The sequence below is a fragment of the Ruegeria sp. D1(2025) genome (assembly GCF_056536425.1).
On the sequence record NZ_JBQFPO010000006.1, the window covers coordinates 1 to 230,686 of the forward strand.

The following is a 230,686-nucleotide window of genomic DNA, read 5'->3' on the forward strand; positions in this document are numbered from 1 at the left end:
AGCCGCGACCCGATAAAACCCGCGCCCCCCGTGATCAGAATCTTCATTAAGCTATCCACCATGTCTACAGATGGCGCGTCACTAGTTCATTAATACTTCGATTGCAATCGGGGCGCGCATTGCAGCCTGCCGTTCTGCCACGGTGGTTGCAGTATATCTGGCATGTCCCGAGGGGTATGTTTTTGAGGTTCGAAACCGCTGTTCGCCACCGGTTCTTCTCGCTCTGTTCTACCCTCGCCTAACACGCCTTAGACCCAACAGGGTCAAACACCGCGCTCTAAGATGTCGTATTCTTATTGCTCTCCCGAGGCGCGGCGACGTATCGGGCACCATCAGACGATCAGCTCGATCAAGAATGGACCGAGTCTTGCGAAACTGGCCTGCATCAGATCGCCAAGCTGGTCCAGATCGGTGGCCACTGCGGCCTCGACCCCCATGCCGTTGGCCAGATTGACCCAGTTCAGATCCGGTTTGCCAAGGTCCAGCATGTCCATCGCCGTAGGGCCCGGCGTTGCACCGACATTGCCGTATTCGCCGATCAATATCTGGTACTTGCGGTTCGAGATGATGATCGTCGTGCAGGGCAGCCCTTCGCGCGCCTGTGTCCAGAGCGACTGAAGCGAATACATCGCCGAGCCGTCGGCCTGCAAGCTGATCACCCGGCGTTCACCTTTAGCCGCGATGGCGGCCCCGGTGGCCACCGGCAGGCCATCGCCAATGGCCCCTCCGGCCAGATGCAGCCAGTCATGGGCTGGGGCCGCGAAGGTGTGCGGATAGAAAGCCCGTCCATAGGACACGCTTTCATCCGAAATGATCGCATTCTCGGGCATCAAAGCCGCAACTGCCTGCGCCAGACCTTCCGGGCTGCAAGCGCCCGAAGGGGCCTCGGGTCGAGGGCCAGGATCAGGGATCGCGACGGCGGGCGCGTTCAGTTCATCCACCAGTGCCTGAAGCGCGGCTTCGGCGTCCTGATCCGGGCGCGACAGACGAATGAAACGTGCGTCGTCGGCATATTGGGTCGAGGATTTCCCCGGATACGCAAAAAACCCCACCGGAGGTTTGGCACCGACCAGAATGATGGTCTTGAAATTCGCAAGCGTTTCGCGCGCCAGGTCGGTGTCATAGGGCACCCGCACCAACGGCAGACGCCCGCGTCCCCGCGCCAGATGCGGCGTGACGAAATCTGCCATCAGCGCCGCGCCGGTCGCCTGCGCCACCCGCCAGGCCAGGCTCTGCGCGGGGGTCAGCACACCGTGGCCTGCCAGCAGGATCAGGACATTTTCGTCAACCCGCAGGGTGCGGGCGGCCTGAGCGACAGCCGCAGGATCGATCTTTGCCGGGACTGGAACCGGCAGCGGATGGGCAACCCTGCCGCCCTTATCCCAGCTGACATCCGAAGGCAGGATCAGTGTGGCGATCTGCCCCGGCATAGTTTTTGCTGCCTGAATGGCACGGGCCGCATCGGCCCCGACCTGATCGGATCGCGAACTGGTATGCACCCAGTTCGACACCGTGCGCGCCATACTGTCCGTGTCGGCCTGTAACGGAGCATCGTGCCTGGCATGATAGGTGGCCTGATCGCCCACGATATTGACTATCCCCGACCGCGCCCTGCGGGCATTATGCAGGTTGCCCATTCCATTGGCAAATCCCGGACCGCAATGCAGCAAGGTCGAGGCTGGCTTGCGCGCTATCCGGAAATAGCCGTCTGCCATGCCAGTAACAACGTTCTCCTGAAGGCCAAGAACGCAGTGCATCCCCGGGATCTGATCCAGAGCCGCCACGAAATGCATCTCGCTGGTGCCGGGATTGGCAAAACAAGTGTCCACACCCGCCCCAAGAAGTGTTCTGACCAGGCTTTCTGCACCATTCATTCTCGTTCTCACCGTTCGGAAAGTCTCGCCTGCAAATCAGCTTAGCGGCCACAGCGACCGATCAGAACCCGTTATGTGCCTTCAGTAATGCCTTTCCTAACTCCTGAACATGACAGCTTGTCGCCTGGACCGGCAGAGCACAAAGAAAGGAATAGCGGTGTGATCGTAGCAAGGCAGCTCGACGCCCTCCTTTGATGATCACGATTATTCAGTCTTGCTTGCTTTCAGGTTCATCAACCCATTCTGCACGGGGATTGGCCCCCACTTCCTCCAGTTTCTTCAAAACTTCGGCTTTCCAGCCTGCTTTGATCTTGAGCGCGAGCTGTGACGCCGGTCGGTGGTCAGGCTGAAGGATCGCGTATTCATATCTGAGCGGGTTTTCGAACGGCAAAAACGCAACCTTCCCATGAGACAGCCCCAGTTCACGTTCGGTGGCAAAGGTCAGCGGATCAACGATTGTGCAGCACTGACCCGAACTTACGAAGGGGATCAACGGAAGAAAGTACTGGCAGGTCACCGTCGGTTTGTAGTTTGCAGATTCGTCCTGAAACTCTTGCCGGATCTTACGCTGGAACGGATGGGTTTCGTGCAACCCGCCCATGGGGATCCCGTCCAGATCAGAAATCGTTATGCTTTTCCGGGACGCCAGAGGGTGTGCGCTGTCTATGGCGCAAAAACAGTCAGCCCGGATGAGTTCGGCTGAATATTGCGGTTTTCTGCCGGCAGAGTGTTCAAAATCAGCGAAACCAAAATCGATATTCTGGGTACCTGCAAGCTCCATGATCTGGGGCGAACTGCGTGTGGACAGCGTGATGCGTATATTGGGGTTTTCCCCGACCGACTGGCTGATGAACCGCGGGAACAGAAACGCCGAAGGACCAGGCATTGTGGCGATGTTCAAACTGCCGGAATGCCCTTTGATCAGTCCTTCCATGGTACTGGAAATCGTCGATAGCCGATCCAGGATACCCGTAGTTTCCGCAAGAAGGTAGTGCGCTTCCGGAACCGGCACCAGACGCCGCCCTTTGCGTTCGAACAACGTAAGACCCAAGTTCTTTTCAAGGTTCTTCAATGCCAGGCTGATCGCTGGTTGCGTGCGGTTCAGTTTTTTCGCCGTCTGAGAAATGGAGCCGGTTTCCATCACTTCGCGAAATACGGTCAGTTGGGTAAGATTCATGTGAATTATATAAGCCAAACTTAAGTTTTGTGAAATATAACAAATTTGTATTTATGTGAATTCCCTCTACGCTGGCGGGATCAAATTTCGGGCAAACCGAATCCGATGATCCACAACTTGGAGGAAACGATGAGACTATCGAAATGCCTGGCAGGCATCGCTCTGGCTGGCGCGCTGGCCGCACCGGCGCTGGCACAGGACCCGACCTTTTTCCGCATCGGTACCGGCGGGGCTGGCGGAACCTACTTCCCCATCGGCGGCACAATCGCAAACGGGATTTCTGCCCCTCCGGGTTCGCGCCCGTGTGAAGAAGGCGGCCAGTGCGGTGTGCCCGGTCTGATCGCGATTGCGCAATCCACCACTGCGTCTGTCTTTAACAATGCGGCCGTGCAAAATGGCGAGTTGGAGGCCGGTCTGGCCGCCGCCGACGTCACGCGCTCGATGTATCTGGGTGAAGGCAAGTTTGAGGGCAAACCTCACCCCAACCTGCGCATCGTGGCGAACCTGTTCCCCGAAGACCTGCATCTGGTGCTGCCAGCCGGAGCGACGATCAACGATCTGAGCGATCTGGAAGGCAAGCGTGTTGGTATCGCGCAGGCGGGTTCGGGCACTCAGGTGGCCGTTCTGCAGATGTTGGACGCCTGGGGCGTCAACCGCGACAACATGGACGAGGCCGAGCTGAATAACAGCCAGAGCGCGGAGCGTCTGGCCGACGGTCAACTGGACGCCTATTTCTATGCTGCGGGCTGGCCGGTCGCCGCGATGGTTCAGCTGTCCTCGACCAAAGGCATGAACCTGCATTCCTTCTCGGACGAGGATCTGGCGAAGATCAACGAGATCATCCCGGCCTATATCCCCTCGGCAATTCCGGGTGGTGTCTATGAAGGGATCGATACCGAGACCAAAACCCCTGCGGTCAGCGCGATGCTGGTTGTATCCTCGGACCTATCTGAAGATCTGGTCTATCAACTGACCAAGGCCCTGTGGAACGACAACACGCGCAAGTTGCTGGACAATGGCCATGCCAAAGGCAAGCAGATCACACCCGACACGGCGCTGGACGGTGTCGAGGCGCTGGGTGTTCCGCTGCATCCAGGTGCCGAGAAGTTCTATAAAGAAGTCGGACTTCTTCAGTAATCCGATCTCAGGAAACACAATCATCCGGTGCCCCGCCTGGGGCATCGGGTACTCGAAACACGCGCAATCAGGGGGCCATCATGTCCGAGACACAGAAACTTGATGACCACGAGCTGACAGCCGAGGAACTGGCTGCCATCGAAGAACAATTCGACGAAGGCGCCGCCGTCCGGCAAGTGTCGCCCGCAACCGGCAAGGTTCTGCGAGTCGTCGCCCTGATCTTTGCATTCTATGAATTCTTCACCGCCGGTTTCGGTCTGCCCGCCGATCACTGGCACATGGGCATCTATCTGGCCCTGCTGTTCATTCTGGTTTATGCGACAATACCGATTATCGGGGCCAAAAGTCTCTATGCGCTCAAGGTCAGCCGCTTCCGCATCGGTAACATCCCACTCTACGACCTGGTCTTCATGGCGCTGGGGATCATCGCTGCGCTGTATGTCGGACTCGCATGGCGCGGCATTCCGTTTCTCGGGATCGAGGAACAGACTTTCCGCATGGGCAACCCCAACACGTACGACGTGATTTTGGGCGTAATCATCATCCTGCTGGTTCTGGACATCGCGCGCCGTACTTTGGGCTGGGTGCTGCCGCTGATCATCTGTGTCTTTATCTCATACGCACTGCTTGGGCCTTATTTCCCTGGTCTGCTTCAGCACCCCGGTGTGAACTTCAAAACCTTCGTGTCGTCGATGTACTTCCCACAGGAAGGTATCTACGGCGTCACTCTTTGGGTTGTTTCGACCATCGTGTTCCATTTCGTGCTGTTTGGCGTGATCGCCCAGCGCACAGGGCTGGGACAGCTTTTCATCGACAACGCAACCATTTTGGCGGGCCGTTATACCGGCGGTCCGGCAAAAGTGTCGGTGGTATCCTCGGCGTTCTTCGGCACGATTTCGGGTTCTTCGGTGGCCAACACCGTTTCGACCGGCGCGCTGACAATTCCCAACATGAAGCGCCTTGGATACCCCGGCCATTTTGCAGGCGGGGTCGAGGCCGCGTCCTCGGCCGGTGGCCAGATCACTCCGCCGATCATGGGGGCAGCCGCCTTCATCATGGCCGAGTTTCTCGAGGTTCCCTACACCACCATAGTGATCGCGGCGATCTTCCCGGCGATCCTGCACTATGTCGGCGTCTTTGCCGTCGTGCACCTGATGGCACGCAAGCTGAACCTGAAAGGTCTGGCGAAAGAGCAACTGCCGCAGCTCAAGGCCGTCTGGGCCGAGGGTTGGGCCAATATCGTGCCCCTGATCGGTCTACTGGTGGTTTTGTTCACTGGATATACGCCCTTCATGTCGGCCTTCTGTGGCATATCGCTGGCCGTCATCGCGGGAATGTCGCGCCTGAAACAACCTCCAACGCTGATCTATGCAGCAGCGTTTCTGGCCTTTGTGCTTTGGAAGTTCTCGGATGGTGGCTTCGACCTGACCATGACGGCAATCCTGTGTGGGCTGTCGGTAATCGCCACGCTGAACCCGCAAAAACGGATCGAAGTGCCCGAGATGCTGCAAGCAGTCGAACTCGGCGTGAAATACTCGCTGGCAGTTGGCGCGGCGGCTGCGGCCGTTGGCATCGTGGTCGGAGTGATCAACACGACCGGCATCGGGTTCCGCATCGGTTTTATGGTGACGCAGGGCGCGGGCAACCTGGCGGCGGATCTGTACAACATGATCTCGTTCGGCAGCTTCCAGCTATTTGCGATGGAAGACCTGCAATTGTTCATCTCACTGGTCTTCATCGCCATCGTCTGCATCCTGATGGGCGCAGGCATCCCGACCACAGCGTTATACATCATGCTGGTTTCGGTCGCACAGCCCGCGTTGGCGCAATTGGGCGTGCCGCCCATCGCCAGCCACCTATTCGTGCTCTACTACGGTGTGGTGTCCGAGATCACGCCGCCGGTCTGCACCTCGGCCTATGCGGCCGCGGCCATTGCCAATTCCAACCCGTTCCGAACCGGGCTGTCCGCCTTTACGCTTGGGCTTGGCAAAGTCATCGCGCCCATGGCCTTTGTCTATGCACCGGTTCTGCTGTTTGTGTCGTCAACCGGGTTCAATCTGTGGGAGTTCACCTACACTGCCGCCAGCTGCATTGCAGGGGTCATCGCCCTGTCCGCCGCCGTGGTAGGATATTGGCTAAAGCCGCTGAACATAGCCTCACGTGTCTTGATGGCATTGGCAGGCGTTATCTTTGTCGCGCCCAGCCTGACCGCTGATCTGATCGCGCTGGCCGTGGCCTCTCCGGTCATCGTCACCCAGATGATCACCCGCAACCGCAGTCATTCCCCGGCATAACAACATGGCGAAAGAAGTCACCATCATCGGCGCTGGCATCGTCGGCATCTGTTGCGCGTTGTCCCTGCAGGAGCGCGGCATTCCCGTCCGACTTTTAGACAGAAGCGAACCGGGGCAGGAAACCTCGTTCGGAAACGCAGGCGTTGTCTCTCCGTGGTCGATCATCCCGCAAGCCGTGCCGGGGATCTGGAAAAAGCTGCCGGCTATGCTGCTGAACCCAAAAAGCGCGCTGTCTGTCCGGCTTTCGTTTTGGCCAAAGATGGTTCCCTGGGGGATGCGCTTTCTGGGTAACTCCGGCGAAAAGACGGTGCGTGAGATCTCGGATGCGATGGAGCTGTTGTGCCGTCCTTCCATTGATCTGTACCGGCGGCATCTGCAGGGCACCGGTCACGAGGATCTGATCACCGACAGCTTCTATGTCCACGCGTTCCGCCATCCGGAACAGGCCAACCTGGATGGGCTGGACTACCTCATTCGGCGGGAAAAGGGAGGCGACCTCGACCGCATCGATGGCGTCGAATTGCGGCGTATCGAACCTGCGCTGAGCCGTGATTTCAAGGCTGCCATTGTGATCAAGGGTCAGGCACGCGTCACATCTCCGGGGCGGTTGGCTGCGGTTCTGGCCGACAAGGCCAGAATACAGGGCGCAGAAATCGTCCAAACCGAGCTAAAAGGGCTGAGCCGTGCGCAGGATGGCGGTTGGCAGCTTGCTACCACGCAAGGGCCCCTTCATGCCGAAAAAGTCGTCTTGGCCGCCGGGGTCTGGTCAGCCGAAATCCTGAAACCCCTTGGCTTGTCGATCCCGCTGGTCGCCGAGCGCGGATATCATGTCGAGTTTCCAACGCCTTCCGCCAGTCTGAACAATTCGGTCATGGATGTGGACGCAAAAGTTGTCGCAAGCTCGATGCAGGGTGGCCTTCGTGTCGCGGGAACAGCCGAGTTCGCAAGCGTCGACGCGCCCGCCGATCCCGGAAAGCAAAAGACACTGACCGCGCAAGCCAAGTCCATGGTTCCGGACCTTGATACAAGCGGCGCAAGGTTCTGGATGGGGCGGCGTCCGTCCTTTCCGGACAGCCTTCCCGCAATCGGACCTTTGAACGGAAAAGATGGTCTCTACACGGCGTTTGGCCATTCCCACTATGGGTTGATGATGGCACCGAAAACCGGCGAGCTTGTGGCCGACATCATCTCCGACCGCAGCCCAAATATCGACCTGGACCCGTTTTCACTGGCCCGGTTTTGAACCTCTGATCCGAAAGGAGCTGACGACCATGCCAATTTACGAAGGCGGCCAGAACATCTGTGGTGCCTCGATAGGGGTTTTATGCCTTGAGAGCTATTTCCCCAAACCTCCGGGTCATATCAAGAACCCGTCCAGCCTGCCGTTTTCGGTGCTGTACGAAATGATAGATGGTGTTACCGTCCCGACCCTGTTGAAAAACCCGACCCCGGAACTGCTGGATCCCTTTATCGCCGGGGCACGGCGCCTTGAGGCCGAGGGTGTACGGGCCATCACCGGCAGTTGCGGTTTTCTGGCGCTCTTTCAAAAGGAACTGGCGGCTGCTGTTTCCGTCCCGGTCTTTGCATCCAGTCTGATACAGGTGCCTTTGGCGTTTCACATGACCGGCGCAAATGCCCCAGTGGGCGTGCTGACCGCAGATGCGTCGGCACTTACGCCGAAACATTTCGAGGGTGTAGGTGCGGCGGGCATCCCGGTCGCGGTACAAGGGTTGGAGGACAGCACCGAATTTGCCGAAGTGATCCTGCGCAACACGCGAACGCGTATGGACACTGATCTGATCGAAGATGAAGTCATGCAAGCGGTTCGGAACCTGAAGCGGAAGGACCCGGGCATCCGGTCATTGGTTCTGGAATGCACCGATCTGCCGCCCTATGCCGCGCGGATTCAGGAAGAACTGCAGCTTCCCGTTTTTGACCTGACAACACTGGCGCAGATGGCGCATTCCGTAAGCACGCGCGGTTCGTATTCAGGGATCATGCCCTGGTCTTAAAGGTCAAAAGGCACGCTGTTGGACGTGCCCAAAAGTACGAGATGGCGACGTTACAAGTGTCGGCGGCTTTCGCTGATACACTAAAAAAGACGCGCGCATCCCAACGGTTATGATCCTGACGGATGGGCAAAACCTGTTTTCGCGTTTGCGGCAGGCCCTCGGAAACAAGTCCGGTCTTGAAGGGTTGCCCAACACCGCAATGACACCTAGCCACGGCAGAGATGATCGAAGTCAGAGTGTCCCACAGAGCGGATTTGCATCGCTGCAAGGCGAACAATCGGCTACCCTGAACGCAAAGCTGCTGAACCTTGGAGACCTTCTTGCGGAGACATATGCCAAATCTGACGTGCAACAAGACCTCGAAACGACGAATTTCAACTCTTGTCTATCCCCTGCTGCTTTGGGTTTGCTTTCATGGGGTATCCACCGCTCAGGTTAACGACCCCGCGCAGTTGGCGGCCGCTGCGGATTGCATCCGAAAAGCGATCTCAAAGGATCCTCAGATCGACGTTGAGATTGAATTCGAAGTTGGTCCAGCCGGCGACATCGTGGGGTTGCCGGTGATGACCGCGCCGGCGGCCGCCCGGTCCGCGCATCGTCAGTTCTACTTTTTCTTCGCGTCTGCGCTGGAGGGTTGCGCGCCGTTCCGGGATGGCATGGAAGGCAAACTATACAAAGCCAAGTACAGCCAGGGCAACCTGACCATAACCGGTGCGCCAGCGGCACAGACCGCATTGCTCCAGGAAGCTCCGCCTGCGCTGAAACAGCTTCCGCCGCTAAGACCGCTGCCACCGCTGAAACCGGTGCCGGAAAATGGTACAGCTGAATCGGAAACTGCTTTGGCGCTGGACAAACAGGCGATCCGCGACATTCAGGCGCGGCTGAGTGTTCTGGGCCATGATCCGAATGGAATAGACGGTGTTATGGGTCGCGGGACCAGAGGGGCAATACAGGCATGGCAGGCAAGCCGGGGCTTTCCGGCAACGGGTTACCTTTCAGCCAGCCAACTGGTAGCACTCAGGATCCAGTCGGAAGCGCAATTGCAGTCCTGGCTGGCGTTTCCCGACAACAGCGACCTCTACAACCCTCCGCCCCCGATTCCGATTGGGCCAACGGAAATGTCGGGGAACTGGCGTTTCACAACAACTTGCGGAACCCGCAGCAAAATCGGACAACAAAAAATAACGGGTGCAATGAAGGTCAGACATGTCGGTGGCGGCAATTACACGGGTCAGGTGAAAACCTCGCAAGGGTTTACTGGGCGATTCAACGGCCGACTGTCGGGGCGTCGAATGTCGGGTGAGATTAATTATGGCTTCCTGCTGGGGCGTGTTCGCAGCAACGGGGTTGTCGCAGACCAAAAACTGGCAATCAGCGGGCGCGATTCAAACGGTTGTTCGTTCTATGCGGCAAAAACCAGTTAGTACTGTTTTGACTTGGACTGGTTTCAACCGTCTTCACCAAACCTGACTTGCCTTCCTACACGTTCTCCCACCGTTGGTTGGGTCGCAAAGGCTGTCGTCTGGCACAGACGAATCACGGGAAACCGCGCCTACATTCCGGGATGTCTGGCTGCTGACCCGTGCGGATAAGGGCGGGCGCGCATTCCTTGCAGCCATGTAGGAATGGCTGTCGGGTATTCCGTGGTCAAATCCGACATAACTACCGCCGTAGGTCAGCGTTCAGGCCGTCATGTTAGTTTCCCGGTTGAACGTCTGGAAGTCGCAGGGATTGCCCAGCCGGACACCGTCCTTTGCAACGTTGTCCACTGTACACTTGGCAAGCGGCGTGTTCGAACCGCCAGTCTGCAACAGGGTCGCAAGCCACTCCATTCATCGTCCAAAGCAAAACGACGGCGATATGAGCGGCATTTGCGGTGGCTGATCGAAGCCGGCGATGAAAACCGAATTCGCTTCCGAGCTTTGGCGTGATTTACGCGTCTATAAGGCAAGAGATTTCAACAAAGGTTGCCCAAGCCTTGCCGTACAGAGAGAACGACTTCCCGAGGGCTTTCGTCACTCTGGCCCTTCGCCATCAACCGGAATACCCAACCCGATTTTTTTCCGTCCCATGACCACAGATGTTCGAAAGCGACGGACGTTTGAATTGTCGAAAAACAGCCGCTTCGTAAGCTCTTGAAAATCATCCATGTCCTTTGCAGTGCAGACCAGACAGAAGTCGGCGTCTCCTGTGATGTAATAGCACTGCTGGACCATGGGCTCGGACTGCACCTGTCGTGAGAACGCGTCTATCTGATCCTGACGTTCGCGCTCCAGCTCAACCATGACAATGAAGCTCATCGCGACGCCAAGTTTTTTAGCGTCAACAATCGCCACTTCGGACAGAATGGCCCCCGAGGTTCTGAGCGCTTTCAGACGCCTTTGTACGGATGCGACAGACAAGCCCGTCTCTGACGCAAGGGCTTCGAGGCCCATCTTTGCATCGGCCTGCATCAGTTGAAGCAGCTTTCGGTCAAACTGATCAAGTTTCACACGACACCTTCATCATTTAGAGAAAATTTCCCGCAAATTTGGCAAATTTGACCATAATAGATCATCGTTTGCGCGTACAACCCTCTCCATGAAAAACTCAAAGATACTCGACGTCGCAAAACCGCTGGCTCTGCTTGCTGCATGCCCTGCCTACAGACCAAGCCCCTTGGAGACCCGCAGTTTCCAGGGAAGACCGATGCTGATCAAGGACGAAACCGGCAGAATGGGCTTGGGCGCATTCAAAGCGCTCGGTGGTGTTTATGCTGTCGCCAAGCTGATCGAAGCGCGCGTTGGCCACCCCGTAGAAGCAAACGCCTTTTTGGACGACGCGGTAAAGGACATCGCACGCTCGATGACTTTTGTTTGCGCCAGCGCAGGTAATCACGGCATGGCTGTGGCCGCTGGCGCGCGTCTGTTCGGAGCAACGGCCCGCATTCACCTCGCCGAAACGGTGCCCGAGGACTTCGCCATTCGTCTGCGGGACAAGGGCGCAGAGGTAGTTCGGTCCGGCGACGACTACGAGGAAAGTGTTGCGGAAGCCATTGCCGATGCCGAGGCAACCGGCGCCATCCACCTCGCCGACGGCTCCTGGCCCGGATACACCGAACCACCCCGGCTGGTTATGGAAGGGTATACCGTCATTGCCGAAGAAATGCGTCAGGCGCTGGAAACTGCCGGAACCTGGCCCAGCCATGTATTTTTACAGGCCGGCGTTGGCGGCCTGGCCGCAGGGGTCGCTTACATGATCCGGTCCAACTGGCCGGTTCAGCCAAAGATCATAGTCGTCGAACCGAATGCCGCGCCTTGCCTCAAGGAAAGCGCCATGGCGGGTGAGATCGTCACTGTCGAAGGACCGGTATCAAACATGGGGCGGCTCGATTGCAAGACGCCGTCCATGTTGGCCCTGGATATCCTGAAACAATGCGCCGATGATTGGGTTACGGTCAGCGACCAACAGGCTTTGGATGCCGTAAAACAGGCCCAGGACCTGGGTTTCTCCACGACACCTTCCGGTGCGGCAGGTTTGGCAGCCTGCTTGATGGTTGAAGCCGACCTGCCGCTGATCATCCTGTCCGAAGGAAGTGTGGCCGATGCTTGACCTCACCGCATTTCGTCGGGATTTGCATGCCAACCCGGAAACCGGTTTCGATCTTGACCGGACCTCTGGACAGATCGCAGCAGCGTTGGAAGACGCAGGGCTTGAAGTCACCCGTGGGGTTGGCCGGACTGGTCTCGTCGCGACCCTGCGACGGGGTCCCGATGAAACTGCGATCGGCTTTCGTGCCGATATGGACGCCCTGCCGATACATGAGGCGACAAACTTGCCCTATCGCTCTGAAACGGAAGGCAAGTTTCATGGATGCGGGCACGATGGTCACAGCACCATGCTGCTTGGGGCCGCGCTGGAACTTGCGGCGGATCCATCATTGAAACGGACCATTCATTTCATCTTTCAGCCGGACGAAGAAAACGGAAATGGAGCCGCCGCGATGATCGCGGATGGTTTGTTCGACCGCTTCCCCATGGCCGCAATCTTCGGTCTTCACAACATGCCGGGAATGGAGCTTGGTCATTTCGCGACGCAGGCAGGGCCATTCTGTGCGTTTGAGGATAATTTCGAGATCCATATTCAGGGTCGGGGCGGGCACGCTTCCATGCCCGAAAAAGGCATCGATCCGATTGTGGTCGGGGCCGCGATTGTGCAGCAATTGCAATCGATCGTCTCTCGCTCGCTTCCTGCCAGCGAACACGCCGTGGTTTCCATCACCGAATTCCTGACGGACGGTGCGCGCAATATCCTACCCAGCAATGTAACACTGCGCGGGGACTGCCGAGGGTTCACCGGGGATGTGTCTGAAAGCATAGAACGCAGAATGCGCGCGATTGTGGCCGGTGTATGCGCGGCGCACGCGGCAGAGGCGCAAGTTGATTACTCGACTTCCTTCCGACCACTGGTGAACGACGACGGGGCAACCGATTGTATTTCGGGCGCGGCCCGTGACGTTGGCAGAATAAACGCCAGTTATGGTCGGGTCGGTTTTTCGGAAGACTTTGCCGAGTTTCTTGCACATCGTCCGGGGGCATTCATCCTGATGGGTAATGGGGTTGAGGGGAACAACGCGATGCCGCTTCACAACCCGTCATATGATTTCAACGATGACGCTATCAGCCACGGAATTGCGTTCTGGACCAACCTTGCACGGCGGGAGTTCTGATACGGAAGCCTGTGTTCAAGCACATGATCTGAACGGCGGCATTGTTACGCCGATCTTATACTGGTGATACGTCAAGCCTATGAAACGCTTCCGGATGAAGCGCAGACATCCAATGATTACGGCAACCATTACAAGGGCCGTCAAAGCGCGCCGCCGAGAAGTTTATGTTGGGCCGGGTTAAAAAGGCGCATCGAAGCCCTTGACCCGTTAACAAAGTGGGCTTCTTCATTGAAAGAATATTTCCTAGGATGTCACCGTAAATTGTAACGAGTGTGTTGAAAGCTAAGCTAACAGGGAGATGCCTGTTGTTGGAGCGCAGACATTGCGCCCTGCCAAGACGGCAAGTGAAACCATCGAATGTCCGATATTGCGCTTTGGCTTGAGAAACACAGTTTGACCAAGTACGCCAAGGCCTTTGCCGAGCATGAAATCGAGCTAAGCGATCTATCCGAATTAACGGACCAGGATCTTGTCACGATCGGACTTCCCCTTGGTCCGAGACGGCGTTTCCTGAAAGCGGTTCGTGTCGATGCAGAGGCCGGGCAAAGCCAGCCCAAGGGTCCTGACGGCCCGACAATCGTGGCCGAGCGCCGGCAGCTTACCGTAATGTTCATCGATCTGGTCGGGTCAACTGAAATTGCCCAGCGCGTCGATCCCGAAGATCTGGCGGAGGTACTTCGGCTTTTCAAGGAAACATGCGCTGCGTCCGTTGCGGCCTTTGACGGCCATATTGCAAGTTATTATGGCGATGGAATCATGGTCTTTTTCGGGTTTCCTCACGCCCATGAAGATGATGCAGAGCGTGCCGTTCGTGCGGGGCTTCGCATTATCCAGGAAGTGCCGGATATCCGCACCCACGCGAAACTGAATGTCAGAATAGGGATAGCGACCGGATTGGTCGTCGTTGGTGATTTGCGCGGCGAAAAAATGTTTGAGGATGGAACCGCCATGGGCGAGACGCCCAATCTGGCCGCCCGTCTGCAGACTATGGCGGACCCGGGAACGCTGATCGTCGCTCCTAGCACGCAACAATTGGCGGGCGACGCTTTCAACTACGTTCTGCGCGGCGCATTCAAACTCAAGGGTTTCGCCAGGGAGGTTGAAGCCTGGCAGGTTACCGGAACGCGGGAAACCGTCAGCCGCTTTTTGGCCTTGGATGACGAGTTGCTCAAGCCTTTGGTCGGCCGCACCGCAGAGTTTGAGACCCTGAACGAAAAGTGGCAGTTGGCCACGAGCGGTAAGGGACAGGTTGTGCTGGTGTCAGGCGAGCCTGGAATTGGCAAGTCGCGATTGGTTGAGGAATTACGACAGAGTATTGCGGGGGTGCCGCACACTCAAGCTCGATACCAGTGTTCGCCTTACCATTACGCAAGTGCGTTTTATCCTGTCATTCGCCAACTCAAAATTGCGGCGGGACTCCGTTCCGACGATTCAAGCGACGTAAAACTCAAAAAAATCTCTGCCGTTCTTGGCGATCAGTCTGACCATGCATTGAAATTGGCAGCGTCGCTTCTGTCGGTTCCATTTGAAGATCAATTGGGCCCGTTGAATCTGACTCCGCAGCATCTCATGGAGCAGACGCTGGAAATGCTGCTGAGCAATCTGACGGCAGTGGCCGGGGAAAAGCCGCTGCTGTTCCTGTTCGAGGATGCGCATTGGATTGATCCGACGACCAAACTGTTGCTGGATCGGATCGTGGACCGGATTCATGACATTCCGGTGCTTGTTGTCATGACATTCAGACCCGAGTTCGACCCGGGCTGGGCGCTGCAATCAAATCTTTCGAAAGTGGTTTTGAAGCAGTTGGATTTCCATCAGGTCAAGAACATTGTGGATGAAGTCGCCAAAGGCCAGCCGATCTCGGACGAGATGTATGAGGTGGTTGCGGCCAGATCCGACGGTGTGCCTCTATACGTGGAAGAAGTAACAAAAGACATTCTGGAATCCGGCGGTTTGACCGAAGGAACAGACACGTATTCAATGGGTCTGGTTTCTCCGGCGAACTCGATTCCCAGCGCCTTGCACGATGCGCTGATGGCGCGCCTTGACCGGTTGAGTTCGGCCAAGGAAGTGGCCCAGATCGGAGCTGTCATCGGACCTCAGTTTTCGTATCCGTTGATCGCCAAGGTGGCCCGTATTGAAGATACCGCGTTGCGCGCGGGATTGGAGCTTCTGCTGGATGCAGGGATCGTTACGGTTTCTGATGCCGATGATCATGAAACCTTCAGTTACCGTCACGCGCTTATTCGCGACACCGCCTACAACAGTCTTCTGAAAAGCGAACGCCGTGTTTTGCACGCTCGTGTTGCCCGAAGACTGGAAGACAAGGAGGTTCATACGGGTGATGCCAGCCCGGAAATTCTGGCACACCACTACACGATGGCGGGCATGAACAAGGAAGCAATCGACTACCGGCATCTTGCGGGCCAGCGCGCGGTTCAACGATCTGCCAACATCGAGGCAGGTACACAATTGTCCCTGGCGATTGAGCAGTTGGCGGAACTGAGCCAAAGCACCGATCGGGACCGAAAAGAAATCGAGATACAGGTTCTCAGGGCAGGTGTTTTGCGATCAACGGCTGGTATTGCCGCTGATGAAACCGGTTCTGTCTACTCAAGAATACGCGACCTTTGTGAACGCGTTGAAGAGACAGAACACTTGTTCCCGGTTTTGAACGGTTTGTATTCCTTTCATTTGGTGCGTGCCGAGTATGATTTGGCCAGAAATGTTGCTGGGCAATTGCTGGATCTGGCGCATTCGACTGGCCAGACGCAACATCAAATGGTGGCGCACCGGGCGATGGGCGCGGTACTATTTCATATCGGGGAACTAGACCCGGCCTACGCGCATCTGAGCAAGGCGCTGGAACTCTACAGCCGGGAACGCGATGGGCATCTGGCGTTTATTTACGGATCGGACCACGCAGCGATTACCTCATGTTTCCTAAGCCTTGCGATCTGGATGCGTGGTGCGCCGGACAAGGCGCTTGAAGTCCAGGAAAAAGCGGTCGCCGCTGCAAAGGACCTTCAGCACGCCCACAGCATCGCGCAGTCGCTGACCTACCTGTGCATGCTTCATCTTCTGCGCCGCGAACCGGAACAGGTTATCGAGGTTGCTGATCAACTTGAGCAGCTTTCCTCCAGGCACTCCTTCACATTCATGTCTTTGACGGCATCCCTCTGGCGAAGTTGGGTGGATGCCCATGTTTCGCCCCAGCCGGAAACGATCCACGCATTGCGCAAGGCGTCAGAAGCATGGTGGGCCAGCGGCGCGGGAAACTACAAGCCGTTCTTTCTTACCTTGATTGCAGAGCTCACGCTGAAATCCGGCGACCGGGAAGGTGCGCTGGATTGCCTCGCCGAAGCACGCAAACACCACGGCCTGACCAATGAGGGATGGGCCCAAGCTGAGACGGAACGGGTCTATGCCCTCGCATCTTCAGAGAATGGGGTCGCTGAAAACGAGTTTCGTGTGGCTTTGGAGGTCGCGCGACAACAGAATGCAAAGATGTTCGAACTTCGAACGGCATTGGACTATGTCAAGCACTGCCAAAAATACGGTCGAGCTGGCATTCCCACTTCCGATCTTCGTGCCGTTTTGCAAACGGTCACGGGCGGAGAGCATACAAATGACGTGAGCGATGCCTTGAAATGGCTTGATGAAACAACCGTCGGCTAACGCACATCTGCTCAAGGTGACACGGACGGATAACCCGTCCCTTGCGCCTCCTAGGTTCGAGAGGCTTCAAACGCCGCCCACGCTTTTTCAAAAACGTCGAAATCGAACCCTGATTGACGCGCGGGCACCAGGATCAGCTTCTCAGTTTCAAGTAACTTGATGATCGCCTGTTCAAGCACGTCCACCACCTCGGGCGGAACAACCAATGCGCCATGCCGGTCTGCATGCACAAGGTCCCCGTCCCTGATTGAAAGTCCGAAGATCGACACCTCCGTTCCAACCTCTTTCACGTGCACGAAACCGTGGCTTGGCCCGACCGAACCCGCCACAACCGGAAACCCGTCGGGCAAATCGCCGAGGTCGCGCATAACCCCGTTGGTTAATGCGCCACTGATGCCAAAACCCTTGTGGATCGTGGTGTTGATCTCACCCCAATAGGCGCCGATGCAATGCGGGTAATCCGTATCCTCGACCACGGTCACGACCGGACCGGTCCCCGAAGCCATGTGCCGGTAGTAGTCCATCCGGCGCTTTCGGATCACCTCCGGAGCCTCGGTCGGCGGGTTCACGGCGGCAATCTTCGCGGTGCGTGCATATCCTACCATCGCGCCCGCATCGGGATCAGAGCACAACATGGTGCCCCGGGTGAAATCATTGAACCCACGTTTGCCCTGCGCCACTTCGATGGCGTTGCAAACCGTGGGGGTATCGACCTTTTTCAGCAGGTCCAGCAGGGACTTCTTCATATCGCCTCCAGCCAGCGGGTCAGAGCCGCCGTGGTTTGTTGCGGTCGTTCCAAAGTCGGCAGATGACCAGCCCGTTCGATAACCTCGAGCCGGCTCTGCGGCATCAACGCGTGCATCATTTCGTGCCGCGATACCGGACATAAGGCATCGTCGCGCCCACAAAGAACAAGGGCTTCACCGTTGAAGCTTTGCAGCGTTTCGCTTTGGTCTGGCCGATCTCGCAACGCTTTGGATTGATTGACAAAGACATCGGGACCAAGACCCTCTGCCATATCCATGCAAAGGTTCAGAATTGCAGCTTTGTCCGGGCCATCGGTCAGATAGTTGGGTTTCATCTCGTCCGCCATCACGATGCGCAGGTCTCCTCGTTCGACAGCGGCTATCTGCGGACCGCGCCTGGCTTTGACCTCATCCGTTTCGGCCAAATGGTTGGTGTCCATCATCGCCAGGTCCACCACACGGTCCGGTGCCTGCCGCAGGATTTCCATAGCCACGATACCGCCCATTGAGAGCCCCGCCACAGCAAACCGTTGCGGCGCGCAGGCCAGCACGTCTTTGGCAAGAGCCGCCATCGTGTCATGGCCCCCGATTGGCGCAGTCAGAATTGGAACCCTGCCCGACAAAGCCGCGATTTGGGCGCTGAAAAGTCGCGCGTCACACATCATCCCAGGCAACAGAACAAGTGGCGTCATTTGACCAATGCGGCCCCTTCGGCAAGCGCGCCCAGCTTGGCATAGGCTATGTCCGGGTCGACCGCGCCGAAGCCGGCAAAAGTGCCAAAGCCGCAATCCGATCCCGCTATCACCCGGTCGCCCCCTACGATATCCGCAAAGCGTTCAACCCGCTGCGCGATCAGTTCGGGATGTTCGACAAAGTTCGTCGTGGTGTCGACGACGCCCGGCACCAGAATCTTGTCGGCTGGAATTTCGGCTTTGCGGTCACGAAACACGGTCCATTCGTGGGCATGGCGCGGGTTCGAGGTTTCGAACAGCACATAGCGCGACTTTGTCGACATCAATGTCGAAAACACCTTGTCCATGCCGATATCGCAGCAATGCGGACCTTCGTAATTGCCCCAGCAAATGTGAACGCGCACCTTGTCGGCCGGCACATCCTGCAACGCGTGGTTCAGCGCCTCGACATGCATGTTGGCGATTTTCAGGAACTCATCGTCGGACAGATCGGTGAACAGCATATGCCTCGACAGAGCAAGATCGGGGCAATCCAGTTGCAGATCAAGACCCGCACCAACAATGGTTTCGTATTCCGTCTTCATCACGTCGGCCAGCGCTGCCAGATAGGCCTCGCGCGTTGGGTAAAAGTCGTTTTGCAGGAACAGGGATATCACCCCGGGGCTGGCCGCGTTCATGAAGCCGCGCGCCACCCCGTGTTCGGCCATCGCCGCCTTGAGATTGGCAATATCCTTCTGCAACTCATCCTGCCCTTTTGAACGCACCTCGCCCACGCACATGGGCCGGGCATATTGCGGGGTTCCGCCGTCATTCGCCAGCCGCTGCAGAAAGCCCGGGAACATCTTGAGGTCCGCTGGCGCGTTGCGCGGGCTGTCACCGGAAAAGCCGGTGTAGCGATCCTTGACATAGGTGGCGTACGAGATTTTCGAAGTTTCACCGTCCGATACGATATCAATCCCGGCCGCCGCCTGTTTGCGCACGGTTTCGGACACGGCTGCGGTCATGCAGGTGTCAAATTCGGCCTGATCGAACGGCTCCTCCCGCTCGCGTGCGAAGATGAAGTCCACGACCTCCTGACTGCGCGGCAGGCTTCCCACGTGGGTGGTTGATATGCGGGTCATTTGTTCATCTCCCTTCGAAACTCAGTCCCGCGCCGGGACGGGTGCCCGACGCAGGGTTCATTCTGCACGCCCCAACCGGAAGGGGAACGCGCGCTGGCACCATTAAGCACCCGTCCAGGTCGCCCCGGCCGGATCATCGGTTGCAGTGATCCGGTACAGGCCCGCCTCGCCGGTCATCGAAGGCTCGGCGCTGTAGCTTTCGCCGGGCAAGGCCAAGGCAGTGTCGCCGTTCGACAGGGTGGTCTCAACATCGTTGATCCGGATGCGCCAGTGACCGCTTGCGGGCATCAATACGACCGGTTTTTCAGCCACGACCGCCTCGGTCACGGCCGAGCCGCGTGTCAGAAAATCAACCTCGAATCCGGGCTTGTCCTTGATCAGGCCCTTTTCGCCGATCACAACCGCCGGCTTGTTCGCCGCCAGTGCCATCAGGTCCCAGTAGCGGGCGACATACTTGCCGATCACCGCGTCGACGGGAACCTCGGGGTACGCTTTCAGTTCTTCTTCGGTCAGCAGCGGCATAGGCTGGACGTTGTGCGGCAGGTCCTCGCCCTTCTTGCGGTCGTACAGAACACCGTTATTGCCCAGCATCAAACCGTGTGCCTGTGCGTCCTCGATCACCTGCGGTGCCCAGGTCACGCCGCCACCGGCATCGTCGCCACCCAGCATCGACATGATCATCCCATAGTCCTGGCCCACATTCTCGAAGCCGCGGAAGATGCCCGTCGGGATGTTGAAGATGTCACCTTCCTCGGCGATGAACTCGCCTGCAGTGCCATAACGGCCCCAGAAGAACCGCCACCGGCCTTTGGCAACAAAGAAAACCTCGGCCGTGGTGTGGCTGTGCAGCGAGTTGCGGCATTTCGGGGGCTGCCCCGCTGCGCCGATGTTGAACCCGATCTTGTCGGTGATGTGGACGTGCTGGTCCGGGCTTTCGCTGACCCCGCCGCCGATGATGGTAAAGTTTTCTTTCTGGTCCGAGCCCGGCGTATGGGCGTCGATAAATGCAGTTTTGCAGGGTTTCAGCTCGCCATAGCGGACAATGCGGCTTTCGATGGTACTCATATCTTTCTTCCTTTTGCGGGGGTTTGATCGGATCAAACCGTTCCACCCGGCGGGCGATTGTTCAGCCGCCGGGCGCGCAGGCTGGCGCGGTGGGCGTGGTACCGCCGCATCGCCTGCCCGGCATCCAGATTTGAGATACGGCACGGCATGCTAGAGATCGCCGGTTTTCAAAAGGATCTGCTTCCAGATCGATGTTTCGTCAAAAAGGGTGTATTCCCTGCGCAGACCCCAAGGGCCGAACTCGGCCTGGCTGATACCCAGAACAAAGACCTCGACCCCGGTTGGAACGCCAAAGACGCCCCAGCCGTCGTGCTTGCCGTGCAGCGTCCAACGGATCGCGGCGCGCGGCGGCATTACCGGATCGTCGCGGCCAATCTGGTGCTGAATCTTGAATTCTGCATTCGGGAACGAGGCGCGCAGGCCCATCCAGAACCGGTCCACCGGACCCCAGCTGTGTCCTGTGGTGCCGCCGGGATATTCCGAAAGGACGGCGCGGTCATACTCTGCCTCGATCGCACCCATGTCGGCATTCATGATACGGTTCAGGATATCCGCGTATTTCTGACCCCACTCGTTGTCATTTCCATGCCCTTTGTAAGGGCCGGGCTTGTCATTTGCGGGCGTGTAGGGTTGCACGCAGGCGTCTGGCCCACCTTCACGGGCGATCAGGTCTCGGGCGTATTCCTTGGGATCCCAGCCCATCTGCTGGACAATCGCGCTCTGGTCGCGGATCAGCCATTCGTCGTTGATCTGGTTGTTGATGGCGTGGCAATCGGCAAGAATTCGGTAAACCAGCTTTTTCCCGGTCGCTTTACCGTAAACGCCATCGCCCAGATGGGTCGCCGTTGACAGCAACCGGTGCGAGGACAGCATCCCTTCTTCCGGGGTTCCGGACCAGATCACATCCTCGCCCAGAAGCGTACGGTCGGGGAACTCTGCAAGGGTGGCCATCGTGGCGGCGATAACGCCCTGATTGCCAACCACAACCGATCCAGGCGAGCGCACCACGATGTCCGGCGCGTAATAGTGATGCAGCGTGGCTATGCCGCGATCCTCCCAGATCTCCTTGGTGATGCCGATGATGTAATCGGGAAAGTCTTTGAATTTGGGATCAAACCCCTTCATGTCTTCCATCCTTCAGGTATGCGGGCCGAGCCGCGAACAATAAGAGGTCCGTCAATCTCGACCCGGCGCGGACTGACATCAGGATCTTCGATTTTGCTGAGCAGAATATCGACGGTCTCAGCAACCATGCGGTTGGCGGGTTGGCGAATGGTAGTCAGGTTGTACGCCGGCCATGACGCCACGGCGACATCGTCATATCCGATGACCGAAACGTCGCCCGGAACATTCAAACCCAACTCGAACCGCAGCGTGTCCATCACGGAAATGGCCATGTGATCGTTGGCGACAAACACCGCATCAGGCGCATCGGAGTTGAACATCTTAAGCGTCGCTTGCCGGGCTTCTTCGGCCACAAAATTCCCGACTTCGCGGGCGTGCAGCGTGACCCCAGCCTCCTTCAAGGCCGCCACGAACCCTGCTTCGCGATCCCTCTGGGTCGAAGCACCTTCCCATCCGGCGATGTAACCAATCTTTTGGTGCCCGCCGGCCAACAGGAACTCGGCGGCCTTTCGTCCTCCGGCCACGTTGTCGGACGTAACTGACGACATGGCAGTATCGTCTTGCGCCCGATTGAAAAGCACCATCGGTACGCCTGCGGTTCGGCAGCGGTCGGACAGATCCGACGACAGTGCAACCGAGGCCGCGATGATCCCGTCGACCTGAAAATCGAGTATTTCCTCGACCACGTTGTCGATATTTCCAGCCTGATGCGAGGCCATGAAAATCAGCACGTGGTACCCACGCTCCTGCAGCGTGTTTGTCAGTTTTTCAAGCGCTTCGGGGTAGAACTGATTGTTCAGATAGGCGACAACAAGCCCGATGATCCGGCTTTTCCCAGACACCACGGCGCGGGCCAGAACGTTCGGGCGATACCCCAGTTCCTTGGCGGCCTTGCGCACCTTTTCCACGGTTTTCTTTGATGCCGATGCACCAGGGGTGAAAACCCGGCTGACCGCAGACTGGCTGACCCCTGCGAGGCGGGCGACTTCCAGTGATGTAACCTTGTGTGTCGCCATCAGTCCGCCGTCCAACCCCCGTCAACCATCAGCGCCGTGCCGGTCACCAAGGCCGATGCCTCCGACGCCAGGTAGACCACCGCCCCCATAATGTCCTCAATCTCACCCGGGCGGCCCAGCTTGATCTTGTCCAGAATCCAGGTTCGTTTGTCCGGATCGTCGAACGTGGACCTGGTCAGGTCGGTCAGTATGAATGTGGGGCAGATGGTGTTAACGCGGATTTTTGCGGCCCCGAACTCCAGTGCCATCGCCTTGGAAAACCCCTCGACCGCGAATTTCGACGCGCAGTACACGGCGCGTTCGCGGCCCCCGACATGACCCATCTGGCTTGAGATGTTGATCAGCGAACCGGGGCGGCCGGCTTCTAACAACCCTTTGGCAACGGCTTGGGTCAGGAAATAGGCCCCTTTGACATTAACGCCCATGACGGCGTCAAAATCATCCGGTTGCGTGTCCACGGCCTTGCTGTGGCGGGCAAGCCCGGCCGAGTTCAGCAAAATGTCGAAAGGTCCGTTTTGCGCCACGCCCGCGGCAGTGGCTGCAACGTCCGAGACGTCCAGCCCAAGTGTCTTGGCTGACCATCCGCGCGCTGACATCTCATTCGCGATGTCTTGCAACGCGCCAACGCGGCGCGCTGCCAATGTGACCTCAGCACCATGTTCCGCAAGGGCTACAGCGCAGGCCATGCCGATGCCAGATGAGGCGCCGGCGACCAGAGCGCGCTTGCCGCTCAGACTGAAACTTGGGGTGCTGGGGAATTGGGGCATATCAGACCTCGCCGACCGGGAACGGAATTGTGCCCGGAACACGTGCCTTGTTGAACTCGCGCAGGCGGGCAAAGACATCTACGCCCAGTTGGCGGTAGGCGTCCAGCAGATCGACCATCACCCAGTTTTCGCGGATCAGGCCATCCTCGAGCCGCCAGAAATCAAGGCTGCGCATGGTGATCCGCTTGCCGGACGGCGCAATGCCCATCCAGCCATCATGCGTGACGGTCTGGATCATGTCCGGCCAACCGGTCACGGCGGCATAATCACCATCGCCAAAGAAGTGGTAGGTGATTTCATCGACGTATTTGCCGCGGTCGGGCATACCGTTCAGAAAGGGGATCTGGTGCCAGTTGCGGAAACCCGCGATGCCGCGCCCGGTTCCAATCCCGGCGGGGCCGTACCAGTTCATGCGCGGATGCCAGAACTTCTCCATCTCCATCACTTCAGGCCCACCCTGGCTGGGGTGTTTCTTCAGATGGTCCAACATGTCGACGATATGGGCGCATGAGGTGTTTGACTTCGCACCATCCCACGGACCTGGCACCATCCCGTCGAGCGTCGCAGGGCCGGGAATACAGAACTCCAGCCCCAGTGACGGAGCCATCGGCCAGGCCTTGGCCTGCATCATCACTTCGGGGATGTCCCAGAGCGTCTGGATTTCCACAACCTTGTCGCCTTCGAAGCGGTAGAATTCGTGGAACCGCATATGGGTCAAATGCCCCGTCGGCGGGATGTCCAGCCAGGGGGCGACGAAGGTGCCAACGTAGTGGCCGCCACAGCCGACCCAATCATTGCCCTGTTCGGTCCGGCCACCCATGACGATCCAGTCACGACGCTCCAGATCGGGCATGGATCTCAGCAGCGGCGCGTAGCAAGTGTCATAGAGTTCCTGCGGTCCGGTTAGGTCACCAAACGGGTGCGGCATGTGAACGATGGCATCCGGCGCGATCACCGCACCCAATGCCGCGCGAACGCCGGTTTCATCGAAGTTGTACATGGCCTCGCGCAGAGGCGCGATCAGGGCCTTGTGGGTAGAGTGTTTGTCCATTGCGAAATCTCGCATTGCTTTTACTGCTTACTTCAGAAATTCCGTGACGCCCGGGCCAACCCCGGGCGCTGGTTTGACAGCGATTTCCGCCGCGCCTGTCAGGAGGCCTCGGCCGTCTCGCGATACACAGCACCCTCGCCATATGGCACGTTGATGCCGCCAAAACGGCGGACGCGGATGTTGCACTGTTCGGCGTGGCCGACAAAACCTTCCAGCATGCAAAGCCGCGAACCGTATTCGCCGACCATTGTTGCGGCCTCGTCCGTCAGAACCTTCTGATAGCTGTGGGTTTTCAGAAACTTGCCCACCCAGAGGCCGCCGGTATAACGCCCGGCTTTCTTGGTTGGCAGTGTGTGGTTGGTGCCGATCACCTTGTCGCCATTGGCCACGTTGGTGCGTGGCCCGAGGAAAAGCGCGCCGTAGCAGGTCATGTTTTCCAGGAACCAGTCATCGCGGTCGGTCATGACCTGAACATGCTCGGACGCGATGTCATCAGCGACTTGCAGCATCTCGTCATAGGTATCGCAGACGATGACCTCGCCATATTCCTCCCAACTGACCTTGGCGGTACCGGCGGTGGGCAGGATGCCGAGGATACGGTCGATCTCGCTCAGCGTGTCTTCGGCCAGCTTGCGCGAGTTGGTGACCAGAACGCAGGGGCTGTTATAGCCATGCTCGGCCTGCCCCAGCAGATCGGTGGCGCAAAGCTCGGCATCGGCTGCGGTCTCATCGGCGATGACCATCGTCTCGGTCGGACCCGCGAAAAGATCGATACCGACGCGGCCAAACAGCTGGCGCTTGGCTTCGGCAACAAAGGCATTGCCGGGTCCAACCAGCATGTGAACCGAATCGATGGTTTCGGTACCAATCGCCATGGCGCCAATCGCCTGAATGCCGCCCATGACATAAATCTCATGCGCACCGCCCAGATGCATCGCCGCGATTACGGCCGCGTTCGGCTTACCCTGAAATGGCGGCGTGCAGGCGATGATCCGGGGAACACCCGCAACCTTTGCTGTTGCTACCGACATATGCGCCGAAGCGACCATCGGGAACTTGCCACCGGGCACGTAGCAGCCTACGGACTGCACCGGGATATTCTTGTGCCCCAGGATCACGCCGGGCAGGGTTTCAATCTCGATATCCAGCATCGAGTCGCGCTGCGCCTGGGCGAAATTCATCACCTGCTTCTGGGCGAATTTGATATCGGCCAGTTCACGCTCGGACAAAGACGCAATCAGATCGTCGATCTGTTGCTGGCTCAGGCGAAAGCTTTCGGGCGAGTAGCTGTCGAATTTCTCCGACAACTCGCGAACTGCGGTATCGCCTCGGGTTTCGATGTCCTTCAGCGTTGCCTCGACAACGGCGCGGGTTTTGGCATCGTCGTCGGCCCGGTCAGCCTCGGGTTTGCCGCGTTTCAGGTGTTCAATTGCCATTGTCCTAATCCTCAGTTTTCGGGCCGGGGCGGAACCTTCTCTCCCCGGTCAAATGCTTCCCAGCCTTCGCCATTGAACAGATCAACGCCCAGCTGCGCGGCAACGTGGGCAAAATCGACATTCACCCAATTGTCGACGATCTTGCCGTCAACGACTTTCCAGAAGTCCATGTAGCGGATCTCGACCCGCTTGCCGGTGGGGGCGATGCCCAGAAACTCGCCCGAATGTGTCGCCTCCTGCCGGCCAAAGGCTGCGGCCCACTCGCCCATGTAGAGGCGCGCTTCGTCGATGCAGGTCTTGTCGGAAAACGCCGCCTGAAACGGGCGCTGCCAGTTTTCCTGAAATTCCTTCAACCCGGTCTTGGTGCCGCAGCCCTGGTTGCCCAGCCAACGGAACCCTTTCGCGAAAAACTCGCCGATATCGTCGATGCGGTGGTCGTTCAAACCGTCGACCATCCCCTCGATCACGGCTCGGGTTTGTTCGGTTTTGCTCATGTCCGTGTCTCGTGTCAGCACGGCCTGTTCAGGGCGGGAACCCTTCATGTCTCTATTCCTTATCTGGTTGCCAAGAGGTTTTCTGTGTGGACGGGGAGGGTTAGTCGGCCGTCAGAAAATCCCTTGGCATCCGGTTGAGCGCCGGGTGGCGCGCAATGGCGTTATGTCTTGCAGATGCACTCATCAGCCCTTGACCGCCCCTGCTGTAAGACCGCTGACGATCTGGCGCTGGAAGAACAGGATCAGTACGAACAACGGGGCAGTGGCCGAAACCACGGCTGCGACGGCATACATGACCTTGCCTTCAACCTGCGTGGTGCCCATGAAGCTGTTGATGGCGGGAATGATGGTCTCGTTCTCTTCACTCAGCAGCATTACGGCCACGGTAAAGTCGTTATAGGCCAGCAGGAAGCTGAACAGACCTGTGGTGATCACTCCGGGCCACATGACCGGGACAATAACATGCCGAAAGGCCTGAAACCGGGTGCAGCCATCAACCATGGCGCTTTCGTCCATGTCCTTGGGAATGTTCTTGAAGAACGAGTGCAGCATCCACAGGGTAAAGGGCTGGTTGATCGCCACAAGCACGATGATGGTGGTCGGCAGGATGCCCCAGACATTCCACTCGAAGAACCACAGCAGGTAACCCGAGACCAGCGTCATATGCGGCATCGCGCGGAAGACCAGCGCAGCCATCAGGATCCAGAACGCATAGCGGAAACCGGATCGCGCCAACGCATATCCCCCCAGCGTTCCGAAGGTCAGCGAGATCAGCACGGTGAAGAAGACCACAATGCCGGTGTTCTTGAAGTTGAACCAGAAATCTTCCAGAACCCACGCCCCGTGATAGCCGGCACCGGTAAAGGCGCTGCCGGTTTGCTCTATCGTGTTGGCACCGGTCAGGGCATTCATCCAGTTGGCCTTGGACAAGAAGTCGGCCTGTACCTTGAAGCTGCCCCAGAAGGTCCAGAAGAACGGGAAGGCAGCGATCAGCAGCCAGAGGGCCACGAAACCGTAAGAGAACAGCTTTAGCGGGGTCATGCGGGATTGTGCTTTGGTCGCCATGTCGTGTCCTCAGTGAGATTTACGGGTGAAGTCGCGCCAGGTGCGAACAAGCACCGGAGACATCAGGATGACCGCAAGGATGATAGTTATCAGCGAAGTCGCACCTGCTGAGGCATAGAGCGGATTGCCGCTTTCGCGCAGATCATTGTAGATGATCCAGCTGAGCGACTGTGCGTGGGCCTCGGCTTTGAAGCTGACGATCGGCTCAAAAACGCGGAAGTTATCCATGATCAGCATGAGCGTCACAAACGAAACCAGCGGCATCAGGTGTGGAACGATCACATGGATCAAGCGCTGCCACTTCGTCGCGCCATCGATCTGTGCCGCTTCCATCGTATCATCGGGGACGGTTTGCAGACCCGCGTAGAAGGTGATGAAACTGAACGGCAGGGTATGCCACACGCCGTAAACCATCAGCATGGTCCATGTCAGCGCCGTCGACGCCTTCAGACTGAGTGTCGGATCATTGAATATGCGTTGAATGGTGGCGCCGATTACACCATCACCATCGACCATCCAGAACAGAATCAGCGAGCCGACAAGCGGTGTAACAAGAAACGGCAGAAGCGAAATGAAGATCGCAACCCCTTTGAGCGCGCGGGGCAGATTGTTGACGCCTACGGCAATGGCCAGCCCAAGGGCCAACACCAACGGCGTGACAATAAAGGTATAGGCCAGGGTGAATGTCAGGGCGCTGTAGAACGGCAGGTTATACACCTTAGCCCAAAAATCACCCAGGCTTTCAGAGCTTGCCCACGCTTCTCCGATCTCGGCAAAAGCCAGGTGTGAACGGTTGATATATGTGCCCAGACCGTTGAACCGCCCAAGGGGTTGTTCTGCGCGCAGCTTTGCAGTGGCCTCGGTGTCGACCGTGGTGGTCGGGGTACACCCAAATGGCCCGCAGCTTTCGGAAACCAGCAGAACCTGCTCATGCTCGACAAAGAGCGATTGGACGAAAACCGAGACGATCGGCAGAGCGATGAACAGGATCATCGCGGAAAGCGTGGGCAGAATGAACCAGAAAAAGGTGCGGTGCTTCATGGCGTACGTCCCAGTCTTTAGTCCGGAAAAAGATGAGGGGGGCAGATTGCGCCCCCTCAAGTCGGGGAGTGTTACTTGAGAAAGCCGGCTTCTTTGGCCGACGTCCGGTAGGCGGCTTCAACATCCGCCAACGCCTGTTCAGCGCTTTCGTCACCCTTCAGAAAATCCGCCAGCTCCGCACCAAGTGCCGCATGCAGAAGGCCTATTTGCGGGATCATCGGATAGGGTTTCGCACCACCGCTAACGGTCTCTGCAACCCCTGCTGCAGCCGGTCCGGGCTGGAACCCGTCAAGCAGCCAGACGGCATCATCGTTGTTTGCTGCAACCATTTCCGGGGTCAGCGCGCTGATCAATGCCGCAAAGGATGCCTCGGCCTCTTCATCCGACACGTTGGATGCGATGGTAATACCGTCCCACCACAGCGTGGCAGATGGGATCGATCCGCCGCCAACGGTTGGTGCAGCCGACAAAACAGTATTCGAGGTCACCTCTTCGGTGGACCCTTCATCATCCAGAATTGGCGCGCCGCGCGAACCCCACATGACGGCCAGAGCCGCCTGACCAGATTCCCAGAGGCCCTGCGTTTCGTTTGACGCGTGGGTCAGGTGGTCGGGGTGGGCGTATTCCGCCAGAGCCTTCATGACTTCCAGTGCGGCCACGCCTTTTTCGTTGTTGATCGACGGCTCGGCCGACCCGGGTACAAAGAACTCACCGCCATGACCGAGATAGATCATGTTGAACACCTCGGCCAGGTTCCATCCGGTCTGAAGGTTCATTGCGATCGGATGTTCCATGATACCGGCAGCACGGATTTTCTCAGCGGCTTCAAGAACCTCTTCATAGGTGGCCGGGATGCCGTCGAAACCAGCTTGTTCCAGGATATCCTTGCGCGAGAACAGGTGCTGCGAGTTCGCCATGAAGGCCACAGCCATGACATTGCCATCGATGGTGATCAGCAGGTTCGGCGGGATGCTGTCTTTGTATTTTTCGACCAGATCGTTCAGCGGCCGCACCAGACCGTCGTTCATCAGCTGGGTCAACGTCGAGTTGGCCAGGATCACCGATGTATATTCCGACGGGTTCGGGGTCAGAGCGGCGTTCATGATCGAGCGCGCTTCGGTGGTGTGGTTGGTGTTGAATTCAGCCGCTGCCCCACCACAATTGGCTTCGGCGGCTCCCGCGACGGCGTGGATTGCCGGAAAGTCACTGGCCAGAATGCGGATCGATTGCCCCTCGGGGCCGCAATTGGCGGCATAAGCTGCCGAGCTCATCAGGCCCACAAAGGCGGTTGCTGTAGCGATTTTTCTTAGGAACATTTCTGTCTCCCTGTTGTTTTGAGAATTTGAGCGCGAGGCCCGTTCGCGCATGAAGTTTTGTTGCCGGGGTTCGCCCCGATCATTGAGCAGGGCCGTGTTCAGATCCGGGCGCCGGTCTTGCCATCAAACAGATGGCAGATTTCGGCCGGAACCGAGATTGAAACCATGTCGTCGATCTCTGCCCGGAAATTCTTGTCTGCCTTCACCGATATGAGGGCACCGCCAACGCGAACCGAAATCATAGTGGCGTCCCCCAGCAATTCCTGCGTGTAGATCGGGGCGTTGATCTGCCCCTGCCCTTCGGCAGCAAGGCCGGCATCTTCGGCCCGGAAGCCTAATGTCAGCGGGCCGTCCGGAGCGTTCAGCCCGGAAATTTCAACGTTTTTGGCCGTGAAGGTGCCGCCCCGTGCCTCACCTTCCATCAGGTTCATCGCAGGGTTGCCGATGAAGCTGGCGACAAAAGTGTTGGCCGGAGTGTCGTAAATGTCGGTCGGGCTACCAACCTGCTGCACCACGCCCTGTTTCATGACCACAACACGATCGGCCAGCGTCATCGCTTCGATCTGGTCGTGGGTCACATAGATCGTGGTCACCGCCAGTTCGTGGCTGAGGTTCTTGATCTGTGCCCGGGTAGACACGCGCAGCTTGGCGTCAAGGTTGGACAGCGGCTCGTCCATCAGGAATACGTTCGGCTCGCGCACGATGGCGCGAGCAAGCGCGACGCGCTGACGCTGACCACCGGACAATTCCGCAGGCTTGCGATGCAGGAAGTCGTCCAGTTCCACCATTGCCGATGCACGGCGTACTTTTTCGTCATGCGTGGACGGGTCGATTCCGCGGACCTTCAGCGGGAACCGGATGTTCTCGTAAACGTTCATGTTCGGGTACAGTGCATAGGACTGGAACACCATCGCCACGTCACGATCCTTGGGCTCCATGTCGTTCACGCGAGTCCCGTCGATCAGGATGTCACCCTCGCTGGCATCTTCCAGACCGGCGATCATGCGCATGGTTGTCGTCTTGCCGCAGCCTGACGGGCCAAGAAGAACTAGAAACTCCTTGTCGGAAATCGTCAGGTCAAAATTATCAACCCCCACAAAAGAACCCCAACGCTTTCCAACATTGCGAAGTTGAATTTCGGCCATTCTGCCCTCCCAGCTGGACCTAGCGTGCATACGTTTGCAAAAAGCATAGACAGCAAAAGAAACATCTGGCAAGTTTTTTTTGCATGCGCATGCAAAATCGCCCCTTGCCATCCGTGGCATACAGCTCCATCCCAGCGCTTAGAGCACTGAAAGAAATTGAAAATGTCCTACGAAGCCCAAAAAGCCGTCGTCGTCGAGTACTACGAAGCACTCAGCAAGAACGGAGAATCGGCCGCCGCTGACGCGATGTCCGAGTTCTGTGCCGAAGACTACTTGTGGCGCGGATTCCATCCGTTTGATGAATTGCGTGGCACCGACGCAGTGGCACAGAGATTCTGGCAACCTCTAAGGCACAGCCTGCGGCATATGCAGCGACGGATGGACGTGTTCATGGCCGGCCGAAACGAGATGGACGGATTTTCCTCGGTTTGGGTTGTTTCCATGGGCCATCTGATGGGGCTGTTCGACAATGCGTGGCTGGGCATCGCCCCCACAGGCAAGATGGCGTTTCTGCGATATTGCGAGTTCAACAAGGTCGAGAACGGCAAGATCACCGAGACGGCGATGTATTTCGATATTCCTCATCTCATGATGCAGGCCGGGTTGCAGCCATTCCCGCCGCAGACCGCAGCTCAGCTTGTCCAGCCCGGGCCGATGACGCACGACGGTCTGATGTTCGGACCCCAACCCGCCGAGGAAGGAGAACGGACCCTGGCGACCATCAACGCAATGATTTCCGATCTGGGCCAATGGGATAGCGGTCTCAGCCTTGAGGACGAGCTGAGGCGCACATGGTGCGAAGACATGATCTGGTGGGGTCCATCCGGTATCGGTGCAACCTACACGATCGAGCGCTACGCACAGCAGCATTCAGGCCCCTTCCGCGCAGGCTTCGCGGACCGGTCGAAAACCAAGCACATTTGTCGGATGGCGGAAGGGTGTTATGGCGGGTTTTTCGGATGGCCGAATTTCACGGCCCGTCCCACCGGCGGGTTTATGGGGATGCCTGCCACCGACAAAGCTGCCGAGTTCCGGGTGATCGACATCTATCGCCGTAAGGGTGACAAACTTGCCGAGAACTGGATTTTCATCGACCTTCTGCATTTCTGGAAACAACAGGGTGTCGACATTCTGGGGCGCATGGCAAGGGTACCGCGAACATGACCGGCTGGATTGACGCGCATCACCACCTTTGGGATCTTACCGCGGTGCATTACCCATGGCTGATGGCGCGCGGGGTGGACAGGTTCTTTGGTGACCCGACACCCATTCAGCGGGATTACCAGTTGACCGAATTTCGCGCAGACGCCGCAGCCTGCGGCATCCGCGCTTCGGTGCATATCCAGGTGGGGGCCGAGAACGGTCTGGACGAAGCCAGATGGGTTCAATCCGTCGCCGACGCCTCCCCGGACTGGCCGATGGCGCAGGTTGTGTTCTGTGACCTGACGTCGCCCGATCTGTCCGACCGACTGGACACATTTCAGACCCTGCCGACTGTGCGTGGCGTGCGCCAGATCGTCGGTCGCGCGCCCGGAGAGGACGCGCAAACCGGCACCAATGCTTTGCTGGACGATCCACACTTCCTGGCTGGCTTGCAAGAAGCCGGACAACGAAAGCTCAGCTTCGATCTGCAACTTATTCCTGAATTGATGGAGAAGACCGCCCGCGTTCTTTCGCAGGCGCCGGAGACGCCGATTGCGCTCTGCCATGCCGGATCGCCCCATGACCGCAGCCCAACGGGCCTGAAAGACTGGGCATTACAATTGCGCGTCCTGTCCGACTTGCCGCATGTAACCTGCAAGCTGTCCGGTCTGGGCATGTTCGATCACACCTGGACCACCGACAGTATTCACCCCATCGTGGAAGTCTGTCTTGAACAATTCGGACCAGAGCGGGTCATGTTCGGATCGAACTTCCCGGTCGACAAACTCTACAGCGATTACGCGACGCTGGTGCAGGCTTACCGTGATCTGATTCCGGCTGAGGTTCAGGCGGCCGTATTCCATGATACTGCCGCGCGGTTTTATGACCTGAAGGCCCCAACGGCATGATATTCATCTTTGAAACTACCGTGAGGCCCGAGTGGATCGACTACAACGGCCACATGCGGGATGCCTATTACGGGCTGGTTTTCAGCCTTGCGGTCGACGCAATGCAGGATGAGGTCGGCTTCGATGCCGATTATCGCACACGCACCGGATGTACGATCTACCTGCTGGAAGATCACAAGTTTTACCTGCGAGAAGTCAAGGAAGCGGACCGACTTCGCATTGAAACCCGAGTTCTGGACTGTGATGAAAAACGCTTTCATTTGCACATGCAGATGCTGAACAAAGGTGAACTATCGGCCGTTTGCGAGTTCATGGAGCTTCACGTCCGGCAAAAACCAAGCCCTCATGCTGCACCGATTCCGGCAGACATCCTGCAGCGATTGCAGAAGGCGAAATTGCCAGATCGGGAAGCGGCAGAGCTTGAGTTCCGTTCACGCCCGATGACAACTGGGCGCATCCCCCGATCAACATGACTGCAACATCAGTAAATCAGCCCACAGAAAACTGAGGATTGGCGAACGACCCCGATCCTAATGAACGAGCACGCATACCTTCTAACCTTTTAGGTTCAAGGGTGATCCAGCCGGAACGTCAAACTCGCGGTAGATTGTCTGAGAAGCGCCCTGTTCACAGCTTCGAAACAGGGTCCGTATCAACGGGATCCACGAAGATACAAAGAGCTTGGCTCTCACGACTCATCTATTCGATTATTCGATACTATCAGCGATAAAAATTCGTTTTTCAATACAATGCGTTCGTGCCATATACCCCGTGTAGCGCGAAAGTGCCCCCACCATATCGGACCGCCAATCAACATTTCTCATTTTGTAGTGGAGATCCCGAGCTGAGGAACCGTTGCAATCTGAAACCCGTGGAAATGCCGCCGACACCGGAGCGCTACACCAACCCCAAAATGGGTTTGCTGCCCATATTCTGACGGAGAACAAAATGAGTCGAGTTTCTATTGCTGCTCTGCTCTCATCGCTGCTTGCCCTTCCGGCATTCGCAATGCCCACTGATCTTGATGTCGATGGTGACGGCCTGGCGTCATTGGCAGAGCTTCAGACAAAGTATCCTGAAGTGTCAGAAGATCTCTTTCTGGAGATCGACACCGATGCCGACGGCTTCATCAATGACGACGAATTGATTGCCGCTGTCGACGCCGAACTTCTGCCAGCTTCTGCCGGGGATCAGTAAACAACGGTCAACAGGGTCATGAGAAAACCAACCCCGCCCTATAAATGGCTGCCAGCGGCAACCGGTATCTGGTTGGTTCTGTCCCCCTTTGTCCTGTTCAGTCAGGAAACCCTTCTAAGGGGCATGGCTGTTCAAGAATCTGTCGCCTTCATGGCCTTTGGCATTGGTGTCCTGGTCATGTCTGGCGCTGGCGACCGGAGCCACCTTCTCGCACGGGTGGCTCCGGCAGCGGCAATCGGGGTTCTTCTGATCGCTGCACCCGAGTTGCTGAGCTTCACTGACCATACTGTGGCAGTGGCAAATGCATGGCTGACGGGATCGGCGCTGATCGCGCTCGCCACTTGGGAGGTGCTGGCGAGCCGCAGATTGCGGCCCATCCCGTAAACCGGCGCGGGGCGGACAACTGCCCCGCGTTTTCCCTTTGGCCTAGCCGCCTGATTGCCCCCTCAGCCGAGAGATAACCAGGTTCCCGCTTTCGAACACCGGACCGCTAGCCGCGCCCGCGTGTCCTGGTGCTTCCCTTGGCGGCATTCTTTTCCAGAAACTCGACGATCTTGCCCGCAACATCAATGCCGGTTGCCTTTTCCACGCCCTCAAGGCCTGGCGAGGAATTCACCTCCATGACCACGGCACCATGATTGGTGCGCAGCATGTCGACGCCGCAGACATTCAAGCCCATGGTTTTGGCCGCGCGCAAAGCGGTAGAACGCTCTTCGGGCGAGATTTTGATAGGTTTCGCACTTCCGCCGCGGTGAAGGTTGGATCGGAACTCACCTTCGGCCCCTTTTCGTTGCATCGCGGCGATCACCCGCCCACCAACCACAAGCACACGAATATCGGTGCCGCCCGCCTCCTTGATGAACTCCTGGACCAGAATGTTGACTTTCGCGCCCCGGAAGGCCTCGACAACAGATTTGGCCGACCGGTTTGTATCGGCTAGCACCACGCCGATGCCCTGCGTGCCTTCCAATAGCTTGACCACCAGCGGCGCATCACCCGCCAGCTTGAGGACTTCGTCGGTTTGCTTGGGATCATGGGCGAATGTGGTGACCGGCAGACCGATGCCATCCCGCGCCATCAGCTGCATCGAGCGAAGCTTGTCGCGTGATCTGCCGATTGCCACGGATTCGTTGAGTGGGAAGACCCCCATGATCTCAAATTGCCGGAGCACCGCCAGCCCGTAGAACGTAACCGAAGCACCAATCCGCGGGATTACCGCATCATAGCGCCCAAGCTTCCTGCCGTCATAGTAGACCTCGGGCCGCCGCGAGGCGATGTTCATGTAACAACGCAGCGTGTTCACGATATCAAGCTCATGCCCCCTTTGCTCGGCGGCCTCCTTGAGCCGCTGATGCGAGTAGAGATTGGGATTTCGGGCAAGCATGACCAGTTTCATTTGCGGCGTCTCTCTGTTCTCTTGGTTTTTGTATTTCCCTTGATCAAGGACGAAGCTTTTTGGGGACCCAACAAGTAGGACTGTCCTGGATCGACAAGGATGCCGCGCCTTCGGATCGCGGTGCGGCCGAGAATGAGATCAAACTCCATCTTCGCGCGGTTGGCCAGTGAAACGTCGATATGCCAGCGATGTCGCCCAAGAAAAAGCAGTGTCCGAACGATCAGCCGAAGCTCTGGAACACCGCCGGTGTTCTTGATCTCACGCTCATCAACAACCCGCGTACGCACCCGATTGGCTGACCGACGGTTTTGAAGCGGAATCATGAACTCGACCCATCTCTCGCCGTCAATCTCGAAAACAGTCTGATCCACGGCATGGAGCGCCGCGGTTCGGGCTCCTGTGTCTATCTTGGCCGGGATATTCTCAATGCCGAAGTCGGGCAGGCTGATACGCTCACGCCAGCCGATAATTTCGGGATTCTCGGATCGTTTATCCATGACAAGCTAACTCGCGCAATCATCGTTGGCGCGACGGTAATTCACAAATGAGTTGGCACTCATCACAACGTAAAACGTGTCCATATCGATCAACACATACCCCAGTTCAAACAGTGCGGCGGACAACGCCAGGATATCGGCTTCGTACAAGCGTCTGCGCCCGGCTATGCGGCGCACCAGCTTGTCGGGAATGCGGTACCGGCCGCTCACTTTTCCGCCGAACTCGCGATCATAGAGCGCCGCCAAGTGCCCGGCTGCAGAGGATATCCAGTCTGCTTCATGCATTATTTTCTCCTATATTGGTGAAAATGTTTTGTCTATAGGCAAAAAATATCTGATAAATGCCCCTGCACTGACTGGAATCCCCACCTATTGAAACAACGATGAGCGACACGGACACCTTACCCCGGGAAATAGAAGCGCAGTTGCATCATGCCCTGTCCGAGGGTGACGGGGCCGCGCTCGCGGATGTTCTTGATCCGCTGCCTCTCAGCGATGCGCTGCGTGAGTTGCTCAACCTGTCGGTCGAACAGCGAAGCACCGCCTTGTCGCTGCTGCCATCGGAACTTGCCGCCGAACTTGTTGAAGAGGCGCCGAACGCACTGGCGGTCGAGCTTCTGGAACTCATGGTCACGGAGCAGGCCGCAGAAGTCATCGAGGAGCTGGATTCGGATGTTCAGGCGGACGTCATCGGCGAGCTGGAAGACGCGGATGCCGAAGCCATCCTCGCCCGAATGGACCCCGAAGATGCGGCGGATGTGCGGCGGCTGGTCGAGTATGACGATGATCTCGCGGGCGGTCTCATGGTTGCCGAGGCCTTCACCTTTTCCGAAACCGACACAGTGGGCAAAGTGCTCAGGCGGTTTGCCGACGAGGAATACGATCTCGAGCGCTATCGCGGTCAACACCCCTACATTCTGGATGCAGATGGCGCGCCGGTCGGGGTGGTTTCGCTGCGCGGCCTGTTGTCCACCCGCCGGAGTGCACGGCTCACCGACATCATGGTGCCACCGGTCACCGTCCCTGCCACCATGCCGCTGGAAAAATTGCAGGATCTGTTCGACGAGCACCCGTTCCTGGGGTTGCCGGTTGTCGAAGCAGACGGGCATCTGGTGGGTGTCGTCTCCCGATCTGCGGTCGATGCCGCTCTGCTGGAACGCGCGGAATCGGCAAGCCTGAAACGCCAGGGTGTTTTCGGCGATGAGCTGCGTTCGATGCCCCTGTTCTTGCGGTCGCGGCGACGGCTGCAGTGGCTCTCGGCCAACATCGTTCTCAATGTGATCGCAGCCAGCGTGATTGCCGCTTATGAAGATACGCTTGCTGCCGTGATCGCACTTGCGGTGTTCCTTCCGATGGTGTCCGACATGAGTGGTTGTTCCGGCAATCAGGCGGTCGCCGTCAGTATGCGCGAGCTTTCCCTGGGACTTGTGCGGCCCCTTGACGCCATGCGGGTCTGGGTCAAAGAGGTTTCGGTCGGTGTGATCAACGGCCTTGTTCTGGGTCTTCTGATAGGTGTCGTGGCCTGGCTCTGGAAGGGCAATCCGTTTCTTGGGTTGGTGATCGGCGGCGCGCTTTGTTTCAACACGGTCATCGCTGTTTCGATCGGTGGGGTCCTGCCCTTGCTTCTGAAACGCATCGGTCAGGATCCAGCGGTCGCCAGCGGCCCCTTGCTGACGACAATCACGGACATGGCGGGGTTCTTCCTCGTCTTAAGTCTTGCAACCGCGATGATGCCACTACTGGTTTGATGTATTTCCCTCCTGCCGGATCATCACGCTGAACCGGCGCGCTCTCACAAGGAAAAATAAATGACGATCTCAAGTATTGTCGAAACGCAGAAACTGAAAAGGCCCCCGTTTTGCGACGTTGATACAACGGTGTTCGAAGCGGCCGTCACGATCGCACTGCTCGAGGTGAACGCACTTGCGGTTCTAAAGGATGACGATCTGGTCGGGATCATCACAGACCATGATGTACTGCTCTGTCTCGCTGACTCCGGATCGGCCTTCTACGAGCAAACCGTAGACGAATGGATGACCGAAAAGCCGGTCACTTGCGCTGCCGGCACGAAACTCTCAACCGCCCTCAATCTGATGGCCAGGCACGATATCAGAAACCTCGTTGTCACCCACCGCGGGAACCCCATTACCGTCGTGAGCAGCAAGGAAATTCTGGCCCGGATTCACGAGGAAGACGAGTTGGAGCTGAAGGTGCTTCGTGACGGAGCGCACGGCGTACAGGTTAGCCCGATCGCGTAAGCTCCGATTGGGGTGCACCCATGTTCGGCTTTTGACCTGCGGATTCGCGAGTCATTGCTCGCCAACACGGAGCTTGTTGTGCTTGTTCGAGATCTGCTTTTTCGTGCGACCGGGATCGAAATTCAAGGTTCACCGTTCTGGACAGCGAACTGTACATTCAGGCGTCGGGTGCATTCTTACCTCACAAACCCGTTGACCCGAATTCAGATGATCTCATCCTCGTCAAACATCGGATCGTCCTCAAGCTGGGCTTCAAGGTCTTCAACGGCGCCTTCCGCTTTCAGAACGGACTGGACGCGGCCAATGTGAAATACCGCGTCTCCCTCGTTGACGATTGGCATCACTGCGCGCCCGACAATGATCCCCGCAAATGGCGCGACAATCTCTGTCTCGGCCTCACCGAAAGGGTCGGAGACGACGGCAAGCTGATCACCTTGCCGGACAAGGGCGCCATCGTCCTTGAAGATCCGCAGGAGTCCGCCCATCGGCGCGCGCACCCATTTGCTTGACGGGCAGAACTGCGGCGACGCTTTCGGCTTCGATACGCCGCGCTTGGCGATCATTCCCTTGTGCTGCAATATGCGAAGGACACCGGCAACACCGGCGCGAATGCAAAACTCGTCAAAACGAAGCCCTTCGCCCGCTTCGAACAGCAGGACCGGCTTGCCGATATCCTTGGCCGCATGGCGCAAGGAACCCTCACGCAATGACGACTTCATAATGACGGGGGCTCCGAACACTCTGGCCAGTTCCTCCATCTCGGGATCGTCTGGCGTTATGCGCACCTGTGGGTAGTTTGTGCGGTGAATGGCGGCCGAATGCAGATCGATACCCAGGTCAGCCCGCTTAACCACTTCGTTCAGAAAGCGGTGTGCAAGACGGGACGCAAGTGAACCGGTTTCGCTTCCTGGAAACACCCGGTTCAGGTCTCGCCGGTCTGGAAGATAGCGAGAGTGGTTAATCAGACCGTAGGCATTCACGACCGGAACCGCGAGCAAAGTGCCTGACAGCGCATTCAGTTGTTTCGCCGCCAGAACACGGCGAATGATCTCGACCCCGATCACCTCGTCACCGTGAATCCCGCCACTGACAAACACCACGGGTCCGGGTTTTTTCCCGTGCACCACATGAATGGACATCGACACCGGTGTATGATCCGACAGCACACTGACGGGCACGTCAACCGTCAACCGGTTTCCAGGCCTGATATCCTGTCCTGCAATCGTGAAATTCTCGCGCTGCACCATCAGCCCTTGCCTCGCGTGCGGGTTGTGCCTTTTTCAGCATTCTTTTCAAGGAACTCAATCATTTTTCCGGCGATATCCAGACCCGTGGCCTTTTCGACACCTTCGAGTCCCGGAGAAGAGTTGACCTCCATGATAACCGGGCCGTGGTTGGCCCGCAGCATATCGACACCGCACGCGTTCAAACCCATGGACTTCGCCGCCCGAACCGCCGTCGCGCGTTCTTCGGCGGAAAGTTTCACCACCTGCGCCGACCCGCCACGATGCAGGTTTGAACGAAACTCGCCTTCAGCGCCGGTCCGTTTCATGGCGGCGATGACCTTACCGCCAACGACAATAGCACGAATATCCGTCCCTCCGGCCTCTTTGATAAACTCCTGAATCAGGATGTTTGTGTTTGTAGCGCGGAACGCTTCAAAAACGGATTTGGCCGACCGGTTCGTATCCGCAAGCACCACGCCCAGACCTTGTGTACCTTCAAGGAGTTTGATCACCAGCGGTGCCTCGCCAGCCAGCTTCAGAACGGCCTCGGTCTGTTTGGCGTCGTGCGCGAATGTGGTCACGGGAAGACCGATCCCGTCCCGCGCCATAAGTTGCATCGAACGCAGTTTGTCGCGCGACCGGCCAATCGCTACGCTTTCATTCAGTGGATAGACCCCCATCATCTCGAACTGCCGCAGAACCGCAGTGCCATAGAAGGTAACAGATGCACCGATCCGCGGGATAACCGCGTCGTATCCCTTGAGGTTCACACCGTTGTAGTAAACCTCTGGCCGCCGAGAGGCGATATTCATGTAGCAGCGCAGGGTGTCGATGATATCCAGCTGGTGTCCACGCTCTTCCGCAGCCTCTTTCAGGCGCTGGTGAGAATAGAGCTTGGCATTGCGTGCAAGCATTGCAATCTTCATTTTTCGTTCCTTTCGGCTTCTGCGGGTTGGTCATTCGACGACCAGAAATGTCGGGCGCATGCGCGCCGCAACGGCGTGAAAATTCGGAAGGCACGCCCCATAGTCACTGGAGCCACGGCATCAACAGAGTTGCGAAACTGAGCACGAAGAAAAACCCAGCCATGTCGGTGATCGTGGTCAACAATGGGCCGCTCGCGGCTGCCGGATCCTGTCCCAGCCGCTTGAGCAGAAGGGGCACCACGCCACCGATTGAGACCGCCAATACCGTGTTGAGAGCCAACGCCGCGCCGATTACAAAACCAAGCGCTGGATTGCCCTTCCAAACCCAGGCAACGAGCCCAATCAGAATTCCAAGGGCGATCCCGTTTATCAGCCCAACGGAAACTTCCTTGAGCCAGACGCGAAACGCGTCAAGCGGCCGGACGAGGCTCAGGCTGAGCTCGCGCATGGTCACACCGACGGCCTGGTTTCCCGAGCATCCGCTCATATCCGAGACCATTGGAAGAAACACGGCAAGCGCGATCACGGCGGCCAGGGTCTCTTCATATGCCGAGATCACACTTGCGGCCAAAATGTTCAGTACGATGTTGGCGGACAGCCAGGCAAGCCGACGCCGCGATCGAAGCCAGGTCGGCATCGACCTCAACTCGTCGCCCACAACGCCCTGGCGTTTCAGGCTTTCGCTTTCCACCCGTTCAAGAACGGCTTCGGCAACGGCTGATCGCGACACCACCCCGACAAGCAGGCCGGTCTCGTCGACAACCGGTGCACCCAGGAACGGATGCTCGTCAAACAGGTCTTCCAGCTGATCCAGCGGTTCAGATACTGTGACCGACAGCGGACGCACCATAATGTCGTGCAGAACCGCGCTACGCTTTGCGGTCAGGAGACCGCGCAAGGAAACCACGCCTACTAGCTTGCCCTGATCATTGACAATGTATGGGTGTTGACCCCGGTAGCGCTCGAAATCGTCGTCTTCCGAGGCCAGGCCGCGCAAGACTTTACCGACGGTCTCGGTTTCACGAAACTCAAACACTTCGGCCATCATCAGGCCGCCGGCTGTGTCGTCCTCGTATTGGGAAAGGCGGCGAATGTCGGCGGCGTCTTCCTCGTCCATTTCGGAAAGGATCGCCTCGGCACCTTCTGCTTCCAATTCGCCAATGACGTCGGCCTGAATGTCACTGTGCAACTCGGCGAGAATATCGGCTGCGCGATTTGGCTCCAGTCTTTCGACCAGTTCGACGGCCATCTCGTTCGGGGCCGCGCCTATCAGGTCCGCCGCCAGTTCGACCGGAACGAACCCAAGTACACGGTCGCGATCATCTGCCGACAACGCAAGCAACTCACGCAGCGCCTCGCTGTGGTGCAACTCAGCAAGCAACGACGAAACCCGGGCAGCATCATTGCCGCCCAAGGCTTCGCTGAGCGCGTGCTCAATTGGCATTTCCCGATGTTCGTTTACATCGTCCAGCATGGGTCTCGTCCCCTGAATTTGACACAAGTGAAGGTTTGGAACGCCGACGTGGCCGCCGGTGCGCCGTTCTCAGTACCGTTTTCTGAGACGACCGACAGTCCAGCCAAGCGCGAAACCCACTGCAAGCATGGCCAGTACCAGCACAGCGCGGCGCGTTGATATCGTCCAGGCGAGAAATTGCAGATCTATCTGGGCGGCATTCTGCGCCATGAACAATGCAATCAGAGCCAGAACCGAAAAATACAGGCCCCATTGAAGCCGCTTTGCAAAGCCTTTCATGACGCACCACCATCTGAGAGTGGTTCATAAATTCCACGGCCGGAGATCATTCCCATCCGGGCGCAGGCCCGCAACACATCGCGATAGTAGCGCCTGACCAAATCGGGATCAGCCTCTTCCAGATTGGTCCACGGCAGGATCATTGTGCGATCCACTGCACCAACTTGCGTAAGCGATGACAGATCTCCGACGATGCATTCCAATGCATCGGCGCGGATCAGAACAAGGTTGCCGCGCATCCAGGGAAGCGTGGGAATGGACAAAAGCCGGTCAAAGGCCTGCGCGGCCGAGGCACAAGCCCCGATCACCGCAACCTGGGGGCCCGCGGCGTGACCCACAAACTTGTATCCAAACACCTCGCCGGAATTCTGCGTGGTCAGAACTTCTACATATCCGCTGACGTCACGTTCTTTTTGTACGCTCCTCAACATGGGGGCTTCCTCCCTGTCGGAATGTTCGAAAAAGGAGGGCGGATCGCTCCGCCCCCAAGTACCCGAGGGTTTGTCGGATGGCTCAGAAGCCGTGGATGAGAAACAAACCCAGCGAGTTATTGGCCGGTCTTTGAGCATACTGGTTGCTCGGCCGGTGTTTGACTTCCGCGTTGCGCAGAGCGTCAAAGTCTTCCTGAATGACATCGATCCTGTCGTCGAGGTTTTCGCCACCGACAACCGCACCTTGAGGAATCACAGACCCGGCCACGAACAATGCAGGAGCCGTAGCGGCCAGAGAAATCCATTTTTTCATGGGTTCGTCCTTTCCCAACAAAGAGTGACCCGTCCTCGAAGGCGGAAGCATTTCTGCTGGGGCAGGAGATAGTGGCAGATTATAGATCAGTAAAATTCAAAATAATAATGGATGAAACGATTTTTACTCATTTCTATTGGTTATTCATGATTTCCAAGGCGTTCGACGATATGTCCCTCACTGATCTCGGCCAGCTCTGCCATGACGGCGTTTTGCACTTCATCAATCTGTGACCGAATAGTCACAAGAGACTGCTCGGCATGAGCTCGGATCTCATCATCCATGTCATCGCGCCAGATCGACCAGATCGGATAGGGAAACATAGGCGCATCCGGTACAAGATGAAGCGTGCCTTCGTCCAGATGGCGTTTGATGAATCGCGCCGGCAAGTAAGCTGCTGCGCGGCGCCTTACAACGTAGTCTGTCGCCATCGCGCCCAACGAAAGCGTCAATCCGGGATTGGTGAGTTCGGGCAGCTCAAGCGCGTGGGCGTGAACAAACTCCGGGCCCCAATCGACAAAGACATACCGGTCGGACACTTCATCCAGCTCGGCTTCCCAGGAGGCCGCCAGAACGAGATCTTCCTCAAGTACTTTTTGCGCAGTCAGTCCCGGCCGCAGTTGTGGATTGTACATCAGCCCCACCTGAACGACCCCTTCGATCAGGAATCGTGTCAAACGGTCCGGCATACCAAGTTCCGCCCTGATGTTCAGTGTTGGCATCTGCTCCTGCATCTGGTCAATCCACCGAAACCCCAGGCGCGGCCAAAGCGAATACTGCGCACCGATGGTCAGCGACTTGGTGAAGCCTTCAGGAATGCCAACCTGTTGTCGGGCTTCTTCCCAGATCTTAATGAGAGACAGGGCATAGCGCTCAAACTCACGGCCTGCCGACGTGAGTTCCGCACCCGCCTTCGAGCGAAGAAAAAGTTGCTTGCCGAGGGAATCTTCCAGCCGTTGAACACGCAGGCTCACGGCGGACTGAGACACGAACAGCCGCTCACTGGCGTTTACGAAGGAACCCGTGGCTGCAACCTCCAAAAACGTCTTTATCAGCGCAATATCCACCTGCCCCACCCATTCTAATTTCTCATGGTATGTATATTTATTATTCGTTTTCCTTAAATTCGCAACAAACCTATCTAACCGGCGTGGAAGCGGGAATTACCGGCATCCGGATGGCGTTCGGGTATCCCGGCGTCGCTCACTCACAAATCTCGGTCCGCTTCCACACCTGTTTTGGCTCTCATTCGAACAGAATGAAATGACGAAACAGCCCTTAGCCTGCTTCGACCTAATCCAGCTCGTCGGTTTCTATGGCAGCAACGCGGATAAACCGGGTACTCCGGCAGCAAGCCATTGACCGCCGAATCTGGCGGTCCGGATTGTCATCTTGCATTGATCCGACAAACGGCGAAAGCCGGTGGTGTCAGAAAGCCGGTGGTGTCAGATGGCCACCGCTCAAATCCTCTCGGGCATGCTCTTTATGTGCAAATCACGTTGGGGAAATGGAATCTCGATCTGATGCTCCTGGAAGGATTTCCACACCTCCAGCAGGATCTCACTGCTGATATTGGCAACCCCGTCTTCGGGGTCCCCCAGCCAAACCCGCAGTTCCAGATCGACGCTGGAATCTCCAAATCCCCTAAGCAGGCACATCGGCTTTGGTTGCTTGAGCACCCGCCGGCAGCGTGCTGCGGCTTCAACGCAGAGCTTCATCGCATTCTCGACATCCGTGTTGTAGGCAACACCAATACTGATCGAGCGGCGCACGCGCTTGTCCGAAAATGACCAGTTTGTCACTGCGTTCGAAATCAGAACTTCGTTGGGAATAAGGGTTTCCGTTCCCGCCCGGGTTCTGACTGCCACGTATCTCGACCCCAGCGTCTTGACCTCGCCGTAGGTCGGTCCATCCCCTGTTTCAACCTCAATCACGTCCCCGGGCTTGATGGAGCGATCAGCCAACATGGTAAAACCGGCCACCAGATTTCCAACCGTTCGCTGCATACCAAGACCGATACCCAGGCCGAGAGCACCGGAAAAGAAGGCGAAGGCCGTCAGGTTCACGCCCACGGCTTGCATTCCCATTATGACCGCAAGGATCACGAGGCCGATCCGGGAAATCTTACCGATCAGAACCTTCATTGATGCGTTCAGGGTTTCAGACTTATCCAGCCTGATTTGCACCACTCTTGCGATCAGCAACGCCAGCCAAAGCAGAAGCGCGGTAACAAAGATACCCTGCACCACGCCCCACAAAGTGATATTCAGATCACCGCTTGATATTCCCAGCCCGTCCATCCATCGGATCAGCGGATCCAGTTGCCCAATGGCGTTCAATGCAGCGACCGACCACGCGAACCATGCGAAACACCGCGCCCAATAAGTGCTGGGGATGACCGTCGAGGCGATCTGGATCACAACCCAGGCATTGATCAGGCTGGCGACAAGTCTGATCAGCGCTGTCTTCCAGCCAAGTTCACCGAACACCAAAAGGGCCAGCCACAGTCCCAGCACCCAAACGATTGGCGTCGCGATCGAGGACACGGTCTGGCTGATACGCTTCGCTGCGCGACCACCGAATTCCGAAAACAGACGCGTCAGAAGCCCCCTTACCCGGATGTTCAGCATTATTGCCAAAACCAGTGTCAGCCCGATTGCGACTGCCTGTGGTACCGAGACTAGGGTCAGGAACTCAGCCCAGACGCGACTGGCAAAACTGCTTACGGTCTCAACGGCCGGGCTGAGGGATTTTTCAAGCTCTTCCATGGGATCTCCTTCGGGAGACCGACTGTATGCAAAATATTACCTTATGAAAAACGAGTTTCATTAAGGCATAAACACATATTTGCTTATGGATGAAGGGGCCGAATCCGAAACGCTCCCATGATGACTGATCGCCGATCCAGATTGCATTACATATGGGATTCTCATGCTATCCATATATATTTTTCGATTTTCTGATGCATGAGTTTTAACTAGACAGGCGCCGTGGAGGTGAATCGTGCCCACAGTGAGAGGTGATCGGATTACCACCAGCCGCTCTACTACACGACAACCCTCGATTTGCCTCCACGCCAGTACGATATCCTTTGTTCTACCAGGAACATGAAATGAACCATCTTGGGTATCACCGCGCGCGTATCGACTGTCCTCAATGATTTGAGTAGCCGTCGGTCCGTAGAACGGCTTCGGCACGTGCCGAGGGTCTTGGCACAAACAGCCCAATGGCGCGACAATTGGGTGAGCAGCAAATCCTTTGGCGGTCAAACCCGCCACAACCAAGTCAGGCAGGTACCCGTGAAAGCAATCTGGACAGTGCTTTTTCTTGTGTTTCTCGCCGCTTGCGCGGCCGAGCCCACTTTTGTGCAGCTTTCTTACGAAGTGCCCAGCGCAAAGACTGAGCGGATCTATTACGCCACTATGCGTAACAGGGTTGAGAACAGCGATATCTTTGGCCCCGATCGGGCCGATACGTTGTCATTTGGTCAACTGGACGTCTCCATTCCGCCATCGCACAAGGTCGGCGCCATCGAATGGCCCGATCGCAAGCCTGATTCCGCCCGGCACTTTGTCGTGACCCGCCACGCCTCGTTTTCCGGCTCGGCCGGTTTTCGTTCGCAGGTAGAAAAGCAACCAGGGCCAGTCACGCTCTTTGTGCATGGTTACAACACAAGTTTCCCCGAAGCCGTGTTTCGACATGCCCAGATAGCGCACGACTACGAGTTGAAGGGGACCCAAATCCAGTTCTCCTGGCCTTCAAGCGGTGCGCCGTCGGGTTACCTCTACGACCGGGACAGCGTGTTGGCGGCCCGCGACACGCTATCCAAGCTGATCGTGGACCTGGCCAGTGACCAACCCGGCCAACTCACGATTGTGGGGCATTCAATGGGTGGCTTCCTTGTCATGGAAGCTCTGCGCCAGTTGGGGCTGACGGCAGAGGCAAGCACGCTTGCCCGGTTGAACCGTGTGATCCTGATCTCGCCAGACGTGGATGAGGCCGCCTTCATGGCGCAACTGGAAAAGATCAAACCGCGTCCGTCGAACATGACCGTCGTGGTCAACAGCAGCGATCTGTTGCTGGCGGTTTCCGGTCGACTGTCCGGCGGGGCAGCGACCCGGATTGGCGCCGGACGGGATCAGGAAGTGCTACGGGCGCAGGGCATCAAGGTGGTGGACCTTTCGGGGATCGACGATGGTGACAGTCCTGGTCACTTTCTGGCCGCGACCTCGCCGACAGCAATCGCCTTTCTCAGAAGCCTTGCACCTATTGAGTAAACCCGCGGTTCTGGATGCAGCGATCCTACGTTGCGCTTCTCTATTTACGTTGACTTTACTTGTCGCGGGGGAAAAGTAGGTTCATGACATCTCGAACCGTCACTCCGCTTTGCGCTTTTGACATCGCAAACGGGCGCGCAACCCCCGTCACATCTTCCTGGCCCGAGCCTGTGCCGGAGGATCAGAATGCGTATCGGTGGCTGCATTTCGATCTCACGGATCAGGGCCTTGAGCAGTGGGCGTCTCAGCACCTGCCCGAGATCGCTGCGCACGCCTTGCTGCAATCGGAAACGCGGCCACGTTGCGATCCGTATGAGGACGGTCTTATCCTGAACCTGCGGGGCGTCAACCTGAACCCCGAAGCCTCGCCGGAAGATATGGTGTCGTTGCGGCTTTGGGCGACGAAAAGCACTGTCATTTCCGCGCGTGTTCGCAGGGTTTGGGCGGCCGATGCCATTCGGGTGACCGCCGAACTGGGAACAGGACCGTCCAGCGTCGGCGCATTTCTGGCGGAACTCACCTATGGTCTGACAAAACGTGCAGAAGCCGTTTCGCTGGAACTTGAGGACGAAACCAACGCCTTGGAAGACGCCGCCCTTGACGGGGCATCGATGAGCTCGGGCCAGATTGCGCGGTTGCGCCAAACCGTGATCAAGCTTCGGTGTTATATCAGCCCGCAACGCGATGCACTGGACGCCTTGTCGACATCAGACCGCGATATTCTGGATGAGCGTGCAGCAACCCTTGTGCACGAGACCGCGAACCGAACGCGCCGCATCCTGGAAGAACTGGATGCAAGCCGGGACCGGCTGGCGGCCCTACAGGATCAGATGGACGCGGCGCATGCCAATGCCATGGCCAAGAATGGCTATCTTCTGTCCGTTGTTGCGGCCATATTTCTGCCTCTGGGGTTTTTGACAGGTTTGTTCGGCGTGAACGTGGCGGGAATGCCGGGTCAAAGCGCCCCGTTGGCCTTTTGGGCGCTGACCCTTGCTTCGCTCGCGATTGGTGCCGCACTTTACATTATCTTCAAAATGTCAAAGTGGTTGTAGCGGGAGACACCGCCGAGGTTATGAACCCTAGAGTTCCCTGTTTTCCCCGGCAACCACAGTTTCTTCGGAGGCAAGGTTGGCAGTTTCCGGTGTGGCGGCCCGGGGTAGCGGTGCAGGCTGGAAGGCAACCTTATCCTTTTCGGCAACCGGTGGCGCAATCTTGATCCTCAGGACTGCAAACAGGATCAGCAGAACATGCGCAGAACCTGTTGTGACAAACAGGCTGCTTGTTCCTACGTTTGTCATCGCGAATCCGGCAATCGTGGGTCCGACGATAGACCCAATGCCATAGACCAGAAGCAGGCCACCACTGACCTGAATGAAAGCCCCCGGTGCCGCATGATCGCTGGCATGGGCAACAATCACGGGATACATCGAGAACACCGTCGCGCCGAAAACTGCGATCAGCAGAAGCAGTGCCCATTCTTCCGTTGGGGCAAACAGAACAAACAGCCCATCGGCAGCCAGAGCGATAACAGCTACGCCAATCAGTACCACCCGTCGATCAAAACGGTCGGAAAGAGCACCCACAGGAATCTGAGCCAAAGCGCCCGCCAGGATCGGAATGCTGGCAAAAAACGCGATACCTGAAACATCCAGCCCGGCGCGCGATGCATAAACGGCAGCCAGCGTGCCGAAAGCCGCGTTGGAAATACCAACCATGAATACCGAAAAGACGGCCACGGGCGAATTTCGCCACAGCCCCGGCAAATCAAGTGATACGCTGACCAGCGCGGCAGGTGTTGCCCCGGCAGAAATGGCGGTTGGCAGCAGCGCGGCGCAGTAAACGATGGCCGCCAGAACAAAGAAGAAATAACCCGAGGTATCACCCGTCACGAGCAGCATCTGACCAGCGGTCGAGGCGGCGAGGTTCACCATTGTGTATATTCCGAAAACCCGCCCCCGCGATGTGCTGTCGGTTCTTTCGTTCAGCCAGCTTTCCACAATCATCGCCGCGCCGGCAAAACAGAACCCAGAGACCGCGCGAAGCGGAATCCACACCCACGGTGTCATCAGAAGAAGCGAAAGCAAAACGGTGATCGCTGCCAGGGCGCACATAACGCCGAAGGACCTGACATGGCCAACTTTCGCCACCAAATACGGCGTCTGCAAACACCCAAGGACATAACCGATCGCCCATCCGGTCCCGAGAAGACCCAGCGAGGCGGCCGAAAACCCCTCCTGTTCTCCACGCACGGGCAGAATCAGGCTGTTCATGCCCCCTGCAAGCAGAAGAAAACCAGACCCCAGAAGAAGGGCCGCCAATGGAAGTAGCTGTCGTGCCATGGGATGACTATCACCGGGTCTGCGAAAGAAATCAAAAAACCCTGTGAAAATCAGCGAACAGCACCCGGTCAATCACCAGAACCTGGACCGCTCAGAGGAGTTTGGCACTTTGCGAGCCGCATTCTTCGGAGACACTGTTCTTGTCGACATCAGCAAGTTTTTCAAACGCGCGCATAGTCATATCCGCGGACCTGCGCAAGTCGTCCCGGAGAGAACAGCGGGAAGACGCCGCTCGATTAACAAGACAGGCGCAACTGCCTCATGGCAAAGGCATCAGCCTATCCACGCAGTCGTGTTCAAAACCGGCTCCGCGAAATCTGACCAAGTGATTTAAGTTGACCGATTTCAAAAAAACATCTGTCAGGATAAATCAATATGATCTAAAGCACACATCCTAGGTGCACCTTTTTTGGTCCGTCCCAAGGCAAGCATTGGGGGAGAAGGTCAGATAACAAACGCGTCTCATGAACCTGTCACCCCGACGGATGTGATCGTGTGCCCGAACTGTGATGCCGCATTTCGGCTGGTTAAGCCCGAATTCGCCGAGCGTGCCAGATGCGCCAGATGTCATACTGTGCTCATTACTCCAAAGCGGAAGGCCGGTATGCAGATCATTGCCCTGGCTATTTCGGTCGCTGTACTTGTGGTCGCAGCAATGTTCTTTCCGTTTCTCACCGTCAGGGCGGGTGGCGTTCACAACTCGGTGTCGATCATGAGCACCGCGCTGGCGTTCCGGGGCGGCATTTACGGCCCTCTCGTGTTGGCCATGATCCTGCTGATCGTTCTGATCCCGCTGGCCCGCGCAGTCCTCAGCATCTATGTACTTCTGCCGATCGTGCTGGAACGCCCCTTGCTGCCCGGGGCAAAACCCGCGTTTCGATGGGTCGAAGCGCTGCGCCCCTGGTCCATGGCCGAGATCTTTGTGCTGGGCTGCGCCGTTGCGCTGACCAAAGTTGCTGACGTCGCCGAAATTCAGTTCGGCGCCGCCTTCTGGATGTTCACCGCACTTGTCCTGCTCGTCATCGTGCAGGACAGTCTTCTGTGTAGATGGTCTGTATGGAACTCTCTGATTCATCCCAGAAAATAGTCAGCGCGCGCGAGCTTGGGCTGGTCGCCTGCCGATCCTGCACAAAGGTGCATCGCCTGGGCGAAACCCGCACCTGTCAAAGATGCGGGCGAAAACTCCGGTCGCGTGATGAATTGGCGATCCAGCGTGTTTGGGCATGGTGGTTGGTCGGCGTCATGGCGTACATACCGGCCAATCTGTACCCGATGCTGGAAACAAGGACGCTTTTCACCCGGCAAGCAGACACCATCGTGGGTGGGGCCGTGGATCTGATCCATCACGGCGCATTCGGAATTGCGGCCATAATCCTGCTGGCCAGCGTCGCCATTCCGTTGGGCAAGTTTGCCGCCATCGCCCTATTGGCGCTCAGCATATCCCGCCGGTCTTCACTCTCCATGACGCAGCTCCGACTGGTGCACGAGGTCGTGGAATACGTGGGCCGCTGGTCGATGATCGACATTTTTGTAGTTGCAATCCTGTCCTCTCTGGTTCAGCTCAGCAGCCTGGCATCGATCAGACCCGGCACCGCCAGTCTCTTTTTTGCACTCTCGGTGATATTCACCATGCTCTCCGCCCAAAACTTTGATTCAAGGTTGATCTGGGATTCACGCCAACGTCAGGAAGCCAAATGAACGATATTCCCGATGTACCGATCGAACAGCAACCGCGCCGGATATGGGACCGTGTATCGCTGATATGGGTCATCCCGATTGCCGCGGTTGCGGTCGCGCTGGCGGTTGCCTGGCAGTCTCTTTCCAGTCAGGGCCGGGTAATTCATGTCACATTCGAGGACGGCGCGGGCCTTGTCGCAAATTCGACCGAGCTGCGCTTTCGGGACGTGGCTGTCGGGTTGGTCGAAAAAGTCGGCCTGACCGAAGGGCTTAAGGCCGTCGAGGCGCAAATCCGTCTGAGCAAGGAGATTTCGCCATATGTCGATGCTTCCGCCCAGTTCTGGGTGGTTCGGCCTGAACTCACCACTCAAGGCGTGTCGGGACTCGAAACGGTTCTAAGCGGCGTCTACATCGAAGGCAGCTGGGATGCGAATCCGGGCGAGCCGACCAAACTCTTCAAAGGCAGACCGCAGCCGCCATTGTTCCGGGCAGACAAGCCCGGATTGCAGCTGACCTTGCGCAGCTCGGCCCGTGGCCAGTTGACGGATGATGCGCCCATTCTTTTTCGTGGCATCGAGGTTGGGCGGGTCGGCAAAGCCTCGATCGATCCGCGCGGAAATTTTGCCGTGGCCGAGGCGATCATCTACAATCCGCACCAACGTCTCATCAATGACACGACGCGGTTCTGGGACACGTCCGGGTTCAGCATTTCTGTCGGCGCGGCCGGGGCATCCGTTGATTTCACTTCCATAGCCAGCCTCGTGGCAGGAGGCGTCACATTCGACACGTTCGTGTCAGGAGGCTCGGCCGTATCTGACGGTACGTTGTTCCAGGTCTATGAAGACTCCGAAGCCGCACGCGACAGCATCTTCAACCAGTCGCAGGTCGATGAACTGTTTGTCAGTGTGATCTTTGACGACAACATCTCGGGCCTCAGTGTGGACGCCCCCGTCGAACTGGCGGGTCTGAGGATTGGAACGGTGAACAGCGTCATCGGTCTTATTGATGAGGAGGCCTTCGGGGACAACCGGGTGCGCCTGAATGCGGTCCTGGCCATACAACCGACGCGTCTTGGCCTGCCAGATGAAGTTTCACCCGCTGCCGCGCTTGAGTTTCTGAAAACGCGGGCCGATGAGGGGATGCGCGCGCAACTGGCCTCTGCCAGCCTGCTTTCCGGTGGCTTGAAGGTGCAATTTGTCGACAACACCGATGATGATCCGTTCGACTGGAATGAAACCGCCGAAGGGATAACAATCCTGCCCACCACTCAGAGCGAGATACAGTCGGGGGAAGCCTCGGTCGAGCGTGTTCTGACGCGTATCCAGGCGCTTCCGGTCGAAGAGTTGATGTCCAGTGCCGTCGCGTTTCTTGACACTGCCCGCGCTTTTGTGGCCAGCGACGCGATCCGGGAAACGCCCGAAGACCTGCGTAAGCTGCTGGCGGCGGCCACGGCGGTGGTTGAATCTGACGACGTTCGCTCGGTCGCGGGGAATATCAATAAACTGCTGGATCAGGTCGATGCAATGTTGACCGAACTCAGGACCGAGCAGGTCACACAGCGCCTGCTCAGCGCCGTTGATGCGGCGACAAACACAATAGAATCGGTGGACACATCCATAGCCGGCCTGCCAGAGCTGTTGTCGAACCTGAACACGTTGGCTGCAAGGGCCAGTGCATTGCCCCTTGACGAATTGGTCACCGAGCTGACCGGGATTGTCGCAACACTGGATGAGCTCATTCAAACCGAAGGCGTTCAGGACCTGCCTGCTCAACTGGTTGCGACACTGGCCGAAGTCAACGCGGCTTTGGCCGAGCTGCGCGAGGGTGGCGCGGTCGACAATGTAAACGCCACTCTGAGCTCGGCGCGCAATGCGGCCGACGCAATTGCCAGCTCGACCAGCGAACTGCCCGCTCTGGCCGAGAGAGCCAGCAAACTGATGGATGAGGCATCTGCCACCATCAGTGGTTTCAACAAGGGTGAAGCACTCAGCCGCGATGCACGAGCGGCGCTGCGCGACATTCAGCAGGCGGCCAACGCGCTTGCGGCGCTGCTTCGTACGCTGGAACGCGATCCAAGCATATTGATCAAGGGACGATAGACATGCCGCTACAAAAATTTCTCACGTGCCTGAGCCTGGTGCTGTTGGCGGGCTGCGGCGGGCTGAACGACCGGGTTTCGGTCAATGAACCAACTTTGGAAGGCCGCGTCAGGATAGGCGTTTCATCGCTTGAGATCAAAGAGCCGTCGCTGCCCGGTTACGCCGTGGCGGACGAGATTTCGATCGAGGGCGAAGGCGGTCTGCTGGTTACCGAAGGGTCGGTTCTCTGGGCGGACAAACCTTCACGCGCGATTGCGCTGGAACTGACCCGTCATCTTACCGGCCTGACCAGAACTCGGATTGCATCCTCACCGTGGCCATTCGAGGAACCGCCTGCAGGAATTCTGGACCTGCGGTTTGAATCCTTCGTGGCACGGGCCGACGGCACCTTTTTTGTCTCAGGGCAGTATTTCCTGGGTCGGCTCGACGGGGGACGAGAACGTTCGGGACTGTTTGAACTGGTTGAGCCAATCGGCGAACCGCTTGACAGCACCGACATCGCCAAAGCCCGGGGCCGAGCCGTTGCAAATCTTGCCCGGTTCCTGGCGAACAATGCACTGAAATAGTCCTTTGGCCGGGCGGTTGTCCATGGGACAAGGGGAACGCGCAAAGGGGTGAAGGCAGGTCAGATACGGGCGTTTTGAGGGCTTCATTCCAGCGCACCGCGCCCCAAACGGGCGCAAACCAGGCCTGCCCCAATCACTGCTGCCCAGGCATATATTTTCAAAGGGCGTTCCCGCCTGCGGATTCAGGCGGCGATGGATTTCATTGCGCCCAGGAACTGGGCGACTTCGGCAACGCTGTTGTAGTGGCACATCGACACGCGCACACAGCTGTCCATGCCAAGCGGAGTCAGGATATTGCCAGAGTAGTGATCTGCCTTGCGCAGATGCGTTCGGATACCCTGCTCGTTCAGCATTCGCACCACATCGACCGAAGGCACACCCTCGACCCGCAGCGACACCAGACCTTCGCGCGCCGGGTTGTCGATGCCGCCCAGAATGGTCACCTTCTCCATCTCGGCCAGACCCGGCAGGTTGCCGGTGCCGTGGATCATCGCATCCGTCAGCGCCTTTTCTTGCGCGTGGATCGCCTCACCCGCGGCAACGAATTTGGCCCGGCGGTCGGTGGCGTCGCTGACCTGCTCGCCCAGCCACTCAAAATAGCTGACAACATCGGACATGGTGGCGTAAGAGCCAGTATCGCGGGTCCCCATCTCCCAGTTGTCGGCAGGGCCATCAAGCAGGCTGTTATGCGGCAGCGCCGTCAGCCGGTCCGAAATCCAGGCAACCCCATAACCATGGCGCGAGAATACTTTGTAGGGTGAGATCACATAACCATCCACGTCATAGGCCGTCAGGTCGATCCGCCCATGCGCGGCGTGCTGGATGCCGTCGACGATGATGTAGCATTCGGGCGCAACCGCCCGGATGGCTGCGGCCACGGCCGCCACGTCGACACCCATGCCGGTGACGGGTGAAGTATGAACGATGGTTGCAACCTTGGTGTCGGGTGTGACCTTTGCGGTATAAGCCTCGGCAGTCACGGTACCAGTGGCATTGTCATGTGCGGCCAGTACATGGTTCTGCCCGGCGATACGCGCCCAGCGGTCACAGGCGCTGCGGGTGGCCGGGTGTTCCAGGGTCGTGCCCAGAACCTGACCCGCGCCGGTACCCAGACAGGCGTTCATGATCAGGCGGAACAGCAATTCGGTGCCACTTTCGCCCACAAAGAACTGCCCGCCCGGCGCATTCATGAACACGGCCATATCTTCCTTGGCCGTGTTAATCACGCGCACCAGCTCATGGCTGCCCGGGTTGTCACGCCCCTGATTGTCGGGAATGGCCGCATAGTCCTGCGAGGTTTTCACCACCGAGTTCAACGTCAGCGCGCCGCCAGCGTTTTCGAAGAAAATCCGGGGTCCCTGTTGCGGGCAATGGTCGATCTGGGCAAAGCGATCGCGGATCTGCTCAAGCAGCGGTGTGTTGATCTCGGGCATGGGGACTCATTCGTGTAAATACTTCTGTCTGACATATATTGTTCGCGGGCCCAGTTTTCTCACAAAAAATGAATGGGCAATGCCTTTGCATTTTTCATGCTTCATCGGACGATCAGGTATCAGCAGCCCCGACCAACGAATACGGTGCCTGACTTTGGTAAGCTGGCACCCGAATTCCCGTGATCCTCCCTTTATTTCGATGCTGTCCCTCTCAAGGGCTTCCAAGCGACTGCGCCAACTTCACAGCCCCCAGATAGGCCGATCGACGCCAATCGGGCGGGGGGTTCAGCGGCGACAGGGCATCGGCCGTAAGATAAAGGTCGACGACTCCGTGCGCCACTGTCTGGACATCCTCGGGGTCCGCCGACGGATACTCTTTCTGGACGATTTGGCGGGCAAGCGCGTAGAACTCAGCCATAACACCCGTCAGAATTTGTCTGAGGTCCGGGTACTGTTCCACGACCATAACCAAAGCCTGGTAAGCGTTGTTCAGTCGTGTATCAGTTTCGCTGTCCTCGCTGAACAGGGCGCCCACAAAGTTCATTAGCCCCGGATAATCCTGCAAAGCCGTACTCAAAGTCTCCAGAGAGATGCGCTGCTCTTCCACAACATGCATGGCCAAGGCGCGTACCATCTCATCCCTGTTTCCAAGATGGTGCCGTATCAACGGCCGCTTAAGTCCGGATTCCTCCGCAATTCTCTCAAGCGTTGCGCCCTCAACCCCGAAACGGGCCACCAGCGTCATGAACGCATCCAGCACTTCGGCTTTACGCTGTTTCTGAACCGAGGGACGCCCCATTGGTATTTCTCCGTCTCTTCAATTTCGAACCGGGCGGATCCGTCCAAACAGACCGTCAACTATTCTGAACTGCCCAGTGTCTGGCATACCGGAACTATGCTTTTTCCAGCTATTTTTCATCAAGCGCAAAGCTGGCGTAGGTGCATTTTGCCGCCTGCCTTTTGGCATTTGCAAGCCCCGCAGATACCCGAGGAAAGTGAGTAGCGCCCTGATCCGCTGATTGGCAGCCCGACCCCGGGGCAAAGCGGCGTCACTACACCGAAATGCCCCGGTTCAAGACAACCATAACCTACCGGCAGGATGATCAGAACCAACCCGTAAAGTACTGATCAGGCCAGTAAAAGAACGCCAGATCCACCGGAATACCCGGGCTGATCAGTGAGTACTCGAATACAGGGTCATCGTAGAGATCATTCAACCCGGAAACCGCATAGCCTTCCGTTGGCGTCCAACTCTCATCGAGACCCATCTGATAGTCACTGTCTTCGTCATGAAAAGCCACCACGCTGTAGTAGTTGTCATTCAGGTCCGGGAAATCGACGCGCTGCGGTTCCGTGCTGGCGGGAAGCGTGACGTAGCCCGCCGCCGTGCTGAAATCAAGCGCGTCAAAGGAAGCCGCATTGTCAAAAGCCATGACAACAAACTGGCCTTTGTCATTGCGCGCGCTGTGCAGGTTGACAACCAACCCACTGTCCGAAGACGTACCGGTCGAGGATGCCGATGTCCGGGGGATGTCTGTACCAAATCCCGAGGCCATCCAGGCTCCGCTGACGAACAGGGCTGTTGTGACCAGCGCCGCGACCATTCTCTGTGAATTTGAAGGCATGGCTTTAACCCCGTTTATCGCTTGCCGAAGCGTTGGCGCCTTGTTTTTGGGGTCGCCAGCCCGGCGGACCAAACAGAACCCCCAGCTTGTTTCGGAAGCCCGGCATTCGCCAGGCGTCGCCAAAGGCGCGGGCAAAGCCATGAAAAAAGGCTACAAACGGATTGACCGAATTGATCGGCGTAACCAGACCGTAAGTGACCTCTTCTTTTTCTTCTTCGAACGTGCCGAACATGCGGTCCCAGATGATGAAGATCCCGGCATAATTCTTGTCCAGATACTTGCGGTTGGACCCGTGATGCACACGGTGATGCGACGGCGTGTTCATTATGTATTCAATGGGTTTCCAAAGCTTGCCTATAACTTCGGTGTGCAAAGCGGTCTGGTAGAGTTGCACCAGCAATTCCGCGACCAGGACAACAAATGGATTGAAGCCCAAAAGCACCAGGGGAATATGAAAGAACAAGGGCCAAAACCCATCCAGCGGACCATGCCGGTAGGCCACCGAAATGTTAAAGAAGGGTGAGCTGTGGTGCACCGAATGTGTGGCCCACAAGATGTTTATCCGATGCAGGATACGATGCTCCCAATAATAGGCCAAATCCGCAAGGATCAGCACAATCAGGAACGAAGCCCATGTGGTGGGGATGTCAAAGAACGCGTATTGAGACGCCCAGACATAGGCTCCGACGTAGAAGCCGGCCATCAAAACAAAAGTGATCGCAAGGAAGAAGCCCAGCGTGATGAAGTTGGTGACGGTATCGCCCACCATCTCGAAGGTCAGCTTTTTGCCAATCGCGTAACGCGCAAGTTCAAACACCAGAAAACCGATCGCAAAGACGAAAAACCAGTCGTCGATCATCGTCTCCCAATAGCTGATCTGGAAGTCGCTGACATACGTGTTGTGGAAGTCCATTTAGGTAGATCCTATTAAATTGTCTTTTTTGACAATTAAAGAGTTTTAGCCCCGTGTCAAGTGGCCCTCACGCCAACGCTCGACCTTGATGCCGACACAGCCCTATCCATTGCGCTGTCTTGCGATCATGCTCGACATCGGTAATTCCTGAAAGAAACCGTTCGTCAAAACAGACACCTACCCATTACAAGTTTAGCAAATGCCCAAAGCTGGCCCGCAATCAAAAGTCCGAATTGGAATGTCAACGCTTCTGGCGCTGGCCATAGGCGGGTTGGTGGCGCTTTCGGTCAGTACGGTGCTTCTGGTATCAACCTACGCCAATGTTCAAAACACGACTGAATTGTGGAACACCTCAGCGTCGATGATCGTCGAGTCAATTGAGGACAGGGTCGTTAGCCTGACGACCCCTATCGAGGAATTGGCGAACTCTCTCCAGAAAGATGCAAGTTCGGGCGACGTCGAATTGTCCAACACTGACTTTCTGAAGGCATATTTCAAGGGCGTCGCAGCCTCCGCCCCCTATCTGACGGACCTTGCCGTTGTTTACCCGGACGGCAGCCTTTTTGTGACCAGTCAAATCGCCGATTCCGACGGAATTTCCTTTGTCACCATCACAGAGCCCCCGGTGGATGGGCGATTGCGGTATCTTGAAGATATCAAAAATTATGAGAGCCTGTTCTGGAACGAACCGTTTTTTGAAGAAGGCAGGACGCATATTTCGGCCACCGTTCCGGCCTATCGGGACGATGTGTTCCTGGGTGCCATATTTGTGTCTTCAACCGTGCATCATTTCTCGGACATCATCGATGAGTTGGGCAGCAAATTCGGCGCGACCGGTTTCATTCTCTATGGCGACAACCGCGTCCTGGCACATCCGAAGCTGCTGAACCTGTCCGGAAGTTCCTTAAGTCCGGACACGCCTTTGCATTCAATCGCTGCGCTCGATGACGCGGTGATCTCGCAAGTCCTAAAACAAGACCCCGAGTTTCAGGGGGGCGACAGCTCTTTTGACGGCTACGTAGTGGAGAACGCAACCGGTGAGTACTTGGTTCTGACCAGTACTTTGGATGAGTACGGTTCGGAACCATGGGTCATTGGCCAGTACTCCCCGCTAAGCGATTGGAGCAGTCAATGGAAGCGCCTCAGCTACACTGCCTTTGTCAGCATTGGGTTCCTAATAGCGTCAATGATTGCGGCGATTGTGCTGGCCAGAAAGCTTTCGGCCCCAATCAAAAAATCAACCGAAGAAGCCATCAAGATCAGCGAACTCAATCTGGATCAGATCGACTATCTTCCCCCCTCTCGCGTTGAGGAGGTAAACCTACAGGCGGTGGCATTCAACAAGATGCTCGATGGGTTGCGCTGGTTTGAAACCTATCTGCCCCGCACTCTGGTGCGGCAATTGTTGAATTCCGGAGACCCTGATGTTGTCAGGCCTCGCGAGGTCGAGCTGACTGTCATGTTCGCCGATATTGTGGGCTTTACGGCTGCGTCAGAAACGATGACACCGCAGGCCACGGCCGACATGTTGAATAGCCATTTCGCGATTCTGAACCGTTGCATCCAGGCCGAAGGTGGAACACTCGACAAGTATATCGGCGACGCCGTGATGGCGTTCTGGGGCGCTCCTCAGGAACAGGTCGACCACGCCGAGCGGGCCTGCCGTGCAGCGGTGGCCATCAAGCAGGCGCTGGCTGAGGCGAAAGTTGGCTATGGCCTGAAGATTGCGATTCACACCGGCCCGCTCATCGTCGGGAATATCGGAGCAGTCGAGCGGATGAATTACACCGTGATCGGAGATACGGTTAACACCTGCGCGAGGATAGAGACTTTGGCCGGTGATCTTGCCACAGAAGAGCCGACCAACATCCTGGTCAGCGACGCAACTGCGCGACGTCTCAGCGCGTCGTTCCAGCTGGAACATGTCGGCGATTTCCATGTGAAAGGCCGGTCGAAACAGGTGACCGTCTACCGGGTCAAAACTGAATAGATGATGGGATCAGTGGTACCGTATTGGTACAGCCCGCCATGTCCGATCTGTCAAGTTTCAGACCGGATCCCGTGGGTAAATGACCTGCAGGCTGTCCGTGTGAAATTGACCAATGCTCTTTTTCCATCTCCGGCCCGGCCACAGCAGTTCAGCTGTTAGGTCGTGGGGATGGTAGGCTGCGGTGTAAAGGGTTCCGAACCCCTGATCGAAAGCCAGCGAATACAGCGGCGGCTTCAGAAAAGACCCGACAAAAACCTCTTTCGTCTCTGGGTGCAAAGTTAGGCGATGCAGCAGGAAACGCTCACGCTCGACCGTGGCGGTAAGGCGTGCATGGCTTTTCCATTCCACGCGCTCCTGATGGTTGGTGGAAACAGCAGCATGGGTGAAAAGCGTTGGCCGGTCCGGTGCAAGAAACGCCGTAAAGAACTGCCGGTCCCGGTTCAGGACCGTAACGTTGTAGCTCATGTGGCACGGGACCCGTAGCAGAACCTCTTTCGCCTCTTCCAGCGTCGAACATGTCTGCAACAGGTATCGCAGGATCAGGGGAACCCCAAAGCCTTCGCCGACCGCGCGGCGGCCACCGAATGTCAGGGAAACGGTTAGCCCTGCATCATTCATGCCATCCAGCAATCCAAACAAGCCATCCGAGGTGCCCATGACCTGACGCCCGTTCCATCCGGTCTTCAGGAAAATTCCATCAAAGGCCGACGGGTTGTAGTCGTAGTTCCGCACCATCAACGGTTCTGGCCCCTGCCAAATCGCCTGGCTGCACCCCGCCAGATAGCGCGGCGGGCAAAAGAAGCTCAGGAACCGCGCCTCCAGATCGCCGGCGCCAAAGGCGGCGCACAGCATGTCATACGGCTCGAGCATTTCCGGCATATATGTTTTCAGCGCATGACGGCACTCGGAATATGTCGGGCGTGATGACAACCCTTCGCTTGCCCACCATTTAAGGTAGGCATTTCGATATTCGGAGAAAATCCCGGACAGTTTCTGTCCGGGTTTCTTTTCTTCTACGGCGCGAAAGGTTAGTTTCATGCACTCTACATAATCTTAAACGCCGGATCCTCAAATGCCTGAGCCGATGGCAGCGGACGTGCCGAGAACGCGTTCTTGATGCCATTGATCCAATGCTTCGACTTTGCCGTAAGCTGAAAACCCTTGGTCATCGACCGGCCGCGTGTGACCAGGATGCCTAGATCGGCCCCTTCGTACCGGTAGTCGCCAACATTCGATATCCGCAAAAAGAACGCTTCGTCTTCGCTTTCCACCGCGCGCCGGTGATAGTCGAACCGGTCGAACACCACCCGCCCGTCCGGCAACATCTTGTAGATCCCGGATTCCGGGGCATTGGTGATGATATCGACCGTGTCCTCGGTGTGCTTGATCACCATTTGCGACCAGGAATCGATCATGTCGGGATCGGCCCAGCGCGCGTTCAGCTCTTCGACACCCAGGTTGAACGGCTTTTTCGAGAACTCCAGCAGGTGAAACAGGAACAGCGGCGCATCAGCATGCGCGAAAGCCGCGTGGTTGGTCATCGAGGACGCGCCCGTGATCCGGGGGTTGAGCTCGCCCAACCAGATGTCGCCGGTCTTTTTGTCGATCAGGAAATCCAGTTCGAAATAGCCGCGATATCCTTCCTTGCGAAGTTGTTCGCCAAATTTGAACGTCAGTTCCCGCGCTTTCTCGCGCGTCTTCGGCGGGAACGCAGTCGAGAAAATCTCGTTTCCGCACCAGCCTCCGCGATAGGGGGTCAATTCCTTGAACCCGACGAGTTCCGTCATCAGGGGGCCGACAATCGTGCCTTCGGACGTGGCGCAGGCTTCGATCGCCGAACCCCGGCAATCGATGCGTTTCATGATTTTGATTTCGCCCTGGCCCACGATCTCATGTTCGTGTTTGCGGAAATCGGCCTCGGACTTGATGAAAAAGGTGGTGTGGCCCGAGTCTCCAAACGCACTTTGCAGGACAAGATCATCGCCGAGCCCCGCCTTTTTGCAGACCTTTTTCAACTGGTCATAGCTGTCGACCTTGGACAGCGTGTTGGGAACCGACGGGACACCCGCTTTGTTGCCGACCCGGACAGTTTCGATTTTGTTGTCCATCTTGGTACGCAGCTTCGCCTTGGGGAACCAGACCTCGCCGCCCAGTTCCTTGACCAGTTTTTCCGTCTTTTCGTCGAACATCAGGAAAACGAATTTCGGCTTGCCGCCGCGCGCCTTGACGTAATCGACAACTTCCTTGTGCTGAAGCAGATAGTTGTTGATGTCTTCGATCGACTGAAACTCGTCATGGGGAAGTTCGGAAGGAACCAGAACGTTGGGATGGCGTCCGTCAAAGCAATCCATGTAGCAGATGTACTTGAAATTCTTGACCCATTCATCCAGACCGAGCAGGTTGAAATTGGTCGCCGAGACAAAGTAGATCGGGTCCGAATTCGTGTGAAAGTAACGACGGATTTCCGAAATGTTCTTGAGTACCTTCTTGGGCATTTAACCTCTCCCCTGATATTATTTTTTGACGGACTCCAAGGCCTCTTGGGTAAACACGCGCAGACCCAGGTCTTCGCGGAAACCATGAATTTCACTGACGTCCAGCGCCCGCATAAATGACAGGATTTCCGGACTGATGACCTGACCGGGCACCAGAATCGGGAAGCCTGGCGGATAGGGAATGATGAAGCTGGACGAGACAAGCTCCTCCCCCGCTTCAAGCCGCGCCATCAGCTTGTCATCGGTCGGAATATAGTCACAGTTGACCTCGTCATAAGCGAGGAAAAACGCGGTCCGGATATCGCCTTCGGGCGTATCTGATCCATCCCTGAAGGCATCGTGAAACCGGCTGAAATCCGGCAACGGCGGCACGTCTTCGACCAAAGCCTGGACCCGGTTTTCAAATGACCTGCGTTCCATTTTCGAGGCATCGTCCAGAAGCTCGTCCAGGTCATTGGCAATTTCGACCAGCACTTCAATCAGGTAAGCGACCGAGGATCGGGTTGTCCCGATATTGGTCATGAACAGCACGGTGTTCCGCGACGTCTTGTTGATCTGGATGCCGTATTTGTCCATCAAGATCTTGGTCTTGAACGTGTCGCCGTCCCAGCCTGTTCCACCCACGGCCAGCGTTATGCGCGTCGGGTCCAGTACAAATTCGTCCTGGCTCCACATCGTCCACTTTTCGACCCAACCGTGATCAGGATCATAGTAAGCCTCGACACCGCTCTCCCGGAACTGTTCCGGAATCATTTCGCCGGCAGTCACCACCTTGAAATACTTCTGCAAAACCGGATGGTCCGAGATGGCGCGCCGGATCGACATGGCTGTCTCGATCTGCTTTTGCACAAATTCGAACCCTTCCAGTTCGACTTGTCGGCGCCCCACGTCCAGGGAAGCGATGATCTGGTAGTTTGGTGAAGTCGAGGTGTGGGTCATGTAGGCCTCGTGGAAAGCCTGCTCCACCTCTCCTTTGAAATCCTGATCGTTGACGTGAATCATCGATCCCTGCCGCAATGACGTCAGAGTCTTGTGGGTCGATTGCGTGGCATAGACGCGGACGCGGGCATCGGGTGGCGGAACCAGCCGGGTCTCGAGCAGCTTTTCATGGCTCGCACCCTCAAGCTTTTCCTGCTGGGCCGCCCAGGCGCTGGCCGCTTCCGGCGTGCGCAGCGTTTGCCGCAACACGTTTGCAACCCCCATGGCGGTACGCTGGCGGTAGGTCGGGTCAAACCGCGCAAAACCGAACCAGGCTTCGTCCCACAGAAAGATCAGGTCCTTCTTGATGGCCAGACACTCTTCCATGACACGCTGAACGTTGTAGACAACCCCGTCGAAGGTGCAGTTGGTCAACAGCACCATCCGGACGCGATCCAGCTTTCCGGCATCTTTCAGCTTCAACAAGGTGTGCTTGATCTCTTTCAGCGGCACAGCACCGTACATCGAATGCTCGTGCAGCGGATAGCTGTCCATATAAACGACGCTCGCCCCGGCGAGAACCATGCCGTAGTGGTGCGATTTGTGGCAATCCCGGTCGACCAGAACGATATCACCGGGTCGAACGACCGACTGAACAACGATCTTGTTGCACGTCGAAGTACCGTTGGTGGCAAAGAACGTGTGTTTCGCCCCAAAAGCGCGGGCGGCCATGTCCTGGGCTTCCTTGATCGGGCCGCGCGGTTCCAGCAGGCTGTCCAACCCGCCCGAGGTCGCGGATGTTTCAGCCAGAAAGATGTTCGACCCGTAGAATGCCCCCATGTCCTGAATCCAGTGCGAACGGCTGATAGATTTGCCGCGGCTGATCGGCATGGCGTGGAAAACACCAGTTGGCTGCTTCGAATATTCTTTCAGGGCCGAGAAAAACGGGGTTTTGAATCTGCGATCGACGCCGCGAAGGATGTTGAGGTGCAGTTCCTGAAAATCCTCCTGATTGTAAAAGACCCGTCGGCAGCGGCCCAGGTCCAGCCCGGCAATATCCTCGGCAGAACGGTCTGTGACAAGATACGCGTCCAGTTCGGGTCGGATCTTCTCGATAAGCCGACAGGCTTCAGGTCCGTATTCATGCGGGTCGAGGCCGTCAACATCCTCGTCCTCGCTGACACGCGTCAGGTACTGATTCAGGATCGGAAGATCGATCTTCGACTTGAGCGACAAGCCCGGCCGGATCACCACGGCCTGAACGTTGTAGTTGAACAGAACCCCGATCAGGGCGTCCTCTAGCGACGGAACAATGACCGGTTCATAAATGAAAGAATCTTCCAGCCGACGCATGCGCAGCAGGTTTTGCCGCAGGAACCTTTCCTGATGTTCAGTGACATCGTCGACGATCAGCACCTCAAAATAGGGCCGCCCCAACGCGCGGGCTTCTGGCGCAAGCGAGGCTTCGTCTTCATAATCTTCATTGTCTATTTCATCGGAAGACAGCGGAATCGACCGCCGCCTGTAAGCGCCCGACGTCAGCGCCCGCGCTATACGTCGGACACAGATCGACAGATCCTGAACATTGCCATTTTGCAGAAGACGCCGCAGATGCTCGAACGCGTGGATTCCGGGGAACGCCCAGTAAAGCTCGATCGGTTCCAGAACATCAAACAGATGCTCCGCCGTCGCCATCAGCTTCTGGCTCTGGCGTTTTTCCCGGCCATGAATGGCGAGGCCTTCAGCGGCCTCTCGTAAGGCGCTCCATCGATCAGCGCGAAGTTGCGTGGCGCTGTAATAATCTCGTAGGGACGGCAACTTCTTCTTCTGCGAGTGCAAGTTCAATACCTGCCTCCTTTCTGTCGCGTCCGGATCAGTGCCGCCTCCTGATCCGATTAATCCGAACCTGTCTTTCCGTGTAAGACAGAAAGGTTAGGCGGCGTCAGCAAATCTCTTTCCGCTTCTTCAATCGAAGTTCTGGGGTCGGATGCCAGCAAACCGCGATCCGATCCCTGCCGGGGAATTTCCAGCGGCCCGAGCGTGTTCAGGTAAGCATCGGCACCGCTTGTGCGATCATAAACCGTGAAGTCCGCGTCACGATCCCGGAAGCTCTTGAGAACTTGCCCAAGTCCCTTGAGACCCGTTTCCCGTTGACGCCGCACTTGATCCAGATCGATTTCGATCGGGAACATGTCTTCCTGTCCGGCGGACTGGTGCAACACCGTTGCTGATGGGTCGACCACCAGCGAACGACCGACGCCACCGGCCCCGAGGCCATTCACGTCAATGACGTAACACTGAAACTGCGCCGCGGTCGCCCTTGCAATGGCAAGTTCCGCTTCGCGGTCAGTGGTCCCGGTCAGGACCGGGTGAAGAAGAACCTCAACACCCTGACTGGTCAGTTGCCGTGTCGTTTCCGGGAACCAAATGTCATAGCAGATGGAAAGGCCAAAGCGCCCGACATTCGGGACATCAAAAACACAGAAATCAGTCCCGGCCGAAATCCCGGCCTCATACGGGCGGAAGGGAAACATCTTTGAATACTTGGCGACAATTTCGCCGTCGGGATTGATGACGACAGACGTGTTCAGAATACGCCCATCTTCGGTTTTTTCGAACATCGACCCGGGGATCAGCCAAATACCGAATCGGCGCGCATCCTCCTGAAACTGCAATATTGCGTCATTCGGGAACGGCTGCGCGAAACGGTCCAGTGGCCCATAGGGCGCAAGTTCGGAAAACAGAACCATCTGAGTCCATGGAAACCGGGCCATCAGGATTTCAATACGGTGGCGCATCGCCTCGACGTTCGAATGAAGCGCTGCGACGTGCATCTGAACGCCGGCGATCGCAAATGGAGTCATATTGGGCATCTCTCCCGAGTAAGCTGTCTGATCACCTTATTTTCAGGTGAACCCCGTTACCAGCCTGTTTTTTTGAGCACCCCAGATTTCTATCGCAAACTGTTTGATCGCTGGCACTCGTGAACTTAGCCGATGAGTGATTTAGGGAATTGGCAAGGTGCCAGTCTGTTCGTGTCTTGCGTCCATGCTGGGGCTTGTCGCCAATCTGCCCGCCCTGCCCCGGTCGGAATGGCAGCGCGATGATCGACAATTTTCCGGTCATTCATGTCGCATCACCCGATTGGGAAAATAGTCGTCTCGCTCCAATACATCGGCTTTTGAATACTTCTTGGTCCTATTTCCATCTTCTCACCATATGTGCAGAATCCTTATGTTTTGCACACTACTACGAGCATGAACCTAAGTCGCTACTTATACCCGATAAGATTCTATTATCGAGTCAATTGAAAAGCGAACTGAATTGACGCAGAATACGCGCTATGAGTACCCCTGCCCCATATCTCCCAGCCTCTTCTCTTGCACTGTCCTCTGCAGATCAGGACGCGCTGACCGATCTCTATGTCCGCGGCACGCCGGAGAACACGTTACGAGCGTACGAGCGTGACCTGGCCTACATCACGGCCTGGAAGGCCGCTCGGATGGGCTCGATCCTCAACTGGCCCGAGAATGAAGAAGCCGCCCTCGCCTTCATCCTCGATCATGCCCGGGATCTGAACGACGCGCCGAAAACGGATGTCGCCCGCCAGACGGCAGAAGCGCTGATTGCACAAGGGTTGCGCAAGTCACTGGCCTGCCCGGCCCCCTCAACGCTGGACCGGCGTATCGCCTCCTGGCTGGCCTTCCACCGGATGAAGAACCTTCCCAGCCCGTTTGAGGCGCCGCAGGTGAAGCAAGCGCGGGCCAAGGCACGCCGCGCCGCGGCCCGCCCCCCTGCCCCAAAATCCGCCCACCCCATCACCCGCGATGTGCTCGAGCAACTGTTGGCGACCTGCCGTGGCAGTCGCCGCGATTGCCGCGACCGGGCGATCCTGATGCTGGGCTGGGCCAGCGGCGGGCGCCGCCGCTCGGAAATCACGGCGTTGATGCGCGAGGATGTATCCCTTAAGGAATTCGGCAAGAGCGGTGTCATCTGGCTGTCCCTGCTGGAAACCAAGACCACCCAGAAGGGAGAAACCCCCAGACTGGTGCTGAAAGGCCGAGCAGCGCAGGCTTTAGTGCATTGGATCGAAGTTGGGCAGATCAAGGACGGCCCCCTCTTCCGCCCGATCTCGAAAGCTGATCGGGTGCTGAACCGCCGCCTTTCCCCTGACGCCGTCGCGCAGATCGTCAAGCATCGTTTGAAGCTGGCCGGTCTGCCCGAAAACTTTGCCTCTGCCCACGGTCTTCGTTCGGGCTTTCTGACCCAGGCCGCATTGGACGGCGCCCCGATTCAGGCGGCCATGCGACTGTCCCTGCACCGCTCGGTCGCGCAGGCGCAGAAGTATTACGACGACGTCGATATCGCAGAAAATCCCGCTACGGACCTTTTGGGCTAACACGAAAAAGGGTGTTGGATTTTAGTCCAACACCCCACGGATGCTTCACATGATTTCTGTAGATTCTTACCCGTGGGTAAGATCATCCTCCTCTCGCAGGTATTCAATCATCGTTGCAATGGCGACCTCCAGCCTAGCACGATCAACACGCGTAAAGTCCAGATCGTGCCTGATCTCCAACCGTCCACTCGAGGCCGAACACTTTGCAATCCCCGCGCGGCCAGACACCTGAAACGTCGTCTTCGCCCGGCGCGGCTTTCCGGGACTGTCCGGTTTCGGCCTGGCTACAGCTTCCGCAGTTTGTCCCAGAAACGACCGGAGAATCGCGACCTCTCGTGCGTTGTCCCTGTCGGGTTCGCTCATCAACGCAGTGCTGACTGCGCGGATCAAGCCCGGATCGGAATCGAGCTTGCGCTTCAGTTCGACCCCCACATTTCGCGGGATTTCATTTGGGTGATTCAGAACCTTGTCCAGCCTGGTCAGCAGGCTCGCGAATGCCCGAATATAACTTCGCTTTGTGTAGCTTGCTGATTTGAAAAGAATCGAAACCGCCTTGTCCACATCCGCACAGTCATTGGCCGGATCCTCTGCGTAGGCCCGGGCCAACGCACCCATTTCCGCAAAGGAGATGTCCTTTCGGATCAGGTTTTCATCCACCATACGCCGATAGCTGCTGTCCAGATCAGCGGCGTCCGTAATGCCGGCCGGAATTTTTGCGTAGATGGAATCGCCGGTTTCTTCCAGCAACAAACGATAAGCAGAAAGGCGGCGCATCCCCTGAATCAGGTCAAATCGCCCGTCCGCGCGACGCTCCAGCCGGATCGGGTTGGAAAGACCGATTTCCCTGATCGACGCTTTCAACTCCTCCAATTCCGGATCCGGACCGGGTTTGCGATCGCGCGTCAGTTTTTCTGTAACGACGTCTGACAGGTCTACACGTTCCGTCACCAGCCCTTCGGCCCGCAGGCTCACCAGCTCATGCGCAAGCCTGTCGTTTTCTGCGCGAATGGCATCCTCGGTTGACTGCTGATCGCGCAGAGCACCAGCATTCTCCGAGATTGCTGCGGCCATCGGACCCCGCCGCTTCTCCAGAACTTGGTCCGGAACCTTACCCACGGGTATGTCTTCCATGGCGGGCATATCAATGTCGAACATTCTGCGTTTGCGGGTCATGCGTCATCCTCCAGCTTATCCCAGGCCGACAGCATGACGCCCCGAAACTCTTCATATACGTTGTCAAAGGTCGATCGTGCGCGGCGCCAGGTTTCCCGGGTCATCTCTCGGTAATCCATCTCGTAGACCGAACTGAGGAAACGACCGGATTGTTCGACCGCACGGGTCATCTCGACCGGGTGCTCGGCCACGTGTTCCCCGAACACTTTTCGAAATGCGTCGAACATGGCGTGGTGCAGGGCATTGCCGGGCTCATATCGCGTCAGCAGAAAGCGCAACTCACAGAAGGTCTTGGGAAGCCCGATCTTACCCGTGGGTAATGTTTTGTCGAACCCATAAGCGAGGTCTTCCAGAGCTTCAGCAAGCTGGCCAATGAACGAGGTCGTGGAGTCATATTCCCAGTAACCCGGGCCGGATGGGACATACAGCATATCCGCCGCGAACACTGCGTTCATCGACTGGTAGCCAATGGCAGGCGGGCAGTCGAACAGGATCAGGTCGTAAGAGTCATCGGGGATCTGGTCCAGATAACGCGATACTGCCGCAAAGAACGACCATTCAGGATTCAAGTGCCGGTACTGAGCTGAGGCAAACTCGACAAAAGCGGCGTTGGCGCAGGAAGGGATGGCGTCGATGCTGGACCAGGACGTCTGCTTGATAAAGTCACCGATCCGCAGATCACCGAGCCCCATGTCCGTGATCGATGGCGGCAACTCGCGGCGGGGCAGGGCGGTCCCGGATTCGGCGGCGGCGGGGCGGTTGTTCATCCGTTGGGTCTCGCGGATAAGATCACGCGCCATAATGCCCCAGACCGTAAAGTCTTCGGCAACATCCGTCAGGCCCATCGAATGGCTCAGTGTCGCCTGCGGGTCGAAATCCACCACCAGCACCCGGTAGCCATCCAGGGCCGCGGCATGGGCCAGATGCAACGCCACCGTAGACTTGCCCGCGCCACCTTTGAAGTTGGCTACGGCGGCACGGATGGCGCGCTTGCCGGCCGGACGGGGCGGCATAAGGGTCTTGCGGTTCACCTTCAATCGACGACGCAGTTCATTGACTTCTTCCAGGCTGAACCATCTCTGCCGGCCATCCGGCTCGACCTCGCCACTGGGCAGGGTCGGGTCCGAGGCCAGCTTGCCCCGAAAAGTGGATTGGTTGACCTTAAAGATCAGCTCCGACACTTCCCAGCTTGAGAACCGGCGGAGGGTCTTCTCCATCTCAGGGCTAAAGGTCTGCTGGCGAATCCAGCCTTGCAATTTGAGCGACTGATTACGCAATGCATTCAGGTCTTCGTGCGTGTACATGCCTCGGGTCTCGTTTTTAGGACGTTAAATTTTGTGGTTTTCATATTTACGCTTGATTTGCAGCTTTGGCAAAAGAAATTATGATGGGATGACAATCTTACCCACGGGTAAGAAAACAAGGGCCATCGGCACGTGGGCCGATTCGATTCGCGACGCTGACGAGGGAAGGCGCTCGCCAGGGGGAACGCTCCAGAATTAGGGGGTCACTAAGTTCGGATATACAGCATTTAGGGGGACAAAGTGCCCAAATAAGGGGACAGACAGGGTGTCCCCCATCACCAATACTTCACCAATTTCTTTTCTTTTTTGAATGCTGGATTTGGATCCCCAGCCGCTTAAAACAAGACAGCTCTTGACAGAATCGATGCGCTGGACGCTAATTGGAACATCATCACGAAAAGCGTTGGAAAAGCGCGAGGCGGTAAGCAACCGCGTGAGGCAGATAGAGCGGTGAGGGACAAATGCAGGTTGCAAAACCGGTCGGGCGCAATGCCTCGGCCCTGAAATACGACATTCTGTCGGCGCTGTCTGTCCACGCGCTGTCTGGCGACAAGCATCGCCAGCGCAGTATTCTTCGCATAATGGTTCTGATCACCACCCGCTACAACTGGCGCAACAACGAACTGTCAATCGGGCGCGAGGAAATTGCGCGCCTGTGGTCTGTGGATGAACGGACTGTCAAACGCGAGATGGCCAAGCTGCGCGGTAGGGGGTGGATTTCAGTCAAGCGACCGGCTGCACGGGGGCGGGTTGCAGTTTATGAACTGGATCTGAAGCAGATTATGATCGACACCGAGGAGATCTGGCCCACTATTGGCAGGGATTTTCAGGACAGGATGGGGCAGGCCCCGGCCGAAGAAACCAACATCATACCGTTCAAATCCAAACCTCCGGCTCCGGAAACAGGTGACGATGACGTCTGGCGGTCGGTCCAGGCGTTTCTGTATGAACGCGACCCAGAGCTTTGGTCCAGTTGGTTCCAGCATCTGGTCGAGGCTGGCAGGGCAGGGGGGGTGGCCACCCTGATTGCGCCCAGCCGTTTCATGGCGGATTACATTTCGCAAAAATGGACAACCCGTGTTTTGGCAGCGTATGCGCGTGTGGACCCTTCTGTCCGAACCCTGCGGATCGACGCTTCGGAATAAGTCAGCGAGGGCAGGCAAGACCAGCTGATAACCATACGGGTCACCGGCGTCGCCTCTGATTGCGCCAAACGAAGGTTTTCTGAACATCGCGGTTGCGATGCTGAGCATTTGAGGAAATGTAATCAAATATGGGTGGTGCGCAAAATGCCTGATTTTTGCGTATCAGTATCTGACTGAAGCTGTAACGCATGTTTCCGGAAAGACCTGGAAGTTCCGTAGTACGTGGCCCGTCTCAGCCAACATGGTCCAAGATGGCCAAATCACGCCGGACTTTTCTACTTTTTACAGTTGATCCAAATGGCCGGCTTCCGTCACGATACTACGCGAAGAAAATGTCGGGCGTTGTCTTCAAGGCGATGGCCGTGTGCCCGGTGGTCAACGGTTCCTTGTACTCGTGAGAAAAACGGTCTTGGCCATTTAGTTGGTGTCTTGTGCAACGCTGTGTCGCAATTCATCTTCCCCACACGCGATCAGGGTCTTCCGCCCTGGGCTGTACCAAACCAAGCGGCAATCCAAGGTGCATTTCTGGCAGGTGAGGGGCCACGCGAACCACGGGGCAACGACCAGGCATTCCATTGGTAAATGCCTGCGTCGCATCAGGAAACAATAAATGATTAGGTTTAGCCTAATGTTTGGTGAGGAACTCAATTCTTCAGAGGTTTCGCCGCTCCGTATATACCTGTGCCAAATTTCGCGGTGCTTAGGGAGGCGGATGTGTCTGACAGTGGAAATGTCGCGATTGACGTGCGGGATGCGGTCAAGCGCTACGGCGACTTTACGGCGCTGAAAAGAATCTCACTGTCGATCATGGACAATGAGTTCTTTACGCTTCTGGGGCCGTCGGGCTGCGGCAAGACCACTTTGCTGCGGATGATTGCCGGGTTCGAGGACGTGACCGAAGGCGCCATTTTCCTGTATGGCGATGAGATTGAAAACCTGCCACCGAACAAGCGCCCGGTGAATACGGTGTTCCAGAACTATGCGCTGTTTCCGCATATGACCATTCTGGACAACGTGGCTTTTGGGCTTGAGATGCGCGGTGCGTCGAAGTCTCAGGCGCGCACGAAAGCCGGTGAAATGCTGGAACTGGTGCAGCTCAGCCAGTTTTCGGCGCGCAAACCAAGCCAGCTTTCGGGCGGCCAGCAACAGCGGGTCGCGTTGGCGCGTGCATTGGCGCCACAGCCCAAAGTGCTGTTGCTGGACGAGCCGCTATCCGCCCTGGACCTTAAACTGCGCAAGGCCATGCAGCTTGAACTGAAGCACCTGCAGCGGGAAACCGGGATTACCTTTATCTTCGTGACGCACGATCAGGAAGAGGCGCTGACCATGTCCGATCGCATTGCGGTGATGTCAGCAGGTGAAATGCAGCAACTGGGCGCGCCGACGGATATCTATGAGCGACCGCGCAACATGTTTGTTGCCGATTTCATCGGCGAGACGAACCTGCTGGAAGTATCCGTCGACGGGCTCCGGGACGGTCGCGCGATCTGTCATCTGGGCGGCGGGCACGAATTGACCTGTGATCAGGTCGAAGGTGTCGGGGTGGGGTCTAAGGTTCACATGTCGATCCGGCCCGAGCGTCTGTACATGTCCGACAAACCGGTCGAAAGCGAAAGCCTCAAGGGGCGCGTGAAGGACAACATCTTTGTCGGCACCGACATCACCACGATCGTGGATCTGCAGGATGGACCCGATTTCGTGGTGCGCACGTCGAACTCTGATCGCGGCAACAAGCGCATCTTCGAGCCGGGCACCGAGATGTTCGTCAACATGGAGCTGGGGGCAGCGCGCCTCCTGGTGGACTGATGGCCGCCGGTGCAGCAAGCGGCGGCAGCGCAACGACCGACACCTACAAAGAGGCCCGCACTTGGCTGCTGTTGCCTGCATGGGTGACGCTGAGCATTTTGGTCCTGGCACCGGTGTTCATGATGCTGGTTTACTCGTTCCTGACGAAAGAGTTCCGCGGCGGCGTGATCTGGGAGTTTTCGCTGGCCGCCTATGATCAATTCTTCTTTGACCGTGGTCTGTTCGGGGATGAACCGCCCAAGATCGAATGGACTTACCTCACCATTTTCTGGCGCTCGATCTGGCAGGCGGGCGCGGCGACGGTGCTTAGCCTGGTGATCGGCTTCCCGACGGCCTATTTCATTGCCACCCGGCCCGAAAACATGCGGCCGGTCTGGGTGTTCCTGATCACGATCCCGTACTGGGTGAACCTGCTGATCCGGACCGTGTCGATGAAATTCCTGCTGCGCGACCAGGGTCCGCTGAATGATTTTCTGATCAGCATCGGCCTGATCGACAGCCCCCTGCATATCGTCAATACCAACTTCGCGGTGCAACTGGGCCTGTTCTATTCCTATCTGCCTTTCATGGTGCTGCCGATCTACGCGGCGGTGGAACGCTACAACTTCGCGCTGAGCGAGGCGGCAGCGGATCTGTATGCGACCAAGTGGACGACTTTGCGGCGCATTCTCCTTCCGGCGGTGAAACCCGGCGTGATCGCCGGATGCATCCTTGTGTTCGTTCCCTCGATGGGTTCCTTCCTTGCCCCCGACCTGCTGGGCGGCGCCAAGAACTTTATGATCGGCTCACTGATCGAGGAACAGTTCAAGGGCAATGCCGGTAACTGGCCGTTCGGGGCGGCCGCGTCGATGATCCTTCTGACCATGGTTCTGATCCTGCTGATGCTGTTTGCACGGCAACAGGCCAAAGCCGAGAAAGCGGAGGGCTGACCGATGGCAAGCAAGCAATTCGACATCAAGTCCTATCGCGGCTTCAAAGGTATCACCCTGTTGTGTCTGATCGTTTTGTATGCGCCGCTGCTGGTCGTGACGATCTACAGCTTCAATGCCTCGCAATCGCTGACCAACTGGGAAGGTCTGTCGCTGCGCTGGTATGCGGACGTGTTCACCGGACCGGAAAGCGATAAGTTCAAGCAGGCCGCCAAGAACAGTTTTATCATCGCCATTGTTGCAGCCACGGTGTCGACGTCAATTGCGACACTGGCGGCGACCGGAATGGTCCGGGGCGGCAGGTTCAAGCTGCGCACCCTGTCATTCGGCCTGATCAGCCTGCCATTGATGGTGCCCGAGATCGTGACGGCCGTTGCAACCTTGATCTTCTTCAATTCGATCGGATTTGAACGCGGCATCATGACGATCCTGCTGGCTCATATCGCGTTTTGCATTCCCTTTGCCTATTTGCCGATCTCGGCCCGGATGCAGGGGATCGAGGACAGCTATGAACAGGCCGCGCAGGACCTTTACGCCACCAAGCGGCAGGCATTTACCAAGATTCTGCTGCCGCTGATGATGCCCGGTATCATCTCGGGCTTCCTGCTGGCCTTCATCGTCAGCCTGGATGACTTCATCATCACCAACTTTGTCAAAGGCGCGGGTGTTGAAACCCTGCCGACGGCGATCTTCGGTTCGGTCAAGCAGGGTCTCAAACCCAATATCATGGCGATTTCGACCATGCTGCTGGCAGTGTCCGTCATCATGGTCACGATCAGCTACTTCGTCAGCAAAACTGACAACACGAAATAACCAACAGAGGGAGAACACAATGAAACATATGATGAAAAGCGGCGTCGCCGCGCTGGCCCTGACTTTGGGTGCAAATGCAGCGGCAGCCGAGGGCGAACTGGTTGTCTATCACTGGTTCGAATACATCCCGCAGGAGCTGATCGACAAATTCTCTGACGAAACCGGTATCGAGGTGACTATGGACACCTACGATTCAAACGAGGCGATGCTCGCCTCGCTCAAGGCTGGCGGGATCGGAACCTATGACGTTTCGGTGCCGGGCGATTACATGGTGTCGATCATGGCAGGCGAGGGCATGCTGGACACGATCGAAGACGGCGAACTGAAGAACAAGGGCAATATCGAACCCGAATGGGCCGATCCCAGTTTTGACCCCGGCCGCAAACATTCGATCCCGTATCAGTGGGGCTCGACCAGCTTTGCCGTGAACCGCGACGTCTATTCCGGCGACATCCAGACCACCGACATCCTGTTCAACCCGCCGGCCGAGTTGCAGGGGCGGATCAACATGCTAGACAGCCAGGGTGAGGTCATGGCCATGGCGGCGCTGCACATGGGCATCCCGCAGTGTTCCACCGACCGCGAACAGCTCAAGGCGCTGAACGCCATGCTGCAAGAGGCCAAGCAGCACTGGTCGTCCTTCAACTCGGACACCGCCAAAGAGGTTTTGGTCTCGGGCGATGCGGCGGTCGGCCAGATCTATGACGGGTTCTCGGCCAAGGCGCGCGAGGAAGGCGCAAATGTCGAATATGCCTACCCGACACAGGGCTATATCGCGTGGATGGACAATGTCGTTCTGCTGAAGGATGCACCGAACCGTGACAACGCGCTGAAATTCATGGACTTCCTGCTGGAGCCGGAAAACATCGCCGCTGTCACCAACTTTGCCCGCTATAACGCGGGGGTCGCAGGCGTCGAAGAGTTCCTGGACCCCGCGCTTGCGACGCAACCGGAGAAGAACCCGCACGACAAGGTCGGCCCCGGTGTCTTTATCGAGGTTTGTTCGCAGGAAGTTCAGGCCGTCTATGACCAGATCTGGACAAATCTGAAGAAGTAAACTCTCCCCGTGCAATAAGCACCAATTTACCGGGCGGCCTGGCCGCCCGGTCTTTTATTCCGTCGGTACTGCGACGTGGTTGAGCAGCAGCAGGAAAAGCGCGCGCTCGGTGGTGATGTCCAGCTTGCGATAGGCGCTTTTTGAGTGTGCGCAACGCGGCATCCATAGTGGTGCAGGTTTGGCGCTGCCGTTGGGCACGGCTGTTGTGCTGACGTCAAAAAAACCCGAAGATCACGTCTATCAGAACCTGATTGTGTGCGGGGACGAGTGGGAGGCGCAGGCGTCAAATCCGTCAGCCGGATCGGCGATTGCGAGGCCCCGTCGGTCTTTGCGGCAGCCGTCCATGCCGGACACCGCTGGGCACGGGACCTGGATAGCAGCGAGAGGCCGGTGCCGAAAATTCTGCCGATGCCACTGCGTTAAAAAAGGAGGAAAGCATGACCAAACCTATCCGCTTGCTGGCCGATGGCCACCCCGAATCCGGCTTTGTCCCGTCTTCCCTAGTGGCTGACGGTGATTTCACCACCTCGGACAAGACCGAGACCATAAGCAGCTTTTTCGAAAGCCGGGATGAGAAGATTTCGGTAGGGGTATGGGAATGCGCGCCCTGTCGCGAGGATATCGAGGCTTATCCGGTGGATGAGATGATGACCGTGATCTCGGGTTCGGTCACGCTGACCGGATCGGACGGGGTGGCGCAGGTTTTTGGGGCCGGAGACACCTTTTTTGTACCCAAAGGCACGCCCTGTACGTGGGAAATCACGCAGACATTGCGCAAGTTTTACATGATTGCGGAATGATAGGCGCGCGGCGCGGGTTACCGTGCGCCGCGCAAGTTTCGCAAGACCGCCAGAACGGCGATGAAAATGAACATGACCTCGATCACGATTGCGCCCGGATTTGGCCGATGGATCAGGGAAATCATGACCAGTGATCCGCCCAGAATGTTCCAGGCATTGAAGGGTATCTTGTTTGCGGGAAGGACATTGCATGTCGCCAGATAGTAGACGCACACGATAATTGCCGACCCCAACAGGCCGATTCCGTCAACAAGAGTGAGGTCCTGCAGCAATTCCATATTCGATCTCAGTGGCTGATATCGGCCAGGATACGGTCCATCATCGCGTCACAGGCGCTGAGTTGCCCGAGGTCCAGATATTCGTCCGGCTTGTGTCCTTGCCTTTCCATTGATCCCGGCCCGCAAACGACGGTGGGAATGCCCAGCTCGCTGAAAAACCCGGCCTCGGTGCCAAACGCGACCTTGGTGGTCGCGTTGCTTTGCGACAGCTTCAGGGCATAGCCGATGACGGCATCCGTGTCGGGCACGTCCAGACCGGGATAGGCGTTATATTGTTCGACCTCGACGCGCGCCTCGGGGCATAGGTTTTGATACGCCGCACCAACTCTGTGGGCCGCATCCTGTATCTGGTCGAGGATATCTTTGCCGCGGTCCGATGCCAGATGCCGGTATTCAAAGGTCAGCTCGGCGCGGTCCGCCACGATGTTCAAAGCCTTGCCGCCGGACATCATGCCGACGTGAAAGGTTGTGTAGGGAATGGAATATTCCGGGTCGATGTTTCCACTTGCGGCATAGGTTTTTTGCAGGGCGCGCAACTCATTCACGAAATCAGTCGCCAGGTGCAGCGCGTTGACGAATTTCGGCGCCAACGCCGAATGACCACTTTGCCCGTGGCACACAGCCCGCAATGCGGCTTTGCCCTTGTGTCCGACAGCGACCTGCATCTCGGTGGGCTCGCCTACGAAACAGGCACGGGGCTGACCCAGCATCGGCGCCAGCCGGTCCAGCATGTGCTGAATGCCAACGCAGCCGACTTCTTCGTCATAAGACAATGCAATCCTGAGCGGCTCGCGCAGGTTCGAGGTGCCTGTGCGGTCGGCCAAAGCCATGACCGAGGCCACATAACCCTTCATGTCCGTTGTGCCGCGCCCGTAAAGCCGGTCACCTTCGCGGGTCAGCCGGAAGGGATCCCTGGTCCAGCTTTGCCCTTCGACCGGAACGACATCCGTGTGCGCGGATAGCAAAACGCCATCTCCGTCCGGTCCCTTTTCGGCATAAAGCCCGGTTTTCTCGCCGCCGGGGTCGGTGATGCGGTGAACAGCAAAACCGCGCGCCTCAAGAAACGCTTCGACATAGCTGGCCAGCTCAAGGTTCGAGTTCTTGCTGACCGTATCGAAGCCGACCAGCTTTTCCAGAATTTCCAGCGAAGACGTCATACCCTTTGTGCCTGTGATTTGGATGAAAATACCCGTGTTGTGCACAGCCTATACGACCTGCAAAAAACATAAATCCGGGATTGGCGAACCAGAGGTTAGGATAAAACGAAGCTGATATCAGCCCGCTTTCTGATTGCAGAGACCCGGGAGCGTGCCGGACTTCTCGGCTTGTTCACAATGCTCGACAAAGGCCTTCACCGTATTGGTCTCATTCTCGGCGCGCGCTGTGAGCAACCCAAGATGCATCGGTCTGAGATCCCCTGCCAAAGGAATGAAGATCAGCTTTTTGCCATCGGGCGACAGCACATTCAGGGGGCGGATATTTGCGATCGAAAATCCGAAGCCATTGGCCACCAGGGACCGCATCACGGACATGTCGGCAGTGCGTTCCCCGATATTCGGTTTGATATTGGCATCCCGGAAGAAAGACAGGAAATACTCACCACTGAATGGCAGGTCCAATAACACCATCGGGCTGTCCTGAAGATCGGGGATCGTCAGCTCTGTCCGGTCGGCCAGCGGGTGGCCTTCACCCAGGACAACATAGGGCGGCAGCTTGTGAAGGGGCCGGAATTCCAGATCGGCAGGTATATCCAGATCATATGTCAGCGCGATATCCAGTTCTGCCCGGCGCAACTGGCTGAAGATTTCCGCCTGATTGAGTTCGCGCTGCTCGATGCGCACGTCGGGGTATGTGATCTCGAATTCCCGCCGCAATCCGGGCAGGACGATCTGCGCAAAGGTCATTAGACAACCCACAGAAAGGATGCCCTGAACCTTGCCGGTGATTTCACCTGCCAGCGTCGCCAGAAGTTCGGCCTCGCGCAGAACGAATTCGGTGCGTTCCATGAACTTGTGCCCGGCCTTGGTCAGTGACAGGCCCCGTGCGTGTTCACGCACGAACAGATTGACGCCGAACTCAAGCTCAAGCTGGGTGATCGCCGCCGAGATCGACGGCGATGAGACATTCAGTTTGTCGCTGGCAGCGGCGATGCTGCCTGCCTTTCCAACGGCCACAAAGTATTCCAGCTGCCGCAGCGTGTATCTGAAAGGCAATGGCGCATCCCCGCGTGGTTGCGGATCAAGCCGTGTACTTGATCCACGTGGTCTTCAAAGCAGTATACTTTTCAAGCGAGTGCAATGACAAATCCCGTCCGAAGCCCGATTGTTTCATGCCGCCAAATGGCGTTTGGGCAGACAGGGCGTCAACGGTGTTGACCGAAACAGTGCCGACCATCAACTTGTCGGACACCCGGCAAGCACGGCTGAGGTTGTCGGTCCAGACCGAGGCCGCCAGACCGTAGATCGAGTCATTCGCCATGGCGACGACCTCATCCTCGCTGTCAAAAGGAATGACCGACAGGACGGGACCGAAGATTTCATCGCGGGCCAGAGGGTTGTCGTGGCTCACCTCGTCAAAGATGGTGGGCTGAACAAAGCAGCCCTTGCCGTCGACGGTGACACGCTCGCCACCTGTCACCAGATTAGCCGATTTCTTGCCTTCTTCGACGAAACGGATAATGCCTTGCGTCTGCTTTTCGTCGACGATGGCACCCATTTTCGAGGCCGGGTCCAGCGGATCGCCCGGCTGGGTTGCCTGCGCCCGCTCAATCAGCTTTTCGACGAAGGCATCCTTGATCGAGCGTTCGACATAAAGCCGCGAGTTGGCCGAGCAGACCTCGCCCTGATTGAAGAATATTCCAAAGGCGGCCATGTCGGCGGCGGTGTCCAGATCCTCGCAATCTGCAAAGACGAGATTGGGGCTTTTGCCGCCGGTTTCCGGCCAGACCTGTTTCAGGTTCGAATGCCCCGAATACTGCATGAACATCTTGCCGATAGCGGTCGAGCCGGTAAAGGCCAGGCAATCTACATCCATATGCAGACCCAGCGCGCGACCGGCCGTCGCGCCAAAGCCCGGCACCACGTTGAAGACCCCGTCCGGGACACCGGCCTCGGCGGCCAGCTCGGCCAGGCGCAATGCCGAAAGTGGCGATTGCTCGGCCGGTTTCAACACAACCGAGTTTCCTGCGGCCAGCGCGGCGGCGGCTTTCCACGTGGCCATGTCCAGTGGGAAGTTCCATGGGGTAACGGCGCCAACGACGCCAAGGGGGACGCGGCGGACCAGTGCCAGATCGCCGGGACCGGTGGGGGCAACCTCGTCATAGACCTTGTCGATGGCCTCGGCATACCACTGGAAGAAATGCGCGGACCCCGGCGCGTCGATGGTGGCGGCATCTGTGATCAGCTTGCCCATGTCGAGGCTGTCCAGCAGCGCCAACTCTTCCAGATTGTCCCGGATCAGATCGGCCAGCTTCAGCATCACCGCCTTGCGGTCCCCCGGTGCCATACGTGACCAGCGGCCATCTTCGAACGCAGCGCGTCCCGCGGCCACGGCCCGGTTCACGTCCTCTTCGTCACATTCCGCAACTTTGGTCAGAACCGCGCCGGTGGCCGGATTGACGCTGTCAAAGGTCTTGCCAGAGGCAGCATCGACGAACGAGCCATTGATGAAGGCCTGCCCCCGGAACGACAGACCGGCGGCACGGGCTTTCCAGTCTTCGTGTGAATAGTCCAACATTCTGTCTCTCCCTGATTACTGGTCGCCGGGAACGCCGTAGGACGGCGCCTCGCGCGGGTCGAGGGCGCGCTGGATGTAGGCGTCCAGTTGTGGCTTGTAGATGTCCCAAGCGGTTGCAACAGCCTCGATGGGACAATCCTCGGTCCAGTCGCAGCGCAGATCGGCCACCGGCCAGCTAACTTTGTCGACAATCTTCAGGCCTGCGGAATGCACCGGACCGGCCTCGCCACCCGCAGCGAGTCCCGCGCGCATCGCGGCAATCAGGCGGTCACCGATATGGCCCGAGGCCGAAAGGAACCCGTCGACGATGGCCTGCGGAATGCCATCATTGTCCAGCAGGTTCCCGCCCGAGGCGACGTTCTCGGCCTGCGCTTGGGTCCAGATGCCAAGGCTGTTTGGGCCGGAATGGATTGCGGTGCGCCCGGCCGTGTCCACAGCCAGCACCTGACGGTATTCGATGAATTTTGCGCCGGCCTTCATGGCCTCAATAGCCTCGGGTGCGGTCTTGCCCTGTTCCATCAGATCCAGCGTCAGCGGACCAAGGCTGGGGTCGGTCACGTTCTGCGTTGCGACCGCCCCGACTCCGGCGCGGGCAAAGGAACAGCGGGCCGCCACGGCGGGCGACGAGGAGGAAATCGCTAAGCCGAACATTCCGGTTTCAGCGCAGCGGGCAACCAATGAAAAAGTCATTCAGGTCTCCTTGAATCACAGCGACCGGACCGCGCGTGAGAGCAAGAAAGGGACGCGGTCCGGTCTGTCGACTGATCGAAACGATCAGTCAGGGATAACGGCGGTGCCGTCGATTTCGACCAGCCATTCCGGACGTGCCAGCGCCTGAACCACCAGACCGGTCGAGACCGGGTGAACGCCTTTGATGTATTCGCCCATGGTGCGATAGACGGCCTCGCGGTGGCGGACATCGGTGATGTAGACGACGACCTTGACCAGATGCTCCATCGAGCCGCCGCATTCCTCGATCAGCTGCTTGATGTTCTGCATCACCTTGTGGGTCTGCTCGACCGGGTCGTGACTGTCGATGTTGACCGCATCGTCCAGGTTCTGCGGGCACTGGCCACGCAGGTAGACGGTCTTGCCACCCTGAGTCACAACGGCCTGGCAAAGGTCGTTGTCGAGGTTTTGCTCGGGGTAGGTGTCGGAGGTATTGAATTTGCGGATACGTGTATGCGCCATGTCGGGGTCCTGTCTTCTTACTCTGCTGCGGGGGCAATGATGGCTGCTTCGCCGTCATAATCGGCATAGGCCCGCTGGATCGCGATCTGATCGGCAATGTATTTCGCATCGTGCCAGACGCCCCACAGGAAGGTCGAGCCGCGGCGCGACTGCCAGGGCAGGCCAAGGAAATACACGTCCGGTTCAACCGAAACCCCGCGCTGATGGATCGGCGCGCCTTTGTCGTCGAAGGCATTGGCCTTGATCCAGCTGAAATCCTGACGGAAACCCGTGGCCCAGATGATCGTGGTAATGCCTTCCTTGGTGAAATCGACCGAACCGAGCGGGTTGGTCAGGCTGTCGGGATCGGCGAAGGCTTCGCGGGCCTCGGGTTCTTCCGGAAGATCAAGGCCGGTGCGGTCCACATAGGCGTCCGCCAAATCCAGCATTTCGTGATAATTGGCATCGCCAGCGGCCACATTGCGCTGCAAATCGTCGGCAAAGCTCAGAACGCCGTTCTCGAAGCTTTTTGTCATGCCAACCAGGGTAACGCCTTCGTTGCCAAGACGACGGAAATCCATTGTGTGCCCGCCATAGGCGCCGCTGACCGAGATGGTCACGTGTTCGGTTCCCGGCTTCATCGCGGCCACGTCCCACAGGCCCAGAACGCCCAACCACCAGACGAAATCCCGGCCTCGATAGCGGCGCGGCGGGCGGTCATGCGGTCCAACCGACAGAAACACCTTGCGGCCGGCCCGGTTCAGCTCATCCGCGATCTGTGCGCCGGATGATCCGGCACCGACGACCATCACGGCACCTTCGGCCAATTGGCTGGGGTTCTTGTAGAAAAACGAGTGAATCTGGCCGACACCTTCCGTTTCCGGCACAATCGGCGGGATCACCGGATGCTGGAAAGCGCCCGTAGCGGCAACAATGCGCTTGGCATGGATTTCACCGGCCGAAGTTTCGACACGGAAGCCGCCCTCGCCGGGCAAACGCTCGGCCCTGAGCGCCTCGACACCTTCGCGGATGGGCGCGTTCACCATTTCGGCATATTCGACAAGATAGTTGGCCACCCGGTCTTTCGAGACAAAGGCATCCGGATCGTCGCCCTTGAACAGCAGGCTCGGGAAACGATCGTGCCAGGCCGGGCCGTTGGCGACCAGAGCATCCCAGCGACCGGTACGCCATGCCTCGGCCGTCCGGTTCTTTTCCAGAATGATATGCGGAACATTGTTGTTTCCCAGATGCTCGCTGAGCGCGATACCGGCTTGACCGCCACCAACAACCAGTGTGTCCGTTTTCTCGATGGGCATGTTTCGTTTCCCTTTGACTGTATCTCGGTCCGACACAAATGGCCGGGCAAACTCCTGGCTGAACTGGATAGGGTCTGACAGACGGCTCCAAATAAGGAGGCCCCTGTAATCACCGATTTCGGAGGACGGCGTGCAGTCGTCATAGTGACCATTGTTCGGGCGACGGTCACTTCGCGATTACAGCTTTCCGTGCCGATCCAGCACGCCTTGCGCGTTTCGTGAGGAACGTCCCACAAGTTGGAATTGGGCGAAATTACTGTCTAGCTTACCCTTAGTTAGGTTTTGGCTAATCTGGCAGGATTTACGCTTGTTTTGATTGCAGTTGGCCGTGATCGGACAGGTACGGTGCGATCAGATAAAACAGCTCTCCCTGCGAAGAGATCTGGCATTTCCTGTAAAGCTGCTTGCGTATGACTTTGACGGTTTGCGGGCTGATCCCAAGCGTGAGGCCGATGGAAACCGACGAATGCCCCTGCAGGATCAAAAGTGCGATCTCAGCTTGCCTTGCGCTCAAACTGATCTCGAGTTCCGAGGACAGCCGGTGACGCAACAGATCGACAACATCTTCCGGCGTGTCTGAGCCCTGCGGTCTGAGGTCCGACCAGTTCTGCCTGACCAGCGCGTTTACAACCGGGGCCAGCTGCCTTGCCTGTTCAAGATCACGGGATGAAAACCGTGATGCGGTGGTCGCATCCCGCCCCAGACAGACGGTTATCGACACGCCCTGCGTCGGAGACGAGAAGAATGCGATCTCGTCGGCGAGCGTGGTGCGTTGATAATAGGATTTGTAGTACTCGTTGCGATGAAACTGGTCCGGGGCAATGTCGCTTAGCCGATACATCCCATCTGCCGCGTCTGCCGCGTGCAGGGAATAGAACGGGTCCAGCAGGTAAGCGCCTGTTACATAGTGGCTGTTCATACGTTCAAACACGCGCTTCTCGCTGGCTTGGGTCAGAAAGACCTCTGGTTGTTGGCTTTTGAAGAAAGCGACGATGGTCATGTTATCGATACGCAGGCAGGCGCCGAGCCAGTTTTGCAATCGCCGGGCAAACCTGGTGGTACCTATGGACAGGATTGTGTCTGCCAGAAGCTCTGGCTTGGGCATGTGGTCCACGGCGCTATACCTCTTTGGGGGTATATACCCCCTCGTGATCCATGATCTACCATGATTGTCGAAATAAGGGGGTATATCCAGCGCGAAATACGCTCTGACCATCAGAATTTCGGCCCGCCACAGGGCGATACCGCCAGATGCCTAAGGGAGATCCAGCAATGCGCGATCCACGCTATGATGTTCTGTTCGAACCGATGAAGATTGGCCCGCTGACCGCCAAGAACCGCTTCTATCAGGTGCCGCACTGCAATGGCGGCGGCTATCGTGATCCTTCGGCTGCTGCTGCGATGCGAGGTATCAAAGCCGAGGGCGGCTGGGGCGTGATCTTTACCGAACAGTGCGAGATGCACCATACCTCGGAGATCACGCCGTTCATCGAATTGCGTTTGTGGGAAGACAAGGACATTCCGCAACTGCGCAAGATGTCCGAGAAAATGAAAGAACATGGCGCGCTGGCCGGGATCCAACTGGCCTATTCGGGCATCAACGGGCCGAATCTTTACACGAAAGAGGTACCGCTGGCACCGACCGCATTGCCGATCCGGACGTTCACCAACGATCCGGTTCAGGCGCGCGCACTGGACAAGCAGGACATCCGGGACCTGCGCCGATGGTTCGTGAATGCGGCCAAACGGTCGAAGGATGCCGGATTTGACCTGATCTGCCTGTATGGCGCACACGGGTTCGGGATTTTTCAGCACTTCCTGAGCCGGGCCACCAACCAGCGCAGCGATGAATATGGCGGCTCTCTGGAAAACCGGGCCCGGTTCAGTCAGGAAGTCATCGCTGACATGCGCGACGCTGTGGGCGACAAGATGGCGATCACGCTGCGGGTGTCGCTGGACGAAACCATCGGCGAACTTGGGTTCTCGAACGCCGAGGTGCGCGACTATGTCGAGATGAACAAGGATCTGCCCGATCTCTGGGATCTGGCGCAGGGCACATGGGAAGATTGCTCGGGCCCGTCGCGCTTCAAGGAAGAGGCGGCGCAGGAACATCTTGTGCGCGGCATTCATGAACTGACAGACAAGCCCATCGTCGGGGTAGGGCGGTTCACTTCACCGGATGTGATGGCCAGGATGATCAAGTCCGGAACGCTGGATTTCATCGGCTGCGCCCGCCCATCCATTGCCGACCCGTTCCTGCCGAAGAAGATCGAGGAAGGCCGGATCGACGACATTCGCGAATGCATCGGCTGCAATATCTGCATCACCGGCGACATGACCATGTCGATCAGCCGCTGCACACAGAACCCGACCTTCATGGAGGAATGGCGCAAGGGCTGGCACCCCGAGAAGATGAACGAAAAGGGCGACAGCTCAAACGTGCTGATTGTTGGCTCTGGTCCTGCGGGACTTGAAGCGGCCTGGGCGCTGTGCCGCCGCGGCTACGATGTGGCCGTGGCCGAAGCGCGGGACGTGATCGGAGGACGTGTCACCCGCGAACGCGCGTTGCCGGGGCTCAGCGCCTGGGGGCGTGTCGTGGACTACCGGGAATATCAGTTGCAACAGCGCCCGAACGTGGAAATCTACCGCGAGAGTGAACTGGATGCCGACAGCATTCTTGAGTTCGGATTCGAAAACGTCTGTATCGCGACCGGATCCACATGGCGTCGCGACGGTGTTGCCCGTCAGCATGTCGTGCCAATGCCGATTGCAGATGGCGCCAAGGTCTATACGCCTGACGACCTGATGGATGGTACGATCCCTTCGGGCCGCGTGGTGGTGTATGACGACGACCACTACTACATGGGCGGCGTGCTGGCCGAGTTGCTGGCGAGAAACGGGGCGCAGGTGACGCTCGTCACGCCGTCAGCCTATGTCAGCGACTGGACGAACAACACGCTGGAACAGATCGCAATCCACCCGCGACTGGTCGAAGCCGGGGTCGAAATCGTGCTCAATCAGGGTGTAGCGGAAATCCACACCGATCATGTGGTATCGAACTGTGTGTATACGGACCGCACCTGGAAGATCGAAGCCGATGCCGTCGTAATGGTCGCATCCCGGCTTGAGAACAATGGCGTCTACAACGCCCTGAAGGCGAAAGAGACCGATTGGGCCGACGCAGGCATCAAGTCCGTCAAGCTGATCGGAGACGCCAATGCGCCGGGACCGATTGCATGGGCAACCTATGCCGGGCATCGATACGCCCGCGAGCTGGACGGGCCGGATATCGGGGACGCCTTGCCATTCCGCCGCGAGATCACGGAACTGGCAACGGATTGAGATTGGCGTGGGCTTGTTTGCCGCCGCCAATCGGGCGATGGAGGACCGGAGGCAAAGCGACCTAAGCTGAGCCGATTGGCTTTCGTCGCCTTCCGCTTTTCCTGGGGCTTAACTAGTCCTGGCATCGCAGATGTGAAGCGACTCGGGCAACTGTGGTAGTCTGTGATCATCTGCGAAAAACTCGGGAGGAGAAGATGTCAGTTCTGGACACCGTTAAAGCGCTCGATGCGGCAATCATTGAAGGGATCAACGCAAAGGATGCCGGCAAGGCAACCGCACCCTATGCCGAAGACGGCGCGATCATGCCGCCGGGCGCACCGACTATGTCAGGTCACACCGCGATCCGCGAGTACTGGCAGGCCGCAATTGACGGAGGTCTAAGCAACGTAGTGGCCAACCCGACCGGCGCGCATGTCAGCGGAGATTTTGCCGTCACCATGGGAACGTTGACGGGCTCGATGGGAGGGCAAGACCTCTCAGGGAAGTACATTCTCTACTTCCAGAAAGGCAACGACGGCTGGAAGGTCCAGCGCGACATCTGGAACTTCGACGCCTGAACCAAGCAGAGCGGGTATTGTTCGTCACTTGCATCAAGCTGTCGTGATGTTCGTCGGTCGGCTTTGATCGCTGGTTTCAAGGCGGTCTGAAAACCCGCGCAGAAAGCGGCCACCGGCGGGTTCGAAAACGTGAAAAACCGATGCAGAGTTTCATGCCATCGGGCGGAATGGCGTGTTTCCGTCCAGGCATTTCGCACACGGAAATTGTCACTTGGTTTCATTTCTCTGCGGTGCCTTCCCTGCAGCCATGACTTTGTGAGATAACTCCTCCAAAACACGGTATTAGCTCAGCTGATTTCAGTATTGTTTTGGGTTTCCGCACCGACTGTGGGAGGAAGACATAATGAAGAATTTTACACGCCGTGCCGCGCTGGTCGGTGCCGGTGGTTTGGCGGGATGGGGATTGGCAGGCCTGTTTCGGGCGGAGTTGCCCACCTATGCAGGTGCAAACCGCATCGTCGCGCCGACCGGGGAGAACTACCTGAACGATGCAAGCGGTCTGTCGGCGACGCCGATCCACAAGCATCTGCGGATTTCAGAGGGCGATCAGGAACTGGTTGCGGTGATCCGGCGAGAAATGTCACAGGCGCGTGCAGAAAGACGGGCCCTGAACGTCGGCGCGGCGCGTCATTCCATGGGGGGGCAAGCGATCCCGCGTGATGGTACGGCCATGACTTTTGACAATGCGCGTGTCGAACTGGACACGGTCAATCAAAGCTATCGGGCCCATGCGGGCGCGCGGTGGTCGGATGTCATTGCGGTGCTCGACCCCCAGGGATGGTCGCCCAAAGTGATGCAATCCAACAATGACTTCGGCCTCGCTGCGACCTATTCGGTCAATGCGCATGGTTGGCCGGTGCCGTTCGGACCGATGGGATCCACTGTGCGTTCCCTGCGGATGGTGTTGCCGTCCGGCGATCTGGTGACCTGTTCACCAACCGAAAACACCGACCTGTTCAACCTTGCGATGGGGGGATACGGCCTTATCGGAGTCATCGTGGACATGGAGATCGAGATGGTCAGGAATGCCCGGCTGTCTCCGGCATTTGAGGTGATGGAAACCGGCGAATTTGCCGACCGTTTCAAGGCGGCAATCATGGATCCGACAGTGACAATGGCCTATGGGCGGCTGAATGTGGAACGCGAGTCGTTCTTTCAAAAGGCGCTGCTGATCACATATCGCGAGACAGAAGATCAAGACGATCTGCCGGCGGCCTCCGGTTCCGGATGGATGGCCCATGCGGCCAGCCGGATTTATCGCGCCCAGCTTGGCAATGAGATATTCAAATCCTTCCGCTGGTGGAATGAAACCAAAGTTGGCCCGGCTCTGGGGTCAGGTGAGGTGACGCGCAACTCGCTGATCAATGAACCGGTGGTGACACTGGATGATCGCAACCCCGACCGGACGGACATTTTGCACGAGCATTTCGTCGGGTTTGACGCTTTCGACAGCTTTGTCGAGGCCTGCCGCGAGGTGATCCCGGCCTCGTATCAGGAGTTCCTGAATGTGACCCTTCGGTATGTGGCGCAGGACGATCAGTCCGTGCTGTCCTTTGCCCGTGTGCCGCGGATTGCTGCCGTCATGTCCTTCAGTCAGGAGCTGACCCAACGCGGTGAAGCGGATATGGCGCGCATGACCCGCGCGTTGATTGACCGGATCGTCGGGATCGGTGGGGCCTATTACCTGCCTTACCGCCCGCACGCCAAAATCGATCAGTTGACCGGCGCTTACCCGCGGGCAGAGGAATTTGCGAAAGCAAAGCGGGAACTGGACCCCGATCTGGTGCTGCGCAACAATCTTTGGGATCAGTATCTGGGGCAGTTATGAGCAATCTGCAAAAACTGTGTTTGGGGTATTTCGTGGCGCTCATGATCGCGGCGTCGTTGAACTATATCCCGGGCCTGACGGATGAAGATGGGCTGGTTTTTGGCATCTTTGCGCTGGATATCTACGACGATGCACTGCATGTGGCTTCGGCCCTGTGGGCGCTGATCGCGGGGCTACTTTCCCATCGGGCGGCGCGGACATTCCTGATCCTGTTCGGGCTGGCCTATCTGGGGGATGGGATATTCGGTATCTTCACCGGATACGGGTTCCTTGATCTGGGGATATTCACCAACGCATCGCTGGGCACCGATTGGTCGCTGCCGCGGTTCCTTGCGAACCTGCCCCATCTGGCATTGGGCGGAATCGGTGTCTGGGCCGGGTTTCGCGGCGGAGCCGAGCGCGGGTGAGACGGCTGTGGGGATACTGCAAATGGCTGTTTATGGTGGTGGTGATCTGCGTGGCGGGATTGCTGTCGCCGATTGCCTATGTGGAAATCATGTGTCGGGGGTCGGGCCAGCCTGCCGCCTATGAGGCGCTGATCGATCCCGCCTTTCACCGACCCGAAACCCGGACCATGATGACCTATCCGGAATGGCACCTCGTTCATGCTTACGAGGATTACGCCACGGTCATCCAATCCGGTGATCCGCATGAATACGGATATTTACGCGCTGTCGGAGGGTTCTGGTCTTCGCTTTGCGCGCTGAGTGCTGCCGCAAGTTCCCATGGCGCGGTTGATGGCGCGACCAAGCAAATGGTCTATGTGATCGGGGTCAGTTTTACCGCCGAATTGCTGCTCAAAGCCGCCTATGAGGAAACCTTTGGCCGGGTTTTCGCGGCGCTGCGCGGACAGACACGGGCGCCTTTGGATGAACTCTCGGCCAGCCAAGCCGCTGGCTATGCCAGGTTTTTGCAGCAGGTTCCGTGGTACAAATGGCGGTTTCGCGAGGATCGGGCTGAATTGAACGAACAGGCCACGGACAATTTGCGGGACCGTGAGCGGCGGATCGCCCTGGGGATCGAATACGGTGTCAAGGCCGCCTATGCGGATGTGATCGCCGATGCGGTGGCGCAGACGGGCCAGGACGAATCGACCCTGCGGATGATTGTTGAAAATGCGGACCGTTCCCTGCTGGACGCAGAGGAGGGTGTTCATGTTCTGGCGGAGCATCCGCACGGGATCGAAGTTGAAACCCCCCGTTACCGCGCGTTGACCCTTCTGCTGCAACGCTGGGCGCGTGAGGGAGTGGACTTCGTAGAGATCGCAGGGAATGACGACATCCTGTTCACAGTCCTGTCCGGTGATCCGGACATGGACGGTGCGATCTACAGTCGGTCACGGCAAGGGTCAGGCGATTACCGGCATCTGATGGTGGAGAAGGTTTCCGAATTGGCCGACCGGATTCGTGCATTAGATAAAGGTGAGCAGAAGCTGGAGCATATCCATGACTACTAGGTCTGTCCTGATTGCAGTACCTTCAATGCTGATCGGCTGGCTGGTCATCATGCTGGTGACGGCCCTGTTGACGGACGAGGCCCCGGCCTATGTCGTCTTGTTCCCGACCGACGGGTTTCTGCAGTCCCTTCCGAACGAAATATCGATGATCTCAGCTTCAGCTGTCAGCGTTACACTCACGTCCGAGCAGGATGGCTTCGTGCCACTATTGTATCGGTCGGGGGCCTGGATGGTGCTGCCTGCGGGATTGACAGGCTGCTTGCCCATGCCGAAGGCAGATTGAGCAAGGCCCGCCTGGGATCACGCGGTCGTCTTGTCTTACTGGGCAAGAACCATTCAAACAGTTCGGGAAAAACGAGTGCTGGCAGTTGTTCCCCTGACAATGCATTCCAGTTCACAGCAGAGTCTGAAAGGCTCTGGTTCATCCGAGGTTATGTAGTCGGTGAACCTTTCACCGGCGAGCTTGCCGATGGTTTCGGCGGGGATTCGAATGGTGGTGAGCCCCGGTTCGACATCTGCGGATCCCTTGAAATCCCCGATACCGACGATCGAGAGGTCATCAGGAACCTTCAAACCTAGGCTCTGGGCCGCAAACAAAGCGCCCTGCGCGATGACGTCATTTCCGCAAAGCAGGGCCGTGGGACGAGAATGTTCCGTCAAAAGCGTCAGGGCGGCCTGTTTGGCCTGAGACACACTGTACGGAGCTTCCGACTCATGCTCGCTCGGGATGGATACACCCATTTCCTCAAGTGCATCATGCACGGCGGACAGCCGGTTTTGCGCACGGTCATTGCCGGTCGTTTTGGGGAAGATCAATCCAATGTCCCGGTGCCCCAAGGCCAGCAGGTGCTCGGTCGCAAGACGTCCTGCCAGTCGATTGTCTGCCCCAACACAGGGAAGGGCGGAATCCTCGGAATAGTTCCAGATCGCAAGCGCCGGGATTTTCTGCTGTTCGATCAGTCGGGCGGTGGCATCGGAATGTTCCAACCCAACCAGTGCCACGCCGTCGACGCGATGTTCCAGCAGCTTGCGAACCATGGCGTATTCCCGATCCAGGTCATACCCGTGCGACGCCAGCAAGAGACTGAAGCCGGCCTTGTCGATTGAATCCGAGAAAGCCTGAATGACTTCGGCAAAAATGGCGTGGTTGATTGTTGGCACCACCAGGCCGATCGTGCCCGACCGTTTTCCATGCATCGTCTGAGCCGCGCGGTTGCGGATGTAGCCCAATCGCTGAACGGCCCGGTTGATCTTTTTCCGAGTCGCAGGGCTGACCAGATTGGGGTGGTTGAAGGTGCGGGAAACGGTCGAGGGTGAAACTTTTGCGGCCTTTGCAACGGCCACGATATCCACCTTATCTTTTTGAAATTTAGCCATAAAACCCTCTCGCATAGTCGATTTTATGAAAACATTTGCAATACTATTTTCATCGCCTAACCTGATTTGTCAACAAAAGTAAAAGTGTGAACCGACGGGTTGGGAGGCCCTGAATGGAATTCATTTACTACTTCGGAGATGTGTTCACGCCGCTCTCGTTCCTGTTGCTTTTGGGTGGCACGATAGGCGGGTTGATCCTTGGGGCGACGCCGGGCCTGTCACCCACGATGGCGGTTGCATTGCTGATCCCGTTCACCTTCCAGCTTGAGGCCGCGCAGGGCCTGATCCTGCTGGGCGCTGCCTATACCTCGACTGTTGCGGGCGGCGCGGTCAGCGCCATTTTGCTGAAAATCCCCGGAGCGCCTGCCAATATCGCCACAACGCTGGACGGGCACACCATGGCGAAACAGGGACAGGGTGCGCGGGCGCTGCAATTGTCCTTTCTAGCCTCGGCCGTGGGTGGCATTTTTGGCGTTTTGCTTCTGATCTTCCTGACACCGGTTCTGGCGAAATGGGCGCTGGCCTTTGGTCCGTCGCACCTGTTCTGGCTGGCCATTCTGGGTGTCACGGTGATCGGAACGCTGGATTCCGCGTCGGTTGTCAAAGGGTTGCTGTCGGGTTGCATCGGGCTGTGGCTTGCGACCATCGGCTTCGACGACATCATGGGCGCGCAGAGGTTCATTTTTCATCCCGCCTTGGGTGGCGGCATCAACATCATTGCCGCCCTGATCGGACTTTTCGCAATCCCGCAGGTTCTGACGATGTTCGCCAAAGGGCGCCACAATGCCGGAGCCGAGGTCATCGAGGTGCAGCGCCACTCGATAATGGCCGCCTTCCGGGAGCTGTTCAGCCGCACGCGGGCCCTAAGCATCGGAACCCTGACAGGTTCGATCATCGGCCTGATCCCGGGTGTCGGTGGGCAGATCGCGGGCCTTGTGGCCTATGACCAGACCAAGAAGTTCTCATCCGAAAAAGACAAGTTCGGCACCGGTCATTCCGAGGGCGTCATTGCCGCGGAATCCGCCAACAATGCCATGGTCGGCCCGTCTCTGGTGCCGCTGCTGACCCTTTCGATCCCCGGAAGCCCCACCGCTGCGGTTCTGCTGGGCGGATTGCTGATCCACGGCATCTTCCCGGGGTCGGACCTGTTCGACAACCACCCGGACGTGGCATGGACCTTCATCAACTCGATGCTGATCGGGCAGGTGCTGATGTGCATCTTTGGCCTTTACGTTGCCGGTCTTGCAGCCCGTGTCGCGCAGGTGCCGCAATCGGTGATGGCTGCAATCGTCCTGGCGCTGTCCGTTTTCGGAGCATACTCGGTTCAGGGTTCGATGGGTGACGTCTATGTCATGGCTTGCCTGGGGATAGGCATGTTCTTTCTGGAACGGTTTGGTTTTTCGGCGGCGCCACTGGTTTTGGGCCTGATCCTGGGACCCATCGCCGAAGCCAACTTCATTCAGGGCGGAATGATTGCTGACGCCACCGTGGGCAAGGCCGCATACTTCCTGAGTGGCGGTTTGAACCTGTTCCTGATCGCCATTGTGCTGGCGTCGGTCGCTTATTCGGTTTGGATGGAATTGCGCCACCGTCGCTACACCACCAAAGAGGAGGCACAGGCATGAACCGTTCGCAGCATGCATTCGGATCAGGTCTTGTCTTTTCGGTCGGCCTTTGGGTGACCTGGGTCAGCTACACCCAGCAACCGGCCGAGGCGTTCCTGTTCCCGCGTCTGATCGCAACCGTTTTCGTGGTTCTGGCCGGATGGACGTTTGGCAAGGCAGTCATGGGATTGTCCAAGGTTGGCAACGGCGTCACGCGCACGATGTTTGTCAACATGCTGCCGGGTCTGATCGTGACGCTGATCTATGTGTTCTGGGCGGCCAAGTCGCTGGGTTTTTACACCGCGACAACAATCGCCTTCTTCATCCTGCTGTCGATCTATGACCCGGCGCCGCATTCGGACGTCAAAAGCTGGATCCGGCGCGGGATCATCACGGGCGTCTTCGTGGCGGTGATGTACGGCCTCTTTTCCATGCTTCTGAACGTCCACACGCCAAGGGAAATTCTGTTCTGACCGCGCAAACAGCGGAAGAACCAAATCAGGGAGGAAACGCAAAATGAAACGATTGATTGCCGGGGCGGCTTTGGCCCTCATGAGCCTGACGGGTGCGGCGGCGGCCGAGGACTATCCCGAACGGCCGATCATGATGATGGTCAGCTACGGGGCTGGCGGCGCGACAGACTTTCAGGCGCGGATCGTGACCATGACCGCCGGAAACGAGGACGCGCTGGGAATGCCCATCGCCATCATCAACAAGCCCGGCGCGGGTGGCCGCGTGGGCTGGAACTGGTTCGCCACGCAGGCGGATGCAGACGGCTATACGCTGGCGGCCTACAATGTTCCGCATTTCATCGCCCAGTCGATCAAAGGTGGCGTGGAGTATTCGACCGACAGTTTCGAACCTATCGCGAACTGGGGTGCGGATCCGGCGGTATTTGTCGTGGGCGCCGACAGCCCGTTCAACTCGATGCAGGATGTCATTGCCTATGCCAAGGAAAACCCGGGCAAGCTGACGGTATCCGGTGCCGGATTGTTTGTGGGCCACCACATCGCGGCGCTGCAAATCGACAAGGCAGCCGGAACCAAGATGGCTTATATCCCGACCAAGGGTGGCGGCGCGGCGGCCATGAAGGCCGTGATTGCCGGTGAGGTCATGGGCGGCATCAACAACCTGTCCGACGCATTCCGCGCGCAGGAAGCGGGCAATGTCAAAATTCTGGGTGTCGCCGATCTTGAGCGCAACGCGTTTCTGCCGGATGTTCCAACGATGATGGAACAGGGGCTGGACGTGGACAACTCGTCGGTCAATTTCCGGGGTGTTATGGTGCCAAAAGGAACACCGCCCGAAGTGATTGAAAAGCTGGCCGCGACAGTACCTGAGATGTTTGCCAATTCGCGTGTCGCCAAGAAGATGGAGGCCGGCGGGTCGCCCATGCACATCATGACCCGTGACGAGGTGATCGAGATGTGGGGCCAGCGTCAACAAACACTGAACGAACTGCTGGCCGGTCTCTGACCCGGACATTCTAAAATGGGGCGGAACAGGTCCGCCCCGGTCAATCTATCGAGGACCAAGATGAACGCTCAGGACGGGATTGCCCCCGAAATTGCCGAAGTGGACCGGATCGTCGAACGGGCGCGTGCCGCTCAGTCTGCTTTCGAAGCCAGTGGTAGTCAGGCGCTATATGACAAAGCGGCACTTGCAGCGGGATGGGCGATCATGGAACCGGAACGCAACCGGGCCCTTGCCGAACTGGCCGTGGAAACCACCGGCCTGGGTAACGTGCCCGACAAGATCACCAAGAACCACCGCAAGACGCTCGGGTTGCTGCGCGATATAGCCGACGCCAATACGCACGGGATTATCAGCGATGATCCGGCAACAGGTATCACCGAGATCGCGCGCGCCATCGGCGTGATTGGTGCGGTTGTGCCGTCGACCAACCCTGCCGCGACGCCGGCCAACAACATCATCAACGCACTCAAGGGCGGCAATGCCATCGTGGTGGCGCCGTCCCCCAAAGGTGTTGCGTCCTGTGAATTGCTGCTTGGCTACATACATGCCGAATTCGACAAGCTTGGGCTTAATCGCGATCTGGTGCAGATGCTGCCTGCGCCCGGGTCAAAGGCCAAGACACAACGGTTGATGGAGGCTGTTGACCGGGTGATCTGCACCGGAAGCCAAAACAACGTTCATCGCGCACAATCCTGCGGTACGCCGGCGGTGGCCGTTGGGGCTGGCAATGTCACGGTGATTGTCGACGAGACTGCCGATCTGCAGGCCGCAGCGGCAAAAATTACCGCCTCAAAGTGTTTCGACAACGCGACCTCCTGTTCCTCCGAGAATGCGGTGGTCGTGGTGGATGCAGTCTACGACGCTTTCGTTGCGGCGATGGCCGCCGAGGGTGGTGCCCTGGTCCGTTCCTCGGAAGCAGGTGATATCATCGCCCGGCTCTGGCCCGATGGTCATCTCAGCCGTTCCGTCATCGCGCAGGACGCGGACAAGATGCTTGAAGCGCTGGGCATGGCGGGCAAGGTGCCCGAGGGAACCCGATATTTGGCAGTTGAGACTGCCGGGATCGGCCCGGATCATCCCCTTTCCGGAGAAAAGCTTAGCCGGGTACTCGCGCTCTATCGCGCGGCAGATTTCGAAGAGGCCCGGACAATCACCGCCCGCATTCTGGCACATCAGGGGGCAGGGCATTCGGTTGGCATTCATACAAAGGACGACGCGCGCGCGATCGGGTTGAGCCGGGATCTGCCGACCTGTCGTGTTATCGTAAACCAGGCGCATACCTTTGCCACCGGCGGTAGCTTTACCAACGGGATGCCTTTTTCCCTGTCGATGGGCTGTGGCAGCTGGGGGGGAAACTCCATCGACACAAACCTGCATTGGCGGCATTTCATCCAGACCACCAAAGTCGTGCGTGAAACTCCGCCGCGGGAGCCCGCGCTGGAAGAGATTTTCGGAAAGTACTGGTCGGAGGCCGGGCAATGATCGACCCGCCCAAAGGAACCGTCCGTGACTGGCTGGACAAACGGGCAGCCGAGGGCGGAACCGGTTTCGTTTTTCCGGATGGCGCGAGCGACCTGAGCTGGCCCGAGCTGCGCGAAACAGCGCAAAGAATTGCGGTCATGTTGACCGGATTGGGTGTCGAAAAAGGAGAGAGCGTCGCCATCCTTTATCCCAATTGCCGCGAAGCGCTGGAGGTCCTTTTCGGCGTCCTTTACGGCGGGTTCCGGGCGACGATGATAAACCTCGTCGCGGGGGACAGCGCGGTGGCCTATGCGCTGGACCACAGCGGTGCGCGCTATGGTTTTGTGCACCCCGAACAGGTGGATTTGTTTGAACGTACGGCCGACCCAGCGAAATTAACCGCGTTGAGAATTTCAGATGCGAAAGATGCCGATGGCGATCTGCACGACCTTTCGCCGGGCGATCACGCGCTTCTGATGTACACGTCCGGAACAACAGGGCGCCCAAAAGGCGTCGTTCACACCCATTCCAGCCTGTTGGCGGGCGGCTGGACCACGGTGGTTGCACATGAGCTGTCCGAAGCTGATCGCGGGTTTTGCGTTCTGCCAATCTACCACATCAACGGCCTGTGCGTGACGGTTATGGGAACGCTTGTCTCTGGCGGATCATTGGCCATGTGTGAACGATTTTCCGCCAGCCGGTTCTGGGAAAACCTTGGGAAGGCCGAGGCGACATGGTTTTCGGTTGTCCCGACCATCATTTCCCACCTTCTGCATTCCGATACAAAACCGGATGCGCCGACCCGCCATCGTGTGCGTTTTGGCCGTTCTGCATCTTCCGCTTTGGCGCCGGACGTGCAGCGTGCGTTTGAAAACCGTTTCGAAATCCCGATTGTCGAGACCATGGGGCTTACGGAAACCGCCGCGCAGATACTGTCCAATCCGTTGCCGCCCGGCATTCGCAAAATCGGATCACCGGGTATCCCTTTTGGAAATGAGGCGGATATTTTTGACAAGAACCTCCGGCCCGTACCACGCGGAGCAGAAGGCGAACTGGTCATACGCGGTCCGAATGTCATGCTGGAATATCTCCAGAACCCTGACGCAACCGCAGGCACATTTACACCCGGTGGCTGGCTGCGGACCGGAGACCTCGCCCGTATGGATGAGGATGGCTACGTCTATGTCACCGGCAGGCTGAAGGAACTTATCATCAAAGGGGGCGAAAACATTGCGCCGCGCGAGATTGACGAGGTGCTTTATTCTCATCCCGATGTTGTCGAAGCCGCCGCCTTCGCCCGACCTTGTGCCAGCTATGGTGAGACTGTCGAGGCGGCGGTGAAAATTCGCGAAGGTTCCGCTTTGACGCCACTGGAATTGTCCAGGCTTTGCAAAGCTCAACTGGGCCATTTCAAGTCGCCCGACGAAGTTCATGTTTTGCAGGACCTGCCAAAAGGACCATCCGGAAAAATCCAGCGAAACAAGATCCTCGAGATGATCGATGAAAAGGCCAGCAACGGGTCTGTTTGACATGCAGGTCGGGTGGTCGAGTTTCATGCCGCTATCGGCCAACTCTGCCGCCAGATCGTGCTGCCGGCGCGTGGGCGCCAGCAGATCGGCAAATTCGAGCTCTGAAAAGTAAACTAGCGCCAGCTCGTAGGCGCACTTTCGACGTAATCTGCGCGGTCACGGCTTGTGAAGCGTTGTTATACCGTTCGCTTTCGGTAATGAGTTGTCCGACCCGGCCAATATGGGGATCGGCTTCGGGTGAAAAGAGCGCTGGATCCCGCGACGTGTCGGTGTGGCCGACGGTGCGGGCGTTGTTTACACTCCATTTTCTACGCAAGCCGTTTCAGCCGGTTGGAAAGAGGCCTTTGCAATCCCCAAAAACCCACACAGTTATCGGGCAAACAAACAAAAACAGTACTTTTCGCTTGTATTGGAGAGAATTTGTGGGCTTATTGTGGGGATTGATCGCGCAATGTGGGATTTTGATGCCGCAAATAGGCTATAGTCATAACCTTCGGGAACGGAGGGTTTGTTTGCCCGGATCACTGCAAAGCCATGATTTCTTCGAAGGGTCTGGTGTTGTCCGTGGCACAAGATGGTGCGCCGAACAACAGGACCCTATCAGCAATCGGGAAAAGATTGCGGGTCCGGTTGTGAAAAACGTTCCAAGTAGCGTGGGATCGGACCTTCGGCGGGTTCTTTCGCAGTTGTTGTTTCAATGAGCCAAGACTCCAAAAGCAAACAGGACAGAAACGGATGCTGAATCCAAAGAACTCTCAAACGTTCGAAACGGCCGAATTGGTGTCACACGCGATGAAGATTGCCGAATTGGCCAACAAGGCGGCAAGGGGGTACTTTCGCGGCAGGCTTGGTGTTGAGTTCAAGTCCGACGAAAGCCCGGTGACGCAGGCCGACAAGGGTGTCGAGGCGCAGGTTCGAGCCTACCTGGAACAACACTTTCCGGATCACGGCATCTTTGGAGAAGAACATGGGTTTGAAGGGCAGAACCGCCGCGAAGTCTGGATAATTGATCCGATCGACGGCACCCGGTCTTTCCTTTCGGGGCATCCGCTTTTTGGCTTTCTGCTTGGGCATCTGATCGATGGTAAGCCGGATATCGGAGTGATCGGCATGCCTGCGATAGATGAAGTTTTCATTGGTGTATCCGGTCAGGGCGCGACAATGAACGGCAAGGAGATCGCGACTTCGAACCAGACGCGGTTGGATCAGTCCATCCTGTTTGTGAATGAAGGGGATAAGATCTATCGTGATCATCCGGCGTTATTCGCCAAGCTGATGCAGTCCGGTCAGACCAGACGGTTTGCCTATGACTGCTATCCGCACGCGCTTCTTGCGGCGGGGCATGTGGACGCAGTGATAGACTATGATCTGCAACCTTATGATTTTCTGCCGGTGCTGGCCGTGATCGAGGCCGCAGGTGGGGTGATGACGGACTGGGATGGCAAACCACTCGACCTGAATTCGGATGGTTGTGTGATTTCGGCGGCGACGCCCGAGCTGCATGCGGAAATGCTGGAAATGGTGAACGGATAGGATCATGGCGATTGTAAGCTTCCTCATCAGTCTGGCCGGAGCCACGATGTTGCTGCTTTATGCGGTGCGAATGGTGCGCACCGGGATCGAGCGCAGCTACGGAGCCTCTTTCCAGCGGGTCATGACGGGCCAGCGCAGTTATGTGCAGGCATCAATGGTCGGTCTCGCAATGGCGGTGGTCCTGCAAAGTTCGGCCGCGGTCGCATTGCTGACATCCGGTTTTGCAGCTGGTGGTTTTCTGGTTTTTCCAACCGGTCTCGCGATTGTTCTGGGGGCCGATCTTGGGTCTGCGCTCATTATCCAGGTCCTGTCCTTCAAGTTAGACTGGCTGGTGCCGCTGCTGCTGGCGATTGGCGGGTATCTCTTCGTCAAGACCGAGTCCAAAAAGCCCCGGCAACTGGGTCGCATCCTGATGGGTGTTGCGTTCATTCTGATCTCATTGCGCTTTCTGCGCGAGGCGATGGATCCGATCCGGGACAGTGCTTTTCTGCCCGCCGTCGCAGAATATCTGGCCCGAGATTACATAACCGCATTCTTGGTCGGCGGAGCGCTGGCCTTTGTCATGCATTCATCGGTCGCGGCGATCCTGATGTGTGTGACACTGGTTCAGATTGGCGCAATTCCGTTTGCCGCCGGACTGTCGCTGGTGTTGGGGGCCAATTTCGGCTCGGCCTTCATACCGGTTTGGCTGACGCGAGGGATGGAATTGCCAGCTAGGCGCATTCCGTTCGCCAATCTCGCGTTGCGTGGCAGTTGGGCCGTGGTCACCCTGTTTGCAGCTACTGCGGCTTTGCGTGCGGGTGTTTTGGGGGATCTGCAAGGCGGGCAGATGCTGGTCAATGCGCATCTGGCGTTCAACGCCTCGTTGCTGGTGTTGGCTTTGCCGTTCTGCGGACGTTTGCGTGCTCCGTTCGAGCGGCTTTTTCCGGAACCGAAATCAGCCGAGGCAATGGTCCAGCCGGGCCGTCCGACCAGCGCGCTGGATATGCGCAATAGCGGCAGCCCCAGTCAGGCGCTTTCCAGTCTCAAGCGCGAGCTGTTGCGGATGAGCGATCTGGTCGAGTCGATGTTCAGGCCGTCGCTGGAGTTGTACCGCAGCGGTGACAAGGAGCAGATACGTGCTGTTCGGCTGGTGGATGAAGACGTGAACGACTGCCTGTCGGGTATCCGGAAATACGTGGCCGCCATTTCAGCCGAAGAGTTCGGCAGGCAAAACGCCAAGGTGGCCCGGGACCTGATGGAATACGCAATTCGTCTGGAAACCGCAGGCGATGTCGTTGCCAAGCGACTGACCGTTCTGGCCGCCGACATGCGCAAAAAAGGGGCCTCATTCTCGAAAGAGGGATGGTCGGAACTGGTCGAAATGCACGAAGGCATCCTGGCCAATCTGAAATTGGCCTCAAATGTGTTGATCTCGGACGATCTGGAAAGCGCCCGCCTGTTGAGCCTTGAAAAAACCGAGATCAAGCGGGCTGAGCGTGACAGTCGCAAACGCCACCTCAGACGTTTGCAGCACGGCAGCACGGAAAGCTTTGAGACCAGCGACATCCATCTGGAGACATTGCGCGCGTTCCGGGAGTTCAACAGTCACATCGCAGCCGTGGCTTATCCGATCCTGTATCGGAACGGGCAATTGCTTGAAACGCGCCTGATCGAAGAAATGCCGCGGATGGAAAAGGATGCGGACACAGAGGCCGATGGATGACGGCACCGGTCGATGGCGGCTTCCGCGCCTTTTTACAGAATCTCAACAGCAGCCTCGGCATCCGGCGCAAGCTCTCCGAGCTGGGTATCACCGAAGTAGCAATCCCCGACCTCGGCCAGGGCGCCCTCATCGACCCCCACTGCAGCGGAAACGCCATCGAACACACGTAAGAGAACCTCGCAAACCTCTTCAACACCGCGTTGTGATCTGAAACGGACCCCGCACTTTGTTTCGGATTCATAGGCGCGTAACAGCGAAACAGAGCCGAACCAAAGGTCGGTCATGCTGATACTCGACTTGTAGCTAAAGAACAAAGCGCGGCCCAGTGAACGAATTTGTTGGTAAATGAGGGTAGCCGACCAAAAAGGCGGAAATTGTCACAGAACAATTACTTGCAACGTGGAACTTTAGGCGAAACTGTGGTGAAATTTTATGATGGCTGACGACAGCGAAAACATCCCCCATCGCGGCCGAGAGCTGCTTGATGTGCTGGCGCGGCTGGGAGGCTCGGCACGCAATACACAGATTGCGCAGGTCATGGACGTATCGGAAGAAACTGTTCGTCGACTGGTCAAAGGCCTGGCAAAGAAAAACATGGTTGAAAGGGTGCACGGCGGGACCTTTCTGTTGCGTGCGCAGGATACACCAATGTTTTCCGGGGCGCTGGAACTCAACGCTGAAGAAAAGACGCTTATCGCGAAAAAAGTCAGTCAGATTGTCGAGGACGGCATGGTGCTGTTCCTTACGGTGGGGTCAACCATGACGCATGTCGCCGAGCAATTGCGCGACCGGAAAAATTTGACCGTGGTCAGCAATTCGCTGTCGGTTGTCGCATCGCTGGCTGATCACAATGGAACGCGTGCGATTCTGGCCGGGGGAGAAGTCATTCGATCCGAACGCGGTAGTTTCGGTCGTGCCGCCGAGCAGCTTGCCTGCCAGTACAGCTATGACGCGGTAATATGTGGCGCGGATGCCCTGTCGCTTTCCGGAGGGGTTCTTGCGTTAAACCCGCTGGAGGCTGAACTGACGCGCGCGTTGCATAACAACACCCGGCGCATGATCGTTGCGGTGGATCACACGAAGTTCGGAGAGAGAGCGGCCAATGTGGCCTGTCGGTTTGACCAGGTCACCGATCTGGTGACCGATGCTGCACCGCCCGAACCTTTTGCCGCGGCTTTGAAGGATGCTGGGGTCAAAATTCACATCACATCTCGCCGGGGTGGCAAGAAGAAAAAGAAGGGTAGCGGTGGCGCGATCACCTGACCTGTTTCGCGATCGAAGGAAAACAAAAGCGCGCTTGCCCATTGGAGACAATAACAGATACTTCTGATGTCAGGTGTGGCCGTTGACGAAAGCGTCGACAGAGATTTGGCATGCACCGGATATGGGCGGGGCTGGAGACCTGCATGCCTGACAACCTGCCGGTCATCGGGTCGGCCGCGCGCCTTTCACGCTTTCGGGATTTCAACGCATGGATTTCAGATGGCTTCTGCTGTAGGGCAGGTTGTGGCGGATTTGATGACTGGCGGAGCAGGCCGTTTCAATCTATCGCCCTTCCGCATTGACCGATTTGACCGCAAGGTCCCTTGATGGAGAGATCCGACATGACAATCACCCGTATCGAAACCGGCCAACGCATGAGCAAGATCGTCAAGCACAATGGTGTTGCCTATCTGTGTGGGCAGACTTCGGATGCGGCCACTGTGGCGGATCAGACCCGCGAAATCCTGGCCAAGGTCGAGGATCTGTTGGCCAAAGCGGGCAGTGACAAGACGCGAATGCTACAATGCACGATCTGGCTCGCGGACATGGCAGATTTTGCCGAGATGAACAAAGTCTGGGATGCCTGGGTACCGGCGGGCCACGCTCCGGCCCGCGCGTGCGGCGAAGCCAAACTGGCGCGCGATGTTCTGAAGGTCGAGATGATCGTCACCGCTGCCTGCGACTGATTTATCAATCAAACCGCCTTGTCCAGACCACAAGGCATGAGGCGTTCGATTGCGTCTGCCGTTCTTCGAAGAAGTTCACCGCATTGGGTTTGGTGAAATGCGTTGGCCGTCAACGGAATAGGCGCCGGTGGGTGAGTGGCTATTTAATTAAAGATCAATTCGACTCGGTTCTCTGAAGCCTGTATTTCGCCAAATGCGGGCAAAAACAGATCGTGGTCTTATGCAGCCAACCTTTCAAAGAATGTTGGAAAACTGAACCACTCTGCAGTGTATTTTCTTGTGTGTCGGCTAAATTACTCTGATTGACCAGTCCGGCGTGACTGAAACGCGACGCGCCATCCGAATAGGGTACCCTGAGATCATTCAGGTCGAAGTTCGTTTTGAGAATTTATTCACAAATGGCCTGGTTCCAAAATCTGAGTGACAAAAGGCAAGCATTCGAACCTCACGTTCAAGTTTAGAATGCCAAGGGAAGTGGCTGACCCGTGTCTCAAGTCGTCGATCATCCTTTGATCAGTCTCGAAAAAAATGCAGTACCACGGTCCGCGTCAAACCCGGAATTTTCGGTGCAATAACTGACGCTGTGATGGCACTTGAATGCCAATGGCCTTCATTCGTTGAACCCGAGGTTCAAGCCATCGACGAAGGCGTGAAATAGTTGAGATTGAGTGCTGATCCCAAGCTTTGCATACGCATTTCGACGATGTGATTTCACGGTCGGCATCGCTATGCTCAGTGTCTTGCTGATCGAAAGACTTGAATGGCCTTTCAGGATCATCTGGACAACTTCAGCCTCTCGCGCGGTCAGAACGTCACGGCCAAAAGACTCCGGTGAAGGTGATGGACGACCCGACGCTTGCGTCTGCTCTCTGGACAGCCGTAGAAACGCCAGCCGGATCAATGGCAGGACGGATCGCAAAACTTCCAAATCCTGCTGAGGGATACCGTCAGGCGTGGCTTTGCGGGCCAGGCTTACCTCACCCATGATCCTCTGGGGCATGTCGACCAGGACTGAAACTTCCTGCAGACCGAAGGGCCAGCCGGGCGTCCTGAATTTGATCTCTTCGCTCTCATCCGAGATGACATCCGGCGTTGTTGCGACCCAGTTATCCGGTGCGAGATCGGCCATCCGGTATACCCCTGCGGCGATACCTGCCCGGATCGCATTGTGCACCGGGTTGAGCAGGTAGGTTCTGGAGACATACAGCTGAACCGCGGCCTTGGACGCTGGATTTGGGTAGCTATCCGCTAGGTAAACCGGAGGCCCTGAGGGTCGGTTGAGCACCGCAAATGCCGCCTCGCACGGAAATAGGTATTCGACGGCCCGGATCAGGGCATCGCTTTTTGCCTGCCCGTCGATCACTTCAGAAATGGATTGGCTGAACTCCTTTAACTGCAAATCCGGCCTTCTTCCTACCGTTGTCTCATCCCTTGGGACGATGGTTTTACCATAATGTTGCTGATACCGAACTCCGCAAAGGAGTATCAATATGCCGAACCCGCCGATTGTCCTTGATAATACAACGGTTTCAGAACACCTGGGCAAGCTGGATGTGGTCCAGGCGATGCGCACGCTGTTCACCGATCTTGGTGAAGCCCGTGCGGTACAACCACCGCAGACCGTGACCGAGTTTCCGGGGGGCCGCGATTTCATAACCTATCTCGGTGCGCTTGAGGGGGCCGGTGTGTTCGGGGCGAAGTTGTCGCCTTACCTGCCGCGCGCCAATGGACCCATCATCACCGCCTGGACTGTTCTGATGTCCATCGAAGATGGTCGGCCATTGGCGTTGATCGACGCAGGCGTGCTGACCACCGAGCGCACGGCCGCCACGACCGCATTGGCGGTGGATGAGCTGGCTCCGACGGGCCGCCCGCTGACGCTGGCCATCATCGGAACAGGTCAGGTCGCACAGGCGCATATGCGCCATGTGGCCGGTCTGCGCGACTGGGCAGAGGTGCGCATATACTCGCCGGGTTTGGGTGAAAACGCGGATATTCAGGCGACATGGAAAATGCTGTGCCCTGACGCCAAGTTGGCCTCGAGTTCCAGGCAGGCTATTGCACAGGCCGATGTTGTCATGCTGTGCACGTCATCGGGTACACCCGTCATTTCCACTGATGATTTGGCGGTCGATGCGCTGGTGACTTCGATCAGCACCAATGTTGCCCGCGCGCATGAAGTTGATCCGACCTTTTTGGCATCCGCGCAGGTCTATTGCGACTACCGGGAAACAACCCCTGATACAGCCGGCGAGATGCTGATTGCGGTGGAACGACACAACTGGAGCAAGACCGCGATCCTTGGCGATCTTGCGGAACTCTGTACGGGCAGGTGCCCGCGGCCAAAGGCAGGGGCTCCAGCCTTTTTCCGCTCTGTCGGGTTGGGGCTGGAGGACATCGCCGTGGCAAAAGCCGTTTTTGACCAGACTTCAGCCTGAGGAGAGCGCACATGTTCATCGAACCGTTCAAAGTCGAAATTTGGATGAATGAGTGGGAAACCCGCTGTACCTACAATCTTGCCGAAACCTGCGTGGCCAGCATCACGATCGATCAGCTGTTGCAACTGTCCGGACTTAATCAAAACGACTTGTCCGAACTGCTGCCAATGAAAATGACCTACGGTGCGATCGAAGGGTCAATCCGCCTGCGTCAGGCTATTTCAGATCTCTATGACGATCGGAACGTCGAAGATATCACCATTACCCACGGCACGATTGCGGCCAATATGCTGGTGCACAAGGCAGTGGTTTCGCGCGGGGACCGGGTGGTTTCGATTGTGCCGACCTATCAGCAACACTATTCGATCCCCGCCAGTATCGGAGCCGATGTTCAGATTCTGCCACTACGCGCGGAAGACGCATTCCTGCCTGATCTGGACCGGTTACGTGAACTGGTGACACCGGAAACCAGACTGATTGCCCTGACAAACCCCAACAATCCGACGGGCGCGCTGATCGAACGGCCGATGTTGCAGGGCATCGCCGAGATTGCACGTTCTGTCGGCGCATATGTCCTGTGTGACGAAGTCTATCGCGGCACCGGGCAGGAGGGCGACGGCATGTCGCCTTCAATTGTGGACATCTACGAAAAGGGGATCAGTACGGCGAGTACATCGAAAGCGTTTTCGCTGGCCGGGTTGCGCGTCGGTTGGGTGGTGGCCCCGAAAGAGGTGACCGAACAGATCCTGATCCACCGTGATTTCGATACGATCTCGGTCGGTATGATCAACGATCACTTTGCTGCCATCGCGTTGGAGAACCAGCGTAAGATTCTGGCCCGCAGTCACCGGATCACGCGGGGGAATCTTGCTGTGCTGGACGCATGGATTGCCACGCAACCGCGCGTTGATTGGGTCAAACCCCGCGCCGGGACAACCGCGATGTTGAAGCTCGACATACCGATCAGCTCACGCGAATTCTGTGTCGACTTGGTGCAGACAACCGGAGTGATGCTGACCCCGGGCGACGCCTTTGACATGGAAGGTTATGTCCGTATCGGTTTTGCCAATGACCCCTATGTGCTGCGGGAGGGTTTGGAAAAACTGTCAGGGTTTCTGATAGCCCGCTTTGGTCGCGCCGATGGTGGTTTCGTCGCAGACGTTTCGGAAGAATAAAGCCGGGCTTGGTGGTGCTGGTTTGACTATTTTTGTCCGGTTGCAGCCTTTCGCACGATTGGCAACGCACCGGGTCAAAACGCCGATCAGAAACGGCACGCCGCTTTTGCGGTTTATTCCGAGTAGCGCATCTCCATCTCGTCGTAATGTGCTTTCTGAACTGCGTTCTGACGGGTTTCGAAACTGGCGACGGGTCCGCTTTCGTCCATGCGGCCGTTGGCCTGAAGCATCGACAGCGCGTCGTTCATGCCCTTCAGCGCGCCCTGCAACGCGACATTGGCATATAGGACCAGGCCAAACCCCATTTCGTCCAGATCAGACAATTCGATGATTGGAGTTTTGCCGCCAACAACCAGATTGATCAGCTGTGGCGTGCCTGCAAGCCGCTTGGGAATGCTGCGAATATCTTCAAGGCTGCGCGGTGCCTCGATAAAGGTGATGTCCGCTCCGTCTTCGATGAAGGCTTCCGCGCGTTCAATGGCGGCGTCGAACCCTTGGGTCGCACAGGCATCGGTGCGCGCGACAATAAGGAAGTTTGGGTCGTGGCGGGCGTCTGCTGCGGCCTTGATACGGCTGCGCGCCTCTGTCAGGTCGACCACATCCTTGCCAGAAAAGTGACCGCAGCGTTTGGGATTGACCTGATCTTCCAGTTGAATGGCGCTGGCGCCGGCACGTTCCAGCGTGCGCACGGTATGGTGGACGTTCAGGGCATTGCCGAAGCCGGTATCCGCATCAACCACAATGGGCAGTTCGGTGCTGTTGCGGATGGCCGATGTGTGCTGGGCGATCTCGGGTAGCGAGATGAAGCCCAGATCGGGCATGCCCAGATAGGTGTTGGTCAGCCCCGCGCCCGAGATATAGACGGCCTCAAACCCCAACTGGTCGATCACGCGTGCCGCAAGAGCATTGGCTGCGCCGGGTATCAGAACGGCTTTGCCCGTGCTTAGGCGTTCACGGAATGCTTTGTTGATCTGATGGTTCATCATCGGCGCGCTCTCCGGTTCAATGGTCTGCCTGCCTGCCTAGCGAAGCCTGCGGTACGAGGCAAGTTGCTGTGAGTTGCGTTCTGTCAGATGAAACAGTGCCGTCAGCGTGTGGTCAGACTGCGCGCAAGACTTTCCAACAGCGGGACCGTGTTTGCCCGCGCCTCGGCATCGAACCTGTTAGCCAGACCGGACACTGTCAGGGCGCCGATGAGATCGCCGTTTGCATCAAAAACAGGGGTCGCGACAGAGGAGATGTTGGGATTTGTCTGACCGACTGAACTGACCGTGCCGTTCTTGTTGAAATTGGCCAGGTCACCGACATCCTCGCCCGAGAAATGCCTCAAGACCAGCCCGGAAGCCCCAGTGGACAATTGCAGGCGCATACCTTCCTCAACATGGAATCGCAGCAGGTTGGGGGAATTTTCCCTGTATAAACAGATACGTTCATTGCCTGAGCGGACATAGAACGAGGCGGTTTCCCCAGTTGCTTCAGCCAGGATTTTTAGAGATGGCGCGACGTGTTCGCGCTTGGTGAAATCGCGCCGGAATATCAACCCCAGCCGCCAGACGCTGGGGCCGACACTGAACATGCCGTCACTATCGCGCTGAATGAAGCCATAGATCATCATCGAGTTGGTTAGCCGCAGGATCGTGCTTTTGTGCAGGCCTGTCTCTTCGGCCAACTCTGCCAGAGACATGATTGGGCGCTGTGTCGAAAAGGCACTGAGGATGGACATGGCACGTTCGACGGATTCGGTTCTGTTCGCGGGCATAGCATTCTGTCAGGTGAAATGGAGTCGGTTCGATCTTGCTGATATCCGGCGCCGGTGTCTAGCTTGTCGGCAAATCAGGAGGCAACCGTGACAATCGCAACCTACAAACCGATCGCCAACACATCTTTGCGGGCCGTGGACTATTGCGCCCTATTGGGCCCCGAATTTCGAAAGCTTCCATACTCTCTAAGGGTTCTGGCGGAAAATGCTGCGCGTCATTCCGAAGGAGGCGCGGCGGCGTTGGATGTGCTCCGACGCTCTGGCGAGGCTGTACCGTTCCGCCCTGCACGCCTTTTGCTGCATGACATGCTGGGAATTCCGGCGCTGATCGACATCATGGCCATGCGCAACCGGCTGGAGGAGGTGGGCGGAAATCCGGACATGGTTGATATGAGCCTGCCGGTCGACCTGGTTATCGACCATTCCATGTCGATCAACCATTGGGCGGACAAGTTTGCGCTGGCCAAGAACATGGACCGAGAGTTTGAGGTCAACCGCGAGCGTTTCGCTTTTCTAAAAGCCTGTGAAGCACGGTTCCCCCGACTGCGGGTCATTCCGCCGGGGGGTGGGATTTGCCATCAGGTCAATCTGGAATATCTCGGGCAGACTGTTTTGCCATCCAATGAGACCCCCGATGTTCTGATCCCGGACTCCAGCCTTGGCACTGACAGCCACACGCCGATGATCAACGCGTTGGGGATCATGGGCTGGGGCATTGGGGGGCTAGAGGCCGAAGCGCTGCTGTTCGGTGAGACCACCCCGGTCAATGTGCCCCGCGTCATCGGGCTTGAGGTAACGGGCAACCCGTCCGACGATGTCACCGCCACTGACATTGCGCTGGTCATCGCCGAGAAACTGCGCGCCATCGGCGTGGTCGACACCTTTGTTGAGCTGTTTGGCACCGGTTATTCCGCGCTGAGCGTCGCCGACCGCGCCACCATTGCAAACATGGCGCCGGAATATGGTTCCACTATGGTGTTCTGCCCGGTTGACGAGCGCACCATCGGGTATCTGCGCCAGACCGGCCGCAGTGATAGTGCCACACTGGCCGAGAGCTACTGCAAGGCGCAAAACCTGTGGGTCGATGGTACGGATGCGGCCATTGAATACGAGCAGGTGATTGAATTGAACCTCGATAAGGTTGGCCGGTCCGTTTCGGGCCCGTCCCGGCCGGAACAGCGGATTGACCTGTCCGCCGCTGCTGAGCGTCTGACTTTTGAGGGCGAAACGGACCGTCGGGTTCCGGTCCCGAATGCCGATCACGACATCGGTGACGGCGATGTGATCATCGCTGCGATCACCAGCTGCACCAACACCGCCAACCCGCGCAACATGGTTCTAGCCGGGCTGGTGGCCCGAAACGCCGTGGCGCGCGGCCTGACCGTCAAGCCACATGTCAAAACTTCGCTGGCTCCGGGTTCGCGGGTCGTGGCTAAATACCTGGCGGAAAGCGGCCTGCAGGCGCCCTTGGACGCCCTCGGGTTCGAAGTTGCGGCATTTTCCTGTTCGACCTGCAACGGCATGTCGGGACCGCTGCATCCAGATCACGAAAAGGCGATCAAGGACAATGATGTCAAAGGGATCGCGGTCCTTTCCGGGAACCGGAACTTTGCCGGGCGCATTCACCCGCTGGCTTCGCGCAACATGATTGCCTCGCCACCGCTGGTCGTGGCCTATGCGCTGATGGGTACGATCCATAAAGACATTACGACCGAGCCTTTGGGCTTGGATCGGAACGGCAAGCCGGTGATGCTGAATGATCTTTGGCCCTCGGCGGATGAGGTGGCGCGGATTGTCGAGACTTATGTGACCCCTGACGAATTTCGCAACAACTACGCTGCAATCGGAGATGTGAATGACCGGTGGAACGCGATGGAGGTTGGCACCGGAACATATGAATGGGTGCCTTCGACCTATGTCTCATTTCCACCCTTTGTGAAGGGCATTCGCCCCGAGAACGCCGGAATCGAACCGCTGCGCGGCCTGCGTCCGCTGGCCATTCTGGGCGACAGTGTCACGACCGACCATATATCGCCGTCTGGTATCATCACCACCGATTCTGAGGCCGGTCAGTTCCTTCAGGCAAAGGGCGTCGCCCAACGCGACTTCAACTCGTTCGGGACCCGCCGGGGATGTTCGGATGTGGTTATTCGTTCGACCTTTGCAAACTATCGTCTGCGCAACGAGATGACCCCGGACAAAGAAGGCTCGTGGACCCGGATCGAGCCTGAAGGTGAGGTTACATCGGTCTTCAAGGCGATTGAGACCTATCTGGACCGGGATCAGAAACTGGTGGTGATCGGCGGCAAAGAATATGGCTGCGGTTCTTCCCGGGACACGGCGGCAAAGGCCCCCTGGCTTGCCGGAATACGCGCTGTGATCTGTGAGAGCTTTGAGCGGATCCACCGCTCGAATCTTGTAAACATGGGGATTGCGCCGCTGTGTTTCCCGGAGGGCGTGAACCGCAGGACGCTGCAACTTGACGGGTCCGAGACTTTTGACATCGACTTCAGCGATGATCTGACCGAGGCCAAGCTGACCATCCACAGAAAGGATGGTCGCACGGATACCACGCCGCTGGATTTGCGTCTGTACAATGACGGTGAGCGTGCGACCTTTGCCGAGGGCGGTCTGCTGCCGCGTGCGTTCCGCGGATTTCTGGCGGGGGCGGCGTGATGGCGGAACGTTTACGGGCCGCGTTTTATCGCGGCGGTACATCCAAGGCTGTAGTGTTCAACGGTGCAGATCTGCCCAGGGACCGGGCCGCGCGCGATCGCATTTTCTTGCATGTCCTGGGAAGCCCCGACCCCAACGGGCGCCAGCTGAACGGGATGGGCGGCGGGTTGTCGTCCTTGTCCAAGGTGGTCATCGTCGAGCCTTCGGATCGTGACGATGCGGACGTGGATTATACCTTCGTGCAGATCGCCGTGGACGAACCGGTCGCCGATTACGGCTCGGCCTGCGGAAACATGTCCTCCTGCGTCGGCCCTTTCGCGGTTGAGGAAGGCATGGTGCAGGTTGCAGCGGATCAAAGTGAGGCGCTGGTCCGCATATTCAGCACCAATACCAATGGCGTTTATCACGCGCGCTTTCCGGTGCGGGACGGCCAGCCCGTCGAACAGGGCACGCTTGAAATTCCCGGTGTGGCAGGAACCGGGGCGAAAGTGACGATAGATTTCCTTGCACCCGGTGGGGCCGGAACCGGCAAGCTGCTGCCGACGGGCAATGCGCTGGATACGCTTCAGATCGAAGGGTTCGGAGCGCTGGAGGTCTCACTGATCGACGCGGCCAATCCGGTGGTGTTTTTCCGCGCTGCTGATCTGCACAAAACCGCCACCGAACGCCCCCAGGATCTGGATGGTGATCCGGACTTTATGGCTCTGGTCGAAGAAATTCGCGTTGCTGGTGCTGTTGCAATGGGAATGGCTCCGTCGCGCAAGGGCGTAAAACGATCCAGCCCGAAAGTGGCGATGCTCGGTGCGCCCGCTGAGTTCACGGCGCTGGATGGCAGCCTGCACAAAAAGGACAGCCATGACATCAATGTTCGGCTCGTGTCGATGGGCAACTTTCATCGCGCGATTACTCTGACGGGGGCCATGTGCACCGCCGTTGCAGCCCAGATACGGGGCAGTCTGGTGCAAAGGATCGCGCAACCTGAGGGTCAGGAATTACGCATTGGAAACCCATCGGGTGACTTGCCAACCATCGCGGATGTCCGGCCAGGTCCGTCGGGACCCGAGGCAATATCGGCCGGTACTTTCCGCACACAGAGGCGAATTATGGAAGGGGCCGTCCTTTACCCATCCGAATTGATGGAGGAAGCGCATTGACCAGTTTCCAAACCAGCCGACCTACGACGGATCTGAGTGATGCCCATCCGGACAAGGTGCGCCCTGTACTGCAACGGTTCAACGATTACGGTGCAAAACGCAGCTTTTCGGGGCGTATTCATACTGCTGTGACAGCGGAAGATACCCGTCTGATTCAAGAGAAACTCTTTACTTTACAGGGAAATGGCGGTGTCATCGTAGTTGATGGCGGTGGGTCACTCCGAACAGCTATGTTGGGGGACATGATGGCGGAGAGGTTGATCGCCAACGGGTGGGCCGGGATCGTCATCAATGGTGCTGTCCGCGACAGCAAGCGTCTGGCGCAGCTCGACCTTGGCATCAAAGCGCTGGGCGTAACTCCGGTTCGGTCCGCCAAGACAGGGATCGGCGCAATAGACGTTCCGGTTGCCTTTGGCAGCGTGCTTTTCGAGCCCGGAAGTTACATCTACTGCGATGAAGACGGTATCCTGATTGCGGAGGAACCACTTTAAACAAAACAAGGAAATGCCAGCCAATGGGAGGAAATCATGGCAAAATTCAATCTAACCCGCAGGACATTTGCGGCTGCCGCCGTGGCGGCGGTTTCACTTGGCGCGCCAACGCTGGCGCAAGCGGAACAAGTCGTTGAAAGTATCCACTTTCTGATCCCCGGCGGTGCCGGCGGCGGCTGGGATGGTACCGCGCGTGGTACCGGCGAGGCACTGACGGAATCGGGGCTGGTCGGATCGGCCAGCTACGAGAACATGTCTGGCGGCGGCGGTGGCAAGGCCATCGGTTATCTGATCGAAAACGCCGACAGCAACCACGGCACGCTTATGGTCAACTCGACCCCAATCGTGATTCGGTCGTTGACGGGCATCTTCCCGCAGAACTTCCGCGATCTGACCCTCGTGGCCGGGACCATCGGGGATTACGCGGCGCTTGTGGTCGCGGCCGATGGCCCGATTCAGGACCTGAACGGGTTGATCGAAGCCTTCAACGCCGACCCGAACGGCGTTGCCGTGGGTGGTGGTTCGGTACCTGGCGGTATGGATCATCTGGTCGCCGCCATGGTTTTTCAGGCGGCTGGTGCTGACCCTGTGGCCATGAAATACGTCCCCTATGACGGCGGCGGTGCGACCATGGCCGGTTTGCTGTCGGGTGAGGTACAGGCCGTATCGACGGGCTTCTCGGAAGCGGTGGAGTTGGCCAAGGCCGGTGAGGTGCGCATAATCGGCGTGACCTCGGACGAGCGTGTGGACGCTTATCCCGATGCTCCGACCATGAAAGAGCAGGGCAATGACACCACGTTCGTCAACTGGCGCGGGTTCTTTGCCGCACCCGGACTGCCGGAAGACAAGCTGGCGATGTATCAGGATGCGTTGACCAAAATGTACGACACGCCGGAATGGGTGGAAGTCCGCGATCGCAACGGTTGGGTCGATATCCACAACAACGGTGATGATTTCCGTGCGTTCCTGGAGCAGCAGGAACAGGAAATCGGCGACCTGATGAAGAAGCTGGGCTTCCTCTGACGCGGTCTGCGATATCCTGAAAAACGGGTGCCCGGCTGTGTGCCGGACACCTCAAACAAAAAAGGGGAGGGGATAGAAATGGCACTGGATCGCTGGATTGCACTTGTCATTCTTCTGATCTGTCTGGCCTATGGCTATGCCGCCTATTTCACCATGGACGACCTGTTGCCGCCAATCATGCGGCGCAGCCCGATCTGGCCGTCGAGCTTTCCCAAAGTGTTGGCCATAGGTGCTATTCTGATGTCGGTGTCCATTATTCTGGGGTTAGAAAAAGCACCTGAGAAACAAGATGCTGCGGACATCAACCTGGCGAAGCTGCATGAATACAAGTTGGGTCAGGCGTTGCTGCTGGTGGCCTTGATGGTCGGTTATGCGCTGCTGCTGCGTCCGCTGGGATTTCTGGTCTCGACCTTCCTCTTTCTCACGGTGGGAAGCTTCATTCTCTGCGAGCGCCGGTACGTGCTGATGGTCATTGTCAGTGCCATTGCCGCCGGGGTGGTCTGGTATCTGGTGGAGGTGATACTTGGCATCTTCCTCAGCCCGTTTCCCGGATTTCTGAACGCGATGGCAAACGGAGGCTGACATGCTTGAAGGACTCATGATGGGCCTCGCGACGGCCTTTACGTTCACAAACATTCTGATGGTGATCGGCGGTTGTCTGATCGGTACCTTCATTGGCATGCTGCCGGGTCTGGGACCGATGTCGATCATTGCGATCATGATCCCGATCGCGATTACCATCGGCGACCCGTCGGCCGCATTGATCCTGCTGGCTGGCGTCTACTATGGCGCTGTCTTCGGAGGGTCGACATCATCGATCCTGATCAACGCGCCAGGGGTGGCCTCGACAGTTGCAACCAGTTTCGACGGCTACCCGCTGGCCCGTTCAGGACAGGCAGGCAAGGCGCTGACCGTCGCCGCAATCTCGTCCTTTGCCGGGGGCACGATCGGGGCCGTGCTGCTGATGGTCTTTGCGCCGGCTCTGGCCTCGGTGGCACTGCTGTTTCATTCCTCGGAGTATTTCGCGCTGATGGTCGTCGGTCTTTCGGCCATTGCCGCCTTTGCCGGAACGGGGCAGGTCAGCAAGGCGCTGTTGATGACCTTCCTGGGTCTGATCATGGCGACAGTGGGCGAAGGTGTGCTGTTCAACGCGCCGCGCTTCACTATGGGCATTATGGACCTGCAGTCGGGCTTTGGTTTCATCACGCTCGCCATGGCAATGTTTGCTTTGCCGGAAGCGATCTACCTTGTTCTGGACCCCAACCGGTCGAAAACCGGGGATGGCGATAGTGGTGAAATCACGAACCTGAGAATTGACCGCAGCGAGGCGAGAAAGATAGCCCCGGTCATCGGACGCCAGTCCATTCAAGGGTTCTTCATCGGCGTTTTGCCGGGGGCCGGGGCGACGATTGCCTCTTTCCTTGGCTATGCGGTGGAACGCAACATCGCGCCGAAGGAAGAACAGGAGCGCTTTGGCAAGGGCGAGATCAAGGGTATCGCCGCACCGGAAAGCGCAAACAACGCCGCCTGTACCGGGTCGTTTGTACCGCTTCTGACGCTGGGCATTCCCGGGTCGGGTACCACAGCGATCCTTCTTGGGGCATTGATCGCGCTGAATGTCAGCCCCGGACCGCGCCTGATGATCGACGAGCCGCAGATTTTCTGGGCCGTCATCATTTCGATGTATCTTGGAAATCTGGTGCTACTGATCCTGAACCTGCCGCTGATCCCTTATATCGCCAAGGTACTGGCCGTTCCGCGCAACTTTCTGATCCCGTTCATTTTGTTCTTCACGCTCATGGGGGCGTATATCGGGCAGAACAATGCGACCGAATTGCTGATCCTGGTCGGCTTTGGAGTTTGCGCGACGATCCTGCGCTTTGCCGATTATCCTCTGGCACCTCTGTTGATCGGGTTCATTCTTGGACCCTTGCTTGAGAACAACTTTTCGCGCGCGATGCAGCTTTACGATGGCATGAGCTTTATCTGGCAACGACCGATGACTTTGGGTCTTCTGGTTCTGGCCGTGCTGCTGGTGTTGCTGCCAAGCTTCCGCCGCCGCCGCGCGCGTGCCCGGGCCGAAGGGGTCGCGGATGGTGACTGAGTTTCAAGCGTTTGTTTGGCCTGCGGGCCAAACAATCCGTCGTTGCTAGTTTGGATCACCGGCAGTGGACGACCGTATCTGGGTGGTTTAGTTGAAGCGTTGCCCCGCCCGTGCGATCAGAACCAGGCCCGTGTCAGCGTCAGCATCTCGACTGTAGTATTGCCACTGCGTCATCAAAGGTTTGCGGGCTTTCCTCGGCCCGCGCGGCCAGGTGGGCGCCTTCCAGCAAGGCCAATGCGGCACGCGCTTCCGCCCCTGGTTCACCAACGCCCGAGATCGACCCATCTGCCTTGCCCAAAGTAAAGACCCCTTCGATCCACAAAACCATCATGCTGCGGAATTCGCGAATTTTATCAGTGACTTCATGTGAAAGGCTTTCCCGGCTGCTGATCAACGAGACACACAGGCACAGGGTTTTCCCACCGTTCAATGCTGTGCGATAGAGCGCGATCAACGCGCTTATCCGCTCGCCCGCCGTGTCATACAGCCGCTCAATCTCGGCACAGCGACCGGACAGGTCGCTGTGGTAGCGGACCATCAACGAAATCGTCAGCGCGTCTTTGGTAGGGAAATGGTAATGGACCGAGGCTTTGCGGATGCCCACCTCTTTGGCAAGGTCAGCGTAGCTGAACCCGTCAAACCCTTTGCTGCGGGCGGCACGCTCGGCAGAATTCAGCAGAGCCGTCTTTGTGTCTGTTTCCATGGCGTCTAAACCCTTTCCCTACGCACCAAAGCCGCTGAGGTTTCTGCCGCTTCCAGCGCGCCTTCAAGATATCCCCCGAATTGCGCGGCTGTTTCCGTGCCGCTGAAAATGATCCGACCCCTCCAGACGCCCCGCATGGCTTGCGGCAATCCGTATCGCGGATGCGTGTACAGAGGTTGCAAGTCCAGGTCGGTAGAGGTGAAGGGGTCGAATGCCCAGTCTTTGATGTAAAGCGCATTTGGATTTGCCGCCGGTGAGCCAAACAGGCGCACCAGTTGTGCAAGAACCTGCTGGCGCAACGTCTGTTCATCCGCGCGCATGTGTGGTGGAACGCCAATAAAGCCAAACAGCGCATAAGTACGGCCTTCGGCGGGCGAAGCGTCGTGGATTTCCACCATCGGCCCGCGCCTGCTCATGGCGTCGCCCGATAGTCCCGCCTCGCGCCAAAAGGGCGTGTCGTACACGGCAATCGCCTTTGCCTGTCCAGCCATCCAGGTCGCGACCTCGCGCATGGCGGAGCGAGTTTGCTCGGGTAAAGGTGGATTATAGGTCAGCTCAGCCGCGACGCGCGGGGGCAACGCAAGCACCGCACGCTGTGCGCTGATCTGCTGACCCGATTGCGTGGTGGCCAGCACTCCGTTTTCGGATTGCGTCAGCGCGGTGATCCGGGTGGACAGGTGGATCATTCCGGCAGGCACTCGGGCTGCCAGTGCATCGATCAAGGCGGCAAGGCCGCCTTTCAGGCGAAATGACCCTTCCATCGATGAAAATCCCCGGCCGCGCTCGACACGGCCATGCTCATCCTCGAAACTCAGCGCGCCGGTGCTGAATTGTTCGAACCGGTCCAATCCAAGCTGGCCGATCAGCGCTGCAATCCGGGGCTGACCGGGCCAGAACCAAGACGGGCCCAGGTCGAAATAGCCGTCGCCCTGCGCTTCGGTCAGGATGCGCCCGCCCAGACGGGCGCGTGCCTCGGCCACCAGAACGTCCTGCCCCTGATCCATCAGTTGTGTCGCCAGGCTGAGACCCGAAAGCCCTGCACCAATGATAAGCGTATCCGTGCGCATGCCTCAGAACGCCTCACTCAAGGGGCGCAGGTCCAGCTCATGGGTCCAGGTCGAACGCGGCTGCTGCGCCAGTTGCCAATAGGCCTGCGCGATGTCTTCAGGCTTCATCATCTTGGTAGGATCCAGACTGTGGCGATCGCGCGACCGGGCTGTATCAATGATGCCGTCCAGAAGGACATGCGCGACGTGAACACCCGCCGGCTGGTATTCGCGCGCCAGCGATTGTGTCAGCCCGCGCAGGGCAAACTTGGCCGAGGCAAAGGCCGAAAAACGGGCCCCGCCGCGCCGCGAGGCGGTTGCCCCCGATACGATCAGGGCACCGCCGCCACCACGGACCATCGGCTGCATCACCGATTGCGCCAGCACGACCAGGGTTTGTACCATCGAGGTCCATGTGCGCTGAAAGTCATCCAGCGACGTTTCTGCGAAAGGCGCGACTACAAGCTCTGCGGTGTTGTGCACGACAATCTTTGGCGGCCCGTGTTCCGCGATCAGGTCTGCAATGATTGGTGCGGTCAGGTCCGGGTCGGACAGATCGACCTCGTGAAACGCGCCGACGGGGTTTTCCGGACGGCTACGGCCAAGACCAACCGCCTTCATGCCTTCGGCCTGAAAACGCGACACCAGGGATTGGCCAAGGCCAGCTCCCGCTCCGGCGACAAGCGCCAAGGGTTTTTGTTGGGTCATCGGTTACACCGCTGGTGGCCGGGCAAACGGCAAATGACCGGTCTTCATCCAGATTTTGGCGCCACTAGGCCCTGCAATGGCTGACAGGCTTTGACCTTCGGGCAGGCGCAGCCAGTCGTTCCTGACCAGTTCATCCCCGCTTTCTGTGACCGAGCCGTCGATGATCAGAACCTCGATGCCTCCTGTGGCATCCGAGGTCAGCGTCGCGCCCGCATCCAGATGGCTATAGGTGACAACCTCGCGCTTGTCTTTGTGCAGGACCGCCGTGGCGACGCCGTTTTCCGGCGCGGCCAGCTCATCCGCCATTGTCTTGCGGAACTGGTTGCGGTCCTCCATGTCGAATTGCCAGAGTTTGACAAAGATGGTGCACCCGGGCTCCGACCCCGGCGTATGTTGCGTGGTCGGGGGGTTGCGAACGTAGGTGCCTTCGGGAAAGTCGCCGTGTTCGTCCTGAAACACGCCATCAAGAACGATGAACTCCTCGCCCCCGGTATGAGTGTGGGCAGAAAAATGACTACCCGGCGCGTAGCGCACGATTGTGGTGGCGCGCGCCACCTCGTCTCCGATCCGGTCCAGCATCCGGCGCTCTACACCCTTCATGGGCGAGGCTTGCCACGCAAGCTGGTCGGAGTGAACTACAACGCGATCTGAGAAGTCCGAGTTTATTTCCATTGGTCTAATTCCTTCTGCGATGTGTGATACCGCCGACCCGGAGATCAACCCGCTACAGGCGGGCGGTTCGAAAGTTTGGCACGCCAAGACAGCAGGTTTTCAATCTTTCGGAAATGTCTACCTTTGCAAAATCGGCCAAGGCCGCGCCGATAAATTCGGTAACCGCATGGCATTGCGAGATGTATGAGCCACCCGCCAGTTCCGGGGCAGGGTACCACGGCCTCGGGGTTCCTGGCCTTGAACGCCTTCGTACAATGCTCGCCGCCCATCATATCCACGGGGACGAATTCAACCCTGTCCTTGGCCCCATTTTCAGCAAGCGCGATACGGGCACAGGCAGGGTTTGGGAAACCTTCAACGTCATAAAATTTCATGAGGCCTGTCCCTTTGGGCGGATCAATCAACAAATAACTACCTATCAGTAGGTAGAGAAAAGTCAAGGCACGCCCTCACACAGGCAGCTGTTACCGGGGAGACAGAGCAGGCTTCGAGATTAAACAAAGGGCGACCCATTGGCCGCCCTTGAGATTGAACTGTTGTGCATCAAAGCTTGATACGGAACGCTGCGAAGCCGTCGGCACCGTCGCCGGCGTCTTCAATGCTTACACCTTTGACATCGTTCATAAAATCACGAGCCTTGGGCCCGGTTTCGAACAGGACGGTGGTCCCCTCCAGCGGGGCAAACGACCAGTTGGCGTCCGCCTTGGGGTCGATTATTCCCTGCTCGACGATATAGCGAACGATCACATCACGGTTTGTATCAGGGGCCTCGAAAACAACCGTGTCCCCCAAGGCGCCCGGGAAGGATCCACCGCCCGAGGCGCGGTAGTTGTTGGTGGCGATGATGAACTCCATGTCGTCTGTCACGGGCTCGCCGTTGAACTGAAGGTTCACAATCCGCGCAGCGTCGGGATTGACCTCTTCCCCCTTGGGACCAAAGCGTGAGGGTTGAGACAGGTCGATCTGATAGGTCACGCCGTCTATGACGTCGAAGTTGTAGGACGGGAAGCTTGGGTCCAGCAGGATCGCGTCCTTGGAACCGGGCTCGATCTGATTGAACATGCCTGCCGACCGTTCCAGCCAACCGCGCACCTGCGCCCCGTTGACCCGCACGGCCCGCACGGTGTTGGGGTACAGATACAGGTCTGCCACGTTCTTGATTGCAACATCACCGACCGGGACATCGGTGTAGTAATCGGGTCCACCCCGACCCCCGGCCTTGAAAGGTGCCGCTGCTGACAGGATCGGCAGCCCTTCGTGCTCGGTCCCCTTCAACATCTGATCAATATACCATTTCTGCGCGATCGAGACGATCTGGACCGAAGGGTCATCCGCCACAAGTGCAAAATAACTGTGCAGCGGAGCCGAGGTTTTGCCCACCGCGCGGCGGACATAGGCCAGCGTCTCTTCATGTTCTACGGCAACCGAATCCAGCACTTTCTGATCGTCACCGACAAGAGCCGTGATCGAGCGGTCTTCGTTCCGCTTCGAGATCGGGCGCGCTTCGGAAGTGGTGGTGACGACACGCCATTCGGATCCGTCGCGTTCCAGCAGCAGGTCCAGAATGCCCAGATGCGAACCCCAAAATCCGCCCATGACGGCTGGTTTTCCCATCAGCGTCCCTTTCTCGACATCGATACCGGGGCGATCCGCAAAGGTCGGTGACGGGAAGACCAGGTGATTGTGCCCGGTCACAAGTGCGTCGATCCCGTCAACCCCCGCCAGTGCGACCGAGGCGTTTTCCATACCGTCAGTATGGTCGGCTTCGCCAATCCCCGAATGCGATAGGGCGATAATCAGATCGCAGCCCTGTTCCTGCATTTCGGGGACGTAGGCTTTGGCGGTTTCGACGATGTCGCGCGTCTCGACATTGCCATCCAGATGCTTGCGGTCCCAGTTCATGATCTGCGGCGGGGTAAAGCCGATGACGCCGATCTTGATCGGGTGTTTGGTGCCGTCGCCCATCTCAATCTCGCGGTCGAGTATGGTGTACGGCTGAACCAACGTCTTGTCCCCGAGCGGGCCGGCACCCTTTTCCTTGGCCACGTTGGCCAGAACAACCGGGAATTCCGCGCCTGCAAGTGCTTTCTCCAAAAAGCTCAGGCCGTAGTTGAATTCGTGGTTGCCTAAGGTGGCCGCGTCATAGCCGACGGTGTTGAACGCCGTTATGATCGGATGGCTGTCGCCCTCGTTCATTCCACGCTCATAAGCGATGTAGTCGCCCATGGGGTTGCCTTGGAGAAAATCGCCGTTGTCGACCAGGAGGGAGTTCGTGGCTTCTGACCGAATCTGATTGATGATCGAAGCGGTGCGCGACAGACCCACCGTGTCGCGGGGCTTATCGGCATAGTAATCATATGGGAACACGTGGACGTGAATATCCGTGGTTTCCATAATCCGCAGGTGCGCCTGATTTCCACTTGCCGCTGCCGAGTAGGGATGCAGCACGACAAGCGCAGCGCCAGCCGTGGTCGTGGCAAGAAACTGACGGCGAGAAAGGGCCGTTGTGTTTTTCATAGTCATGGGACACCTGTTGGGTTCGTGTTTCGAAGGTCTTCTGCAAGGTATTGGCTACAGTCTTGTGACAGCGGCCCGGATCAGTCGAAAAAAGTCAGAGCTAAAGGCTGGAAACCTCCAGACAGCCTAATGCAAAAAGTTGCGTTTGTGTGATGTAGAATCGACTGCCGCCGATCAGTGCTCAACTTTTTCTTCTTCTGCAATCTGACCTGGACCCAGAAACTCCAATGCGAACGCACAATGCGACGTGTTGCCTGTTGATCTTCGTTGAGAGGGAGAACTGGCAAGTCAGCCGTGAGAACCATCCGTCCGTTTCCCGAGCGAAGTCGCGCCTGAGGTCTCAAAGACGGGCGCGGTAGCAGAACTGAAGTCGCCCCAATGGTTGGGCTTCTGGAGCGCATTTCTGTGTGCTACGACGATCTCGAAATTCGGTGCATGCCGTCAAAGTTCCCTGAGACAGAAAACCGGTTTCTGCTGAAAAACTCCAACTATTCACTTCTGGATCGAGGAACCTTCGAATTCGACCAGATACCCTCGCGCGGTCGAGACATGCCGGGCATCATCCCATTTGATCCCGGGCTGGTCTGAAAACTGGCGAAATCTTCCGAAATGCTCGTTTCCGTCATAATTGTCGGGCTGGTGCCAGAACCAGTTTGTAAAGGCAATGGGTTCTGGGTAACTCAGTTGGGGCTTTGCCTTTCGCGGCAGATTGCACTGCACCCAGGCACTAGGCGACAGTCTTGATTGCTGCACTTCTGCAAAAGCGGAGGGAGCGCATGTTGACGGTCAGAGCTTTGAAACAGTTCCGCTGCATCACGAGTTATAGCGGCGGTTTCTCTGCAAGGATGCTGACACGGGCGGAGCCACCGTTGTTTGCATAGAAACCGTCAAAGGGCCAGATGATCGCGTCGTTCACGTACAGATACAGCGGTCCGCTTCTCTCTGCCCGGATGCGCGTCGTCATCGCCTTGGGTGCATCAACCGGATCGCATTTGCGTCCGTCTTCGGCGGCCATGTCATCAAAGCATGAAATGAACGCCGTGGTTTTGTCTGTATAGTCGAACAGCGGCAAAATCGATTGGCCCTTCGCCCCGATTTGCGCGACCGGTTGAAACCAGTTTGCGCTCGACCGTCGTATCAGGCTGCCCAGTACATACACCCGTTTGTTGGTCTGGAACCCGGACATCGGAACGCGTGCGCCTTTGTCGGTGAATGGATCGGTTTCCTCGAGCCTGATCCAGTATGTTTGCCCTTTGACAAGATCGACACCAGTCGGCCAGCAGACAGATTGGGGAGAGAACTCATCTTGCAGAACAAAAGTGCTTCCCGGTTCGATCACGTGTCCGGGGCCAGTGTCTGGGCACAGACTGCCGCTGACGGTGGTGAACATCAGGCTAAAAACATGCACAAGCTTGAACACGCCGAGCAAGATCAACACAGCCAAGACGACCTGCACCAGCTTGGGGCCCAGAAATGCATAAGCCGCATTCAGTATTCGGCTGGACTGCAGCAAATTGCCCGTTCGAACTAGAAACCGGTCTGTCGGTTTTTGCAGATTGGTTTTGCGATCCGAGGTCCAGGCCTGACGGGCGGTATCCTTTATCCGGTCCCGAAGCGCCGCGCCGGACAGAAACAGCGCCACAATTGCCACGATGAGAGGTATCGAAAGCACTGGATGCTTCCACAGGGACTGTATCCAGGGCTGAACGATGCCGGGTGCGACGGACGAAATAGCGTCGGGCAGCACGACGCCATCTGACCCGACCGGCGGTCGGCCGGGCTGCAACATGGCCCGGACGGGCTCGCCCGCCCATGGCAGGACCAATGCGAACAAAAGCAGGCTGATGAACGAGATGTTTGCGATCCTGCGCCACAAGACCAGTGCCTTGACCTGCTCGGCAACTTCCGCGTTGTGGTGCAGTGAAACCTGTTGTGGTTGATCGTGCGGCTGGAAATCGTCGTTCATCATCACTGGCGCATAGCCATCGCGGCCAGTCAGGATCTTTTGGACGACCGAGCTGTGCACGACAGGCTTGCCACCAAATGCCTCACCACTTTCAACGGGTCGGGGCGTGTAGCGGTAGGCCGATTTCAATCCGCTGCGTGAATCGTGAATCAACGCGTTTTTCGAGCGCCGGCTGTCAAGTTCGTGGACCTTTTCGTCAATGAAGATCAGGCCATCCTTTCTGGCTTCCTCAATCATCCAGATCAGCGGCTCAAGCGAAGCTTCATCGTCGGGATATCCGCCACCAATGTCGGCGTGGACACCGGCAAACCAAACCTCCATGATCCTTGGCCCGTCCTTCTGATTACCTGAGCCCTTGAGATCGAGTTGTGGAGTCTGATCAAATCGCAGCGGGTGATAGGTGCGTCTCTCATCATCCAGAGACAGGGCGTGGCAGACATGTTCTACGACCGGGCTGCACACACGGTTGCGAAAACTGATGGGCCAAATCCAGAAATCGAACACCGCGCGCAGCTCTTCCAGCGGCACTCCATAAGCTTCGACCGTATCAAACAGGCCCAGGAACCTGATTTTGATCTGACCGGCGCAACGTTCTGGTTGCTCGGTTTGCAGAATCTCTGTCACCTGGACATGTTTCTTCTGTCTGCTGATGGTCCGTTTTGCCCACACACAAGCATCCCGGATGAAGCGCCCGATCGAGACGGTCGGGCTCATGCGAACTTTTCCTGTGCGAGGATCGCGAAATGGTGCGGTCTGCCGTCTGTAGGCACGCCACGCGCCTTTCGAGTTGCGATGCATTTCCGCGACGGAAACGGTGGTCCCGTCGACTTCCCGGGGCATCAACCCTTGGGAGCTGATAAGTCCAGCCAGCGTACGCACGGTAAAAGCGCCGCGGCTGAAGCCGAACATCCAGATTTCGTCACCGGGTTCCCAGTTCCAGCACAGGAATCGATACAGCTTTTGCACGTTGCCCGGCACGCCCAGCCCCGTGGCACCGTCAAACAAGCGCACCAGTCCAATCGATGACGTTCCGACACCCGGGATATAGCGCGCCAGTTGCGGGCTGGACTTCAGGGGACTAAGCCCGCGTTTGTCGATGGCCTCATAAAGCCGCCAGATGTTCGATGCCTGACCACCGAATGCGTTGCCTGTACCGTCAGCGAACACAATGAGCCGCTTGTTCGGTCCTGTGCGCGGTTTGCGCCCTTCAGGAAGGCCCGCCGCCGTCTTTGTTTTTTCATGGTCATCCATAACGCACCTTCGGACTAATCAATTCCCTCGCGCACCGGTGGCCGGAAGGAGGCAGTAGGCTCATCGGTGAATAATTATCATGTCATTAAAACTTTGAAATAAAACATTAAAATCCTCATCCGGTTTGCTGGCCAGACGACCGGAGCACACTGTCATACGGTGCCAGAAACTGGTCACCAAAACGCTTCAGCCGCAAAATTCGGCCCTTCGATCCAGGCGCAAATACCCGGCTTTCCCTTCATGGTTGCAATAAATTCGATTCGGACCAACACTGATATGACAGTACCAACTGAGAGGTTGATGCCAATTTCTAGCTGAAGATTGGAGTTTGCCTGATGTTTTGTCGCATTATTTCGCTGACTTTTCCGGTCGCATTTCTGCCCGTTGCCGCCCTGGCGCAGCTTTTTTCAGGCCCGCTTGACGAGGCAATGCTGGTCGGGCGAGACGAGACGTCTTTTCCGCCTGCGGATGAGGACTATTTCGCCGAGATTGACAACGGCATTCCGCTTGGCCCGGATGAAATCAAGGGTCGCAACATGTGGATGGTCTGGACCGGCGGCAACGATTTGCTTTGGGATCGCCTGACGCGCGACACGTTCGGTCAATTTGATCTTCTCAAGACCCTGTCTTCGCATCCTGATCTGCCAGCGCAACGCGCCAATCGGTTCGAATATCTGGGTCTGATAAACGAACCGTGTTTCGATCAGGCGACTGGCCCGGATCCCGAACGCTATGGGCTCTGGCTGGACAAACGGCGTGACGATTGCGCAGCCGACCCATTTGACAACGCCGAAAAATATCCGGGCGTTGAAATCGGTGCGCGGGGCCGCAACATGCCTGTCGGCTCATATTACGGTGAACCAACCGGCGTTCTGGGTCTTCGGTTATTCCCCAACCCGGATTTCGACGAACGCGCTGAGCGGCGTTGGGATCCCGAGCGTTTCTACAACGACCCCGATTACTATTTCGACAAGGATCTGGTCCGGCCTTATCGCGTTGGCATGTCTTGCGCCTTCTGCCATGTCGGTCCAAGCCCGATCGACCCGCCAGAGGACCCCGAAAACCCCGAGATGCGCAATCTCAACGCGACGGTGGGCGCCCAGTATTTCTGGTTCGACAGGGTGTTCGCGTGGAAGCCGGACGACCGGCAGTACATGGTTCAGTTGATTCACACGGCGCGGCCCGGATCGCTTGATACGTCGCTGGTGTCGCCTGATTACATCAACAACCCGCGGACAATGAACGCGATCTACCTGCTGGAGGAACGACTGCGCATAGCCGAAAGGTTGGGCGAGGAACGCCTGACCGGGGGCGAGCGCGACAACATGCAGTTTCAGGATTTCGTGGATCAGGGTCCGCTGACACAGCTTTTTGAGCCGCCCGATATCAGCTTCAGCCCGCGCGTCCTGAAGGACGGCGCGGATTCGGTTGGCGCGCTTGGGGCGCTAAACCGGGTTTATCTCAATATCGGTCTTTTCAGTGAAGAATGGACGCGGCACTTCAACCCGATTGTCGGAGGCCGCACGATCACGCCCATCGAGATTGAAACCGCGCAGAAGAATTCGGCCTATTGGCGCGCGACGGAACTGCAGTCTCCGCTGACTGCGCTCTATTTCCTCAAGGCCGGACGTCCGGACTACCTGGCTGACGCGCCGGGCGGGGCAGAGCACCTGACCGAAGATGACGAGACGGTGAACCGGGGCAAGACGCTGTTTGCCGAAAACTGCGCCCGCTGCCATTCCTCCAAGTTGCCCGAAACGGCCTTTGCGGCCATGCCAGGCGGATGTTCGGGGCCGGGATACCTGCAGTGCTGGTCGAACTACTGGGAGCTAACCAAGACGGATCAATTCAAGGCAGAGATGACCGAAATCGTCAATGCCGACGATTTTCTGGAAAATAACTATCTGTCTAATGAGATGCGGATTCCGGTCACGCTACTTGAGACAAACGCCTGCAGCCCGCTGGCGACAAACGCCATCGAGGGTAACATCTGGGACAATTTTTCGTCTTCGACCTACAAGGCGCTGCCGTCGGTCGGCGAGATCGAGGTGCACCATCCGGTGACCGGCGAACCCTACATGTACGAAATGCCTGCAGGCGGCCGTGGTTACACGCGTGTACCTTCGCTGATCAGTCTCTGGTCGACGGCGCCGTATCTGTTGAACAACACGGTGGGCTATTATGAACCCGACCCGTCGGTCGCAGCCAGGATGCGCACCTTCGACGATGGTATTCGCAAGATGCTGTGGCCAGAACGCCGGCTGCGTGACAGTGAACTGGGCGACAAGGTGCCCGGGCTAATCGATCGCACGACCGAGCAAAGCTACCTGATGATCCCGCGTGGTTTCCAGCCCGACTTCCTGGTGCGCCTGTTCGAACCCTTCCGGGACGAACTGCCCTGGCTTTTCAGCGAAAACGGCGACATCGAACTGGGCCCGATCCCCGCGGGGACACCGATCAACCTGCTTGCCAATCTCAACATACGGCTCGACAACGCCGACTTGTTGGAACGGATCGAACATGATTTCAGGCTCGCCCGGCTTGTCATCATGATCAAGCGGAACCTGAAGGATTTGCCCGACAATGCCAGCAATACTCAGGTGCGGGCCATGTTCGCTGATCTGGTCGAACCGCTTCTCGAACTCAGCAAATGCCCCGACTTCGTCGTCAATCGTGGTCATTATTTCGGAACCCGGCTGACGGATCCGCAGAAGGAGGATCTGATCGCCTACCTCAAACGTTTCTGAGGTATGAGCGTGGACGCGCCCATTTATGACTATGTCGTCGTCGGCTCGGGCGCGGGCGGCGGCACGGTTGCGGCCCGACTGGCCGAAGCGGGAATGCGCGTGCTTCTTCTGGAGGCAGGTGGCGATCCCCGTTCCGCACAAGGCGGAGTGCGGGAATTGGGCGCGGAAAACCGGTTGCCCGATGACTATGACGTGCCGGCATTTCATCCCTTCGCCACCGAGAATGAAGCACTGCGCTGGGACTTTCATGTCAGCCACTATGCCGACCCGGCCCTCCAGGCGCGCGATCCAAAGGCGGGGCCGGATGGCGTACTGTACCCACGGGCGGGTACGCTGGGCGGCTGCACGGCACATAACGCAATGATATTCCTTTACCCGCATCACGATGACTGGCGCCACATCGAGAAGCTTACCGGCGACGCCGGTTGGTCGCCGAAAGCGATGCATCAGATTTTCCGCCGGATCGAAAACTGCCGCCATCGCCCGATGCAAAAGGCGTTGAATGCAATTGGCATCGACCGGACCGGCCACGGCTATCGCGGTTGGCTTTCGACGGAAAAGGCGATCCCGCGTGCGGCCCTGCGCGATGACGACATCATGGACATGCTGCGTGCATCCGTTCGCGAAATGCTGGGTGATCGAGACAAGGTATGGCGGCACCTGCGCTGGCAGCTCAAGAGTGCGGCAGATCCAAATGACCTTGACCGGATCGACGACAATGCCGAGGGCCTGGTTTACACGCCGCTTACCACGCAAAACGGACGGCGTATCGGCACACGAGAGCGGGTGCTCGAAACCGCACGGCGTTATCCGGATTGTCTGACGGTCGAGCTGGACGCACTGGCGACCCGGGTTCTGTTTGATGATCAGAACCGCGCGACCGGGGTCGAATACCTCAAGGGAGAGCGGCTTTATCGTGCGCATGCCACCCCAAGCGACAGTCAGGGAATTCGACGGCGCGCGCAGGCTAAACACGAAATTATTCTTGCGGGTGGCGCCTTCAACACTCCGCAATTGCTGATGCTGTCGGGAATTGGTCCGGCCGACGAACTGGCGCGGGCGGGTATTCCGCAACGCGTAGCGCTGGACGGCGTTGGTCGCAACCTGCAGGATCGCTACGAAGTTGCCGTCGTAAACCGCATGGCGGTGGATTGCTGGGAAAGCTTGACCGACTGCCGTTATGAATCCGGTGATCCGCTATGGCGGGAATGGCAGGACACCGGTAAGGGTCTGTATTCAACCAACGGAGCGGCGCTGGGCGTTATTCGGCGTTCGAGCCCGGACAAGAAGCTGCCTGATTTGTTCTGCATGGCATTGTTAGGGCGGTTCGCTGGCTACTACCCCGGCTATGCTGCTGATCTGGCGCGCAGCCGCAACCATCTGAGCTGGGCCGTCCTGAAGGCCCATACAGCAAATGCGACGGGGCGCGTGCGGCTGGCCTCGGCTGATCCGCGCGACCGGCCCCTCATCGAGTTCAACTACTTTAAGCAAGGCGGCGACGACGACCTGCAAGCGGTTGTCGAAGGGGTGAAATTTGTTCGCAACCTGACCGAGCCGCTGCGCCGCAACGGCCAGATCGAGGCCGAGGAAATTCCCGGCCCGGATGTCAAAACGGATACGGAAATCGCCCAGTTTGTAAGTGACGAGTGTTGGGGGCATCACGCGTCGTGCAGTTGCGCCATCGGGCCGCCCGACAGCGGCGTGTTGGACAGCCGCCTGCGCGTACATGGTACAAAGGGGCTGCGGGTAGCTGACGCCTCGGTCTTTCCGCGCATTCCGGGGTTCTTCATCGCATCCTCTGTTTACATGGTCGGCGAAAAAGCCGCTCAGGACATTCTGGAGGATGCAAAACACGTCACTGTCTAGAAAGGGGGCCATTATGGCACATAGCATCGAGTCGCTCATGGATATGAGTCAGGAAGAACTGGACGAACTGTTTTCCAGCGTACCGGCCGGGGACATTCCCGACGGCGAAGCCGAAGGAACCGCCATCGTGGCCCCGGGCACGAAATTCACACCGCTGATCTCGCGCTTTATCAACAGTTTTGCCTGGCAGGGCAAAGTCTTCGACCAGTCGAAAGGGGTGCTGCGCAATCGGATCCTGCCGTTTGGGCTTAACGCCATTCTGGCCAAGGTTTACAAGGACAAGAGCTGGCTCGATGGAAAGGAATGCATCGTGCTGGACTATTCCGACACATCGCTTCTCGCACAATGGATTCGCGACGAAATCCGGGCCATCGGTCCAGGCCTCTATCTGGGCAAGGTCTATTGGGACGACAATCGCCTGATCGACTTCGCGCTGGATTTCAATGCTGACGCGGTATCGTCCTAAATCTGGTAGACTGGCCCCGCCATGACACAGCAGAGCACCTTCCTGATTTTGGCCCCCATTGCGGAGGGACGCATCGAGGATTTGCGCGCACTGCTGTCCGAGATGGTGCTTAAACCAGGGCTTGCGGATCCCAAGAACCCGATCGTGCCCTTCGCGGATTTCGATCGTTTGCACGTCGCGCGGTTATTTCTTCCGCAAGTCGACACATGGCGGGACATTGAAGCTTATGGCGTCGAAGCGCGCGCCTTCCCGCCGCATCTGGCGTTTCTGGGCGATATGGACGGAGACCGGGACAGCTTTCTGGTTGAGATGGCAAATCACGCGGGCGAAGGGTTGCGTCGCATCTTTTCGCATTGCGGGGACTTCCGTGAAGGTACGGACCTGCGTGATTGGATGGCCCGGCACAATGTGGTCGAGGCCGCCAATTACGTAAACACGCGCGGTCGCACGGTGCGGCAGATTCACGAGGAAGCCGCGCTAGCGCAGGCGCTGAAATCGGAATTGCACGCGCTTATTGAGGCCCATGGAGAAAAAGATGCCATCCTGCTGCACGAGCGGTTGCAGGAATTTGTCTCGGCCGAACGGCGCGAAGGACGCCTGCGCCTGACGCCGAGGCGGTCACCTTCGTTACGGCGGGTTATCATCGACTGGACCGAAAAAATCGGTGTGCCGTTGGCGCTCTTGGCGATATCGCCGCTCGTTCTGCTGGCCTCGCCGCTACTGATCTGGCGCCTGCGCCGACTTGAGCGTTCGGATCCCGAAATCCTGCCGCGCCCGGATGACACGCATATCGCTGCGATGGGCACTTATGAAGACCACGACGTCACCAACCCCTTTTCGGCGGTTGGCGATCTCAAGCCCGGTGGATTCCGGCGCGCGGTGACAACGGTTGCGCTGTATCTGTTGAATTACGCAGCAAGGCACATCTTCTCGCGTGGCTACCTCACCCGCGTTCAGACAATCCATTTCGCGCGTTGGGTCTATTTCGATGACAAGCGCCGTGTGATGTTCTGCAGCAATTACGATGGCGCATTGGAAAGCTACATGGACGATTTCGTCAACAAAGTTGCCTGGGGGCTCAACCTCGTGTTTTCGAACGGTGTGGGTTATCCCAGTACGCGGTTTCTGATCAAGGATGGGGCCGAGCAGGAGCACAAGTTCAAACGCTTCCTGCGGAACCGCCAGCAAGCCACCCTGGTCTGGTACAAAGCCTATCCCGGTCTGACGGCGGTTGATCTCGACAGGCACTCGCAAATACGCGCCGGGCTGGAACGGCGGCCGTCCGGGCTTCGCGCGCTGCGCAAATGGCTGGCCAAGATATGAGCAAAAACAGGGATATCCAGACCACACCGGTCGATTTCGCGGACATGCAGGGCTTGATCCGGTTTGGTCATGGCAAGCTGCCCGAGGCCGAGTTTCTGCTGCTGACCGTTTCGGATGCTCGGACCGCCCGGGATTGGCTGGCAACCGCAACCATAACGTCGGCCGAGTGGTTGGATACCCCGCCCGAGGTCGCGCTTCAGGTTGCGTTCACGGCTGGCGGATTGCGCGCACTTGGTTTGCCGGACGAGATTCTGGCGCGGTTTTCGCAACCATTTCTGGCCGGGATGGCAGGTGAAGACAGCCGCATCCGAAGGCTTGGCGATTCCGGTGGAAACGCGCCGGAAAACTGGATGTGGGAAGGCGGTAAAGTCCATGTGCTGCTGATGCTCTATGCACGCGAGGGCGGGCTCGGCCCTTTCAAGTCGACAATTCTTGAACGCGCATTTCACGATGCATTCGACATCATCCAAGAACTGCCGACGCGCCTGAATGACGGCATCGAGCCTTTCGGTTTTGCCGATGGCATCAGCGAGCCGAAAGTGGATTGGGACTGGAGATGCCCCCCACCCAAGCATGGTCGAGAGACGTATTCCAATCTTATCGCACCCGGCGAGGTCGTTCTGGGCCATGTCAATGAATACAAGGAAGTCTCCTCCGGTCTGCTGATCACCGCCGAAGATGGATCAACGGCGCATTCCGGCGCGGCCTCGGGGGACAACGGCTTTGGACACAATGGCAGCTATCTGGTCATGCGCCAGCTTGAACAGGACGTGCCGGGGTTCTGGCGACATCTCGACTCGGTGGCGCATGGCGACGCCGCGCACCGCGAAGCGCTGGCAACGGCGATGGTGGGTCGCGCACGGGACGGCACACCCCTGATAAAGGGCAGGCGCGAGATCGAGGGCGGGCGTGAGGGAAACAATTTCACCTACGAGGATGACATCGATGGCGTGGTCTGCCCGGTCGGCGCCCATATCAGGCGGGCCAATCCGAGAACCGGTGATCAGCCACCCGGTGTCACCAGCCGATGGGCCTGGATCATCAGCACGCTTGGGTTCCGCCGCAGGCGGGACAAGTTGCCGGGACGGCATGATCTGGTTGCGTCGACGCGCTTTCACCGGCTTGTCCGTCGCGGGCGCGCCTACGGGCCGCCGCTTTCGCCTGAACAGGCGCTGTCAGGCGAAGGGGCCGATCAAGAGGCAAGGGGGCTGCATTTTGTCTGCCTTTGCGCCGATATCACGCGCCAGTTCGAATTTGTGCAGAACGCCTGGATGTCTTCACCTTCCTTTGATGGTTTGCACGGTGAGGCGGACCCGATTGTCGGAAGCCGCGAGCCCGTCGGCGGCGTGGCATCAGACAGTTTCAGTATCCAGCGTGCAACCGGTATCGCCGAGCGGTTGGACCACCTGCCGCAATTCGTAACCGTCAGGGGTGGCGGCTATTTCTTCCTGCCCGGCTTGCGCGCGTTACGCTTGCTCGCAGAACAGAAGGAATAGGAGATCCTCATGCGCGCTATCCTTCTTTTCATCCGCCGTTTTCTGCATTCACTACTTCAGATCGGGCTGCACTTCGAACGCAGGTTGGAGCCATTTTTCCGCCCGCAGCTAAACCGCCTGGTGCGTGCACCTGCGGCGCGCTTTCTTCAGCGTCTCAAGAACCGCAAGCGTCCGAACCTTGGGCTTGGCCTGGCCGAGGAGAAGATATTCGACTGGGAAGAGGACGCGCTGCAGACAATCATCGACGAGATGCGCGAGCAGATGAACCTGCATTTTCAACCCGGTGCCTACGAACGCGGTGGCAATACCAAAACACACGGGCTGGTACGCGCAACCTTTACGGTGAATCCCGATTTGCCCGAACACCTGCGTAAAGGCGTATTTGCAACCGAACGAAGCTATCCGGCCTATATTCGCTTTGCCGGGCCCGGCCCGGATGTGCCTGAAGACATTCGGGATGTCGGGTTCGGGTCGATGTCAGTCAAGCTGATGGACGTGCCGGGGCCGAAGCTGATGGAGGAGGAGAAATTCACGCAGGACTGGCCCGCAGTCGTCACGCCGACATTCGTGACGCCGGACGTGCGCGAGAATGCCAAACTGCAATACTGGAGCACTATTGACGAGCCGATCTGGTATTTCCTGAACCCTAAGGATTCACACCTGATCGACTTCCTGATGCAGGGTCTGTGGAACGAGACCCAGTACAATCCGCTGGGCCAGCGCTACTTCAGTTGCGTGCCGTACCTTTTGGGCGAAGGGCAGGCAATGCTGTACTCTTACAAACCATTGACCGATGTGCCGATGACCATCCCCGGCGTTCCGTTCGGGCGCGTGCCGCCGAACTACTTACGGGACAACATGTCCCGCGCCCTGCGCGCAGGTCCAGCCGAATTTGAGATGCTGGTCCAGATCCAGACCGACCCGCACCTGATGCCGGTCGAGGATGCTTCGGTGCTGTGGCCCGAGGACAAATCGCCCTGGATACCCGTCGCGCGTATTCATATCCCGCAGCAGGAATTTGATACTCCGGCCCAGATGTCTTTTGCGCGGAACTTGCGGATCAATCCCTGGCATTCGCTGGCCGACCACCGCCCGCTAGGCAACCAAAGCCGGGCGCGGCGGCGAATGTATCAGGAACTGGCAGTCTTTCGTCAGCAAATGAACAAGGCCGCCCACATCGAACCGGACGGATCGGAGACGTTTGAATGAAGGTCGTCTGTTAGCGGCACTGTCGATGAGCGCCTTATCGAACAAGCTTTGGCCGGGTGTTTGCCTTGGAGACCAGGTTGGTTGAAACCCTGATGTCGGACGAGGCATGCGTTTTATTGTGTTTTTCAGGCGGTCCGAGCCTTGACCGCCTTCTGAAATGTCATCATTTCCGCAACCTGACCATGTCGCCGCCAATTGCAGCATGATCTAGGCTGAGTTTGCCTTCTGGCGGGCAAGGTCCAGGAAGATCTTTGCCACCGCCGACAAAGGCTCGTTTTTGGACCAGAACAGGATGGCCTGAAAGCTAAGCGGCGCCGAAAAGGGCAGGGCAATGCACCCGGGCATCGTTTTCAGGTAATCTCTGGACGATCCGACAATGGATACGCCCAGGCCGCGCGCGACCAGACGGCAGATCCCGTCCGTTGTCCGGGCTTCGTATTTCATTCGTCGCGTAACAGAATTGGCCTCAAAAAACCGATCCACTTCAAAGCGAAAGCGGGACAGTCCCATGTATGAGATAAAGCTTTCGTCCTGCAGATCGCGGGCTTTGATGGCTTCCTTGGCCGCAAGCGGATGACCTTTGGGCAGCACGCAACAAACATCGTCGTCATACAGCTTCAGGCTTTCAAAGGACGGGTTTGACGGCGGGCTTGTCTTGATGCCGAAATCATAGTTCTGCGACACCAGCCACTCGACAGTGTCGTCATTGGCTTCGAATTCCATGCGCGCCATCGCTTCGGGGCAGGTTTCCGAAAATTCCTTGATAAGATCGGGAGCCAATTGTGACGCAAATGACGGGGTCGTAACCAGGCTGAGGCGTGCGTGGCCGAAATGGCGGATCGCCGTCGCAGATTGCTTGATATGTTCCATGCCGCTGACGGCCTGGCGGACTTCGTTTACCAGTAGCCGCGCCTCTTCTGTCGGAACAAGCGCCCTACCAGAGCGCTGAAAAAGGCTAAATCCAACTTCGGATTCCAGATCCGAGACAAGCCGGCTGACCGCAGGCTGCGAAATCCCCAACACCTCGGCGGCTTCGGTCACAGTTCCGGTTGAAATCACTGTCCGGAACGCATCGATTTGTTTGAACGTTATTTTCATATCCTACGTGTGCCACCATCAGATCTGTTTTCGCAAGGATATTCAAAACGATAATATCGACGTGGCGATGATGCAGGTTCCGGGATCGAACATCGCCCGCGAAATACGAGTAACGCAAACGGGATTTGTGCTGTCTGGCAAGGTTTTGATCCGAACCTATTGGTGGGGGCAGGCCTGACGCAGATTGGACAGCGGATAGTCGTTGAACATCGCCGGAGCCATCCAGGTCAGAAAAGTGTCATCGTCAATCAGATCGGCAAATGCGGACGTCATGACGCCAAGCTGCCGGACAAAGCCCGCTTCACGATCGGGGTTGGCCTCGCCATGGGCGAAATCGCCCGGGTTCTCGATCAACCGGTTCGCCATCGACCGGATGCGTTCCGCTGAAACCGGATGGGTGTTTTCGCGCCTTCCACGGTCACTGGCCGGGTCGTGCCACCATGCGGCCTGATAGTACCAGAATATTCCCATGGGGTTTCCACCCAACCGTGCGAAATGATCCAGTGCGAAACTGTCGGCTTCGGCTTCCTGTTGACGGCTTTCTGCGCCTTCAACACCGGCCTGATGATCCAGCAGAACATGCCCCAGTTCATGAACCAGAATGAACTGAATTGCCGAAGAATAAATCTTGCCGCTCAGGTCATAGGTGTAGTTGTCGGCAAAGAGCCGGTCACGATCCAGACCAAAAGCGACAAGCGGGGCCGGCAGATCCTCGCCCGCCCGTAGAAGTCCTGCGAGGTAGGTCTGAATGTATTCCGTCGGGCAGTCCTGGGATTCAAACCAGGCGTGAAGCGTCGCGATATCATCGAAAAACCGTAACGAGGTCAATGGCATGTAGATTTCGCCATTTGCGGGTGACGCATAGAATGACATGGGCCCCGGTCCGCGTTCCGGGAAAAACAGCTGCACGTCACTGGCGCGGTCTCGAAACTGATCAGGCAGGCGTGGCACGATGTCCTGCCACATGACGGATTGAATCGTGGGAATTGCGCGGTCGCGAACGCGCTGAAGATCGGCGGGACTGTAGACGACTTCGGCCGCAAGACTGCCGGTCATAAGGACGTAGATGAGAATAACCAGCCTCAACATCCCGTGTGCCTGCCTTCAAATACCTCAAGCGCCGCATCGGAAGGGCGAACGCCTTCTGATGGATTTTGCGCCCAGCGTTCGAATTGCACCGGATTGCCCCAATCGTCCTGCCAGACCTGTTTCATCAACGCCAGCTTGATGCCGATCAGGTCGCTCTGCGCCGAAGGGCGAACGGTTGTCGAATCCGCAAGGCAGTTCAGGGTCCAGATCTGATGGCGGGCCTGCTGGCGCGCATAGGCGTCGATCTCGGACGCCGCGACTTGATGGGACTGCTGGCTCAGAGATCCTGTGAAACTGCTGGGGGCGCTGCCTGATGCTTCGGCAACTTGTTCTTCCGCAGCGCTCTGCGGTGCCGCGTCGGAATAGGAAATGGGATGCGAAAGACTGACCCACGCGTACAGTATCACCGCCAACAGCGCGAAAACCGGTGTGGACAGGGCCATTGACCCGGCAACACCCAGCGGGCCACTGTCAGTCACCGTAATTTTTTGAACGGTTTTCCAGAATCCGACAAGAACAACCAGAGCGACGACAATGACTATTGCGGTCAGCAGCAATCGTTCGGACATTCGGAAGGCAATTATGGGGTTTAAACCTTCAAACATGTCTAAATCCTTTGTCTTATTGTGAAATCATACCACAGCTCCCGCCCTTCTCAAAAACGCTCATGTTCCCCGGCTGCTGCGAACCGCGCCGAAACACAGGTCGAACATCAGCGAACGCAGTTTCTGGCGCTAAGATCTGCAGATCGGAATGGAACCAAGCATCTTGACGACGCATGTGCGATTGCCCGCTTCTTGTGTTCGAGCACTCGATTTAGAATACTCGGGAGGTCAAGTCTCCTAACCGACTTCTCTGAATTTTGACCCGAAAACGAAAAACAATGTCGCGGAATGACATGTGTTGGTCTTAGATTCGATGAGTATGGCCAAGCGGAACGCCAGACGGCGTTCCAAACGAGAACGAGGCAAAGCATGCGATATTCCGGCTTTCGGGTCATCAAAGAGGCTCTAACCGGGCACAAGGGCTGGGAACCGGCGTGGCGCGACCCTGAACCTCAGGGCCAATACGATATTGTTGTCGTAGGCGGCGGCGGCCACGGTCTGGCCACAGCCTACTATCTGGCTAAAGAGTTCGGCGAGGCGCGGATTGCGGTTCTGGAGAAAGGCTGGATCGGCGGTGGAAATGTCGGGCGGAACACGACGATCATTCGTTCGAACTACCTGCTGGACGGTAACGAGCCGTTCTACGAGTTTTCCCTGAAGCTTTGGGAAGGGCTGGAGCAGGATTTCAATTTCAACGCCATGGTCAGCCAGCGCGGCATTCTTAATCTTGTGCATACGGATGCGCAGCGCGATGCGGCACGGCGCCGGGGCAATGCGATGATCCTGAACGGCTCGGACGCTGAACTGCTGGATACAGCGGGTGTCAGGGCGATGTATCCATTTCTGAACTTCGACAACGGCCGCTTTCCGATCAAGGGCGGCCTTCTGCACCGGCGCGGCGGCACGGTGCGCCACGACGCGGTGGCCTGGGGCTATGCGCGTGGCGCGGATCAGCGTGGCGTGGACATCATCCAGAACTGCGAGGTCACTGGCTTTCGCATCGAGAACGGCAAGGTTCTGGGGGTCGAGACCTCGCGTGGGTTCATCGGGGCCAAGAAAGTTGGCGTGGCTGTGGCCGGGTCTTCAGGCCGCGTGATGGAAAAGGCGGGGATGCGCCTGCCAATCGAAAGCCATGTGTTGCAGGCGTTTGTGTCCGAAGGGCTGAAGCCGGTGATTGACGGTGTGATCACCTTTGGCGCGGGCCACTTCTATTGCAGCCAGTCCGACAAAGGTGGACTGGTCTTTGGTGGCGATATCGACATGTACAACACTTATGCCCAGCGGGGGAACCTGCCGGTGATCGAGGATGTTGTGGAAAGCGGCGTGGCGCTGATACCGGCGCTAGGCCGGGTGCGTCTGCTGCGCGCCTGGGGCGGCGTTATGGACATGTCGATGGATGGGTCTCCGTTCATCGACCGGACACATATTGATGGGCTCTATTTCAACGGCGGCTGGTGTTACGGCGGGTTCAAGGCGACCCCGGCCTCGGGCTGGTGCTTTGCGCATCTGCTGTCCACAGACCGGCCGCATGATGTCGCGACCGCCTATCGCCTGGACCGGTTCCGCACCGGCCACATGATCGATGAGAAGGGGGTGGGCGCGCAGCCCAACCTGCACTGAAGAAGACATGAGCATTTTCTGCAAAACCGGTAACCGGTTCCGCGGTTCGAAAATGCGACAGGAGCCAATGCCTTGATTATCAACCATCCGCTTCTTGGGCCCCGCGATGCGCAGGAGTTTGTCTATCTCGGCGACGCTGCCCTGATCGACCGCCCCGACTGGCAGGCCGAAAATGTTGCTGACGCCTTTCACGACTATCTCTATCTGCGCGACAACCCGGCCGGAGAGCATCGTGAGTTGTGGTATCACGAGCAAGGCGACCGGTCCTGGTTGGTGGTGACGCGCAACACCTTGACGCATGAGATCACATCCGTCGAACTGGCCCGTGATGTGGCCCGGGCAAGGGGGCGCAGCAAATGAGTGTACAGACCAACCGGTTGAATGGTGGGCTTGTCGATCAGACCCAACCCCTGAGCTTCAGCTTTGACGGTAAAAGATATCAGGGTCACCCTGGCGACACACTGGCCTCGGCCCTGCTGGCCAATGGCGTGCGGCTGATGGGTCGGTCGTTCAAGTATCACCGTCCACGCGGGCCGCTGACGTCCGGATCCGAAGAGCCCAACGCGCTGGTCGAACTCCGCTCGGGCGCGCGGCAGGAGCCCAACACCCGCGCCACCGTGGCCGAGCTTTTTGACGGGCTCGAGGCAAAATCGCAAAACCGCTGGCCGTCGCTGAAGCGGGATGTGTTGTCGGTCAATGACATGTTCAGCAACTTCCTGACCGCAGGCTTTTATTACAAGACATTCATGTGGCCGAAGGCGTTCTGGGAAAAGCTCTATGAACCGGCGATCCGGCGCGCGGCCGGTTTGGGCAGCGTGTCCGGACAGGACGACCCTGATGTATACGACAAGGGCTTTCTGCATTGCGATCTGCTGGTGATCGGGGCCGGTCCGGCGGGCCTGATGGCCGCGCTGACAGCTGGCCGAGCAGGTGCTCGGGTCATTCTGGCGGACGAGGATTTTGTTCTGGGCGGGCGCCTTAACGCCGAAAGTTACGAGGTCGGCGGAATGGCCGGATCGGACTGGGCAGCGCAGGCCGTGGCAGAACTGTCGGCGATGGACAATGTACGCCTGCTGTCGCGCACCACCGTGATCGGGGCTTTCGATCATGGCACCTATGGCGCTGTCGAGCGGGTGGCCGATCACGTACTGACGCCCGGTGTCGGGCAGCCCCGGCAGATCATGTGGCGGATTTATTCGAAACGGGCGCTGTTATGTGCCGGCGCAACCGAGCGGCCCATCGCATTTGCCAACAATGATCGCCCCGGCGTGATGCTGGCCGGGGCAACCCGGGCCTATGCCAATCGCTGGGCAGTGACACCGCACGAACACATGGCGGTGTTTACCAACAACGATGACGGTCATCGCACGGCTGCCGACCTGATATCCAAAGGTGTACATGTCACCGCCGTGATCGACACGCGGGCCGACGCACCCGCCATCGAAGGGACGGAACTGTTCGCCGGTGCGCAGGTGATCAACAGCAAGGGCAGACTGGGTCTGGGGTCGGTGACGGTCCGTACGGCGAAGGGGTTCACCCGCGATATCATATGCGGTGGTCTGGCTGTTTCAGGCGGTTGGAACCCCAATGTGCACCTGACCTGTCATCAGCGCGGGCGTCCGCAATGGAACGAGGGTCTTGCAGCGTTTGTTCCGGGTGACGTGTTACCGGTCGGAATGACGGTCGCCGGGGCCGCGGCTGGCTTGATGTCGACCCACGGCGCGCTGAAATCCGGCGCAGAAGGGGCGGCGGCAGCACTGTCGGGCCTCGGGATTGCGGCGCAGGTCGGGGATATACCGCAGGCCGAGGACGCACCGGTGAACCTGCAACCCTTCTGGTATGTGAAAGAGGGCAAGGGCCGCGCCTGGATCGACCAGCAGAACGATGTGACCGTCAAGGACGTCAAACTGGCGCATCAGGAGAACTATGTCTCGGTCGAACATCTGAAACGCTATACCACGTTGGGTATGGCTACCGATCAGGGCAAGACGTCGAATATGGGTGGCCTGGCGGTAATGGCCGAGATGACAGGAAAGTCGATCCCGGAGACCGGCACCACCATTTTCCGCCCGCCCTATACGCCGGTTGCGATGGGTGCTCTGGCTGGCCGGTCGGTCGGCAAACATTTCCATCCGACCCGAGAGACGCCCAGCCACAAATGGGCAACGGAACAAGGCGCGGTGTTCACCGAAGTCGGCGATTGGCTGCGGGCACAATGGTTCCCGCAAAAGGGTGAGATGCACTGGCGGCAATCGGTGGACCGTGAGGTTCTGCAGACCCGCAAATCGGTTGGTGTCTGCGATGTTACCACGCTGGGCAAGATCGACGTGCAGGGAACGGACGCGGCGGAGTTCCTGAACAGGATCTATGCCAACGGGTTCGCGAAACTGCCGGTTGGCAAGGTGCGCTATGGTCTGATGCTGCGTGAAGACGGCATCGCCTATGACGACGGCACCGCTGCGCGACTGGCCGACGACCACTTTGTGGTCACGACAACCACCGCCAACGCCGTTCTGGTTTACCGCCAGATGGAGTTTGCGCGGCAATGTCTGTGGCCCGATCTGGACGTGCAGTTGATCTCGACCACCGAGGCCTGGGCCCAGTATGCCGTGGCCGGGCCGAATTCCCGCAAGTTGCTGGAAAAGATTGTCGATCCGGGTTTCGATCTATCGAACGAAGCGTTCCCGTTCATGGCCTGTGCCGAGATCACCGTTTGCGGCGGTTGCCGGGCGCGTTTGTTCCGTATCTCTTTCAGCGGCGAGCTGGCCTATGAAATCGCCGTGCCCACACGCTATGGCGATGCGATGATCCGCGCGCTGATGGAGGCGGGAGAGGAATTCGGTGTGGTACCCTATGGCACAGAAGCCTTGGGCGTCATGCGGATCGAAAAGGGGCATGCCACCGGCAATGAGCTGAACGGCACTACCACGGCGCTGAACCTTGGTATGGGCCGGATGGTCAGTAAAAAGAAGGACTGCATCGGCAACACCCTGAGCGAGCGCGCTGGGCTGAACGAGGAAGACGCTCTGCGTCTGGTGGGCTTCAAACCGGTGGATGCCGGCGACCCCGTGGTCGCAGGGGGCCATTTGATGACCAGTGATGGTCCGGTCGATGCGGCCCACGACCAGGGCTATGTCACTTCGGCCGCCTATTCACCGGTCCTGCACAGTTCGATCGGCATCGGGTTCCTGAAAAACGGTGCAGATCGGATGGGCGAGGTTCTGCGTCTGGTCAACCCCCTGGAGGGCAGCGAAGTGAAGGTCGAGGTGGTCAGCGCCCATTTTGTCGATCCCGATGGAGGACGTCAGCGTGCATAAACTGAAACCGCTCACACCGCTTGGAGGTGCCGAGCCCCGATCAGACGGCTTTCCCGGCTTGACGATCACGGAAAACACCTCGCGGGCGCTGGCGTCACTGACCGCACGTCAAGGGCATGAGGCAGCGTGTGTCACCAAGGCAAATGAGTTGATAGGTGCGGCTCTGCCTGCGCCCGGCCAATCGGTGGCGATATCGGCCTTTTCGGCATTCTGGATTGGTCCGGACAGTTGGATGATCGACGCCGATCACGCAAGCCACGAGATGCTGGAAGTTGAGGTCAAGGCCGCTGTCGGAAACACTGCTTCGGTTGTCGAACAAACCGACGGCTGGTGCCGGTTTGACATTACCGGCCCGGCCGCCTGCGATCTGTTTGAACGGCTTTGCAATGTTGATATCCGAACCATGCAATCCGGTGCCGCAACCCGATGCTCGATCCACCACATCGGTTGCTACCTGTGGTGCCACGAGACCGGAACGTCCTTCTCCGCCCTTGGCCCTCGGTCCTCGGCCAAGTCACTTCACCATGCCATTACTGAAATAGCTGAGGCCGTGTGCCGGGGCTGAGGCGATTTCGTTGTCCGTGTTGGCGCATATCAGCACGCGCCAACCTAATACCTTTCTTACTGTCTTCGGTGGAATAAGACAGGTTTTAGCACGGCCCCCGGCCCATGGGGCCGCGGCTTGAGTCAGTAGAAGTGCGGCAGGTTTTTGGCCCGCGCGGCGCGCACCCAGTTCGGGACGAACGGGACGATCTTGTCCTGCGACGGAACCATGATTTCGATGAAGTTCGCTCCGGGGTTGGCGATCGCCTCAGACAGAACAGCCTCTATTTCTGACTCACTTGTGATTTTCGCGGTACGGAAACCAAACCCCTCGGCAACCTTGCAGTAATCCACACGGCCGAAGTCGGTGGACCACGGTTCATCTATTTCGTCCAGCAGGATAGCTTCGCCCCGGATCCAGCCGAATGTGTCGTTTCGGGTCAGGATAATCGTGACGTTTTTGCCGGAACGCTTGATCGACTCCATGTCGCCAATGACAAATCCGAACGACCCGTCACCGGTAAAGGAAATCACCGGGCCGTCATTGGCATAGGACGCCCCCAGACAGGCAGGCACCGAATATCCCAGCGCACCCATGGAGTAGTTGGTGATGTAACGCCGGCCCGGCTTTTTGAACGTCAGAAGGGCAGACGGGTAGATCGCGCTGACGCCCGGCTCCGACGTGATCACGGCGTCGTCCGGCATTATTTTGTCCAGCGCTTGGCTGAGCTTGACCGGCGAGATCGTCCCTTCGGGCATCGGGATGTTCGAGTTGAAGACATTGTCGAGCGCGGTTTTCTTCATCGGGTTCAGATCGATCCTGTCGCGCTTCAGGTTCGGATGCTCGGCCCTGATGATCTCGACCATGTATTCAATGCTGGCCCGCGCGTCGCCGACCATGCCCACTTTGACGGGAAAGTTGTTGCCGACATGCGCCTCGGCAATATCCAGATGCAGAAAGGTCTTGGATTTCGGGTCCCCGTACAGCTTCCAGTGGTCGGTCGCAGCGCTGTCGGTGTTTGATCCGACAAAGAAGATCGTGTCAGCTTCAAACACGTACTGGTTGGAATACTCCATTCCGCCGCGCCCCCCGATGACGCGCAGCGCCAGTGGGTGATCTTCTGGAATAGTGCCTTTGCCGGGCGTTGTTGTGCCGACGGGGATTTGCAGAAGTTCCGCCAGTTCCTGAATTGCGTCGGAGGCCTTTGAGATCAGCCCGCCCTGACCGCAGACAATGGCCGGTTTTTTGGCAGCCAGAAGAATCTCGATTGCAGCGCGGATTTTGCTGTGGTCGGCAACTGGGCGGTGCGCCGGGTATTGGCTGTATTCCGCCTCGGCATAGAGATCGTCAACCTCCGCCTCTTCTCCGAAGATGTTGATCGGCACTCGGATATGCACCGGTGCAGGGCGACCGGAGGTTGCGACACGAAAGGCCCGGCGCAGCAGGAACGGGATTTCCCTTGCGTTCGTCAGCACAAAGCTTTCCTTGCAGATACTGTCGTAGAGTTTGGTCTGATCGACCCCGGTCAGACCGTGTTTTTTGTCCTGATTGATCGGAATGTCCGAACTGAAAAAGATCACCGGAACCGAGCTGAGGAATGCTTCGGTGATGCCGGGCGAACAATGAGTGACGCCGGGGCTGGGGGCCTCGAGAACGCATGGGCGCCCGGTGATCTTCGCATAGGCCTCGGCGGCGTAGGATGCGGTGCGTTCATCGCGGGTCAGGACGAACTCGATATTGCTGTTTTCACGCCATTCCTTGTACCAGCCGATGGTGGTTTCCCCCGGCAGGCCGAAAACATGGCGGACGCCGTGCAATTCGAGCATCTTCAGGATGATCTGGGCGCCGTTCATGCGCTTTGTGTCTTGGTGTTCCATGGGTAGGTTCCCTTTCCCGATCAACCACCGCACACAGTGCTGTATGCAGCCGATCCGAAGTTTTTGAGATTACGTCAAAGGTTCTGCGACAGCGTATTTTGTCAGCATGTCAGGATTGACCTGAACGCCCAGGCCCGGCCCTGTCGGAACGTGTACCCGCCCGCTTTTGACGGGGAAGGGTTCGGTCAGAATGTCTTCGGCGGCGTAGTAGGTCGCCATGTAGAATTCGCATTGCAGGACCAGGTCCGGTACGGCGGCCATCAGATGGGCACCGGCGGCATGGGCCAGTCCCGTTTCGAACATGCAGCCGCCATAGATCTCGATTCCGGCAGCACGGGCGATTGCCGCCACCTCCAGCGCTCGCCGAATACCACCGGATTTCATGATCTTGAGCGAGAAAATGTCCGCGATCCGGATCTGCGCCCCATAAAGCGCGCCTTTGGGGTCAAACACGCTTTCGTCCGCCATGATCGGGGTATCGATTACATGCGCAATGTGGGCCAGGGCTTCACGTTCGTGCATCTTGACGGGCTGTTCGACAAATGTTGGGCGAAACGCCTCGAGATCCCGGATGCAGCGCACGGCGTCATAGGCCGGAAGACCCTGATTGTAGTCAATGCGGATGTCCGCCTCGTCGCCATAGATATCACGCAGTTTTTCACAGCGCATAAGGTCGAACCGATGGTCGGCAAAACCGGTCTTGAACTTGAAGATGCGCACGCCGTCTTCCCACATCGCGGCGATGTCATCGAGGTCCGCGTCGAAATCTGGGTTGGCGACCGAAAAGCTCATCCCCATGCTGTCACGCATTTTACCGCCGACCAGTTCGCAGACCGAAAGGCCGGTGATCTGGCCGGTGATGTCCAGCAGCGCCATTTCCAGCGCGGCCTTGGCCTCGGGGTGGCCGATCAGCACCTTCTCCGCCATGTTCATGTGCTTTTCGACCTGGACCGGGTCCTGACCGATCAGATGCGGACGCAGGTGCACGTGCAGGGCGGCGGCGTTCGCCTCGGCGGTTCCGGTAAAGACAGGCCAGGGTGAGGCTTCGCCCCAGCCTGTAAGGCCGGTATCCGTTACCATTTCCAATATCGCAACGTTAATACCAGCTACGTCGCCGCTGCCATGCGAATGGACAGCTTTGGCGGGGATCGAAATGCGATGAACGCGCAGAGTTTCGATTTTATGGTCGCTCACGTATGTCTCCGAAAGTGAGAGTTGATGGTGGTCAGTTCGGCCGCACGACCAGCACGCTGCAACGGGCGTATCGCGACACCCGGGCAGCGTTTGGTCCGATCAGTAAATCCCGGACCGATGGTTTGCTGGCACCGATCACGACGAAACTTGCTGACTGATCGTCGGCGTAATTGATCAATTGCTCGTAAACGACACCGCGCAGCACCCTGGTTTTGTGTGCGACGCCGTGCCAATTGAAGTCGGCGCAGTACGCGGCCAAATCATTCTCTGCCTCGATCAGTACCTGCTGGTGCATTTCTGCCGGGATGTAACCCTGAACATAGCTGAGCTCCTGATCCGGTATGACAAAGATCACCTCGACCGTGCTGTCATGGGATCGGGCCAGCGAAATCGCTTCGTGAACGACGTGGGCGTCGCTGTCTTTGTGCACAAGGTCAACGGCTGCGAGTATTTTGGATCGGGTCATGACGTGGGTCCCCCCCCTGCTGTGACAGGCGAATATCAAGTGTGGAAGGGGCTGGCCGGTTACCGGCCAGCCGAGTTCCGCATATTGTCAGGCAGCCAGGTGGCCAGTTCCGGGAAAGCGATCATCACGAAGACCATCACCACCATGATCAGGAACAGCGGCAGGGCGGTCTTGGCGATATATCCCATCTCGTGCCGGGTGATCCCCTGCATGACAAACAGGTTGAAACCGATCGGGGGTGTAATCTGCGCCATTTCCACAACCACCACGATGAAGATTCCGAACCAGATAAGATCTATGCCCGCGCCCTCGACCATCGGCTGCACAATCGCCATGGTCAGAACGACCGACGAGATGCCGTCAAGAAACATGCCGAGAATGATATAGAACAGCATCAGCGCCAGCAGCAGAGAGAAGCGCGACAGTTGCAACCCTTCGATATATTCCGCCAGCGCGCGCGGCAGTCCGGTAAAGCCCATCGCCAGTGTCAGGGCAATGGCACCCATGAGGATAAAGGCGATCATGGCCGAGGTTCGGGTGGCACCCAATAGGCTTTCTATGAAGGCCTCCTTCGTCAGCGATCCCTGCATGGCCGCCAGAATGAACGATCCGATAACCCCAATGGCGGCAGCCTCTGTTGCCGTGGCAAAGCCGCCATACATCGAGCCGATGACAACCAGGATCAGCATGATGATCGGGATGAGAAACCGGCTTTCGTTCAGTTTCTGCCCAAAGGTCATACGGTCGGAGATTTCCGGTACTTCATCACGGCGCAGAAAGGACCAGCCAGCGACATAGGCCATGAACATGCTGGCCAGCACGATACCGGGCAGGATGCCTGCCATGAACAGTTTCGAAATCGATTGCTCGACAGCGACACCGTACACAATCAGGGTCAGAGATGGCGGAATCATCAGGCCCAGCGTCGCCGCGCCGGTCAGGGTCCCGATGATCATATATTCAGGGTATTCCCGTTTTCGCAGTTCCGGGATCGACATTTTGCCGACGGTGGTGAGCGTGGCCGCTGAAGAACCGGACACGGCAGCAAATATGGTGCAGCCGACGATATTCACGTGGACCAGGCCACCGGGTAAACGTTGCATCCACGGGCTCAGACCCCGAAACATGTCCTGCGATAATCGACTTCGGAACAGGATTTCGCCCATCCAGATGAACAGCGGCAGCGCCGTCAGTGTCCAGCTTGAGGATCCGGTCCAGATACGGGTAAGCATCGCGTCGCCAGCCGGGCGTGATGTGAACATCTCAAGTCCAAGGTAAGCCACGCCAAACAGCGCGAGGGCGACCCAGACGCCTGTGCCCAAAAGCACAAACAGCGCGAACAGAAAGATGGAGACGAGGTAGAATTGTTCCACTGGGCTTACTCCGCGTGCACATCGACCCCGGCGGATCGAATGTTGTCCTTACCCGTGAAAAGGGTACTGATCAGGTTGTCGAAGGCGCAGATTGCCAGCAGGACCGTGCCGATGACCATCGACATCTGCGGGATCCAGATGGGCCACGCGTCCTGCCCCTGGCTGATGTCGTTGAAGCGATAGCTTTCATAGGTCAGTTTGATGGCGTAGCGCGCGAACAGATATGTCAGGTAACTGGCAACTGCCCAACACCAGATTTCCCCAAATCGCCGGAACCGTCCAAGCGCGTTCAGAAGCAGGTTCACCCGAATATGGCTGCCGCTGTTCAGCGCATAGGGCAGCGCCAGAAACGACGCGGCGGCCATGCAATAGCCGGTGAAATCTGGTCCACCCACGACAACCTCGCCGACCCATCGAGAGATCATCTGCATCGAGACGAAACACAGGATCAGGATCAGAAAGACAGCGGCGATATATCCGGCCCAGCGGTACAGAGCATCCAGAACAACGCGCAACAGATTGAACAGCGCCACGGCAATTCTCCTCTTCTGCGCCCCGACGCCGGACCGGCATCGGGGCTTGTTTCAGTCAAGGATTATTGGGCAGCCTTGAAGGCATCGACGATTTGCTGACCTTGTTCGCCGGCAGCTTCCAGCCATTCGGCGGTCATGGTCTCGCCGATGGCACGCAGTTCAGCGGCCAGTTCATCGCTTGCGGGGCCGGTGGTCATGCCGTTCTTGCCCAGCTCGTTCACGGTGAACTCGGTGTACTGGATCGAACGCCAGTCGCCTGCATATTCCGCGGCAAGGGCGCAGCCGTTCACAACGTTCTTGGTCGCGTCATCCAGGCCGTTCCAGGCATCCATGTTCACCAGAACATAGTTGCGCGGCATCCAGGCATCCACGCCGTAGTAATGCGACAGGCTTTCCCAGACTTTGCGGTCGTAACCGGTGGACCCGGACGAGACCATGCCCTGTGCCACACCCGTCGCAAATGCCTGGCTGATTTCTGCGGCTTCGATCTGCACCGGCAGCATCCCGGCAAGCTCGGCCATGCGGGCCGAGGCAGAGTTATAGGCGCGGAACTTCAGACCTTCGGCATCGGCCAGTTTGTTGACCTCGCGGTCGAAATACAGACCCTGACCCGGCCACGGCACCGAATACAGCAGATGAAGGTTCTGTTCCGCCAGCAGTTCGGACAGCGGGCCCTTGGCCACATCCCACAGCTTTTCGGAATCCTCGAACGAGGTCGCAAGGAATGGAACAGAGTCAAAGCCGAACAGCGCGTTTTCGTTCTGGTGACCGGACAACAGACGCTCACCGATGTTGACCTGCCCTGTCTGGATTGCGCGTTTTATTTCCGCGCCCGCATAGAGCGAACCGCCCGGGTGGGTTTGAATGGTCAATTCACCCGCCGTTCCCGTGGTCACGCATTCAGCAAACATCGCGCCGGTGGCCGAGTGGAAGTTGGTGGCCGAATAGGCCATCGGCATATCCCAGGTTTCAGCATTGGCCGATACCGCTGATACGGTGGCTACCGCGACACCAGCGGCAATTTTGGTGATTGTATTTGGCATTTCAAACTCCCTTGTTGCCTATTTTCGGCCCCTGATTTTCCGGGGCGTTTATGGTCGTTTCTTCAGAACCGCTGCGGATCGTAGACGGTCAGATCAATATTGCTGCGCTCTCCGGTCACCAGCCCGGCCAGAATGCGTCCGGTTTTGGGCCCGGCGGTCAGGCCAACATGATGATGCCCGAACCCGGCCAGAACTCCGCTATGGCCAATCTCTCCGATCAACGGCAGGCTGTCGGTCGGGGCAGGGCGATGGCCCAGCCAGCTGTTCATGTTTTCGAACCTGAGGTGCGGAAAGCTTTCCTCGACCTTGCGCCTGAGCAAATCAAGCGGCGCTTTTGAAGGCCCGGCTTTCAGCCCGCCAAATTCGACGACACCGGCACAGCGTAGCCCATTTGCCATCGGGGTGGCGACAAATTTGCCGGTGGTGATCATCAACGGGGTTGATGGCCCGTTTTCCGCCCCCGCGAATTCAATGTGGTAACCACGCTCGGTTTCGAGTGGCACGGACAGTCCAAGCTTTTTCGCCAACGGTCCGGACCAGACACCTGTCGCCAGAACAATATTGGAGCAGGGCAGTGTGCCGCTGTCGGTGATAACGGCCGTTGCCTTACCGTCAGTGAACTCGAAATCTGTAACCTCGGCCTGACGGATCGAAGCCCCCAGTTTTTCGGCTTCGGTTGCCAGCGCGGCCACGTATGATCCGGGGCTGCGTGAAAATCCGTGATCGTGCATCACGGCCAGAAGTTTCAGATTTCCCGTCAGGTTCGGCTCGAACTCGCGAACGGCGTCCCCTTCCAAAACCTCGGGTTCAAAGCCTGCGGTTTGACGCAGCATCCACGTGTAGCTGTCCGCTTCGAAGGTGGCGCGGTCGGGATAGGCGAAACTGTAGTCCGAGGTTTGGACCCATTGCGCGGCATCTGTTCCCTTGGTTAGGGCAAAGTGCTGCTCGACCGAGTCCGAGGTCAGCGGAGCCAGCCCGGCAGCAATTCTACGGGTGTCCTTGTCGTTGGCATGTGACAGGTATTTTGTCAGCCATGGCACAAGCCGTGGCAAATAGGACCAGCGCAGAAACAGCGGGAAGTTCGGGTCCAAGGCCATTCGGGGACCTTTGAGAACCAGTCCCGGCGCCGTGACAGGGGCGACTGAGCATGCCGCCAGCACCCCGGCATTGCCATATGACGTCGCCCTGTCATCCCCTGGCGGGTTGCGATCCACGATGGTGACGTCGACGCCCTTGCGGCGCAACCAGATAGCGGTCGAGACACCGACGATCCCGGCGCCAATTACGACGACTTGTTGAGCCTCAGACGTCATATCATCCCATTGCGGCGAGAATCATCGCCCCTTGCATCGTATTCCAGCCTGTATACAGTACTGTCGCAATCTGTGAAGACAAATGTTTCTTTTCCCGTGCGCTTTGATAGAACAGGAAAAATCCGAACTGTTGGGTATGAGATGTCCAAATCCGAAGGAAGCGTAGAACGCGCCTACGAGGCGTTACGCAAGAAGGCGATCAGTTTCGAGTTCATGCCCGGTGAGCGCCTGAACGAGACCGCGTTGACAAAAACCCTTGATGTCAGCCGCACCCCGCTGCGCGAGGCATTGAACCGGCTTGCCGCCGAAGGGTTCCTGACTTTCGAGCTTGGCAAAGGGTTTTTTTGCCGCCCACTCAGCCCCGACAAGATTCTGGAACTTTACCAGCTGCGATGCGCGCTTGAGACCGAGGCGCTGATCCGTGCCATTGAAGGAGCGGATGACAACGCAATAGCCGAGGTTGTCGCCTATCTGGACGAGGCCGAGAAATCCTATTCTGTTTGCAGCGATCTGAATGTTCTTTTGCGCATGGACGAAGAGTTTCATGTCAAGCTTGCGACTCTGTCGGGCAATAGTGAACTGGTTCGGCTGTTGTGCAACGTGAACGAACGCATCCGGTATGTAAGGATGATAAACTTGCGGCTGCTGCGTGATCGTCGGGATACGCCTGACTATGATCACTCTTCCTTGTCACAGCATCGCATCATCCTGAATGCGGTGAAGGCACGGGACAAAGACGCCGCGATCGCAGCTTTACGGCGTCACATTGAACGCCGCAGTGAACAGACGGTCGAATTGGTGCGCGTGGCGTTTTCGCAACTCTACGTTCCGGGGAACTTGTAGACCCACAGTCCTGCCCAACTGTATCATGCAGCGGGGTCAGGATGTGCGATGTTTACCTCGCCAACCCAAGCAGTGGATCATCCAGTTCAGGGGAAAACCGATCCGGTACAAGCGATTCATGAAACCATTTCAGGTAAGTGTAGATCGAGAACACTGGCAGCCCAGTCAGTTTGCGGACATCCGCCGCGTAAGGCGTCATATTGGTGCATTCCAGCAAGATTGCACCGACATCCGGATGTTCTGTCACCAGTTGCCGCGCCGCATCAAGCATATCCAGTCGGCAGGCCGCAAAATCGATTTTGGGGGCATTTCCCAGGATATCACGGGTAAACGCCCGACCACCCTCGGTGCCCACGACCGGAGTATCAGCCGGCACATTCGCGGCAGCCAGATGGGCCGGCGTCAGCGTTTCTTTCGAGATCGTCAGAATGCCCACGCGTTTTTCGGGGGGAAGCGTTGCCTGAATCATGGGGGCCTGCATCAGAGAGGATGTGGCAACAGGAACCCGTACCGCCTCGGCCAGCCTGTCCTGAACAATCGAAAGAAAACCGCAATTTGTCGTGATACCGTCGCATCCTGAGGCAACCAGGTCTTTTGCGGCTTCGATGAAAAGGTCAACCAGTTCCCGTGCATCATTGCGCACCACCAACTCGGGCGTGGCGCTGCGCACGACGCGGTACTGTACCGGGAAAGGCCAGGTCAGCGCATTTCCGATGTCGCCGGGAATGCGCGGAAACTGCGTTTCAAGCATAAGAATGCCAAGGTTGGCTCCGTATACCGTTTTTCCACCGTAACAGGTCTGCATGGCGTGGCCCCACTGGATGCAATTGTACGCATAGCTGTATACAATTTTGGGAAAGTCAATCCCGATCTTTCCCGTTCGATGGAATTCAGGCGGAATGGAACCGGGGTTCTCTCTTTTCCAGAAACGCATTCATGCCTTCCTGTTGCGCCGGCAATCCATAAAGGGCGTGGTACATCTGCCGCTCGTAGCGAAGACCGGAGTCCAGCGTGCTATGTTCGGCCATGTTTACACAGGCACGAGCCATTTCTGCGATGTCAGGTGCATAGCCCGAAATGGTTCGTCCTACATCCTGTGCGGTTTGTTCAAGTTCTTCGGACGGTACTACGCGGCTGATCAGACCCATCTGAAGCGCCTCCTGCGCATCCACCAGGCGACCGGTCAGGATCATGTCCATCGCCCGGGCACGTCCAACCAGCCGGGTAAGGCGCTGCGTGCCGCCGATACCGGGAATACAGCCGATCTTGATTTCAGGCTGGCCAAACTTTGCGGTGTCCGACGCCAGGATGACGTCGCACATCAGGGCAATCTCGCACCCGCCGCCCAACGCGTAGCCGCCAACAGCTGCAATCTTTGGCAGTTTCAGTGCGGCGAACCGGTCCCAGCCGCCAAAGAAGTCACTGGCCCGCATACTGGCATAGGTCTGAACCGCCAACTCGCTGATGTCAGCTCCGGCCGCAAAGGCGCGCTCGTTTCCGGTCAGGATCAGGCAGCCGATTGCCGGATCGGCCTCAAAGTTGGTTGCCGCGTCCAGCACCTCATGCATGACCTGCGAATTCAGGGCGTTCAGCCGATCCGGCCGGTTGAAGCGGATTGTGGCGACACGCCCGTGAGTTTCCGTCTGAATTGTCCCATACATGATCAACTGTCCCAGATTGCGCCATAGGCGGGGATGCCCAGGCTTTCCATGTCGTGCACGACTTTGCGCGTAAGCTTCTGGTTCGAAATCACGATGACAGCCTCGGCGTCGCTGTCACGCACCGCCTGCAAAGCCAATGCGGAAAGGTTCGGTTTGCCCCTTTCATCTGTGTCCCAGATCAGAGGGGTGTCAGTATGCGCTTCGATCTCGTCAACCAACGTGTTCCCATAGGTCTTTCGGGGGCTTCGGGTAGACCAAATCAGCCTGTTCGGCACATCACCGGCCAGAAGATGAGGCAGGATCGGACCAATTCCGGACCCGGTGCTGACATAAACGACCTTTTTGAACAAAACCTCAATGCGGGCCACGCCAGATGTCGTGATGCCTTTGACCCAGACCCTGTCAGGCGGGTTGTCGATGAATCGTCCTGTCCAGTCTCCGGCCCGGCTGATTGCCAGCCGGTAGCCCTTCTGGTTCGGGGCCGGGATATTGGCGAATGAGTGATACTCTCCAAACGGTGTGTGACTGATGGCGTTGGAACTGCCGGGGAACGGCGTGTCGCCGTATTCGAACCGGGCAATCACCGCATGGTTTGACGGTTTGACAATATCAACCTTCACCTGTTTCAGCGTCAGCCACGGAGACAGGATCGACAGTGTGATCAGGCAAAGCATCCAGAACGCTGTGCTGTGCAACAATGCATCGCCCGTGTCAGAACTTATTGACACCGTCTGTGCCCAGAACAGCGCCAGGACGGTCCATCCGATGAAGCGATGTATTTTCTCGAACATATTATGGAATCGGGCTCGGATCGGTCCCAACGCTGAAACCACCATGACGGTCATCAACACGACCATGGCGGCGCTTAGCGTCAGTGTCAGGCCCGAGGGCGAATCCGCCCCTGCACCCCTGTTCGCGATCATTCCAAACAGCAAGAACCCGAACCAGATCGTGCCCGCAACGGTACATCCTGAATGCAGTCCGCCAAAATGAAAGACCTTGCCGGCACCCCAGCGAATCCACAAAGGCCAGGATGTCGGAACCCGGGTCGCCAGCCAGAACAATGCGTTGACCGCCCTTTGCTGCCGGATCAGGATACCGATGCTCAGGTTGATCAACGCCATGTCCGCGATGAGGTTCAGCGCGTACTCACCATCATGAAACCACCTGCCCTGGTGCAGCCCCATCACGAAAACACCCAGATTGACGACGGCAACCAGCGCCGCCAGTCGCCGATATTCCATCAGCGCCGGGTGCCGTGTGACCCGCCGCCAGTTCAGGCCCCGGGATTGCAGATTTGTGGTTTGAGTTGTCATCACTTCAGCTCCGTCCCGGTTTGCGCGATGTGGTCACGGGCGAGTTGCTTCAGCAGGCGCTTGTCCAGTTTGCCGCGTGTTGTCCGTGGCAGGGCGTCCATCGGCATCACCACAGCCGGGCAGCAATAATAGGGCAGACGGTCCGCAACCGATCGCGCCGCACGCTTGGGGCAAGCGGAAGCAGGCGAGATGAAACTTACCAAATTTCGGCTGTCGTATTGCAGCGTCACGGCCTGTTGGCAGCAGGGCGACTGTTCGAGCGCGCCCGAGACGCTGTCCAGTTCCACCCGAAAGCCGCGTATCTTGACCAGATCATCAACGCGGCCAAAATGTTCAAGCTCTCCATCGTCGGTCCAGCGGCCCAGATCGCGGGTGCGAAACATCATATGGCCAGGGCGAAACGGATCGGGGCGGTAACGCTCATCCGTCAGCTCAGGGTTGGCGAGGTATCCGGTTGTCACGCAATCCCCACCGGCCCACATCTCACCCTTCTGGCCAATTGGCAGGGCGCGCAGGTTTTCGTCCAGAATGTAGACCGTGTTGTTGGGTGTCGGACGACCTATGGACAGGATCTGTTTGCCGGGGTGATGCGGCTCGGCCGTGTTGATGATTGTCGTCTCTGTCGGACCACAGGAATTGTAGAATGTGCAAAAGGCCGACCACCTGTCGGCAAGAGGGCGTGGGCAGGGTTCTCCGGCAACGGCGGCGACTTTGACCTGTTGGCATCGTGTATGATCCAGCGCGTTCAGGATCGACGGCGTGGCGATCAGAACGTCCACCTGTTCCGCCGTATCCTGAATGGACTTGCCACGAATAACCAGCGTTGCCCCGTTTGACAGCGCCCCCAGGGTTTCCCAGGCGGCCATGTCGAAAGCGATGGATAGAACCTGTCCAACCTTCATGCCCGGGCGCATTCCCAGATCACCGGGCGCGGTCAGCAGGATATTCGCCAGATTGGCATGGCTGACCTGAACGCCATTGGGCACACCTGTCGTACCTGATGTAAACAGGATCATCGCAAGATCTTCGGGTCGCGCCCGGTATCGGGTATCCGGGGCTGGGGCATCCAGGAGCGGGTCGAACATGACCGTGTCGATAGTGATCAATGTTTGGATTGCCGATACGGGCACCTGATCCGCCAACTCACTGAGGCTGAGCAGAACGCGCGCGTGCGTTACCTCGGCCACATGCCGGAGCGTTTCGGGAGGCGCAACGCCGACATGCTGCGGTACATACGCAGCACCCAGTTTGATCGCGGCCACAATGCCAACCACCATTTCGATCGAGCGGTGCAAAAACAGGCAGACTGCATCGCCACGTTTCACACCATGGGCGCGCAATACGGCGGCCAGACGGTTAGATGCCTGGTCCAACGTACGGTAGTTTATCTCGTGCCCACCGCAGTCGATGGCGACCGAGTATGGGTTCCGCTGCATTTGATGCTGCAAGGCTTCGGCAATTGTGGCGTGGCGTGGTTCCGCCTTGGGGCCCCAGCCGAAGTTTCGAAAACGGACCTGATCCATAGGGCTGAGATGGCAGAGGACATCTGGCTGTTGTCGAAGGGGCAATTCTGAGGAGCTAAGAGGGGTAAAATTGCTTGAAGCTGAGATGTTGATTTCTTGCATGACAATTTCCTATCGGTTCAGGGGTCACGCAATATTGATAATGGGAAAATTTCCCATTATGACTCACGATTGATCACGAAATAGTCACGAAAGCGTTGAATGTGTTAATGCGTGACAGATGTTATCCGCCAAAGGCCTTTAATGAGTAGCGCAATGTCGACGACCCCCAAGACACCTTTTGAATCCGCGTTGCCAGCCTTGCTGGAGCCTTTGGCACAGGCGATGGTCGCACATGGCGTCACTGTTGGCAGCGCGACCGAGGCGCTGAAAAAGGCGTTGCTGAAAGCGGTTGAAGACAGTTCAGACACACCTCTGAGCGACAGCCGCGCCAGCCTTTTGACGGGGCTGCATCGCAAGGATGTAAAACGCCTGCGCAATCTTGATGATGAAGCGCCGGAAAAGCGCAGTTGCAGTGCGGCCGCGTTGGTGATCAGCCATTGGGCGACATCGCCCGAGTTTCAGGACAACTCCGGTGAGCCGCGCAAACTGCGGCGAAAGGGCAGCGAGGGTGGGCCAGGATTTGACGATCTGGTTCGGCTTGCACGTATCGACATGGCCCCGGGTACCGTTCTGAAAACCCTGCTTGACCAGAATATCGTCGAACAAGGACAGGATGGGGATTTGCGTCTTTTGACCCACGCCTTTCTGCCATCGGGCGGCGGGGCGGAACAGGTCGCAGCGTACCAGGCAACATTGTCCGCACATCTGTTGGCCGCCACGCAGAACCTGCTGGCAGAGCCGGGCGCCCGGCGGAATTTCGACCGCGCTGTCCGGTATTCACATCTCTCAGAGGCCTCGATCGAAGAGTTGCGCAAGGTATCCGATGAAAAGGCACAGGCGTTGTTGCAGGAAATTAACGCGCTGGCCCGATCCCTGCAGGACAAGGATCAGGGCAAGGGCCACTCGGGCCGATTTGCGACGGGCGCTTATGTGATGCCCTTGCCGGACAAAGGCAGGGATAAGAGTGAGTGACCATGTTCTTGTTTGCCCGTGCCTTGTCCGCAATCCTGACAATCCTGATACTGGCCTCCCCCGCCGGCGCAGAGGGAAGTGAAGAGCGGGAAGGCGGGATAATTGGCACCGGTATCGCCGGAACGATTACGCATCTCGGCAGTATCCATGTGAACGGGTTACGCATTCAGATTGACGATCAGGCATCCGTGGCAGGTTCGGTTCCGGCAATAGCCGCCGGGTCACTTCAGCCGGGCCACACGGTCGCGATTACGGCCGAGCGTAGGGGCGATGGTTGGCACGCAAGGCAAATCCGGCAGGTTCTGCCGGTCGTCGGGCCAGTGTCTGATGTCAAAGGCGGAACCCTGACCGTGCTTGGCACCCGGATTGAAGTCGCAGATCAGAAACCGGACGTGCAAGTGGGAGACTGGGTTGCGATCAGCGGTTTGTGGCAAGCGGAGCGCCTGCTGGCCTCTCGGGTCGAACGGCTAAACAGCGCGGATCATCAGGCCCGGTTGAGCGGAACCTATCTGGGTCCGGACCCAAATGGCGACATCATCATAGGAGGCAGCAAGATCACCGGGATCAGACCAAAGCACTTGGAACCCGGCGATGTGATCCGAGTGTTCGGTATGCCGACGTCGGACGGGATCGAGGCCAAAAGGATCGAAACCGGCTTGTTTGATGGTCCTGTCGGGATTGTGCAGGTTCAGGGGTATTTATCCGTTCCGAAACCAAGTGGTCTTTACACGGTTCTCGGCAGCGGGCTTGTTTCGTACACCGACAGGCCCGAGATGATTGATCCCAACAGCCAGGTCATCCAGTGCGGGCAGGCGGGGCAACTCGGTGTGGACAGCACGAATACAAGCCGTCAATCGGACCGGATCCGGGTCGATCTTGGCTGCTGATCCATTCGTGATTTTAGCAGTATTTTGTGGTAATAGGGCGCGTCGCCAATTCCGGGTGACATTCAAAGGATCAGGAGACCCAATTAACCCAAGGAGCTACTTCATGTTGGATAATCAGACTATTGTTCGCGCGCCAGATGGCAGGCTGATCTCAATCGGTCGGACAGGTGTAAAAGTGGAAACACCGGTCAAGGCATCGACCGGAATTTCAAGATCACCGGAAATCAACGCTAGTAAGCCCCGTTCCAGTCCTGCTCAGGTTGGCGCCAAGATCGATCCAATGCAACTTGGTGCGAGAATTGATCCGGCGCAGCACGGCGCAAAGATTGACCCCACCCAATTTGGTGCAAGAATCAACCCAACCCAGCATGGTGCGAAAATCGACCCGTCACAACACGGCGCCAAGATTGATCCGGCAGCCTAGGGCTAACAGCTGGATCAGAACGCCAACCCCGGCGTTCTGGTAACGGGCACGGGAACAAAAAACCTGGATCAGATCCCGGGCCTTGTCCTTTCCGGCAGAGATTGGTTTTGAAGCAGTATTTCGAAGGCACACACAGGGTCCGCCCGCCGGGCCAGACCGTTGACCTGATGCGCGATCTGTTCCCCGTTTTCGGGATCACGCGCATCGCGGATGTCACCGGGCTCGACCGGGTTGGGTTGCCGACAATCGTCGTGTGTCGGCCAAATTCCCGCTCGATGGCTGTATCGCAGGGAAAAGGGGCCACTTATGATGCCGCCGTCGCCTCGGCGGTGATGGAGTCCATAGAGATATTTCATGCAGAGCGTATCGTCTTTCCGGTAATTCACGCCTGTTATGAGGACATCCGGTATACGCACAATGTCGTTGAGCCGGATCTTCTGCCGCAATGCAGGGGAAGACAGTTCGATCCCTTCCAGCCGATATTGTGGCTGGAGATGAAAGCGCTTGGGGGCAATTCCGGGGGCTGGGCGCCATATGAACTGATACACACAAATTACACACGGCCTTTGCCGCCCGGCAGTGGGTTCTTCCTTTCAAGCTCCAACGGCTTGGCGTCAGGAAACACCTTTGCCGAAGCCGCCTGCCACGCCTTGTGCGAAGTCATTGAACGCGACGCCATAGCGCTATGGTCGCAATTGCCCTGGACAGATCGTGACGCGCGACGCATCGACCAAGATACGATTTGCGGCGGCTCACTTCTTGCGATTCTAAAAAAATTCCAAGACGCGGATATTGATGTGGCGATCTGGGACGTCACTTCCGACATTGGTGTGCCTGCATATCTGGTCTGGACATGCGAGAAAGGAAACCTGCCGGTTTTGCTGCCGCGGCCCTCGGTCGGTGCGGGGTGTCACCCTTGCCGCGAAATCGCATTGTCCCGCGCGCTGACAGAAGCCGCACAGGAACGGCTGACGCTGATCACCGGTTCCCGCGATGACTTGTCCAGGGAGTTCTATCGCGAAATGGAATTTCACGAGACAATCGCAAGGCCCGGAAAGCTTGAGTTCGGGTCAAGAAAATCGCAGGACACAGCAACCCCGGATGATGATCTGGATCAGATATTAGCGGGCTTGCAGAATGCTGGACTTCACGACGCATACATCATCGACATAACCGCGGACTATGTGGCCAAACATATTTCGGTGGTCCGTGTGCTTGTTCCGGGACTGGAAGGTCCAAGCGACGACCCGCGCTACGCAATGGGGGTGCGGGCGCAAAGACAGCTGGAACCGGCCCAATGACCATATTCGTATTTTGCGGCCCCACGATCCGGAAAAGTGAAGCATTGAGTATTCTTGACGCTGAATACCTGCCACCTGCTGCACAGGGGGATGTGATGGCCGTGATAGCGCGCAACCCCCATGCAATCGGTATCATTGACGGGTATTTTCAGCTGACACCTTCGGTCTTGCACAAGGAAGTACTTTGGGCGCTTGACCAAGGCGTTCACGTTTTCGGTAGCGCCAGCATGGGAGCGCTAAGAGCCGCCGAGCTTTGCGATTTCGGCATGAAGGGGATCGGGCGCGTTTTCGAGGATTACCGCGCCGGCCGGATTACACGTGACGACGAAGTCGCCCTGAACCACGGGCCCGCCGAACTGGGTTATCCCGCATTGTCTGAACCATTGGTGAACATCAAGGCCACGCTGGCGGCTGCGTTGGAAAACGGGGTCATTTCACAAGAAACCGCAGCAGCTTTTGAAGCGCATATGAGCCGGACATATTTCTCACACCGTTCCTATTGCAACATGATCGTATACGGTCGTCAAAAAGGGTTTGATCTAAAGGAACTCGCCCGTTTTGAAGACTGGCTGGACCATGGCAAAGTCGATGTAAAGAAATCTGATGCGGTCGAAATGCTAACCTTCATGAAGGACTTCCTGAAGCAGAACCCGGGCAGGTTTTCGTCGCAGTTCTATCTGGAACGCACTTCGGTTTTCGACCAGGTCGGCCAATGAGCGCCATACTTCGTCAGTTTCAAGGGAACGCGCGCGGGATCATCTTGTTTGCGCTGGGCGTGTTTTTCATGTCCGCGCTGGATGCGGTCGCAAAAATGTTGGCCCAGACATATTCTGAGCTCCAGGTCATATTCTTCGAAAGCGTGTTCGGGCTGCTGTTTTTCTTCGGGATCATCGCCCCGTCGACCTGGCGTTCGATGGTATCGCCACGGTGGCCGCTGATGATTGGCCGAGGCTTGCTGACCTTGGGAACGATGTATTTTTTTATCGCAGGTCTGAAGGTGCTGCCTCTGGCCGAAGTGACGATCATCTTCATGGTTTCCCCGATCATTTCAATGTGTCTGTCCTCTCTGTTCTTCCGGGAACACGCGAGCGTCCTGGAGGTCTTAGCGGTGGTTGCCGGAGCTTTGGGTGCATGTCTCATTATCCGCCCGCCTGGCGTCGGCATGAACATGGCCGCTTTGCTGCCGCTGACCGCGGCTTTTTGCAGTGCTTTCGGTCTTGCGGCGGCGCGTGCCCTGTCCCGCCGCGACACGCCAGAAGCAATCACGGGTTATGAATATCTGACGATTTTTCTGGTCGCTGTCCTTCTGGTTCCGACGGGGGATCACCTGCCCGAGACGCCGGATTTGTGGCTTGTTGTTCTACTCGGGCTGTTCGGCGCCTTATGCGTGTATTGTCGAACGAAAGCGTGCTCGATTTCGCCGCTCAGCTTGATGGCACCGGTAGAGTACTCCGGGATGATCTGGGCCATTATCTTTGGCTATGCGATCTGGAACAACCTGCCGGATTTCTGGGGATGGGTCGGGGCAGGGCTGATCGCAATTGGCGGCTTGTTGCCAGCGCTTCAAATTGGTCAGTCCGTCAGGAAAGAGAACCGACCCTGATGCAAAACTTGTCGCCTGTCCTTCCGGTTCGGAAGGGCATCCGTTTTTCGGTTTTGGTCGCTCAGCAACCTCGAAAGTTCAGTACGAAGTTCCGGCGTCGCGGCGGAAGTTACTCCGCCGTCTGAAGCCAGCATCGGCGCTTGGCTGTTCCCTTCTGTTGTTACGTTACCGGTACCACAAGGTCTTAACCTTCCGGTATCGTCGCTTTTACGCTTTGACACGTTCCATTTTCGGATCGTACAGCGGCTGCAAAGTGACTTCGCAGGGAACGCGTTTGGTAGCGACCTCCAGCTCGTACCTGCCGGATGTCACAAATCCCGGGTCGACCCCGTCGGGGTTGCGGACATAGCCGTAACCGATGGATTTGCCCACGGTGAAGCCGTAGCCACCCGAGGTCAGCCAGCCGACGCGCTTGCCATCGCGATAGATCGTCTCGCGGCCCAGCAAAATCACATCCGGGTCGACGGTGAAACAGGCCAGCATCTTTTTGACACCTTCGGCCCTTTGTTTTTCCGACGCAGACCGGCCTTTGAAGTCGACGTTCTTGCGCAGCTTCACCGCCCAGCCCAGCCCGCTTTCGAATGGCGTGTGGTCAGGGCCGATTTCCGCACCCCAGGCGCGATACCCTTTTTCGAGCCGCAGCGATTCAATCGCCCGATAGCCTGCGTTCACCAGACCGTGCGGCTGGCCCGCAGCCATCAGGGCGGAATAAACCGTCTGGGCATATTCCACCGGCAGGTGCAGTTCCCAGCCAAGCTCGCCTACATAGGTCACGCGCAGTGCCTTGACCGGGCACCCGGCGATGCCGATTGTGCGAATCGTGCCGAACTTGAAGCGGTCGTTCGAAACGTCATCGCGCGTGACCTTCGCCAGAATATCGCGCGCTTTCGGGCCCATCAGCGACAGCACGGCATTGGATGAGGTGATATCAAAAAGCTGACAGTTGAGACCTTCGGGGATATTGCGGCTGATCCAGTCGAAATCATGGGTGGCAAAGCCGGTGCCGGTGACGATGTAAAACTCATCATGCGCCACGCGGCCCACGGTCAGATCACATTCGATCCCGCCCTTGTCGTTCAGCATCTGGGTGTAGGTCAGCGCGCCCACCGGCTTGTCCACGTCATTGGCGCAGATCCAGTTCATCGCGGCCAGCGCGTCCGGCCCCTTCAGGGCGAATTTGGCAAACGAGGTCTGGTCGAACAGTACCGCAGCCTCGCGCGCGGCTTTGTGTTCCCGGCCCACAGCGTTGAACCAGTTCTGGCGGCCAAAGCTGTATTCATCATTAGGCGTTTCACCAAGTGAGGCATCTGCATACCAGTTCGGGCGTTCCCAGCCCAGTTTCTCACCAAAGCACGCGCCCTTATCTTTCAGCGTTTCATAGAGCGGAGATTTGCGGCAGGGCCGCCCCGAGTCGTGTTCTTCATGCGGCCAGCCCATCGTGTAGTGCTTGCCGTATGCCTCGACCGTGCGGGTGCGCACCCAGTCGGTGTCGAAATGCGGGCGGCCAAAGCGGCGGATGTCGGCGGACCACAAATCGAAAGGCGGCTCGCCCTTGTGGACCCATTCGGCCAGCGCCATGCCCGCCCCACCGCCAGCTGCGATGCCGAAGGCGTTGAAACCCGCACCGACGAAGAAGTTGCGCAACTCTGGCGCTTCACCGATGATGAAATTACCGTCGGGCGTGAAGCTTTCAGGCCCGTTGGTCAGCGTTTTGACACCCGCATTCTCCAAAGCGGGAACACGGCCAAGGGCCAGCTCCATCAGTTGTTCGAAATGATCGAAGTTGCTGTCGAGCAGCGTGTAGTGGAAGCCCTGCGGGATGCCTTTGGTTGCCCAGGGGATCGGGTTTGGCTCGTACCCTCCCATGACCAGCCCGCCGACCTCTTCCTTGTAGTATGTCAGCCGGTCCGGGTCGCGCAGGGTCGACAGGTTGGAAGGCACGTCAAAGGGTTCCGTCACCATATATTGATGCTCCATCGGCACCAGTGGCACATTGACGCCAAAACGTCCGGCAAATGTGCGGGTCCACTGACCGGCACAGCAGATCACCTTTTCGCATTCGATCCGGCCATGTTCGGTGATCACCGCGCGGATCTTGCCATCTTCGATTTCGATGTCGGTGACCTTGGTGTCCTCGAATATCTTCGCTCCGGCCATGCGTGCGCCCTTGGCCAGCGCCTGAGTGATGTCCGAGGGGTTCGCCTGACCATCCGTCGGCAGATACGCCGCGCCGATCACATCAGAGACGTCCATCAGCGGCCACAGGTCCTGCGCTTCGGAAGGGGTCAGAAGCTGCATGTCCAGACCAAAGGAATGCGCCGTTGTGGCCTGGCGTTTTACTTCGGTCCAGCGTTCCTCGTTACAGGCCAGTCGCAGGCCGCCGTTCATCTTCCAGCCCGTACCAAGGCCCGTTTCTTCTTCGATCTTGTTGTACAGGTCGACCGAGTAGCCCAGCAACTGCGTGATATTGGCGTTCGATCGAAGCTGGCCCACCAATCCCGCCGCGTGAAATGTCGTACCCGAGGTCAGTTTCTTGCGCTCCAGCAGTACCGTATCTGTCCAGCCCAGCTTGGCCAGGTGATACGCGGTCGAGCAGCCGATGATCCCGCCGCCGATGATGACGGCTTTGGCTGTTTTCGGAAGGTCGGTCATGTCTGTCCTCAGGTGTTTTTGAAGTCTGTCAGGGCCGCGCGGAACCGCGCGAGGTTTTCGGCTGTGTAGGCTGCGTAGTCGAAGTCGATATCCGAAGTGATTTCGGACACCATGCTCCACATCGTTTCGCGCAGCAGCGAGGCGCATTTCATGGCCGTGTAGCGATGGCGCAGATCGCCAGTGACGGGGGTTTCAAAGTAGGTCTCCAGCACCCAGTCTTCCTGTTCGGGCGAAAGGCCGTTGTTCGAAGCCAGCCCGCCCAAGTCAAAGAGCGGCGAGTTAAACCCGGCATAATCGAAATCGATCAACCAGAGGCGGGCACCGTCGTCCAGAAAGTTGCCGCAGAGCAGATCGTTGTGGCCAAAAACCATGTCATATGGTCCCGCCTCGGCTTCGAGGCCATCACTGATTTCCACCAGATCAGGGAGCAAAGCCGAATGGGTGCTTCCTCGTTCCTTGAGTGTAGCGGCGTAGTCGCGGATGACGTGGAAGACCCAGAACACCAGCGACGGGCCGCGCAGATGCTTGGGGATCTCGATATGGCAGGCTTTCACCAGGTCCAGAACACGCGGCAGCGTGTCGGGGTGGCGAATGTCCTCTTCGGACAAGGTACGGCTTTCGACGAACTCCAATACCGTCAGGTCGCCCGAGGCGTGGACCACGGCAGGCGAAAGCCCAGCCGCATGGGCCGCCCTGTTGGCCGCCAGTTCGTTGAACCGCATCACCTGATGCAGGGGGATATCGTCTCCGACACGCACCACGTAGGAACCGCTGTCGTCGGTGATCTTGTAGTTTATGTTGGTGATGCCGCCGGTCAGAGGCGTTGCCTCAATATTTCCTTGCCAGATCGGCAGATCGCGGATGCGGGTCATCAGATCGGAATGGCTCATGTTAGCTCTCCAGTCCAAAGCGGATACGGGCCTGCCGGGCACCTGCATTGATCAGCCTGTCCGCAATGATGGCGATGAAGGCAATCGACAGACCAGCCACCATACCCCGACCGGTGTCGGCCTTGGTCAGTGCGATATAGACCTCTTGCCCCAGATCGCGGGTGCCGACGAGCGCTGTAATGACCAGCATCGACAGAGCCAGCATGATCGTCTGGTTGATGCCCAGCAGGATTTCGGGCAGGGCCATCGGCAGGCGGATATGGCGCAGCAGTTGCGTGCGGGTACAGCCAGAAACCAGCCCGGCCTCGATCAGGTCTTCGCTGACCGAACGCACACCGTGCGCGGCATAGCGCACTGCTGGGGCCAATGCGTAAAGCACGATGGCGATCAGTGCGGTGAAGTCGCCGACCCGAAACAGCATGACCACCGGGATCAGATAGACAAAGCTGGGCAGAGTTTGCAGCGTGTCGATCAGCAGATTGATCACCGTTCCGGCGCGTTTGTTCAGGGCCGCCAGCACGCCCAGAGGCACTCCGATCAGGGTTGCCAGAATGACTGATGCCCCGCAGAGGTAAACCGTCACCATTGCCTTCGACCACAGACCCGACACAAGGATCAGCGAGGCCATGCCGCCGCACAGCAGCGCCAATCGCCAGCCGCCTGCGTGCCAGCCCAGCAACGTCAGCATGGCAATGGCCCAGGGCCATGGGATGCCCAGCAGAACCGTCTTGATCGGGATCATGAACCAGGTCAGGAAAAAGACCTTGATCGCCTCGAACGTGTCGAAATAGTTGACGTTCAGGTATTCGACAGTGTTGTCCCAGAAGGCACCCGTGGTGATCGTCTGGCTTTCGGGATATTCCAGCAGCAGGGGTGAAAACTGGCCCAGAACCCATGTAACGACCAGCAGGATCAGCACGAGAACTGTTCGCCGATGGCGGGCGACCCACGAGCCCGGCGCCTCATGATGCACCTGCCCCATCCGTTCGGCAAAAGCCTGGCTCAGCCGGTCCACCGCGATGGCCAAAACAACGATGGCGATGCCAGCTTCGAACCCTGCGCCTATGTCCAGACGGCGCAGCGCGGCGAGGACGTCGAACCCCAGCCCTCCGGCCCCGATCATCGAGGCGATGATGACCATGTTCAGCGTCAGCATGATCACCTGATTGACACCCACCATCAGGCTGTGACTGGCCGAGGGCACCAGAACGCGCCACATCAGTTGCCGCTGTGTCGTGCCTGCCATGCGGCCAAAGTCCTGAATCTCGGGGTCAACGGCTTTCAGTGCCAGCGTCGTGATCCGAACCATCGGAGGCGTGGCGTAGATGATCGTCGCGACCAGAGCCGAGATCGGGCCAAAGCCGAACATGAACAGGATCGGCACCAGATAGGCGAAGATCGGGATCGTCTGCATCAGATCCAGAATGGGCGAGATGATGCGTTCAAAGGTCGGGTGGCGATAGGCGAAGATGCCGGTCAGCAACCCTCCGCCCGCGCCTATCGGAACTGCAATCAGAACCGAAGCCAATGTGACCATTGCGCTGTCCCATTGGCCAAAGACCGCAAGGTAGATGAAACAGCTACCAACCAACGCGGCCAGTGCCCAGTCGCGGCAATACTGGCCCAACGCGATCACTGCGGTGATCACCACGATCCAGCTGATGGCGGGCAGAATGACCTGAGCGTCATTGCCCAAACCGCTGACGAACCCATTGGCAAGCAGCGCCAGAACAAAGTTGTAGGGCTGTTCAATCAGCCAGGCGATGGCACGTGTGATATCGGTGAACGAAACCGGCCCGATGGCCGCGTCCCCGATCAGCCAGGTCATGGCAGAGGAAATGTAGGTTTTGAACGGGATCACCCATGCCGAAGGAAATTTCGTCAACCAGCGGGCATCCATCACCTTGCCCAGATCGCGTCCGAACCAGCCCAGCAGGATCGTAACCAGAACAAGCGTCAGGATGACGATCTGGCTGCGGTTCACGCGGATCATGCCGCATCTCCGCCGCCGAACAGCACACGCGCCACGGCCTTGCGATCTATCGCGCCAACAATCTGGCCGTTTTCATCCGAAATCGGGATTGGGGTGTCCGATGCGATGATCCGTTCTGCCACGTCTGACACACGGGTTGATTGCGGTATGGGATCGCCATCGCCACTGGCCCCCGCGATCATGACGCCGCCGACGGTCAGCACTTTTGAACGGGGGATATGGCGGGTGAATTCGGCCACGTAGTCGGTGGCGGGATGCATAACCAGCTCTTCCGGGGTGGCGATCTGGATCACTTGGCCATCTTTCATGATGGCGATACGATCGGCCAGGCGGACGGCTTCTTCGAAGTCGTGTGTGATAAAGACGATGGTCTTGTGCAGACGTTCCTGCAGACGCAGGAATTCATCCTGCATCTCGCGCCGGATCAACGGATCCAGGGCCGAGAAGGGCTCGTCCAGAAACCACAGGTCGGGTTCCGTCACCAGCGAGCGGGCGATTCCGACGCGCTGTTGCTGTCCGCCAGAAAGTTCGCGCGGGTAGTAGTCTTCGCGTCCTTTCAAACCCACCAGTTCCACTACGTCGCGCGCCTTGGTCTCTGCCTCGGTTTTTGGTTTGGCCTGAATGGTCAATGGGAACATGACGTTTTGCAGAACGGTCAGATGCGGCAACAGGGCAAAGTGCTGGAATACCATGCCCATCTTGTGGCGGCGGATTTCTATCAGCTCTTTCTCGTTGGCGCGCAGCAGATCGGTGTCATCGAAAAGAACTTCTCCGCCCGTTGGTTCGATCAGCCGTGACAGGCAACGCACCAAGGTCGACTTGCCCGATCCGGACAGGCCCATGATGACGAAAATCTCTCCCTCGGTGATTTCGATATTGGCGTTGCGCACCGCCCCGATGACGCCTGCGTTGCGAATCTCATCCGCCGATGGGTTCGGGTGTTGCCGCAGCAGCGATTCCGCATTTGGACCGTACAGTTTCCATACATTACGGCAGGACAGTTTTGTCTTGGGGGTCATCTGGTGTGTCCAGTCAGAGAATGGAAAAGGCCGGAACGGGTGGGGAGAGGGAGCTTGCCCGCTCCGGCAAAAGGCGGATTACTTGGAGATCCAGCCGGACCAGCGGTCCTTGTTAGTATCCATCCAATCCGCAACAACCGTATCGATTTCCACGCCTTCCAGATCGGCCTTTCCGACCATCGCGCTCATTTCATCGTTGTTGATGATGTAGGCCTCGATGATGTCATAAGCCCCGGGCCATTTTTCCTGCAAACCGGACCAGGCCGCTTTCCAAATCGGGCCGCGCGGCTTGCCGCAGTCGTAGGCCAGGTTCGGGTTCACGCCGACCGACGGATCGCTGTAGCATTCGGCCGAGAAAGGCGGGAACTCCACGAACTCGCCGTCGTATTTCGCGGGCGCCCAATGGGGTACGTAAACCCACAGCATGATCGGGTCTTCCCGCTGATAGGCGGATTCCAGTTCTGCAAACAGGGCCGCATCGGTTCCCGCGTGGACAACTTCGAACTCCAGCTCCAGCGCCTCGACACGCTCTTCGTCAAATCCGCCCCAGGTTACAGGGCCGCCAACGTAGCGCCCGTTTGGTGAAGTCTCAGCCGTTGCGAATTCTTCGGCACAATCTTTCAGCGCTTCCCAGTTGGGCAGACCCGGGCAGCGGTCTTTCATGTAGGACGGATACCACCATTCCTCGATCGCCATCAGGCCGGTTTCGCCGACATTGACGACATTGCCGGTGGCGGTCGCCTCGTCCAGAGCCTCGCGTCCGGTGGTTTCCCAGATTTCCATCGCCAGATGCAGGTCGCCCGTCTTCAGGCCTGCGAATTGTGCGATGTAGTCCGCCTGAACGTATTCGACGTTGTATCCCGCCTCTTGCAGGATCGAGCCCATGATCTTGGTGTTGATCAGCTGACCGGACCAGTCGTGCAGTGTCAGTTTGATCGGGTCGGTCGACTCAGCGGCCCATGTTGCCGAGGCCACACCGGCAGCTGCCAAGGCAAGTGCACAGAGTCCCAGATTGCGTTTCATCATACCATCTCCCTGTCGTGGTTTTTTCTGGTGAATCGGTGGTATTCCCTCCAGACGACCATAACGTGGGGTTTTGTGTCAATAAAAACCACGTAAAGCCACATAAATACTCAAACCATGCCGCTCAAGCCGTTGATTTTTCGTGTGGCGTTGCTTTCTGTGGGTGTTGTGATATGCCTGAATGCCACCTCAAGATCGATATCCAATGCCCGAGAACATGAACCTAAAGACGACCAATCAACGCGAAGAAGAGATCCTGCGAGAGCTATTTCAGGCCGGTGGATCGTGCCGGGTAAGCTTTCTGGCCAATCAACTGGGCGTCACGTTGGAAACCATCAGACGCAATGTTCGCAATCTGGAAGAGCGCAGTATCGTGCGAAAGGTCCATGGCGGTGTTCACCTGGTCGAAGACATACTGGAACCAACGCTGGAAAGCCGTCTGGACAAAAAGGTCGACGCCAAGGAAAAACTGGCCAAGGCCGTTGCGAAGATCATCAGCGATGGGGATTCCGTGTTTCTTGATATCGGATCGACCACGGCCTATGTCGCAAGGGCTCTTAGGGATCATAAGGGCCTGTTTATCGTCACCAATTCCGTTTTCGTGGCCAATGAACTGGCCTCAAGAAACAACAACAGGGTTTTCATGGCCGGTGGCGAGTTGCGCCCCCACGATGGCGGCGCGTTTGGTGTGGAGGCTCAGGACCTGATCAAGCGGCTGAACGTCAGGTTTGCGGTTCTGTCGGCAGGCGCGGTCAACGCGGATCTGGGCTTCATGCTGCACGATCTGCAAGAGGCCAACCTGGCCCGTATTGCGATTGACCGGGCACAAGTTCGCGTGGTGGTGGCAGATGGCGAGAAACTGGGTAAACGCGCACCGGTTACTTTGGAAGCATCGGGCAAAATCGATCTGTTCTTCACAGACACCCAGCCGTCACAGGAGATTCGTTCAATGCTCGCGCTGAACGAAATTGATCTTGTCGTTCCCGATTAAAGATGTGCCCGTGACGCAGCCCTATTTGGCTTCCTTCAGGCCCTCGATCTGCAGGTCGAAACCGGCCTGAATATGCGCGGTGAATGTCTCGAGCGCTTCGGTTGCATCGCCCGTTGCGATGGCATCGACAAGCGTCAGATGGTCCCCCAACGATTTCGAAATATCCACGTTTTCAATCGCGGAAAACAGGTGAAAGGCCATCGCCTTGCCCCAGATCATGTCGAACATATCCAGCAGGAATTTGTTGCCCGCTTCAATCATGAAGGCACGGTGAATCCGCCGGTTTGCAATGAAGTAGTCCCGGGTCGAGCCGTTGATCAAATCCTCTTCGCGGCGAATCAAGTCTCGCAGCCGGTCCAGTACTTCGGGTTCCGCGTGAACCGCCAAAATGCGCGCTGCTTGCCCTTCGATGGCTGCACGCGCCTGATACAACTGCCTGACCTCGGCCTGATCCATGCGCGCCAGACGGAAGCCGCCGCTGGCGGCAACTTCCAACACCCCTTCGGTTTCCAGCCGCATCAATGCTTCACGGACCGGTGTGCGGCTGATATTCAGTTCGGCTGCTAGCTTTTCCTGAACCAGCCGGTCTTCTGCTGAAATCTCGCGGCTCATGATGGCCTCGACCAGCTGATCGTAAACCTCGTCAGCCAGTCTTCTGCGTTGAGTTTTAATTTCTTTCAGAGCCACTCGGAGCCTCACTTTCCGCATTTTGTGAATTCTGTATTCAAAAAAGCAACCGGTGCCAAGGCGATTGGGCTTGCTATTGTTCGTGTACTGTATACAGTATACAGACGCGAATGAACAGGGAGCTCTTCATGTGTGGAATCGCTGGAAGGATTCTGGCCGCGCCCGGTAAGGTCGGGGCGGACCTGGTAGACCTGATGGACGCGCAGGAACATCGCGGCGCGGACAGCACCGGGTTTGCAATCTATGGGCCGCCACGGGAAGCAGGATACGTTCTGCGGGGCATGGGGTTCAATAAATCCCGGCAAAGCTCGGATCTGGATGCTTTTGAGGCAGTGTTGAAGGATCACGGCTCAGAGTTCCTATCCGACCCAAAAATTCTGACGGATGAAAATCACCACTATTGCTTTCGGATGGAAATCTCGGACCCTGCGGATTTGCAGGCTTGGGTCCGTGATGCGGATGAATTGACCGACCGGATCGAAATTCAGTCCTGCGGACGCAGCCTCGAGATCATCAAGGATATCGGCGGAGCAGAGGCCGTGTCCGATAAACACGGTGTGCGCGACATGGTCGGGACCCATGGTCTGGGGCATGCGCGGCTGGCCACCGAAAGCTCGGTTCTGCCGAACGCTTCGCACCCGTTCTGGGCAAGGCCTTTCTCGGATGTGGCGATTGTCCACAACGGGCAGATCACGGACTATTTCACGTGGCGCGACAGACTGACCCGGATGGGCTATCGCTTTCTGACCGAAAATGACAGCGAACTGATTGCGGTCTGGGTCAGTGACCAGATGAAGGCAGGCCTGACGATGGAGCAGGCGCTGAAGAAGTCGATCACCTCGATCGACGGGGTTTTCACATACATGATCGCAACGCCGAACGGGATTGGCTTTGCCAAGGATCGCTTCGCCATGAAGCCGCTGGTCGTCGTCAACCGCAACGGCGATCTTGCCGCCGCGACCGAGGAGCAGGCGGTGCGTCGGGTGATGACCGAGGAATGCGACGTGATCAATTACGACGGCCCGTCGCTGACAGGTATCTGGGGTGTCGGAAACCGGAGCCTGGCGGCATGAGCGAGGTAGCAAGGCAGATGGATGAGATCGTCATCGAAGTCGGGAAACGGCATATTCGCGAAGTGAATCAGGACATCATGGCCGCGTGTGCCACAGGGCGTCCCATCCGGGTGGTCGATACGTTGTCGCGGCATAATCTGGGTGTGGGGTTGCCGGACAATGTGGACATCACGTTCGAAGGGTCCGTTGGCTACTACTGCGGCGGGTTGAACACCGGAGCAAACATCACGATCGAACGCAACTGCGGCTGGGCCGTGGGCGAGGGAATGGCCAAGGGCCACATAACCGTTGGCGGCTATGCGGGCATGTCCTGTGGGGCTGCAATGATCGGCGGCACGATCCATGTCAAAGGGGACGCCGGGCCACGCGTCGGCGTTGCCATGAAGGGCGGAAATATCGTGGTGGAAGGCAAAATCGGGTATCAATCCGGTTTCATGGCGCATTCCGGGCGGATCATTGCCTTGGGCGGAGCGGGCGAGTCCTGTGCCGATGCCCTGTGGCAAGGAGAGGTTTGGGTGGCGGGCGAGGTCGACAGCCTTGGCGTCGATGTCGATGTACTTGAACCGACGGCCGAGGAAGTCGCCGAGGTCGACGCCATTCTTGACCCGCTCGGGCTTGTCGACAGTTCACGGAACTGGAGAAAAATGGTGTCCGGTCAACGTCTTTGGTATTTTGAAAGCAGGGATGCAAGCGCATGGCTCATGATCTGAGTAAACCCTATGACTACCCGTTCGATGTCGCCCCGGAAGAGGAAATCCGGTTTCGCGACGCGGGCGCAATTGAAGGCCGCCCGGCCGGGGTGCCGTCCTCGTATGACGAAGGCGGATCGACGCGATGGACGCCCGAGGCGATTTCCGAGGTGCACGCGCTGGCGCAGTTGGGCCGCTATCAGGTTCGCGGCTACAACACGTTCAACAAGCAGATGCCAACCTTTGACGATTTGACATTTGTCCCGGCGACCATGACCCGTCTGCCGTTGGAGGGGTATCGTGAGAGCTGCGACACCACGACCGTTCTGGGTGGTGGCCGCGGCCTTGTCGAACGCCCGCTGGAACTCAAGATTCCCATCTACATCGCATCCATGTCGTTCGGCGCGCTGTCGGCATCAGCCAAGGCATCGCTGGGCTATGGGGCCTCGAAAGTGGGCACCATGACCTGCACGGGCGAAGGCGGCATGCTGGAGGAGGAGCGCGAAGCCTCCCAACGCCTTCTCTACCAGATGTCGCCCGCCCGCTATGGTGTGGATCTGGATCACCTGCGCCGCGCGGATGCGCTGGAAATCGTCGTGGGGCAGGGGGCCAAACCGGGAACCGGCGGCCTGCTGCTGGGCATGAAGGTCAGCCCGCGGGTCAGCCAGATGCGAACGCTGCCCGAAGGGGTGGATCAGCGTTCGACTATCCGCCACCCGGATTTCCTCGGAGCTGACGATCTGGCGGTGAAGATCGAGGAATTGCGGATCGCGACCAATTTTCAGGTGCCGATTTTCATCAAAATGGGCGCGACCCGTCCCAGGTTCGACGTGGCGGTTGCGGCCAAGGCAGGCGCCGATGTCGTGGTTGTTGACGGGGCAGAGGGCGGTACCGGGGCATCCCCCGAATTGCTGCTGAATCACACCGGCATTCCGACCATGAGCGCCATTCGCGCCGCACGCGAGGCTCTGGACGATTGTGGTATGACCGGCAAGGTCTCACTTGTGGCAGCCGGGGGTATCCGCTCGGGAGTGGATGCAGCCAAGTGTCTGGCATTGGGTGCCGATGCGGTGATGATTGGCAACGCAGCGATGGTCGCGCTTGGGTGCAACAGCCCCAGGTATCTCGACGACTATACCGCTTTGGGGACATCGCCCGGTGCATGCCACCATTGCCATACAGGCCGTTGTCCGGTTGGCGTCGCAACGCAGGACCCTGAACTTGAGGCGCGCATGAACCCCCATGCCGGTGCGGAACGTATCGCCCGGTATCTGACGGCCATGACGATGGAGATCACGGCGTTGGCCAAGGCTTGCGGCAAATCCTCGGTCCACAATCTGGAAACCGAAGACCTGCGCGCACTCAGCTTTCAGGCGTCGGCCTTCACCGGGGTCAAGATGGCGGGCATAGACCGGGCTTTCGACTGGTGAGGATCGCCCTGCTTGAGATGACCAGCCACCCGCTGCCGCTGCTGGAGGGTTTGCCGCGAACCGCACAGCAGATCCGCGAGTGGATCGAACCGCATTTGCCGGAAGCAGAGTTCTTTGTGGCGAATGTCGTGGATGGTGCCGCTCTTCCGGCGATGTCCGATTTTGAAGGGGTCATTGTCGGAGGTTCCGAGTTCGGCGTATACGACGACACGGAGTGGATGCAGCCCCTACGCTTGTTCCTGCAAGACTGTCGGGACCAGAGCAAACCTGTCTTCGGAATTTGCTTCGGCCATCAGATCATGGCCGATGTCTATGGCGGAAAGGCGGAAAAGGCGGCGATCGGCAACATTGTTGGCTGTCGCGCTTTTGACTACGGAGGCGGTAATCCGGACGCTTATGTCTGGCATCAGGATCAGGTGACCAAGGTGCCTCCGACGGCTTGGGTTACGGGTTCGGCTGATCACTGTCCTGTCGGGGCGCTCGATTACGAGTTTCCTGCCCGGTCGGTTCAGTTTCATCCCGAATACACGGCGGAACATTTGCGCGACCTGTTCATTCGGGGTCGCGACATCATTGTGACGCCAGAGGATGCGGATGCGGGCCTGACAGCGCTCAGGACAGCGAATGTTCCGGGCGATCTGGCCGCGTCGCAGGCTGCAGCCTTGTTTCGGGGAACATATCGGACTCAGCAGCGCGAATAGCCGACAGCACCATTTGATCCTGATCAAATCTCCCGTGAGCTTGTCATGTATACTGAATACAAGGCAGGGCAAAGGAGGTGTCAGATGTCCGGTTACTCAGGTTTCTTTCAGTCCATTGCGCGGATCGTTGGCGCGCCCCGCACGGAACATGTGGACGATCGCGAGTTGTCAGATCTGGGGCTTTCCCGCGCGGATTTGGCGATGCTGCGCTCGGGTGCGCCACAGGCACGCGAGCGCATACTGGCGATGGCTCGGCAGTTCGGGTTGACGGAAGATGACCTGAACGCGCACACCAACCTTGGCCTGGAGCTTGCCGAAAAGTGCGGTCATTGCCTGCAGGCGGAAACATGCCGCGACGCCATTCGGGCCGGAGCCAGGCTGCCGCAGGAAAAATGTCCCAATGCTGGCTTGTACCGCGCCTTGTCCGAAGTTTAGCGGCCGCTTGGGCTTTCTTTTGGGCTGAGTCTTCTGCGTCCGGCGACCCTGAACCGGTCAGCCGTGCCAAAATCTTTCATGCCGACACCTGCAGCGAATTCAGCAAACACAGGAGCATGCTTGAACAGATGCCCTGAGCATCCCCCGGCAAATAACACGTTGTCATGTTCCGGGTGCCAGTCAACGATGAAGTGAGTGTCCGGTGTCAGTATGATCTGGTTGAACTTCGAATCCACGACACGCTCGCCTTCCAGCCCCGGCAAACGGTGGCGGATATAGCTGCGTGTGCGACCCAGTGTCTCCTGACGGATCAGGCGTTCGTCGTTGTCCAGGTCGATCTTGTCGGGGATCACAACAGCCGCCTTGACACCAGACCCCTCGGACGAGGGCAGGCCAAATGACCCCTGACCATGATCGATCCAGCAGGGCATTCGGCTCATATCGAAATCCTCGGACCCATCTGGCGTCGAGGTGTACAGGACATTGACGCCAACCACCGTTGATATCGGCTTGATTGTTTTGGGGAACATGTCCGCCATCCAGGGGCCGGTCGCAATGACGATCAGATCAGCCTCAAGCGGTTTGCCGTCCAGCATCGGGCGCTCAGAGCCGTCCGTGGTGACACGTCCCCGCTGCACGATTCCCCCAGCGCGCCGAAACAGATCCAGGCCGGTCAACACGCAGCGATGGGCCATCAGCATTCCGGCTTCGGGCTCGAACAGTGCATATTCGATATCGGACACCCGAAACTGAGGGAACCGCGATTCGATCTCGTGCTGATCGAACTTGTAGTAAGGCACGCCAACCTTGTCGAAAGTCTGCGTGGTTGCGTCTTCCCAGTCACAATGGCCGCCGGTGGCCAGAATCAGGGCACCACATTCATACATCAGGTTCTGTCCGCTTTCGGCCTGCAGCTCGAGCCAGCGCAGGCGGCTTTCGCGCGCCCATCGGGTATAGAACTCATCCCGTCCCGATATGGCGCGGATCACCCGGTTGTAATCCGTTGAAGATGCACGGGAATGACCGGGTTCCCACCTGTCGATCAATGTCACCGCCTCGCCCCTTCGTTGCAGTGTGAGCGCCGTCATGACGCCGACGATGCCGCCCCCGACAACGATGACCGAGCTTTTGGACATGACGCAGATTTTCCTTGTTTCTGGATTGTCTTTGTGAATACTGTATACAGAATACAGCATTTATAAAGCTAAAAAACAGGGAGAGCGCATCAATGAGTTCGGGGTTTGATCTGCCCGAGGGCACGCATACCGTCATTCTTGGCGTCGGCGATCTGAACGGCATCATGCGGGGCAAGCGCATTCCGGCCAGCCATTGGGATCATGTGTGCAAAAGCGGCAATGCGCTCTCGATTGCCTTGATGGCAATCGATATGACCTGCGATGTCTGGGACACGCCCTATGTCAATTTCGACAACGGCTATCCCGACATGCATGTTTTCCCGATGACCAAACCGGTCGCTGTTCCGTGGGAGCCGGGCGTGGCGGTCTGCTTTGGCCGCGCCGAAGGTATGGACCACAAGCCGGTGCCCATTGATCCGCGCCAGGCTCTGGTGCGTCAGGTCGAGCGCGCGCGCGCCATGGGCTTCGAGATCAATGTCGGCACCGAGCTGGAATTCTATCTGCTGGACCCTGAAACCGGGCAGCCGCGTGACAGCGGAATTCAGGTCTATGGATTGGGTCGGGCGGCAAGAATGGAGCATATCGTTGGGCCCATTCGTCAGCAGATCAATGAATGTGGCATTCCGATCGAACAGTCGAACCCGGAATATGCCGCCGGCCAGATCGAAGTGAACATTCGCTATGGCGAAGCGCTGGCCGCTGCAGATCGCGTTGTTCTTTTCAAGTCGCTGATCCGCCAGTTGGGCATCGCCCACGGGTATCTGGCGACCTTCATGCCCAAGCCGTTCTTTGACCAGTCCGGCAACGGCTTTCACACACATTATTCGCTGTGGAAGGACGGAAAGAACGTCTTTGCCGAAAATGGCAAGATCAACGACACAGGTAAGTCTTTCATCGCCGGGCTACAGAAGCGGATGTGCGAAAGTGCAATCTGCGGTAGCGGAACTGTCAATGGTTACCGTCGCCGCCAGCCGTATACCTTCTGTCCGATCAACGCGAGCTGGGGATACGACAACCGCACTGTCGGTATCCGCATTATCGAAGGATCCGACAGCGCCGTGCGTGTCGAAAAACGCGATGCCGGTGCGGATGCCAATCCCTATCTTCTGCTCGCTGCCGAAATCGCCGCAGGTCTGGATGGGATCGAGCAGGGGCTGACCCCAACCGACCCCACAACCGGCAACGCATACGAGGATGGCATTGGTGATCCCATTCCGACCGATCTGCCAACCGCCATCGAACTGGCGCGTGGGTCCGAGTGGCTGCGCGACGTAATGGGCGAGATGCTGTGGGAGTTGGTCTTGCAGCAGGCCGAACGCGAGCTGGAGTTTTTCAACCAACAGGTCACTCAGGTCGAGCTTGACCGCTATCTGAGGACATTCTGATGCACCTCGGCAAGGTTGCGGGAACGGTTACGGCAACGGCAAAGGACGCCAGATTGGTCGGTCTGAAACTGCTGGTGACAGACCTGATCGACAGCGACGGCAATCTGATCGATCCGGCGCGCGTCGCAGCGGATACATGCGGCGCAGGCGTGGGTGACACGGTGCTGATCGCGACAGGCTCAGCCGCACGAATGGCGGCGGGGTTGTCCACCGCTCCGGTGGATCTGGCGATTATCGCGGTGGTCGATCGCGTTTCAACGAGCTGAAACACAACACACAAATCAATAGCCTTCGGAGGATAGGAAAAATGGCGAAACCAGTGGCAGGGCAGATGGCCCTGGGCATGATCGAAACCCGCGGTCTTGTTGGGGCGATCGAAGCAGCGGACGCAATGGTCAAGGCGGCCAGCGTGGCGATTGTCGGCCAGACCAAAGCTGGCGGCGGTCTGGTGACAACCCTTGTGCGCGGCGAAGTCGGCGCCGTCAAAGCCGCAACAGATGCGGGCGCAACGGCAGCCAACAAAGTTGGTGAAGTGGTGTCGGTCCACGTGATCGCGCGCCCGCATGATGAGCTTGAAGCCATTATCGACGGGCTCGGAGCCGGATCTTCGGCCTGATCCATCGCCGCTAAGGAGACATTATGTCAGCCGGATTTGAGGATTTCACCCGTGCGGTGACGCGGGGCGCCACCCGCGACGCCCCTGCCGCGCGCAGCATTGAGCGTTTTGCAGTGCTGGGCGGCGGACCGGATGCCCGCCTTTTGGCAGCGCTGTGTCTGGCTGAAGGGGCCGATGTCACACTGTTTTCGGCCTATGGAGCCGAACTTTCGCTGCTGACCCAATCTTCGGGCATTGGTATCAGGGGTGACGGTCCTGTGGGCACCTATCAGGTGAACCGGGACGGGCCATCGGTGCAAACAACAGCGGAACTGGATGCCGCTGTTCGGGACGCACAAGTGATCTTTCTGACCGGACCCGTTCACAAGCAGCGTACCTATGCCATGGTTCTGGCTGATCACCTGAGTGACGGCCAGGTTCTAGTACTGGCCCCCGGGCGGTCTCTGGGCGCTGTTGAAGCCGCCTGGATGCTGCGCATCGGGGGGTGTCGGGCGGACGTGACGCTGGTTGAAATTCTGGGTTTGCCCTACTGGTTCAACGCCGAAGGTGCTGGGCTGACCCTGTCCACAGCCGCACCAATGGCGGCGGCAACGCTGCCACGCGGCCGCAACAACATCCTTGAAGCTCTGAACCGTTTTCTGCCGAACCTTCACCCGGTTGATTCTGTCCTGGCTTCCGGATTTCATGACCTATCCGCGGCCGTGGAGATACCTGCCCTGACCCTTGGGGGGCAGGGAATGGGCAACGGCGGCCCCGATGTTCCGATGGGGGGCGTTCCGCTGGAGGCAAACCAGACTTTTGCCTCTCTCATCGGCACCGATCAGATCGCCGTCATCGAAGGATTGGCCGAGGAACGGAGACAGGTCGCGGCTGCATTTGGAGTCCGAAACCTGCCGGAAACGTCGGACTGGGTCGCCACCTTTGCCGGGGCTGAACGGGGGTCTGGTTCCCGGCCTGTGCCGGATCGACAGGCCGCACGCCACCTAATGCGTGACGGTGTGCTTGGCTCGCTGGTCCCGCTGGTGTCTGCTGCAAGGTTGGCCGGTCAGCCCGTTCCTTTGACAGAGAGTCTGATCACCATGACAGACCGTATTCTTGGCGCTGACGTCGCGGCGGCAGGGCGCCGGCTTGAAACCATCGGAATAACCGCAGGCGATGTCGATCAGGCGCGTCGTATCTTTGACACTATTGCCACTGGAGCCTCGTGATGGACGCAGATCTGAAATCCATCGCCGCCGCGCGGCGCGCTGCCGAAACGGCGTTCGAGGCTTACTGGGCCTTTCTCGGGACCGATCCGGCACAAGTAGATGCCATCGTGGACGCCATGGCCCGCGCCGTTGAACCCGAGGCTGAACGGCTGGGGCGGCTGGCGGTCGAGGAAACCGGCTATGGCAATGTCCCGGACAAACGGGTCAAGAACCTTTTCAACGCGTTGTCAGTTGCGGACTATTTGAGGGATGTAACGACGTTGGGCCTGTTGTGGCGGGATGATGCCACAAAAGTCGCGGCCTTTGGGGAACCGATGGGCGTTGTGGCCGCCCTTATTCCGGTCACCAACCCGACTTCAACCATCATCTACAAAGTGCTGTCAGCAGTGAAAGCGGGCAACGCGATTGTCTGCGCGCCCCATCCGCGAGGCGTGGGGTGCGGGATCGAAACCGTCCGCATCATGGCGCGGGTGGCCGAACAGATGGGTGCACCCAAGGGGCTGATCCAATGCCTGGATGCAGTGACCATTCAGGGCACGGCCGAGTTGATGAAGCACCGCCGTACGTCGGTTGTTATGGCGACAGGTGGTCCGGCTATGGTCAAGGCCGCCTATTCCAGCGGCAAGCCGACATTGGCGGTCGGGGCGGGCAACGTGCCGTGTTATGTGCACAAATCGAAGGCGCGCGATCTGGCGGAAGTGGCCGAAATGATCGTCACGTCAAAAAGCTTCGACTACGGCACCGCCTGTGTCAGCGAACAGGCCGTGGTGGCCGACCCGGAAATATCCCGTGACCTGCGGCACGAACTCAAGCTGAAGGGAGCTTATTTCTGCACCCCGGCCGAGGCGGATCGACTGGCGAAAGTGATTTTCAAGGGTGCGCGGGCAATGGACCCCGATAGGGTCGGGCAAAGCCCGCAGGCCCTGGCCGATGCCGCCGGTTTCTCGATTCCGCCGCGCACCCGCTGTCTGGTCTCTGAAGAAACCGAAGTGGGTTGGCAACGCCCGCTATCGGCGGAAAAACTGAACCCGGTGCTGGCTTTCTACGAGGCGAAATCCACCGACCACGGCATCGAACTGGCGCAGTCCATCGCGCGGTTCGAAGGTTGGGGACATTCTTCGGTGATCCATTCGGACGACCCCGAGATTGTCGCCCGCTTTGCCACCGTACCCACGGGACGCGTGCTGGTGAACACGCCGGGGATCATGGGTGGCATGGGCTATTCCACAGATCTGGAGCCGTCTTTCATGCTGGGCACTGGCACGTGGTCGGGGTCGATCACGTCGGACAACGTGACGGCCCTGCATCTCATCAACATCAAGCGGGTCGCTTATGAAAGCAGACCTTGGCGCGACATTTACGAGGAGTATGGCGCATGAGCGAGATCACGATCCGGGCGCTGATGCAGATCGACAACCTGCAACCGAAATTCGCGGCCTACAACGGCGCGACGGTGCAGGGCTCGGTGCCTTTGTCCGGGGACACAGTGCTGATCGGAGAGTTTGCACCGGGCAACGGGGTGTTTTCGCTGATCGATCGCGCGCTCAAGGCGTCTTCGGTAGAGGCAACAACGCAGATGGTGGAACGAGAGTTCGGGTTTTTTATCCTGCGCTCACCTTCAAATGCCGAGGTGTCTGCGGCCCGCGATGCGATGCTGGCCGAACTTGGGGCTTCGATGTCGGACCGTCTGAAACCCGCAATCAGTTCGACACAGATCATCACAAGCGTTGAACCTTATCAGGCGCAATTGCTGAACAAATGGCGCAAGGGCGCCCTCATCGTTCCCGGACAAACACTGGGGATCGTCGAATGCGCGCCAGCCGCCTACATCTCGATCGCCGCGAACGAGGCGGAAAAGGCAGCCGAGATCGACATCGTCGAAGTGCGCGCCGTGGGCCGGTTTGGCCGCCTGTTCATCTCGGGGTCGGAAAACTCGGTCAAAACCGCCGTCGAAGCGGCAACCCGCGCCATCGAGGCGGTGGACGGGCAGGCAGGCTGATGGCTGCTTCGCGGGTCATAGGCTCGGACGCGGTCGAGGACGCGCGCCGTCGTGGCAGGATCGTGTTCGAAATTCTGCCCGGCGACATCGTCACGGCGCTGGCCCGGGAAACGGCGGAGCGCATCGGCATCACCCTGGTGGACGGACCGCTGGAGCGGCCACAGGCACCACGTACAGATGGCGCCGTTTCGATGCGCCGCGTGCTCTATCGTCGTTCACCCAAATGGGTTGCGCCTGCGCGGGCACCGCGTAAGGCCCGCAGGCTGGGCAAGCTGGCGCTGATCGGTGCAGGCGGCGTTGGTGGCAGTATCGCACATCTGGCAGCTATGGCGGATATCGCGGATGAAATCGCCCTGATCGACATTTCTCCGGGTCTGGCAGCTTCAACAGCGCTGGACCTCAATCACACATCCGGCATCACTGGTGCCCGTGTCCGATGCGTCGGAGGGGAATCTCTGGATCTGGTTGCAGGTGCCGAGGTGGTCGTCGTAACCGCCGGGCGCGCACGCCGCCCGGGCATGACCCGTGCTGACCTGATAGATGTGAACGCGCGTGTGATCCGCCAGTCGGCAGAAGCGATCCGTTCAGCCGCACCAAACGCCATCGTGATTGTCGTAACAAATCCTCTGGATGAAATGACGGTCGAGATGCTGCGGGCCACAGGCTTCGCGCGCGAACAGGTTCTGGGCATGGCGGGAACACTGGACAGCAGCCGGTTCCGCAACGCACTTGCCGCGGCCGCGGGGGTTTCTCCCGCTGACGTCGAGGCCTTTACCCTTGGCAGTCATGGCGACGAAATGGCGCCGATCCCCAGTCGCGCCCGGATCAAGGGACGGGCGCTTGAGGTCTTTCTGTCACCGGATCAAATTGAAGCATGCGTACAGGACGCGATCACAGGCGGCGGGCAGGTCGTCGCGCTCAAGAAATCCGGTTCGGCGACGATTGCCCCGGCCCATGCCTCGATTGAACTGATCGATCACATCAGGGGCGCTCGGTCCGGTCCGGTTCCGGTGTCTGTTATGTTGCAGGGCGAATACGGAATTGATGGCGTGGTGCTGGGCGTGCCCGCACATCTTGGCGCCAGTGGACTGGTCGAGGTCGAGGAACTGCGCCTGACGGACCAGGAACAGGCAGGGCTGCAAGAAGCAGCTGATGCGATCCGGCTGAGGCTGGGTCTGTGACCCTTCGGTCGTGGAAGTCCGGCGGGCGGTTTGAAGAGGTCGCATCGTATTCCCGCGCCAAGCGGATCGGACCATTTGTCTGGGTCGCCGGGACGACCGCGATTGAACCAACAGGGCGTATTCATGCACCAGGCGATGTGGGCGCGCAAACACGGTATATCCTGTCCCGTACCGAAGACGCGCTTAAGGCTGTCGGGGCAGAGTTGCGCCATGTGGGCCGGGTGCGCGCATACCTGACCGATCTGTCAACAGCGGGCGAATTCGCGCGTGTGCACGGAGAGTTTTTCAAGGGTATCGATCCGGTTCTGACCGCTGTTCAGGCAGGCCTGACCCAACCCGGTCTGATGGTGGAAATCGATGTGGACGCCGTGATCCACGATGAAAGCGGTAAAATCGGCGGATTCTGAACATGAGTTTTCAAGAAAGGATTTGATCGATCCATCTTCTTGTGTACTGTATACAGAATACAAGAACGGCATAATGAGACACAGTGAGCAAAACTGATGATCAAGACAGCGCTACTTAGCGGAACATGCATCGCGCTCATGGCCTCGACGGCCGGAGCAGAAATTAAGGTTGGGTTTATTGGGTCGCTTTCCTCGGACACCGGGCTGTCGACCCTTCGCGGGGCAGAAGTCGCGATTGAGGAGCTTAACGCCAATGGCGGCGTGATGGGCGAGCAGATCACACTGGTCTCTGCAGATACCGGGCAGGATCCGACCGAAGGCGTGCGCGCTTATGAATACCTGGCCGAGACCGAAGAGGTTGATTTCATCATATCGGGCTCGATCGACGATGTGTCGCTTGGCTGGCTGCCCCGGATGCAGGAATACCGCATTCCGACGCTGGACACCTGGACATCCTATATCGGCATCATCGACATGGTGGTCGAAGATCCCGAGGGCATGGCGCCCTATTTCATGAACATCGCCTCGGACGAGGCGTTGGCCACGCTTTACATCAATTTCGGCGCGGATGTCCTGAAGGAAAAGATGGGCTGGGATTCCGTTGTCATTCTGGCCGAGGACACCGCCTTTGGCGAAGCGATCACCGGACTTGTGACCGAAGCGCTTGCACCGGTCGCCGGGATCGAGGTCGAGGATATCATTACGTATGATGTGGCCACTGTCGATTTCGCGCCGATCTTCAGCCGTGCGCAGGATACAGGGGCCGACTTCATCTATCAGGTTTCGTCCGTTAACTCTCAGGTTGTGTCGTCGCAATATGTGAAATTGCAAGTGCCGATGGCGATGACGGGCGTCAACGTATCCGCGCTGGGAATGGAGTATTGGGAAGACACGGGCGGCGCCGGCGGCGGCATTTCGACCCTGTCCCCGATCCCTTCGGTCGGGTTCAGGCTGGATCCGGCAAGCCAGGCTTTTGTCGACACCTATCAGGCCAAGTATGACAGCCGCCCGCTGCTGCCGCATTTCAACGGGTTCAACGCCTATCACGGTCTTAAGCAGGCCATGGCTGCTGCCGAAGAGGCTGGCGGTTTCGACAATGTCGAAGGCTGGGCCGATGCGATGAAGAAGCAGGATTTGGTCCTGGAGATGGATGGTCAGCTGTGGTTGCGCTATGCCTTCTGGGGCGATGATGAGGTCGAACCCGTGACCGGCCGTACCTATCCGCACAATATCCGCTTTGATCTGTCCGAGCCGTTTGATGACGCCGCACCGTCCATGGTTGTCGTGCAGTGGTACGAGGACGGAACCGCCGCTGTTGTGTACCCAGAGAAATACGCGACGGGCGAGTTTACCCTGCCAAGCTGGGTCAAAAACTGATCCGGTCGTCCACATAGCTTGAACCGGGCGCGCGACAGCGTGCGCCCGCAGCCAGGGATACCTCAATGTTGCAGATACTGATCCAGGGGCTTTTGCTCAGTGGTCTCTATGCGCTTATCGCAATGGGTTTCACGCTGATCTTCAGCATAGGGCGTGTTCTGAATCTGGCGTATGGCGCCTATCTGATGGTCGGTGGGTACATCTACTTCTGGGTATCGCAAACGCTGGGGATGCCCAAGCTCATGGGCGTTGTCGTGGCCGCCGCAATGGGCGTTCTGATGGGTATTCTGAAGTTCCGCCTGATCGTGAAGACGCTCAAAGGTGATCATGTGGCGGTCGAAATATCGACGCTGATCCTTGCGGTCGTGATACAGGCCGGGATCGTTTTGGTCTTTGGCGACAGCAGTAAGATCCTGCTGCCCATCGTGCCCGGAGTGATCAACGTTGCCGGAGCGTCCGTCACATACAACATCCTGATTGCAACGCTCATTAGTTGGGCCATCCTTCTGGGGCTATACGCTTTCGTGCGGCTCACCCACACCGGGCGGGCAATGCAGGCGGTTTCGATGGACGCCAAGGGGGCTGCTATCTCGGGGATCGACCCGGACCGGATCAACCTGATCACCTGGGGCATCTCGGGGGCATTGGGGGCACTTGGGGGTGTGTTCTTCGCCAGTTACACGCAGCTTTCGCCATCCATGTGGGTCGCCCCGCTGATCATCTCGGTGGCCGTTGTCATCGTGGGCGGAATTGGGTCGATCATCGGGACCTTGGTTGTCGCACACATCGTCGGCTTTCTTGAAGTCATCGTGGTGGCGACCCTTGCGCCCGAGTTGCGCGGTGTCTTCACCATGCTGCTGATCATTGGTGTTCTGGTGACCCGCCCGCAGGGCCTGTTTGGCCGTGAGGAGTTATAAAGATGGGGCTGCGCTGGTTTCACTTTGCCCTCTGGGGTGGTCTGATTGCGGGTATGTTCCTGTTGCCTCAGGTCGTTTCCAACGGAACACTGCGTACGATGATCTTTGCCAACTTCTTGGCGATCTTCGCGATCAGTTGGGACGTGCTGTCCGGGCGAACAGGATATGTGAGCTTTGGCCACCCTTTCCTGATCGGCATCGGAGCGTACACGACCGCCATTCTTACCAAACGGTTTGATGTGCCGGTTGAAATCTCGATCCCGGTCGCGGTGCTGGTCACCATGGCAGCCGGACTGCTGGTGCAGCTGCCTGCGCTGCGTATTCGCGGAAGCTATTTCGCACTGGTTACACTGGCCTTCATGGAGCTGCTGTATCAGCTGGTGCAGGTGATCCGTCCGGATCTGACTGGCGGCACACGCGGGATGTCGGGTATCCAGACCCTGACGCGGGGCGCAGCAAACGGATACTACCTGTCGACCGCCCTGATGCTGAGCGTCGCCGTCAGCATGTGGCTGCTGATGAAAACCCGGCTGGGAACAGCGCTGGCAGCGATCGGCATGAACGAGGAAAGCGTGCGCGGCTCCGGGCTCAGCACCACCCGGCTGAAAGCGTTTGCCTTTTTGACCAGCGCGTTTATCGCAGGGCTGGGCGGGGCTTTCTATGTGCACTATCTGGGATCACTGGCCCCGCGTGCGCTGTTTGACATCAACTTCCTGTTTACCATCATCGTTGCCGCACTGCTGGGCGGTACATCGACCATCATTGGGCCGATGATCGGCGCATTCTTCATGACCTTCCTGCTGGAATACCTGCGGCCGGTCCTGCCGGGGGCCGAGCGGTATTTTGTCTACGGCGCCATCGCGCTGATCCTCTACATGTACCAACCCAAAGGGCTGGTGGAACTGGTGCGGCGCGGATTCACCCGGCTGCGGAAAGGGGGTGTGGCGTGACTGTGGCGCTGGAAGTTTCCCATCTGATCAAACGCTTTGGCGGGCTGGTGGCCACGAATGGTCTGTCCTTTTCCCTCAAAGAAGGGGAATCTCTGGGTCTGATCGGTCCGAACGGGGCGGGCAAGACCACCGTGTTCAGCCAGATCATGGGCGAGCTGCGACAGAACAGCGGCACGATCGAACTTTTCGGGCAGGAGATATCGGCCCTGCCCACGTCCCGGCGCATTCGGGCGGGCGTCAGCCGCACGTATCAAATCCCGCGGCCCTTCGGCGACATGAACGTGGCCGAGAATATCCGCGTGGGCCTGATGCCTGACAACATCTGGCGCATGATCACCAAATCCCCTGACACGGATCGGGAACGGGAACTGGCATTGAGCGTCGGCTTCACCGAGGCTGACCTGCAACGGACACCGTCCGAACTGGCCATGGGCGATCTGCGCAAGCTGGAAATGGCGCGCACCATGGCCACCGCGCCGCGTGTGATGCTGCTGGACGAGGTGTTTGCCGGTTTGACGGTGGGGGAAATCGCGCAGATCTCGGACCTCATCCAGTCCATGCGCAAGGACGGCATGACTTTTCTGATCGTCAGCCACGATCTGCCCGCGCTTGAACCCCTGATCGACCGTGCCATTGCAATTGAGCGGGGAACGATGATCGCCGAAGGCACATTCACCGAAGTGATGAATGACAAGGCCGTGCAGGCCTCGTATCTGGGGGGCGCCTGATGTCCTATCTGGAAATCGAAAACCTGTCCGCATTCTACGGCAAGGCGCAGGCGCTGACAGACATCTCGATCACGGTCCAGCCGGGCGAGATCGTGGCCGTCGTCGGTCCGAACGGTGCGGGTAAGTCCACCCTGCTGGACAGCATAATGGGGATGGTCAGAACGGAAGGCGATATCCGGCTGCGCGGCCACAGTCTTGCAGGCCGATCACCGGCCGAAATCGTGCGCCACGGCGTCGGTTACGCGCCCGAACGGTTCAACCTGTTTCCCTACATGTCGGTGCGCGACAACCTGATGGTGGGCGCCTATACTGCCCGCGAGGATATCGAAAGCAATCTGGACATGGTCCACAAGCTGTTCCCACGGCTGGCCGAGCGGGAAGGGCAGGAAACCTCGACCCAGTCCGGTGGCGAACGGCAGATGGTGTCCTTCGGACGGGCCCTGATGACCAGCCCCGAGTTGCTGTTGGTCGATGAGCCAACAATCGGTCTGGCCCCGAAAATCTGCCTTGAGATCGCCGAAGTCGTGCGTCAGTTAAACAAGGAATATGGCCTGACCGTGGTCATCACCGAACAAAACGCCAATTTCGCCCTGTCACTGGCTAGCCGTATCTATGTGCTCGAGTCCGGCCGCATGCAAACGTCCGGCACTGCGGATGAACTGCGGAACGACAAAAGGCTGCTCGAAGCGTATTTCGGCGGGCACTGAATCCGATCGGTTCAGTTTTGCGTGCCGTCTCGGCGACAATTCCTCAGAACTACCACACACGACTTGGGTTTTGGTGTTGTCTGCTGCACGGGTTCTGTACCAAATGGGGCGGGTACCGGCGCTCGGGCGTCGAGAACACCCGAGTAGGCGCGGTACAAAAGGATGGGACCAATACATGTCGGAAGAGTTCACGGCTGCAGAAAAGCGCAGGCTTGAAAAACGAGTTCGTGCTGAACGGGTCATGGGCGATAACGGCCATCTGTTCGACCATCCGGTACCCGCTGAACTTCTCACGCCGTATTCCAATGGTGACAATACCGAGCTTGAGCAGATCCGCGTACAAAGGAAATATATCAATCGTGCCAACAACATCCGAAGGTGCTGGAACAGGTTTCAGCTTTACCTTCCCGAGTTGATGTACCCCGAAGAACCGCAGGACATATTCGAGATGTCGACGGCGCATGGCGGTATGCTCGAGGTTGCCCGGCACTTTGGCCATACCGTTTTGGGAAATGATTTTCCCAATATGCTCAACAACAAACAAACTGAACTGGCATCCACGCATCGTCGCCTGAACGACGAGACGTTTGTCTGCGAAACCGACAATCACGGCATTCAGATTCCCAAAGACCACAAGGTACACGACTGGCCCTATCGCCCGATTATCGAAGCAATCGATATTCCAATGACGCTGTTTGACGCCGGGCGCACGCCCTATCCATTGGCGGACAAATCAAAGGATGTGCTGATTTGCATGCAGTCAATCGAACATTATTGCCACCCTCAGGACTGGATGCTGATACTGGACGAGTTCTGCCGCATCACCCGAAAGACGATCCTGATCATGCTCAACCCCGTGATCGGTCATTTCGCCAATGATCCGTTTTATTCGGAGTGCTTCGAGAAAGCCCGACACGATCTGCACATGTATCGTCGAAATGGGTTCCGGACCACATCGTGTCATATCCAGTGGTCGCAGGTGCTTGTGTTCAAAATCACGGCCGTCTGAGGAAAAAGACCTGCAAGGCTGTCACTGACATGCCTGTAAAATCAATACAGGACGTTGAGCATGAACAGAGACACGAACAGGAACAGGACTGTCATGACCCCGCCGGATCGCACGAAATCCATGACCTTGTAGCCTGCCGGACCCATGATCAGGGCATTCACCTGATGGGTCGGAATGATGAAGCTGTTCGAGGTCGATATGGCAACGGTCAGCGCAAAGACCCCCGGATTGCCCCCTGCGGCAACCGCGATTGAAACCGCAAGGGGCACAAGCAAGACGGTTGCCCCGACATTCGACATTACCAGCGAAAAAGCTGTGGCCAGTATTGCCACCCCAGCCTGAAGCGCCCAAATGGGCCAGCCGTCCAGAATGGTCATGATCTGCTGCGCAATCCATGCGGCCGTCCCGGTATTCTGCACGGCCTGACCAAGTGGAATGAGACAGGCAAGAAGGAAAACGGTGTTCCACCCAACTGCGCGATATGCCTCGTCCACACTCAACACGCGGGTCAGCATCATGCCGGCCGCTCCGGTCAGCAGGCATAGTGACAGCCGGACGTCGGTGAACAGGATCAGCGACAAGGAAATGGCAAAAAAGGCAAGCGCCCAACCGACCTTTTGCGGCCGCAATTCGTCTTGCGGAAAGTCCGTGGTCACAACGACAAAATCCGGATCGCGCTTGATCCGCATCAGGTTGTCCCATCGGGTATGGGCGACCAGCATGTCACCGGCGTGAAATGCTTCAAGGCCGATCTGGGTTGATGCGTGATCATCCGTCTCGACATGGCTGAGCGTTTCTTCCCCGCGATGGATCGCCAGCAAAGACATGCCATAGGTCTTGCGGAACAAAAGCTCGCGCGGGCATTTGCCGATCAGCTTGCTGTCCGGGGTCACGACAACTTCTGCGATCCCGGCATTGGTGGGTGCAAACTCTTCGACGAAGATATCCAGTTCAGGCAGAACAGTCAGACCGAACTTCTGCGCGAACTCCTCGACCACCCAGCGACGCCCGATGATGGCCAGCCGGCAAGGTGCGGCAATCTCGGCAGTCAGTACCTGCACCATCGAGGTTTTCCCGCGATAGAATGTCGAGATGATGTAAAGGTGGTTCTCGTGGTTGATATCGGCCAGAATCTGCCCCACCAGGGGGCTGTCCTCGGGGACGATGACCTCAAAAACGTCTGCCTTGAGGCCGTAGACCCTTTGCAGATATTCTTGCGTGCCTTGCCCGGTCCCTGTTGCATCAGACGCGCCTTCAGTCGGCAGTACCCAGCGCCCCAGCAAAAGAAAATATGCAATACCCGTCAGGATCAGGGCCATGCCGATTGGAGTGACTGAAAAAAGTCCAAACGGTTCAATTTTCTGCCCTTCGGGCAACCCGTCATTTGCCGTCAGAATGAGGTCATTCAGCAAGATCAGTGGGGAAGAACCGACCATAGTCATGGTGCCGCCCAGAATGGCGCAAAAACCCATCGGCATCAGCAGTCGCGAAAGCGGAATGCCGGACCTTGAGGAAATTCGGCTGACAACCGGTAAAAACAAGGCCGCCGCGCCGACATTCTGCATGAAAGACGAGATCACTCCGACAGTGCCTGACACGATCGGCAAAACCCGGTTCTCGGCTGTGCCGCCGTATTTCAGGATGACGGCAGCCACTTTGTTCATGATGCCGGTCTTGTCCAATCCGGCACCGACGATCATGACCGCGATGATTGAAATAACGGCGTTTGACGCGAACCCGTCGAACAGTCGAGAGACATTTGCCAGGTTCTCCAGCCCGGGCGCATAACTGAGAAGGCCGACGATGACCAAAACCAGTATGGCGGAAAGGTCAATTCTTACGATTTCGGAAACAAACAGGAAAACGGTGAAGGCCAACAGGGCGCAAACCACACCCATCTCGAACGTAAAGGTTACTTGTTCCACAAAGTTCACCGGGAAATTGTATTTTGGTCTTTTGGGAACACTTAACTTATTGCGCCAGCCTTGTCATGAAGTTTCGCCAACTATGGCGGAAACGAAATAAAATTATGCCAAGAGCCCGAGCTTTGAACAAGTTGACACACTGCTTGCTCCAACCAATCGGGCACCGTGCTCTCAATGGTGAAGAATCCGATCCCGCTAACTTTGGGTGGTCGAATAAAGTAACCGGACCGGCATTTCATAGCCTACCTGTCATGAGCGTCTTTCAGGCACTCAAGAAACACGTTCAACCTGCGCCCTTGCGAAGCGCTTTTGCGCACGATTGCGGCCATGCTTGAAATATATTCCGCAGCTTCGCAACGGACTTCCCGGACTTGACCAGCTTCCACGAACGGCTGTGCCTGATGGGTCGGCAAGAAGCCCAGATAGCAACCGGAAAGGATGAGAAGTGCCAACGCTTCTTCGCTTTGGACAAAGGCAGACTTTCTCAGTTTCAGTTTTTGATGGATCGACATGTTGGGTGAGTTAAAGCTCAGGCCCGCGTAGGTGTACTTTCGAAGCTCACTTAACTTGAACTCGGTTTCTGCGCGCTGAAACAGCTCGTGATTCTGGCCGCAAAACAGGCGCATGTCTTCGGTATACAGGGGCGAATAGTTCAACATCGGCGATTGGCGGTGCAAGGGGACGATGCCCAGATTGAATCGACCGTTTATGACACCTTCTTCGATCACGTTGGGCGGTTCGACCGAAATATCGAGCGTGACGCCCGGCGCGCGGTTTCGGAATAGTCGAATTGCCTCGGACATTTCGGCATCCGGGTTGGATGAAGACCGGTCAAAGATTGCAATCTTCAACTTTCCCGCCATTTCGGCGCGAACCTCACCGATAATGTTCTGAAATCTGTCGATTGAGGCAAACAGGCTGTCTGCGGACTTCAGGACATGCTGGCCGTCGGATGTCAGCGAGAACCCGGCGGGTCCCCGATGGCATAGCTTCAGGTTCAGGCGGGTTTCGAGATCCGAGATGTGTTTGCTGATAGTTGAACGCCCGATGTTGAGCTCAAACTCGGCGGCGGTGAACCCTCCGCAGGCAACCACGGTACGAAATATCTGCAGCAAGCGAATGTCCACATCCGAGATGCGCGTAATGGCGAGTTTCTTTGGAATTGAAATGTTTCCTTTTGTCGAACTTTACGTAGATTACTTTGTATTACCTCAACGGTTTTTGCAACTTATAACTCGCCCACCGGTGACTCCAGTTTGCGCCATACTCACAGGCGTAGGAATGCGATGCCATCGTCACAAATAAGGTGGAGGACTTATGAAACTCATCAAATCATTCTCATCTGTCGCGTTGGCTGCCACGTTTGCCGCCGCGACTTTTGCCGCGCCGGCCATGGCGAAGAACTTCAAGATCGCCGTGGGCGACAGCGGCGGTTCCAGCCAGGAGGCAACCGGCCTTGCCTTCAAGGAAAAACTCGAGGAGCTGTCGGGTGGCAATCACACCGCAACTCTGTTTCTGAACGGCCAGCTCGGGTCCGAACAGGACACCGTGAACGAAGCAGCAATCGGCACGCTGGACATGTCGTTGCTGGCGATCAACAACGTCACGCCGTTCTCGCCGACCGTAGGTGTGTTCACGCTGCCCTACGTCATCCTCAGCCTGGAGGACGCCGAAACCCTGACCCAGGGCCCCATTGGGCAGGAACTGACCGAAAACACGATCAATGACGCCGGTGTGCGCATCATTGCCTGGACCTATACCGGTTTCCGCGTTCTGACGAACTCCAAGAAGCCGGTAAAATCGGTTGCGGATCTGGAAGGTCTGGTCATCCGCGTTCCCAAGAACGAGATCATGATCGACACCTATAAGGCGTGGGGCATCAGCCCGACACCGATGGCTTGGTCGGAAACTTTTGCCGGTCTGCAAACCAAGGTTGTTGATGGTCAGGACAACCCCTACACCACGATCAACGCGATGAAGTTCTACGAAGTTCAGGACTATGTGACTGAAATCCGTTACATCTTCTCGATCGAGCCTCTGATCATTTCCGAGCAGGTATTCCAGGGTCTGTCGGCCGAAGATCAGGCTGCCGTACTGGAAGCCGGGCAGTATGCAACCCAGGCCTCGGCCCAATTCCTGCGCGACAAGGAAGCCGAGATCAAAGCGCTGCTGGTCGAAAAGGGCATGGAAATCCATGTTCCCGAAAACGACGAGGCAGAGTTCATCGAACTGGCAACCACAGCGGTCTGGCCGAAGTTCTATGAAAGCATCGGTGGTGTTGAAAAGCTGAACGCCGTTCTGGCCGCCATCGGCCGCGACCCCGTTTCGGAATGAAAATAGTATAAAACAAAAGGAAAGCGCCTGACTGGCGCTTTCCATTCTGAGGGAGAGGGACCGATGAAAAACTTCTGGGGAATAGTCGACAACATAGAAAGCTACATCTGTCGGTTTCTTCTGGCAGTCTTTGTATGTCTTTTGTTTTTGCAGGTGGTCGTAAGGACAGTATTCAACTTTTCTTTCTCGTGGGTTGAAGAGCTGTCCGTCTATATGTTCGTTTGGTTCGTGTTTTTCGGCGCCAGCTATGCGGCCAAGATGGGTGCGCATAACCGCGTCACTTTTCAGTTCAAGTTTCTGCCCCCTCGCGCGATCAAATATATCGAGGCTTTCGCGGATCTGTTCTGGATCTGCTTCAATGTCTACTTCGTCTACCTGGCGATCGACTTCATATTCAACCGCATGAACCGGTTCCAGTCATCCCAGACCCTGGGGTTCCATCTAAGCTGGGTCTACATCGTTTTGCCGATCACCTTCACCCTGATGACCATTCGTATCCTTCAGGTGAACTACAAGAAAATCATTCTGGACGAAGATCTGCGTGATCCTGACGCGATCGATCTGGAAGAAGTCCGCGCAGACCTGGGCGCTGACGTGGACCACACTGACATTGGGGAGGCAAAATAATGGGCAGTGAAATCGTATATATCCTGTTCGGCGGCTTCCTGTTGCTGTTGTTCATCGGCGCGCCGATAACGGTCGCGCTTGGCGTTTCGACGATGATCACCTTTCTCGTCCTGGACGAGAATCCGATCAAATTTGTCCAGATTGCGTTCACGTCCGTGGGTTCATTCCCGCTCATGGCCCTGCCGGCGTTCATTCTGGCGGGCGCATTAATGGAAGCCTCGGGCCTGTCACGGCGACTGATCAATGTTGCCGAAAGCTTTGCTGGTCCCTTCACCGGCGGTATGTCGGCGGCAACAGTTTTTGCCTGCCTGTTCTTCGGCGCGATTTCGGGTTCAGGCCCGGCGACAACCGCCGCCGTCGGCATGCTGATGATCCCGGCCATGATTGATCGGGGATACGGACGCAACTATGCTTCGGCGATCACCGCATCGTCCGGCGGGCTGGGGATTGTCATTCCGCCGTCCATCCCGCTGATTATCTTCGGCATTGCCGCGCTCGGCATGCCAGCCCCGCCAGAAGCTGTTGCCGAACATGGCACCTTCCAGACCGTGTCCATCCCGAAACTGTTTATCGCCGGTTTCATGCCCGCATTCGTGATCGCCGGCAGCCTTTTGCTGATGAACTACATCCTGGCCAAAAAGAGCGGCTACAAGGGTACGACCGAGGGCTGGTCCATGCGTCATATCTGGTGCGAAATGTATCGCGGTTTCTGGGCCCTGATGGCCCCGGTGGTGATCCTGGGCGGCATCTATTCGGGCTTCTTCACCCCGACCGAGGCGGCGATCGTCGCGATCTTCTACACACTGGTTGTGGGCGCATTCATCTACCGCGAACTCAGCTGGGAAAAGCTGTTCACCTCGCTTGAAACCACTACATGGCTGACGGGGCGCGTGTTGCTGATCATGTTCACAGCAACGGTGTTTGGCCGACTTCTGGTCGAAAACCAGATCCCTGCACTGATCGCCGAAGGCATGCTTTCCGTCACAAGCAACATCTATGTGATCTGGACGCTGGTCATCCTGTTCCTGCTGTTCGTGGGCATGTTCATGGAAACGCTGGCAACCATTCTTATCCTGGTTCCGGTGATGCTGCCTGTGGCCTACAGCGTTGGCATCGACCCAATCCACTTTGGTGTCGTGATGGTGTGTACGCTGGGGATCGGTTTCCAAACCCCGCCATTGGGCGAAAACCTTTTCATCGCATCCGGTATATCCAATATATCAATCGAGAAGATTTCCGTTGCAGCGCTGCCCTTTGCCTTCATCAATACGGTCGCCATCTTCATCATAGCGTTCTTTCCCGAAATCTCGCTATGGCTGCCGCGGGCGCTTGGGTATTGAGTGCGGACAGAAAGGAACTGAACCATGTTACCTCAGATCAAAGACATCCTGTTCGCAACGGATTTGTCCGAAAACGCCAACAATGCGTTGCGCCATGCCCTGAGCATGGCGCGCGCCCATGGGGCGAAAGTCCATGTTTTGCACGTGACCGAGCCTCTGACACAGGACGCCATCGTGACGATGCGAATGTTCATTCAGGATGATGCATCGCGCAAAAAAGCGATCCGGGACCGCCACGCTTCGGTGAAGGAACTGCTGAAAGAGAACCAGCAGAAGTTCGTGAAAACCCTGACCGAAGAAGGAAAGGAGGCTTACGCGTCTGTCGCCTCGGTGGAGCTGGTTGACGGGCATCCCGCCGAGTCCATCCTGCAGCGCGCGCGCGAGCTGGATTGCGGCCTGATTGTCATGGGCACGCACGAGCAGGGCACCGGACACACCTTCATCGGGACGGTCGTCAAACGGGTGCTGAGACGCTCGACAATTCCAACGATGGTGGTGCCCAACATCACCTGATAGGGGTGTTCAGACTCATCTTGAAGACCTCAGAATCTTCTTTTCACAGCGGTTGGGTTGAGGTTCTTCCGATGGTACGCGAAGGCCCCTAGGGCTCTTGCGGGGTGATCGTGTCACAAGCCCGCGAACAGGTCTTTGAATTGCGCGCGTAGCGCGTTCTTCTGAACTTTGCCCATCGTATTGCGCGGCAACTCATCCAGTTGGATCAGTTTTCGTGGGTGTTTGTAGCGGGCCAGACCGCTGCTGATCGCGGCCTGTATCGCTTCCAGATCGGGGTGCGCGTCCGGTTCCGCAACAATCACACCGACCACGGTTTCACCGAAATCCGGGTGCGGCACGCCGATGACTGCGCTTTCCAGAACACCCGGCTGGTCGTCCAGCGCCAGTTCAACCTCTTTTGGATAGACGTTGTAGCCTCCCGAAATGATCAGATCCTTGTTGCGCCCGACAATGTGGACATAACCGTCTTCGTCTATCCGCCCCAGATCGCCGGTGATGAAGAAACCATCCTCTCGCAACTCGGCGGCAGTTTTTTCCGGCATCTGCCAGTATCCGCAAAACACGTTGGGGCCGCGCACCTCGATCACGCCGATCTCGCCCTGGGGCAACGGACTGCCTTCTGCGTCGCATACCTTAAGCTCGACCCCCGGAAGTGGGAATCCCACCGTCCCGGCCCGCCGTTCACCGTCATAAGGGTTGGACGTGTTCATGCTGGTTTCAGTCATGCCATAGCGTTCGAGAATGCGATGGCCCGTGCGGTTCTCGAACTGAACATGTGTATCGGCAAGCAGCGGGGCCGAGCCTGAGATGAACAGGCGCATATGTGCGGTCAATTCCTTGGTGAAACGCGCGTCATTCAGCAGTCGCGTGTAGAAAGTCGGAACACCCATCATCGCCGTGGTCGTCGGCATCAGTGTGATGATGTTGTCCAGATCGAACTTGGGCAGGAACACCATACGGCTGCCAGCGATCAGAGAGACATTGGTCGCCACGAACAACCCGTGAGCGTGAAAGATCGGCAGCGCGTGCATCAACACATCGTCAGGCGAGAACCGCCATTCCTTCGCCAGCGTCCGGGCATTGGACAGCAGGTTGTTCTGCGTCAGCATGGCCCCCTTGGACCGGCCAGTTGTGCCGGAGGTGTACAGAAAGACCGCCAGGTCGTCTCCTGTACGATCCACAGTTGCAAAGCTGTTCGGCATGGCGGCGGCCTGTTCCATCAATGTGCCACCGCCATCGGCATTGAGGGTCACAACGCTGGCCCCCATCGGAGTACTGACAGACTTCAGTTGGTCCTCGTTCTGTTCGTCACATACGACCAGAGATGCGCCGCTGTTTTCGATGAAATAGGTCAGTTCCTCGACCGTGTATGCCGTATTGAGTGGCAAAAACACCAACCCGGCTTGAACACAGGCAGCGTAAAGGGCAAGCGCCTCGGGCGTTTTTTCGACTTGCACCGCGACCCGATCACCGGGTTGCAACCCCATCCGCGCAGTGACATTCGCGATCTGCGCCGCTGTATTCAAAAAGCGGCGATAAGAGATCACCCTGCCATCCGCGAGATGCAGGAACGGTGTGTCTTTGTCCGCATGAATTCCGAACAGGCTGTCATAGAGTGGGTTTGCCAAGAAACTGACCTTTGTATTCGCGATGCAAGAGACTTATCGGCTGAGAATTTCTAGCTCAACGAAAATAGTGGAGCAGCGCGGGACTTTGGGCCGCGTTTCAGGTGGGCTCACGTGTCATCAGGGACTGAGCCATAAGAAGCCATAAGGCGGGCATTCAACAGCGGAGATGAAGTTGTTCGACGGCCCGCAACTGTTCCGACGGTGGCCATTTGTCGAAGTATCGGGACCCGTTCGAAAAGAAAGGAAGATCGATTGACGATATCCCCCGGGGGAGGATAAGGTTCGCCACATGACACACATCCACTCAACCCATCCGGCAATCATTGCGCGACTGAAAAGGGCCGAAGGGCATCTAGCCAAAGTGGTTTCGATGCTGGAACTGCAGCAACCTTGTTCCGACATCGCCCAGCAATTGCACGCGGTCGAGAAAGCGATCACAAACGCCAAACGCGCTTTGATCCATGATCATATCGATCATTGTCTGACGGGCGGCGACGATCCGGTAGGGGCCGTGGAAGAGTTGAAAACAATCAGCAAGTACCTGTAATCCGATGCTTTCAGTTCTTAGAAATCGCACCTATCGCCATCTTTTCTTCGCCCAGATCGTGGCGCTTTCGGGCACAGGTCTGGCCACTGTTGCACTGGGCTTGCTTGCATTCCAGCTGGCAGGGGATTCGGCGGCGCTGGTGTTGGGAACCGCACTGACCATCAAAATGGTGGCCTATGTCACGATCGCTCCGATTGCGGCGGCATTTGCCGAGCGCGTCGATCGGAGACGAATGCTGGTGGTCCTCGATCTGATCCGGGCCGCGGTTGCCATGACCCTACCATTTGTATCAGAGGTCTGGCAGGTCTACGTTCTGATCTTTGTCCTGCAATCGGCATCGGCCGGGTTCACACCCGCCTTTCAGGCCACGATCCCCGACGTTCTTCCTGATGAACGAGACTATACCAAGGCGCTGTCGCTGTCCCGTCTTGCGTTTGACATGGAAAGCCTGCTGAGCCCGATGCTGGCGGCGGCGCTGCTGACCGTGATGAGCTTTGACAACCTGTTCTGGGGCACCGGCATCGGGTTTGTCGCATCGGCGCTTCTGGTCGTCTCGGTGCTGCTGCCGTCGCCAAAGCCGGCAAAGCCGCGCGGCATTTACGATCGGACAACGCGCGGGATGCGGCTATATCTCAGAACGCCGCGCCTGCGCGGCTTGCTGGCACTGAATTGGGTCGCCTCGGCCACTGGCGCGATGGTCATCGTCAACACCGTTGTCATCGTGCGTGGCGATCTTGGCCTTTCAGAAAGCGCTGTCGCGGTTGTCTTGGCGGCGTTCGGGGCAGGTTCCATGCTGACCGCATTGACCCTTCCGCGCCTGCTGAACAGCGTGCCCGACCGAAAGGTGATGCTGTTAGGGGCGATGCTGAGCATCCTGACCCTGTTCACTTTGGCGCTGACATCATTGGCAACGCCGCTGTCACAAACCGCTCTGATGGTCGGCTGGTTTTTGGTTGGTGCGGGATATTCCGCGATACTGACGCCGACAGGGCGGCTGCTTACACGGTCGGCGCATCCCGAAGACCGTCCGGCAATCTTTGCAGCCCAATTCACATTGTCCCACGCCTGCTGGTTGGTCTTTTACCCTGCGTCGGGCTGGCTGATAACCGTGTTCGGCACCGTTGTCGCCATGATCTCACTGTCTGCTCTGGCTTTGTTCGGTCTTCTGGCGGCCGTGCGACTATGGCCGGCCGATGACGGCCGACCTGTCCGTCACGACCACCCGGATTTGCCGCAGGATCACCCACATCTACAGGGCGATGAGCCTCATCAGCACGTGATCATTATTGATGATCTGCATCCGAGGGCTGATGGGCAGACCAGGGCAAAAAGCGCCCTATAGCCTGTTGGCGTCCCCAGAAGGCATTCATTTTATTGCAATCCCTCCGAAAGGCATTTCCGGAGTTTTGGATTTTTTTGTTGCAAATTGATACTAACCAGCGGAACCATGCACAGAACACGTAGTCCAGGGTTTTCGAGATGCCGCCATTCGCCATTGACGGGCACAATGACGTTTTAAGCAAAATTGCCGGTTCGAATGCCTCGGATCCTCTTGCGCTGTTTTGTTCCGGAAACGGGGACTGGCATCTTGATCGTCCAAGAATGAAGGCCGGCGGATTGCTGGGCGGTTTCTTCGCCATTTGGGGGCCATCCGAAAACGATACGATCGACTATGATGGCCTGATGGCCGGAGCGACCTATGACGTGCCGTTGCCGCCGGAATTGCCACAAGATGCGGCGATGAGACGATCGGTTGCACTGGCAAGCAGTCTTGTTCAGCTTGAGCTACGCGGGGCGCTGCGCATTTGCAAGAACGCGGCGGAGTTGCGCCTAACCTGCGAGTCCGGCGAAATCGGCGCAATCATGCATATGGAAGGGGCCGAGGCGATTGATCCGGACCTGAAAGCGCTCGACCTGTTCTATGCCGCGGGCCTCAGGTCGCTTGGCCCGGTCTGGAGCCGTAACAACATCTTTTGCGACGGCGTTCCGTTTCGCTTTCCCGGATCACCCGATACCGGCGGTGGACTGACCGAAGCGGGAAGGTCGCTGGTCGCACGGTGCAACACGCTTGGTGTTCTTGTGGACCTGTCGCATATCACCGAAGCGGGTTTTTGGGATGTCGCCGAAACGTCGGATGCGCCGCTGGTGGCCACACATTCCTGTGCCCATGCCATTTGCGCAAATTCCAGGAACCTGACCGACGCGCAACTGCGCGCAATCGGCGAAAAGGGCGGTGTCGTGGGGATAAATTACGCGGCCCAGTTCCTGCGCGCAGACGGTCGTCGCGACCCGGATGTGCCGTTGGATCAGGTTCTGGCCCATATCGATCATATGATCAACGTCATGGGCGAAGACAGTGTGGCCCTGGGCTCGGACTATGACGGGGCGACGGTGCCCAATGCCCTCGACGGAGCAGAAAAGCTGCCTGCATTGCTGAATGCGATGGAGGTCCATGGATACACACAAGATCGGATCACGAAGATAGCCAACGGAAACTGGCTGCGCGTGCTGACCGACACCTGGGGCGGGTAGACCCGAGCATAATCAACAGGGAGTTAGACTATGAAGTTATTTTCCAAACTTGTCGGCACCGCAGCTTTTGCGGCGACACTGGCTGTGGGTGCACCGGCCGCGTTTGCCGAAACGCCGCCCAACATGCTGGTCATGGCGATGCGTATCGATGACATCACGACAGCCGATCCGGCACAGTCGTTTGAATTCACCGGCATGGAGATGACGCGCAACATTTATGGCAAGCTGGTCAATTACGATCCGCTTGATCTGGACGCCGGGTATCAGCCGGATCTTGCGACCAAATGGGACGTGTCCGAGGACGGAAAGACGATCACCTTCACGATGCGCGAGGGCGTCAAGTTCCACTCCGGCAACCCGGTGACGGCGGAAGATGCGGCGTACTCGCTGCGCCGTGTCATCAAGCTGAACAAGACACCGGCCTTCATCCTCACTCAGTTCGGTTTCACCCCTGAAAACGTTGATCAGATGATCCGCGTGGAAGATGGCAAGCTGCTGATTACCACGGACAAGAAATACGCGACATCCTTTGTGCTGAACTGCCTGACAGCCGGTGTCGGCGCCATCGTCGATATGAAGACCGTCGAAGCCAACGCCGTGGATGGCGACATGGGCAACACCTGGCTGGCGACAAACTCGGCGGGTTCCGGTCCCTACATGCTGACAGGCTGGAAACCGAATGAGAGCTATTCGCTTCAGTCCAACCCTGATTACTATGGCGGTGCCCCTGCCATGGAACGCGTCATCACCCGCCATGTGCAGGAAAGCGCGTCGCAGCGGCTGTTGCTGGAGGCAGGCGATATCGACATCGCACGCAACCTGAACCCTGAAGACATGGCCGCGGTCGAGTCGAACGCCGACCTGGACATGTACGCGGCCCTGAGCGGTCAGATCATGTATTTCTCGCTGAGCCAGAAACACCCCGAACTGTCGAACCCAAAGGTCATGGAGGCCATAAAGTACCTGATCGATTATGAAGCGATGGCCGATAGTTTCCTCAAGGGTGACTGGGCGGTTCACCAGAACTTCCTGCCGGCAACCTACATGGGATCGGTCGACGACAATCCGTTCAGCTATGATCCGGAAAAAGCCAAGGCATTGCTGGCCGAGGCCGGTGTTTCGGGGTTTGAGTTCGAAGTCGGTGTGCGCGAGGCGCAGGAACGTATCGAGATCGCACAGTCCATCCAGAACACGCTGGCCGAGGCCGGGATCACCATGAAGATCACTGTGGGGACCGCCAAGCAGGTGCTGACCCGGTATCGCGCCCGTGAACTGGACGCCTATCTTGGCGCTTGGGGGCCGGATTACCCCGATCCGCAGACCAATGCCGGAACCTTTGCCTGGAATCCTGACAATTCGGACGAAGCAAAGGCCACCGGGATTCTTGCTTGGCGCAATTCCTGGAACCCCGGGGAACTGACGGCAATGACCGATGCGGCCAAGATTGAACCCGACACGGCAAAACGGGCCGAGATGTACGAGGAAATCCAGGCCATATTCCGCCAGACTTCGCCCTTTGCAATCATGTTCCAAAGGACTGAGAGATCCGGGATCGGCGGCAACGTCACCAACTGGAACCTTGGCGGTGCGGTGTCCGAAGCCGGTTACTTTGTCGTAACCAAGTAATGAGCGACATGACAAATTCCGAGAGGCGCGGGCTCGCGCCTCTCATGCACGTCTTAAAAACAACCGTTCTGACGATCGGATCGATTCTGGTGACGATGCTGGGATTGTTATTTGTGACCTTCATCATCGGAAGGGTGATGCCGGTCGACCCGGTGATAGCGATAGTGGGTGAACGCGCCACGCAGGAAGTTTATCAGGAAACTTATGAAATGCTCGGGCTGGATAAGCCTTTGCTTGTCCAGTTCTGGTACTACCTGTCCGACGTCGCCCGGCTGGATTTTGGAATTTCCTATCTTAACGCGCGCCCAGTGATTGAAGATATCAAGCGGGTTTTTCCCGCAACACTGGAATTGGCCACCCTGGGTGTTCTGGCGGGTATTCTGGTCGGCGTGCCGCTGGGCATTGTCGCGGCCGTCAACCGGGGTAGCTGGATCGATCAGATCGCCCGCTTCATCGCGTTGGTGGGATACTCAATGCCGATCTTCTGGCTGGGCCTGATGGGATTGATGATATTCTACGGCAAGTTGCGATGGGTCGGTGGCCCGGGGCGCTTGGATATCTTCTACGAGGACATCGTGCCGACGCGTACGGGTATGATCCTTGTCGACAGCCTGATTGCCGGCGACATGACGGTCTTCTGGAATGCCGTCAGCCATATTATCCTGCCCGCGCTGCTGCTGGGCTATTATTCGCTGGCCTATATCAGCCGCATGACCCGCAGTTTCATGCTGGAGCAACTCAGCGCAGAATACATCCTGACCGCCCGTGTAAAAGGATTGCCCGAACGTATCGTTATCTGGCGTCACGCCTTCCGCAATATCCGTGTGCAACTGATCACCGTCATAGCCCTGTCTTATGCGGGATTGCTGGAAGGGTCCGTGCTGACCGAAATCATCTTCAGTTGGCCAGGCATCGGCAGCTATATCACCACTGCGCTTCTAAGTGCGGACATGAATGCCGTTCTGGGTGGAACCGTGGTTGTCGGCTTCTGCTTCATATTGCTGAACGTCACAAGCGATCTGCTTTACAAAGTTCTGGACCCGAGGGCCAAATGACCACTCAAACGCTACGACAATGGCTTCTCTCGGAAGAACCGGAAAGCAGGGTACAGGCCCGCCTCGCCTCCATATATAACGGATGGCTCACGTTGCGCGGCAATGTCATGGCTATGATCGGTTTGGTCATCATTGTGGCGCTGGTCCTGACCGCCCTGTTCGCGCCACTTCTGGCACCGCATGATCCGTATGTTCAGGACCTTGGCAAACGTCTGCTTCCGCTTGGGACAGAAGGACATCTGCTGGGGACGGACAGCCTCGGGCGTGATATCCTCAGCCGCCTGATTTTCGGTGCGAGAATAACGCTTTACATCGTTGCACTTGTCGCTCTTATCGCGCCGGTTCTTGGGCTTCTGGTTGGCACCGTGGCAGGATATGTCGGCGGAATCGCCGACCTCGTCCTGATGCGGATTACCGATATATTTCTGGCTTTTCCCCGGCTGGTTCTGGCACTGGCCTTTGTGGCCGGTCTGGGCGCGGGGATCGAAAACGCAGTTCTTGCAATATCGCTCACTGCCTGGCCGCCCTATGCACGGTTGGCTCGGGCCGAGACGCTGACGATCAGATCGCAGGACTATATCAGCGCCATAAGGTTGCAAGGGGCCGGTCCGTTCCGGATCATCACGCGCCACATCTGGCCGTTGTGCATCAGTTCACTCATCGTTCGGGTCACGCTGGATATGGCAGGGATCATTCTTGCGGCAGCCGGTCTTGGATTTCTGGGCCTCGGCGCGCAACCGCCCAGCCCGGAATGGGGTGCGATGATTTCCGAGGGGCGCCGTTTCATCCTGGATCACTGGTGGGTCGCCACCATGCCGGGGCTGGCGATATTCATCGTATCGCTCGCCTTCAATCTGCTGGGCGACGGATTGCGTGACATTCTTGACCCTAAACAAGGGGGCCAGGGATGAGCGAACAATTGCTGGATGTGCAGAACCTCTGGGTTCGGTTTCCTTCCCGCAGGGGCGTGTTCGACGCAGTGCGCGGGGTCAGTTTCAGCCTTGGGCGGGAAAGACTGGGGATCGTCGGCGAAAGCGGGTCCGGGAAGTCCATGACTGGGCGGGCAATCCTGCGCCTGGTGCGCAGCCCGGGTCTTGTCGAGGCGGACCATATCAAGCTGCACGACATTGACCTGCTGAGGTTGTCCGAACCCAAGATGCGCGCTGTTCGCGGCAGCAAGATTTCCATGGTCATGCAGGATCCCAAGTTCAGCCTGAACCCCGTGATGACCATCGGTGCGCAGATGATCGAGGCCTATCGCCAATCCACCGGCGCCGGGCATTCCACTGCCCGAACGCGCAGTCTGGAAATGCTGGACGCCGTTGCAATCCGAGACCCGGAAAGGGTACTTCGCGCTTATCCGCATGAGATGTCCGGCGGCATGGGGCAAAGGATCATGATCGCCATGATGCTGGCCGCAAATCCCGAGATCCTGATTGCCGACGAACCGACGAGCGCGCTGGATGTTTCGGTCCAGCGTCAGGTGTTGAATATCATGGACGATCTGGTGCGCGAGCGTGGAATGGGGCTGATCTTTATCAGCCATGATCTGAACCTGGTGGCCGAATTCTGCGACCGGGTGCTGATCATGTTTGCGGGGCGCATTGTCGAAGTCTGCGATGCCGACAAGCTGTCTGAGGCCAAACACCCATATACTCAGGGACTTCTGAATGCCTTGCCCCGTCTGGATGAGCCACATGAACGGCTTGCGGTTCTGAACAGGGACGAAGCCTGGGCCGATGCGCCTTCAGTCAGCGGACAGGTCAAGTCATGAGCATGATTGACATACACAATCTGAACGTCTGGTTCGGAACGGGAAGGGATCGGGTGGACGCCGTGCGCAGCGCCTCGCTTTCTGTCGCACAAGGGCAAAGCCTGGGCCTTGTCGGCGAAAGCGGTTCGGGCAAGTCGACAATATTGCGGGCGCTGTCCGGCCTTGTACCCGGCTGGTCCGGCAGAATGCATGTCAACGGTGCCGAACTGGGCCGACATCGCTCGCGCGAGTTTTATCAGACGGTTCAAATGGTCTTTCAGGACCCCTATGCCTCGCTTCACCCCCGCCAGACCGTCGATCAGGTTCTGTCTGAAACCTTGCGTCTGCACGGCATGACCGACATTGACCGCCGGATCGAGGATCTTCTGGCCAATGTGGATCTGGGCCACAGGTTTCGTTTTCGGTATCCGCATCAGCTGTCAGGCGGCCAACGCCAAAGGGTTGCAATTGCACGGGCGCTTGCGGCCGAGCCGGATGTGCTTTTGCTGGACGAGCCGACCAGCGCGCTGGACGTTTCAATTCAGGCCGAGATTCTCAACCTGTTGACGGACATACGCGCCGAGCGATCCCTGACATATCTTATGGTCAGCCATGACCTGGCGGTTGTCGGGCATTTGTGTGACCACATTGCCGTGATGAATGCTGGCCAGATCGTCGAGCATCTGAGCGTCGAGCAACTGCGAAGCAGATCCGCCCATCATGCCTATACCCAGCAATTGATTGCCAATTCCTACATCTAGGCCATCTGTCTTGTTCGGTCCGGGCACAAAGGTGACTTAGACCGGTTTTCGTGCGACGATCCAGACTGAATGATAGGTCAAGGGTACGCCGGCGTCGGTCCCGAACCGGCGGGTGTAATCTGTTGAAAACCGCAACAGATCGGATTTGGTCCAGAACTGTTTGGCCCGCCCGTTGACCCCGGTTTGGCGCAGATGTTTAAGCGCAAGACGCGGTGACGCGAAGTGCAGTTGCTGCACATGCTCGCCCGATGTCACAAGTTCCATTTTAGTTTGGACTGAAGCAACCAGATCCTCGGAACGGCACAAACCCGGTGCCCCTGCGGACGAGCCGATTTGAGCAAGCTCATGATACTGCTTTGGGCCAAAGCCCGAGACTGCCAGCCAACCACCCGGCGCAAGCGCGTCTGCGGCTCTGCGCAAAAGTGCAGCCGGATCCGCCAGCCACTGGATCATTGAGGCAGAGGTGATCAGATCAGGCCGGTCGGGCCAGTCTACCTGCAGCGCGTCCCCGCATAGGAACGTGGCGGCGGCCGTTTGTGCAGTCAGCCCGGCTTCGGGCGCCAGATCGTTGAGGGTCAGGTCCCCAATGACAAATGCTTCGCGCAGCTTTTGTGTCAAAAGCCCGGTACCGCAGCCAAGTTCCAGGACTGAGGAAAAGTGACCCGGCGCGCCGCAATCGCGCAGGTCCGTTACCAGTCGCTCCGCGATCCGCCCCTGAGGACCCGCGGCCTGGTGATAGGTGTCAAAGCTACGGCTGAAGCTACGCTGAACCCGGTCTGTCAAATGCGCCATCATGTGATCCACTCCGCCCAGCTTTGCCCGGCCCGAAACGGAACATGTGGCCCCGAGACGGGGCGAACAGCCTTGCCTTGCCGCGCCCACGCTGCCTTTTGGGCGCCGGTCGGGATGATCCGGTCCTTTTCGGGTATCCAGACGCGATCAAAGGCACGTTCCGGGGCTGGACCCCGATCAATGATGCAATGCAGCTCAGCCTGCGCGGCCTCGATGTTCAGGGCAGGAGCGGGGCCTTGCAAACCGGCGCGACGGCAAAATTTCGAAAAACTGTCTGCCGTAAGGCCATCGGCTGTCGCGCGTATCATTTGGGGCGCTATTCCGGTTTCCTCATCCGCTGGCGACAGCGTTCCACTGACGGCGACAAGACGCGCGGGTGAAAAGCCAGTCATTGCCATCCAATGCGCGGCGGACGCGACACCGAAAGAAAAAGCAATCAGATCAACGCGGTCATATTGCGCGAGTTCGGGCAGGGCATCATCCAAGTGACGGTAGTCATCCACCAGCAGGACATCGTCCTGTCCCGTCAGTTCTGCAAACGGGGCCGCACCCAGCGCCCAGCCACCAAAAACAAGGATCAGCGATGATTGTTCCGACCGGGATAACCACTGGCGTTTCATTACGATTCCCTGGCCAACGCCACCATCGCAGCGGTGACTTTGCTCAACTCGTCCGGTGAGATGATGTAGGGTGGCATGCAATAGATATTCCGCGCAAACGGGCGCAGCCAGACACCGGTTTCCGGCGCCTTCCTGTGCGCGATAGAGGGATCAACCCAATTCTCCATCTCGATGACACCGATTGCGCCCAGAACCCGGACATCCGCCACTCCGGGCAAATTCCGCGCGGGGGCGAGTTCATGTGCCATCTGCTGTGCGATTGCGTGCACCTCGGCGCGCCAGTCGCGCCGGGACAGTTGGTCAAGGCTTGCAGCACCGGCGGCACAGGCCAGGGGATTGGCCATATACGTCGGGCCATGCATCAGCACACTGGCTTCGCTTTCACCGATCCCACGAGCCACAGGTTCAGTGGCGACCGTGGCCGCCAGAGTGATATGACCACCTGTCAGCGCTTTACCAAGGCAAAGAATGTCCGGCACGACGTCAGCCAGATGCATCGCAAACAATTCACCGGTGCGGCCGAAGCCTGTGGCGATTTCGTCGAAAATCAACAAAACCCCGTATGCATCGCATAGCGCCCGCGCGCGCTTTAACCAGACCGGGTGATAAAAATACATGCCGCCCGCGCCCTGAACCACCGGTTCCAGGATCAGTGCGGCAATTCGATTGCCTTTGGTCTCCAGCAACTCCTCAAGTGCGCCAAGGCCATTGAGGGCAGTGTCGTCAGACCAGTCCTGATCCAAAGTGATCTGTGGGCGGGGCAAAAAATGCTGTATCGACAATGCGCCCCGAAACAGCCCGTGCATACCGTTGACGGGGTCGCAAACGCTCATCGCCTTCCAGGTGTCGCCATGGTAACCGCCGCGAATGGTGGCGAATTCCGTGCGCTCGGAACGACCCATGGCCATCTGATACTGCACAGCCATTTTCAGTGCGACTTCGATCGCGACCGAACCGCTGTCGCTGTAGAAAATGCGGTCCAGACCATCCGGCAACAGGCTGATCAGCCTGCGGCCCAGTTCCACGGCGGGTTCGTGGGTCAGGCCGCCGAACATGACATGCGGCATTCGCGCCAGCTGATCCTGCATTGCGCTGATAATGGCAGGGTGCCGATGCCCGTGAACTGCACACCACCATGACGACATGGCATCGATCATCTGTGTGCCGTCTTCCCGAGTAAGCCAGACGCCCTCGGCCCCGGTGATGAGGTGCATCGGGCCGGGGTTCAACACATTGGTGTAGGGATGCCAAAGATGGCGTGCGTCGAATTCCAGCGGGGTCACAGGACGCTCCGGATAGCGTTGACATCGATGGCTTCAAAGGCCGCTGACAGCGTGTCGTGTGACAGATCGTCGATTAGCAGCAGCCGGCCCAGATGGCGGACGTTACACATTTCGACGATAGTTTGTTCTACTTCGGGTTCCGCATCGCCGATAAAGGCCACGCCAACCACGGTGCAGCCCGCGGTGCGCAGCGCCATCAGGGACAGGGTCGTATGGTTGATCGTTCCAAGCGCGGTACGCGCGACAAGCACCACCGGCGCCTTCCAGTGGGTGAACAGGTCCAGAAAGAAATGCCTGCGGTTTAGCGGCACCATGACCCCGCCTGCGCCCTCAACAACCAACGGGCCGTCTACCTCCGGCAGTGCAAGCTGCGACAGGTCGATTTCGACACCCATATCTTCGGCGGATAGGTGCGGAGATGCAGGCATGTTCAACCGATAGGCTTCCGGCAGCACTTCAGCCCCCGAGAGAGTTGCAACGATTTCGCTGTCGGTTGCATCCTCCAACCCGGATTGAACTGGTTTCCAATAGCTGGCTCCAAGCGCCGCCGTCAGGCCTGCGGCGAAGACCGTTTTGCCGACACCGGTGTCGGTTCCTGTCACGACGACAGCGCTCATGCCGCTTTCCTCTGGTAACGGTTCAGTGTTTCGAACAGGGCGCTGATTTCCGCCTTGCTGACATTGCCGGTGATAGAGATACGCAACCTCGAAGTGCCGCGCGGCACGGTCGGTGGTCGAATACCGCGCACATCGAATCCGTGTTCTGCCAGCGTGGCCGCCATTTCCATGGTTCGCCCGTCATCCCCCAGAATGACGGGTATGATCTGGCTGTTCAGAACGTCGTTCGGCACGCCAAAACGCCGTGCTTCTGCATGGGCATGCCGCAGACGTTCCTGCGCCGCATCAATTAGCGAGCTATCCGCCTTCAGCACGCTGATCATTGCCCGCACCAGCGCTGCGTTAAAGGGGGAGGGGGCGGTTGCAAAGATGAAAGGGCGCGCGCGGTTGATCAGGGCGTCGATCATCACCCTTGATCCGCAAATCAACCCGCCGGCAACACCAAGCCCTTTGCCGCAGGTGTGCAGCGTCAGCAGTTCCGCGTTCAAGCCATGCGCCAGCCCTTTGCCCTGCGGGCCGAATACGCCTGTGGCATGGGCTTCGTCCACAACAAGGATCGCGTCATTGGCGCGGGCCAGCTCCGACAATTCTGCCAAAGGCGCGAAGTCGCCTTCCATCGAGTAGATGCTTTCAACGGCAATCCAGATCTGACCGGAGCCTCCGGCCGAATGCCACTCGGCGATTACACGCCGCGCATCGGCGACATCGTTATGTGCAAACTCCAGTGTAGTGGCGCGGCCCATGCGCATGCCTTCATGCGCGCTGGCATGAATCAATGCATCATAGAGAACCAGATCTTCTGCGGCGGGCAGGGTGGAAAAGATCGCCTGATTGGCCTGAAACCCACCGCCCATGAACAAGGCGGATTCGGCCTGGAAGAAGGCGGCGGCTTCCTGTTCCAACGCTTCATGCTCAGGGTGGTTGCCCCGCAACAGGCGCGACCCGCCGGACCCCAGCGGAACTCCGCGGTCCAGCGCGTCTTGCGCCGCTACCTTCAGCATTGGAGACTGCGCCAGCCCCAGATAGTCATTGGAGGCGAAATCCAGGCCGCAACGAGGTGCGAGCACCCTATAGCGGTGCCGGTTGTTCAGAACATCCAGCATGGATTTCAGGCGGTCCAATGCCTTCATTCAGCCGCTTCCACGCAGCTCTGCCCAGCCACGGTTTCGACCTGCAAACCGAGTTTGGCAAACAGGATTGCGTCAGTATCTTCCTCGGGGTTTTCAGCGGTCAGCAGGGTTTCGCCCACAAAGATCGAGTTTGCTCCGGCCAGGAAACACATCGCCTGCATCTCATCGCTCATCTCACTGCGGCCAGCGGACAGACGCACGTAGGATTTTGGCATCATGATGCGGGCGGTTGCAATTGCGCGTACAAAGTCGATCGGGTCGATTGGCTTGGCATCGGCCAGCGGTGTGTCTTCCTGTGGCATCAACATGTTGATCGGCACGGAATCGGGCGCGGGGGACATGTTGGCCAGCGTCACCAGCATATCGACGCGGTCCTGAATTTCCTCGCCCATGCCAAGGATGCCACCCGAGCAGACCTTGATTCCGGCTTCCTGAACCCGGTTCATCGTATCGATCCGGTCCGCGAAAGTGCGGGTTGTGATCACTTCGGAGTAGTACCGTTCGGACGTGTCGATATTGTGGTTGTAATAGTCCAGACCGGCATCCCGCAAACGGACGACCTGGTTGTCGTCCAGCATGCCGAGCGTCATGCATGTTTCCATGCCAAGGTCGCGCACACCCTCTACCATGGCCACAAGCGCGTCCATGTCCCGTTCCTTGGGCTCGCGCCAGGCGGCTCCCATGCAGAACCGAGTCGCGCCGCCATCCTTTGCCTTGCGCGCCTCGTTCAGAACGCGCTGAACCTCAATCAGTTTTGACGCCGACAGCTTCGAGCCGTTTCGAGCGGACTGAGAACAATATGCGCAATCTTCGGCGCATCCGCCGGTTTTGATCGAGAGCAGCTTGGATGTCTGGATCTTGTTTGGATCAAAGTTTTCGCGGTGAACCGTCTGAGCGCGAAACAGCAAATCCATCAAAGGCATGTCGTACAAGGCTTGCGCGGCCTCGCGGGTCCAGGTGGGGGTCGATTGATCCATTTTATCGATACTTTTCCTAGGCGTCTGTCTTTCCGGCTTTTATTATTGATAAACCCAAAAACTACAACTGGAATCTCCCATGTGGAATGGCATTCAGGTGAAAACCAGCGAATTGAACGCGTTGCGAGCCAACACGGCGCTGCAGTGCAGCGCCGCGCCGTGGAAACGCACGCAAAATAGTATGTTCCTCAGTCGTCCGCGCCACCTTGACTTTGGTCAGACAGGAACGTGTCAGGGCTGTCTACTTCTTCAAGTTTCCGGTTTTTGATCCACCAGAACCGGTTTCCTACATTCCGCAGAAAACTTCGGTCGTGACTGACCAGCAGGCAGGTTGCGCCATGTTCCGTCAGCTCGGCCTCAAGCGCCTCTTGCCCGTCGATGTCCAGATGATTGGTCGGTTCGTCGAGCAAATAGAAGTTAGGTGCCTTTAGCCGCAGCATCAGCATCGCCAGCCGGGCCTTTTGGCCGCCGGACAACGCTCCAATTGTCGTGTCTTGCATCTGGTAGTCTATTCCAGCGCCGGCCAGGACCGAACGCGCCCTCTGATCGCCGATGGAAAACTGTGCTACCACCATAGCCAAAGGAGTTTCCGCATCATCCAGCTGGCTCAGATGCTGATCGGAAAAGCCGGGAACAATGGACGCTGCGCATTTGATGCCATCTTCGGCCCCTGCCAGAGCTGCCTGTATCGTCTGAATCAAACGTGTCTTGCCAGCACCGTTCGCGCCAAGCATCACAACTCTGTCCCCGCGCGCAATCCACTTCCGGCCAGTCTTGAAAAGCAATTGCCCGTTTGGCGAGCGAACAGGCACATCATCCAAAAAGACAAGCGCCTTGGCATGAGTGCCGCTGTTCGCCAGCCGGATATCGCCTGCAGATTGTTCGTGGTGAACGTGACCGCTTGCCTGTTCCAGCTTGTCGGCCCTTAGTAGCAGCTGTTTGGTTTTGGTCAGCAACAGATCAGAGCCGGAATTCACACCAACGTTCTTCAGTTTTGCCGCCTGACGACGAAGCTGCCGGGCTTTGTTCAGTTCATTGGCTTGCTGCCGTCCATCGGCTGCGTCAGATTCTGCAAGGGCTGCACGTGCCGATGAGTATGACGCCGAAAACACGCGGGAATTTTCGGGGCGCAGAAACAAGGTACGATTGGTCGTGGCATCCAGAAACGCCCGGTCATGCGAGGCGATCACAACCGGCACGTCGCGTGGCAGCGCGCCCAGCCAGTTTTCCAGCAGCGCAATCCGGTTAAGGTCAAGGTGGTTGGTCGGCTCGTCCAAGAGCAGCAGGTCCGGCCTAGTGATCCAGACCGCGGCCAGCATGGCAGTGCGCCGCCATCCGCCGCTGAGATCGCGCAGCGGCCTGTGATGCAACTCATAGGGGATCTGAAGCTCATCCAGCACGACATCCACGCGCCAGCTTTCGTAGTCCGCCTGCTCTGGTGGCAGGCCCGCCAGGACCCAATCGTGCAAGCTGTGCGCCAGCGCACCGGTCGGAATGTCCTGTTTTACGTGTCCGGCCCGCAAGCCGCGAGCGCGGGTAACCTCTCCGGTTGTGGGTTCATGGTCGCCCGACAGGCATGCAAGCAGCGTGGACTTGCCGCGTCCGTTTGCGGCCACCAGACCGATCCGGTCGGCTTTTGATATGGTCAGGTTGAGGTCAGAAAATAAAGTCGCGCCAAGGTTCACGCCCAAGGCATTGATGTTGATGACAGTCATGGAAATCTCGCACCCAGAAGGTATGGCCGCACAGCGGCTTTGAGCAGACCGTCGATGAAAGGTGTCTCGGGTCGGCCCTGTAAACGGATCTACAGGGCGAAACGGGGACCGTGCTGAAGTCGGCGGATGATACGCATGTTCAGCTCGTGCCCTCCTTTTGTTGGTTGTTACCTTTGCGTCAGGCTAGGAAAACTGCGGGCGATTGGCAACCGCCTTGGCCATCCATCGCAGAAAATTTGGGTCAGTTTTGCCGGTTCACGTTGACGGTAGCCATTCTGAAGAAAATCGAATAATCAGAGCTTCACGACGTCATCAGGCAGAAAAACAGTCCCGTGTTCGACCTACCCGCGCAGCGCGCGCATCTTTCCGAAAAATATGACCTCAGCCCATCGCCGGAACTGGCCGCCAGCATGGCAGACATTTATGCGCGCATGTCCCGCGTTGTGTCCCCGGCGGACTGGGCGATCTATGCCCCTTACGTGAAGGCGATCAATGATCTGAAAGCCCAGCGGAATGCGGTCGTCCTGGGCCATAACTATATGACGCCAGAGATTTTTCACGGCATCTCGGACTTTGGGGGTGACAGCCTTCAACTGGCGATCAAGGCGACTGAGGTCGAGGCAGATGTGATCGTGCAATGCGGTGTGCATTTCATGGCGGAAACCTCCAAGATCCTCAGCCCGGAAAAGACGGTACTGATGCCGGATATGGAGGCGGGATGTTCGCTTGCCGAGTCCATTACAGCCGAGGGAATCGCGGAAATGCGCCGCCGCTATCCAGGCGCACCGGTTGTGTCCTATGTGAACACGACCGCCGAGGTCAAAGCCGCATCCGACATCTGCTGCACCTCGTCGAACGCGGCGCAGATCGTGGCCGCGCAGGACAATGAAACGGTCATCATGACGCCGGACCAGTACCTGGCCCAGAATGTGGCACGTGACGTGCCGCAAAAGAACGTGGTCTGGTGGGAAGGGTCCTGCATCGTTCACGAACAATACAGCGCCAGCGATCTGCGCGATTTCCGTGAATGGAATCCCGGTACGCGCCTGATTGCGCATCCTGAATGTCCACCGGACGTGGTGAATGAGGCCGACTTCTCCGGATCGACCAGCGGCATCATCAAGTATGTCACAGAAGAAAAGCCCGAGAAAGCACTGCTGATCACGGAATGTTCGATGGCGTCGAACATCGCCGATGAATTGCCCGAAGTCGAATTTGTCGGGCCGTGCAATATGTGCCCGTACATGAAAAAGATCACGCTGGAAAAGGTGCTTTATGCACTCGACACGATGACCGGTCAGGTCGAGGTTGACGCGAGCATTGCCGAAAAGGCGCGGTTGTCCGTGCAGCGAATGATCGACCTGTCCCGCAAGCTGGGTATTTGACCCAGCCGATGCAGGAAATTGTGACTCCAAGGGTGGTCATTATCGGCGCCGGGCTGGCCGCCGTTTACGCCGCGTTGAAGCTGGCACCACGACCCGTTGTCATGATTTCGCCCGAGCCGCTGGGGTCAGGGGCCAGTTCCGCATGGGCACAAGGCGGGGTCGCCGCTGCCATGGCTCCGGGTGACAGTCCTGAAGCCCATACCGAAGACACCATCCTTGCCGGGGCCGGGTCCGTTCTGCGTGAGGTTGCCGAATACGTGACCCGCTCTGCCCGCGACCATGTTCTGGATCTGACTGATCTGGGTACTGATTTCGATCGCACGCCGGACGGGGCCTATATTCAATCCCGCGAGGCCGCCCATTCCGCTGCGCGCGTGGTGCGGGTGAAAGGGGATCAGGCAGGCGCGGAAATCATGCGCGCTCTGATTGCCGAATTGCGCCGGACCCCGTCGGTTCAGGTGATCGAAGGGGTTCAGGCCATCGGGCTGGAAAGCGACGGCAAACATGTAAGCGGCGTCTACTTGACTGCTGCTGCCGACAACGGCGCCAAACCAGTGCTTCTGCGCGGGGCCGCACACATTCTGGCGACTGGCGGGTCCGCGGGGCTATACGCCCAAACCACCAATCCGGCGCGTATCCGCGGGCAGGGGATCGGCATGGCCGCCCGCGCCGGGGCGCGAATAGCTGATGCTGAGTTCGTCCAGTTTCATCCGACCGCAATGGATGTCGGCGAAGATCCAACGCCGCTGGCCACCGAGGCATTGCGCGGTGAAGGGGCGGTTCTGATCGACAAAGCCGGGAAGTGCTTCATGCAAGGGGTTCATGCCGATGGTGATCTGGCGCCCCGGGATATTGTTGCCCGGGCAGTTTACTTGCAGGCGCAATCCGGACAGCGGCCTGCGTTGGACACAAGGGCGGCCATTGGTGTGGAAATCACAACGCAATTTCCGGCCGTGACCGACGCCTGTATTCGCAATGGGGTGGATCCCGTTTCCCAACCGATCCCTGTCACGCCCGCAGCTCACTACCACATGGGGGGTGTTGAAGTAGAACTTAACGGGCGCAGCACCCTCACAGGGCTTTGGGTTTGTGGCGAAGCCGCATCCACGGGCCTGCACGGAGCCAATCGCCTCGCCTCAAACGGGTTGCTGGAGGCGTTGGTCTTTGCCCGCACCTGCGCCCAAGACATCGCAGCGAATACGGCAGCGGAGCCTTGCCCTGAGGTCTCGATTGACCCGGCTAAAGGTGACCCGAAAACAGAGGTCCCGGCGGTTTCAACTCTGCGGCGGGTCATGACGGATTACGTGGGCGTTGTTCGGAACGGCAAGGGATTGCGCCTAGCGCTGTCCGAAATCGCCAGGCTCGAAAAACAAAGTGCGGCATCGGCCACATTTCTGAACATGACCGCAACCGCCACCCTGATTACCGCGGCCGCGCTGATGCGCGAAGAAAGCCGCGGCGCGCATTTTCGGTCCGATTTTCCCCAGACAGATCCCGGCCCCGGTAAACGCTCAGCTTTGACACTCGGCGAGGCCGTGACACTGCGCGACCGCATCGCAAAGGTTCCACAATGACAATCCCGACATTGCCTGACATGATCCTGGAGCCCCTTGTCCGGGCTGCATTGATGGAGGATCTCGGCTCCAATGGCGACATCACCACCCTGACCGTTATTCCGGCAGGAACGCAGTACACGGCCCGTCTCAACGCGCGCGAAGACGCTGTTGTTTCCGGAATGCAGGTCGCGGAACTGGCTTTCCGTCTGGTCGACCCATCACTTCAGATTACGCCGCTTGTTGCCGACGGACAGCGGTGCGCCAAAGGTGAAACGCTGATGGAAATCAGGGGCAGCGCCGCCTCGATCCTGTCCGGAGAACGCGTCGCGCTGAACTTTGCCGGACGTTTGACTGGCGTGGCGACAAAAACAGCGGCCCTTGTGGCGGAAACCAAAGGTACAAAGGCGCGCATCACCTGCACCCGCAAGACCACGCCCGGCCTGCGTCTGGTCGAAAAACAGGCCGTCCTACACGGCGGCGGTTTCAATCACCGGTTTTCCCTGTCAGATGCAATCCTGATCAAGGATAACCATATCGCCGCCGCCGGTGGAATCGCCGCCGTTCTGCGGGCTACGAAATCCCGTGCCTCACACATGATGAAGGTCGAGATCGAGGTCGACCGCCTGGATCAACTGGCCGAAGTCCTGGATGTCGGTGGCGCGGATGTGGTTCTTCTGGACAATATGTCCGTGGAAACCCTGGCAAACGCGGTCGAGATGGTCGACGGACGTCTGGTAACCGAGGCGTCGGGAAACGTAACCCGTGAAACGGTAGCAGCAATCGCCGCCACCGGAGTGGACTATATCTCTTCCGGCGCGCTGACCCATTCCTACCGGACAATCGACCTAGGCCTGGATTTCTGAACTGGGCTCATCCCGTCTCAAAAAGCTAACAGGCCACACAGGGTCGAGAGCACAGCGGCCACATCCGAGTGAGGAGCGCAAGTTTTTCTCAAAACGCCCCATCTCCGATTGACGTTCGCTTCGAATTGACTAGAAAAGGCCGTCACAGTCCGGCCCAATACAGGGCTTGGCGAACATAACTAGGCCGCTGTAGCTCAGCTGGTAGAGCACGTCATTCGTAATTAGCGGGTCCCCGCGAGAATGACTTGCGAAACCAAAGAGTTCACGGCAAAGACATAGAACTAGTAGGGTCATAGTAGGGCCTGAAAGCCTCAATAGCTCAGCTGGTAGAGCAGGTCCTTCGTAAGGACAAGGTCGGGGGTTCGAGTCCCTCTTGAGGCACCACTTCCGCCAGGCGTTGCGCCTGGGTATCGGCAGCAGATTTGCGCAATTCACGTGACAACGTGAGAGCTTCACCAGCCGCTTCACGTGCCGCTGCCTCTGCCCACAGCTGGTCTACGACCGCTGCAAACCCAATCAAATCAATTGCGCCTAGCCGAAAGGCGTGCGGCTGCTCGCGACGGAAATGAGGTGCTGGAGTAGGGGCAATTGCTGCGCTGGCCACGAACGGCAGAGATGCGCGGAAAGCAGACTTTGGAAAGTGCAGCAGATTGCTCCAAACGGTCATTGCTTCAGATAGCAGCGTACGTCGGCTATGAGCCCAAATTGGTCTTTCGATTTTCACAGCCGCGTAGTTGCCGCAGTTCGTGGCAACTCAGATTTTCGATGCCGTGGCACCGCGGAGAAAACCTGCGCCGCGAACTCATGGAACGGTGGGCGATAGGGACGCGATAGTTTTTCGGCAGCGCGATCAGCTTCGGTCAGCGGGGATAGGTGATCGGGCAAATGCTTGAGCAGGGCGGTATCAAAAGGGGCATTCATCGTCTTTCTCCTTGTTCCTGTTGCCACTGTGACAGGGGTAAAAGATCTTCGCTTGAAGACAGCCCTTAGAAATCCCTGTGAATTCATTTGGATTTGTCTAGAATTTCAAAGATCATCTTGGATCAAAGGTTTGTCTCATTGTTTTACCGTTTTGGAGATTGCGAACTCGACACTGCCAGCCGCCGACTGAAATGCGCCGGTCTGGAAGTTGCCATCGAACCGCAAGTTTTCGATTTGCTGCGGCTTCTGGCGGAGAACCCTTCAAGATTAGTGACCAAAGATGAGATCATTGACGCCGTCTGGGGCGGACGCGTCGTTTCCGAAAGTGCCGTCAGCGCCCGGATCGCTGCAGCACGCCGTGCGATTGGAGACAACGGAAAGCAGCAGAAGGTAATTCGGACACATCACGGGCGAGGTCTGGAAATGGTTGCTGTTGTTACAGGCGGCGACGCCACCGACCGCCCAAATTTGGAAAAACCAATGGCTCCCAAGGTGCGATACACGATCTCAAAGCGCGGGCACTCTTTGGCCTATCTTGTTTCCGGTTCCGGGCCACCGCTGTTTCAACTTGATGGTCCGCCGCTTAGCAAGGAGAAGGCGTGGCACATACCGATCTTGCGAGATGGCTATGATGCCTATCGAGAGGGTCGTACGCTCATTCAAATGGACTGGGCCGGAACGGGTCTGTCGGAGGCGTTGGATGAAGCGCTTAGCATCGAAGAGAATGTCGAGGATATGGTCGCCGTTGCCGATGCCGCCGGGTTAGACCGATTTGCTCTCATGAGCGAATCTGGTGCGTGTTTGCCAGCCGTCCTATTCGCTGCAACGCATCCTGAGAGGCTCACACACCTTGTCATGGTTGGCGGGTATGCAGAGGGCCGCGGGATTCGTGAGGCGCAAGGCCAGCCCGAGGTCTTGAAGGCTATGATGGAGGCAGGTTGGGACCAGCATAAAGGCGGGATCGCCACTGCCTTTCTCACGGCCTATTTTCCCGAGGGTCCGGCCGAAGGCGTGCGGCAAATGGTGGGACTAATGCAGGAAAGCGCCTCTCAGAAATTCATGCTCGATCACCGCGACCGGTCCAACAATGCATCAATCATCGATGTATTGAAGAATGTCGAATGCCCGACTCTGATCATTCAAGGTCGTAAAGATTCAATACATCCCTTGGTGCAGGCGAAGAAACTTGCTGCAGGCATTCCCGGCTCGGAGCTGTTGGTGTTGGAAAGCGCGAACCACCTGCCTGTCCCTGGCCACCCAACATTCGATGTGTTTATCCAGGCGCTCCGGGGTTTTCTCGATGCCTGACAGATAAGGCGCGCGGCTGGAGGCAATGGCTCCTTCGTCCGCAACTTGGTCATTCCCGCAATAAATCTGAATGTCCGCCCCCCCTAAAAACCGAGCAACCTCCTGCATCTAAATAAAGAAGCAAATGCAGGAGTTTGATCCATGAAGTACTTGTCTGCCCTCGGCGTTCTCGTCGGGGGTTTTCTTTTGCACCCACCGCCCAAGGCTGTCCTGACGACGATGCTCTGGGTGGTGTCTCGGTCTCATCCCGCTGTCTCGGCGCTGGTTCTGCTGGCGGTCCTCTGGACGTGGAGGCCCGACGATGACTGAGCTGAAGCTTGTCTGACGTCAGCACCAATGGGACAGTTTGAAAGAGTTACTGCGACGGAGCTTTAGCCGGTGAGTATCCCTGAGTGCTGGACAGCGCTTGGCTGTCGCGTTGTTTGAATACAGGACCGCCAGCAAATCCGGGATCGATTTCGATTACATAGAGCTGACCCGCCTTCGCCTGAAGCTGTAATTGAGGTTTCTCCATAATCACCAATCCAAGTCCTACGTTCAAAACGCTCGCCACAGTCTCAGCATTCAAATTTACCGTTCCGGGGCTGACTTCTTGCACATGGCGTGTACCAATAGACATGTCTGCCACAGCATTACCGTTTACAAAGACCCTATAGATATTTGCGCTGCCTGCAAATTCGTTTCCACGGAAAAATACAACCATTGAACGATTCGCTGGAACGGTTGGTACCAGGCTCGTTGTTCCTTGATTTCCAATTGAATCGGTTGTCTTTGGAGATGGAGTTTCGCATCCTGCAATCAAGAGAGTGGCAATTGTCGCGGCGATGGGTAGAAGCTTCATTTCCGGCTCTCCTAGATCATTCTCCGAGCTTCGGTATTTGGAAAACCAGATTAATGAGAAACACTTTGTCATGTATTGACATACGTCAATATGAAGACCCCACCTACTTATTTGCGCCAGCAGCGTACCTGTGCAGTTGTACGATTCTGCAACCTGTCTCAAGGTAGTGCTCCGCGTCTGGGTAGATTGCACATCCTTTCCGCATTGGGCTCCCATCAGTCATTCGCAGCACTAGGATTGAACGTCCGCCCCCCCCCCAATCCGCCAGCACCAGCGACCCCCGTCAGCCCCCGGAACGACTCGTCAACGGTCCAGTCCTACGGACGCCGTCAGCACTAGAGAACGGCCTCTCCGGCGGTCAGAAGTGCCCCATAGCGGAACCAATGCTTTGGCCGACCCCCTGGCCCAAAACTTCAACCGCCTCTCAATGTGTATTTTTTCACCGGTTTTGGCCAAAACTGGAGTTTTTCAACGATACCCGCCCGAAGCAGACGTTCGGTACAGGATCGGCAAGCCCGCAAATCATAGCTGGTTTGAAGATCACGCGGTATCATCACTTGGTGGCCTCTTCCGGTTGCACCGGGTAGCCAGCAAGGGTCAGGCCTTCCATTATTTTGTCAATAAGCTCTTTGGGCATCCCACGTGCGCGAAACGGTGCACGCGGATCTGACTGGTATTCGGGGAACTGCTGTTTGATATATTCTACGGTCTCTTCAGCCTTCATTTGCTGCCCGTTTAGGGCATAGCTGGCCGCAAGACTTGCTTTGTTCATGGGCAATCTACCCGCCGCAGCCAACTGTATTTTGATTGCTTCCTCGTAATCACCGCGAGAAATAGCATCCAGATGCGCCGCATAGGTATAGCCCGAATGCAGTTTTGGGTTGAGCGCCCGTGCCCGGTCGATCCATGCCAACCCCGTTTCAAAATCACCTGAATAGGCAAAGAAAATACCCAGATCAGCTAGAATCCAAGAGTCATTCGGGTTCAGTGCCACCGCACGCTCAGCATGTTTACGGTAGACATCCATGCTCTCACCCAGCAACCGGCTCCGTACTGCCAGTGCGTAATATGCATCTGGGTTATCGGGATCTGCTTCGATGGCATGTTGAGCCGCGTCAAAGCTTTTCTGAGCCCAATCGGGATCAAGGTCGTAAGAGTTCTTTTTTGAATCAAGGTAGTTGTACGCGAGGCGCGACCAACCCAATGAATAGCCTGGCTCTTCCCGCACGGTCCGCAGCAGACAATCGCGTGCCTTTCGGTGCTCGGGCAGTGCAAAGGTCTGATAAAACCAGTGTGCGGTCATAAAGCACTCATATGCATCGAGGCTTTCGGGCGCCTTTTCGCGGATCGTTTTCAGAACATCGGCCTTGAACAATGGGGCATCGCTCGATCCGATAAGCGAGGCAATCTTGCTGGCGACTTCCACCTGCACGTCCAGAACGCTCGCAAGGCTCAGGTCGCTTTCAAAGGGGCCAGGAGCCTGAAGCTGCAGACAAGTTTTTGCATCGGTAAACGTGGTGGTGACGCGAAGCTTGTCGTCAGAACGCTGCACCGTGCCACCCAGTATGTAATCCACAGCCAGCTCATCGCGGATCGCTTGGCAGCCCGCATTTTCTCTGAATGCCTTGCCGGCCCCTGGCGCCAATACGAACAGGTTAGTGAACTTGGCGAGCATCACGTTAATATCGCGGGTCAGGCCATCGCTGAAATAGTCGTCCTGCGGACCGCCGCCGACATTCTCGAAGGGTAGGATCAGCACCTTTGGTCCGGTTGGCAGGGCATAGGCCTCTTCTTTTGGGTAGAACTGGTACGCCAAACCTGCAAGCGCCAGAACAGCTGCAGCAACCACGGCGCCCAATTTTCGACTATCACGCCGCGGTGCCGGCTTAACCGCCTTGTCCGCTGGCCAAGTCCAGAGTTCCACGCTTCGAGTGATGTTCTTCAACTCGTGGATGCCAGAATGCCCGAACTCGACATCCAGCTTTCCTATGACCATTTCGGCAACCGGTTTCGATACAACGATCCCGCCGGGGGGCGCCAAGGCCTCGAGCCGCGCAGCAACATTGACCCCATCACCCAGCAAGTTATCACCCCGGACCATTACATCACCAAGATGAATACCAATGCGAAACTGCAGCCCTTTGGGCCCTGGGCTTTCCGCGGCGCGCCGGGCCATATCCCCCTGTGCAGCCAATGCCGCCTGTACCGCTTTGACCGGGCTGGAAAATTCAGCCACCACGCTGTCCCCGGCACTACCGAAGATCCGACCGCCATGGCTTGAAATTTGCGCGTCAATCAGTTCCCGGCAGACCGTCAGTTCGGCCAGAGCCGCTTCCTCGTCCTCGCCCATTAGCCTTGAATATGCGACAGCATCCGCAGCGAGGATTGTGGCCAACCGTCGTTCCATCAGAACCTCTCAGTGACTGAGTTTAGCCTAATGGTGAGATTTTTCTATGCGCGTTAACGAGCAGCTTCGAATGTCGACTCTGTCCGCAGAGCGGACGTCGGTTGCGATTTCGTGAATGACAGCATCGAGCCCAGTGCTGCCACAGTTGGACAGCCTCAATGCCGCAAGCGCATTCGACCGTACCCTGCCCAATGCGGACATTGGCCGTCGCGAGTAAATTTGCGCAAATGCGGGATATACTGACTCGATTTTAAACGCTGGCATGAGCCAAACCATCACAGCTTGCCTTCTGAAAGAATGATGCTTGGTGGCTCTTTGATTGCTTGAAACGGATGCTCTTCACCGAACTGGAATTCTGCAAAGGCGATTTCTGCCATCTTTCTGTGGCCTAGCAATTCCAAAACAACATGTTGGGTTGCTGCGGATGACAATTCTCCCATTACCAATTGAAACCCTTGGCTTCGGGCAAGGTTATGCGCGGCAGCCCGCATCTTCTGGTAGACACCTTTCCCAGCGGCTTCTTTCGATACCGCCGCCATATCCACGAGAATAGCTTCTCCAAAAGATACATCCCTCTTACTCTGGTATTGGCGACACAGGTCTTTTGTAAGGGCCGATAAGGACGAGAATCTGGGGTCATCATTGGTTTCTTCGACGAGCTGTCGAGCGAAATCAGTAACGATGAGGCAACCCACAAGATGGCCCGAGTGGCTGTCTGTCGCTGCAATTGACAGCCCTTCTTTCACCATCAACTCGAAGGGATCGCGCAGATATTCCTTGTACTCGTTCAGTCCGATCTTCAGAGCGCGATGAAGCGTGCTTGCTTCCGCGAACGTTTGTGTGGCCAGGTTGAAGGCGGAGTCCAGATGAACTAAGCCGAGTATCTTTATTTCAATCGCCATGGTGACCTCTGGAACAGTCTTGGTCCGACAAAGAAGCGGTCAAACCAGTTGGTCATGCTTTTCGAAGGCACTTTTAGCATGCAACGGCTCAGCGAAAAGCCACACATGTTCTGACAACCTGGCCCGTCGGCAGTCGGTCGGACTTAAACCGGAGCTAGCCTGACCTAGGTCACTCAAGGAATGCCAGTCGTTCAATCTGGTTCTTCGGTCCTACTTCGTAGCCCCGGCGACTATAGTTTTACCGAGTGACGGTGGTTACATAGAAGGGTAAATTGATTGAAGCTAAGTTTTTCGATCCGGTGCCTCTGGGGGTTTTTGCGAGAAAGACAGTCAAAGCCAAAAAGTGAAGGCCTTTTGATGTTTCTATACCGAGTCTCGCGCCTCGCGCTTGTACTGAGCCTCATTATTGCTGTCTTGTCATTGAACAGCCCTGCAACTGCTCAGGATTCGACCAAACTTGAAGCCGCAGCCCAAGCGTCTCTTGGCGGACCCGGGTCTGCCAGTGCACAACAGGAAACTGACCGTCTGCGTAGACTAGAGAACTCGCGTTGGCCTGGCTTGGACCGAACCATCGATCCGGCTGAAACTGCGCTCGGTCGTCTAAGGGAAAACACAGGACTTGCCCTCAGCTTTGACTATCAGGCGATGTATCAGCACAGTTCCCACAGTTTGAACGGCCAAGATAAGGCTGCCTCTGGCCAGCTCAGAATGATCGGAACTTGGGAGCTGGCAAACCGAGCTGGCGAGAACCCAGGAAGTCTCGTCTTCATTCTGGAAAACCGGCACCAGCTTGGTCAGACCATTGCGCCTTCGGCGCTGCCTGCGCAGATCGGGTATCAGGGCGTTACTGGGCTGACTTTCGGTGACACAGACACAACTCTGTCCGTCGCTTATTGGCAGCAGGCTCTCGCGGGTGGTCGCGCTGGACTTGCCGTGGGCCGGATCGACCCGGGGGACTACTCGGACATCCTTGGATACGTGAACCCGCGGACGACCTTTTCCAACTTCTCGATCCTGTTCAGCCCGGTTCTGCCGATCCCCGACCCGGGCTTTGGTATTGCTGGCGGAGGCTACCTGACCGACCAGATTTACCTGCTCGGTTTGGCTTCCGACGCCAACGGCTCACTCACGGATGTCGAATGGTTCCCTGACGGGGCCGAGTTTTACAAATATGCCGAGATCGGCTGGACACCTGAGCGCTCCAAACGCTTTCTGACCAATGTGCATCTGGGACTGTTCCACACCGACGAACGGGCCCAAGCTGGCGTGCCAGAAACCTACGGAGTAACGCTTTCGGCCAACTACACATTCGATAGCCAAGTGATGATCTTCGGGCGACTGGGCTGGTCCAATGGTGGTGGGGCGCTGGCAAAGCGGGCTGTCAATGCGGGCCTGTTGTGGCGGCCGGGCGCCTACGACGACCTCTTCGGCCTCGCTGCCACTGTTGCAGAACTGACGACACCGGGTCTGCCCAACCAGACAACCATTGAAGCCTTCTATCGCCTTGATCTTGCCGACAACCTGGCCTTGACTGCTGATGTGCAGTATCTCAATAACCCAGGATCAAACACGAACGATCCGCTGGTTTTCGGTTTGCGGTTGCGGATCAATCTCTGAGAGCTAGGCCGCAATGGCACCCTAGTCCCTCCTCGTATCCTCGTGATCCGGGATCTCCGCGTGCCACTGGTATTGCTTGTCATCATAGTCGAGGACGATGTCGCCGTCGGTGATTGGCTTATAGCGAATGGGCTGGCCGGGTCGGGCACCAATCTGGCTTTCTCCGTCCCTAACAACGAAGGTTCCCGAGACCAAAACATGCGGTATCCCGGTGGGTGAACTTGCCCGGTTACCGATCTTCATGTCTGCATTGTCTGCGATGGTTTCTGGGTCAAAGATCGTGATGTCAGCAATCATCCCTTCCTGCATGCGACCACGCTCCTGCATCGACTTGAGGCCAAGGCGCGAAAGATACTTGGCTGGTGTGTAAGAGGCATTGTTGACGATGTTCATGAGGGGAATGCCCAGTTCGCGGGCCAGCCGGAAGACATATGAATAGCTCCGGGCATTTCTGGGATGGCCACCATAGAGGCTCGGGTCGGCGTCCTCGGGCAGCACGTTCCCGTCCTTGTCGAAATAGGTGATCACGTCGTTGCCGATTGCGACATCTTTCATATAGGGCCACTGGTTCAGCCACTTCTCATCCCGAACCAGAACAAAAACCCCCATGCCGGGGTTCTCTGCCTGCATCTTTTCGAACTCCTCTTCTGATGAGAAGGGCTTGCCGGTCTGCGGGTTGTAGATAGTCGAGGTCGGGTCCATATTGTTGGCCGCCCGAAGCTCGGGTGACATCAATTGCGGGGTGGCGATATTGGGATTTCCGAAGACCGAAGGATAATACTCGCAGAAGATGGTATAGCCTTTCTCCTGCAAACGTTGACAGATCTCATAGGTCTCCTGCCACTCGGAGTTCTGCATGTGAGACATGACCGCTGCACCGTCGAGAACAACCATGTTGGCGACAACTTCACGCACTCCGATTGTGTAGTCGGTCGGCAAGCTTTCGGTCGGACCAAAGCGGGTATGTGCACCAAAGATCCGGTCGTACTTCTTCGCTAGTTTTTGTAGGTCGAATATCTCGTAGGTGGGTGTGCCGTATCCCATGTATCCGACTGTAGTGTTGACCGAGACTGCTCCCTCACGAATGCCCTGTTCGAACATGCGCAGGATTTCCTTGTGCTGTTCGTCCGACGGTACTTCCACGGCCCATTTGGATGCGCCCCCCGTCTTCTTCGCCATTGCCTCGGCATAGGCACGCGAGGTCAGGACATAGGTCGGGTCGGAAGTCTCCTCGGGGCTCATACCATCCATGATGACCCGGCGCACCTCTTCGTGGCTGACGCCGACACCGAAATTCAAGAGCGAATCTTCGTTGTAGCGATCATAGAAGAACGGAACATTAGCCACTCCTACCTCGATATCGAGCAGCGTCGTCGTTCCATCCCGAGCCATCATGGCCTGCTCAAACGGCGCAAAGGAATGCGAATGTGTGTTGATGAACCCCGGAGCCATCACGTGCCCGCTTACATCTAGTGCTTCTTTGCCAGAGATGGGTTCCTCTGTAATAGCCGCAATCCGATCCCCTTTTACGCAAACGTTCCGGACGGCATCGAGCCCGGTTTCTGGGTCCATGACCCGGCCGTTCAGCAGAGCAAGGTCGCAATCCTGGGCAGATACAGCGGTGCTTACTAGGGTCAACGATATCGCGGCTATGACGTTCTTCATGTGATTGGCTCCCCGTTTCTGGAGTCTAAAATGCTCTGGTTCCTATGGATTTTGGCAGATTTTAGCTGCCATGTTTTGTCCATATATCAGATAGAGGGCGAATTTTGGCGCAATATGACAATTCGTTGGAATGGCGATATTGACGAAATTGCAGCAGGTTGAGACCAACAACTCATGAAAAAATGTGTGAAGACAGAAATCCCGCTGGTTCGAGCCAGTATGTTGGTTCCTTTTCGGATTGCGCTAAGGGAAGGCGGCATTCCGGAACAGCAGGTTCAGCATAAAATCGGGGCGGAATGGGCGTCGCTCGATGAAGAGTATGTCCCATCCACAGTCTCCTACTCATTCGCGAACGCTGTCGCCGAGGTGCTGGGCAATCCAACTCTAGGTTATCAGATTGGCGCTACGACGCCTTTTCCAAAACTTGCCAATTTGGAGGTCCTCCGACCTTCTGGCGCTATGCTGGTAGAGTATCTTACGGCTCTTATCGTTGATGCGCCATGTCTGACAAATCAGGCAAACTACGACCTGAAAATTGACGGACAATTCGCTGTTCTTTCCCAGCATCGATTTTTCACACCTCCAGTCATTCCCGAGCAACCTGATGGGTTTTTCGCAGGGATGATGCTTCGCCTTGTGCAGGGATGTGCAGGGGGCCATTGGGCGCCAGATGAATTCCGTGTCCGTGTCAGTTCCGCACGTGCCATTCCTGACTGGGCACTTCCAAGGAACTCGATCACACAATGCCGGAAGGCTGATGTTCAATTCCGGTTTCCAGCTGCTTGGCTGCTTCTGAGCGGAGATCCTGAGGCGGACATTACAAGCCTTGGCGGAACGCATTACATTGGCGGTATCGAAGTTGTGGTCACCAAGTTGGTCGAAGACCATCTGCACGACGCCACTCTGGGACTTGAGCAAATAGCCTCGGTGCTTTCCATGTCAACGCGGTCTCTGCAAAGACAACTTCTAGCTTCCGGAGTCAGCTTTCGGGAGATAGTCCGAAGTAACAAGGAGCGGCTGGCGAAGCGTCTGTTGAACGATAAACAGCATTCGATCCAAGAAGTGGGAGAAGCAATAGGGTTCTCCGAACCCGCCTCCTTCACTCGGGCGTTCCGGCAATGGACTGGTAAAACACCTAGCGAGTTCAGGCGAAACGCCTCCCCTGAATAAATTTGTCTGGCACCCAAGCGCATGAAAGGATCAATCCACCAGGTTCAATCAATATCAGTGTTTAGGTGAGAGCCCAGTGAGATTCCGAAATCGGGAGCGCCCACTTGGTGATCCTTGTCAAAGTGTTCGGTAGACTTCGTCATTTGTTCAGATTTACAAGGTCCGCTTTCAGCGCATTCCAGACATTCGGATCTGACCAAGTTGCTGGTGCGGCGAATGACGGCTCAGTCCGCGAAGTAGACGTTCAAGCAAGTTTCAGCGAATGTCTGCTTCGAGCCCAAAGCGGACATACCCAACCTCCGCAAAATGTGTTGCTTGATAAAGGGCAGACTGTCCGCCACTCTTTCCGGATTGGTAGTTTGGGGTTTTGTCATGACGGATAGTTTTGACGTCATTATCGTTGGCGCCGGAAGTGCTGGATGCGTCCTCGCCGCTCGTTTGACCGAAGATGTGAAGCGTTCCGTTTTGTTATTAGAGGCCGGTGGATCGAACGACGACCCCCGGGTTTCCACACCCGCAAAATTTGGCGCTCTCACTAATACACGTTTCGATTGGGCATTTCGGACAGCTCCGCAGGGCGAACTTTCGGGACGCCAGATCGCCTATCCGCGCGGTCGATGTATCGGCGGCACTGGTTCGATAAACTACATGATATACCTGCGCGGGCATCCGGCAGACTACAACACGTGGTCCCAAATGGGCGCAACGGGCTGGGGATGGGACGGTGTGCTGCCCTATTTCAAGAAGGCTGAGAATTGGGAAATCGATGGAGATCCGTCGATCCATGGGGACGGCGGCCCGCTGACTGTGACTAAGCCAGGCGAGCGGTCGCCCTTAACCGAGACATTTATAGAAGCCTGCCAGCAGGCCGGGATTCCATTTAATGGCGATCTGAATGGCATGGAACTGGACGGCTGTGGTTATTTCCCCGCGACCTTGCAAGAGAACAGGCGGGGCAGCACCGCGCAGACATACCTCTCCGCGGCGATGGGGCGTCCCAACTTGACCGTTGTGACCGGTGCGACGGTTATGTCGTTGCAATATAAGGGCAGTTCTGTGACCGGTGTGAATTATCTTGCCAAGGGAGAACTGAACCATGCAACTGCACAGGAAACCGTCTTGGCGGCGGGGGCCGTAGGCTCACCTCAGATATTGCAACTTTCAGGAGTTGGCCCTGCAGACCTTTTGAACGATGTCGGAGTCCGGGTAAAGCATGACCTGCCCGGCGTGGGTGAAAATCTGCAGGATCACTTCCATTACCGCGCCCGTTGGGAAATCGATCAGCCTTTGACCTTCTATGGCCGAAGCGCAGAGCAAGCGGCAGAGGTTGAGCGCCTATACTCGGAGGAGTCGCGCGGTCCCCTGACAACGAACCACTTTGAGTCTGGTGCGTTTCTGAGATCCGGGCCCCATGTCGATATTCCCGACATAGAACTGCTTATGATCCCATATTTCATAAGCTTGGGAGCCCCGGAGTATCGCCCACCGGATCGCCACGGTTTCACAATCTCTGGTTTTCCGACCAGTCCTTGGAGTCGAGGGCGTGTGACTATTGCATCAAACGACCCATTGGATCGGCCCATTATCGATCCTGGATATCTAAGCGACCCGGCGGATGTCGATCTGATGCGCTCGATCATCAAGGAAGCGCGGAAGATTGTATCACAGGAAGCCTTTTCGAAGCTTAATCCGGTTGAGATATCTCCGGGGGCGGACGCCCAGAGCGACGAAGAACTTCTTGCGGACATTCGTGAGATTTCGTCGACGTCCTTTCATCCCGTTGGCAGTTGCAGGATGGGGCAAAGCGATGATTGCGTCGTAGCTCCTGACTTGAAAGTGCACGGGCTTGAAGGGTTGAGCGTTGCCGATGCGTCTGTGATGCCGCAAATGAACACCGGACACCCCAACGCGCCGGTGATTATGATTGCTGAAAAAGCTGCCGACATGATCGCCAGGCGCGTTTGAGTGTAATAATTGCTAAGCATCAGACAACCGACTTTTTGTCACAGGATCAGGCCCCGACCTAGAACCGCAGACCGAAGCCTATCGAAAAACCGGAAAATCCTTCGGCAACTACAGCGTTAAACATTACACGTCCTGCTTGAACGGCTGGCAGACCGGTCAGGCGAGTATCAATCTCAAGTCCTACGCCAGCTGTGGCCAGCCAATCGGTGCCAAGAACGGTTGCACTGTCGCCGTGATACAGCACAACACCAGCATCCAGAACGAGTTGTGTTGGGAGTTCGAAGAGATAGACGTTTTCCAGCGGATAGCGATGACGTGAGAACAGGGTTGTTTGGTTTGAACTCGCACTTGCGTTCCCAGCCTCAGGCTCGTTGATCGGGTTAAAATCCAAGAATGTTTGACGGATACGGTATTCCCCCTGCCACGATCCAAATTGCGCCTCTCGGAAGATACCAAGCGAAGCACCAACCCCGAATGCGTTTAAGTCTCCGTCGATCAAATCGTTGGAGCTAGATGCCGAACGCAGCAATGGAAAGCCGCCAAGAAAAGCATCCGCAGTCACTTGGCCAAGTGAAAGATGTCCGACCGGACGAACTTTCCACTCGTTTACCAATGGAAATTCCCAACCGATGCCGACCGTTGCTGCCACGCTTGACCAAGTTACATCCAACTCAGTGCCGGGGGCGATCTCTGGAAAGAAGAGTACCGGGTTATATTTTTGATAGGCAACAAGACCCTCTACATACAGCCCGTTTTCAAGTGGCTTGTAACCTCCTCGCAGTTGCGTAGAGCGTAGACTCTTGGCACCTCCGGAAGCATCAAGAAAAGAAAACGAGGATAAAGTCTCGTTTGGGGTGGCGGCGATACTCAAGACAGACAAAGCCGCTCGCGCTGCGGCCTCAGAGGCATCAGGGTCCACGCTTTGAGCATTGGATGGACTAGTTGAACTTGCAGTTGAAAACACCGCGAAAGCAAGAAATCGTCTCAATGTACAGGCTCATTTGTCGGATAAAATGGAAGACTTAGCGATGTCCCTTAAGCTTAGCATTGCCGGGATAAGAATGCCCCGCCTATTGCCATATTTGTTTTGCTGTTAGGCAATTTGGTCTCGATTGTGAGGGTCTCGCCCCCAACTGCTTCCTTAACCGCCTAAGAGGGGACCTAAATTGGGGAATACCAGTCAGCAATGTGAATTGAACTCGTCGCCGCAATGTCCGCTCCGCATTGATAACCCGTATCCAACAAAAAGAGGCAGGTGACAGCTTCGAGCCCAAAGCGGACCAGCACCAAGACCCATAATTTTCTTACACCGACGATAGCCTCAAGCGGCTGTCAATTTTACCAAAGTAGCAGGCTTGCTTTTTGCGCCTTGAAACCTTTTGTAGTCGGAAAAAGCGAGCGCATCCTGGCAACAAGCTCGATCTCGCCATCCAGCATCATTCGGACAGTGTTCAACCAGTTATTGAAGGTTTCAGATTCCCAATGATCCTGGACCGCAGCTTCATCCCTGAAAACTTCGTAGAAATAGAAACGATTTGGGTTTGCCTCATCCGCCATAATGTGAAACTGGAAAACTTCGGGTTCTTCACTGACAACATTTTGCGCTTGGAAAATACTGGCATCCAAAAAGGGCTGTCGATACTCAGGTTTGACGTTGATCACGAAGAAACCACCAAACATTGCTTCGTCCATAATTTTCTCCTTCATTGACCTACAAGCGGACGAAGGTCACAAAATACGCCAATCCTCTTGCAGGGTATTAACCTACAGCATTGCTATACTCATGACCCTAAGCGGGTATCCTTTTCTCATCTGCTTCACCCCATCCTAGCGCGCGTGAAAGCTTGTCCGACATCGCGTTAAGTATTTGGCCGATCTTTTCTCGCTTCGAGGGTGTAAACACCCGAAGGGAAGCTGTAGCGCCGATTGACAGCGTGGCACCAACACCTGATTTTGCCAGTGTTGTTGCTACTGAGCTGATCCCGCGTTCCAACTCCTCGACACATTCGGCATAGCCTTTTGCCCTGACGGCGTCGAGTTCCGCGACCAAACTCTCTCGGTTTGTAATTGTGCGCTCTGTGTATCGCTTGAGCTGCCCATTCAGTTCGTCATGAGACAGCAGCTCAGGCGACACGGCGGCAATTGCCTTGGCACAAGAGCACGCATGCATTGGTCGTTTGCCCATACCTGGATGAAGAAAAGACACGCCCGTCTGCGGTGTCTCCACATGAATAATCTCTACCCAATGGCCCCGTAGTCGAGACAAGAAAAACGCAACGCCATACTCATCCGCGGCGCCGGAGAGCACAGGCGCAATAACTTGCAGAAGGGCAGAATCAGAGTGATCGCTTAGCGTGATACGCTTGAGTCTTGAACCAATTGCGAATTCACCGCGGGTTGGCGATTCAAGTAGGCCAGACGAGACAAGGTCTTGAACCAGCCTGTAGGCTGTAGGTTTGGGAATATCGGACTGGGCACAGATATCCGTTACAGACGCACGTCCTTTTTGACCCACGATTTCCAAAATCAGCG

Annotated in this window: 209 protein-coding genes, 1 tRNA gene and 1 pseudogene (1 of these 211 cut by a window edge); 111 read left to right on the top strand and 100 right to left on the bottom strand. The window is 57.7% G+C overall.

The features are described from left to right. Positions 1-332: 332 nt before the first annotated feature. Complete coding sequence (locus tag ACR1XU_RS14730) at positions 333-1,874, bottom strand: acetolactate synthase large subunit (RefSeq protein ID WP_480908327.1); 1,542 nt, start codon at positions 1,872-1,874, stop codon at positions 333-335. A 208-nt stretch (positions 1,875-2,082) separates the two neighbouring features. Further along, positions 2,083-3,051, bottom strand: coding sequence for a LysR family transcriptional regulator (locus ACR1XU_RS14735; protein ID WP_480908325.1), 969 nt, complete (start codon positions 3,049-3,051; stop codon positions 2,083-2,085). 129 nt (positions 3,052-3,180) lie between these two features. On the opposite strand from ACR1XU_RS14735, the gene ACR1XU_RS14740 reads away from it, so the two are divergent. From ACR1XU_RS14740 to ACR1XU_RS14760, 5 genes are all read left to right on the top strand, one after another. Then, positions 3,181-4,188: a TAXI family TRAP transporter solute-binding subunit gene (locus tag ACR1XU_RS14740; RefSeq protein ID WP_480908323.1), complete on the top strand. Its 1,008-nt coding sequence runs from the start codon at positions 3,181-3,183 to the stop codon at positions 4,186-4,188. An 80-nt stretch (positions 4,189-4,268) separates the two neighbouring features. Further along, a complete protein-coding gene (locus ACR1XU_RS14745) occupies positions 4,269-6,482 on the top strand; it encodes a TRAP transporter permease (RefSeq protein ID WP_480908321.1) in 2,214 nt (737 codons plus the stop codon). A gap of 4 nt (positions 6,483-6,486) precedes the next feature. Next, the gene (locus ACR1XU_RS14750; protein WP_480908319.1) at positions 6,487-7,725 is read left to right on the top strand and encodes an NAD(P)/FAD-dependent oxidoreductase; all 1,239 of its coding nucleotides are present in this window, start codon (positions 6,487-6,489) and stop codon (positions 7,723-7,725) included. 28 nt (positions 7,726-7,753) lie between these two features. Further along, complete coding sequence (locus ACR1XU_RS14755; RefSeq protein ID WP_480908317.1) at positions 7,754-8,494, top strand: aspartate/glutamate racemase family protein; 741 nt, start codon at positions 7,754-7,756, stop codon at positions 8,492-8,494. A gap of 332 nt (positions 8,495-8,826) precedes the next feature. Then, positions 8,827-9,918, top strand: coding sequence for a peptidoglycan-binding domain-containing protein (locus ACR1XU_RS14760; RefSeq protein ID WP_480908315.1), 1,092 nt, complete (start codon positions 8,827-8,829; stop codon positions 9,916-9,918). 258 nt (positions 9,919-10,176) lie between these two features. Here ACR1XU_RS14760 and ACR1XU_RS14765 read toward each other — a convergent pair whose 3' ends face one another. After that, positions 10,177-10,326 (bottom strand): hypothetical protein, encoded by a 150-nt coding sequence (locus ACR1XU_RS14765; protein WP_170611482.1) that lies wholly within the window; start codon positions 10,324-10,326, stop codon positions 10,177-10,179. Positions 10,327-10,509: 183 nt separating this feature from the next. After that, on the bottom strand, positions 10,510-10,986 hold the full coding sequence (locus ACR1XU_RS14770) for an Lrp/AsnC family transcriptional regulator (RefSeq protein ID WP_480908313.1): 477 nt from the start codon (positions 10,984-10,986) through the stop codon (positions 10,510-10,512). An 88-nt stretch (positions 10,987-11,074) separates the two neighbouring features. Here ACR1XU_RS14770 and ACR1XU_RS14775 point away from each other — a divergent pair, with 88 nt between their 5' ends. The 3 genes from ACR1XU_RS14775 to ACR1XU_RS14785 all read left to right on the top strand — a co-directional run bounded on the left by ACR1XU_RS14775 (position 11,075) and on the right by ACR1XU_RS14785 (position 16,880). Then, positions 11,075-12,085 carry a pyridoxal-phosphate dependent enzyme gene (locus tag ACR1XU_RS14775; RefSeq protein ID WP_480908312.1) on the top strand — a complete coding sequence of 337 codons (1,011 nt, stop codon included), beginning with the start codon at positions 11,075-11,077 and terminating at the stop codon, positions 12,083-12,085. After that, the gene (locus ACR1XU_RS14780) at positions 12,078-13,202 is read left to right on the top strand and encodes an amidohydrolase (RefSeq protein ID WP_480908310.1); all 1,125 of its coding nucleotides are present in this window, start codon (positions 12,078-12,080) and stop codon (positions 13,200-13,202) included. Before ACR1XU_RS14775 ends, ACR1XU_RS14780 begins: the two co-directional genes overlap by 8 nt. A gap of 357 nt (positions 13,203-13,559) precedes the next feature. Next, on the top strand, positions 13,560-16,880 hold the full coding sequence (locus ACR1XU_RS14785) for an ATP-binding protein (RefSeq protein WP_480908308.1): 3,321 nt from the start codon (positions 13,560-13,562) through the stop codon (positions 16,878-16,880). A gap of 50 nt (positions 16,881-16,930) precedes the next feature. Here ACR1XU_RS14785 and ACR1XU_RS14790 read toward each other — a convergent pair whose 3' ends face one another. The 14 genes from ACR1XU_RS14790 to ACR1XU_RS14855 form a co-directional block, all read right to left on the bottom strand. After that, positions 16,931-17,626, bottom strand: coding sequence for an RraA family protein (locus ACR1XU_RS14790; RefSeq protein ID WP_480908306.1), 696 nt, complete (start codon positions 17,624-17,626; stop codon positions 16,931-16,933). Next, complete coding sequence (locus ACR1XU_RS14795; protein WP_480908305.1) at positions 17,623-18,318, bottom strand: alpha/beta fold hydrolase; 696 nt, start codon at positions 18,316-18,318, stop codon at positions 17,623-17,625. The genes ACR1XU_RS14790 and ACR1XU_RS14795 overlap by 4 nt, the downstream gene beginning before the upstream one ends. Further along, complete coding sequence (locus tag ACR1XU_RS14800; protein WP_480908303.1) at positions 18,315-19,439, bottom strand: cobalamin-independent methionine synthase II family protein; 1,125 nt, start codon at positions 19,437-19,439, stop codon at positions 18,315-18,317. Before ACR1XU_RS14800 ends, ACR1XU_RS14795 begins: the two co-directional genes overlap by 4 nt. Positions 19,440-19,541: 102 nt before the next feature. Next, complete coding sequence (locus ACR1XU_RS14805) at positions 19,542-20,504, bottom strand: cupin domain-containing protein (RefSeq protein WP_170611497.1); 963 nt, start codon at positions 20,502-20,504, stop codon at positions 19,542-19,544. A gap of 150 nt (positions 20,505-20,654) precedes the next feature. Further along, positions 20,655-21,629 carry a nuclear transport factor 2 family protein gene (locus ACR1XU_RS14810; protein ID WP_480908301.1) on the bottom strand — a complete coding sequence of 325 codons (975 nt, stop codon included), beginning with the start codon at positions 21,627-21,629 and terminating at the stop codon, positions 20,655-20,657. Next, complete coding sequence (locus ACR1XU_RS14815) at positions 21,626-22,645, bottom strand: LacI family DNA-binding transcriptional regulator (RefSeq protein WP_170817123.1); 1,020 nt, start codon at positions 22,643-22,645, stop codon at positions 21,626-21,628. The genes ACR1XU_RS14810 and ACR1XU_RS14815 overlap by 4 nt, the downstream gene beginning before the upstream one ends. Next, complete coding sequence (locus ACR1XU_RS14820) at positions 22,645-23,412, bottom strand: SDR family NAD(P)-dependent oxidoreductase (protein WP_480908299.1); 768 nt, start codon at positions 23,410-23,412, stop codon at positions 22,645-22,647. Before ACR1XU_RS14820 ends, ACR1XU_RS14815 begins: the two co-directional genes overlap by 1 nt. A 1-nt stretch (position 23,413) precedes the next feature. Continuing rightward, positions 23,414-24,463 carry an ester cyclase gene (locus ACR1XU_RS14825; RefSeq protein ID WP_480908297.1) on the bottom strand — a complete coding sequence of 350 codons (1,050 nt, stop codon included), beginning with the start codon at positions 24,461-24,463 and terminating at the stop codon, positions 23,414-23,416. 98 nt (positions 24,464-24,561) lie between these two features. Continuing rightward, a complete protein-coding gene (gene hisD / locus ACR1XU_RS14830; RefSeq protein WP_170463825.1) occupies positions 24,562-25,899 on the bottom strand; it encodes a histidinol dehydrogenase in 1,338 nt (445 codons plus the stop codon). A gap of 11 nt (positions 25,900-25,910) precedes the next feature. Beyond that, positions 25,911-26,441: an ester cyclase gene (locus tag ACR1XU_RS14835; RefSeq protein WP_480908295.1), complete on the bottom strand. Its 531-nt coding sequence runs from the start codon at positions 26,439-26,441 to the stop codon at positions 25,911-25,913. Positions 26,442-26,576: 135 nt separating this feature from the next. Next, complete coding sequence (locus ACR1XU_RS14840; protein ID WP_170463829.1) at positions 26,577-27,458, bottom strand: carbohydrate ABC transporter permease; 882 nt, start codon at positions 27,456-27,458, stop codon at positions 26,577-26,579. Between the two features lie 9 nt (positions 27,459-27,467). Then, positions 27,468-28,499, bottom strand: coding sequence for a carbohydrate ABC transporter permease (locus ACR1XU_RS14845; protein WP_170611510.1), 1,032 nt, complete (start codon positions 28,497-28,499; stop codon positions 27,468-27,470). Between the two features lie 71 nt (positions 28,500-28,570). Then, positions 28,571-29,815 (bottom strand): extracellular solute-binding protein, encoded by a 1,245-nt coding sequence (locus ACR1XU_RS14850; protein ID WP_170682668.1) that lies wholly within the window; start codon positions 29,813-29,815, stop codon positions 28,571-28,573. A gap of 98 nt (positions 29,816-29,913) precedes the next feature. Continuing rightward, on the bottom strand, positions 29,914-30,960 hold the full coding sequence (locus tag ACR1XU_RS14855; RefSeq protein ID WP_170463835.1) for an ABC transporter ATP-binding protein: 1,047 nt from the start codon (positions 30,958-30,960) through the stop codon (positions 29,914-29,916). A 162-nt stretch (positions 30,961-31,122) separates the two neighbouring features. Between ACR1XU_RS14855 and ACR1XU_RS14860 the strand changes: the two genes are divergently transcribed. The 5 genes from ACR1XU_RS14860 (at position 31,123) to ACR1XU_RS14880 (ending at position 34,592) form a co-directional block, all read left to right on the top strand. After that, positions 31,123-32,124, top strand: a complete 1,002-nt coding sequence (locus ACR1XU_RS14860) for a nuclear transport factor 2 family protein (RefSeq protein ID WP_480908293.1) — start codon at positions 31,123-31,125, stop codon at positions 32,122-32,124. Continuing rightward, entirely contained in the window at positions 32,121-33,011 is an 891-nt protein-coding gene (locus ACR1XU_RS14865) for an amidohydrolase family protein (protein WP_480908291.1), read from the top strand. Before ACR1XU_RS14860 ends, ACR1XU_RS14865 begins: the two co-directional genes overlap by 4 nt. Continuing rightward, positions 33,008-33,484 carry a thioesterase family protein gene (locus tag ACR1XU_RS14870; RefSeq protein WP_480908289.1) on the top strand — a complete coding sequence of 159 codons (477 nt, stop codon included), beginning with the start codon at positions 33,008-33,010 and terminating at the stop codon, positions 33,482-33,484. The genes ACR1XU_RS14865 and ACR1XU_RS14870 overlap by 4 nt, the downstream gene beginning before the upstream one ends. Positions 33,485-33,866: 382 nt before the next feature. Then, positions 33,867-34,208, top strand: coding sequence for an EF-hand domain-containing protein (locus ACR1XU_RS14875; protein ID WP_480908287.1), 342 nt, complete (start codon positions 33,867-33,869; stop codon positions 34,206-34,208). A gap of 18 nt (positions 34,209-34,226) precedes the next feature. Then, on the top strand, positions 34,227-34,592 hold the full coding sequence (locus ACR1XU_RS14880; protein ID WP_480812748.1) for an SPW repeat domain-containing protein: 366 nt from the start codon (positions 34,227-34,229) through the stop codon (positions 34,590-34,592). A 106-nt stretch (positions 34,593-34,698) separates the two neighbouring features. Here ACR1XU_RS14880 and rimK (ACR1XU_RS14885) read toward each other — a convergent pair whose 3' ends face one another. From rimK (ACR1XU_RS14885) to ACR1XU_RS14895, 3 genes are read right to left on the bottom strand one after another with little or no spacing between them, the layout of a single operon-like run. Further along, positions 34,699-35,604: a 30S ribosomal protein S6--L-glutamate ligase gene (gene rimK / locus ACR1XU_RS14885; protein ID WP_480812749.1), complete on the bottom strand. Its 906-nt coding sequence runs from the start codon at positions 35,602-35,604 to the stop codon at positions 34,699-34,701. Then, positions 35,601-36,101 (bottom strand): ATP-dependent zinc protease family protein, encoded by a 501-nt coding sequence (locus ACR1XU_RS14890; protein ID WP_480812750.1) that lies wholly within the window; start codon positions 36,099-36,101, stop codon positions 35,601-35,603. Before ACR1XU_RS14890 ends, rimK (ACR1XU_RS14885) begins: the two co-directional genes overlap by 4 nt. 6 nt (positions 36,102-36,107) lie before the next feature. Continuing rightward, the gene (locus ACR1XU_RS14895) at positions 36,108-36,386 is read right to left on the bottom strand and encodes a hypothetical protein (protein WP_480908284.1); all 279 of its coding nucleotides are present in this window, start codon (positions 36,384-36,386) and stop codon (positions 36,108-36,110) included. Between the two features lie 98 nt (positions 36,387-36,484). Between ACR1XU_RS14895 and mgtE (ACR1XU_RS14900) the strand changes: the two genes are divergently transcribed. Then, entirely contained in the window at positions 36,485-37,849 is a 1,365-nt protein-coding gene (gene mgtE / locus ACR1XU_RS14900) for a magnesium transporter (RefSeq protein ID WP_170806828.1), read from the top strand. 60 nt (positions 37,850-37,909) lie between these two features. Next, positions 37,910-38,359, top strand: a complete 450-nt coding sequence (locus ACR1XU_RS14905; RefSeq protein WP_480908282.1) for a CBS domain-containing protein — start codon at positions 37,910-37,912, stop codon at positions 38,357-38,359. Positions 38,360-38,562: 203 nt separating this feature from the next. Here ACR1XU_RS14905 and ACR1XU_RS14910 read toward each other — a convergent pair whose 3' ends face one another. The 8 genes from ACR1XU_RS14910 to ACR1XU_RS14945 all read right to left on the bottom strand — a co-directional run bounded on the left by ACR1XU_RS14910 (position 38,563) and on the right by ACR1XU_RS14945 (position 45,776). Beyond that, positions 38,563-39,606 (bottom strand): succinylglutamate desuccinylase/aspartoacylase family protein, encoded by a 1,044-nt coding sequence (locus ACR1XU_RS14910; RefSeq protein WP_480908280.1) that lies wholly within the window; start codon positions 39,604-39,606, stop codon positions 38,563-38,565. After that, a complete protein-coding gene (gene rimK, locus ACR1XU_RS14915; protein ID WP_170806825.1) occupies positions 39,606-40,511 on the bottom strand; it encodes a 30S ribosomal protein S6--L-glutamate ligase in 906 nt (301 codons plus the stop codon). The genes ACR1XU_RS14910 and rimK (ACR1XU_RS14915) overlap by 1 nt, the downstream gene beginning before the upstream one ends. A 103-nt stretch (positions 40,512-40,614) precedes the next feature. Beyond that, a complete protein-coding gene (mgtE, locus tag ACR1XU_RS14920) occupies positions 40,615-41,985 on the bottom strand; it encodes a magnesium transporter (RefSeq protein WP_480908278.1) in 1,371 nt (456 codons plus the stop codon). A 69-nt stretch (positions 41,986-42,054) separates the two neighbouring features. Further along, entirely contained in the window at positions 42,055-42,264 is a 210-nt protein-coding gene (locus ACR1XU_RS14925) for a hypothetical protein (protein ID WP_480908276.1), read from the bottom strand. Further along, positions 42,261-42,695, bottom strand: coding sequence for a hypothetical protein (locus tag ACR1XU_RS14930; protein ID WP_170806823.1), 435 nt, complete (start codon positions 42,693-42,695; stop codon positions 42,261-42,263). Before ACR1XU_RS14930 ends, ACR1XU_RS14925 begins: the two co-directional genes overlap by 4 nt. A gap of 82 nt (positions 42,696-42,777) precedes the next feature. Then, positions 42,778-43,008, bottom strand: coding sequence for a hypothetical protein (locus ACR1XU_RS14935; RefSeq protein ID WP_480812755.1), 231 nt, complete (start codon positions 43,006-43,008; stop codon positions 42,778-42,780). 140 nt (positions 43,009-43,148) lie between these two features. Further along, a complete protein-coding gene (locus tag ACR1XU_RS14940; RefSeq protein WP_480908273.1) occupies positions 43,149-44,075 on the bottom strand; it encodes a LysR family transcriptional regulator in 927 nt (308 codons plus the stop codon). A 393-nt stretch (positions 44,076-44,468) separates the two neighbouring features. After that, complete coding sequence (locus ACR1XU_RS14945) at positions 44,469-45,776, bottom strand: mechanosensitive ion channel family protein (RefSeq protein ID WP_480812757.1); 1,308 nt, start codon at positions 45,774-45,776, stop codon at positions 44,469-44,471. 531 nt (positions 45,777-46,307) lie between these two features. Here ACR1XU_RS14945 and ACR1XU_RS14950 point away from each other — a divergent pair. Then, entirely contained in the window at positions 46,308-47,285 is a 978-nt protein-coding gene (locus ACR1XU_RS14950) for an alpha/beta hydrolase (RefSeq protein WP_480908271.1), read from the top strand. An 83-nt stretch (positions 47,286-47,368) separates the two neighbouring features. Beyond that, positions 47,369-48,337 (top strand): zinc transporter ZntB, encoded by a 969-nt coding sequence (locus ACR1XU_RS14955; protein WP_480908269.1) that lies wholly within the window; start codon positions 47,369-47,371, stop codon positions 48,335-48,337. A 27-nt stretch (positions 48,338-48,364) separates the two neighbouring features. Here ACR1XU_RS14955 and ACR1XU_RS14960 read toward each other — a convergent pair whose 3' ends face one another. Then, positions 48,365-49,624, bottom strand: coding sequence for an MFS transporter (locus ACR1XU_RS14960; protein ID WP_480908268.1), 1,260 nt, complete (start codon positions 49,622-49,624; stop codon positions 48,365-48,367). A 604-nt stretch (positions 49,625-50,228) separates the two neighbouring features. Between ACR1XU_RS14960 and ACR1XU_RS14965 the strand changes: the two genes are divergently transcribed. The 4 genes from ACR1XU_RS14965 to ACR1XU_RS14980 are packed head-to-tail and all read left to right on the top strand — an operon-like array spanning position 50,229 to position 53,966. Then, a complete protein-coding gene (locus tag ACR1XU_RS14965) occupies positions 50,229-50,711 on the top strand; it encodes a paraquat-inducible protein A (RefSeq protein ID WP_480492140.1) in 483 nt (160 codons plus the stop codon). Further along, complete coding sequence (locus ACR1XU_RS14970) at positions 50,672-51,322, top strand: paraquat-inducible protein A (RefSeq protein WP_170806815.1); 651 nt, start codon at positions 50,672-50,674, stop codon at positions 51,320-51,322. The genes ACR1XU_RS14965 and ACR1XU_RS14970 overlap by 40 nt, the downstream gene beginning before the upstream one ends. After that, positions 51,319-53,400, top strand: a complete 2,082-nt coding sequence (locus tag ACR1XU_RS14975; protein WP_480908266.1) for a PqiB family protein — start codon at positions 51,319-51,321, stop codon at positions 53,398-53,400. Before ACR1XU_RS14970 ends, ACR1XU_RS14975 begins: the two co-directional genes overlap by 4 nt. Positions 53,401-53,402: 2 nt before the next feature. After that, on the top strand, positions 53,403-53,966 hold the full coding sequence (locus ACR1XU_RS14980) for a PqiC family protein (protein ID WP_480908264.1): 564 nt from the start codon (positions 53,403-53,405) through the stop codon (positions 53,964-53,966). Positions 53,967-54,148: 182 nt separating this feature from the next. Here the strand turns inward: ACR1XU_RS14980 and ACR1XU_RS14985 are convergent, their stop codons facing one another. From ACR1XU_RS14985 to ACR1XU_RS15000, 4 genes are all read right to left on the bottom strand, one after another. Further along, a complete protein-coding gene (locus tag ACR1XU_RS14985) occupies positions 54,149-55,399 on the bottom strand; it encodes an aminotransferase class V-fold PLP-dependent enzyme (protein WP_480908262.1) in 1,251 nt (416 codons plus the stop codon). Between the two features lie 211 nt (positions 55,400-55,610). Further along, on the bottom strand, positions 55,611-56,198 hold the full coding sequence (locus ACR1XU_RS14990) for a TetR/AcrR family transcriptional regulator (protein WP_480908260.1): 588 nt from the start codon (positions 56,196-56,198) through the stop codon (positions 55,611-55,613). A gap of 304 nt (positions 56,199-56,502) precedes the next feature. Beyond that, the gene (locus ACR1XU_RS14995; protein WP_480908259.1) at positions 56,503-57,024 is read right to left on the bottom strand and encodes a DUF2141 domain-containing protein; all 522 of its coding nucleotides are present in this window, start codon (positions 57,022-57,024) and stop codon (positions 56,503-56,505) included. A 4-nt stretch (positions 57,025-57,028) separates the two neighbouring features. Further along, positions 57,029-57,937 carry a sterol desaturase family protein gene (locus ACR1XU_RS15000; RefSeq protein WP_480908257.1) on the bottom strand — a complete coding sequence of 303 codons (909 nt, stop codon included), beginning with the start codon at positions 57,935-57,937 and terminating at the stop codon, positions 57,029-57,031. A gap of 238 nt (positions 57,938-58,175) precedes the next feature. Between ACR1XU_RS15000 and ACR1XU_RS15005 the strand changes: the two genes are divergently transcribed. Continuing rightward, entirely contained in the window at positions 58,176-59,927 is a 1,752-nt protein-coding gene (locus ACR1XU_RS15005) for an adenylate/guanylate cyclase domain-containing protein (protein WP_480908255.1), read from the top strand. Between the two features lie 57 nt (positions 59,928-59,984). On the opposite strand, the gene ACR1XU_RS15010 is transcribed toward ACR1XU_RS15005, so the two are convergent. The 4 genes from ACR1XU_RS15010 to ACR1XU_RS15025 are packed head-to-tail and all read right to left on the bottom strand — an operon-like array spanning position 59,985 to position 66,204. Next, the gene (locus tag ACR1XU_RS15010) at positions 59,985-60,965 is read right to left on the bottom strand and encodes a C45 family autoproteolytic acyltransferase/hydrolase (protein ID WP_170611535.1); all 981 of its coding nucleotides are present in this window, start codon (positions 60,963-60,965) and stop codon (positions 59,985-59,987) included. Between the two features lie 5 nt (positions 60,966-60,970). After that, positions 60,971-62,422, bottom strand: coding sequence for a biotin carboxylase (locus tag ACR1XU_RS15015; protein ID WP_170611537.1), 1,452 nt, complete (start codon positions 62,420-62,422; stop codon positions 60,971-60,973). Positions 62,423-62,440: 18 nt separating this feature from the next. Further along, positions 62,441-65,185: an aminotransferase class I/II-fold pyridoxal phosphate-dependent enzyme gene (locus ACR1XU_RS15020; RefSeq protein ID WP_480908253.1), complete on the bottom strand. Its 2,745-nt coding sequence runs from the start codon at positions 65,183-65,185 to the stop codon at positions 62,441-62,443. A 50-nt stretch (positions 65,186-65,235) separates the two neighbouring features. Next, positions 65,236-66,204, bottom strand: a complete 969-nt coding sequence (locus ACR1XU_RS15025; RefSeq protein ID WP_170682689.1) for a carbon-nitrogen hydrolase family protein — start codon at positions 66,202-66,204, stop codon at positions 65,236-65,238. Between the two features lie 479 nt (positions 66,205-66,683). Here ACR1XU_RS15025 and ACR1XU_RS15030 point away from each other — a divergent pair, with 479 nt between their 5' ends. Beyond that, positions 66,684-67,739, top strand: a complete 1,056-nt coding sequence (locus ACR1XU_RS15030) for a tyrosine-type recombinase/integrase (RefSeq protein WP_480908251.1) — start codon at positions 66,684-66,686, stop codon at positions 67,737-67,739. A gap of 66 nt (positions 67,740-67,805) precedes the next feature. Here the strand turns inward: ACR1XU_RS15030 and ACR1XU_RS15035 are convergent, their stop codons facing one another. Both ACR1XU_RS15035 and ACR1XU_RS15040 read right to left on the bottom strand, forming a co-directional pair. Further along, positions 67,806-68,912 (bottom strand): ParB/RepB/Spo0J family partition protein, encoded by a 1,107-nt coding sequence (locus tag ACR1XU_RS15035; RefSeq protein ID WP_480915623.1) that lies wholly within the window; start codon positions 68,910-68,912, stop codon positions 67,806-67,808. Continuing rightward, on the bottom strand, positions 68,909-70,216 hold the full coding sequence (locus tag ACR1XU_RS15040) for an AAA family ATPase (protein ID WP_170611545.1): 1,308 nt from the start codon (positions 70,214-70,216) through the stop codon (positions 68,909-68,911). The genes ACR1XU_RS15035 and ACR1XU_RS15040 overlap by 4 nt, the downstream gene beginning before the upstream one ends. Positions 70,217-70,677: 461 nt before the next feature. Here ACR1XU_RS15040 and ACR1XU_RS15045 point away from each other — a divergent pair, with 461 nt between their 5' ends. The 5 genes from ACR1XU_RS15045 to ACR1XU_RS15065 all read left to right on the top strand — a co-directional run bounded on the left by ACR1XU_RS15045 (position 70,678) and on the right by ACR1XU_RS15065 (position 75,966). After that, positions 70,678-71,361, top strand: coding sequence for a DnaA N-terminal domain-containing protein (locus ACR1XU_RS15045; protein ID WP_480909452.1), 684 nt, complete (start codon positions 70,678-70,680; stop codon positions 71,359-71,361). A gap of 714 nt (positions 71,362-72,075) precedes the next feature. Beyond that, positions 72,076-73,167 carry an ABC transporter ATP-binding protein gene (locus ACR1XU_RS15050; protein ID WP_170611548.1) on the top strand — a complete coding sequence of 364 codons (1,092 nt, stop codon included), beginning with the start codon at positions 72,076-72,078 and terminating at the stop codon, positions 73,165-73,167. Next, complete coding sequence (locus tag ACR1XU_RS15055) at positions 73,167-74,096, top strand: ABC transporter permease (RefSeq protein WP_170611550.1); 930 nt, start codon at positions 73,167-73,169, stop codon at positions 74,094-74,096. The genes ACR1XU_RS15050 and ACR1XU_RS15055 overlap by 1 nt, the downstream gene beginning before the upstream one ends. Positions 74,097-74,099: 3 nt before the next feature. Beyond that, positions 74,100-74,909, top strand: a complete 810-nt coding sequence (locus ACR1XU_RS15060; protein WP_170611552.1) for an ABC transporter permease — start codon at positions 74,100-74,102, stop codon at positions 74,907-74,909. A 19-nt stretch (positions 74,910-74,928) separates the two neighbouring features. After that, positions 74,929-75,966, top strand: coding sequence for an extracellular solute-binding protein (locus ACR1XU_RS15065; RefSeq protein ID WP_170806806.1), 1,038 nt, complete (start codon positions 74,929-74,931; stop codon positions 75,964-75,966). Between the two features lie 54 nt (positions 75,967-76,020). Here ACR1XU_RS15065 and ACR1XU_RS15070 read toward each other — a convergent pair whose 3' ends face one another. After that, positions 76,021-76,164, bottom strand: coding sequence for a hypothetical protein (locus ACR1XU_RS15070; protein WP_480909448.1), 144 nt, complete (start codon positions 76,162-76,164; stop codon positions 76,021-76,023). A 239-nt stretch (positions 76,165-76,403) separates the two neighbouring features. On the opposite strand from ACR1XU_RS15070, the gene ACR1XU_RS15075 reads away from it, so the two are divergent. Next, the gene (locus tag ACR1XU_RS15075; RefSeq protein ID WP_170817115.1) at positions 76,404-76,766 is read left to right on the top strand and encodes a cupin domain-containing protein; all 363 of its coding nucleotides are present in this window, start codon (positions 76,404-76,406) and stop codon (positions 76,764-76,766) included. A 17-nt stretch (positions 76,767-76,783) separates the two neighbouring features. Here the strand turns inward: ACR1XU_RS15075 and ACR1XU_RS15080 are convergent, their stop codons facing one another. The 8 genes from ACR1XU_RS15080 to ACR1XU_RS15115 all read right to left on the bottom strand — a co-directional run bounded on the left by ACR1XU_RS15080 (position 76,784) and on the right by ACR1XU_RS15115 (position 84,370). Continuing rightward, a complete protein-coding gene (locus tag ACR1XU_RS15080; RefSeq protein WP_170611560.1) occupies positions 76,784-77,044 on the bottom strand; it encodes a CBU_0592 family membrane protein in 261 nt (86 codons plus the stop codon). A gap of 8 nt (positions 77,045-77,052) precedes the next feature. Next, entirely contained in the window at positions 77,053-78,201 is a 1,149-nt protein-coding gene (argE, locus tag ACR1XU_RS15085) for an acetylornithine deacetylase (RefSeq protein ID WP_480909445.1), read from the bottom strand. Between the two features lie 117 nt (positions 78,202-78,318). Then, positions 78,319-79,257 (bottom strand): LysR substrate-binding domain-containing protein, encoded by a 939-nt coding sequence (locus ACR1XU_RS15090; protein WP_480909442.1) that lies wholly within the window; start codon positions 79,255-79,257, stop codon positions 78,319-78,321. Between the two features lie 25 nt (positions 79,258-79,282). Next, positions 79,283-80,779 carry an aldehyde dehydrogenase gene (locus ACR1XU_RS15095; RefSeq protein WP_480909439.1) on the bottom strand — a complete coding sequence of 499 codons (1,497 nt, stop codon included), beginning with the start codon at positions 80,777-80,779 and terminating at the stop codon, positions 79,283-79,285. Positions 80,780-80,794: 15 nt separating this feature from the next. Continuing rightward, positions 80,795-81,469, bottom strand: coding sequence for a DUF1028 domain-containing protein (locus ACR1XU_RS15100; RefSeq protein ID WP_480812777.1), 675 nt, complete (start codon positions 81,467-81,469; stop codon positions 80,795-80,797). An 84-nt stretch (positions 81,470-81,553) separates the two neighbouring features. After that, a complete protein-coding gene (locus ACR1XU_RS15105) occupies positions 81,554-81,970 on the bottom strand; it encodes a RidA family protein (RefSeq protein ID WP_480525758.1) in 417 nt (138 codons plus the stop codon). A 17-nt stretch (positions 81,971-81,987) separates the two neighbouring features. Beyond that, positions 81,988-83,265: a flavin-containing monooxygenase gene (locus tag ACR1XU_RS15110; protein ID WP_480915624.1), complete on the bottom strand. Its 1,278-nt coding sequence runs from the start codon at positions 83,263-83,265 to the stop codon at positions 81,988-81,990. Between the two features lie 301 nt (positions 83,266-83,566). After that, entirely contained in the window at positions 83,567-84,370 is an 804-nt protein-coding gene (locus tag ACR1XU_RS15115) for a helix-turn-helix transcriptional regulator (protein WP_480908972.1), read from the bottom strand. 167 nt (positions 84,371-84,537) lie between these two features. On the opposite strand from ACR1XU_RS15115, the gene ACR1XU_RS15120 reads away from it, so the two are divergent. From ACR1XU_RS15120 to ACR1XU_RS15145, 6 genes are all read left to right on the top strand, one after another. Then, on the top strand, positions 84,538-86,607 hold the full coding sequence (locus tag ACR1XU_RS15120; RefSeq protein ID WP_480908973.1) for an oxidoreductase: 2,070 nt from the start codon (positions 84,538-84,540) through the stop codon (positions 86,605-86,607). Between the two features lie 194 nt (positions 86,608-86,801). After that, on the top strand, positions 86,802-87,164 hold the full coding sequence (locus tag ACR1XU_RS15125) for a nuclear transport factor 2 family protein (protein ID WP_170679190.1): 363 nt from the start codon (positions 86,802-86,804) through the stop codon (positions 87,162-87,164). Positions 87,165-87,507: 343 nt separating this feature from the next. Continuing rightward, a complete protein-coding gene (locus ACR1XU_RS15130) occupies positions 87,508-88,992 on the top strand; it encodes an FAD-binding oxidoreductase (protein ID WP_480908974.1) in 1,485 nt (494 codons plus the stop codon). Beyond that, complete coding sequence (locus tag ACR1XU_RS15135; RefSeq protein WP_480908975.1) at positions 88,989-89,399, top strand: DUF4383 domain-containing protein; 411 nt, start codon at positions 88,989-88,991, stop codon at positions 89,397-89,399. The genes ACR1XU_RS15130 and ACR1XU_RS15135 overlap by 4 nt, the downstream gene beginning before the upstream one ends. Then, positions 89,396-90,448, top strand: a complete 1,053-nt coding sequence (locus ACR1XU_RS15140; protein ID WP_480908976.1) for a hypothetical protein — start codon at positions 89,396-89,398, stop codon at positions 90,446-90,448. The genes ACR1XU_RS15135 and ACR1XU_RS15140 overlap by 4 nt, the downstream gene beginning before the upstream one ends. Next, positions 90,438-90,731, top strand: coding sequence for a hypothetical protein (locus tag ACR1XU_RS15145; protein WP_480908977.1), 294 nt, complete (start codon positions 90,438-90,440; stop codon positions 90,729-90,731). The genes ACR1XU_RS15140 and ACR1XU_RS15145 overlap by 11 nt, the downstream gene beginning before the upstream one ends. A 53-nt stretch (positions 90,732-90,784) precedes the next feature. On the opposite strand, the gene ACR1XU_RS15150 is transcribed toward ACR1XU_RS15145, so the two are convergent. Then, positions 90,785-91,825, bottom strand: coding sequence for a LacI family DNA-binding transcriptional regulator (locus ACR1XU_RS15150; RefSeq protein ID WP_480908978.1), 1,041 nt, complete (start codon positions 91,823-91,825; stop codon positions 90,785-90,787). Between the two features lie 113 nt (positions 91,826-91,938). Here ACR1XU_RS15150 and ACR1XU_RS15155 point away from each other — a divergent pair, with 113 nt between their 5' ends. From ACR1XU_RS15155 to ACR1XU_RS15185, 7 genes are all read left to right on the top strand, one after another. Next, positions 91,939-93,450: a tripartite tricarboxylate transporter permease gene (locus ACR1XU_RS15155; RefSeq protein ID WP_152459976.1), complete on the top strand. Its 1,512-nt coding sequence runs from the start codon at positions 91,939-91,941 to the stop codon at positions 93,448-93,450. Next, the gene (locus tag ACR1XU_RS15160) at positions 93,447-93,902 is read left to right on the top strand and encodes a tripartite tricarboxylate transporter TctB family protein (protein ID WP_480908979.1); all 456 of its coding nucleotides are present in this window, start codon (positions 93,447-93,449) and stop codon (positions 93,900-93,902) included. The genes ACR1XU_RS15155 and ACR1XU_RS15160 overlap by 4 nt, the downstream gene beginning before the upstream one ends. Before the next feature lie 43 nt (positions 93,903-93,945). Further along, complete coding sequence (locus ACR1XU_RS15165; RefSeq protein WP_152459978.1) at positions 93,946-94,905, top strand: Bug family tripartite tricarboxylate transporter substrate binding protein; 960 nt, start codon at positions 93,946-93,948, stop codon at positions 94,903-94,905. 60 nt (positions 94,906-94,965) lie between these two features. Next, complete coding sequence (gene sauS, locus ACR1XU_RS15170; RefSeq protein ID WP_480525778.1) at positions 94,966-96,387, top strand: acylating sulfoacetaldehyde dehydrogenase; 1,422 nt, start codon at positions 94,966-94,968, stop codon at positions 96,385-96,387. After that, complete coding sequence (locus tag ACR1XU_RS15175) at positions 96,384-97,895, top strand: class I adenylate-forming enzyme family protein (protein WP_480908980.1); 1,512 nt, start codon at positions 96,384-96,386, stop codon at positions 97,893-97,895. The genes sauS and ACR1XU_RS15175 overlap by 4 nt, the downstream gene beginning before the upstream one ends. Positions 97,896-98,630: 735 nt before the next feature. Beyond that, positions 98,631-99,428: an inositol monophosphatase family protein gene (locus ACR1XU_RS15180; RefSeq protein WP_480908981.1), complete on the top strand. Its 798-nt coding sequence runs from the start codon at positions 98,631-98,633 to the stop codon at positions 99,426-99,428. 4 nt (positions 99,429-99,432) lie between these two features. Next, positions 99,433-101,133: a Na/Pi cotransporter family protein gene (locus tag ACR1XU_RS15185; RefSeq protein WP_170806787.1), complete on the top strand. Its 1,701-nt coding sequence runs from the start codon at positions 99,433-99,435 to the stop codon at positions 101,131-101,133. 32 nt (positions 101,134-101,165) lie between these two features. Here the strand turns inward: ACR1XU_RS15185 and ACR1XU_RS15190 are convergent, their stop codons facing one another. Next, positions 101,166-101,417 carry a hypothetical protein gene (locus ACR1XU_RS15190; RefSeq protein WP_480525783.1) on the bottom strand — a complete coding sequence of 84 codons (252 nt, stop codon included), beginning with the start codon at positions 101,415-101,417 and terminating at the stop codon, positions 101,166-101,168. Between the two features lie 148 nt (positions 101,418-101,565). Between ACR1XU_RS15190 and ACR1XU_RS15195 the strand changes: the two genes are divergently transcribed. Together ACR1XU_RS15195 and ACR1XU_RS15200 are read left to right on the top strand one after the other, a co-directional pair. Beyond that, on the top strand, positions 101,566-102,396 hold the full coding sequence (locus tag ACR1XU_RS15195; protein WP_480908982.1) for a DeoR/GlpR family DNA-binding transcription regulator: 831 nt from the start codon (positions 101,566-101,568) through the stop codon (positions 102,394-102,396). Between the two features lie 341 nt (positions 102,397-102,737). Further along, positions 102,738-103,082, top strand: a complete 345-nt coding sequence (locus ACR1XU_RS15200; protein ID WP_480908983.1) for a RidA family protein — start codon at positions 102,738-102,740, stop codon at positions 103,080-103,082. A 610-nt stretch (positions 103,083-103,692) separates the two neighbouring features. Here ACR1XU_RS15200 and ACR1XU_RS15205 read toward each other — a convergent pair. Then, on the bottom strand, positions 103,693-104,481 hold the full coding sequence (locus ACR1XU_RS15205; RefSeq protein WP_170806784.1) for a LuxR family transcriptional regulator: 789 nt from the start codon (positions 104,479-104,481) through the stop codon (positions 103,693-103,695). Positions 104,482-104,572: 91 nt separating this feature from the next. Here ACR1XU_RS15205 and ACR1XU_RS15210 point away from each other — a divergent pair, with 91 nt between their 5' ends. Further along, on the top strand, positions 104,573-105,520 hold the full coding sequence (locus tag ACR1XU_RS15210) for an ornithine cyclodeaminase family protein (protein WP_480908984.1): 948 nt from the start codon (positions 104,573-104,575) through the stop codon (positions 105,518-105,520). 11 nt (positions 105,521-105,531) lie between these two features. Further along, complete coding sequence (locus tag ACR1XU_RS15215; RefSeq protein WP_480908985.1) at positions 105,532-106,695, top strand: aminotransferase; 1,164 nt, start codon at positions 105,532-105,534, stop codon at positions 106,693-106,695. A 113-nt stretch (positions 106,696-106,808) separates the two neighbouring features. On the opposite strand, the gene ACR1XU_RS15220 is transcribed toward ACR1XU_RS15215, so the two are convergent. Beyond that, positions 106,809-107,681 (bottom strand): isocitrate lyase/PEP mutase family protein, encoded by an 873-nt coding sequence (locus tag ACR1XU_RS15220; RefSeq protein ID WP_480908986.1) that lies wholly within the window; start codon positions 107,679-107,681, stop codon positions 106,809-106,811. A 101-nt stretch (positions 107,682-107,782) separates the two neighbouring features. Next, positions 107,783-108,454 (bottom strand): IclR family transcriptional regulator, encoded by a 672-nt coding sequence (locus ACR1XU_RS15225; RefSeq protein WP_480908987.1) that lies wholly within the window; start codon positions 108,452-108,454, stop codon positions 107,783-107,785. An 87-nt stretch (positions 108,455-108,541) separates the two neighbouring features. On the opposite strand from ACR1XU_RS15225, the gene acnA reads away from it, so the two are divergent. The 6 genes from acnA (at position 108,542) to ACR1XU_RS15255 (ending at position 115,902) form a co-directional block, all read left to right on the top strand. Continuing rightward, positions 108,542-111,130, top strand: a complete 2,589-nt coding sequence (acnA, locus tag ACR1XU_RS15230; RefSeq protein ID WP_480908988.1) for an aconitate hydratase AcnA — start codon at positions 108,542-108,544, stop codon at positions 111,128-111,130. Further along, positions 111,130-112,284, top strand: coding sequence for a PrpF domain-containing protein (locus ACR1XU_RS15235; RefSeq protein WP_480908989.1), 1,155 nt, complete (start codon positions 111,130-111,132; stop codon positions 112,282-112,284). Before acnA ends, ACR1XU_RS15235 begins: the two co-directional genes overlap by 1 nt. Then, positions 112,281-112,775: a ribonuclease E activity regulator RraA gene (rraA, locus tag ACR1XU_RS15240; RefSeq protein WP_170806777.1), complete on the top strand. Its 495-nt coding sequence runs from the start codon at positions 112,281-112,283 to the stop codon at positions 112,773-112,775. Before ACR1XU_RS15235 ends, rraA begins: the two co-directional genes overlap by 4 nt. Before the next feature lie 36 nt (positions 112,776-112,811). Next, entirely contained in the window at positions 112,812-113,798 is a 987-nt protein-coding gene (locus tag ACR1XU_RS15245; RefSeq protein ID WP_170806776.1) for a tripartite tricarboxylate transporter substrate-binding protein, read from the top strand. 78 nt (positions 113,799-113,876) lie between these two features. Further along, complete coding sequence (locus ACR1XU_RS15250; RefSeq protein ID WP_480908990.1) at positions 113,877-114,380, top strand: tripartite tricarboxylate transporter TctB family protein; 504 nt, start codon at positions 113,877-113,879, stop codon at positions 114,378-114,380. A gap of 1 nt (position 114,381) precedes the next feature. After that, positions 114,382-115,902, top strand: a complete 1,521-nt coding sequence (locus tag ACR1XU_RS15255; protein ID WP_170679147.1) for a tripartite tricarboxylate transporter permease — start codon at positions 114,382-114,384, stop codon at positions 115,900-115,902. A gap of 139 nt (positions 115,903-116,041) precedes the next feature. Here ACR1XU_RS15255 and ACR1XU_RS15260 read toward each other — a convergent pair whose 3' ends face one another. The 5 genes from ACR1XU_RS15260 to ACR1XU_RS15280 form a co-directional block, all read right to left on the bottom strand. After that, positions 116,042-116,605, bottom strand: coding sequence for a TetR/AcrR family transcriptional regulator (locus ACR1XU_RS15260; protein WP_480909692.1), 564 nt, complete (start codon positions 116,603-116,605; stop codon positions 116,042-116,044). A gap of 5 nt (positions 116,606-116,610) precedes the next feature. Beyond that, a complete protein-coding gene (locus ACR1XU_RS15265; RefSeq protein WP_480915625.1) occupies positions 116,611-117,672 on the bottom strand; it encodes a flavin monoamine oxidase family protein in 1,062 nt (353 codons plus the stop codon). 3 nt (positions 117,673-117,675) lie between these two features. After that, complete coding sequence (locus ACR1XU_RS15270; protein WP_480909433.1) at positions 117,676-118,359, bottom strand: SDR family NAD(P)-dependent oxidoreductase; 684 nt, start codon at positions 118,357-118,359, stop codon at positions 117,676-117,678. Between the two features lie 3 nt (positions 118,360-118,362). Continuing rightward, entirely contained in the window at positions 118,363-119,031 is a 669-nt protein-coding gene (locus ACR1XU_RS15275; RefSeq protein ID WP_480909430.1) for a cupin domain-containing protein, read from the bottom strand. 543 nt (positions 119,032-119,574) lie between these two features. After that, complete coding sequence (locus ACR1XU_RS15280; protein WP_480909428.1) at positions 119,575-121,554, bottom strand: bifunctional 2',3'-cyclic-nucleotide 2'-phosphodiesterase/3'-nucleotidase; 1,980 nt, start codon at positions 121,552-121,554, stop codon at positions 119,575-119,577. Between the two features lie 372 nt (positions 121,555-121,926). Between ACR1XU_RS15280 and ACR1XU_RS15285 the strand changes: the two genes are divergently transcribed. Continuing rightward, complete coding sequence (locus ACR1XU_RS15285) at positions 121,927-122,136, top strand: hypothetical protein (RefSeq protein WP_480909425.1); 210 nt, start codon at positions 121,927-121,929, stop codon at positions 122,134-122,136. A gap of 232 nt (positions 122,137-122,368) precedes the next feature. Here ACR1XU_RS15285 and ACR1XU_RS15290 read toward each other — a convergent pair whose 3' ends face one another. Then, complete coding sequence (locus tag ACR1XU_RS15290) at positions 122,369-124,765, bottom strand: DUF2235 domain-containing protein (RefSeq protein WP_480909423.1); 2,397 nt, start codon at positions 124,763-124,765, stop codon at positions 122,369-122,371. 335 nt (positions 124,766-125,100) lie between these two features. On the opposite strand from ACR1XU_RS15290, the gene ACR1XU_RS15295 reads away from it, so the two are divergent. The 6 genes from ACR1XU_RS15295 to ACR1XU_RS15320 are packed head-to-tail and all read left to right on the top strand — an operon-like array spanning position 125,101 to position 133,872. Continuing rightward, positions 125,101-127,512 carry a hypothetical protein gene (locus tag ACR1XU_RS15295; protein WP_170611647.1) on the top strand — a complete coding sequence of 804 codons (2,412 nt, stop codon included), beginning with the start codon at positions 125,101-125,103 and terminating at the stop codon, positions 127,510-127,512. A 9-nt stretch (positions 127,513-127,521) separates the two neighbouring features. Beyond that, on the top strand, positions 127,522-129,378 hold the full coding sequence (locus ACR1XU_RS15300; protein ID WP_480909421.1) for a GMC family oxidoreductase: 1,857 nt from the start codon (positions 127,522-127,524) through the stop codon (positions 129,376-129,378). 13 nt (positions 129,379-129,391) lie between these two features. Beyond that, complete coding sequence (locus ACR1XU_RS15305; RefSeq protein ID WP_480909418.1) at positions 129,392-129,844, top strand: hypothetical protein; 453 nt, start codon at positions 129,392-129,394, stop codon at positions 129,842-129,844. Positions 129,845-129,865: 21 nt separating this feature from the next. Further along, entirely contained in the window at positions 129,866-131,167 is a 1,302-nt protein-coding gene (locus ACR1XU_RS15310; RefSeq protein WP_480909415.1) for a hypothetical protein, read from the top strand. After that, a complete protein-coding gene (locus tag ACR1XU_RS15315; RefSeq protein WP_480915626.1) occupies positions 131,164-132,663 on the top strand; it encodes a Dyp-type peroxidase in 1,500 nt (499 codons plus the stop codon). Before ACR1XU_RS15310 ends, ACR1XU_RS15315 begins: the two co-directional genes overlap by 4 nt. A 9-nt stretch (positions 132,664-132,672) precedes the next feature. Continuing rightward, on the top strand, positions 132,673-133,872 hold the full coding sequence (locus ACR1XU_RS15320; RefSeq protein ID WP_480909011.1) for a catalase family protein: 1,200 nt from the start codon (positions 132,673-132,675) through the stop codon (positions 133,870-133,872). Between the two features lie 207 nt (positions 133,873-134,079). On the opposite strand, the gene ACR1XU_RS15325 is transcribed toward ACR1XU_RS15320, so the two are convergent. From ACR1XU_RS15325 to ACR1XU_RS15335, 3 genes are all read right to left on the bottom strand, one after another. After that, entirely contained in the window at positions 134,080-134,970 is an 891-nt protein-coding gene (locus tag ACR1XU_RS15325; RefSeq protein WP_480909012.1) for a LysR substrate-binding domain-containing protein, read from the bottom strand. A 156-nt stretch (positions 134,971-135,126) separates the two neighbouring features. Further along, on the bottom strand, positions 135,127-136,059 hold the full coding sequence (locus ACR1XU_RS15330; RefSeq protein WP_170806763.1) for a M48 family metalloprotease: 933 nt from the start codon (positions 136,057-136,059) through the stop codon (positions 135,127-135,129). Further along, entirely contained in the window at positions 136,053-136,664 is a 612-nt protein-coding gene (locus ACR1XU_RS15335) for a hypothetical protein (RefSeq protein ID WP_480909013.1), read from the bottom strand. Before ACR1XU_RS15335 ends, ACR1XU_RS15330 begins: the two co-directional genes overlap by 7 nt. 369 nt (positions 136,665-137,033) lie before the next feature. Between ACR1XU_RS15335 and ACR1XU_RS15340 the strand changes: the two genes are divergently transcribed. The 4 genes from ACR1XU_RS15340 to ACR1XU_RS15355 all read left to right on the top strand — a co-directional run bounded on the left by ACR1XU_RS15340 (position 137,034) and on the right by ACR1XU_RS15355 (position 142,166). Then, positions 137,034-138,284 (top strand): sarcosine oxidase subunit beta family protein, encoded by a 1,251-nt coding sequence (locus tag ACR1XU_RS15340; RefSeq protein WP_170611663.1) that lies wholly within the window; start codon positions 137,034-137,036, stop codon positions 138,282-138,284. A 72-nt stretch (positions 138,285-138,356) separates the two neighbouring features. Then, a complete protein-coding gene (locus ACR1XU_RS15345; protein ID WP_480909014.1) occupies positions 138,357-138,644 on the top strand; it encodes a sarcosine oxidase subunit delta in 288 nt (95 codons plus the stop codon). Continuing rightward, a complete protein-coding gene (locus ACR1XU_RS15350) occupies positions 138,641-141,601 on the top strand; it encodes a sarcosine oxidase subunit alpha family protein (RefSeq protein ID WP_480909015.1) in 2,961 nt (986 codons plus the stop codon). The genes ACR1XU_RS15345 and ACR1XU_RS15350 overlap by 4 nt, the downstream gene beginning before the upstream one ends. Continuing rightward, positions 141,594-142,166 carry a sarcosine oxidase subunit gamma gene (locus ACR1XU_RS15355; RefSeq protein WP_480909016.1) on the top strand — a complete coding sequence of 191 codons (573 nt, stop codon included), beginning with the start codon at positions 141,594-141,596 and terminating at the stop codon, positions 142,164-142,166. Before ACR1XU_RS15350 ends, ACR1XU_RS15355 begins: the two co-directional genes overlap by 8 nt. Before the next feature lie 122 nt (positions 142,167-142,288). On the opposite strand, the gene ACR1XU_RS15360 is transcribed toward ACR1XU_RS15355, so the two are convergent. From ACR1XU_RS15360 to ACR1XU_RS15390, 7 genes are all read right to left on the bottom strand, one after another. Continuing rightward, complete coding sequence (locus tag ACR1XU_RS15360) at positions 142,289-144,022, bottom strand: thiamine pyrophosphate-binding protein (protein ID WP_480915627.1); 1,734 nt, start codon at positions 144,020-144,022, stop codon at positions 142,289-142,291. A 69-nt stretch (positions 144,023-144,091) separates the two neighbouring features. After that, positions 144,092-145,216 (bottom strand): enolase C-terminal domain-like protein, encoded by a 1,125-nt coding sequence (locus ACR1XU_RS15365; protein WP_480909018.1) that lies wholly within the window; start codon positions 145,214-145,216, stop codon positions 144,092-144,094. Positions 145,217-145,247: 31 nt separating this feature from the next. Further along, positions 145,248-145,682, bottom strand: coding sequence for a universal stress protein (locus tag ACR1XU_RS15370; RefSeq protein ID WP_480909019.1), 435 nt, complete (start codon positions 145,680-145,682; stop codon positions 145,248-145,250). Between the two features lie 59 nt (positions 145,683-145,741). Next, positions 145,742-147,055, bottom strand: coding sequence for a TRAP transporter large permease (locus ACR1XU_RS15375; protein WP_480909020.1), 1,314 nt, complete (start codon positions 147,053-147,055; stop codon positions 145,742-145,744). Positions 147,056-147,060: 5 nt separating this feature from the next. After that, the gene (locus ACR1XU_RS15380; RefSeq protein WP_480492186.1) at positions 147,061-147,588 is read right to left on the bottom strand and encodes a TRAP transporter small permease; all 528 of its coding nucleotides are present in this window, start codon (positions 147,586-147,588) and stop codon (positions 147,061-147,063) included. A gap of 62 nt (positions 147,589-147,650) precedes the next feature. Next, the gene (locus ACR1XU_RS15385; RefSeq protein ID WP_170611680.1) at positions 147,651-148,631 is read right to left on the bottom strand and encodes a TRAP transporter substrate-binding protein; all 981 of its coding nucleotides are present in this window, start codon (positions 148,629-148,631) and stop codon (positions 147,651-147,653) included. A gap of 62 nt (positions 148,632-148,693) precedes the next feature. Next, entirely contained in the window at positions 148,694-149,944 is a 1,251-nt protein-coding gene (locus tag ACR1XU_RS15390; RefSeq protein ID WP_480909021.1) for an NAD(P)/FAD-dependent oxidoreductase, read from the bottom strand. A gap of 141 nt (positions 149,945-150,085) precedes the next feature. Here ACR1XU_RS15390 and ACR1XU_RS15395 point away from each other — a divergent pair, with 141 nt between their 5' ends. Continuing rightward, a complete protein-coding gene (locus ACR1XU_RS15395) occupies positions 150,086-150,787 on the top strand; it encodes a GntR family transcriptional regulator (protein WP_480915628.1) in 702 nt (233 codons plus the stop codon). Between the two features lie 52 nt (positions 150,788-150,839). On the opposite strand, the gene ACR1XU_RS15400 is transcribed toward ACR1XU_RS15395, so the two are convergent. From ACR1XU_RS15400 to ACR1XU_RS15415, 4 genes are all read right to left on the bottom strand, one after another. Continuing rightward, the gene (locus tag ACR1XU_RS15400) at positions 150,840-151,592 is read right to left on the bottom strand and encodes an aspartate/glutamate racemase family protein (protein WP_480909031.1); all 753 of its coding nucleotides are present in this window, start codon (positions 151,590-151,592) and stop codon (positions 150,840-150,842) included. Positions 151,593-151,677: 85 nt separating this feature from the next. Beyond that, on the bottom strand, positions 151,678-152,448 hold the full coding sequence (locus ACR1XU_RS15405; protein ID WP_170611686.1) for an enoyl-CoA hydratase-related protein: 771 nt from the start codon (positions 152,446-152,448) through the stop codon (positions 151,678-151,680). A gap of 2 nt (positions 152,449-152,450) precedes the next feature. Next, positions 152,451-153,764, bottom strand: coding sequence for a hypothetical protein (locus ACR1XU_RS15410; RefSeq protein ID WP_480909023.1), 1,314 nt, complete (start codon positions 153,762-153,764; stop codon positions 152,451-152,453). Beyond that, positions 153,764-155,200, bottom strand: a complete 1,437-nt coding sequence (locus tag ACR1XU_RS15415) for an amino acid adenylation domain-containing protein (protein ID WP_480909024.1) — start codon at positions 155,198-155,200, stop codon at positions 153,764-153,766. Before ACR1XU_RS15415 ends, ACR1XU_RS15410 begins: the two co-directional genes overlap by 1 nt. Before the next feature lie 342 nt (positions 155,201-155,542). On the opposite strand from ACR1XU_RS15415, the gene ACR1XU_RS15420 reads away from it, so the two are divergent. The 6 genes from ACR1XU_RS15420 to ACR1XU_RS15445 all read left to right on the top strand — a co-directional run bounded on the left by ACR1XU_RS15420 (position 155,543) and on the right by ACR1XU_RS15445 (position 160,576). Beyond that, entirely contained in the window at positions 155,543-156,361 is an 819-nt protein-coding gene (locus tag ACR1XU_RS15420; RefSeq protein WP_480909025.1) for a DUF6502 family protein, read from the top strand. A gap of 2 nt (positions 156,362-156,363) precedes the next feature. Continuing rightward, complete coding sequence (locus ACR1XU_RS15425) at positions 156,364-157,248, top strand: DUF5666 domain-containing protein (RefSeq protein ID WP_480909032.1); 885 nt, start codon at positions 156,364-156,366, stop codon at positions 157,246-157,248. Next, complete coding sequence (locus ACR1XU_RS15430; RefSeq protein ID WP_480909026.1) at positions 157,238-157,672, top strand: hypothetical protein; 435 nt, start codon at positions 157,238-157,240, stop codon at positions 157,670-157,672. Before ACR1XU_RS15425 ends, ACR1XU_RS15430 begins: the two co-directional genes overlap by 11 nt. 107 nt (positions 157,673-157,779) lie before the next feature. Continuing rightward, positions 157,780-158,973, top strand: coding sequence for a YcaO-like family protein (locus ACR1XU_RS15435; protein WP_480909027.1), 1,194 nt, complete (start codon positions 157,780-157,782; stop codon positions 158,971-158,973). Continuing rightward, the gene (locus ACR1XU_RS15440; protein WP_480909028.1) at positions 158,970-159,689 is read left to right on the top strand and encodes a TfuA-like protein; all 720 of its coding nucleotides are present in this window, start codon (positions 158,970-158,972) and stop codon (positions 159,687-159,689) included. The genes ACR1XU_RS15435 and ACR1XU_RS15440 overlap by 4 nt, the downstream gene beginning before the upstream one ends. Next, on the top strand, positions 159,686-160,576 hold the full coding sequence (locus ACR1XU_RS15445) for a DMT family transporter (protein WP_480909029.1): 891 nt from the start codon (positions 159,686-159,688) through the stop codon (positions 160,574-160,576). The genes ACR1XU_RS15440 and ACR1XU_RS15445 overlap by 4 nt, the downstream gene beginning before the upstream one ends. 207 nt (positions 160,577-160,783) lie before the next feature. Here ACR1XU_RS15445 and ACR1XU_RS15450 read toward each other — a convergent pair whose 3' ends face one another. The 5 genes from ACR1XU_RS15450 to ACR1XU_RS15470 form a co-directional block, all read right to left on the bottom strand. Then, positions 160,784-163,228: a GcvT family protein gene (locus ACR1XU_RS15450; protein ID WP_480915629.1), complete on the bottom strand. Its 2,445-nt coding sequence runs from the start codon at positions 163,226-163,228 to the stop codon at positions 160,784-160,786. Positions 163,229-163,236: 8 nt separating this feature from the next. Then, entirely contained in the window at positions 163,237-164,118 is an 882-nt protein-coding gene (locus ACR1XU_RS15455; protein ID WP_480492199.1) for a phosphotransferase, read from the bottom strand. 1 nt (position 164,119) lies between these two features. Beyond that, positions 164,120-166,111, bottom strand: a complete 1,992-nt coding sequence (locus ACR1XU_RS15460; RefSeq protein ID WP_480908769.1) for an ABC transporter permease — start codon at positions 166,109-166,111, stop codon at positions 164,120-164,122. Continuing rightward, on the bottom strand, positions 166,108-167,130 hold the full coding sequence (locus tag ACR1XU_RS15465) for a quaternary amine ABC transporter ATP-binding protein (protein ID WP_480812833.1): 1,023 nt from the start codon (positions 167,128-167,130) through the stop codon (positions 166,108-166,110). Before ACR1XU_RS15465 ends, ACR1XU_RS15460 begins: the two co-directional genes overlap by 4 nt. 78 nt (positions 167,131-167,208) lie before the next feature. Continuing rightward, complete coding sequence (locus tag ACR1XU_RS15470; RefSeq protein WP_480915630.1) at positions 167,209-168,153, bottom strand: ABC transporter substrate-binding protein; 945 nt, start codon at positions 168,151-168,153, stop codon at positions 167,209-167,211. Positions 168,154-168,334: 181 nt separating this feature from the next. Between ACR1XU_RS15470 and ACR1XU_RS15475 the strand changes: the two genes are divergently transcribed. After that, the gene (locus tag ACR1XU_RS15475) at positions 168,335-169,144 is read left to right on the top strand and encodes a DeoR/GlpR family DNA-binding transcription regulator (protein ID WP_480536255.1); all 810 of its coding nucleotides are present in this window, start codon (positions 168,335-168,337) and stop codon (positions 169,142-169,144) included. Between the two features lie 21 nt (positions 169,145-169,165). Here ACR1XU_RS15475 and ACR1XU_RS15480 read toward each other — a convergent pair whose 3' ends face one another. Next, a complete protein-coding gene (locus ACR1XU_RS15480; RefSeq protein ID WP_170806742.1) occupies positions 169,166-169,831 on the bottom strand; it encodes a GntR family transcriptional regulator in 666 nt (221 codons plus the stop codon). A 128-nt stretch (positions 169,832-169,959) separates the two neighbouring features. Here ACR1XU_RS15480 and ACR1XU_RS15485 point away from each other — a divergent pair, with 128 nt between their 5' ends. From ACR1XU_RS15485 to ACR1XU_RS15505, 5 genes are all read left to right on the top strand, one after another. Further along, positions 169,960-170,904: a class II glutamine amidotransferase domain-containing protein gene (locus ACR1XU_RS15485; protein ID WP_480908767.1), complete on the top strand. Its 945-nt coding sequence runs from the start codon at positions 169,960-169,962 to the stop codon at positions 170,902-170,904. After that, entirely contained in the window at positions 170,901-171,614 is a 714-nt protein-coding gene (locus ACR1XU_RS15490; protein WP_170611714.1) for a GltB/FmdC/FwdC-like GXGXG domain-containing protein, read from the top strand. The genes ACR1XU_RS15485 and ACR1XU_RS15490 overlap by 4 nt, the downstream gene beginning before the upstream one ends. Continuing rightward, positions 171,599-173,023, top strand: a complete 1,425-nt coding sequence (locus ACR1XU_RS15495) for an FMN-binding glutamate synthase family protein (protein WP_480908766.1) — start codon at positions 171,599-171,601, stop codon at positions 173,021-173,023. The genes ACR1XU_RS15490 and ACR1XU_RS15495 overlap by 16 nt, the downstream gene beginning before the upstream one ends. Then, entirely contained in the window at positions 173,020-173,724 is a 705-nt protein-coding gene (locus ACR1XU_RS15500) for a type 1 glutamine amidotransferase (protein WP_480908765.1), read from the top strand. Before ACR1XU_RS15495 ends, ACR1XU_RS15500 begins: the two co-directional genes overlap by 4 nt. Positions 173,725-173,808: 84 nt before the next feature. Further along, on the top strand, positions 173,809-174,159 hold the full coding sequence (locus ACR1XU_RS15505) for a hypothetical protein (protein WP_480908764.1): 351 nt from the start codon (positions 173,809-173,811) through the stop codon (positions 174,157-174,159). On the opposite strand, the gene ACR1XU_RS15510 is transcribed toward ACR1XU_RS15505, so the two are convergent. After that, on the bottom strand, positions 174,156-175,295 hold the full coding sequence (locus ACR1XU_RS15510; protein ID WP_480908763.1) for an FAD-dependent oxidoreductase: 1,140 nt from the start codon (positions 175,293-175,295) through the stop codon (positions 174,156-174,158). The genes ACR1XU_RS15505 and ACR1XU_RS15510 overlap by 4 nt on opposite strands. A 92-nt stretch (positions 175,296-175,387) precedes the next feature. Between ACR1XU_RS15510 and ACR1XU_RS15515 the strand changes: the two genes are divergently transcribed. The 14 genes from ACR1XU_RS15515 (at position 175,388) to ACR1XU_RS15580 (ending at position 187,779) form a co-directional block, all read left to right on the top strand. Next, on the top strand, positions 175,388-176,680 hold the full coding sequence (locus tag ACR1XU_RS15515) for a glutamine synthetase family protein (RefSeq protein WP_480908762.1): 1,293 nt from the start codon (positions 175,388-175,390) through the stop codon (positions 176,678-176,680). Further along, positions 176,680-176,946 (top strand): EutN/CcmL family microcompartment protein, encoded by a 267-nt coding sequence (locus ACR1XU_RS15520; RefSeq protein ID WP_170611725.1) that lies wholly within the window; start codon positions 176,680-176,682, stop codon positions 176,944-176,946. Before ACR1XU_RS15515 ends, ACR1XU_RS15520 begins: the two co-directional genes overlap by 1 nt. Positions 176,947-176,987: 41 nt before the next feature. Further along, positions 176,988-177,296, top strand: coding sequence for a BMC domain-containing protein (locus ACR1XU_RS15525; RefSeq protein WP_117869464.1), 309 nt, complete (start codon positions 176,988-176,990; stop codon positions 177,294-177,296). A gap of 23 nt (positions 177,297-177,319) precedes the next feature. Next, positions 177,320-178,504: a hypothetical protein gene (locus ACR1XU_RS15530; RefSeq protein WP_480908761.1), complete on the top strand. Its 1,185-nt coding sequence runs from the start codon at positions 177,320-177,322 to the stop codon at positions 178,502-178,504. Further along, the gene (locus tag ACR1XU_RS15535) at positions 178,504-179,883 is read left to right on the top strand and encodes an aldehyde dehydrogenase family protein (protein WP_480908760.1); all 1,380 of its coding nucleotides are present in this window, start codon (positions 178,504-178,506) and stop codon (positions 179,881-179,883) included. Before ACR1XU_RS15530 ends, ACR1XU_RS15535 begins: the two co-directional genes overlap by 1 nt. After that, complete coding sequence (locus ACR1XU_RS15540) at positions 179,880-180,503, top strand: BMC domain-containing protein (RefSeq protein ID WP_170611731.1); 624 nt, start codon at positions 179,880-179,882, stop codon at positions 180,501-180,503. The genes ACR1XU_RS15535 and ACR1XU_RS15540 overlap by 4 nt, the downstream gene beginning before the upstream one ends. After that, complete coding sequence (locus ACR1XU_RS15545) at positions 180,503-181,684, top strand: malate dehydrogenase (protein WP_480908759.1); 1,182 nt, start codon at positions 180,503-180,505, stop codon at positions 181,682-181,684. The genes ACR1XU_RS15540 and ACR1XU_RS15545 overlap by 1 nt, the downstream gene beginning before the upstream one ends. Continuing rightward, entirely contained in the window at positions 181,681-182,091 is a 411-nt protein-coding gene (locus tag ACR1XU_RS15550; RefSeq protein WP_170611735.1) for a Rid family hydrolase, read from the top strand. The genes ACR1XU_RS15545 and ACR1XU_RS15550 overlap by 4 nt, the downstream gene beginning before the upstream one ends. A gap of 96 nt (positions 182,092-182,187) precedes the next feature. Then, the gene (locus ACR1XU_RS15555; protein ID WP_480908758.1) at positions 182,188-183,468 is read left to right on the top strand and encodes an ABC transporter substrate-binding protein; all 1,281 of its coding nucleotides are present in this window, start codon (positions 182,188-182,190) and stop codon (positions 183,466-183,468) included. 65 nt (positions 183,469-183,533) lie between these two features. After that, positions 183,534-184,385, top strand: a complete 852-nt coding sequence (locus ACR1XU_RS15560; RefSeq protein ID WP_480908757.1) for a branched-chain amino acid ABC transporter permease — start codon at positions 183,534-183,536, stop codon at positions 184,383-184,385. Positions 184,386-184,387: 2 nt separating this feature from the next. Next, entirely contained in the window at positions 184,388-185,335 is a 948-nt protein-coding gene (locus tag ACR1XU_RS15565; protein WP_480908756.1) for a branched-chain amino acid ABC transporter permease, read from the top strand. Further along, entirely contained in the window at positions 185,332-186,063 is a 732-nt protein-coding gene (locus ACR1XU_RS15570; RefSeq protein WP_480525894.1) for an ABC transporter ATP-binding protein, read from the top strand. Before ACR1XU_RS15565 ends, ACR1XU_RS15570 begins: the two co-directional genes overlap by 4 nt. Further along, entirely contained in the window at positions 186,063-186,770 is a 708-nt protein-coding gene (locus tag ACR1XU_RS15575; RefSeq protein WP_170806730.1) for an ABC transporter ATP-binding protein, read from the top strand. Before ACR1XU_RS15570 ends, ACR1XU_RS15575 begins: the two co-directional genes overlap by 1 nt. A 175-nt stretch (positions 186,771-186,945) precedes the next feature. Next, positions 186,946-187,779: a hypothetical protein gene (locus ACR1XU_RS15580; RefSeq protein WP_480908755.1), complete on the top strand. Its 834-nt coding sequence runs from the start codon at positions 186,946-186,948 to the stop codon at positions 187,777-187,779. 41 nt (positions 187,780-187,820) lie between these two features. On the opposite strand, the gene ACR1XU_RS15585 is transcribed toward ACR1XU_RS15580, so the two are convergent. Continuing rightward, positions 187,821-189,677 (bottom strand): SLC13 family permease, encoded by a 1,857-nt coding sequence (locus ACR1XU_RS15585; RefSeq protein WP_170611855.1) that lies wholly within the window; start codon positions 189,675-189,677, stop codon positions 187,821-187,823. A 269-nt stretch (positions 189,678-189,946) separates the two neighbouring features. After that, positions 189,947-190,819 (bottom strand): LysR family transcriptional regulator, encoded by an 873-nt coding sequence (locus ACR1XU_RS15590; RefSeq protein WP_170611749.1) that lies wholly within the window; start codon positions 190,817-190,819, stop codon positions 189,947-189,949. A gap of 202 nt (positions 190,820-191,021) precedes the next feature. Between ACR1XU_RS15590 and ACR1XU_RS15595 the strand changes: the two genes are divergently transcribed. The 4 genes from ACR1XU_RS15595 to ACR1XU_RS15610 all read left to right on the top strand — a co-directional run bounded on the left by ACR1XU_RS15595 (position 191,022) and on the right by ACR1XU_RS15610 (position 194,518). Next, complete coding sequence (locus ACR1XU_RS15595; protein ID WP_170611752.1) at positions 191,022-192,038, top strand: TRAP transporter substrate-binding protein; 1,017 nt, start codon at positions 191,022-191,024, stop codon at positions 192,036-192,038. A gap of 63 nt (positions 192,039-192,101) precedes the next feature. Beyond that, positions 192,102-192,665 carry a TRAP transporter small permease gene (locus ACR1XU_RS15600; protein ID WP_170611754.1) on the top strand — a complete coding sequence of 188 codons (564 nt, stop codon included), beginning with the start codon at positions 192,102-192,104 and terminating at the stop codon, positions 192,663-192,665. Then, positions 192,665-194,005: a TRAP transporter large permease gene (locus ACR1XU_RS15605; protein ID WP_170611756.1), complete on the top strand. Its 1,341-nt coding sequence runs from the start codon at positions 192,665-192,667 to the stop codon at positions 194,003-194,005. Before ACR1XU_RS15600 ends, ACR1XU_RS15605 begins: the two co-directional genes overlap by 1 nt. A 24-nt stretch (positions 194,006-194,029) precedes the next feature. Beyond that, positions 194,030-194,518: a universal stress protein gene (locus ACR1XU_RS15610; RefSeq protein ID WP_170611758.1), complete on the top strand. Its 489-nt coding sequence runs from the start codon at positions 194,030-194,032 to the stop codon at positions 194,516-194,518. Positions 194,519-194,631: 113 nt separating this feature from the next. On the opposite strand, the gene ACR1XU_RS15615 is transcribed toward ACR1XU_RS15610, so the two are convergent. Then, positions 194,632-196,146, bottom strand: coding sequence for a malonate--CoA ligase (locus ACR1XU_RS15615; RefSeq protein ID WP_480908754.1), 1,515 nt, complete (start codon positions 196,144-196,146; stop codon positions 194,632-194,634). A 289-nt stretch (positions 196,147-196,435) separates the two neighbouring features. On the opposite strand from ACR1XU_RS15615, the gene ACR1XU_RS15620 reads away from it, so the two are divergent. The 8 genes from ACR1XU_RS15620 (at position 196,436) to ACR1XU_RS15655 (ending at position 204,420) form a co-directional block, all read left to right on the top strand. Next, a complete protein-coding gene (locus tag ACR1XU_RS15620; RefSeq protein ID WP_480908753.1) occupies positions 196,436-196,693 on the top strand; it encodes a metal-sensing transcriptional repressor in 258 nt (85 codons plus the stop codon). A 4-nt stretch (positions 196,694-196,697) separates the two neighbouring features. Beyond that, positions 196,698-198,035 carry an MFS transporter gene (locus ACR1XU_RS15625; protein WP_480908752.1) on the top strand — a complete coding sequence of 446 codons (1,338 nt, stop codon included), beginning with the start codon at positions 196,698-196,700 and terminating at the stop codon, positions 198,033-198,035. 137 nt (positions 198,036-198,172) lie between these two features. After that, entirely contained in the window at positions 198,173-199,225 is a 1,053-nt protein-coding gene (locus ACR1XU_RS15630; protein WP_170817090.1) for a dipeptidase, read from the top strand. Between the two features lie 30 nt (positions 199,226-199,255). After that, positions 199,256-200,851, top strand: a complete 1,596-nt coding sequence (locus tag ACR1XU_RS15635) for an ABC transporter substrate-binding protein (RefSeq protein WP_170611775.1) — start codon at positions 199,256-199,258, stop codon at positions 200,849-200,851. A 44-nt stretch (positions 200,852-200,895) separates the two neighbouring features. Continuing rightward, positions 200,896-201,906: an ABC transporter permease gene (locus ACR1XU_RS15640; RefSeq protein ID WP_480812847.1), complete on the top strand. Its 1,011-nt coding sequence runs from the start codon at positions 200,896-200,898 to the stop codon at positions 201,904-201,906. Beyond that, on the top strand, positions 201,903-202,817 hold the full coding sequence (locus ACR1XU_RS15645) for an ABC transporter permease (RefSeq protein WP_170611779.1): 915 nt from the start codon (positions 201,903-201,905) through the stop codon (positions 202,815-202,817). The genes ACR1XU_RS15640 and ACR1XU_RS15645 overlap by 4 nt, the downstream gene beginning before the upstream one ends. Further along, positions 202,814-203,680, top strand: a complete 867-nt coding sequence (locus ACR1XU_RS15650) for an ABC transporter ATP-binding protein (RefSeq protein ID WP_480812848.1) — start codon at positions 202,814-202,816, stop codon at positions 203,678-203,680. The genes ACR1XU_RS15645 and ACR1XU_RS15650 overlap by 4 nt, the downstream gene beginning before the upstream one ends. After that, positions 203,677-204,420, top strand: coding sequence for an ABC transporter ATP-binding protein (locus ACR1XU_RS15655; RefSeq protein ID WP_170679020.1), 744 nt, complete (start codon positions 203,677-203,679; stop codon positions 204,418-204,420). Before ACR1XU_RS15650 ends, ACR1XU_RS15655 begins: the two co-directional genes overlap by 4 nt. A gap of 36 nt (positions 204,421-204,456) precedes the next feature. Here ACR1XU_RS15655 and ACR1XU_RS15660 read toward each other — a convergent pair whose 3' ends face one another. From ACR1XU_RS15660 to ACR1XU_RS15690, 7 genes are all read right to left on the bottom strand, one after another. Continuing rightward, entirely contained in the window at positions 204,457-205,215 is a 759-nt protein-coding gene (locus ACR1XU_RS15660; RefSeq protein ID WP_480908751.1) for a methyltransferase domain-containing protein, read from the bottom strand. Next, positions 205,212-205,832 carry a pimeloyl-ACP methyl esterase BioG family protein gene (locus ACR1XU_RS15665; RefSeq protein ID WP_480908750.1) on the bottom strand — a complete coding sequence of 207 codons (621 nt, stop codon included), beginning with the start codon at positions 205,830-205,832 and terminating at the stop codon, positions 205,212-205,214. The genes ACR1XU_RS15660 and ACR1XU_RS15665 overlap by 4 nt, the downstream gene beginning before the upstream one ends. After that, positions 205,832-207,115: an adenosylmethionine--8-amino-7-oxononanoate transaminase gene (gene bioA, locus ACR1XU_RS15670; protein ID WP_480812851.1), complete on the bottom strand. Its 1,284-nt coding sequence runs from the start codon at positions 207,113-207,115 to the stop codon at positions 205,832-205,834. The genes ACR1XU_RS15665 and bioA overlap by 1 nt, the downstream gene beginning before the upstream one ends. Next, positions 207,112-207,732 (bottom strand): dethiobiotin synthase, encoded by a 621-nt coding sequence (gene bioD / locus ACR1XU_RS15675; RefSeq protein ID WP_480812852.1) that lies wholly within the window; start codon positions 207,730-207,732, stop codon positions 207,112-207,114. Before bioD ends, bioA begins: the two co-directional genes overlap by 4 nt. Then, positions 207,729-208,862: an 8-amino-7-oxononanoate synthase gene (locus ACR1XU_RS15680; RefSeq protein ID WP_480908749.1), complete on the bottom strand. Its 1,134-nt coding sequence runs from the start codon at positions 208,860-208,862 to the stop codon at positions 207,729-207,731. The genes bioD and ACR1XU_RS15680 overlap by 4 nt, the downstream gene beginning before the upstream one ends. Continuing rightward, entirely contained in the window at positions 208,859-209,839 is a 981-nt protein-coding gene (gene bioB / locus ACR1XU_RS15685; RefSeq protein ID WP_170611795.1) for a biotin synthase BioB, read from the bottom strand. The genes ACR1XU_RS15680 and bioB overlap by 4 nt, the downstream gene beginning before the upstream one ends. Before the next feature lie 188 nt (positions 209,840-210,027). Continuing rightward, positions 210,028-211,554, bottom strand: coding sequence for an ABC-F family ATP-binding cassette domain-containing protein (locus tag ACR1XU_RS15690; protein WP_480908748.1), 1,527 nt, complete (start codon positions 211,552-211,554; stop codon positions 210,028-210,030). A gap of 332 nt (positions 211,555-211,886) precedes the next feature. On the opposite strand from ACR1XU_RS15690, the gene nadA reads away from it, so the two are divergent. The 4 genes from nadA to ACR1XU_RS15710 all read left to right on the top strand — a co-directional run bounded on the left by nadA (position 211,887) and on the right by ACR1XU_RS15710 (position 215,742). Further along, entirely contained in the window at positions 211,887-212,939 is a 1,053-nt protein-coding gene (gene nadA / locus ACR1XU_RS15695) for a quinolinate synthase NadA (protein ID WP_480908747.1), read from the top strand. A gap of 8 nt (positions 212,940-212,947) precedes the next feature. After that, a complete protein-coding gene (locus ACR1XU_RS15700; RefSeq protein ID WP_480908746.1) occupies positions 212,948-214,513 on the top strand; it encodes an L-aspartate oxidase in 1,566 nt (521 codons plus the stop codon). After that, positions 214,510-215,358, top strand: coding sequence for a carboxylating nicotinate-nucleotide diphosphorylase (gene nadC / locus ACR1XU_RS15705; protein WP_480812857.1), 849 nt, complete (start codon positions 214,510-214,512; stop codon positions 215,356-215,358). The genes ACR1XU_RS15700 and nadC overlap by 4 nt, the downstream gene beginning before the upstream one ends. A gap of 308 nt (positions 215,359-215,666) precedes the next feature. Then, positions 215,667-215,742 (top strand) — tRNA-Thr (locus ACR1XU_RS15710). Positions 215,743-216,078: 336 nt separating this feature from the next. Here the strand turns inward: ACR1XU_RS15710 and ACR1XU_RS15715 are convergent. Then, a complete protein-coding gene (locus ACR1XU_RS15715) occupies positions 216,079-216,279 on the bottom strand; it encodes a hypothetical protein (protein ID WP_170682861.1) in 201 nt (66 codons plus the stop codon). 87 nt (positions 216,280-216,366) lie between these two features. Here ACR1XU_RS15715 and ACR1XU_RS15720 point away from each other — a divergent pair, with 87 nt between their 5' ends. Both ACR1XU_RS15720 and ACR1XU_RS15725 read left to right on the top strand, forming a co-directional pair. Beyond that, positions 216,367-217,587: an alpha/beta hydrolase gene (locus ACR1XU_RS15720; protein WP_480908745.1), complete on the top strand. Its 1,221-nt coding sequence runs from the start codon at positions 216,367-216,369 to the stop codon at positions 217,585-217,587. Positions 217,588-217,728: 141 nt separating this feature from the next. Next, positions 217,729-217,896: a hypothetical protein gene (locus tag ACR1XU_RS15725; RefSeq protein ID WP_170611812.1), complete on the top strand. Its 168-nt coding sequence runs from the start codon at positions 217,729-217,731 to the stop codon at positions 217,894-217,896. A 46-nt stretch (positions 217,897-217,942) separates the two neighbouring features. Here the strand turns inward: ACR1XU_RS15725 and ACR1XU_RS15730 are convergent, their stop codons facing one another. The 4 genes and pseudogenes from ACR1XU_RS15730 to ACR1XU_RS15745 form a co-directional block, all read right to left on the bottom strand. Then, positions 217,943-218,428 carry a hypothetical protein gene (locus ACR1XU_RS15730; protein ID WP_480909218.1) on the bottom strand — a complete coding sequence of 162 codons (486 nt, stop codon included), beginning with the start codon at positions 218,426-218,428 and terminating at the stop codon, positions 217,943-217,945. A 553-nt stretch (positions 218,429-218,981) separates the two neighbouring features. After that, on the bottom strand, positions 218,982-220,373 hold the full coding sequence (locus ACR1XU_RS15735; protein WP_480909255.1) for a hypothetical protein: 1,392 nt from the start codon (positions 220,371-220,373) through the stop codon (positions 218,982-218,984). A 54-nt stretch (positions 220,374-220,427) separates the two neighbouring features. Next, a pseudogene (locus ACR1XU_RS15740) lies at positions 220,428-220,835 on the bottom strand (adenylate/guanylate cyclase domain-containing protein); the annotation flags it as partial. Between the two features lie 275 nt (positions 220,836-221,110). Further along, positions 221,111-221,737: a hypothetical protein gene (locus ACR1XU_RS15745; RefSeq protein ID WP_480909221.1), complete on the bottom strand. Its 627-nt coding sequence runs from the start codon at positions 221,735-221,737 to the stop codon at positions 221,111-221,113. 708 nt (positions 221,738-222,445) lie between these two features. Between ACR1XU_RS15745 and ACR1XU_RS15750 the strand changes: the two genes are divergently transcribed. Beyond that, positions 222,446-223,354 carry a carbohydrate porin gene (locus ACR1XU_RS15750; protein WP_480909224.1) on the top strand — a complete coding sequence of 303 codons (909 nt, stop codon included), beginning with the start codon at positions 222,446-222,448 and terminating at the stop codon, positions 223,352-223,354. 21 nt (positions 223,355-223,375) lie between these two features. Here ACR1XU_RS15750 and ACR1XU_RS15755 read toward each other — a convergent pair whose 3' ends face one another. Next, complete coding sequence (locus ACR1XU_RS15755; RefSeq protein ID WP_480909227.1) at positions 223,376-225,019, bottom strand: amidohydrolase family protein; 1,644 nt, start codon at positions 225,017-225,019, stop codon at positions 223,376-223,378. Between the two features lie 186 nt (positions 225,020-225,205). On the opposite strand from ACR1XU_RS15755, the gene ACR1XU_RS15760 reads away from it, so the two are divergent. Together ACR1XU_RS15760 and ACR1XU_RS15765 are read left to right on the top strand one after the other, a co-directional pair. Then, complete coding sequence (locus ACR1XU_RS15760) at positions 225,206-226,189, top strand: helix-turn-helix domain-containing protein (RefSeq protein ID WP_480909230.1); 984 nt, start codon at positions 225,206-225,208, stop codon at positions 226,187-226,189. A gap of 372 nt (positions 226,190-226,561) precedes the next feature. After that, complete coding sequence (locus tag ACR1XU_RS15765; RefSeq protein WP_480909232.1) at positions 226,562-228,154, top strand: GMC family oxidoreductase; 1,593 nt, start codon at positions 226,562-226,564, stop codon at positions 228,152-228,154. A gap of 58 nt (positions 228,155-228,212) precedes the next feature. Here the strand turns inward: ACR1XU_RS15765 and ACR1XU_RS15770 are convergent, their stop codons facing one another. The 3 genes from ACR1XU_RS15770 to ACR1XU_RS15780 all read right to left on the bottom strand — a co-directional run. Next, a complete protein-coding gene (locus ACR1XU_RS15770) occupies positions 228,213-229,142 on the bottom strand; it encodes a hypothetical protein (RefSeq protein ID WP_480909235.1) in 930 nt (309 codons plus the stop codon). A 350-nt stretch (positions 229,143-229,492) separates the two neighbouring features. Then, positions 229,493-229,846 carry a putative quinol monooxygenase gene (locus ACR1XU_RS15775; protein ID WP_480714036.1) on the bottom strand — a complete coding sequence of 118 codons (354 nt, stop codon included), beginning with the start codon at positions 229,844-229,846 and terminating at the stop codon, positions 229,493-229,495. A gap of 97 nt (positions 229,847-229,943) precedes the next feature. After that, positions 229,944-230,686, bottom strand: partial view of an IclR family transcriptional regulator gene (locus ACR1XU_RS15780; RefSeq protein WP_480909238.1) — the 3' portion only. 19 nt of this gene lie beyond the right edge of the window; only the last 743 of its 762 coding nucleotides appear in the window; its start codon lies off the right edge, out of view; it ends in the stop codon at positions 229,944-229,946.

Excerpts from the sequence above, each read along its gene's own strand:
- ACR1XU_RS15200 (WP_480908983.1), top strand. The coding sequence starts at position 102,738 with ATGACAATCACCCGTATCGAAACCGGCCAACGCATGAGCAAGATCGTC.
- ACR1XU_RS15270 (WP_480909433.1), bottom strand. The coding sequence starts at position 118,359 with ATGACCCAACAAAAACCCTTGGCGCTTGTCGCCGGAGCGGGAGCTGGC.
- ACR1XU_RS15520 (WP_170611725.1), top strand. The coding sequence starts at position 176,680 with ATGCACCTCGGCAAGGTTGCGGGAACGGTTACGGCAACGGCAAAGGAC.
- ACR1XU_RS14860 (WP_480908293.1), top strand. The coding sequence starts at position 31,123 with ATGTCCTACGAAGCCCAAAAAGCCGTCGTCGTCGAGTACTACGAAGCA.
- ACR1XU_RS15450 (WP_480915629.1), bottom strand. The coding sequence starts at position 163,228 with ATGACCGACCTTCCGAAAACAGCCAAAGCCGTCATCATCGGCGGCGGG.
- ACR1XU_RS15360 (WP_480915627.1), bottom strand. The coding sequence starts at position 144,022 with ATGGAACACCAAGACACAAAGCGCATGAACGGCGCCCAGATCATCCTG.
- ACR1XU_RS15605 (WP_170611756.1), top strand. The coding sequence starts at position 192,665 with ATGGGCAGTGAAATCGTATATATCCTGTTCGGCGGCTTCCTGTTGCTG.
- ACR1XU_RS14870 (WP_480908289.1), top strand. The coding sequence starts at position 33,008 with ATGATATTCATCTTTGAAACTACCGTGAGGCCCGAGTGGATCGACTAC.
- ACR1XU_RS15305 (WP_480909418.1), top strand. The coding sequence starts at position 129,392 with ATGGCACATAGCATCGAGTCGCTCATGGATATGAGTCAGGAAGAACTG.
- ACR1XU_RS15015 (WP_170611537.1), bottom strand. The coding sequence starts at position 62,422 with ATGCCCAAGAAGGTACTCAAGAACATTTCGGAAATCCGTCGTTACTTT.
- ACR1XU_RS14805 (WP_170611497.1), bottom strand. The coding sequence starts at position 20,504 with ATGAGTACCATCGAAAGCCGCATTGTCCGCTATGGCGAGCTGAAACCC.
- ACR1XU_RS14835 (WP_480908295.1), bottom strand. The coding sequence starts at position 26,441 with ATGAAGGGTTCCCGCCCTGAACAGGCCGTGCTGACACGAGACACGGAC.
- mgtE (WP_170806828.1), top strand. The coding sequence starts at position 36,485 with ATGAGCGACACGGACACCTTACCCCGGGAAATAGAAGCGCAGTTGCAT.
- ACR1XU_RS14925 (WP_480908276.1), bottom strand. The coding sequence starts at position 42,264 with ATGAAAGGCTTTGCAAAGCGGCTTCAATGGGGCCTGTATTTTTCGGTT.
- ACR1XU_RS15775 (WP_480714036.1), bottom strand. The coding sequence starts at position 229,846 with ATGGACGAAGCAATGTTTGGTGGTTTCTTCGTGATCAACGTCAAACCT.
- ACR1XU_RS15610 (WP_170611758.1), top strand. The coding sequence starts at position 194,030 with ATGTTACCTCAGATCAAAGACATCCTGTTCGCAACGGATTTGTCCGAA.
- ACR1XU_RS15010 (WP_170611535.1), bottom strand. The coding sequence starts at position 60,965 with ATGAAACTAACCTTTCGCGCCGTAGAAGAAAAGAAACCCGGACAGAAA.
- ACR1XU_RS14895 (WP_480908284.1), bottom strand. The coding sequence starts at position 36,386 with ATGCATGAAGCAGACTGGATATCCTCTGCAGCCGGGCACTTGGCGGCG.
- ACR1XU_RS14910 (WP_480908280.1), bottom strand. The coding sequence starts at position 39,606 with ATGGTGCAGCGCGAGAATTTCACGATTGCAGGACAGGATATCAGGCCT.
- ACR1XU_RS15630 (WP_170817090.1), top strand. The coding sequence starts at position 198,173 with ATGCCGCCATTCGCCATTGACGGGCACAATGACGTTTTAAGCAAAATT.
- ACR1XU_RS15195 (WP_480908982.1), top strand. The coding sequence starts at position 101,566 with ATGATGGCTGACGACAGCGAAAACATCCCCCATCGCGGCCGAGAGCTG.
- ACR1XU_RS15445 (WP_480909029.1), top strand. The coding sequence starts at position 159,686 with ATGAGCGCCATACTTCGTCAGTTTCAAGGGAACGCGCGCGGGATCATC.
- ACR1XU_RS15625 (WP_480908752.1), top strand. The coding sequence starts at position 196,698 with ATGCTTTCAGTTCTTAGAAATCGCACCTATCGCCATCTTTTCTTCGCC.
- ACR1XU_RS15440 (WP_480909028.1), top strand. The coding sequence starts at position 158,970 with ATGACCATATTCGTATTTTGCGGCCCCACGATCCGGAAAAGTGAAGCA.
- rimK (WP_170806825.1), bottom strand. The coding sequence starts at position 40,511 with ATGAAGATTGCAATGCTTGCACGCAATGCCAAGCTCTATTCTCACCAG.
- ACR1XU_RS15175 (WP_480908980.1), top strand. The coding sequence starts at position 96,384 with ATGATCGACCCGCCCAAAGGAACCGTCCGTGACTGGCTGGACAAACGG.
- ACR1XU_RS15540 (WP_170611731.1), top strand. The coding sequence starts at position 179,880 with ATGAGCGAGATCACGATCCGGGCGCTGATGCAGATCGACAACCTGCAA.
- ACR1XU_RS15035 (WP_480915623.1), bottom strand. The coding sequence starts at position 68,912 with ATGACCCGCAAACGCAGAATGTTCGACATTGATATGCCCGCCATGGAA.
- ACR1XU_RS14935 (WP_480812755.1), bottom strand. The coding sequence starts at position 43,008 with ATGAAAAAATGGATTTCTCTGGCCGCTACGGCTCCTGCATTGTTCGTG.
- ACR1XU_RS15645 (WP_170611779.1), top strand. The coding sequence starts at position 201,903 with ATGACCACTCAAACGCTACGACAATGGCTTCTCTCGGAAGAACCGGAA.
- ACR1XU_RS14965 (WP_480492140.1), top strand. The coding sequence starts at position 50,229 with ATGCAGATCATTGCCCTGGCTATTTCGGTCGCTGTACTTGTGGTCGCA.
- ACR1XU_RS15150 (WP_480908978.1), bottom strand. The coding sequence starts at position 91,825 with ATGGCTAAATTTCAAAAAGATAAGGTGGATATCGTGGCCGTTGCAAAG.
- ACR1XU_RS15420 (WP_480909025.1), top strand. The coding sequence starts at position 155,543 with ATGTCGACGACCCCCAAGACACCTTTTGAATCCGCGTTGCCAGCCTTG.
- ACR1XU_RS14790 (WP_480908306.1), bottom strand. The coding sequence starts at position 17,626 with ATGAAGAAGTCCCTGCTGGACCTGCTGAAAAAGGTCGATACCCCCACG.
- ACR1XU_RS15600 (WP_170611754.1), top strand. The coding sequence starts at position 192,102 with ATGAAAAACTTCTGGGGAATAGTCGACAACATAGAAAGCTACATCTGT.
- ACR1XU_RS14970 (WP_170806815.1), top strand. The coding sequence starts at position 50,672 with ATGGTCTGTATGGAACTCTCTGATTCATCCCAGAAAATAGTCAGCGCG.
- ACR1XU_RS15575 (WP_170806730.1), top strand. The coding sequence starts at position 186,063 with ATGTCCTATCTGGAAATCGAAAACCTGTCCGCATTCTACGGCAAGGCG.
- ACR1XU_RS14775 (WP_480908312.1), top strand. The coding sequence starts at position 11,075 with ATGAAAAACTCAAAGATACTCGACGTCGCAAAACCGCTGGCTCTGCTT.
- ACR1XU_RS15215 (WP_480908985.1), top strand. The coding sequence starts at position 105,532 with ATGTTCATCGAACCGTTCAAAGTCGAAATTTGGATGAATGAGTGGGAA.
- ACR1XU_RS14820 (WP_480908299.1), bottom strand. The coding sequence starts at position 23,412 with ATGCCCCAATTCCCCAGCACCCCAAGTTTCAGTCTGAGCGGCAAGCGC.
- ACR1XU_RS15100 (WP_480812777.1), bottom strand. The coding sequence starts at position 81,469 with ATGACTTTTTCATTGGTTGCCCGCTGCGCTGAAACCGGAATGTTCGGC.
- ACR1XU_RS15715 (WP_170682861.1), bottom strand. The coding sequence starts at position 216,279 with ATGAATGCCCCTTTTGATACCGCCCTGCTCAAGCATTTGCCCGATCAC.
- ACR1XU_RS15160 (WP_480908979.1), top strand. The coding sequence starts at position 93,447 with ATGAACCGTTCGCAGCATGCATTCGGATCAGGTCTTGTCTTTTCGGTC.
- ACR1XU_RS15405 (WP_170611686.1), bottom strand. The coding sequence starts at position 152,448 with ATGTATGGGACAATTCAGACGGAAACTCACGGGCGTGTCGCCACAATC.
- ACR1XU_RS15750 (WP_480909224.1), top strand. The coding sequence starts at position 222,446 with ATGATCGGAACTTGGGAGCTGGCAAACCGAGCTGGCGAGAACCCAGGA.
- ACR1XU_RS15310 (WP_480909415.1), top strand. The coding sequence starts at position 129,866 with ATGACACAGCAGAGCACCTTCCTGATTTTGGCCCCCATTGCGGAGGGA.
- ACR1XU_RS15585 (WP_170611855.1), bottom strand. The coding sequence starts at position 189,677 with ATGGGTGTGGTTTGCGCCCTGTTGGCCTTCACCGTTTTCCTGTTTGTT.
- ACR1XU_RS15335 (WP_480909013.1), bottom strand. The coding sequence starts at position 136,664 with ATGTTTGAAGGTTTAAACCCCATAATTGCCTTCCGAATGTCCGAACGA.
- ACR1XU_RS14735 (WP_480908325.1), bottom strand. The coding sequence starts at position 3,051 with ATGAATCTTACCCAACTGACCGTATTTCGCGAAGTGATGGAAACCGGC.
- ACR1XU_RS15395 (WP_480915628.1), top strand. The coding sequence starts at position 150,086 with ATGTCCAAATCCGAAGGAAGCGTAGAACGCGCCTACGAGGCGTTACGC.
- mgtE (WP_480908278.1), bottom strand. The coding sequence starts at position 41,985 with ATGCTGGACGATGTAAACGAACATCGGGAAATGCCAATTGAGCACGCG.
- ACR1XU_RS15665 (WP_480908750.1), bottom strand. The coding sequence starts at position 205,832 with ATGAAACGCCAGTGGTTATCCCGGTCGGAACAATCATCGCTGATCCTT.
- ACR1XU_RS15245 (WP_170806776.1), top strand. The coding sequence starts at position 112,812 with ATGGCAAAATTCAATCTAACCCGCAGGACATTTGCGGCTGCCGCCGTG.
- ACR1XU_RS15565 (WP_480908756.1), top strand. The coding sequence starts at position 184,388 with ATGGGGCTGCGCTGGTTTCACTTTGCCCTCTGGGGTGGTCTGATTGCG.
- ACR1XU_RS15080 (WP_170611560.1), bottom strand. The coding sequence starts at position 77,044 with ATGGAATTGCTGCAGGACCTCACTCTTGTTGACGGAATCGGCCTGTTG.
- ACR1XU_RS15390 (WP_480909021.1), bottom strand. The coding sequence starts at position 149,944 with ATGACGTCTGAGGCTCAACAAGTCGTCGTAATTGGCGCCGGGATCGTC.
- ACR1XU_RS15025 (WP_170682689.1), bottom strand. The coding sequence starts at position 66,204 with ATGACTCCATTTGCGATCGCCGGCGTTCAGATGCACGTCGCAGCGCTT.
- ACR1XU_RS15490 (WP_170611714.1), top strand. The coding sequence starts at position 170,901 with ATGAGCGAGGTAGCAAGGCAGATGGATGAGATCGTCATCGAAGTCGGG.
- ACR1XU_RS15180 (WP_480908981.1), top strand. The coding sequence starts at position 98,631 with ATGCTGAATCCAAAGAACTCTCAAACGTTCGAAACGGCCGAATTGGTG.
- ACR1XU_RS15350 (WP_480909015.1), top strand. The coding sequence starts at position 138,641 with ATGAGTGTACAGACCAACCGGTTGAATGGTGGGCTTGTCGATCAGACC.
- ACR1XU_RS15115 (WP_480908972.1), bottom strand. The coding sequence starts at position 84,370 with ATGCCCAAGCCAGAGCTTCTGGCAGACACAATCCTGTCCATAGGTACC.
- ACR1XU_RS14975 (WP_480908266.1), top strand. The coding sequence starts at position 51,319 with ATGAACGATATTCCCGATGTACCGATCGAACAGCAACCGCGCCGGATA.
- ACR1XU_RS14755 (WP_480908317.1), top strand. The coding sequence starts at position 7,754 with ATGCCAATTTACGAAGGCGGCCAGAACATCTGTGGTGCCTCGATAGGG.
- ACR1XU_RS14850 (WP_170682668.1), bottom strand. The coding sequence starts at position 29,815 with ATGTTCCTAAGAAAAATCGCTACAGCAACCGCCTTTGTGGGCCTGATG.
- ACR1XU_RS14980 (WP_480908264.1), top strand. The coding sequence starts at position 53,403 with ATGCCGCTACAAAAATTTCTCACGTGCCTGAGCCTGGTGCTGTTGGCG.
- ACR1XU_RS14760 (WP_480908315.1), top strand. The coding sequence starts at position 8,827 with ATGCCAAATCTGACGTGCAACAAGACCTCGAAACGACGAATTTCAACT.
- ACR1XU_RS15155 (WP_152459976.1), top strand. The coding sequence starts at position 91,939 with ATGGAATTCATTTACTACTTCGGAGATGTGTTCACGCCGCTCTCGTTC.
- ACR1XU_RS14905 (WP_480908282.1), top strand. The coding sequence starts at position 37,910 with ATGACGATCTCAAGTATTGTCGAAACGCAGAAACTGAAAAGGCCCCCG.
- ACR1XU_RS15055 (WP_170611550.1), top strand. The coding sequence starts at position 73,167 with ATGGCCGCCGGTGCAGCAAGCGGCGGCAGCGCAACGACCGACACCTAC.
- ACR1XU_RS14730 (WP_480908327.1), bottom strand. The coding sequence starts at position 1,874 with ATGAATGGTGCAGAAAGCCTGGTCAGAACACTTCTTGGGGCGGGTGTG.
- ACR1XU_RS15275 (WP_480909430.1), bottom strand. The coding sequence starts at position 119,031 with ATGGAAATAAACTCGGACTTCTCAGATCGCGTTGTAGTTCACTCCGAC.
- ACR1XU_RS15455 (WP_480492199.1), bottom strand. The coding sequence starts at position 164,118 with ATGAGCCATTCCGATCTGATGACCCGCATCCGCGATCTGCCGATCTGG.
- ACR1XU_RS15765 (WP_480909232.1), top strand. The coding sequence starts at position 226,562 with ATGACGGATAGTTTTGACGTCATTATCGTTGGCGCCGGAAGTGCTGGA.
- ACR1XU_RS15060 (WP_170611552.1), top strand. The coding sequence starts at position 74,100 with ATGGCAAGCAAGCAATTCGACATCAAGTCCTATCGCGGCTTCAAAGGT.
- ACR1XU_RS15515 (WP_480908762.1), top strand. The coding sequence starts at position 175,388 with ATGAGTTCGGGGTTTGATCTGCCCGAGGGCACGCATACCGTCATTCTT.
- ACR1XU_RS15285 (WP_480909425.1), top strand. The coding sequence starts at position 121,927 with ATGGTTGGGCTTCTGGAGCGCATTTCTGTGTGCTACGACGATCTCGAA.
- ACR1XU_RS15280 (WP_480909428.1), bottom strand. The coding sequence starts at position 121,554 with ATGACTATGAAAAACACAACGGCCCTTTCTCGCCGTCAGTTTCTTGCC.
- ACR1XU_RS15315 (WP_480915626.1), top strand. The coding sequence starts at position 131,164 with ATGAGCAAAAACAGGGATATCCAGACCACACCGGTCGATTTCGCGGAC.
- ACR1XU_RS15385 (WP_170611680.1), bottom strand. The coding sequence starts at position 148,631 with ATGCCAAATACAATCACCAAAATTGCCGCTGGTGTCGCGGTAGCCACC.
- ACR1XU_RS15105 (WP_480525758.1), bottom strand. The coding sequence starts at position 81,970 with ATGGCGCATACACGTATCCGCAAATTCAATACCTCCGACACCTACCCC.
- ACR1XU_RS15690 (WP_480908748.1), bottom strand. The coding sequence starts at position 211,554 with ATGACTGTCATCAACATCAATGCCTTGGGCGTGAACCTTGGCGCGACT.
- ACR1XU_RS15250 (WP_480908990.1), top strand. The coding sequence starts at position 113,877 with ATGGCACTGGATCGCTGGATTGCACTTGTCATTCTTCTGATCTGTCTG.
- ACR1XU_RS14765 (WP_170611482.1), bottom strand. The coding sequence starts at position 10,326 with ATGGAGTGGCTTGCGACCCTGTTGCAGACTGGCGGTTCGAACACGCCG.
- ACR1XU_RS15510 (WP_480908763.1), bottom strand. The coding sequence starts at position 175,295 with ATGTCCAAAAGCTCGGTCATCGTTGTCGGGGGCGGCATCGTCGGCGTC.
- ACR1XU_RS14815 (WP_170817123.1), bottom strand. The coding sequence starts at position 22,645 with ATGGCGACACACAAGGTTACATCACTGGAAGTCGCCCGCCTCGCAGGG.
- argE (WP_480909445.1), bottom strand. The coding sequence starts at position 78,201 with ATGACGTCTTCGCTGGAAATTCTGGAAAAGCTGGTCGGCTTCGATACG.
- ACR1XU_RS15730 (WP_480909218.1), bottom strand. The coding sequence starts at position 218,428 with ATGAAGCTTCTACCCATCGCCGCGACAATTGCCACTCTCTTGATTGCA.
- ACR1XU_RS15095 (WP_480909439.1), bottom strand. The coding sequence starts at position 80,779 with ATGTTGGACTATTCACACGAAGACTGGAAAGCCCGTGCCGCCGGTCTG.
- ACR1XU_RS15330 (WP_170806763.1), bottom strand. The coding sequence starts at position 136,059 with ATGTTGAGGCTGGTTATTCTCATCTACGTCCTTATGACCGGCAGTCTT.
- ACR1XU_RS14955 (WP_480908269.1), top strand. The coding sequence starts at position 47,369 with ATGACATCTCGAACCGTCACTCCGCTTTGCGCTTTTGACATCGCAAAC.
- ACR1XU_RS15415 (WP_480909024.1), bottom strand. The coding sequence starts at position 155,200 with ATGCAGCGGAACCCATACTCGGTCGCCATCGACTGCGGTGGGCACGAG.
- ACR1XU_RS15260 (WP_480909692.1), bottom strand. The coding sequence starts at position 116,605 with ATGGAAACAGACACAAAGACGGCTCTGCTGAATTCTGCCGAGCGTGCC.
- ACR1XU_RS15660 (WP_480908751.1), bottom strand. The coding sequence starts at position 205,215 with ATGATGGCGCATTTGACAGACCGGGTTCAGCGTAGCTTCAGCCGTAGC.
- ACR1XU_RS15295 (WP_170611647.1), top strand. The coding sequence starts at position 125,101 with ATGTTTTGTCGCATTATTTCGCTGACTTTTCCGGTCGCATTTCTGCCC.
- ACR1XU_RS15525 (WP_117869464.1), top strand. The coding sequence starts at position 176,988 with ATGGCGAAACCAGTGGCAGGGCAGATGGCCCTGGGCATGATCGAAACC.
- ACR1XU_RS14785 (WP_480908308.1), top strand. The coding sequence starts at position 13,560 with ATGTCCGATATTGCGCTTTGGCTTGAGAAACACAGTTTGACCAAGTAC.
- ACR1XU_RS15475 (WP_480536255.1), top strand. The coding sequence starts at position 168,335 with ATGCCACCTCAAGATCGATATCCAATGCCCGAGAACATGAACCTAAAG.
- ACR1XU_RS14740 (WP_480908323.1), top strand. The coding sequence starts at position 3,181 with ATGAGACTATCGAAATGCCTGGCAGGCATCGCTCTGGCTGGCGCGCTG.
- ACR1XU_RS14855 (WP_170463835.1), bottom strand. The coding sequence starts at position 30,960 with ATGGCCGAAATTCAACTTCGCAATGTTGGAAAGCGTTGGGGTTCTTTT.
- ACR1XU_RS15530 (WP_480908761.1), top strand. The coding sequence starts at position 177,320 with ATGTCAGCCGGATTTGAGGATTTCACCCGTGCGGTGACGCGGGGCGCC.
- ACR1XU_RS15220 (WP_480908986.1), bottom strand. The coding sequence starts at position 107,681 with ATGATGAACCATCAGATCAACAAAGCATTCCGTGAACGCCTAAGCACG.
- ACR1XU_RS15290 (WP_480909423.1), bottom strand. The coding sequence starts at position 124,765 with ATGGATGACCATGAAAAAACAAAGACGGCGGCGGGCCTTCCTGAAGGG.
- ACR1XU_RS15130 (WP_480908974.1), top strand. The coding sequence starts at position 87,508 with ATGAAGAATTTTACACGCCGTGCCGCGCTGGTCGGTGCCGGTGGTTTG.
- hisD (WP_170463825.1), bottom strand. The coding sequence starts at position 25,899 with ATGGCAATTGAACACCTGAAACGCGGCAAACCCGAGGCTGACCGGGCC.
- ACR1XU_RS15595 (WP_170611752.1), top strand. The coding sequence starts at position 191,022 with ATGAAACTCATCAAATCATTCTCATCTGTCGCGTTGGCTGCCACGTTT.
- ACR1XU_RS15400 (WP_480909031.1), bottom strand. The coding sequence starts at position 151,592 with ATGCAGACCTGTTACGGTGGAAAAACGGTATACGGAGCCAACCTTGGC.
- ACR1XU_RS14990 (WP_480908260.1), bottom strand. The coding sequence starts at position 56,198 with ATGGGGCGTCCCTCGGTTCAGAAACAGCGTAAAGCCGAAGTGCTGGAT.
- ACR1XU_RS15225 (WP_480908987.1), bottom strand. The coding sequence starts at position 108,454 with ATGCCCGCGAACAGAACCGAATCCGTCGAACGTGCCATGTCCATCCTC.
- ACR1XU_RS15065 (WP_170806806.1), top strand. The coding sequence starts at position 74,929 with ATGAAACATATGATGAAAAGCGGCGTCGCCGCGCTGGCCCTGACTTTG.
- ACR1XU_RS15745 (WP_480909221.1), bottom strand. The coding sequence starts at position 221,737 with ATGGCGATTGAAATAAAGATACTCGGCTTAGTTCATCTGGACTCCGCC.
- nadC (WP_480812857.1), top strand. The coding sequence starts at position 214,510 with ATGACAATCCCGACATTGCCTGACATGATCCTGGAGCCCCTTGTCCGG.
- ACR1XU_RS15165 (WP_152459978.1), top strand. The coding sequence starts at position 93,946 with ATGAAACGATTGATTGCCGGGGCGGCTTTGGCCCTCATGAGCCTGACG.
- ACR1XU_RS15325 (WP_480909012.1), bottom strand. The coding sequence starts at position 134,970 with ATGAAAATAACGTTCAAACAAATCGATGCGTTCCGGACAGTGATTTCA.
- ACR1XU_RS15555 (WP_480908758.1), top strand. The coding sequence starts at position 182,188 with ATGATCAAGACAGCGCTACTTAGCGGAACATGCATCGCGCTCATGGCC.
- ACR1XU_RS15045 (WP_480909452.1), top strand. The coding sequence starts at position 70,678 with ATGCAGGTTGCAAAACCGGTCGGGCGCAATGCCTCGGCCCTGAAATAC.
- ACR1XU_RS15545 (WP_480908759.1), top strand. The coding sequence starts at position 180,503 with ATGGCTGCTTCGCGGGTCATAGGCTCGGACGCGGTCGAGGACGCGCGC.
- ACR1XU_RS15725 (WP_170611812.1), top strand. The coding sequence starts at position 217,729 with ATGAAGTACTTGTCTGCCCTCGGCGTTCTCGTCGGGGGTTTTCTTTTG.
- ACR1XU_RS15135 (WP_480908975.1), top strand. The coding sequence starts at position 88,989 with ATGAGCAATCTGCAAAAACTGTGTTTGGGGTATTTCGTGGCGCTCATG.
- ACR1XU_RS15470 (WP_480915630.1), bottom strand. The coding sequence starts at position 168,153 with ATGAAACGCAATCTGGGACTCTGTGCACTTGCCTTGGCAGCTGCCGGT.
- ACR1XU_RS14945 (WP_480812757.1), bottom strand. The coding sequence starts at position 45,776 with ATGGAAGAGCTTGAAAAATCCCTCAGCCCGGCCGTTGAGACCGTAAGC.
- ACR1XU_RS15005 (WP_480908255.1), top strand. The coding sequence starts at position 58,176 with ATGTCAACGCTTCTGGCGCTGGCCATAGGCGGGTTGGTGGCGCTTTCG.
- ACR1XU_RS15030 (WP_480908251.1), top strand. The coding sequence starts at position 66,684 with ATGAGTACCCCTGCCCCATATCTCCCAGCCTCTTCTCTTGCACTGTCC.
- ACR1XU_RS15635 (WP_170611775.1), top strand. The coding sequence starts at position 199,256 with ATGAAGTTATTTTCCAAACTTGTCGGCACCGCAGCTTTTGCGGCGACA.
- ACR1XU_RS15485 (WP_480908767.1), top strand. The coding sequence starts at position 169,960 with ATGTGTGGAATCGCTGGAAGGATTCTGGCCGCGCCCGGTAAGGTCGGG.
- ACR1XU_RS14800 (WP_480908303.1), bottom strand. The coding sequence starts at position 19,439 with ATGACCCGCATATCAACCACCCACGTGGGAAGCCTGCCGCGCAGTCAG.
- ACR1XU_RS15320 (WP_480909011.1), top strand. The coding sequence starts at position 132,673 with ATGCGCGCTATCCTTCTTTTCATCCGCCGTTTTCTGCATTCACTACTT.
- ACR1XU_RS15265 (WP_480915625.1), bottom strand. The coding sequence starts at position 117,672 with ATGCGCACGGATACGCTTATCATTGGTGCAGGGCTTTCGGGTCTCAGC.
- ACR1XU_RS15680 (WP_480908749.1), bottom strand. The coding sequence starts at position 208,862 with ATGAAGGCATTGGACCGCCTGAAATCCATGCTGGATGTTCTGAACAAC.
- ACR1XU_RS15410 (WP_480909023.1), bottom strand. The coding sequence starts at position 153,764 with ATGACAACTCAAACCACAAATCTGCAATCCCGGGGCCTGAACTGGCGG.
- ACR1XU_RS15640 (WP_480812847.1), top strand. The coding sequence starts at position 200,896 with ATGCACGTCTTAAAAACAACCGTTCTGACGATCGGATCGATTCTGGTG.
- ACR1XU_RS15650 (WP_480812848.1), top strand. The coding sequence starts at position 202,814 with ATGAGCGAACAATTGCTGGATGTGCAGAACCTCTGGGTTCGGTTTCCT.
- ACR1XU_RS14840 (WP_170463829.1), bottom strand. The coding sequence starts at position 27,458 with ATGGCGACCAAAGCACAATCCCGCATGACCCCGCTAAAGCTGTTCTCT.
- ACR1XU_RS15580 (WP_480908755.1), top strand. The coding sequence starts at position 186,946 with ATGTCGGAAGAGTTCACGGCTGCAGAAAAGCGCAGGCTTGAAAAACGA.
- ACR1XU_RS15185 (WP_170806787.1), top strand. The coding sequence starts at position 99,433 with ATGGCGATTGTAAGCTTCCTCATCAGTCTGGCCGGAGCCACGATGTTG.
- ACR1XU_RS15655 (WP_170679020.1), top strand. The coding sequence starts at position 203,677 with ATGAGCATGATTGACATACACAATCTGAACGTCTGGTTCGGAACGGGA.
- rimK (WP_480812749.1), bottom strand. The coding sequence starts at position 35,604 with ATGAAACTGGTCATGCTTGCCCGAAATCCCAATCTCTACTCGCATCAG.
- ACR1XU_RS15755 (WP_480909227.1), bottom strand. The coding sequence starts at position 225,019 with ATGAAGAACGTCATAGCCGCGATATCGTTGACCCTAGTAAGCACCGCT.
- bioD (WP_480812852.1), bottom strand. The coding sequence starts at position 207,732 with ATGAGCGCTGTCGTCGTGACAGGAACCGACACCGGTGTCGGCAAAACG.
- ACR1XU_RS15535 (WP_480908760.1), top strand. The coding sequence starts at position 178,504 with ATGGACGCAGATCTGAAATCCATCGCCGCCGCGCGGCGCGCTGCCGAA.
- ACR1XU_RS15505 (WP_480908764.1), top strand. The coding sequence starts at position 173,809 with ATGTCCGGTTACTCAGGTTTCTTTCAGTCCATTGCGCGGATCGTTGGC.
- sauS (WP_480525778.1), top strand. The coding sequence starts at position 94,966 with ATGAACGCTCAGGACGGGATTGCCCCCGAAATTGCCGAAGTGGACCGG.
- ACR1XU_RS15000 (WP_480908257.1), bottom strand. The coding sequence starts at position 57,937 with ATGGACTTCCACAACACGTATGTCAGCGACTTCCAGATCAGCTATTGG.
- ACR1XU_RS15560 (WP_480908757.1), top strand. The coding sequence starts at position 183,534 with ATGTTGCAGATACTGATCCAGGGGCTTTTGCTCAGTGGTCTCTATGCG.
- ACR1XU_RS15465 (WP_480812833.1), bottom strand. The coding sequence starts at position 167,130 with ATGACCCCCAAGACAAAACTGTCCTGCCGTAATGTATGGAAACTGTAC.
- ACR1XU_RS14745 (WP_480908321.1), top strand. The coding sequence starts at position 4,269 with ATGTCCGAGACACAGAAACTTGATGACCACGAGCTGACAGCCGAGGAA.
- ACR1XU_RS14810 (WP_480908301.1), bottom strand. The coding sequence starts at position 21,629 with ATGAAGGGGTTTGATCCCAAATTCAAAGACTTTCCCGATTACATCATC.
- ACR1XU_RS15425 (WP_480909032.1), top strand. The coding sequence starts at position 156,364 with ATGTTCTTGTTTGCCCGTGCCTTGTCCGCAATCCTGACAATCCTGATA.
- ACR1XU_RS15460 (WP_480908769.1), bottom strand. The coding sequence starts at position 166,111 with ATGATCCGCGTGAACCGCAGCCAGATCGTCATCCTGACGCTTGTTCTG.
- ACR1XU_RS15495 (WP_480908766.1), top strand. The coding sequence starts at position 171,599 with ATGGCTCATGATCTGAGTAAACCCTATGACTACCCGTTCGATGTCGCC.
- ACR1XU_RS15075 (WP_170817115.1), top strand. The coding sequence starts at position 76,404 with ATGACCAAACCTATCCGCTTGCTGGCCGATGGCCACCCCGAATCCGGC.
- ACR1XU_RS14960 (WP_480908268.1), bottom strand. The coding sequence starts at position 49,624 with ATGGCACGACAGCTACTTCCATTGGCGGCCCTTCTTCTGGGGTCTGGT.
- ACR1XU_RS14865 (WP_480908291.1), top strand. The coding sequence starts at position 32,121 with ATGACCGGCTGGATTGACGCGCATCACCACCTTTGGGATCTTACCGCG.
- ACR1XU_RS15235 (WP_480908989.1), top strand. The coding sequence starts at position 111,130 with ATGGCGGAACGTTTACGGGCCGCGTTTTATCGCGGCGGTACATCCAAG.
- ACR1XU_RS15210 (WP_480908984.1), top strand. The coding sequence starts at position 104,573 with ATGCCGAACCCGCCGATTGTCCTTGATAATACAACGGTTTCAGAACAC.
- ACR1XU_RS15125 (WP_170679190.1), top strand. The coding sequence starts at position 86,802 with ATGTCAGTTCTGGACACCGTTAAAGCGCTCGATGCGGCAATCATTGAA.
- ACR1XU_RS14750 (WP_480908319.1), top strand. The coding sequence starts at position 6,487 with ATGGCGAAAGAAGTCACCATCATCGGCGCTGGCATCGTCGGCATCTGT.
- ACR1XU_RS14995 (WP_480908259.1), bottom strand. The coding sequence starts at position 57,024 with ATGCCTTCAAATTCACAGAGAATGGTCGCGGCGCTGGTCACAACAGCC.
- ACR1XU_RS14890 (WP_480812750.1), bottom strand. The coding sequence starts at position 36,101 with ATGGATAAACGATCCGAGAATCCCGAAATTATCGGCTGGCGTGAGCGT.
- ACR1XU_RS15700 (WP_480908746.1), top strand. The coding sequence starts at position 212,948 with ATGCAGGAAATTGTGACTCCAAGGGTGGTCATTATCGGCGCCGGGCTG.
- ACR1XU_RS14780 (WP_480908310.1), top strand. The coding sequence starts at position 12,078 with ATGCTTGACCTCACCGCATTTCGTCGGGATTTGCATGCCAACCCGGAA.
- ACR1XU_RS14985 (WP_480908262.1), bottom strand. The coding sequence starts at position 55,399 with ATGCCCGAGATCAACACACCGCTGCTTGAGCAGATCCGCGATCGCTTT.
- ACR1XU_RS14825 (WP_480908297.1), bottom strand. The coding sequence starts at position 24,463 with ATGGACAAACACTCTACCCACAAGGCCCTGATCGCGCCTCTGCGCGAG.
- ACR1XU_RS15340 (WP_170611663.1), top strand. The coding sequence starts at position 137,034 with ATGCGATATTCCGGCTTTCGGGTCATCAAAGAGGCTCTAACCGGGCAC.
- ACR1XU_RS14845 (WP_170611510.1), bottom strand. The coding sequence starts at position 28,499 with ATGAAGCACCGCACCTTTTTCTGGTTCATTCTGCCCACGCTTTCCGCG.
- ACR1XU_RS14930 (WP_170806823.1), bottom strand. The coding sequence starts at position 42,695 with ATGTTGAGGAGCGTACAAAAAGAACGTGACGTCAGCGGATATGTAGAA.
- ACR1XU_RS15145 (WP_480908977.1), top strand. The coding sequence starts at position 90,438 with ATGACTACTAGGTCTGTCCTGATTGCAGTACCTTCAATGCTGATCGGC.
- ACR1XU_RS15040 (WP_170611545.1), bottom strand. The coding sequence starts at position 70,216 with ATGTACACGCACGAAGACCTGAATGCATTGCGTAATCAGTCGCTCAAA.
- ACR1XU_RS15120 (WP_480908973.1), top strand. The coding sequence starts at position 84,538 with ATGCGCGATCCACGCTATGATGTTCTGTTCGAACCGATGAAGATTGGC.
- bioB (WP_170611795.1), bottom strand. The coding sequence starts at position 209,839 with ATGGATCAATCGACCCCCACCTGGACCCGCGAGGCCGCGCAAGCCTTG.
- ACR1XU_RS14795 (WP_480908305.1), bottom strand. The coding sequence starts at position 18,318 with ATGACGCCACTTGTTCTGTTGCCTGGGATGATGTGTGACGCGCGACTT.
- ACR1XU_RS15255 (WP_170679147.1), top strand. The coding sequence starts at position 114,382 with ATGCTTGAAGGACTCATGATGGGCCTCGCGACGGCCTTTACGTTCACA.
- ACR1XU_RS15620 (WP_480908753.1), top strand. The coding sequence starts at position 196,436 with ATGACACACATCCACTCAACCCATCCGGCAATCATTGCGCGACTGAAA.
- ACR1XU_RS15190 (WP_480525783.1), bottom strand. The coding sequence starts at position 101,417 with ATGACCGACCTTTGGTTCGGCTCTGTTTCGCTGTTACGCGCCTATGAA.
- ACR1XU_RS15370 (WP_480909019.1), bottom strand. The coding sequence starts at position 145,682 with ATGACCCGATCCAAAATACTCGCAGCCGTTGACCTTGTGCACAAAGAC.
- ACR1XU_RS15110 (WP_480915624.1), bottom strand. The coding sequence starts at position 83,265 with ATGCCCATCGAGAAAACGGACACACTGGTTGTTGGTGGCGGTCAAGCC.
- ACR1XU_RS14880 (WP_480812748.1), top strand. The coding sequence starts at position 34,227 with ATGAGAAAACCAACCCCGCCCTATAAATGGCTGCCAGCGGCAACCGGT.